We start from the raw sequence: 184,284 nt of genomic DNA, 5'->3' as shown, positions 1-184,284 counted from the left end.
GCGCAAAGCCGAGAAGCCGCTGCCGCCCGCGAGCAAAGCCGAGAAGCCGCTGCCGCCCGCGAGCAAAGCCGAGAAGCCGCTGCCGCCCGCGAGCAAAGCCGAGAAGCCGCTGCCGCCCGCGAGCAAAGACCGGCGATCGTCAACGCACAGCCAATTCCCTGATCGCCCGGACAGTCGACCCCGTCGTCCCCGCAGTGTCCGCTTCAACGCCTGAGCAGCCCGGCCGCGTCGATCCGCTAGGTCGGCAGGACCACGATCATGGGCGGGACCAGGACGCCGTCGGTCTCGAGCGGCAGCTCGGGTGCGGGCAGCCAGTCGAGGCCGAGCGCCTCGGGTCCGACCCCGTCGTCGGCGCCCAGGCGGGGCTCGCCGTCGGCCACGGTCACGGAAAACACTGAGGTCATGCCCGACGGGTACGGCATTTCGAGGACGTATCGAGCGTCGCCGACCACCAGGCCGGTCTCCTCGAACACCTCGCGCCGCACCGCCTGCTCGGGGGTCTCACCAGGCTCTATGCCGCCGCCTGGCAGGGTCCACCACTCGCCGCCACCGAATCGTCGGCTCCGCTCGTGCACCATCAGCACACGGCCATCCCGCACGATCACGGCGGCGGCCCGTTTTCGTTCGCTCACGGTCGCAGGCTAACCGCCCGGCAGGCCGGCCCGCAGGACCACGTTGGTGGGTGTGAATAAGCCGATGGTTTACCCGGTCATTGCCGTGGTGCTCGAATCCAGAGCACCACGGCGTTACATCCCATTTACGCCAGATAGTCGATCCGCGTAGGGGGCATGTCACTCCTGCCGTCACGGTGTCCCTTCACCGCCAGGATCTGGTTGACGTTGATGTGGGCCTGCTCGAAGGCGAGCGCGGAAGCCGCCATGTAGAGCCGCCAGACCCGGGCCCGGCCAGGGCTGGTCAGGCGTACGGCGGTCGACCAGTCGGACTCCAGGTTTGCCACCCAGGCACGCAGCGTACGGGCGTAGTGCTCCCGGAGAGCGTGCACGTCGCGTACCTCGAAGCCCGCCTCCTCGAGGAGGGTGACCGTCGTGCCGACCGGCGCCAGTTCCCCGTCGGGGAAGACATAGGCGTCGATGAAGGAACGCTGCTCGTGCGGCTGCTTCGGCGGCAGGTGCAGGCGGCCGATCTGGTGGTTGAGCAGGCGCCCGCCCGGCCGCAGCTGGCGGTAGAGGATCTTGGCGTAGTCGAGGTAGGGCTCGGTGCCGACGTGCTCGGCCATGCCGACGCTGGAGATCGCGTCGAAGGGCCCGTCGTCGAGGTCGCGATAGTCCTGGATCCGGATCTCGACCTGGTCGGTGAGGCCGGCCTCGGCGACCGCCTTGCGGGCGTAGTCGGCCTGCTCGCCGGAGAGGGTGATGCCGAGCACCTGCACGCCGTAGTGCTTCGCCGCGTGCATGGCCAGGCTTCCCCAGCCGCAGCCGACGTCGAGCAGCCGCATCCCGGGTTTGAGGCCGAGCTTGCGGCAGATCAGGTCGAGCTTGTCGCGCTGCGCGTCGGCCAGACCGTAGCCGGCTTCGTCGTGCATCCAGTACGCGCACGAATAGACCATGCTCTCGCCGAGCACGATGCTGTAGAAGTCGTTCCCGACGTCGTAGTGCTGGCTGACTGCCTGCTTGTCCCGGCGTTTGCTGTGCTGGGCGCCACTGACGCGCATTTCTTCCGGGGGCGGCTTGGGTTGGGTGCCGATGATCCCGAGCTTGAACGCCTCGGCGACGACCGTACGCAGTGGCACGTCCTGGATGTCCGGCGAACGCCAGAGCAGCGCGGCGAGCCGGTTCAGCGCGTCGTACAGGTCGCCCTCGAGATCGATTTCGCCCGAGATGTACGCACGGGCCAGGCCGAGCTCGTTCGGCTGCCATATCAGGCGGCGTAACGCTCGCCTGTGCCGGACGATCAGCGTCGGCGCGTCTTCCGGACCGGCGACGGAGCCGTCCCAGGCGCGCAGCCGGATCGGCATGGGCATCTGCAGCAGATTTTCGAGAAGGCTTTTGAGCCTGGTCGCGACGCTCGGTGTGGGGGTGGTGGTCGGCATAGGAAACCTCCCAGCTGGAGGCGGTCACGGAGGGGGTATCGGCGTGACCGAATCTTGAACCGACTCACTATCCGCCCGACGCGGCAAATTACATAAGGTCCTTCTATTGTTTTGTGACTGACAACTCACAGTCCGCCAAAATGCCCGGTCACACCACCCGCAACACCCGTTCCAGGGTTTCCGCACGCATCGGCCGCGCTCGTTCCCGTCGGGTCTCGCCCAGGGCGTCGAGCACCCTCCGTCGCTCCACTTCGGACAGTATCCCGACGAAGGGTGATGTGCGCCGTAATTCCACCGCGTAGCCGGCCGAGGACGTCAGCACTTCCAGTACCGCTTCCGGCCCCTCGTCGATCACGGCCTGCCAGCGGTCGATCCACTCCCAGGAATGACCCTCGGGATGCAGTCGCCGCAGCCGACGCAGGTTGCTCGTGGCGGCGGCCAGGATCGCGGCCGGGTTGACGACGAACTTCCCGGCGATCGCCCGGTGCAACCACAGCTGCTCGGTTTCGGTGCGGCTCAGAGCCGGCCGGATCAGAGCCTCGACATCGGCGCGCCGCAGCTTGCGCTGCGTTCCTACCGAGACGTACGGGAGGAGACCGCGCGCGCAGAGATCTGACACCTGCCGTCGCGACGACCGGAGGAGGATCGCCGCTTCACCGATGCTCAGTAGTTCGGGGGATGTGCGCATCGTCACGCGAGGATGTTCTCGCTCGCCACTCCCGCAACGCAACAACCGAACGGCCGTTGACTCTTTCAGCTGGACCGTACTGACGACCGGGGCACGCTCGTGAACAGGTACGTAAGCGTCTCCAGCAGCTCTTTGGTCATCGCCACGCCGGTCATCCGTTCGATCAGCGCGAAAGCGGCCTCGGTGCAGTACGCACGGTATTCGTTCCGATCGCCCGGCCGGAGCCTCTGCGCCGCCGCGAACCCGGCCCCGTCGATGACCGGCCTCAAGTCCTCGGCACCACTACCGGCAATCCGGTCGGCCGCCATCGGGTCGAAGTCGAGTCGCACGCTCTGGTCGTCGAGCACCAGCAGCCGCCCGCGCCCGTCCTTCCCGCGATAGTGGGAGATCAGCGTCGTCCCGCGCGACAGCGGCCAGACCTGCGAATCCGTGGTGCCGAACGTCCCGCCGTCCTCAATCATCAGCGTCCACTCGGCCACGTGGGCAACGCCGTAGAAGTATCGATCGGCGCCGACCTCCTGCCCGTCCCCCGACCCGACCAGCTGATCCCACCCGATCCGCTCGAGCTCTTTCCCGCCGCTCTGCTTGATCACCTGCTGCGGCGTCCGCTCCCGGATCCACGTGAAACAGAACCCCTCACCGAAGTCCCGGATCCCACCGAACCACCGATAGTCCTCGGCCACCGCCGCCCGCCCGACAACAAGCAGCGACGAAACCGCCGGCACAGGCGACCGCCTGACTGAGGGCAGACCGGAGCCCCCACTCCCCCGAGGTACGGCCCCCACGCCGTTGGCCCCGCATCCGCCCAGCACACCGCCACCAAGAAGCCAGAACAAAGATCGCCGCCGCACCGAGCCAGTAGATCAGCCGAACCCCCCAAGGACCATCCCACTCGGGTTTTCCCCAGCCCCACCACATACACAAGAAGCGCGACCAAAAGGCCGCGCCATCCCAACCACACCTCCCGGCCCAGGGCCGCCGCCGGCATCCGCACCACCGCCCCGGCTCCCAAGCGCTGGGCCATGCAGCCTCCACCACCACACTTCGGCTCGCCCACCCAGCCGCTCCCACCGCAGCGCGCGGCTTCCAGGACTCGGCCCACAGCCGCACCCCACCGCGGCACCCAATCTTCAGGACTCACCCCCACAGCCGCACCCCACCGGCACGCAATTTCGGGGCTCGCGCACGGCCGCAATCACCGCTCACCGCAGCCTCGGTTCAGGATCAATCCCGTAAACGGAGTCACCGCGCTTATCGGGGTTCTACGGCGGAGTCCCACAACGGCCCACGGGGGGGTATGGAGGGTCTGCGCCCACAACCGCCCACCGAGCAGTGGGGGTGCGAGGCCACAACCTCCGCGTTTCTGCAGGCTGCGGCGCGACCGCCCACCGCGTTTCCTGTGAGGCTGGGCCCACGACGGCCCACCGCGCTTTCCAAGTGCGGAGCCACAACCGCCCGCTTTCCGGGGGATGGGTCATAACCGACCCACCGCGTTTCCCTAGGGGCTGGGCCCATAGCCGCCCACCGTGTTCCGGGGGCTAGGCCACAACCCACCCACTGCGTCTCCCAGGAAGCTGGGGGCGCACAGCCGCCCACCGCCTTTCCCAGGGGCCGGGTCCACCACCACCCATCGCACCGCGGATTACTGGCGGCTTAGCCAAAGCGGTCGAGCTCATCGCAGCAGGGAATTCCGCGGCCCGGCCCGCAGCCGACGCGGCCCGCAGCCGAACCCACCGCAACGCGGATTCCCTGGGGATCGGCCAGCGGAAGGACCCGCCGCACTCGTCGCGCCCGCCGCAAGGCAGGTTCCCGAAGGAGGTTCGCCCCCGCACCCGAACCCACCGCGCCCACCGCAACGCGGGGCGTCCGGGGGCTCGGCCCCCGGAGCAGACATGACGAGGGTCCCCGGTCCGCGCTTTCCGCGGACCGGGGACCCCGACACTCGTGGAGCCCAGGGGACTTGAACCCCTAACCCCCGCCTTGCAAAGGCGGTGCTCTGCCAGTTGAGCTAGGGCCCCCGAACCAAAACCTATCGAAGGTCAGGAGCAGTGGTGGCCTCATGCCACAACGCCCGCTCGTCGCTGGACGCCTTGACCTTCTTGATAACAAATGCAGCGGCACCAACCAGGCCCGCAACAATGAGGAGCTTCTTGAACATTGCCCAACTCCCAACGGATTACCGCGAGCGAAGCGAAGCGAGCGACCCGAGCAACCGAACCGAAGGTATTCCGCGAAGCGCAACCACCGCAACGCGGGGCGTCCGGGGGCTCGGCCCCTGGAGGGAAATGACGAGTGGGCCCCGGTCCGCCGTGTGTGCGGACAAGGGCCCCCGCCACTCGTGGGGCTAGATGGAATCGAACCATCGACCTCAGAGTTATCAGCTCTGCGCTCTAACCGACTGAGCTATAGCCCCGCGCGATTGCGACACCGAAGGTTACCGCACGGGCGTACGGGCCACCAAAACGGGGTGGCCCGTAACCCGGGCATGCTTGCCTCAGTCGCGCTCGGCCAGTGTGAGCTCGACGCCGCCGACCAGGTCGGCGCAGACGTTGTAGATGAACGCGCCGAGCGTCGCCAGGGCGGTGAACAGCACGACGTTGACCGCACCGATGAGCATCGACGTGCCGATGACGCCCCACGCGGTGATGCGGAAGCCCGTCTGGGTCGCCCCGTCGGTGCCGCCGCCGGCCGTCACCAGGGTCTTGAGGCTCTCGTTGACCGAGTTCCACACGCCCATGGTGTCGAGTGCCAGGTAGAGCACCGAGGTGGCGACCACGACGACGATGAACAGGACCACCGACACCGCGAACGAGAACTTCATCACGGACCAGGGGTCGATCCGCTTGAGGTTGAGCCGGGCCCGGCGGGGTCCGCGGCCGGCCGCCGCGGAGACGGTGGACCGGGCCGAACGGACTGCTTCAGAGACACGGGCCGCCCCGACTGCGGCCGAACCGGCCGCGCCGCCGCTGCTCGCACCGCCGCCGCTGTTGGGGCGCTGCTTGGGACTGCCGGGCTGGGCGGGCGAGCCGCCAGGGGCTCCTCCGGGGCGCTGCGGCGCCGGCGCCGATCCCGTACGCGGAGTGGCCGCGCTAGGCGCGGCCCCCTTGCCCTTCGTCACGATCGGCACGGTGGCCGAGCCCTTGGCGACTCCGGGCCCGCCGGGCCGTTTCGCGTCGGACGAATCGGTGTCGGCGGGCGGCTCGCCGGGCGGCGGGGCCATGCCCGGCGCCCGTGTGAACTTCGGCGGGGACGGGGCATCGGCGGGGACCCCCGCGCGGCCCGCGGGTTCGCGTCCGGCGCCGGCGTCCTTCTTGGCCGCCTCGCCCGGAGTCGCTGAGGTCCCGGGGCCCCCCGACTTAGCCTGTGTCTCCGGCATCAACTAGTCCTGTTCGTCAGGCTCGTCGGCATTGCGAGCAAGCGCCACGATGGTTACACCTTCTGGGAGGTCCATCAGCTTGACCCCCATTGTGTTCCGATCCCTCGTGCGCCGTACAGGCTTCACGGGAGTCCGGATGACACCACCATTGCTGGTGATGGCAAATAGTTCATCCTCCGGGCTGATCACCAGGGCACCCACCAGTCCACCACGACGCTCCGTGATTTTCGCAGTGAGAACGCCCTTTCCGCCCCGGCCCTGCACCGGGTACTCCTCGATGGGTGTGCGCTTCGCATACCCACCGTTGGTGGCGACCAACACATCCATACCGTCGCGTACGACCTCCATGGCCAGGAGCTCGTCGTCCCCGCTGAAGCGCATGCCGATCACGCCGGACGTGGCCCGGCCCATCGGGCGAAGTGCCTCGTCGGTGGCGTTGAACCGGATGGCCTGGGCGTGCTTGGAGACGAGGAGCAGGTCGTTCTCCGGTGCTACCAGGGCCGCCCCCACCAACTCGTCATCCTCCCGCAGGTTGATGGCGATGATGCCACCACTGCGGTTGGAGTCAAATTCGTCGAGGCGGGTCTTCTTCACGAGACCATTCTTAGTGGCGAGCACAAGGTACGGCTCGACCTGGTAGTTCGGGATCTGGATGATCTGCGCGATGTGCTCGTCGGGCTGGAAGGCCAGCAGGTTCGCGACGTGCTGTCCCTTGGCCGAACGCATGGCTTCGGGCAGCTCGTAGGCCTTGGCCCGGTAGACCCGGCCCTTGTTGGTGAAGAACAGCATCCAGTCGTGCGTCGAGATGATGAAGAAGTGCGAAACAATGTCGTCCTGACGCAGGATTGCGCCGCTCACACCCTTGCCGCCGCGCCTCTGCGATCGATACATGTCGACCTTGGTGCGCTTGGCGTAACCAGTTCGTGTGATCGTCACCACAACGTCTTCCCGCGCGATGAGATCCTCCATCGAGACCTCGCCGTCGAACGGGATGATCTGCGTCCGCCGATCGTCGCCGTACTTCTGGACGATCTCGCCCAGCTCCTCGGAGACGATCGCCCGCTGCCGCTCCGGCTTGGCGAGGATGTCCTTGAGGTCGGCGATGTCGATCTCGATGCGGGCGAGCTCGTCGATGATGCGCTGACGCTCGAGCGCGGCCAGCCGGCGCAGCTGCATGTCGAGGATCGCGCCGGCCTGCACGTCGTCGATGTCGAGCAGCTGGATCAGGCCGCCCTTGGCCTCGTCGGCGGTCGGAGAGCGCCGGATCAGAGCGATCACTTCGTCGAGCATGTCGAGCGCCTTGACCAAGCCGCGCAGGATGTGCGCGCGCTCCTCGGCCTTGCGCAGGCGGTACGCGGTCCGGCGCCGGATGACCTCGATCTGGTGCTCGACGTAGTAGCGGATGAACTGCGCGAGGTTGAGCGTGCGCGGCACCCCGTCGACCAGCGCCAGCATGTTGGCGCCGAAGGTCTCCTGCAGCTGGGTGTGCTTGTACAGGTTGTTGAGTACGACCTTGGCGACCGCGTCCCGCTTGAGGACGAGGATCAACCGCATGCCGGTACGGCCGGAGGACTCGTCGCGGATGTCGGCGATGCCGGTGAGCTTGCCCTCCTTGACCAGCTCGGCCACGCGCTCGGCGAGGTTGTCCGGGTTGACCTGGTAGGGCAGTTCGGTGACGACGAGGCACGGGCGGCCGCGGGAGTCCTCCTCGACCTCGACCACCGCGCGCATGCGGATCGAACCACGACCCGTGCGGTACGCCTCCTGAATGGCCGTCTGGCCGACGATCAGGCCGTAGGTCGGGAAGTCAGGACCCTTGACGATCTCCAGGACCGCTTCGAGCGTCGTGGCCTCGTCGGCCTCCGGGTGATCGAGCCCCCACTGCACGGCCGCGCCGACCTCGCGCAGGTTGTGCGGCGGGATCTTGGTCGCCATCCCAACCGCGATGCCCTCGGAGCCGTTGACCAGCAGGTTGGGGAACCGCGCCGGCAGGATCGTGGGCTCCTTGGCCCGGCCGTCGTAGTTGTCCTGCATGTCGACGGTGTCTTCGTCGATGTCGCGCAGCATCTCCATGGCCAGCGGCGCGAGCTTCGACTCGGTGTACCGCATGGCGGCCGGCGGGTCGTTACCCGCCGAGCCGAAGTTGCCGTTGCCGTCGATCAGCGGGTAGCGCAGCGACCACGGCTGGCCCATGCGGACCAGGGCGTCGTAGATTGACGAGTCGCCGTGCGGGTGGTAGTTGCCCATCACGTCGCCGACCACGCGCGCGCACTTGACGTAGCCCCGGTCGGGCCGGAAGCCGGCGTCGTACATCGCGTACAGGATCTTGCGGTGAACGGGCTTGAGGCCGTCGCGGACGTCGGGCAGCGCGCGGCCGACGATCACGCTCATCGCGTAGTCGAGGTACGAGCGCTGCATCTCGACCTCGAGGCCGACCGGCTCGACTCGCTGGGTCACACCGCCGCCGGTCTCCGCCTGGGGAACTTCGTCGCCGTCGGGGGATTCGGGAGTGTCAGTCACTGTTAACCCTTACTCAAGGTAAACCAGACAAGTGTGCCGAAAGCACGCGTCTCGCTGTGGATAACGTTGTGGAAAGAAGGGTCTCGCTGTGGATGACGGTGGGGGTGGCCGTTCAGGTTACGCACCACCCCACACTCGTCAGATATCCAGGAAGCGCACGTCCTTGGCGTTGCGCTGGATGAACGAACGCCGAGCTTCCACGTCTTCACCCATGAGCACGCTGAACAACTCGTCGGCCACCGCCGCGTCGTCAAGCGTGACCTGACGCAGCGTGCGCGTCGCCGGGTCCATCGTCGTGTCCCACAGCTCGTGGAAGTTCATCTCGCCGAGACCCTTGAACCGCTGGATGTCGTCCGGCTTCGCGTTCGCCTTCTTCTGCTGACGCAGCGCGATCAGTCCGTCACGCTCCCGGTCCGAGTACGCGTACTGCGCGTCGTCGCCCCGCTTGTTCCACTTGATCTTGTAGAGCGGTGGGGCCGCCAGGTAGACGTGGCCCATCTCGACCAGCGGCCGCATGAAGCGGAACAGCAGGGTCAGCAGCAGGGTCTGGATGTGCTGGCCGTCCACGTCCGCGTCGGCCATCAGCACAATCTTGTGATAGCGCAGCTTGGCGACGTCGAAGTCCTCGTGGATGCCGGTGCCCAGCGCGGTGATCAGCGACTGGACCTCGTTGTTTTTCAGTACCCGGTCGATCCGGGCCTTCTCCACGTTCAGGATCTTGCCGCGGATCGGCAGGATGGCCTGGATCTGGCTGTCGCGGCCCTGCTTGGCCGAGCCGCCGGCTGAGTCACCCTCGACGATGAACAGCTCGGACACCCGCGGGTCGGTCGACTGGCAGTCGGCCAGCTTTCCCGGCATCGAGCCGGACTCCAGCAGCGACTTGCGGCGAGCCAGCTTGCGGGCCTGCTGCGCGGCGATCCGGGCGCGGGCTGCCTGGTCGGCCTTGGTGATGATGGTCTTGGCGTCGGCCGGGTTGCGGTCGAACCAGTCGGCCAGCTGCTCGTTGGTCACCCGCTGGACGAAGCTCTTCATGTCGGTGTTGCCGAGCTTGGTCTTGGTCTGGCCCTCGAACTGCGGGTTCTGCAGCTTCACCGAGATGATCGCGGCGAGACCCTCGCGAATGTCCTCGCCCGAGAGGTTCTGGTCGCCCTTGAGGAGCTTCTTGTCCTTGCCGTACCGGTTCACGATGCTCGTCAGCGCGGCGCGGAAGCCCTCCTCGTGGGTGCCGCCCTCATGCGTGTTGATCGAGTTGGCGAACGTGTAGACCGACTCGCCGTACGACTCGTTCCACTGCATGGCGATCTCGACCGCCATGCCCTCCTCGACCGACTCCGTACCGAAGTCGATGACCGTCTTGTGGATCGGGGTCTTGGTCTGATTGAGGTGGCGTACGAAGTCGGAGATGCCGTCCTCGTACATGAAGGTGACCGTGCGGTGGTTGCCCTCTTCGTCGACCGAGCGCTCGTCGGTGAAGTTGATCGTCAGCGCCTTGTTGAGGAACGCGTACTCCTGGAGGCGCCGGTAGATCGTCTGGAAGTCGAACTCCAGCGTCTCGAAGATCTTGCCGTCGGGCCAGAACTGCACGGTCGAGCCGGTCGTCGTGGTCGCCTCGCCCTTCTGCAGGGGGCCCGGCTTGGACGCCGTGTAGTCCTGCCGCCAGACGAAGCCGTCCTTGTGGATCTCGACATGCATCTTGGAGGACAGCGCGTTGACGACCGAGACGCCGACGCCGTGCAGACCACCGGAGACCTTGTAGGCCGTGCCTTCGAACTTGCCGCCCGCGTGCAGGATCGTCAGCGCGACCTCGACGCCCGGCTTCTTGAGCTTGGGGTGCAGGTCGACCGGGAAACCACGGCCGTTGTCGGTGACCGAGACACCACCGTCGGCCAGTAGAACCACGTCGACGGTGTCGCAGTAGCCGGCCATGGCCTCGTCTACGGCGTTGTCCACAACCTCCCAGACCAGGTGGTGCAGACCGCGCTCACCCGTGGAGCCGATGTACATACCCGGACGCTTGCGAACTGCCTCGAGGCCTTCGAGAACGGTGATCTGACCGGCACCGTATTCCTGCTCTTTCTCTGCCACCCTCGGCCACTTTCTCGTGCGAAGACCCTGTACAGGGCCCCGAACGGGGTTGGCGGGCCGCCAAGCGACTGCCGGCGGGCACGGGGTTGCACCACAGGACAACCCGCGGGGAGGAGCGGACCACCGGTGGAACCGTGCACGCCGGTCGCCGCGGAGCGCCCGCGGATCGTGATCGGCTGGGAAAAACGCGTAGTGTGACGACTGCGAACGGAGCGCAGTCGTCACCCTATGCAATGCCACTACGGCATTTCCCGGTCTGCATCGATTCTACTCCGCGAAATCCAGTTCGCGGGGGTCCGGCACCCCTTCCGGGTGCCTCAGATTGCCGTAGGGCCGTTGAGCCCGCTACCCACGTCTCCCCCTACACGGCATCACCGCCCGGCGCAATCGGCGCGGATCCGGCTGTCGATCGTCGGGGCGCGCCTGACGCAATGTACGGGCACGCACTGCGACACTGCCTCACAACGGCGCGCGCTGGTGTCGTAACCTCGCCCGCGCGGGCCGGTGCATGGCCGGACGGCCGCGAGGCAGGGCGAGGAGGGGTGGCCCCCATGGCGCACGACAAGGGGCTGGAAAACGTCGCGGTGCACTGGCCCCGGACGAATCAGTACTACGACCCGGTGGCTCCCGCGGAGTTCGTCGACTTCGGGACGGTCGCCGACACACCGGACGTCGCGGCGCCCACCGGTGCGCTGGCTCTGCACATCGCCAAGAACGGCACGGTGCGGGCCACGGCGTACACCGAGCTGGTCGATCTGCTGCTCGGTCTCAACGGCGTGCTGTACGCGACCGACGCCGCGGCCGAGGACGAAGACCCGGTGATCGACCCGGATGGCTGCGCCTGGATCGCCGGCGGCCTCGAGCGCTTCGTCGAGAGCCACACGCAGTTCGGCAACCTGGTCACCTTCGACACCGTCGCCGAGGTCATGCGCGGCGCGGTCGCCGGCGGACGGCTCCCCGAGCAGCAGCTGCGCTGGCTCGATCAGCGGCTGGCGGCGCTGCGTGACGACGCCGGCAACGCTCCGCACTGGAGCTTCGCGCTCAGCGAACTGGCCGTGCTCGCCGGCTTCTACCGCCGCTGCGCCGAGCGCGGCTTCGCCGTCTTCGCCGACTACTGACCGCTGACCCGGCTGACCGCTGACCCGGCTGACCGCTGACCCGGCTGACCGCTGACCCGCTGACTTGGCCCGGATCAGCCGTAAGTGTCGCGCGGGCCGCGGCCCTGCACCCGGCGCGGGCCCTTGGTCCACGAGGGTGCGGCCGGCCCGTGTATCTGCAGCTTGATGACGACGTTGTGGCCGACCTCGGCCGCGATGCTCTTGAGCAGGGTGGCCGCCAGCAGACGTAGCTGCGTCGCCCACGCGGTCGACTCGGCCTCGACGGTCAGCACACCGGCATCCAGCTTGATCGGACGGCTGTGCTTGGCGATGTCCGGGCCGACCACCCGCTCCCAGGCGCCGAAGACGGTCGCCTCGGCCTTGGGCTTCTCCCAGCCGCGCGCCTTCATCAGGCGGTCGAGGACGGCGCCGAACTTCTGCGGGTCGCGCGGGTCGGGCCCGGGCCCGGAATAACCGCGAAGCCGCCGGCCCGAGCCCTCCCCGGCCGGACGCCGCCGCGGATTGCGGGCGGCCTCGCGGCGCTTGGCGAGCGCCGCATCGAGGACGGCCCGAGCCAGGTCGGGCCCGGCCAGATCAGGGTCGCCCGCCTCGCTCGCACCAGCTTTCCCGACGCCGCCGGCCGGTTCGGGCTCGGAGCCGCTGGCCGACTCAGGCCCGGACCTGATAGTCGACCCGGGCCCGGGCCTGACAGTCGACCCGGGGTCGGAGCTGACGGCCGGTTCGGGCCCGGAGCTGACAGCCGGTTCGGGCCTGCGCGTCGCATTGGATCGGCCCGGCACCGCCGGCTCGCCGCGCGGGGAAGGCGTCTGAGCGGGCCGCTGGGCGCCGGAACGGCCCGCGCCCGAGACGCGGGTGGCCTCGGCAGGGCCTGACGGCTCTGCGGGCGACTCAGCGGGCCACTCAGCGGGCCACTCAGCGGGCCGGGAATTGCGCGACGCGGGGCGGTGGGCCTGTGGATAAACACCGTCACCTGTGGACAGCGGTTGTTCGTCAGCCGACACGTTCCACCGATCCCGGGGTGACGGAGTAGCGGGCGCCGACCAGAGTCGCCGGGACGTCCTCGGGGACCGCACAGGTCACCAGGAGCTGGCCGGCGTCGCTGACCAGGGCGGCGAGCCGATCGCGGCGGCCGGCGTCGAGCTCGGCGAAGACGTCGTCGAGCACCAGCACCGGCTCGATCCCGTCGCTGCGCAGCAGATCGTACGCCGCCAGGCGCAGAGCCAGGGCGAACGACCAGGACTCGCCGTGACTGGCGTACCCCTTCGCCGGCAGATCGCCGAGGGCCAGCGTCAGGTCATCACGATGCGGGCCGACCAGCGTGACGCCGCGTTCGACCTCGGCGGTCCGCCGGTCGGCGAGGGAGGCGAGCAGGGCCTGCTCCAGGGCGGGCCGATCCGGGACGAGATCTTCGCCCAGCGGGGACGCGTACGAAATCGAGGCCGCCGACCGCCCAGCCGCCACCGCGTCGTAGGCCTTGGTGAGATGCGGCCCGAGGGCCGCTGCGAGCTCGAGCCGACCGGCCAGCAACTCGGCGCCGTGATGGGCCAGGTGCTGATCCCAGACCGCGAGGGTGGAGAGATCCTGTCCGCGGTTGCCGCCGACCTTGCGGGTCAGATAGGCCGTACGCAACAGGGCGTTGCGCTGCTTGACGACGCGGTCGTAGTCGGCGCGCACTCCGGCGTAGCGGGGCTGCCGGGCGACCAGCAGGTCGTCGAGGTAACGGCGGCGGACGGCCGGGTCGCCGCGGACGAGTTCGAGATCTTCCGGCGCGAACAGCACCATGCGCAGGGCACCGAGGATCTCCCGCGGGCGGCGGACCGGCGAACGGTTGAGGCGGGCCCGGTTGGCCTTGCCGGGAACGATCTCCAGCTCGACGAGCAGCTCGCGTCCATCGTGGACGAGCGTGCAACGGATGACCGCCGAGGTGGCACCCGCCCGGACCAGTGGGGCGTCGGTGGCCACCCGGTGACTGTCCAGAGTGGCCACGTAACCCAGCGCCTCGACCAGATTGGTCTTGCCCATGCCGTTCTGGCCGACCAGTACGGACACGCCCGGGTCGAGGTCGGCCGCCACCCGCTCGTAGGAACGGAAGTCGGTCAGCTCGACCCGGCGTACAAACATCCTTCGATCAGCCTCGGTCAGCCCACGACGGCGTGGCCGCCGAACTGCTGGCGCAGTGCGGCGACGGCCTTCATCGCGGGCGAGTCCGGCTGGCGCGACTCGAAACGCGTGAACAGCGAAGCGGCGATGACGTGCAGCGGAACGGCCAGGCGGACCGCCTCGTCGACCGTCCAGCGGCCCTCACCGGTGTCCTCGGCGTAGCCCTTGAGCTTGCCCAGCTCGGGGTCGCCGTCGAGCGCCCGGTCGAGCAGGTCGAGCAGCCACGACTTGACGACGCTGCCCTCGCGCCAGCTCTTGATCGCGCCGGGGACGTTGTCGACGTACTCCGAGGCCTCGAGCAGCTCCCAGCCCTCGGCCAGGGCCTGCATCATGCCGTACTCGATGCCGTTGTGAACCATCTTGGTGTAGTGACCGGCGCCGACCGGGCCGGCGTGGACAAAGCCGTACGGACCCGCCGGCTTGAGCGCCTCGAAGATCGGCATGGCCCGGGCGACGTGGTCGGCCTCGCCACCGACCATCAGGGCGTACCCGTTCTGGCTGCCCCAGATGCCGCCGGAGACGCCGCAGTCCATGTAGCCGACGCCCTTGGTCTTGAGGCGCTCGGCCCGCGGACGGTCGTCGGTGAACTTGGAGTTTCCGCCATCGATGATCAGGTCGCCCTCGCTGAGCAGGTCGGCGAGGGTGTCGATGGTGTTCTCGGTGATCTCGCCGGCCGGGACCATGGTCCAGACCACGCGAGGAGCGGCCAGCTTGTCGACGAGTTCTTGGAGCGAAGAGACGTCGGAGATGTTCGGGTTGTGATCGAATCCGACCACCTCGTGCCCGGCGGCGCGGACCCGCTCGCGCATGTTCCCGCCCATCCGGCCGAGGCCGATAAGGCCGAGCTGCATGGTGTTCCCCCTAGATGTGCGTTTCTCTCCCGCTCAGTATCAGCGAGTTACCCGGATCGGCATGATCAGATAGCGGTAACCGGGCACGATTTCGCCGTTTTCGCCTGCGGGAGAGATCACAGCGGGCTTGAACGCGTCGACGAACGACAGCACCGCGTTGGGGGCACCGAGGTTCTGCAGGCCGTCGATCAGGTACTGCGGGTTGAAGCCGATGGTCAGCGCCTCACCGGTGAAGGCCGCCTCCATCGCCTCGCTGGCCCGCGCCTCCTCCGTCCCACCGGCCTCGACCACCAGCCCGTCCTCGCTGAAGCTCAGCAGCACCGGGGTGGTGCGCTCGGCGACCAGCGCGACCCGTCGCACGACCTCGACCAGGGACGCGACGGCGACCCGGGCCTCGGCATTGTGGCTGGCCGGGAACAGCGAGCGGACCGGCGGGTAGTTGGCGCCGTCGAGCAGCCGGCTGGTCGTACGCCGGGTGCCGCCCGCGAGACCCACCATGCCCTCGCCCGCGTTGCCCTGGGCCAGCGCCAGCGTGACCGCCCCGCCGATCGGGCCGAGAGCCTTGGCGGTGTCGTTGAGGGTCTTGGCGGGCACGAGCGCGTTGAGGCTGATCTCCGAGTCGTCGGGGTTCCACTCCAGCTCGCGCATCGCCAGCCGGTAGCGGTCGGTGGCCAGCATCGCCATCGACGAGCCGTTCAGCTCGATGCGTACGCCGGTCATCATCGGCAGGGTCTCGTCACGACCGGCTGCGATCGCCACCTGGGCGACCGCGGAGGCGAAGGTGGCCGCGTCGACCGTGCCCGCGCTGGACGGCATGTCGGGCAGGCTCGGGTAGTCCTCAACCGGCATGGTCGGCAGCGTGAAGCGCGCGCTGCCGCAGACCAGTTCGAGGTGAGCGCCGACCGCGGCGATGTCGACCGGCTTGGCCGGGAGTGCCTTGGTGATCTCGGCGAGCAGGCGGCCGGAGACGAGGGCGGCGCCGTCGGCGTCGGCCTGCACCTCCACGCTCACCTGACTGGAGACCTCGTAGTCGAAGCCGGAGACCTGTAGCCGGCCGTCGGTGACTCGCAGCATGACGCCGGCGAGCACCGGCACCGACGGCCGGCTGGGAAGGCTCTTGGCCGTCCATGCCACGGCGTCGGCGAGTGCGTCTCGCTCCACCCGGAACTTCATGCTGTCCTCCGCGTCGCTTCCTCTATAGGGATCCGTGGACCCTCAGGAACTCTATGGCGCGTAGCAAGCCGGTGCGCCCGCGGCCCCGGTGCTGCGAAGTGAGACCGAGGGTCTTCGGCCTCAATCCGGCTCATCCACACCTTCCCCAACGCTGATGATTGCTTTTCGTTGTCTCAGAAGAACATCTAGTCGTCTTCATCGGTCCTGTGCATAGTGTGGAGAACTCATGTTGATGCAGGTCAGCGGGTTATCCACCGGTGATTCACATGTGGGCAACCGGGGTACAACCGTGGGTTTGGGTCCACAGTCGTCGCGCTGACGGGCGTTGTCCACCGTTGTCCACCGGCTATCCACCGGATATCCACGGGGTTTGTCCCCCGAGGTGTGGACAACGTTGAGACGCTACCGGCCCGTCGTCCCCAGAACCTTCAACAGGAAATCCACACCCGTCCACAGGCGGTGGACAAATTCGTGACTCTTCGTGTTTGTCCACATCGATTTCCCCACGCTTGATCCACATCTGTGGGGTTCGGGTCCTCGCCTTGTCCACCGCTGGGGATAACAACCTGTGGAGACCTGTGAATTGGTGTGGATAACGTTGGCACGAAACGGTTCCGTCCTGACGTTGACAAAGTGGGTTGGTGGTGGATCGGCTTTCGGGCCGTTTGGTGGGGTGATGAGTGGATCTTCTGGGGATAACGGGCGGGTGTGGATGGGCCGTTTCTGAGACGCGATCTTGCATCGTCATCGGTCGGTGGGTGTGGTTGCGGCCTTGGTGAGCTGGGGTTATGCGGTTGTCCACCGGGCTGGGGCGGCTGTGGGGTTGTGGGCGTCGTTGGGGACAACTTTGTGGGAAAGCTGGGCTTGCCTGTGGAGGCCTGTTGATAAGTCGGCGGCGCACGGGGTTTTCGGGCTGATCCGGCGCTCTTTTGCTGGGGATCGCGCCGGAGGGCTGTGGCTTCTGGTCTGCGGACGCCGGCGCCGTTTCGCCGGAATCGGCGGGCGTTGGTGGATGGGTCTGCTGGCCGGCGCTTGAGCAGCTTTCACCCGATCGATCCGCCGGCGTGGCTGTCGTTCGAGGTGCTGCGGTCCGATCGGCTGCCCAAGCGGCTCGCCTGATGGCCCGTGCGAGCCCTTGCCGGCCGATCGACCCAAGCGAGCCGTTGCCATCCGAGACCCGTTCGAGCCCTTGCCGTCCGATCCGGCTGGGGCGAATCGTTGCCGCGCGAGTCGTTGCTGTCCGACCGGCTCGTGCGAGCCGTTGTCGTGCGAGCCGTTGTCGTGCGAGCCGTTGTCGTGCGTGCCGTCGTCGTGCGAGTGGTCCGAGGTGGGCACGGAAGTTGGACTACACCAGCAAGTCGATCTATCTGGCGGCATTGATGACGTCCGCGAGTTAGGCGTTTGAGCCGTCAACCCGGGGGCGTTGCTGCCGTCACGGTTAGCCGTCCGACCTGGGCGCGTCGGTGCCGTTGGGGGTTAGCCGTTCGGCCCGTGGTGTTGCTGTCGTCGGAGTCGGCGCGGGCTGTCGAGGCACTCGTTGCTTTTGTCCAGCCGCTGTTTGCTGGCCCGTCTGTTAGATCTGGGGCCGTCGCCCGTCGCCCGTCATCTGGGTTGGTTCGGAAAGCTCATCCGAGCCGCCGAGCCGCCGAGCCGCCGAGCCGCCGAGCCGCCGAGCCGCCGAGCCGCCGAGCCGCCGAGCCGCCGAGCCGCCGAGCCGATGGGGCTGACTGCGTGATCAAATCCGTGCCGCAGTGCACCCGCGGCCCCACCCTCTACTGGGTGGGGCCAGCCAAGCACGAGGGTCTGACGTTTTTTGATAGCGGTCCACAGGAGTACGGGCCTCGGGATCTGCGGCTGCGGCCCGGACCGCCCCCACCCCGTTCTCTGGGAGGGGTGAAAGTGAAGCACCCGGGTCTGACAGCTTTTCCGTGTCGTCCACAGGAGTGCCGTCGACACTTGTTTTACGTTCAACTTTTGCCCATTCGGGCAATGCGGACGGGTCAACAGCCTGGGCAACGAGGGGGCGCGGGACGCAGGGCGGGCGATTGCGACGGCCGCGAAGAGCCGGGCGGGGCGAGGCGGCTTGGCCCGCGGAGACAGCTCGAGTTGACCGGCGATCTCGCCGACTAGCCGGGGAGAAGCTGATCCGGCCGGAAGGCCGGCAAGGAGGGTGACCCCGCGCCTGGATGGGGCTGCTTGCCGGGGCGCGCGACTTTGCGGTTGGGGGCCGGCTTGCGCGTACGTCTTCAGGTGCTTTGTTTGATGCGGTTCGTGAGTTCGGCGATCTGGTTGTAGAGCGAGCGCCGCTCGGCCATGTGCTGGCGGATTTTGCGGTCGGCGTGCATGACCGTGGTGTGGTCGCGGCCGCCGAAGGCCTGTCCGATGCGGGGCAGGGATAGATCGGTGAGTTCGCGGCAGAGGTACATGGCTACCTGGCGGGCGTTGACCAGCACTCGGGAGCGGGAGTGTCCGCGGAGGTCTTCGAGGCTGACGCCGAAGTAGTCGGCGGTCGAGACCATGATCTGGTCGGCGGTGATCTCGGGGCCGCCGCCGTCGGGCATGAAGTCGCGGAGGACTTCTTCGGCCAGGGATAGCTGGACCTGCGCGCGGGTGAGGCTGGCGAACGCGGTCACCCGGATGAGTGCGCCCTCGAGTTCGCGGATCGAGTTCGAGACGCGCGAGGCGATGAACTCGAGGACGTCGTCGGGGGCGTACATCCGCTCCTGAGCGGCCTTCTTCTGGAGGATCGCGATGCGCGTCTCCAGGTCGGGCGGCTGGATGTCGGCGAGCAGGCCCCACTCGAAGCGGGTGCGCATGCGGTCTTCGAGGGTGGCCAGCTGGCGCGGTGAGCGGTCGGAGCTGATCACGATCTGTTTGTTGGCGTTGTGCAGCGTGTTGAACGTGTGGAAGAACTCTTCCTGGGTGCGCTCGCGGTTTTCCAGGAACTGGATGTCGTCGATGAGCAGGATGTCGACGTCACGGTAGCGCCGCTGGAAGGCCTGCGTCTTGTCGTCGCGCAGGCTGTTGATGAAGTCGTTGGTGAACTCCTCCGTCGAGACATAACGGACGGAGCGGGCGTGACCGAGTGTGGTCGCGTAGTGGCCGATCGCGTGCAGCAGGTGCGTCTTGCCCAGGCCGGAGCTGCCGTAGATGAACAGCGGGTTGTAGGCCTTGGCCGGTGACTCGGCGACGGCGACCGAAGCGGCGTGCGCGAAGCGGTTGGACGAGCCGATGACGAACGTCTCGAACATGTACTTCGGGTTGAGCCGGTTGCCGTCGTTGGTGCCGCGCGGGTTGCTGCTCGGGCGCATATCCATCGGGGCGCGGCCGGGGCCGTTGTCGCCGCCCCGCATCTGCATGGTGTCGTCGCGCCGGTCCTGGCCGAGCAGAGTAGGGCGGTCGTCCGGGCGGCGCAGGTCGTCCGGGCGGCGCAGGTTGTTCTGCAGCTGGGTCGGGTCGGACGCCATGCGGTGGGGGGCGTCGTTGACCTCGCGGTCGGGCAGCTTCTCGGGGGCGCGGGCGGCAGGCATCTGCGGTGCCGGCGGGATCTGAGCCTGTGGCACCGGATCGGCGAAGAGCGCTTCCTGGCCGCCGCGGGCGGCGGGCACGGTTCGGGGGTACGCCGTGGGCGGTGCCTGGCGCTGTGCCGAACCGTTCGTGTAGGTCTCGGTCAGGTGACCGTACGCCGGGGGAGGCTCGGGCGGTTCCGCGTAGAGCGGAGGCTCGGCGTAGTGGCGCGGCTGCGGCTCACCGAGATCGTCGGCGGTTCCCTCGACCGGGGTGCCGTAGACCGTTCCGGGCATGCCGGTGCCGTCCTCGGGGGGTTTGACCGTGACCGCGACCTGGATCGGCCGGTTCAGCCGGCGGCTCAGCGTCTCGGTGATCGCCGGGCGCAGACGTGACTCGATCACGTCCCGAGTGAAGGCGTCCGGTACGGAAATCAGCGCGGTGTCCTCGACAATGGCGCGCAGCTTGGTGAGCTGCAGATAAGCGCGCTGCTGGCGCGACGAGATCTCGTCAACCAGTTCCTCCAGCGTCGCTTTCCACACATCGCCCAGGTCGACCTGATCGGCCACCGCCGCGCCACCCCCATCGCCACCGACCCCCGGTGGACCTTGTCCGGCTCATCGCCTTATGCCCGTCGTTGCCTTGGCAGGCACCCGACGGCTCCCCCCCAACCCAGCACATCTAACGTGCCGAAGACGTTCGGCGCCACCGGTTGTCCACAGGTTATCCACAACCTGTGTACGCGCCGGCGGTCGCTCCCCGGCCGGATGGTCGGCAGACTTCCCGGAGCCTGAAACGGCGCGGATGAACAGGCTCATCGTGGCGAACGATTCACCTGCTTGTCTGGTTTTGGCCGATCCGTCGTGCTATGCGAACAGTGCTGATGACCAGCAAACGGGCACGCTAACAGCGAGGTCGGCGTGGCTACAACTGCCGTATCGGCCGACAAGCGCCCCAAGGCAGGAAAAGATTCACGACGCGCGCAGAAAGACGAGGTGCCTGACATGGTGATCTCGGCTGTCGGCGTGCCGACCCAGGATATGGTTGACCGGCTCAGGGGCCCTGCGTAGGGTCGAGCGGTTGCCTCGGTGCGCTCTGGTAAAGTGGCGTCCTGCAGCTTCTTTAACACCCCCTGGATGAGTACGAAGACGGAGTTTTGACGTGAGCAAGCGCACCTACCAGCCGAACAACCGCCGGCGTGCCAAGACCCACGGTTTCCGGCTGCGCATGCGCACCCGCGCCGGCCGTGCCATCCTGTCCGCTCGCCGGGGCAAGGGTCGCGACAAGCTGTCCGCCTGAGCGGACGGCAGTCCGACCCGGAATGCTCAGGTAATCGTGCTGGCCGCGGCGCAGAGACTGCGGCGTAGCGCGGACTTCGCCGCAGCGATTCGCGGTGGGCGCCGAGCAGGCCGGGGCGCAGTGGTCGTTCATTTCCTTCTCGAGGAGCCGGCGCAGGCCATGACGGCACGCGCCGGCTTCGTCGTGTCCAAGGCCGTCGGCAACGCGGTGGTCCGTAACAAGGTCCGTCGCCGCCTGCGGCACCTGGTCCGCCCGCTGCTCGCCGAGCTGCCCGACGGCACGACGGTGGTGGTCCGGGCCCTGCCCGCGGCGGCCACGGCCACCTTCCCGGCCCTGTCGCAAGATCTTGAGGCGGCGCTGGCCGCGGCTCGCAGACCCCGGCGGCAACGATGAGCCTGCTTGCCCGCGTGCTGACCGCGCCGATCGTCGCGTACCGTCGTTATGTGAGTCCGGCACTGCCGGCCCGCTGCCGGTTCTATCCCTCGTGCAGCGCGTACGCCGAGGAGGCGATCGCGCGGCACGGCGCGCTGCGGGGGTTGGGTCTTGCGGTGCGTCGTCTGCTGCGCTGTCACCCCTTCCACCCTGGCGGGTACGACCCGGTCCCTGACCCGATCCGTCACCGTCCTGTTGATGTGACTGGAGCTTGAATTGAGTCTCGACTGGATCTACACGGCGATCTCGTGGATCCTCCTGCGCTGGCACGCATTGTGGGACGCCATCGGGATCCCGGACGACAAGGTCCTCGGGACCAACTGGTCCTGGGTGCTCGCCATCATCTTCCTGGTGGTGACGCTGCGCGTCATCCTGTTCCCGGTCTTCGTCAAGCAGATCAAGTCGCAGCGGGCGATGCAGTCGCTCCAGCCGAAGATCAAGGAACTGCAGAACAAGCACAAGGGTGACCGCGAGACGCTCCAGAAAGAAATGATGGAGCTCTACAAGACCGAGAAGGCCAACCCGCTCATGGGCTGCCTCCCGATGGTCCTGCAGATTCCGGTCTTCATCGGTCTCTTCCACACCCTGCGGCACCTGGTGCCGGGCCGTAACGCCACGCTGTACGGGTGGAGTGAGGCGCAGTTCGAGAGCGCCACCCAAGCTCACCTGTTCGGTGTCCCGCTGCCGTCCCAGTTCGGCTCCAGCCCCGCCCAGCTGGCGAGCCTCGGCGCCAACGGCACCCACGTCAAGATCCTCGCCGCGGTGCTGGTGCTGATCATGATGGTGACCACGTACGCCACCAGCCGTCAGATGATCCTCAAGACCGGCTGGGCGGAAGACCCGCAGCAGAAGATGATCCAGCGGTTGATGCTGTACGGCATCCCGCTGTCCCTGCTCGTCTCCGGTTCGCTGTTCCCGATCGGTGTGATCATTTACTGGGTTACCAACAACCTGTTCACGCTGAGCCAGCAGCAGTGGGTGCTCCGCAAGTTCCCGCCGCCGCAGGTGGCCGGCCGGGCGAACCCGTCGGCGCCCCTGCGCCCGGCGGCCGCCCCGGCCAAGCCCGGCGCCAACGGCTCGGCCAAGAACACCCCGGTTCAGCCGCCCCGCACCGGCGGCCTCTTCGGTCGCAAGGCGGCCGCAATCCAGGAGCCGGAGGTTCCGGCGGTCGAAACCAAGGCGCTGGCGCCCAAACCCGGTGCCAAACCGGTGAATCCCAAGAAGGGCGCCCGACCGGCGAGCAAACCCAAGGGATGATCGCGGCTCGGACGCCTTCGGGCGTCCGAGCGCTCCCCTTGCCGAGACCTCCCCGCGCCGGGCGAACGGACAGCGTCCAGGGCGGGAAACAGCGGACCGAGCAGGTCCGGCCCGATTGAGTACGGAGATGAGACCGTGACCGACACCAGCACTCCCGATTCTTCGGTTGCCGAGGCGACTTCCGCTCCCGAGAGCACGCCGGCGGGCGCCGAAGAGACCAAGAAGACGGAGACTGTCGCCTCGGACAGTGACCTGTTCCGGCAGAGCGAAATCGCCGCCGACTACGTGGAGGGGCTGCTGGACATCCTCGACTACGACGGCGACATCGACGAGCTCGTGTCGGCGGGCCGGCCGATGGTCGAGGTCGTCGGCGGCCGGCTGCAGCCGCTGGTCGGCCAGCGCGGCGCCACGCTGGAGGCGCTCCAGGAGCTGACCCGCCTGGCGATCTTCCGGGCGACCGGATCGCCGAGCCGGCTGCTGCTCGACATCGGCGGCTACCGGGCGTCGCGGCGCAAGGAGCTGGCGGCGGTCGCGCGCAACGCGGTCGAGAAGGTCAAGGAGCACGGCGACCCGGTACGCCTCGAGCCGATGTCGGCGTTCGAGCGCAAGTGCGTGCACGACGTGGTCAACGCGATCACCGGCGTGCAGAGCGAGTCGGAGGGCGTCGAGCCCAACCGTCGCATCGTGGTTCGTGCGGCTGACTGATCATGAGTGACCCACGCTCCGGCGCGGGCGACGACTTCGGCTCGGGCGATTCTGCGCCCGGGCCGTCGTCGTTTCCGGGCCGCTCCGGGATCGGTCGGCGGCCGGTGGCGTTTCCTGGCCGGCGGCCTTCCTCCCCGCGCTCTTCGTCGCCGGCGCCTTCCGCTTCCTCGCCTTCGTCTTCCGCTTCCTCGTCTTCCGCTTCCTCGTCTTCCTCGCCTCCCACGGCGTTTGCCTCGGATGCTGACTTGCCGGTTGGGGCTGAGCCGCCGTCGGAGTTTGCGGCGGTTGCGGCTTCCGTGTTCGGGGAGCGGCTCGGGTTGGCTCGTGACTTTGCTCGGTTGCTGGTCACCGACGGGGTTGTGCGCGGACTGATCGGCCCGCGGGAAGCACCGCGAATCTGGGAACGTCACCTGATCAACTGCGCTGTTATAGCCGAAATGATACCTAAAGGCGCTTCTGTCGTAGACGTGGGTTCCGGTGCTGGTTTGCCCGGTATCGTGCTGGCAGTGGCCCGTCCGGATCTCAGCATTACCCTGGTCGAGCCGCTGGCACGACGCACCACGTTCCTGACCGAAGCGGTAACCGCCCTCGGCCTCGACGCGACCGTCCAGGTCGTCCGCGGCCGGGCCGAAGACGTCGTCGACGGGCCCCCCGCCGGCGCCGACGTCGTCACCGCACGGGCGGTCGCCGCGCTCGACCGGCTCGCCGGTTGGTGCCTTCCGCTCGCCCACGTCGGCGGGCGGCTCCTGGCGCTGAAGGGCGCATCGGCCGCCGACGAGGTCACGGAACACCGCGCCGCGGTCGCCGAACTGGGCGGCTCCGAGCCGGTCGTCCACACCTGCGGGGAGGGCCTCATCGACCCGCCCGCAACGGTCGTGGAGATCGTCAAGGTGCGGGACGTCGTGCCGTCACGGCCGAAGCCGCCCACCCGGGCGGCACGCCCGGGACGCCGCGGCGGTCGCGACTCCGGGCGAGGGGGAACGCGGAGGGGATAAATGGCCAAGCGGGGCGGCGCGCGAAAGCGAAACGCGAAAGCACAGCGTCCTGAGAGGCCTGGGGGTACGTCGTCGTCGCCCCCGTCGTCGTCGCTGCCACCCTCGTCTTTGCCGGGGTCCTCCCCGTCGCCGTCCCCGTCGCCATCGGCTTCCTCGTCGTCCCCGTCGTCGTTGCCGTCGTCCGCGCCGTCCCCGTCGCGATCGGCTTCCTCGCCGTCCTCGTCGCCGTCGTCGGCTTCCTTGTCGTTGGCCTCGTCCGTGCCTTCGCCTTCCTCGGCGGATGCTGGGCTGAGCTCGGATGGACCGGCCGTGCGGGGCTCGAATAAGAAGGCCGTCGGTTCGGGAGGATCGTCTCGCGCTCCCCTGCCTCGCGCGGCGAAATCCTCGTCCCCCTCTTCGCCGGCCGAGGGAAGGACCTTGATGGACGGGCGTCCGGTCGGGGGTCCGGCTTCTCGGGAGGGTTCCGAATCCGGACGGCGCGTTCAGGCTGAAGCTGATTCGACCGGCCATCGACCCAGCGGCAATGCCGATCGTGGGTCGGCGCTCGGCGGAGCGATCTCCCGCCTGATGAGCGTCACGGCAATCTTCCGGCCGCGGACGGCTTCCGGCTTCCGGCCGCAGGAGGCTCCAGGCGCTTCCGAACGGCGAGGAGGCGCGGAAGTACCTGGCCCCACCGCTGTTTCCGAGCCTGCCAAGCGCCGGCCGATCGACGCTTCCGCACTCCCCGATGACGCTGGTGTGAGGGCAGGGTCTGGTGCTCTCTCGGATGGCGGGCGGACCGCTGGTCCTGTTTTGGAGGTTGGCCCGGTCGGTAGTGCCGACCGACAGGAGGGCCGTGCTGATGGTGGCGGCATGGGGCGCGGCCATGCCGGCCATGCGGGCGGTGGCGGCATGCAGCGCGGCCGAGCTGGCGGCGCTGATTTGGAGGTTGGTCCGGCCGGCGGTGCGGGCGTAGTGCGCGGCGCGGCTGCTGGTGCGAGCGTGATCGGCGGCGCGGCCGGTGGTGCGGGCTCAGACGGCGGCGCGGGTGGTGGTGCGGGTCCAGAGGGGGGCGCGGGTGGTGGTGCGGGTCCAGAGGGGGGCGCGGGTGGTGGTGCGGGTCCAGAGGGGGGCGCGGCTGGTGGTGCGGGTCCAGAGGGGGGCGCGGCTGGTGGTGCGGACTCGGAAGGCGGCGTGGCCGGTGGTGCGGGTCGAGAGGGCGGCCCCGCGACTGGCGCTAGCCTGAAGCGCGGCCGGGTCGGTGGTACGGGTCCAGAGGGCGGTGCCGCGGATGGTGCTGGCCTCGAGCGTGGCGGGGTCGGTAGTGCGGGCATCGAGGGTGGCCGAGCTGGCGATGGCGGTGGCCGCCTTCGGCTCGGTGGTTCCGGGTCGGATCGGTCTGATCGTGCGCGCACTGGTGCTCGGCCTACCGGTGTTCCCCAGCCGGGGCTGTCCGGCCGGGCGGGCGAGCGCGGTTTGCGTGGCGATGCTTCTCAAGACGCTGCGCCTCGCGGTGACTCTGAGCCGCCTTCGCTGGGTTGTGTACCGAAGGCTCCGCTGCGAGGCGCAGTCTCCCCGAGCGCCGCCGCCCCCGAGCCGGTGCGGTCGGGTGATTCCTTCGGGCCGGCTTCTTCGAGTTACGCGTACGAGCGTGCGCTGCCCGGTGGTCCCACTCAGTCGACCCTGCGCGGCAGTGCCTCCCACGACGACGCTGCTCCTGGCGACGGGTCTCGGTCTTCGGGCGGACCCGGTGCGGAACGCGGCCAAATTGGGGGCGACCGGGCGGAGAGCATGCGGTTGGGGGCGGGGTCACCGCGTACGGAAAAGGGGGAAACGGTGTCGGCGGCGCCTGTCGCCGCGGAAGGGGGTGCCCGGGCCGCGGGGGTTTTAGGTGAAGAGGGGGATTCTGATGGGGTATGCGGGGATGAGGATGAGGGTCGATCGGGGGTTTCGTTGCGGCTTGTGCCGGGGGTGATGGTGTTTGCGGAGCCCTCGGATGGGGGTCCGTCTACGTTGCACCCGACTCATCCGGTGCCCGGCCATGGTCAGGCTCGCCCGACGGCCGTAGGCTTGCCGGACGTCGATAGTGCGGGTCGGATTTCTCCTGCCGGAACGCACGTGTCGCCGCCCGATCCGTTCGTCGCTTCCAGGGATAAAACGGTGCATGAGTACGGTGTTTCACGTGAAACCGAGTCGTCTCTTGGCCCCGATCGCATGCCGAACGTGGGTGTCGACGGCGTGGGTGGCGGATTCAACAGCGCTACCGGCGCCTTCGAACAGGGCGTTCCGCAGCCCCGAATCGGCAACGGGCAGGCCGCGGAGTCGTCGACCGGTCAGGTCTACGGCTCGCCGCAGCCTCGGCCGCGCCCTGACGAGGGGCAGCAGCCGTCGGCGCCCGCGCCGCGCTCCGGTCCGCCGGCCGCGGCGTCCATACCGGTGCCCGTTTCGGCCGCTCCGGCGACGGTCGCGCCCACTTCGGGGGCTGCCATCGCCGACCCGATGAACCCGGAAGCAACCTCGTTAGGCGTCGATCCCGGTGTTTCACGTGAAACGCCGAGCCAGGATGAAGACGATCCGCCGCTAGCCATGGAAGCGTTGCGAGCTGTGCAGATCCTCAACCCGAGCGGCGAAATTACGATGCCGCGCCCGGACCACCCGAGGGTGCTCTGCGTCGCGAACCAGAAGGGCGGGGTCGGCAAGACCACCACGACAGTGAACCTTGCCGTGGCGCTCGCGCTGCATGGCAACCGAGTTCTGGTGGTCGACCTCGACCCGCAGGGCAACGCCTCGACCGGCCTCAACGTGCCGCACCATGCTGGTATCCCTGACGTTTACGACTGCCTGATCGACAACGTGCCGCTGTCCGAGGTGGCCCAGGCGGTCGAGGGAATTCCGAACCTCTGGTGCGTGCCCGCGACCATCGACCTCGCCGGTGCGGAGATCGAGCTGGTCTCGGTGGTGGCCCGGGAATCGCGACTGGCTCGGGCGATCAACGCGCATCCGGAGAAGTTCGACTACGTCTTCATCGACTGCCCGCCGTCGCTCGGGCTGCTGACGGTCAACGCGCTCTGCGCGGCGCAGGAGGTTCTGATTCCGATCCAGTGCGAGTACTACGCGCTGGAAGGCCTGAACCAGTTGATCAACAACATCAACCTGGTGCGCCAACACCTCAACCCGACGCTGGACGTATCCACGATCTTGCTGACCATGTACGACCGGCGTACCCGGCTGGCGGACGCCGTCGAGCAGGATGTGCGCAACCACTTCGGCACGAAGGTGCTCAACGCGGTGATCCCCCGCAATGTGCGGGTGTCGGAGGCTCCCAGCTACGGCCAGTCCGTGATGACCTACGATCCCGGATCTAGGGGTGCGACCAGCTACTTTGAGGCCGCTCTGGAGATCGCGATGCGTGGGGTCAACACGGGAGGCACGGCATGAAAAATCGTCCGCGGGGTGGCCTAGGTCGTGGCCTGGGTGCGCTGATCCCCACGGCGCCGGCCGCCGAGCCCGTTCCTTCGAGCGAGCATCCGGCACCTCCGCAGTTCACCGGTGCGCCGGTGCAGCCGGGCCCGGCTGCGGCGCCTCCCCCGGCGCCGGCGACACCGGAGGGCGAGCTCTCCCCGGTTCCCGGCGCGCGCTTTGCCGAGATCCCGGTTACCTCGATCGAGCCGAACGCCAAGCAGCCTCGACACGTCTTCGAGGAAGAGGCGCTCGAGGAGCTGAAGACGTCGATCCGCGAGGTCGGCTTCCTCCAGCCGATCGTCGTTCGAGATGCCGGTGACGGCAAATACGAACTCGTCATGGGCGAGCGCCGATGGCGGGCCGCGCAGGCGATCGGTCGCGAAAGCATCCCGGCGATCGTGCGCGAGACGCGCGACGACGACATGCTCCGGGACGCGCTCCTCGAGAACATCCACCGTGCGAACCTCAACCCGCTCGAAGAGGCGGCTGCCTACCAGCAGCTGCTTGAGGAATTCGGGGTCTCGCACGAGGAACTCGCCAAGCGGATCGGCCGCAGCCGGCCGCAGATCTCCAACACCATCCGCCTGCTGAAGCTGCCGGGCCAGGTGCAAAACCGGGTCGCCGCCGGAGTGATCTCGGCCGGCCACGCTCGGGCGCTGCTCGGCCTGGACGATTCCGACGCGCAGATCAAGCTCGCCGAGCGGATCGTGGCCGAGGGACTCTCGGTGCGGTCGACCGAAGAGGTAGTGACGCTCGCTCTCTCCGACGGCGCTCCGGCCAAGAAGGCGGCGCCCCGGCGGCGGGCGAAGGTGCATGCGCCGGCCCTCAACGATCTGGCCGAGCGGCTGTCGGATCGCTTCGACACTCGGGTCAAGGTTGACATCGGTCGGAACAAGGGTCGCATCACGATTGAGTTCGCCACCGTCGACGACCTGGAGCGGATCGTTGGGATGATCGGCGTCGAGGAGGAAGGCTCCGGAGCGGAGCCAGCCTGATTCCGTACGGTTGGGAGCCGTTAGCCAAAGGCACGTGACGAGTCACGTGCCTTTCGTGTGTGCGGGTCCGGCCTGGTCGCGAAACCGTCTCAGAAATCGGACTTATCGGTCGTCGGAATTGGCTTTCCTCCCAGAAATGCACCGTTCCGAAATCCCAGGAGAATGGCTCTGACAGAACCGGATCCGCGGTTCGGGCGCCATTCATAGATAGCTTCGAATCCATTCGTGGTCGACGGCGGGTTTGGTAAGGGTTGCATTCCAATGTCGCCTGGTCCGTATGTAGTAACGTTCGATTATCATGTACTACGTTGTTCTTTGAGACTGTCTTCCTTTCGAGCTAGCGCCAACGCTCGAGTTGTTGGGGCTATCGAGTCCCCACCGCTCGGAGGCCTCGCACATCCTCGTCGTTGATACCGCGGGACGGCCGCCTCGCGCACCGAGACGCGATTGCTGAGTCCTCCAGCTTTCAGGCGGGTCTCGGATGCTTGGTGGCGCCGGCTCCGTTGTCTCTTTCAGTTGATGAGTGGTCTGCCGGTGGCCGCTCCTGGTAGTCGCTCTGGCGTTACGGGCACGCAGTCGGTGCCAGCACGCTGGCGGTACGGGCTATGGCCGTGGCACGCGGTGGCGGTGAGCGGTATGACGATGGTCGTCGGCAGTGGTCGTTCTGACGGTGGTCGTCGGCAGTGGTCGTTCTGACGGTGGTCGCGCTGGTGGCTCGACCCTCTCGCAGTGATCGTTTCGGTCGGTACGGCGCTTCGACGCTGAGATGCGCTGGGCATTGGGCGCTGGGCGCTGGGCGCTGGGCGAGCGCAGCCGACGGGGATTGGCGGCTCAATGGGCGAGCGTGTTGAGCGCCTCGTACCCACCGGTTGTCATGGACCTGGTCAGACTCATCTTCATGATCGCCGACGTGCATTCGCCAGCGCGCTCCTCTGCTCTCCTTCCTGACGGGTGCGTCCTTGATGGCCGTTGGGCGTTGACGCGACTCGGTTCGTGGGATCCGGTACCAATGCAGCTCTAATGGCAAAATCTTGGTTTGTTGTCCGGAGGCCGGCCGGCGATAAGCGGCTACACCCTGCCTTCGGCGGCCATGGTTTGCCGACGTTGTTGTGTCCCGTTCCAGGGAGCGGCCGAGGATGGAGTCCATATGAGCGTCGAACGGCCTGAGCCTCCGCTGATCGCAAGCGAGCGCGAGACGTTACGGGTGTACCTCGACTTCCACCGCTCAACCCTCGCGATGAAGTGCGAGGGCCTAACAGATGATCAGCTTCGCCAACGCTCCATGCCACCGTCGACCCTTACGCTCTTGGGCTTAGTTCGCCACATGGCCGAGGTCGAACGGACGTGGTTCCGCCGCGCCATCGCCGGCGAGGACATCCCCTTGGTCTGGTCAGACGAGTTCGACTTCCAGGCCGCCTACGATGCCTCAAACTCGACGCGCTCCGAGGCGTTCGGCGCGTGGGAGGCAGAGGTGGCGCGCTCTCGCCAGATCGAGGCCGACGCCGAGTCGCTGGACGTTCTCGGCTACCAGCCCCGCTGGGAAGAGCACGTGTCACTGCGCTTCGTCATGCTGCACCTGATCCACGAGTACGCCCGCCACAACGGCCATGCCGACTTTCTCCGCGAAGGCGTAGACGGCACAGTCGGGGCATGACTGGCCCGCCTTTAGCCGGGCGGTCTTGAGTCGGTCCGGTTCCGGCGCGGCCGTGGGGCCTTCTGCGTGGGCTTCCGGCCCTAGCGGTTGCCGCAGCGCTCGCGCTCCCCGTTTCACGTGAAACAGTGGCACGGCAAGCGCCGTTCTATCCCGCCGATACGAGTCCCCGTGAGCAAGAGGCCGGCGCTGTTAACGAGGCGAACCCCGGCCGTGCGGACCGGCCGAGTCATAAGCGTGCGTGCTGAATGAGCGATGAGGAGCGACGAGATCCGAGGCGTTCCCACTCGTCTTGAGCCGGCACGGCGGTCGAACAGGACCCAGGCCTTCTCCGGTGGGCAACCGTGGTCCTGCCGTTAGAGCGTGGGAGCTGAGCGCACAGGCTAAGCCGATGATGGCTTGTGCGACTACGCATGATCAGGAAACTCTGGCTCGCAGGCGCAGTGGTATCCCCACGACCCGCCGCTTGCCATGCGTCCAGCACCTGCGTCGGAGAGCGCGGTAGGTCGAGTGCTGATCGTTCGGGAGGGCCGTACCCACCCACCGAGCTTCTCCATCGGAACTCTGCGGCCGTTCCCTAGTTGCCCATTGATCGGATGGCTCTGTCGGTGGAGCAGGGTTGCACCAAGCGTCGAATGGATCATCCGGTCGACCTCGCCCAGTGAGCGCTAAGCCCGCCGATTCACATCCCTGCCGACCCCGAGGCTTCATTGCCCGCTAGTCCTTGAGGTGCCACCCTGCTCGTTGAGCGAGCCCGACCCGGCATCGCCCGGAGCCGTCGAGGCCGATCTCCGACGCCCTGCCCGTCCAGCGCTGACTTCCGTTTCAGGTGAAACCGAACTCTCGCAGCGCTTGGCGAGCCGAGACCGTGACGCCGTGGCGACCTGAAGGACCATAGCCTTCGACGCTGCGCAGCTCCCTCTGAACAAAATCCTCGAGCCTCCGATAAGCCTCAGGACCTAGGAGGCTCTCCTGCGCGCTCTGGTAGGTCCGCACGTGAAGCGCCGGATCGCTCGGATTCGCCCGGCGGGGACCTTGCGGCAGCCGGTTCTTAAGCTGAGGTCTAAAGGGCGGCCCTATGGCGCTCATCCGGACGGTCACTGTTGCGTCGGGGCTCCAGCGTCAGGCAGTGGAGCAGCCGGAGCGGGCGCCCAGGGACCAATGAAGCGACGCCGACGTGGGCCAGCCCGGCGAGACCAGGATCCGGCGTGGCCGAAGGCCATCGCGAGTAGCCTGGAGCCGTTTCACGTGAAACATCAGCCGACAAGACGCTGTGCGTCCACCGGCTCATGAGCGGCATCAACCCTGGGGTCGCGAACGGACGCGGTCGACCGTCTCCGTCACCGCGCGGGCATCGAGCTGACGACCCGTTGATAGTGGAACCTCATGGCAGCGACGATGGGAACCAAGTCGCGGGGACGGTGGCGCGCCGCACTTTGCTCAATCCGCTGTCTTGCCCTCCGCTTTAATCTCCGTATGACGGTGCACGTGAAGCTGGGCCCAGGCCTCTCGGACCGTCCAGCTCTGCCATCCATGGCACGTCCTGTCGACGGCTCAACCGCTGTGAACGCATCAGCTGCTCGTGGGTTCCACCTCCGACGACGGCCCGCGCCGTTCTCCAAATGGATTCGACTCAGGTTGCGTTTTGGGCCAGCCGGGCAAGACCCTTGCGCGCTGGTGGCGCAACAAAGGAGCCGGCCACGCTTCCAGCCTCCGTCGCTTGGGCAAAGTGCCGGTAGCGAGGTCGGGGCGGTCGAGGCCTTGGCCGCGTCGATCGGTGGCAGCTCGAAGAAGTTGAGATGTGGGCCGTGTCAGCCCGGACCTGATCCAGGGCCGTAGTTTCCGGCGCAACCGAGGTGGCAAGGCCGCCTAAGCGCCGCAATGCCACCGAGCAGCAGACGCGATCCGGGCGGGCGCGAATGTCCAGCAAGGCCGTGCCCTACACGTCGCACGAAAGCGCCGCGGCCTCGATCTGCCATCGCGCGGAAGAGCGTATGGCACGGGCCGAGGCGGCTGCCCCGGCAAGGCGTTCTGTAATGACTAGCGACTTGCTCCTCGCACCCGTGAGTCGGGTCGGGTCATCGAATGATGAGCGGACTTCAGCCGCTTACGCGTTTCACGTGAAACTTAGCCGTTCGCAAGGAGCGCACCCGATCGCTCGCAGCTGAAGACGTGCGCCGCAATCCGCGTCGCATACAAAGGCACGCGGCAGCTCACCGGCGCGTCTGAGGAGGGCCACACCGTCGGTGGCGAAAGGGCAGGCGGCTGGAACCGGCCGACTGCGCTGGACGCCCGGATGCAACTCAGGGTCGAGCGATGGTCCAAAAGATCGGCCGTATGCGCCGACGCGACTCTGGAGCATGGTGTCGGTGATAACCCGGTTCGCCACGGTCAGGGTTAGCTACTTCAGTCTTCGGCATCCCATCTGGAAGCCAACTTTGCTACCCCCTTGGCGCACCGTGCGAGACAAGTTGGATCGGAACCAGGCGATCGTTGTGAAGCCAGCCGCGGTCCTAGCCGAAGTTCTTGGGGGCGGCCTTACTGCTGCTGGCACAGGAACGGGCTCCAGTCGCCGCAACCGTAGAGCGGCGGGGAAGCAAGGCCCGGACGGGTCAGCAATAAGACGGGAGCGGACCGGCGCGGGGCGACAGGTAGAACCCGTTTCACGTGAAACCGCGTCCACCTCTCTCCCGGCCTCGCCAGCCGCGGCAGGCGAGGCTGAGGGCTTGCGGAGGACTAGATGCTCCGGCATGCCTGATCATGCTTTGGCGTCGTGGCCGGAATCGGTGTTGAGGGCCGAGTCCGATAGGCGCGGTGCCAGTCCGATCCGGCGCCGAACGTTGCGGTTTAGTTGACTACCTCGACGGCCCTCCGACTAGGGCCAACCCGGCGCACACATCCTCCCGGGGCTAGCTCGCATGGACCGGTGAAGCGGCACGGTCGCAGTTGAGGCGGTTGCCTCGTCGATGGGGCTCACCTCAAAAAACGTCGCACCTCACGGCCCGGACGGCGAGCACGCACAATGTCGCGGGCGAGACCCCCCTAGCGAAGGCATGAGGGAACGGCGTCTCGTAGCAACGAGATCGCCCAGCGACTCAGTCGTCGCCGCGGGCACAAACATGTGGGCGAGGAAGTTGCTCACATGCCTACTCGACTGAGTTGCGAGCCGGTGCATTGGGACAGGGGCGCGAGGATGAAGTCTCGGGCGACGAGGGGCGAACCTTCGATTAGGAGCAGTGGCGGAGCCGCCATGCCTCAGCCGTACTCGAACGCGTCATCTCGGAGCCGTGCATCTGGGCAGGCGGCGCTAGTCCGAGCCGGCCAAATCTTCCGGAAGCGGGCCGAGCCTCCGCATGCACTTCCCGGCCAGCAGGCCGGCTGCGGCTGCCTTGGAGGTCTACGAATAGCGTGCCGAGCGGATGACGTGGGAGGCCGAGAATGCCTGGCCGATGGACCGTGCCCTTGACGAGCGAGGGAACGACAGATCCGAGGGCTTCGGGTATCGCGAAGAGATCGTCGTGGGGTGAGGAGCTCATTGCCTGGCCGTAGCGATCGAGTGCTGATGGCCACGCGCGGCATGGTTCGGTCCGCCAACGCTCGGCGGCGTGGCTGCGGGAAGTCGCAGGGACGATTTGCCTGGGGCTCAAGTTGTCGGGGCATGACCAAGCTGTGGGCATTCCTCGCCGCCGCCCTGGCTCTGAAACATCGGTCGACTCCATCGGAGGCCGACCGATCGGAGATCGCGCTAGGACTGAGGTCTTGTTAGCGCTGCGGCGAAACCGCGAAGATCTTGGAATTTGCTTGGCCTCATTGAGTCGGGGACGTAGATGACTGCGCGGTCGGTGGCCTCCGGGTGGTCGCCCGGTTGGGTGTCGCGGGGGCTACATGTAGGCGCAAGCGCACTGCGGGCCGGAGCACTTCGCTGCCGCCGGCCGCGACGCTGACCGGGTTCGGTTAGCGGGGTGCAGCCCACGTCGGCCCGGGTCTCGTCGGCCGGCCTGGAACTCGTCTCCGCGGTGACTGGGCAGCCGGCTCCCACTTGACTCGACCTGCAGACGACTGTGATCCGAATGAGCGAGTGCTTCCTATTCAATCTCCGTTCCGGGCCGACGGGATCTGGCGACGGTCCTCGGTCCCGCACCGCACGGCGGTAGCGGCGTGTCCGGAATCGGCTGGGTCTAATTGCGGCGGTTCAGACGCGCTTCGAGGTCCGGATCCAGCACCGGCGACGTTGCCACTTTCATTGCGGACCGGACTCGAAGCGGAGACCCTTAGCCGCGGCCACGCCGAGCGCGGAGCTTTAGTCGACGGTCTTCGTGCCATCATTCGCAGGCCGTGGAGTCTTCAGGGTGGCATGGCCTTCGTAGACTCGGCGGCCACTGAGGTCGCTTAAGCGTGCCGGATCGTACGGGGAAGTATGGTCAGCCCGATCAGCTCGAGTCGGCTTGCCGGCTTGGCCAGCCTAGGGGCACCTTCGCGCCAGTCCGTCTGCCTCACTGCCTTCCGTCCGTCCGGGCCCTCTTCAGTGGAGCGGCTATCCAAGCTGGGCCTGCCCCGACCGAACTGGCTTGGCAGCCAACCGGCCTGGTCGGGGAAACGAGCCGCGTGTTCGATCAGAACCGCCGGGCCTGGATCATCGTCTTGCGCGAGATCCAGTTCCAGTCCCGGTCGGCTCCGGGACCTGGCGCAACGGGCATCCACCGGATCAGCCGCAGCAGTCAGAACGGGTTGGCATGCGGGCCGGCTCGACCCGACCCGTTGTATTCATTCGTGCCCAGCCCGGCGATCTGCGCTCAGTCTCCTGAGTCGACGTCTCTGAGCGGAACTTCCTAAGCCGTTCCGCGAGCCCGCTTTGCTGATCCAAATCACTGAACCCCCCGGCCGATCCGAACGACCGACCCCGCCTGCCGACCCGACTCTTGATTAGCCAGGCCGGGAGCAGGCGGTTCACTAGTCCCCAGAGCCACTGCCGCCGTCCAGTCCAACGTGGCTGCCCGGTAACGGTTCTATCCCGTCATCGATCACCTCCCTCGCAGTTCCGGCCCGCCGCTCAACCGGCCTCGGCTCGTCAGGACGGGCCGACCGGGACGGGCCGACCGGGACGGGCCCCCCGGTACCGGCCCGCCAGCCTGCTAATAGCCGAAGCGATTGAGGCGATCAACGAAGAACTGTTCTAGCGACCAGCCGCGCGAAAGTTAGAAGGGCGGAGCGAGCCGCAGTGCCGACCTGGCTTGTCGATGGAGTCGGCGATACGTCGGCGCCCAGAGCAAACGATCGCCTTTCCGAGCCTGTGGACGACAGGTGCTGGCGTCAACGAACCACATCCCAAGCGAGGCCGAGCTGTGACGAGACGATCGCACTGAGCAGTTGGTACGGGGCCGACACTGAAGGGCCAGTTACGCCTCTCCGTGACGGAACGCCCTTCAGGAGTGCACTCGGAGCTCCGGGGCTCCGGGCGGACGGGGTCGGTCTTAAGGGATACCCATCGGGTTATCCACAGGCGGAGGGCTCGCCGTTGCTTGCGGGGACTGTTTCACGTGCAACCACCCGATCGGTTACAAGGGCGGTAGCCGCTATCCACAACCTGTGCGCAACGCCTGTTGAGAAGGTGCGTCGGGGGCCGTTTCACGTGAAACCACGCCGATGGACTGTGCCCTCTGCACGGGCCTATCCACAGCCTCTGCAACGCTGCGACGTCGCGTTTCACGTGAAACGGGGCTGCCTGTGGATAACCCCTGTGGATAACTTTGGCAGTACCAGGATGCCCACAGACGGTGATCTCCATCGACGCCCGTGCAGTCCCCCGAACGGCTGAACGACCGTTGTCCCCATCGCGGAAAATTGACCCGGGACAGTACCTCCTGGCCTGGGCTAAGGTCACGTCGTGCCCGAGAACACCGCCCCGTTGCCCGACTTTGTGCGCTGGCCCTCTTTCCCGTTCGAGGGCGCCATGCGGGTAAAACCGCTCGCCGCTCCGGTCGAGGTCGAGCCGCCGCGGAGCGGGGAAGACGCCGCCGACTGCATCGCCTGCGGCACGCCCGACGATTCGTACATCTGGGTGAGCGAGCGGTGGCGCGTCCGTGCGATGGACCGGCCGACCGGGCTGCCGATGGTCCTCATCCTCGAGTGCCGTTCACACCTTGACTTGGGCGACCTTCCGAACCTTCTGGCGGCCGAGCTCGGTGTCATGACGGTCCGCCTCGAGCGAGCCATTCGGTCGCTCGACGGTGTCGCGCGCGTACACGTAAATCGCTGGGGCGACGGCGCCGCGCACCTGCATATGTGGTTTCTTGCCCGGCCGCAAGGCCGGCTGCAGTTGCGAGGCACGTTCCTCTCGCTGTGGGACGACATCCTGCCGGTGATCCCCGAGCACCAGTGGCGGGAAAATCTGGCAATGGTCGCGGCGTGGTTGGCCGAGTTCGGCGGCACGGCCATCGCGGAGCCGCCGCACATTCAGTGGGAGTCACCTTCCACGATCACTTTCGCCGGCAGCACGGTCGAGGCGCCGGCCGAGCATTCCGCCGAGAGGCCGACCGACCTCGGCAATGCCGAGCCGGCTCAGACGATCGCGGCCGAGAGCGGCGCCCAGACACCGGATTCGCCCAACGGCAACGAGCCCACCACAGCGAGCACGGCGACATCCACGCAGCCTTAATTCAACGCCTCGCAAAGCGAGGCGCACCGGCACCAGTCGCCGACCGTAACTGGCCCCACGGGGATGTCGCACAGTCGACCGCTATCGGCACCTGCGGCTGACCGCCTCGCACCGGCTTGCCCTCGCGCGAGTGCAACAGCCGAAGCCGGATCGACTCGAAAGCACGATGCGTGGTGGCGGGGCGCGCGGTGTAGTCCGGCTCATTGCTCGCACGCGCGTTCAACGCCGACTTGATGTTGAGAGGCGGACGTCACCGGGAGCCCGATGGCTCGCCTCGACAAAACGGTGTGAGCTCGTCGCCAACCGAGAGCATGATGTTCGCGGGTGCAAAACGCAGCGCGCACGAGCAGGACACGGCGTGATGTCAGCACTCCGGATCGATTCCACGCCTGGTCGAACCGGTCCCGTGCGCTTAGCGGCAAGACGGCCGCTGATAAGGCAAGCCTGCTAGACAAACAGAGAGCCGGACCGACAACGCCGGTCCGGCCCTCTCCAGATAAGAGCTAGTTGGACGACCTCTGAACGGCCCGCTCAACCAACTGCACCAAGATCTGCCCCAGGTCCATCCCCGCCGCCTGCACCGCCAGCGGCAGCAGCGAGGTCTCCGTCATCCCCGGCGACACGTTGATGCCCAGCACCTGGGGCGCCCCGTCGGACGGCACGATCAGATCGACCCGGGACAGGTCTCGCAGACCCAGCGCCTTGTGCGCCGCCAGTGCCGTTTCCGCTACCCGGGCCGAAGCCTCCGGTGACAACCGGGCCGGCGTGTGCCACGTCGTCAGGCCGGCCGTGTAGCGGGCCGCGTAGTCGTACACCCCGTCCTGCGCCACGATCTCGACCGCCGGGAGGGCGGTCGGGCCCGCGCCCAGGTCGACGATCGAGACGGCCACGTCCATGCCGGGGACGAACTTCTCCACCAGGGCGGTCGAGTCGTACGCGAAGCAGCCCACCATCGCCGGCGGCAGGTCGGTGTCTTCCCGCACCACCGCCGCCCCGAGGCCGGAACCGCCCTGGGCCGGCTTGACCATCAGCGGCAGGCCGAGCCGGTCGACGATGCGGTCGAGGACCGCCACCGCGCCCAGTTCGGAGAACCGGTCGTGGGGCAGCGCCACCCAGTCCGGCGTCGGGATGCCGGCCTCCCGGAGCATCGATTTTGCCGACGGCTTGTCCCACGCCAGCCGGGATGCCCGCGCGTCGCAGCCGACGTACGGCACGCCGCACAGGTCGAGCACTCCGCGCAGCGATCCGTCCTCCCCGGTTGCCCCGTGCAGTGCGATCACCACCGCATCGGGTGGATCTTCCTGCAGCGCCGGAAGGAGCGAGACGTCGGCGTCGCGCATGTCGGCGGTCAGGCCGGCCCCGCGCAGCGCGTCGAGGACCCGGCGACCGGAACGCAGCGACACGTCCCGTTCGTAGGACAGGCCGCCGGCCAGAACCATCACGTGCACATCGTCACCCGTACCCATGTCGGTGATCATGCCAAGCCGGGAGTGTCGGCCGCGGCCGTGCCCCGGCGCCGGCCGTGCGGGGCCGCCGAGGCGCCGAAGACCGCGCGCATCTCGAGTTCCTGTTCCATCACGCCGGAGAGGCGGCGGACGCCCTCGCGCAGCCGTTCGGGCGACGAGAACGAGAAGTTGAGCCGCATGTTGCTGCGGCCGGTGCCGTCGGCGTAGAACCCGGTGCCCGGCACGTACGCCACGCGGGCCGCGATCGCGCGCGGCATCATCGCCTTGGAGTCGAGGCCCTCGGGCAGCGTCGCCCAGATGAACAGCCCGCCGCCGGGCCGCGTCCATGAGCTGCCGGCCGGGGCGAGGTCGTTGAGGGCGTCGAGCAGCGCGTCACGGCGTTCGCGATAGATCTCGCGGTAGACCTTGATCTGCTCCTGCCACGGCATGGTCGAGAGGTACTGCGTGACCGCGGCCTGCGCGAACGGGCTCGGGCAGAGCACGTTGGCCTCGTTCGCCATCACCAGCTTTTCCCGCACCGCGTGCGGCGCCAGGATCCAGCCGACCCGCAGTCCGGGCGCGAAGGTCTTGGAGAAGGTGCTCAGGTAGAACACTCCCTCACGGCGACGGGCCCGCAACGGCAGCGGTGCGTCACCCTCGAAGGACAACATCCCGTACGGGTCGTCTTCGACCACCAGCAGCCCGGCGCGCTCGCAGATGTCGAGTACCTGTTCGCGTCGCTCCTCGGAGAGGGTGACGCCGGCCGGGTTTTGGAAGGTCGGGATCGTGTAGAGGAACTTGGCTCGCCGGCCGGAGCGTTCAACAGCGGCGATTGCCTCTTCCAGTGCTGCCGGGATCAGGCCGTCGGCGTCCATGGCGATGTGCTGCACCTGGGCTTGGGCGGCCTGGAACACACCGAGTGCGCCGACGTAGGTCGGCCCCTCGGCGAGCACCACGTCGCCCGGGTCGAGGAACAGCCGGGCCAGCAGGTCGAGCGCCTGCTGCCCGCCCACGGTCACCACCACGTCGTCGGGGGACGCGCCGTGGATGCCGGAGAGCGCCATCACTTCGCAGATGCGTTCGCGCAGTTCGATGGTGCCCTGGCCGATGCCGTACTGCAGGGAGACGGTGCCCTGTTCGACGGCGACTTTGGCGAGCATCTCGCCGACCGCGTCGAGCGGGAGGGCGGCGATGTAGGGCGAACCTCCGGCCAGCGACACCACCTCGGGGCGGCTGGCGACGGAGAAGAGGGCGCGGATCTCGGATGTCGTCATCCCGCGCACACGTCGCGCGTAACGATCGGTGTAATCGTCCTGGGTCGTGCCGGTCATGCGGCTCTCCTTTCAATGCAGGAACTCCGATAGTAAACGCGGGCGCAGATGGTGGCCCTCGGTTATCCGGCCCCTCTGCCCGACCTGATCCCGTTCATGGGTTTTGCGGCGTAGGATCCGTCCGGGGTACAAGCCGGTCATCTCGAGGGGGACAGCGATGTCGCGACGCCTGGTCAACCTCACTCTGGACACCCTCGAAGACCTTCCGAGGCCGTGTCGCCAGTGTGTCTACTGGGAACTCGATCCGGTCGCGGCCGAGCGGGCCTGCGCGTCCGGCGATACCGGTCTCGAGAAGGAGGCCTGGGTATCGCAGACACTGCTGGAGTGGGGTTCCTGCGGCAAGCTGGCGTACGTCGACGGCATGCCGGCCGGCTTCGTCATGTTCGCCCCTCCGGCGTACGTGCCTCGTTCGATGGCCTTCCCGACGAGTCCGGTGAGCGCCGACGCGGCCCTGCTCATGACCGCCCATGTGGTCGCCTCGTTCGCCGGTGGTGGCCTGGGCCGCATGCTCGTCCAGGGCGTGGCCCGCGATCTCACGAAGCGCGGCGTCAAGGCGATCGAGGCGTTCGGCGACGCCAAGTTCGGTGAGGCCGACGACGAGACCAAGCAGGACGGCTGTGTCGCGCCTGTCGACTTCTTCCTGTCGGTCGGCTTCAAGACGGTGCGGCCGCATCCGCGCTTCCCGCGGCTGCGGCTCGAGTTGCGCACCGCGATGTCGTGGAAGTCCGACGTCGAGTACGCGCTGGAGAAGTTGCTCGGCTCGATGAGCCCGGAAGCTCTGCTCAGGCCGGTCCGCCCGGTGACCGCGACCAGGACTGTCGAAAACTAGGCGCGGTTGGACAGCGCCATCCGCAGCTGGCGCACGTCGATCGAGCCGGTGGGCACGTCCGCCTCGACCGGGTAATACATGCGCTGCACGGCGGCCAGGATCGCCTCGACGATCTGCTCCCGGAACAGCGGGTTGACCAGCCGGTCCCGGTCGGCGGGCGACGTCAGGTAGCCCAGGTCGACGCGTACGGCCGGCATCTGCGTGAGGCGCAGCAACTCCCACGTCTTGGCGTGGATGCGGCAGTCGCGCATCCCGGTGCGTACGACGATTTCGCGCTGCACCAGGTTGGCCAGCCGCTCCCCCACCGTCGAGCTCAGCCCGCTGCCGGTGCCGTAGTGGTAGGTCGCGACGCCCTGCGCCGCCTCGTTGTCGTGGCCGTCGAGGTGCAGCGAGATCAGCAGGTCGGCGCCGAGGCTGTTGGCCAGCATCGCCCGCTGGGCCCCGGTCATCGACTGGGCCGGCTGCGGCCCGCGGGTGAGGTGCACCCGCATGCCGGCCGCGGCGAGCCGGCCCTCGAGCCGGGCGGCGAGGTCGAAGACCAGGTCGGCCTCGGCCCAGCGGAGCGGGCCTTCGGGCACCACGACGCCGAGGTCGTCACCGCCGCCGTGGCCCGGGTCGATCACGATCGTCTTGCCGACGAGGTTGGTGCCGGCCTGACGGAACGCTTCGGCTTCGCGCAGCCACTGTGGGCGGCCGCCGACGACCTTGCGGCCGAGCCGGCGCAGCGCCTTCATGGTCTGCGGGCCGCACGAGCCGTCCTGGGTGAGGCCGACCTCGCGCTGGAACTGGGCGACCGCGCGGGCGGTGCGAGCGCCGTAGATCGAGTCGGGTCGACCGGCGTCGTACCCCATCTCGAGGAGGCGTTCCTGCAGGGTGCGGACGTCCTCGCCGACCAGTGGATCGGTAACCGATTGATAGAGCGTACGGGCGCCGAGCCGCCAGCGGGCGGCGTCGAGTGCCCCCCAGGTCTCGTCTCCGACGAGGCCGTCGATGCCGATGCCACGGCTCTGTTGGAAGGCGCGCACCGCGGTGTCCGTGTCGTCGTCGAAGACGTCCGAGGGTGAATCCAGCAGTTCCAGGCCCACCAGGATCGACCTGATCTCGGCCACGGCCGGACCGCTGTCTCCACGTCGGATGGAACGCACGCGTGTCTCCTTACCCAGATCCACAGAACTTCCGGAGCGTACTCCCCGGGTGCCCACCGCACGCGGCGGCGAATCCTTACCGGGGAAAGCAACGCCCCGCATCTGAAAGGATGCGGGGCGTGATGAGAAGGAGGCTCAGAGAGCGGACTCGATGAAGTTGACCAGGGCGCTCTTGGGACGCGCGCCGGTCACCGAGTTGACCGGCTGGCCACCCTTGAAGATCGTCAGCGTGGGCACCGACATCACCCGGTAGGCGCGGGTGGTCTCGGGGTTCTCGTCGATGTTGACCTGCACGATCTCGACCTTGTCGCCCATCTCCTTGGCGATCTCGGCGAGCAGCGGGTCGACCTTCTTACAGGGCGCGCACCACTCGGCCCAGAAGTCCACGAGCACCGGCTTGTCGGACTGCAGCACGTCGCTCGTGAAGCTGGCGTCCGTGACCGCCTTGCCTGCTACTCCCACTTGTTCCTCCTGACGGGTCTTACAGCTCGACGAAAGATGCGATGAAGCGTTCGGCGTCCAGGGCCGAGGCACAACCGGTGCCCGAGGCGGTGATCGCCTGGCGGTAGGTGTGGTCGACCAGGTCGCCGGCCGCGAACACGCCCGGCACGTTGGTGCGGGTGCTCGGCGCGTCGACCTTCACGTAGCCCTCGTCGTCGAGCTCGACCTGACCCTTGAACAGCTCGCTGCGCGGGTCGTGGCCGATCGCGACGAAGACGCCCGTGACATCGAGGACCTTGCTCTCGCCGGTCTGCAGGTTCTTCACCCGCGCGCCGACGACCTTGCCGTCGTCGCCGAGGATCTCCTCGACCGTCGAGTTCCACTCGACCTTGATCTTCGGGTTGTTGAGCGCCCGCAGCTGCATGACCTTGCTGGCCCGGAACGAGTCACGCCGGTGCACGATCGTCACCGTCTCGGCGAACCGGGTGAGGAAGGTCGCCTCCTCCATCGCGGAGTCACCGCCGCCGACCACGATGATGTTGTGGTTGCGGAAGAAGAAGCCGTCACAGGTCGCACAGGACGACACGCCGTGTCCGAGCAGCTCCTGCTCGCCCGGGATGCCGAGCGGCCGCCACGCGGAACCGGTGGCCAGGATCACCGCGCGGGCCCAGTATTCCTTCTCGCCGACCCAGACGGTCTTGAGCCCCTCGGTGCCGGCCTCGGTCGGCCGGTCGCCCAGCTCGACCCGGGTGACGTCGTCGGTGAGGAACTCGGCGCCGAACTTCTCGGCCTGCGCACGCATGTCGTCCATCAGCTCGGGACCCATGATCCCGTCGCGGTGACCCGGGAAGTTTTCGACCTCGGTGGTGGTCATCAGCGCACCACCGGACTGCACGCCCTCGATCACGAGAGGCTTGAGGTTGGCCCGGGCCGCGTACAGCGCCGCGGTGTAACCGGACGGCCCCGAACCGATGATGATCAGATTGCGGACCTCGTCCACTTCCGACTCCTCAAGTCTGTCGTCGCCGATAATCGACCGGCGACACTGCACGCTAGAACGTCGAGCCGGGCACACGCCATTCCCGCGCGCGGGCCGTGTCGGACCTCACGGGGGGCTGGCGTTCCGGAGTGGCGTTCAGCCTACCGGCACTTTGTCGAGCGTGGCGGCGCCGCTCGCCGGTGTCCCGCAGTCGGCGCCGCTCGCCCACGCCCAGTGCCCGTTGCTCGAGGTGAATCGGACGATCACCGCGGGTACTCCGGCAAACCGGGCGTAGTCGATGCTTTCCGTCGAAAGGGCGCCGCCGCCGTTGGCCTTTTCGATCGCGGCAAGACAGTCGGCGACGGCATCCGGCGCGGTCAACCGCTGCAGGGCCGATTCGACACCAGCCGCCATCTCGGGCGCCGTCTTGCGCCCCGGCGTATCGGGCGACGTCAGCGACCCCGACATCGGCTGCACCGGTGCGATGCCAAGCGTGGCGTGCGTGTAGTTGATGCCGCTGGCGAGCGTCGTCTGGGCCCCTGAGGTCGCGAGCTTGGGCGCGTCGCCCCGAACCGCCGTGCCGGAACCGGCCGAATCGGTGCTGGCCGAGTGCGAGTCACGCCCGGCAAGATAGTCAAGACCAAAACCAACAAAAGCGACAAGACCCGCGGCCACCGCAATCGGTGCGGCCCAGCGAAGCCGTCGCCCACGCCGCGGTGCCGGCTGCGTTTCCCGTACGCCCTGAGCACCGTCACCACCCGCACCCTCGCCGCGCACGAGGTGCAGATGCGCCACGGGCGGCTGGGCCAGGTCAGGCGCTGTGGAGTCGGCGTCGGCAATCGCGTCAGCCTCGCCGACCGACCGGCCGCCCGCGATCAGCATGGTGTCGAGACGGTCGGCCAGCTCGGCCGGCATCGGCTCGGGCGCGAGCCGGCCCAACTCGGCCGACACCAACGACATGCCCTCTCCCAGCGACACGTAGGCCGCCTGCCAGCCCGGGTCGGCGGCGATTCGGGCAGCGACCACGGACTCCTCGGGCGTGCCCGCGAGGGCACCACCGATGTAGTCCGCCAGCAGGTCGATATCGACCCCGCCGAAGTCGGCCCCGGTCACCGCGGATCCCTCCGATCGTGCACGCTCGGCTGCGGCGTGCTCGCCGCTGCCGGTCCGGATGGGACGGATCGGGTACCGCCACGGTTCCCGTCAGCCTCGTGACCAGTGTCTCTCGGCCGACTGTGAGCGCCACCGCCGTCGCCCGCCCCACCGGGGCCGCCGCCATCTGCCGACTCGTGGGCCGCGCCGTCGCTCTCTCTCGTCCGGCCGGGGCCGCCGCCGTCTGCCGACTCGTGGGCCGCGCCGGCGCTTTCTCTCGGCCGATGGGCTGCGCCGGTGCTGCTGCTGGAAGTGCTTCCGCGCAGGTGGCTCAGGGTGATTGCCATGCGGGCGCGGCCGCGGGCGCAGCGGCTCTTGATCGTGCCCTCGGCCACGCCGAGGATCTCGGCTGCTTCGGCCACCGGGTAGCCCTGGACGTCGACCAGCACGATGGCGGCCCGCTGGTCGGCGGGCAGCGCGGCCAGCGCCTCGCGGACGACCAGCGCGGTGTCGTGGTCGTGGGCCGGCGCCGCCGGCTCGACGCCGGACGGGCGGTCGTCGGAGCGGCTGCCGTCGGGCAGCGGGACCGTCGGGTGGGCCTGCCGGCGGCGGATGCGGTCGAGGCAGGCGTTGACGACGATGCGGTGCAGCCAGGTGGTGACCGCCGAGTCGCCGCGGAAGCGGGCCGCGTTGCGGTGGGCGGCGAGCAGCGCGTCCTGCACCGCGTCGGCGGCCTCCTCGCGGTCGCCGATCGTGCGCAGGGCCACCGCCCACAGCCGGTCGCGGTGCCGGCGCACCAACTCGGCGAACGCCTGCGGATCGCCCTCGACGTGGGCGCGCAGCAGCCCAGCGTCGCTGGTTGCGTCGGCCTGGGCGCGGGAGGTCACCCGAGCAATCTATCCAAGCCGCGCACTTCCGGTCAGGCGACCACGCCACCCACTGTGTACAGAGCGATGCCCCGGTCGCCAGGTGACCGGGGCATCGTCAGGAAGTCGGGTGGATCAGTTGCCGTCGACCTGGATCGAGTCGACGGAAGCCGAGTAGGGGTGCGCACCGCCGGTGTGCGGCAGCTTGGTGATGAACACCAGGATGTACTGGTATTTCTGGTCCGGGTCGAAGACCGAGAAGACCTGGGTGGTGCCGCTGGACTGGTCGCTGTTGTCGCTGTCGCCCAGCCGCTTGTACGTGGAGACGATCTTGCCGTCGCCCTCGCTGCTGTCGCCGGGGTCGGTGTTGCCGACGCGGACGTCCATCACGACGCCCGACTCGGCCGTCTCGACCCGGACATCGCTGACCGAGTGAGGCGAGCCGAGGTTGATCAGCACGCCCATGCCCTTTTTGAGGTTGCCGAAGTTGGCCGAGTTGTAGCCCTGGGTCTGCCACGAGGTGTCGGGGTCGTTGTCGACCGTGTACGCGGCGTCGCCCTGCTGGCTGCGGCTGCCGTCCGGCGGGTCGACGATGCGGACCATGTCACCGGTCAGCGCGATCTTGGTCGGCGCCGGTGCGGGCACCGCCGCGCTGCCGGTCGTCGTGTCGCTGGGCGCGTTGCCGGCGTTGGCCTGGGTCGTGTGGGACGGCGTGGGCTTGCCCGACGAGGTGATCGCTCGGATGCCGAAGACCAGACCGACGATCGCGATCACGGCCAGCGTCGCAACACCAAAAATGATCTTGTTGTTGTTGCGGCCCGGCTCGGGCGACGCGCTGGGGGCGAACCGCAGCGGACCGACGTCCTCGTAGTCGTCGTCGGAGGAGGAGTCGAGGCGGCCCAGCTCGGCGGCGAGCGCCTCCGAGTCGGGGGCCTGGACCCGCTTGTCGAGCAGGTCCATGGTGAGGTCGTCGAGGTAGGCCGGGACGCCGGCCCGGATCTGCCGCGGCGTGGCCAGCGCGCCGGTCGCGTCGCGGGTGGCGTCGGGCAGCGTGGAGCCGCCCACCTCGGCATGCGGCCAGCGGCCGGTGAGCGCGAAATAGAGGATGCCGCCGACCGCGCGGATGTCGCTCTCGACGTCGTCGCCCGAATCGGCCCGGGCGTCGGCCAGGACCACCCGGCCGTCGTCGCCGATCAGGATCGTGCCGGGGTGCACGTTGCCGTGCACCATGCCGGTGGCGTGCACCGCGGCCAGAGCGTCGGCGATCGCGTGGGCGATGGAGGTGGCCCGGGCGGGGTCGAGCGGACCCTGCTCGCTCACCAGCTCGCGCAGCGACTGGCCCTCGACCCACTCGCGCACCACGTAGGCGCGCTGACCCTCGTCGATCGCGTCGTAGACGCCGACCAGGTTGGGGTGGATCACCCGGCTCGCGTCGACCGCGGCCTCGAGCATCTCGGCGGCCGAGTCGCCGCCGGGGTGCCGGAGCACGACCGCGACCGGGCGCCGCAGGATGACGTCGATGCCGCGCCACACCTGCCGGCCGGCACTGTCGTTGTTGACATGCTCTTCGAGCTGATAGCGCTCGGCCAGGATCTCACCCACGGTGGGAGCACCGAAGGTCATGACCGGTCCGTCCGCTTCGGCCGCGGTCTCGTGGCCTTCGCCGACCTGGGTCACCCGTCCTCCCTCGGTGCTGCACGCACTTATCTCCACGTGCTTGGGGGCAATAGGCACGCGCTGGGGTGCATGCCGACCACGACCATACCCGCACAGGACCACCGTACGGCAGGTCGTCCCCCCGGCGCGGCAGTCGGACACGCGCGTACGAACGGACTTTTCTCCGACCGAAACGACGGAAAAGTGCCTGTTCAGTGGCGGTTTCGTAGGGATCAGAAGGCAATCAGCGGCCGAGTTTGCGCCGAAGCATCCCGATCACCTGGTTTACCTCAGGCACCCGCAGCACGGTGGCGAAGACCAGGAAAGCACCCCCGCCGAGAACGCCCTGCAGGATCAGGACCAGCACGGACAGGGCAAAACTGGATTGCGCGTGCGAGGCGAGAAAAACGTGCAGCAATTCGGCCACGATCAGCGCGACCAGACTGCACGCGCCGGCCTTGCCGACCAGGCCGACGATCTCCCGCCCGCCCAGGCGGCCGAGCCGCCGGCGCAGCAGCACGATCGAGACGACGCAGCCGATTGTCCAGGAGACGCCCTGGGCTGCCGCGATGCCCATGATGACGTGCTGGGTGTCGAGCACGCTCGACAGGATCAGCGCGGAGATCGCGCCGGTCGCGGTCGAGAAGATCGCGATCAGCGCCGGGGTGCGCGTGTCGGCGAGCGCGTAGAAGCCGCGCTGCAGCAACTGCAGGACCGTGAACGGGGTGAGCGCGACGGCGAAGACCCGGAGCACCTGGGCGATCACTTCGGCGCCGGCCGCGTTCGTCTCGCCGTGCGCGAACAGCACGAAGGCGATCTCGCTCGCCGCGCCGAACAGCAGGGCGACGGCCGGGAGCATCAGGGACAGCGAAAGGCGTACGCCCTCGCGCAACTCCGCCGCCAGGCGGTCGAAGCGGCCTTCGGCCGCACTCTGGGTCATGCGCGGCAGGATCGCCGTGATGATCGAAATGGCCACGACGGCGTACGGCAGCTGGAAGAACGCGTACGCGTTGGTCCAGGGAGTCAGGCCGATGCCGTGGTCGAGGTGCAGCACCTTGGAGCCGCGTGCGCCGGCCGCGTTGGCCAGCCGGGTGTAGACGACCAGCGCGATCTGCTGGGCCACCACGTAGAGGAGGGTCCAGCTGGCCATCCCCCACATCTGGGTCAGCTCGGCCCGCCGGAAGTCGAACCGGGGACGGAAGTTGAAGCCGAGCTTGCGCATCGACGGGATCAGGCCGAACGCCTGAGCGGCCACGCCGGCCGTGACACCGATGCCGAGGAACGTGACCTTCCCACTGCTGATGGTGGTGTCGTCGAGATGACCGTGCGTAGTTGCCATGAAGGCGACCAGCACCACGATGACGACGATGTTGTTGAGCACCGGTGTCCACATCGGTGCGCCGAACCGGTTGCGCGAGTTGAGCGAGGCGCTGGCCACCGCCGCGAAACCGTAGAAGAAGATCTGCGGGAGGAAGAACAGCAGGAACGTCACCGCGAGGCGATGCTGGGTGGCGGTGAACTTGCTGGCGTACAGGTTGATCAGCAGCGTCGAGGCGGCCATCGCGACCAGCGTGATCGCGGCCAATGCGCCGAGCAGCACCGTGAACAGGCGCTGCTCGAACTCCTCGCCGTACTTCTCGGAGCGGTTGCGGGCCCGGATCAGCAGCGGCACGTGAGCCGCGGTGAGCACCCCACCGAGCAGAATGTCGTAGACGATGTTGGGGATCGTGTTCGAGGTGTTGAACACGTCGCCGAGCGCGCCCGTGCCGAGTGCCGCGACGAGCAGCGTCGACCGGAAGAAGCCGGTGACCCGCGACGCCAGCGTGCCGACCGCCATGATCGCGCTGGAGCGCATGAGGCTCCCGCTCTTGTTCTCGGCCGGGATCTCCTGCGGCGGCAGAGCTTCCTGGTCGAGGAGCGGGGCCCCGGGCACCGACGCGCTCGCCGGCCCCAGGACGACCTCGGCCGACGGCGGCAGGCCTCGCGAGTTGGCACTGCTATACAGGCCGTCGTTCACTCAAGGCCTCCCCAGCGATACGCACACATCGTCACCATAAAGGGGTACGTCACAGGTGTCGTCGCAGGAGGGTGCCCGGCGCGGCCCCGGCCAGTGTCTCCAGCATCCAGCACGCCTCGGCCGTGACCAGGGGCTCACTGAGCGCGTCGAGCACGGTCGGATGATCACAGCCGACTTCGGTCAGTACGGCCAGCAGCTCGGGAATCGGACGAAGATCACCGGATTCCACGATCTTGCGGGCGAGCGGCTTGGTCTCGGCGTACCAGCCGTGCTCGGACTGGATTCCCAGGTGCGCTTCGGCACGCCGTACGAGATCCGCGATCCCGTCGGACGGAAAGCGTTCCGCCGCTCGGATCTCGAGCATCGCCCGGGCCGGGCGGCTGAGTGCCGCGACAGCGGCCTCGTCGAGCACCTCGGGTGACCCGCCCCGCGGCGCCGGCCACCAGTCCTCGCCGGCGAAAAGCGGCAAAGGCGCCTGCTCCGGACCGGCCGGTTCGGCCGGCGGCACCGCACGGCGCAGCGACCGGTACGCCGACTCGCGCACCGCGGCGATCGTCGTCTCGTCGTCGTTGGCGACCGCCGGCGCGAACGGCGACAGCAGCGCCACGACGAGGCCCGGGTGGGGCAGAGTCGGATCTTCCCAGGCGACCACCCGGGCGCAGAGGTCGAGCTCCCACCAGCGCAGCGCGGCCGGATAGGGTCCGTCGGCGGGCGCCCAGCCAAGTTGATCGGGCTCGGTGAAGCCGGGGCGCCGCAGCCCGAGCGTGCGATCGCCGGACGCCAGGTCCACGTCGAGGATGAGCGCGTAGCCGCCGATGACCGGGAAGGTGACGCGAATTTCGCCCGATTCGTCGGCAATGGTGTCGGTCCAGAACGCCGGGTTCTCGCAAATCCGGCGCACGGCTTCGGAAACGGGCATCCGCCCATCCTGCCTGCTGCCATTCGGAGCTGCCCACTCCCACCGCCGCCGCTCTCACCCGATACGCTGGTCATCCCATGTCTTTGTTGAATGACGCCCAGCGAAACGCCGTCGCCGAGCTTCTTCGCGTCTCCCCTCTCGCCGATGAGCTGGGGCGCCGGTTCGGCGCCGCCGGCCACGAATTGCACCTCGTCGGGGGCTCGGTGCGCGACGCGCTGCTCGGCCGTCTCGGCGATGACCTCGACTTCTGCACCGATGCGCGGCCCGAGCAGACGCTGGCGCTGGTGCAGGGCTGGGCCGACGCGATCTGGGAGACCGGTCGCGAGTTCGGCACGATCGGCGTGCAGAAATCCGGTCTCCGGATCGAGATCACCACCTTCCGGGCCGAGGCCTACGACGGCGTCACGCGTAATCCGGTCGTCTCCTACGGCACCTCTTTGCTGGATGACCTCGAACGGCGCGACTTCACGATCAACGCAATGGCGGTTTCGCTGCCCGGCCATGAGTTCACCGACCCGTTCGGCGGCCTGAAGGATCTCGCGGCCCAGGTGATCCGCACGCCGGCCGCTCCGTCGCTGTCATTCGGCGATGATCCACTTCGGATGCTGCGGGCGGCCCGGTTCGCGGCAAAGCTCGGTTTTACCGTGGACAATTCGGTCATCAATGCCATGCGGGACATGGCGCCGGATCTCGACCGGATCACCGCCGAGCGCATCCGCGACGAATTCACCAAGCTGCTCTGCGGCGCCGACCCGATCCTCGGGCTGCGGCTCCTCGTCGACACCGGTGTGGCCGACCGCTTCCTGCCCGAGATCTCCGGGCTCAAGCTCGAAATCGACGAGCACGCCCAGCACAAGGACGTCTACGAGCACACGCTGATCGTCGTGCAGAACGCGATGCGGCTCGAGGGCGAAGGCGGCCCCGACTTCGTGCTGCGGATGGCCGCACTCATGCACGACGTCGGCAAACCGGCCACCAAGGCGGTCGGCCGCGACGGCCGCGTCAGCTTCCACCACCACGAGGTCGTCGGGGCGCGCCTGACCAAGCAGCGCATGAAGGCCATGAAATACCCCAAGGACATCACCTCCGAGGTGGTCGAGCTGGTGGCTCTCCACCTGCGCTTCTACGGGTACGGCCGGGGCGAGTGGACCGATTCCGCCGTGCGCCGCTACGTGACCGACGCCGGCCCGCTGCTCCCCCGCCTGCACAAACTCACGCGGTCCGACGTAACGACCCGCAACAAGCGCAAGGCCGCCAACCTGGCCGCCGACTACGACGCGCTGGAGGAGCGGATCTCCCGCATCGAAGCCGAGGAAGATCTCGCCCGGGTGCGGCCCGACCTCGACGGCAATGCGATCATGGAGTTGCTCGGGGTGCCGCCCGGCCCGATCGTCGGCCAGGCCTGGCGCTACCTCAAGGAACTGCGGCTCGACCGCGGGCCGCTGACCCACGACGAGGCCGAGGCCGAACTCTTCAAGTGGGCCCGCGACAACGGCCACGTCGCCTGACGCTCACCGGTCGGCGGTTTCGTCCACCGTGCGGTCCTCGAGAGGACGAGGACGGCACGATCCGGAGCAGCGCCGTGCCCGTTCGGCCACAAATGCGATGAAACTCGCGTCCGCCGCCATGCTCACCCCAACATCCGGCGCGGAAGTCTTTACACGCGATTCGAAAGTTGTCGTACCCGGCGGGCACAATCGGGGCGTGTTCGTAGTCGACTCGCCGATCGGGCCCCTCGGTGTCTCCGTCGTGGACGAGACCGTTGTCGGAGTGCGCTTCGGGGCGCCGCCCGGTTCGTCGGGCGACCATCCGGCCATCTCCCAGATCAAGGCCTACTTCGCGGGCGAGCTGACCGAGTTCGAGCTGCCAGTCGAGATGCGCGGCGGCTCGGAGTTCGAGCGAACGGTCTGGGGCCAGATCGCCAAGATTCCCTACGGCGAGATGGTCACCTACGGCTCGATCGCGACCGCCCTCGGCGACCCGGGCGCGGCCCGCGCAGTCGGCACCGCCTGCAACCACAACCCGGTGCCGGTCATCGTGCCCTGCCACCGCGTCGTCGGCGCCGGCGGCAAGATGGTCGGCTTCGGCGGAGGCATCGAGCGAAAGCGCAAGCTGCTCGAGCTCGAGGCCCGCGTCGCGCTCGCCAAAGCCTGGACTTGACACCTCTTTACTTAGAGGGCCATCTCCCCCGGGTGCCGGGTCCCGGGTCCCGGGTCCCGGGTGCCGGGTGCCGGGTCCCGGGTGCCGGGTGCCGGGTGCCGAGTGCCGAGTGCCGGGTGCCGGGTGCCGCGGGTGCCGGGTGCCGCGGGTGCCGGGTGCCGCGGGTGCGGGTGCCGCGGGTGCCGGGTGCCGCGGGTGCGGGTGCCGCGGGTGCCGGATGCCGGATGGGCCTTGCCCGTCCCGCCTCCTCGCCTGGGTGCCGGGTGAGCCTTGTCCACCCTGCCATCCCCGCCCGGGTGTCGGGTGCGCCCCCGGCCGGCCCGGCCTTTCTCGCCCGGGTGAGCCTCGCCCACCGTGCCTTCTCGCCTGAGTATCGGGTGGGCCTCACCCGCCCCGCTGTCTCGCCTGAGTGACAGATGCGCCCCCCGGCCGCCCGGCATTCTTGCCTGGGCCGGCGGGGTGGGGTGCGCCTTGCTCTTCCCGGCCAGCGGGTTGGAGGGCTATCTCTCATTAGCGCTGGATGCGCTGTGGCCGCGACCCGCGCTTTTGCCGGGCGGCCCGCTTCGGGGCGCGCGAATGCTGGTGCTTCTGGTGCGCGGGGGCCCGGCGTACAGAAAAGGCCGGCCTGTTTGCAGCAGGCCGGCCGTTTCTAAATGCTGGTCAGCGCTCGACCTCGCCGCGGATGAAGGCCTCGACGGCCTCCTTCGCGTCGTGGTCGTTGTACTGGACCGGCGGGGACTTCATGAAGTAGGACGAGGCCGAGAGGATCGGGCCGCCGATGCCGCGGTCCTTGGCGATTTTCGCGGCGCGGACCGCGTCGATGATGACGCCGGCCGAGTTGGGGGAGTCCCACACTTCGAGCTTGAGCTCGGCGTTGAGCGGGGTGTCGCCGAACGAGCGGCCCTCGAGCCGGATGTAGGCCCACTTGCGGTCGTCGAGCCACGGCACGTGGTCGGACGGGCCGATGTGCACGTCGCTCTTGATCATCTCGTGCGGGATCTGGCTCGTGACCGACTGGGTCTTCGAGATCTTCTTCGAGACCAGGCGGTTGCGCTCCAGCATGTTCATGAAGTCCATGTTGCCGCCGAAGTTGAGCTGGTAGGTGCGCAGCAGCTCGACGCCGCGGTCCTCGAACAGCTTGGCCAGGGCGCGGTGCACGATGGTGGCGCCGACCTGGCTCTTGATGTCGTCGCCGACGATCGGCAGGCCCGCGTCGGTGAACTTCTGCGCCCACTCCGGGTTGGAGGCGATGAAGACCGGCAGAGCGTTGACGAACGCGCAGCCGGCGTCGATCGCGGCCTGGGCGTAGAACTTGTCGGCCTGCTCGGAACCGACCGGCAGGTAGGAGACCACGACGTCGACCTGCGCGTCGCGCAGCACCTGGACCACGTCGACCGGCTCGGCCGGGGACTCCTCGACCATCTCGCGGTAGTAGATGCCCAGACCGTCGAACGTCGGTCCACGCTGGACGGTGATGCCGGTGGGCGCCACGTCGGTCAGCTTGATCGTGTTGTTCTCGCTGGCGACGATCGCCTCGGCCAGGTCCATGCCGACCTTCTTGGCGTCAACGTCGAACGCCGCGACAAACTTCACGTCGGAGACGTGGTAGTCGCCGAAGGTCACGTGCATGAGACCCGGAACGCGGTCGTTCGGGTCGGCGTCCTTGTAGTACTCCACGCCCTGGATCAGGGACGAGGCGCAGTTACCCACACCGACGATGGCGACGCGTACGGAACCCATCGCGTTTGCCTCCTTGTTCATCACGGCCGGTCCTGATGCGGACGCGGGGTTTCGGGGGATGCGTCCCCGGCCTGGTCGGCGGGGAAGTCACGGAAATCGGGTGCACGGCCGGAGCGCTCGTTGGTGATCAGCTCTTCCAGCCAGCGGACCTCGCGCTCGTAGGCCTCCAGGCCGTGGCGCTGGAGCTCGAGCGTGTAGGCGTCGATTCGGTCGTTGGCGCGCGACAGCACGTCGCGCAGGCCCTCGCGGCGTTCCTCGATGCGCCGGCGGCGGCCCTCGAGGATGCGGAGGCGGGTCGCCCGGTCGGTGCGGGCGAAGAAGGCGAAGTGCACGCCGAAGCCGGCGTCGTCATAGGTCTCGGGCCCGGCCTGGGCGAGAAGATCGGCGAACCGTTCCTTGCCCTCGGCAGTGATCTTGTAGACAACCCGGCCGCGTTTGCTGGTCATCGGGGGCACGATCGTCTGATCGGCCTCGGTTGCGGTCTCGGTGATCCAGCCGGCGGTCTGCAGGCGCTTGAGGGTGGGGTAGAGCGTGCCGTAGCTGATGGCGGCGCGGATCGTGCCGAGCTTGGTGGCGAGCTCTTTGCGCAGCTCGTAACCGTGCATGGGCGTCTCCTGCAGCAGGCCGAGGATCGCCAACTCGATCATTGGCAACCTCCTCTGCTCCGCTCGGCGGCGCTCTCTGCGCCGATGTATCGGCCCGATACATCGCTACCGTAGAGCGGGGCGGGCGAAGGCGCAACAAATTCATGGCTCGGCGACCACTGCGCCACGCTGAGTGATGACTGTCGCCGCGCGGGCGACGACCGCGTACTCTCTTCGCCATGCGCACGCAGCGGCAGGTGGTCGACTACTCGCTACAGAAGCGGTCAGTCCTGCGTGACGTGCACAACGGCCGGATCGGGACGCTCGAGGTCTGTGATGCCTCGCCGTACCTGAAAAGTGCTGCTCGATTCCATGGCGAGCCGACCGACGAACGCTGTCCGATCTGCCGCCGGGACAACCTGACCCTGGTGCATTACATCTACGGTGATGAGCTCAAGCAGTCCGCCGGGCAAGCTCGCAAGCTGGCCGAGCTTCCGATACTGGCGATGACGCTGCGTGAGTTTCAGGTTTTCGTCGTCGAGGTGTGCCAGACCTGCGCGTGGAATCACTTGATCGAGCAGTTCGTGCTCGGTCGCGACGCGCTCTCTGCCGACGAACTTGACCAGGCCGAGGCACTTGCCGCGGCCGCCGCGGGCCGCCACCGCGAGACCGGGTCGTCGTCGCAGCGCCGGGAGGGCCGCCGATGACGCGGCTTCGTCCGACTACTGTGCACACGACCCCGACCGACTCGCGCAGCCAGCGCAGGACTCGGTCATTTCTGACATCCGACCGGGCGGCTGCGCGGACGCAGCCACGAATGTCCGCTAGTGACGCCGTTGGCGGGGGCCCCTCCAGGGCTCTCCCGGCATGCGCCACCGCGACCGAGGTGTGACCGAATGAACTCGTACGGCGATTCGCAGTCTGCGCGCGCCCGGGCCCGGGTGCCCGGCACGCCCGGCTCCGCGCCTGACGACGCGCCCGCCCGATATCCGGACGAGCCGCGCTCCGCACCCGACGCCTACCGTCGGGGACCGGGGCGGGCCGCCGTGGGTGGCGCCGCCGGTAGTGCATCAGTCGGCTCGGCTCGGCCGGGAGGCCGGGCCGCCGTGGGTGGCGCAGCAGTCGGTGGCGCCGCGGTGGGCGGCGCTCCCGTCGGCTCGGCCCGGCCCGGTGGCCGGGCCTCGATCGGCAGCGCGTCGGTGGGCAGCGCCGCGGTCGGCGCCGGTGGGCGGCCCGCGGTGGCTCGCGCGGCCGTGCGGCCCGGCGGCGGCGGACCGGGCATGCCGCCCGGCACCGGCGACGACGGCGCGCTCGGTTCCGGCGGGCGGGGCGGCAAGAAGGACAAGTCGAAGGCGGCCAAGCGTCGCCGGCGTACCAACATTCTGACCGCGGCCGCGGCGGTGGTGGTGATTCTGCTGGGCGCCGGGGTGGTCGGTGGTACCTACTTCTTCGACAGTGTGGAGTTGCCGCCGCCGGTCAGTGAGGATCAGTCGAACACGATCCTCGACGGGGCGGGCAATGTGCTGGCCAAGGTGGGTGAGCAGAACCGCACGGTGGTGCCCGAGGCGAAGATCAACAAGGTTGTCGAGCATGCGGTCGCGGCGGCCGAGGACAAAAACTTTTACACCCATCACGGCATCGACATGAAGGGCATCGTGCGTGCCGCGTGGAACAACTTCACCGGCGGTGCGACGCAGGGTGCCTCGACGATCACTCAGCAGTACGCGCGGCACGTCGCGAACCTGAAGGCGATCAGCATCAACCGCAAGCTGCGCGAGGCGGTGATCGCCCGCAAGCTGGAGTCGCAGTACGACAAGAACCAGATCATGGGTATGTACCTGAACTACATCGATCTGGGTGAGGGCCGGCAGGGTATCGAGGCCGCGGCGCAGGGCTATTTCGGTAAGTCGGTGACGACGCCGGTGGGGCAGAAGAACGCGATCACCCCGGATGAGGCGGCGGTGCTGGCGTCGATCATCAAGCAGCCGTATCCGGTCAAGGGTGGTGCTCCGGGTTTCGACCCCAACTACAACCTGGCCGGGGCGAAGGATCGCTGGGAATACACCATGAAGAACATGGTGGACATGCACTGGATCACTCAGCAGGAGTATGACCAGCGCAAATATCCGGCGGTGAAGAAGCCGAGTTCGGACACGTGTAAGACGTGCGCGGCGGACAAGCCGGTCGGCATGATCATCCGGCATGTGAAGGCGGAACTGAACGCGGCCGGCATCCCCGAATCGGCGTTCGAACAGGGCGGCCTGACCGTCAACACCACGATCAACCCGGACGTGCAGAAGGCGGCCGAGGAGGCCGGCTCGGCGAAGAGCAAGTCCTCGCCGATGCACGGTCTGCCGAAGACCTATCAGGCAGCGGTGATCGCGATCGACCCCAACACCGGGCGGGTGCTCGGCTACTTCGGCGGTGACGATCCCAACGGCCTCGACTACGGCGGCTACATGGCCGGCGACGGTAGCAAGATCACCGGCGGGCAGTCGCCGGGCTCGAGTTTCAAGATCTACACGCTGGCAGCCGGCCTGAAGCAGGGCCTGTCCTTCGACTCGAAGTGGGACGCCAAGCAGCCCCGTAAGAACGGTACGAAGATCAACAACGCCGGCGCGGACGACAACGCGCTGTGCAAGGGCAGCCCGCGCGACTGTGACCTGGAAACGGCCACGATCAAGTCGTACAACTTCCCGTTCTACTGGATCGCGGACGCGGTCGGCTCCGGCACGGTGGCCGAAACGGCCAAGGAGGCCGGCCTCACTCACATCTTCCAGGACGGGAAGACCACGCCGGTCGACCTCACCAAGACCGACACGAGCGCGCTGAACAAGGACTTCGACGACGAGATCGGGTTCGGCCAGTACCGGGTCGTCCCGCTCGAGCACGCCGAGGGCGTGGCCACGATCATCGGGGGCGGCGTCCACCACGTGGCGCACTTCATCAAGTCGGTGACCCAGGTCAATGCGGACAACGGCAAGAAGGACGTACTGCTGAGCGAGAACACCAGCGGCAACCGCGTGTTCCCGGCCGCCGAGACGTCCAACGAACTCGGCGTCATGCAGAAGATCGTCAAGGCCGACGACCTCGACCTGAAGAACGGCCGCGAATCGGCGGCCAAGAGTGGTACGTGGGAGTACGACGACGGCAAGGACAAGCACATCGGTTCCGGTGACTGCTGGTTCGTCGGCGGCATTCCTCAGCTCGCCGTCACGGTCTGGGTCGGTGGCAAGCAGAAGAAGGTCGAGCTGCACCTCAAGGACGGCCGCGACATGTTCGGCGCCAGCGTGCCCGGTGAGATCTGGCAAAAGACTCTGAACGATTCGGCCAAAGCGCTGGACATGAAGCAGGTCGACTTCCCCGACCGCATCACGACCGGTGACCCGAGCAAGTTCGGCAACGGCGTCGCGCCGCCGCCCGTGCAGCCGCAGAACAACAACTGCGCCCTCGCGGTCATCGGCATCAGCTGTGACAACAACGGCGGCAACAACAACGGCGGTGGCCAGGGCAACGGCGGCGGTAACAACAACGGCGGTGGCCAGGGCAACGGCGGCGGCAACAACGGCGGCGGTCAGACCAACGGCGGCACAGCCGGGTTCCCGGGCAACAACGGCGGTAATACCGGCGGCACCGGTGCTCAGAACAACGATGTGACCCTGCAGCCCGGCCAAGGAACGAACGGCGGCGGCTAGCTACGGCGGCCACTGAGGCCTCAGCGCCGGCGCGCACCCCTCGGGGTGCGCGCCGGCTCCGTTTCCCAGCCGTCCGACTTTTCCCATGGGTAGGTCGATCGCCCCGGCCATCCGATACGGCATGATGCCAAGACATGAGCACGCAACCGTCCGAAGACATCGACCGCCCCGAGCCTCCACGCGCGCCGGCGACGGCGGACGGCTTTGTGCGCGGCCTCTCCGAGGCGATCGGGGGGCCGCTGGGCTCGCATGCGGTGCGACCGGACGCGAAGCCGGGCAAATTCTGGACGGCGGCCCGGATCATCCTGGCGTTGACCTGCCTGACACTGGCCCTTTCCTGGGTGCAGAAGTCGCCCTGCCAGAGCGGCGACTGGCAGAAGAACATCCAGTACACCCGGTTCTGCTACACCGACGTGCTCGCGCTCTACTACGCCGAAGGCCTCAGCGACGGCAAGGTGCCGTACGCCGAACACGCGGTCGAATACCCGGTCGTCACCGGCTACTTCATGGGTGCGCTCGGTCTGCCGATCCACGCGTACGGCGTGAAGCACCCCGGCATCAACCAGGGCACCTGGTTCTACGACGCCAACGCGATCGTGCTGTCGGCGCTGGCGGTTGCCACCGCGGCGGTCATCCTGGCGTTGCGTCGCCGACGACCATGGGACGCGGCGATCTTCGCGCTGTCACCGATTCTCTTCATCACGGCGACCGTCAACTGGGACTTCCTGGCGATCGGCCTGGCCGCGATCGGCCTCTACCTCTGGGCCAGGAAACGACCAGCCTGGGCCGGGCTGTTCCTGGGCCTCGGCGCGGCGGCAAAACTGTGGCCGCTGTTCATCCTCGGCCCGCTGCTCGTACTCGCCCTACGCTCGAGAACGCTCAGATCGTGGACCTGGGCGGCGGCCACGACCGCGCTCAGCTGGGTCGTGGTCAACTTCCCGGTCTGGTACTGGTACCACGACAGCTGGCTGCAGTTCTTCCGGCTCAACCACGACCGGCCGATCGACTGGGGCACGCTCTGGTACATCGGGCGTTACCTCGACGGCAAATGGCACACCGGCGCCAATCAGGGCCCGTTCCAGTGGCTGAGCAACCACATCCCGACGCTCAACTGGCTGACGTACGGCCTGTTCGGCGTGGCCTGCGTCGGCATCCTGATCCTGGCCCTGGTCGCCCCGCGCCGGCCCCGGCTCGCCCAGCTGTCGTTCCTGGTCGTCGCGGCGTTCCTGATCTTCAGCAAGGTCTGGTCGCAGCAGTACGTGCTCTGGCTGCTCCCGCTGATCGTGATGGCCCGGCCGCGCTGGGGTTCGATCATCGCCTGGACGGTGGCCGAGTTCGGCTACTTCACCGCGTTCTACGCCGAGCTGCTCGGCGCGGGCGGCAAACCCGTCATCCCGGAGGGCACGTTCGTGCTCGCCTCGACCTGCCGGCTCATCACGGTGGCGATCCTTTGTGGACTGGTCGTTCGCGACATCTGGCGGCCCGAACTCGACGTGGTCCGCCAGACGTACGGCGACGAGGACCCGGACGGCGGCCCGCTGAACGCCCAGGACGCGCCCTGGATCGAACGCCTGCGTCGCGGTCGCGGCCCGGCGCTCGACTCGAAGCCAGCCGAGCCGGGCGGCGGCGACCGCGAACCGGCGGTGGTCTGACCCCGTCGCTATCCGGTGCTGGTGGCCACCGAGCCAGGGTGTTCAGCGGAGGTGGAAGACGACGTCGGTGCCGACGTCCTCGCGGGTGATGCCGAGGCTGTCGACCGGGGTGTCGCCGGCGCGTTCCCACGGCGTGCCGGCCACCGACGAGCGGACGAGCAGAACCGTCGCGACGTGGATCGACCGCAGATATTCGATGCTCGCGGCGTCGGGGAAGCTCGCAACCTGGCTGCGCATCTGAGCCTGCTGGGCGGCGGCGAACCCACCGGATCCGTTGGCGATCTTCTGGTAGCGGGTGGTCGACCAGAGCATCACGGTGCCGTCGGTGACGGCACCGGTCGGGAGTACCAGCATCGGGCTGGTGATCGTACGCATCGAGGCCGGCTGGGCGGGCACCACCGGGTGGCTGGTCGTGTTCCATCCTTCGCCGAGCACCAGGATCAGCGGTACGAGGGTGGCCAGCCGCAGCCACCACGCCGGCCAGGGCGGGATGCGCTGGGCCGACCAGTGCTCGGCCCGGCGGACGAACTCGGCGACCGCACCGGCCGCGAGAATGCCGAGCAGCAGTGTCACCCAGAGCATCATGCGGCCTGGGATGCGCTGGCCGAGCGAGGCCGGCAGGTGGCCGAAGAGCGGAAGGTAGGTCCAGCGACCGCCGAAGAAGTGGGTGCCCATCGTCAGCACGATCGACGCGGCCAGCGCGATGATCAGCAGGATGCGCCGGCTGAACTTCCAGATCGAGAACCACAGACCGGCCAGCGCCAGGGCGTAGAGCACGAAGCCGGGCAGCAGACTCATCTCGGCCGCCCACCCGAGCGAGGCCCGGGCGCCGGCGTGCGGGCTGCCCCAGATGCGTGACTCGGCGGGCCCGATGAGCAGGCTCCACAGCGGCGGCGAGAAAAACTTGATCTCGGCGGTGCCGTTGCTCTTGTCGGCGAGGTGGAAGTAGGGCAGCGCGATCAGGGTGGCGATGCCGGCCAGGATGATCGGCCCCAGCGAGTCGATGATCAGCAGCCGCCAGCCGAGAACGGGGAAGAAGTCCCGCTCGTGCGCCACCCGAATCCGCGGCGGCTTGGGGGCCTGGTGCTTGGCCGCCCTGCGCTTCTTCCTGCCCTTGCCGCCGGATGCCGCGCCTTCGACGGTCTTGTCCGCGGGCGTCGCACCTTCAACTACCTTGCCTTTGGGCGCTTCGTCGCCGACAACCTTGTTTTTGGGCGGCTCGTCGCTGACGGCCGTGGCTGTGGCCGCTTCGTCGCCGACTGCCCTGTCTTTGATCGCCTCGCCGTCGATCGCCGTGTCGCCGATCGCCCGGGATCCGGAAGCGGCGGATCCGGAAGCGGCGGAAGGCCGTGCGCCGTCGGCCGAGGCCGAAGGCTGGGTTTCGCCGGGCGGGTCGAGCGCCTTGGTCTCGTCGGCCGGTTTCTGATGACCGACTGCGTCGGGAAGCTTGCCGTCCTCGGCCGGGATGAGAGGCGTGCCCTCGGTGGGCGCGGTGGATGAGTCGGGAGCGGGCACAACCGCCGATGCGACTTCGCCTGCCGACCCCGGCTTGCGCTCGTCACCCGGCGCGACGCGCGCAAGGTCGTCGGCCGGAATGACAACGCCGGCCGTGCCCGTGGGCGACGCCTCGGTCGGCTTCGCTGTTGTGGAGCCCGACGACGACACGGCCTCAGCCGGAGTCGCGCCGGGGATGGGCGAGGTCTGACCGGCGGCTCCGGCGGGAATGCCGCTGAGCGGAGGTTGGCTTGCGGGTCCGGTTTGGGCTGTGGTGCCGCTGAGCGGAGGTTGGCTTGCGGGTCCGGTTCGGGCTGTGGTGCCGCTGAGCGGAGGCCGGCTTGCGGGGTCGGGAGAGAGCTCGGTGCCGCTGGCCGGCGGCTGGCCCGCGGCGTCCGGCGGGGGTGGGGCGGGCGCCAGGCGGCGCTGGTGGGCTCGGCGCCGGGAGCGTCGGCGCAGCCAGATGAGCGGGGTGCCGAACAGCAGGAGCAGGACGATCAGGCCGAGTACGCCGAGGAACGGCAGGCCGAGCGAGAAGCCGAGGCTGACCTGCCAGGCCGCCACCAGCCAGCCGAAAGCGGCCCAGCCCGCCTTGCGTTCCCTGGGCTGCAGGCCGCGGCGCAGTGACCAGCCGTGGCCGCGGGCCAGCATGGCCAGGGCGAGCGGGATGCCGCCGGCCGAGATGATGTCGAGGTGGCCCTCCTGGGCCAGGCGCCAAGGGGCGTACGCGATGGCGACCGCGGCCAGCGCGGCGCCGGTGCGGCCCGCGCCGAGCTGGCGGACCAAGGCGTAGCCGCCGATCGCCAGGAGTGCGTGGGCCAGCACGAAGAGGATGTTGTAGCGCAGCGTCGCGGCCAGCGGGCCGTCGCCGAGCATGCCGACCGGGCCGTAGCCGAGCAGGCTGTCGCCGAAGGCGAAGCCGTCGGTCTGGGGGTAGAAGGCGTTGGACTGCCACAGCTGCTGCGGGTGGCTGAGCAGGATGTGGCCGATCCAGGAGATCTGCCAGGCCTGCCGGGCCGGGTCGCCGAGGTCTTCGGGGAGGGTGTGCAGCGGGTAGCGCAGGGTCGGCCAGGTCAGCGCGACGGCCAGGAGCAGGCCGGCGTAAATGGCCAGTGCGTACTCATGGATCAGCGAACGGAAGAAGGCGCGGGTGGCCCGCAGGATCAGGCCGGGCGGGCGTTCGGGCGCGCTGGCGAAGGCCGTCCACGGGTCGACGGGCGCGCCGGGTGGCCGTTCGCTCGGGAACGGTTCATTGAGTTTCGCGACGCCCGGTGCCGGTGCCGGCACCGGTGGCGGAACGGCCACTTCGGACGAAATGACGGCGTCGACGGTCTTTTTCCGGAAGCTCAGGAGCCGACGGCCGGACTTCTTCGGCGCCGGATCGCCGAGCGCGTCCAGCGCCGCGGCCCGCTCGACCTCGCTCAGGGGAGGCGGGCCCAGAGCCGGGCCGCCCTCCGGCCCCGTCGCCTGACGGGGAATGGCCGGACGAGTCGTCGAAGCGGTTTCGCCCGGAGGTGCGGGGTCAGAAGGCATCGGCGGCCTCGGTTCCTCGGTCGTCATCGTCCTGCTTCCCGTTACCCGAGCGACGTCAGCGGCTCGTGCCCTTTCGCAGCAGCGCGATGTCGGCGGTCTGACCCTCGGCACCACCCGGGGTCTCGACGACCGCGGGTGCGCCGGCGGCTCGGATCGCGGCCACCACCAGCTCCGGGTCGATCTTGCCACTGCCGAGGTTGTCGTGCTTGTCCTGACCCGAGTCGAAACCGCCTTTGGAGTCATTGGCGTGGATCAGGTCGATGCGACCGGTGATCGCCTTGACCCGGTCGACGATGCCGACCAAGTCTTCGCCGCCCGCGAACGCGTGACAGGTGTCGAGGCAGAACCCCGCTCCGAACTGGCCGACCTGCTCCCATAGCCGGGCCAGGTCGTCGAACCGGCGGGCACAGGCGTTGTCACCACCCGCGGTGTTCTCGATCAGGATGGGAAGAGGCAGGCCGCCGTCCTTCTCCGCGTACTCGAAGGCCTTGCGCCAATTTTCGAAGCCGGCCGTGAGGTCGGCCCCCTGGCCCACGTGACCGCCGTGCACGATCAGGCCTTTGGCACCGATCTCGGCCGCCGCGCGCGCGTGGGCCATCAGCAGCTTGCGGCTGGGAATGCGGATGCGGTTGTTGGGCGAGGCGACGTTCACGATGTATGGCGCGTGAACGTAGATGTCCACCTCGGACTCGCGCAGAGCGGCCGCGTCGTCGCGCGGCTTGGGCGTTTTGTAACCCTGCGGGTCGGTGAGGAAGAACTGGACGGCGTCGGCCCCGCGGGCGACGGCCGCGTCGAGGGGATCGGCGGGATCGACATGGGCTCCGATGCGCATGGGTCGAGCCTACGACGCGGGTACGACGTTCTCCCGGCGCGTCACCGGCCTCCCGCGGCTCTCGTTAGCTCCATTGATCACGCTTCACGGCTGCCGCCCGGCGGCCGGTCCGAATGGGGAGATGGTGCATGTCGCGGCAGTTCCGATACCGGGTGACGGCTGTGGTGCTGGGCGGTCTGCTGCTCGGTGGGCCGTTGCTGATCAACGGTACGGCGAGCGCGGATCAGATGGATGCGCCTGAGCAGGAGGGTGGCCATCAGGTGACCTTCGCCGGCGGCAGCGTGTTCGGGCTGTCCTGCCGCTCGCATCCCGACGTCGAGTCGATGACCGTGCCCGCCGAGACCCGGGTGCGGGTGGTCAACCAGACCGGGCACAACGCGAACCTGCGGCTGGGCGACGACACCAAGGGCATGCTGCCGGACAACGGCTCGACCGAGGTGGTTTTCCGGCGCGGGACCACGGCGGTGACGCTGACGCCCACCTGTGCGCTCGGCAATGACGCGAGTTCCGTGATGGTCACCGCGTCGCCGACGACGCCGGCGACCACGCCGGACCCGATCCCGGATCCGTCTGCGGGCGATTCGTCCACGTTCGCGGCGGCGACGACCGATTCGGGCCACCCGTCGGGTTCTGCCGGTCCCGGCACTCTTTCGGCGCCGGCGCATTCCCCCCGGACGGCGTCGCCGGGCACCGGTCACCACACGAAGGCTCCGCCGCACTCGCCGCACTCGTCGAAGGCTGCGCAGGCGGCGAAGGCCGCGGCGCAGGGCATGCCGCCGGGTGGCGCCGGCCTCCTGCCGAAAATCAAGGTCAAAACCCTTGCGGGTACGCCGGGAGCCGCGGTCCCCGCGTTCTCGGGCATGCCGCCCGGCGCGGAGAAATCCCTGGCCCCAGGCGTACCGTCGCTGGAGCTGGACCCCACGCAAGCCGTGCCCGCCGCAGTGGCCGCACCGACCACCGAGATCGCGGCGGCCGAGCCGGTCGCGGCGATGGAGCCGATTCGGGAGCGGGGACCGATCGGCCTGCTGGCGGCGATCGCGGCGGTGTGTGCCCTGGGGGTGGGAATCGCCGCTATTCGGGCATTCGTGTCGCAACGTGCAATTCGGGCAAACGTGGCGTAGGCTTTTGCCTGCAAGCTCCGCGGGGCGCCCGCGTCCAACCTCATCGGTGTGGTCGTTCCTCCCCAGGTCCCACCCAGCGAATGCGGATCGGGCGCCCCGCGGCTGAACTAACGAGGACCCCGTCCACAGACGGGGTCCTCGTTTTTGGGTGAACTGCTCAGGGTCGGTATGCTTGCTCGGTTCGCGGCCTTTTTTCGTGCCGCGGGCAGACACAAGACCTCCTGCCACGGAGAGACCGTGGCCGTTAAGCCCACAGGAGGTGAGAACGTCTTGCGTCATTACGAACTCATGGTGATCCTCGATCCCTCGCTCGAGGAGCGCACCGTTGCCCCGTCGCTCGATCAGTACCTGAACGTGATCAGGACCGCGGGTGGCTCGGTGGAGAAGCTCGACGTCTGGGGCCGTCGCCGGCTCTCGTTCGAGATCAACAAGAAGGCCGAAGGCATCTACGCGGTCGTCGACCTGCAGGCGACGCCCGAGGCCGTGGCCGAGCTGGACCGTCAGCTGCGCCTCAACGAGTCCATCCTGCGTACCAAGGTCATCCGGCCCGAGACCCGCTGACCTGCCCAAGGCGGCTCTGCCGCACTGCAGGGTAAAACCGCGAAGCTCGTTTTTGTCGGAGGGTTCTGAGAACCTCCTACGAACGAGCGAAGCGGCGAGGAGAAGATCATGGCAGGAGAAACCACCATCACGATCGTCGGTAATCTCACCGACGATCCCGAACTGCGCTTCACCCCGTCGGGTGCGGCCGTGGCCAAGTTCCGCATCGCGTCTACGCCGCGGACCTTGGACCGGCAGACGAACGAGTGGAAAGACGGCGAGCCACTGTTCCTCGCGTGCAACATCTGGCGCGACGCCGCCGAGCACGTCGCCGAGTCGCTGCAGCGTGGCGCCCGGGTGATCGTGCAGGGCCGGCTGCGTCAGCGGTCTTACGAGACCCGCGAGGGAGAGAAGCGCACCGTTTACGAGCTCGAGGTCGACGAGATCGGCCCGTCGCTGCGGTACGCCACGGCCAAGGTCCAGCGGATGAACCGGTCCGGCGGCGGCGGGAGTGGCGGCGGCTTCGGCGCTTCCAACGGTGGTGGCGGTGGCGGTGGCAACCGGCAGTCCAGCGGTGGCAGCACCAGCGGGGGCGGCGGCAACTTCGACGACCCGTGGGCTACCTCGGCACCGGCCTCCAGCGGTGGTGGTGGCGCTCGCTCCGGCGGCGGCAGCTCCTCCTTCGACGACGAGCCTCCCTTCTAGCCCATGGCACGGGCTAAACCGAGTTCAGGAGTAAGAGCAATGGCTAAGGCTGCGGCGCTTCGCAAGCCGAAGAAGAAGGTGAACCCGCTCGACAAGGACGGGATCACCTACATCGATTACAAGGACACCGCCCTGCTGCGGAAGTTCATTTCCGACCGGGGCAAGATCCGCGCCCGCCGGGTCACCGGAGTGACGTCCCAGCAGCAGCGGCAGATCGCCCGCGCGGTTAAGAACGCCCGCGAGATGGCGCTCCTGCCGTACACGGCGACGGCGCGCTGAGGAAGGTCGACAACATGAAGATCATCCTCACGCAGGAGCTGTCGGGCCTCGGTGGCCCCGGCGACATCGTCGACGTCAAGGACGGTTACGGCCGTAACTACCTGCTGCCGCAGGGCTTCGCGATCCAGTGGAGCAAGGGCGCCGAGAAGCAGGTCGTCGTCATCAAGCGGGCCCGCGAGGCCCGCGAGATCCGCGACCTGGGTCAGGCCAACGAGGTCAAGGCGCAGCTGGCCAGCCTCAAGGTCACGCTGAACGCGCGGTCCGGCAACGGCGGCCGCCTGTTCGGCTCGATCACCCCGGCCGAGATCGTCGACGCCGTCAAGGCGGCCGGCGGCCCGGCCCTCGACCGCCGGCGTCTCGAGCTGCCCGGTCACATCAAGACCACGGGCGCTTACAGCGTTCAGGTCAAGCTGCACCCCGAGGTGACCGCGAGCTTCCCGGTCAACGTGGTGGCGTCCAAGTAGTTCGTTTCATGTGAAACGGCGCGCCGGGCCTCGGCCCGGCGCGCCGTTCGCGTTTCGGTGCCGGCAGCTTCCCGCGTACGCGCGGTCAGCTCAGGCTGTTGCCGGTGATAGCCGAAGTGATCACCGTGGCGAGGCCGCCGCCGATCACGGCCGCGGCCAGGCCGACACTGATCGCCTTCCAGGAGCTGCTCACCCAGCGGATGCCGACCGCGACCAGCATGCTGAGCACCAGCGAAACGCCGAACTGCGGCGCCGCCTTGGAGGCCGTGTCGAGCGCGTGGGACTGCGAGCCCCGGTTGATGATCAGCATGTAGAGCACGAACAACACGACCGGTACGCCGTACCAGATGACCGTGTAACCCACCGCCGCGAGCGGGCCGCCTGCGGCCTGGTCATCCTCCTCGTCGTCCGGATCGAGCAGGTTGCTCCTCCGGCCCGTGGTGAAGCCGCCGCCGACCGGCCGCCGTTCGTAGGCGCCGCCGGGCGCCATATAGCCGTTGCTGCTCGCCGCCCGCTGGGGGCGCACCGCCGCCGGATCAGGCCCACCCGCGGGCATGACCATCGACGTGGACGTCATGGAAAGGTTCGACTGCCTCGGGACCGCGGCTGAGCCGCTCGACCGAAAGGGCACGAAATCCGAGGTGCCATAGCGCCGGGACTCACCCTCGGACAGATCACTCTCGGCCGATAACTGCTGCCGCCAGCCGTCCGACCCGCCCTCGCGGTAGGCCGCATGCCCCCGGGACGCTTCCTCGAGGTCAGCATTCCGCCAGTCGCCCGGCGCGCCGGGCGCCGCACCACCGCGCGGAGGCCAGCTGCGATCCTCGACATCGGCGCGTCCGGCCGCAGCCGCCCGCCAGTCCTCGGGGTCGTCGTAGCCGGGCAGGCTTCGCGCCGGGCGAGCGTCCGGATCGAGGTCCCGACGCCAGGCGTCCGGGCCCGCGGGTTCCTCGGCGGCCCGCCGCCGCCCGCCGCCCATGGTGTCGTCGCCGCGTCGGCGGCCGGGATCGGCGGGGTAGGCCCCGGTTCGGTAGGAGCCGCCGCCGTACGTGCCGGCGCCGTAAGTTCCGGCGCCGCCGTCGGCGATCGGGCTGATCGGTGCGTCGGCGGCGGTGCTCGGCATCGCACTGCGGGGGGCGCTGGGCAGGGCGCGCTGGCCACTCGCCGGGGCCGGAAGTGCGCCCCGGGGCGAGGCTGGAAGTGCGCTGCGAGGCGAGGCGGGCATAGCACTGCGAGGCCGGGGGCCGTCAGCCATGCCTCGGCCGCCATCGTCGTCATAGCCGCCGCGAATCCCGTAGCTGCTTGCCGCGCCGCCACCGCGCGGATCGTCGCCGTAGCCGCCTTCGGCGCTGCCGCCTCGCGGGCCGTCCCCATAATTGCCGCGAGCGCCGCCGCCGCGTGGGCCGTCGCCGTAACCACCCCGCCGGCCGGCGTCGTAGCCGTTGGCGGTGCTGCCACGCGGATCGTCGTCGTAGCCGTTGGCGGTGCTGCTGCGCGGGTCGGGGCCGTAGCCGTTGGCTGCGCCACCGCCGCGCGGGTCGGCGTCGTAGCCGTTGGCGGTGCTGCTGCGCGGGTCAGTGCGGTAGCCGTTCGCCGCGCTGCCGCTCGGCGCGTCGGCGTCGTAGCCGTTCGCAAGGCTGCTGCTCGGGTCACCGCTGTAACCGTTGGCTGCGCGGCCGACGCCGTAACCGCCGCGCGGGCCGGCGTCGTAGCCGTTCGCTGCGCTCCCGCCGCGCGGGTCGGGGTCGTAGCCGTTGGCCGGGGCGGCGCTTCGCGAGTCCGTCCCGTAGGCGGTTGGCGCGGAGCCGTAGCCGCCGCGCGGGGAATCCGCGTAGCCGTTGCCGCCATAGACGCCTGCGCCGCCCCTCAGTCCGGGGCCATCGCGGGTGTCGTCGTCGTTGTCCCGGCGTCGTGAGCGCCGCGGGGCCGGCTCGTCCTCCTGCCCCCACCGGCCCGGCATTCCGGTGCCGGTCATGGTGTCGTCGGCGCGCCGGGACCACGTGTCGTCGGGCATGGCGCTGCGCGGAGCGGCCCCGCCCGCCACGCCGCGTGCGGGCATGGAGTCGTCCGGCATCGCGCCGCGCTCCGCCCGCCGGCGACGGGAGACGGTGTCCTCCTCCATGCCGGAGTCGGGCATTGCGCCGCGCTGAGAGGGTGCAGCCATCCCGCGCCGGGGCGTGTCGTCGGCCATGCCGCGCCGCGACATCGTGTCGTAGGGAGTTCCACCAGGCATGGCGCTGCGGGGGATCGGTCCGTCGGCCATGCCGCGCCGGACCATCCCGTCGTCGGGCATCGCGCCGCGCCCGGCCGGGCCCCGCAGACCGTCGTCGGGCATCGCGCTGCGCGGGATCGGGCCGTCCTCCACGGCCCGGCGCCGGCCACCGTCGGTCATGCCGCGGCCCGACATCGTCTGGTCGGTGCGCGGCAACGGCCCGTCGTCAGGCATCGCGCTGCGCGGGGCGGCGGGCATGGCACTGCGTGGGGCGGCCGGCATGGCGCTGCGTGGGGCGGCCGGCATGGCGCTGCGTGGGGCGGCCGGCATGGCGCTGCGCGGGGCGGCGGGCATGGCGCTGCGCGGGGCGGCGGGCATCGCGGCGTGCCCCGCCGGGCCGCCGGGCATGCCGGGATCGTCCGGTCGCATTCCGCGCCGCTGTACATCGTCGGGAAGCGCGCTGGCCGGTGCCACCCCGGCTCGTCCGGCGGCGTCTGGCGGCTGCGACCAGGTGGCGCGTCGCTCCTCGTCGGCCGGAGCGGCCGGGAGTTCGCGGCGGGCGGCCGACTGCTGGGCCTCTTCCCGTCGTGCGGCCTCCTCGCGCCAGGCCAGCACGCGGGGGTCGTCCTTCGAGCGGGTCCACTGGCCGGTGTCCGGGTCGCGGGTCCAGCTGCTGGTGTCGGGCTCAGCCACCCACGCGCCGGTCTGCTCGCGCCAGTCGTTCTGAGCGCCGTCGTGGTAGCGCGCCTTCCGCGGCCTGCCCGGGGTGCGACGCTGCGGCTGGCCGGGGATCGACTGCTGCTCCGGCGCCCGGCGGGCACCGGGCATGGCGGCTGCGCGGGCGCCATCGACGTAGCGCGGGTCGTCCGCGTCGCTGATCGGGCCGCCGGGACGCTGCTCCTCGTCGGCATAGCGAGCACTGCGCCGACGACTGATCGGCGCGTAACCGGGGGTCGGTGCGGACACCGCCGGGCCGTCCGGCGCGTAGCCGGAGGTCGGCGCAGCGGCCGAGCCGTAGCTCGAGGTCGGTGCCACCGACCCGGACGCCGCCGCGCCGTAGCTCGAGGTCGGTGCGGCCGACCCGGATGGCGCTGAGCCGTACGCGTCCTCGGCGTAGCGGCCGCGGCGTGGAGCAGGGTCGGACAGGTCGGACAGACCCGCGGCATAGCGCCGGGCCGTCGCGTCCTCCTCATAGGGCTCCGCCGGCAGCGCCGGCCGCCCAGCAGCGGCGCCGTGGCGGCCGCCGGCCGGGTCGACCGGGCGGGTCGGGCCCTCGTCGTAGGGGTTCGTCGGGAGGGGCCGGCGGACAGTCGGCTCGGCGTACCCCTCGGAGCGCGCACCCCACGCGGGAGGGCTCTCCGGCTCGGCATAAAGCTGAATGCTGCCGGTATCGGTATGCCCGGCCCAGTTGTCGGCGTCCGAGCGCGCGGTCCACCCCGTACCCCCGGAGGTGCGCGACCCGGGCTCCGGAGCCCGGCGTCGCCCGACCTGCCGCGACTCCTCACCCAGCTCCGTGTCGCGCCGCCGGGCGGCGCGGTCGTCTTCGCGCACGAGATGGCGGCCGTCGTCGCGCGGGGTCTGCCAGCTGGGCGTCTCGGGTTCGCGGCGCTGCTGCCAGCTGGGGGTTGCCGGTTCGGCGCGGGTGCCGTTGTCGTTCCAGGTCGCCGAGCCCTCGATGGTGCCGCCGGAACGGTCGCCCGGCTCGATCAGCTGCTGCCACGACGACGTGCTCTCGGCGGGCTGTCGCGGCGCCGGCTGTTGCCAGGACGGGGTGGCGGCCGGCTCGGTGAACTGCTGCCATGAGGGTCGGGCGTCGGGTTCGGACCAGGCGGTGCCGGAGATCGCGGGCTGCTCGGCCGGGGTGCTGACGGGCGCGCGGTAGTCGCCGTTGCCGCCGGTCTGCCACGCCTCGGTGGTGGAGCGCCAGCCGTGCGAACCGGTCGTGGAGCGCCACTCGGTGGTCTGCCGCCAGCGGGCGCCGCTGGTGGCGCGCCATTCGGCGGTCTCGGTGCGCCAGCCCACGCCGTCGGCCGGGAACGTGGTGCGTCCGGTGGATGCCACTTCGGACCAGCGATTGGCCGGCTCGACGGCCTGGCTCTCGTCGGGTTCTGCCTGCTGGGCCCACGCGTCGGCCTGCCGCTGCCAGGCGAGCGCCTCGGGACTCGGCTGCATGCTCCCCGTGTCGGTCAAGGACGCCCATTTCGGATCAGGCTCGGCGTATTGCGGATTTTCCGGACTCTGGGTGGACCACGGCTCGGAGGCACGCCTTTCGCGCGGCATGCGGGCTCCGTAGTCCCACTCCCCTTGGTCCACCCGGAAAGCCTGACGTGGAAGTGTCCGAACCGCAACGCCCTAGGGCGATGGCTTGCTCACGCCCGGCAGCTTTTTCTTCCTCCACAGGTGGGGACGACGAAATACCTGCTGGATAGGGGGGCACCCGGTCGTCCCCAGAAGTTATGCACAGGCTGTGCACAGGGCCGTCAACAAGCAGGTCGGGGATGTCCACAGGTTGTCCCGAGGCTCGTCCACCGGGCCGCTTGGGCAGGTCGGGGGTGGGTTCGTACAGTGGTCCAGCGCCATGGGTCCTTGAGATCAGCTTAATTTTCATGATCTTGAACCGGGATCAGCCAAAAGTGTCATACCCGGGCGGTTGGATCTCGGTGCAGGTCCCACAAGCGGAGGAGGTCCCCGGTGTCGATCACCGACGATGCGCGGCCGGAGTCGCGACCCCCGGCCGCTTCACAGACCTCCGGATCGTTCGACAAGTCACCACCGCAGGACGTGGCGGCCGAACAGGGCGTGCTGGGCGGCATGCTGCTCTCCAAGGACGCGATCGCCGACGTCGTCGAGATCCTCAAGACGCACGACTTCTATCGGCCGGTCCACAGCACGATCTTCGACACGGTCCTCGATCTGTACGGGCGGGGCGAGCCGGCCGACGCGCTGACCGTGGCGGCCGCGCTGGCCGACAGCGGCGACCTCCAGCGCATCGGTGGCGTGCCCTACCTGCACACCCTCATCGAGAGCGTGCCCACCGCGGCCAACGCCTCCTACTACGCGCGCATCGTCTCCGAGCGGGCCATCCTGCGTCGGCTCGTCGAGGCGGGCACCAAGATCGTCCAGCTCGGTTTCGGCGCCAACGGCAACGGCGGACGCGATGTCGACGACATCGTCGACCTGGCCCAGCAGGCCATCTATGACGTCACCGAAAAGCGGGTGAGCGAAGACTTCGCCGCGCTCAGCGACATGCTCCAGCCGACCCTCGACGAGATCGAGGCGGTCGGCGCCTCGGGCGGCGTGATGAGCGGCGTGCCGACCGGCTTCGGTGACCTCGACCGCCTGCTCAACGGCCTGCATCCGGGTCAGCTGATCATCGTGGCCGGGCGTCCCGGTCTCGGCAAGTCGACCGCCAGCATGGACTTCGCGCGCAACGCCGCGATCCGCCACAACTGCGCCAGCGCCATCTTCTCGCTGGAAATGAGCAAGATCGAGATGGTCATGCGACTGCTCTCGGCCGAGGCCCGGGTGCCGCTGCACGTGCTGCGGTCGGGTCAGCTCACCGACGACGACTGGAGCAAGCTGGCCCGGCGGATGGGCGAGATCTCCGAGGCGCCGATCTTCGTCGACGACACCCCCAACATGAACCTGATGGAGATCCGGGCCAAGGCCCGCCGCCTCAAGCAGCGCAACAATCTGAAGCTTCTGGTGATCGACTATCTCCAGCTGATGTCCTCGCCGAAAAAGACCGAGAGCCGCCAGCAGGAGGTCTCCGAGCTGTCCCGTGGTCTCAAGCTCCTGGCCAAGGAGATCGAGTGCCCGGTGATCGCGGTGTCCCAGCTCAACCGTGGCCCCGAGCAGCGCACCGACAAGCGTCCCCAGCTCTCCGACCTGCGTGAGTCGGGTTGCCTGACGGCCGACACCCGGGTTCTGCGCGCCGATACCGGTGCGGAGACGACCATGGGGCAGCTGTTCGCGTCCGGGGCGAAGGATGTTCCGGTGTGGGCGCTCGACGAGCGGCTGAAATATGTGCGGCGTCATCTGACCCACGTCTTCAGCACCGGTGACAAGCCGGTCTTCCGCATGCGTCTGGCGTCCGGCCGGGAAATCCGGGCGACTTCCAATCACCCCTTTCTCGCCTACCAGGGCTGGACCGCGCTCGGGGAGCTCGCGGTCGGGGACCGCATCGCCGCGCCGCGGCACGTCTCCGCGCCCGAGCAGGTCACGGCGTGGCCCGATCGGCAGGTCGTGTTGCTGGCCCACCTCATCGGGGACGGCTCGATGCTTCCCCGGCAGTCGATCCCCTGTGCGAGCGCCGACGAGGCGACGGATTCCCGCGACGACTACCTACCCGCCCGGCGCACCACGCTCCGCCCGGTTGCGCCGCCCAGGTCGAGGCGCAGTCCCGTCGCCGCGTGGGTCGATTCGCTCGGACTCGTCGGTAAGCGCAGTCACGACAAGTTCGTGCCGGAGGCGGTCTTCGGCCTGCCCAAGAGTCAGATCGCTCTGTTCCTTCACCACCTGTGGGCGAGCGACGGATCGGTGTACATGACGCCGGAGGGCGCCGAGGGCCCGCACGGCCGCATCTACTACTCGTCCACCAGCCGCCGGCTCGTCGACGACGTGGCCCGCCTGCTCTGGCGATTCGGCATCCAGTCCCGGGTCGACACCATCCGCAAGGACGGCTACCGCGATGGCTACCACCTGCACGTCGACGGCGTTGGCGACCAGGAGGCCTTCTGCCGGGTCATCGGTGTGCACGGCAAGCGCGGGGCGACCGCCGACCTGCTTCGGCGGCGGCTGTTGAACGTCCGGGCCAACACCAACGTCGACACGATCCCGCGAGCCGTCTGGGAACGAGTGCGGGACGTCCTGGCCGACCGCGGGGCGACTGAACCGCTGGGCACGCAGGTCAGCGCCGGCACGTCCCGGGGCCGAATCGCCCGGGCCGCCGCGGTGCTCGAGGACAACAAGCTGGAGATGCTCGCCACCAACGACGTGACGTGGGACGAGATCGTGGCGATCGAGCCGGACGGGATCGAAACGGTCTACGACGCTACGGTCGCCGGCGCGCACAACTTCATCGCCAACGGCATCGCCGTCCATAACTCGATCGAGCAGGACGCCGACGTCGTGATCCTGCTTCACCGTGACGACTACTACGACAAGGAGTCACCGCGGGCGGGCGAGGCCGACTTCATCGTGGCCAAGCACCGAAACGGGCCGACCGACACGATCACCGTGGCCGCCCAGCTGCACCTGTCCCGCTTCGTCGACATGGCAATCGTCTAAGACAGGACGAGACGCTAGATCGCGGTCCACTGCCCGGCACCGTGGTAGGGCAGCGGTGCCGGCTCGCCGGCGCCGTCCACGACCAGCGCGTCCATCGAAACGATCTGCCGGTAGAGCGGCGTCTCGGCCGACACGCGGCCCAGCTGCGGGTCGAGGAAGAGGATCGTGCCGTCCTGGTTGACGGCCGCCCAGGCGTGGCATCCGCCGCCGGCGAAGTCGGTGAGGATGAACGCGAACGCCCCGTGCTCCGAGTTGTGCAGGTGATTACCGAGGTTCCGGAACGCCGCCTCGACCGCCGCCGCGGCCTGCCCGGCCGACGCCCCGCCGACAAACGGGCACAGGTTTTGAAATGTCGACCGCGCGGCCCGCTGAATCCGCCGCACCCCCAGCCACTCCCCGCCGACCGCCCGATCAGGCGCATCGTGCGCATAGCCGTCGAACGTTCGCGGCCCGGCCACCCGCGGGCGGCCACGCTGATAGGTCTCGAACAGCGCCAGCACGGCATCCAGACAATTCACCCCGCGGGTCGGGTCCTCGGCCGGCCCACCGGCATTGAGCAGCAAAAACCAGCCACCCAGTCGGGGGTCCGGCCGGCGGTCCGCCGCCGGCACGGCGTCTTCGAGCGCTTTCCGATGTACGGCATGAGCCCGCCGGAGCCCGCCCGGAGTCTGCTCCTCCGCAGATCGTCCCCACACCCGCGCCCCGGTCCAGCCCAAGGCGGCATCCTGCGGGGGTTCCGGTCGCGCCCATCCGGGGGGCGTGTCGGCGTGGGGATGAACCCGGGCCGGCCCGATGGTCGACGATGGCCCATCGGTGCCGGTCCGAAGCTGGGAGGCCTCGGCGTCCATCTCGTCGGCGTAGGCGGCCAGCGCCCGGTCCTCGCCCCCGAGGTCGAGGTGGGATCGGATCCGGGCGGCCAAGTCGGCGAGGAAGTCGGCGTACTCGTCACGGCGTACGCGATCTGAAGCGTGACCCGCCGGGCGCTGCAGGGGGATCGTCGGCCGCCCGGTGGCCGGCCGTGAGGGGGGCGCCACCAGCCGCCGCGTCTCGTCGCCGAGGTCCCGCCGGCCGCCGCGGGGCCGCGGGGCCAGCCGGCGCGTGGTGGTCCCGCTGTCGTCGCGCGGCGGCTCGCTCGGACCCGAGCGCCGCGTCTCCCCGGCGCCCAGGCTGGTCGTGGTGGGTGCGGTCAAGTGGCCCGGGCGCCGCGTCTCCCCGGTAGCCGGGTTGGTCGCGGCGGGTGCGGTCGGGCGGCCCGGGCGCCGCGTCTCCCCGGTAGCCGGGTTGGTCGCGGCGGGTGCGGTCGGGCGGCTCGGGCGCCGCGTTTCCCCGGTGGCCGGTGCGGTCAGGCGGACCGTGCGCTGGTCGGATCTTGCCGAGTGGGCCGGGTCGGGCGTCGGCTGGCGGGTGGCCGGTTCGCCGGCGAGGCGGGCGGCCAGGCGGTCGTAGATCTGCTCGACCGCGACTCGGCTGGCCGTGATCAGGCATTCGGCGGCCGGGCGGGTGGCGCCCAGGGTGAGTTCGTCGGCTACGGCCAGGCAGGCCAGTTCGGTCAGGAGGGTGCCGACCTCGATCGACGCCGCCAGCTTGGCCGCCTCGATCTCGCGGCCGCATTCCTCGACCATCTGGCCCAGCTCGGCCGAGATCTGCACGAGGGCGTTGAGCGGCGCGTCCTCGCCGCCCGCGAGTCGTTCCCAGGCCTCGCGGAAGCCATCGGGCGCGATGCCCGCCCCGACCAGTCCGGCGACGATCTGACCGGCCGCGGCGATGGCCGACGTGCGGGGGACGGAGAGGGCGTCGGCCAGCGCGTACCAGCGGTCGGCGATGTCCCAGACGGCTGCCTCGTCGCCGGACGGCCAGCGGTCACCCAGCACCTCGGTCATCGCCGAGTGGGCCCACGACGGGCCGTCCATCAGGGGCAAGGTCATGATCGCAGCGCCTCGGCAGCGGATCGCTCGGCGGCGTCGCCGAGACTCTCCACATAGGCCGCCAGCTGCTCCCACGCGTCGAGTACCTGCTGCTGAATCGCCGCGTAGCGCCGGTCGAACGCCTCGTCGCCCCACGGGCATTCGGCGGCCGCCTTCTCGATCTGCGCGCCCGGGCCGGCTCGCTGCCCGGTCATCATCTGGCCCGCCGTGGCCAGGTCGCGGGCGCCGTTCACCGCTCGGGCGGCCGCCGCGCGCTTCTGCTTCTCACCCATCGCCCCGGTCACCATCGGACCTCATGATCGAGTCGGCGCGACCGGTCAGCGATGCGAAATCGTTATCGCGCAGGAACCGCAGCGTCCCAGAATCTGGCGGGAGATATCCGTCCAGTAGCGTCTCGACCTCACCCGCCGTGCGTTCGGTGGCACTGCGGACGGTAGCCACGATCGCCCGGGCGAGATCGTCCGCGTCGACCCGCCGGTAGCCCTCGTGGTCGATCCGCAGGTCGATCAACTGGCCTCGCGACCCGACCGTCGCCTGCACCAGCCCGTCCGGCGAGGCCGCGCTGACCTGCATCGAGGCCAGACGCCGCGGAAGCTCGTCGAGATGGGTCCGAACCTGCTCGTATTGCCCGTAGACGTCGGACAACCGATCACGTAACGCCCGGTTGGCGTCACGATCCGCTGTTTCAGACACGATGTCACTCCTGTTCGCCGCCATCGAACGTGGTGACAATACCGAGGTTCGCAACGTTGCGTACTCCGGTAACTTCGTAGCGCGAACGAACAGGAGTCCACAGTGATCACTCGAGCGGAAGCCGAGCGGATCGCCGCGCGGTGGGCGCGCAGCGAGTCCGACCAGCGGGGATACGAATGCGAGCCGGTGCTCGACGAATTCGACCTCGGGTTCGCCATCGGGACCCGGCAGCCGGCCACGATCCTGGCCGTGCCCGGCGACGGCGCCCGCACGGTGATCGACCGGGAGACCGGCGTGCTCTCGACCTGGCCGGGCATCCCGCTCGACGACCTCGCGACCTGCTATCGCGGTCGTCGGCCGGCTCCCCCGCGTACGGTCGAAGCCGCCGCGGCAATCCGCCGCGCCGCCCGTCGGAGCCCGAGCCCCGGCTCGGTCGCGCATCTGACCGTCGACGGCCGGCTCTTCCGCGCCCAGGGCGCCAAAGGTGATCAGCAGATCAGCCATCATCCGCTGATCGCGCGCTATCTGAGCACTGTGGACGAAAGCGTGCGAGTCCGCGGCACCGAGCGACATGCCGAGTTGATCGTGCTCTCCGAGGCGCTGCATTCGGCGTCCGCCCCGATCACCCTCGACGACGCGCGCGCCTGGCTGCGGGAGGCGGAGTTCGCGGTCTACCTGGTGCGCGAAACCGGCAATCCGGCCGGCGGCCGCCCGGTCCGGCCCTGCGAGACGTGCATCGGCGCGCTTGTCGACTTCGCGTTGCTGCCCTGGTCCGACCTCGCCCTCACGACCGAGTGGCGGCACGGCTCCGACCGCATTCCGCAGCCGGGCCGCTTCCCGCACGAGGTGGCGCGCACCCTCGCCGGCGGCGGCTGGACCAGCGCAAACCCGACGATCGGCGACGCGGTGATCGGCCGCGCGGTGGAGTTGAGCGGCGACCGGCTGCGTCCCTTCGCGGCCGCGCGCCGCATCGCCGCCGAGTTCGCGGGCGTGCGGTGCGGGCGGCGAGGCGCGGGGTTGCGCCGGGCGGTCCGGTTGCTGACGATTGATCCCACGCTTGGGGCGTACGCGGTGAGCCCGCTCGACGAACTCGCCGAGGTGATCGGCGTGCCCCTCTTCCCGATCGGCACGGAGGGCCCAGACGCGATCGTGGCGGTCGACGAGCGGGGCCGGGTGTTCGTGCTCGACCAGGGCGGCGAGTGGTTCGTCGGGTCGTCGATCGACGAGGCGCTGGTCAGCCTGCTTGCCGGAGACGGCCCGGCCGCCCGCATCCACGACGACGGCACCTGGTGACCGGGGTGGCGTGCGACTGGCTGAGCCGCGCGTCGTCGGGCCCGGCGGTCGGCTGAGATCTGCGAACCGCCGAGCCCGACATCATCGGCGAGCGCGACATCGGGCCGAGTTTCGGCATCGAGGCTGAGTTCGGCGCCGAGGTCGCGCTTGTATCCCGGGTCGCGCTCGGCATCTCGGCTCGCGCTCGGGGTCGGTCGGTCAGTCGAAGAGGTCGTGCAGGAAACCGCGCCGCTTCCGGTAGTGCCCGTGCTGCCGGTAGTGGCCATGTTGGCGGTAGTGGCCGTGATGCCCGTAGGCCGGCTGCTGCGCATAGCCCGGCCCGTAGTGCGGGACGCCCGGCGCGGGATAGCCCGGCTGCACACCGGGTGACGGATAGCCGGGGGCGGGCGGGGGCGGCGGGGTATAGCCGCTCGGCTGCTGCGGGCGCGGCGGAGAGGCCTGCCGGCTGTTCCAGCTCGACTCGGCCTCGAACAGTTTTTCGAGCTCACCACGGTCGAGGAAGATCCCACGGCACTCGGTGCACTGATCCACCGTGACGCCGCTGCGCTCGTAGACGCGCATCTCGCCGTGACACTTCGGACAGGTCATTTGCATCTCACTGACGGTACAAGGCGGCATCACCCTGTGGGGCTCGCGCAGCTGTGTGACTCCTGAGAGCCGGCGCCCATATGAGGAACGCGGCCGGATAGAGCAGATAGCCGAACCGGGTCGTCGGCATCAACAAGATCGCGGCAAGCAGGCCGAGGCCACTGAGCAGGGCGGCCGCGGTTGCGGTCCGCGGTGGCTTGCGCAGCAGACGTACGCCGAAAGCCGCCGCCACCGCAACCAGCAGTCCCGTGGCCAGATAGTGCCCGGCGGGCAGGTGCTGAGCGATCAGATAGCCCGGGAACGGCGACTGCGCCGGACTCTCGACAACACCGTGCCCGAGCGGAAATCGCAGCACGTTCTCGACGAACCCGTCCCACCCCACCAACGCCGGCGGGAGGAGCACGACAATCGGCAGCCCGACCGCTCCGGCCACCAACCGCCACGCCCACCGGGGACTCGCCGCGGGACGACCAGCGACACCTCCGCCCGCGGCGACACCTTCGCCCGCCGGGAAATCGCTGGCCGGGACGTCACCGGGCGCGGGGACCGCGCTGGCCGTGCGGGAGTCGCCGGCTTCCGGGATGCTGCCGGCCGGAACCGGGTGATCGGCGAGAGCCTGGCGGTCGGCGGCTGGGGCGTCGAGTTTGGCGGGGTCTGGAACGGGTCGTAGCCACCGGGCGACTGCCAACGCGACCAGCACCGCGATCACCGGGAACGCGAACGGCTTCATCGCCCCGGCCGCTCCGATTGCGACGCCCGCCCAGCCGTAGCTGCCGACGCCGACGAGGGCCAGCCCGAGCAGGCACAACGCCAGCACCGGCAGGTCGTCGCCGCCGGTGGCCAGGGTCAGTGCGCAGATCGGGAAGACCGTCGCGACCTGGATCGCTCGTACGCGCAGCGGCGACCGAGGTAGCAGCCGGACCGCGATGATCAGGGCGCCCGCCGTCACCACCGCGAACCAGACCCGCGCGTCGGTCCACCAGAAATCGCCGAACGCCGCCCGCGGCAGCCCGAACACCGCCATCCCCGGCTGGTAGGGGCTGTAGGCGCCGAGCCGCTCGTCGGCCGGCAGGGCGAGGATCGCGTCCCGCCCCAGGTAGGGGGATCCGGTGTGCAGCAGGCGGTCGCCCATGCGTTCGACGACCAGCACCTCCTCCTGTGCGCGGTCGGTGCGGCCGCCCGCTCGTTGCACCGCCTCGACGACCAGCGGCAGCAGGCACGCGGAGAGCCAGGTGAGCCAGGTAAGTGCCACGCGGGGGCGGCGCCGGGTCATGAACTGCGCGAGCGTGATCAGCGTTGCCGCCAGGTAGGCCCAGAACGCGATCGCGCCCCAGGCCCGGTGGGGCAGCAGCGTCGACGTGCGGGCGGTGAGGAGTGCGAAGGCGGCCGACAACGCGTACAGGAAGAGGTCGGCCGTGAGGCCGCCGCCGGACCGGTCGATGCGTGTGAGCAGTCGGCCGGCGCGGTTGGTCACGCGGGCAAGTGTGGCAGAGGCTTGCGGCCCGAGCCCGGCGACCTGCGGCGGGGCATGCGGACGACAGAGCCCTCGTCGTGCAGTGCGGCGGCCAGCGTGCCCGGCCGTCCGCCCGTCCCGCGCTGCAGCGTGGCCAGCAGCCGCGGCGACGACATCGCCCGCGCGAACAGGTGGCCCTGGCCGGCGACGCAGCCTGACTCCCACAGCGCGTGCCGCTGGGGCTCGCTCTCGACGCCTTCGGCGATGACCGTGAGGTGCAGGTTGCGGGCCAGGTCGACGGTCGACCGGATCACCGCGGCGGCCTCGGAGGAGGTCTCGATCGCGGTCACGAACTCGCGGTCGATCTTGAGTTGGTGCACCGGGATGCGGGAGAGGACGGAGAGCGGGGTGAGGCCGGTGCCGAAGTCGTCGAGGGCCAGGCGCACGCCGGCCTCGCGCAGCTCGGCCAGGGCTCGCCCGACGACGTCGAGCTGGCTGATCGTGAGGGTCTCGGTGAGTTCGAGGACGAGCCGGCCGGCCGGGAGGTTGTAGTGCTCGAGGCGGCCCAGCACGGTGCGCGGGAAGGTCGGGTCGAGCAGGCTGCGCGGCGACACGTTGACCGCGATCGGCATGTCGAAGCCGGCTTCGCGCCACACGCCGGCCGCGGTCAGCGCCTGGTTGAGCACCGCGTCGGCGAAGGCGGGCAGCTGGCCCGAGCGTTCGACGGTCTCGAGGAACTGGATCGGCGTGAGTGGCCCGTGCTCGGGGTGGTGCCAGCGGGCCAGCGCCTCGGCCGAGATCACCTCGCCGGTGCCGAGGTCGACGATCGGCTGGAAGTCGACGACGAACTCCTGCTCGGAGACGGCACGCCGCAGTTCGCCGCCGAGCATCAGGCGGCCGACGTCGGCGGTGTCGCGCGAGTGCACGTACGTCATGGTCTGCTCGCCGGCCCGCTTGGCCTGGTACATCGCGACGTCGGCCCGCCGCATCAGCTCGTCGATGCCGCCGCTGCCGGGGGCCAGGGCGATGCCGCCGGCCGCCTCGACGACGATCTGCATGCCTTCGACCTCGACCCCGATCTCGAGCGCCGAGAGCAGCGCCTCGGCCCGGTGGGTGGCCAGGGCGGGGGTGGGCAGGTCGCCGAGCAGCACCGCGAACTCGTCGCCGCCGAGCCGGGCGACGAGGTCGCTGGGCGTCGCCGCGTCGCGCAGGTGGGCGGCCACCGTCTGCAGCACCTTGTCGCCGGCGCCGTGCCCGAGGGTGTCGTTGACCTCTTTGAAGTGGTTGAGGTCGATCAGCAGCAGCGCGAACAGGCCCTCGTCGTGGCCGCTGCGGAACAGCCGGTCGGCGTGTTCGTAGAGCTGACGCCGGTTGGGGAGTCCGGTCAGCGGGTCGTGGGTGGCGGCGTGCGCATTCGCGTCGGCTATCCGGGCGAGCTCCGCATATGCCTTGGCATTGCGGATTGCGGTATAGAGCGCCGAGCTGAACGCCTTCATCTTGAACATCTCCGACTCGGTGAGCCGGGCCGGGCCGTCGAAGTAAATGCTGAGTGAACCGATGGGCTCGTTGCCGTCGTGACCGGAAAGCTCCGTGGTGAGGATATTGTCGGCCGAGCCGACTTCGCCATCGATTGAACCGTCACGCGAGATTTTGTTGCTGGATCCTTGAACGGAGCGACTGTCGGCCGGTAGTCGTATTTCGGCTTGAACGGCCGCAAATAGTTGTGACGCCCGCATTACCGCCGAGTGCAGCACTTCGTCGAGATTCACGACGTTGAGTTCGTCCGTCGTGTCGGCCAGTCGCTGCCAGGACTCCCGTTCCTGCCGGCCGCGCTCGTGACCGGTCTGCCAGAAATAGATGCACAGCATCATGGGTGGCACGACCCACAGCAGCCGCAGATCGCCGGACGAGCTGAGAATGCTGACGACCAGGATGGCGAGCACGAAGTGGCTGATCACGGTCACGATGCTCAGCCGGAAGTTGAGTACGAGCATCTGCCAGACCGACCGGTGGGTGGCCACGGCGAGCACCGGGCTCGCGATCAGCTCGTCGACGACCAGCATCGTGCCGAGCGCGGCGGCGATCAAACCGATGTGGACCGAGGGCCTGTCCGGATTGGGCTGATAGCCACTGAACAGGAAAACGACACCGCCGGCCGCGGCCAGGAGGGTCTCCTTGCCGACGGCGAAGAGGATCCGCTGTGTCGTGGTGCTGACGAAGAACTTCGGCACCGTGACCGCCAGGACCGTCCCGAGCACGATCCAGGGCGGTGGCAGCAGGACCAGGCCGATGATGATCGCGAGCTCGCTCCAGCCCGAGGTGATCTTGCCGGAGGGCAGCCTGATCCACACCATCATGCGACTGGCGAATGCCATGAAGAGGACGAAGCCGATCAGGAGCGCGGGGCTCGGCATGACCTGCTTGGCGCCCAGGACGTACATCACTGAGCCGGCGACCACGGTCGATGCCACAACGACGACGAGACCGATGAGAAGCCAGAGGCGTCTCTCGGTCACGTCGTCGCTTGAGGTCCGTTGAGGTGTCACCCGACTTTTCCTAGCTGCGAGCGGATAAACCATCAGTGTTGGTCCCGCTACAGCTTATGACTGTCAGGCCGTCGGGCGCACCTGCCTACTCCCAGCCGATGCTACGCATAGCGCAGTCCCAGATACGCATTGCGTTCTCCTTATTCGTCTTGTTGGCGCTCCGCCGAAGCGGTCCCGTTGCGCCGTTGGACTTCCCGTTTGTGTCGCGACGGGGAGAACGTTATGAGCTGATCCGAGGCGTGCATACCCTTTGCTGTCAGTTTGCGCAGAAAGCGAGAAAGGCCCGGCTTGTGACTACCGAGTGTTTCTGCATCAGAACGCTCTGCATTTGTGGTGTGTTCTTTTGACCGGACCTGTCCAAATCGCGGAGAGTATTGTGTGAATGACGCAAAGCAGTGGCCGATCTACCCGCAGGCGATCGGTGTTCGGTGCTTATTGAAAGATCGTTAAAGCAGGGCCACTAAATTCTGAGCGCTCCTCCGGCATTGCGCTAACGCACGTCGCCTGGGTGGTTTCTATAAACTCCCGTTATGCCCGACGAATCCCCGCTCACTCACGTTGACGAGGCCGGCGCCGCCCGCATGGTGGACGTATCGGCAAAAACCGTTACCCCGCGCCTGGCTATTGCGGCCGGACGCGTGATGACCAGTGCCGATGTCATTGAGTTACTACGCGGTGACGCATTGCCCAAGGGGGATGCGTTGGCTGTTGCCCGACTTGCCGGGATCATGGGCGCGAAGCGCACTCCCGACCTGATTCCCCTGTGCCACCCGATCGGGCTGCACGGGGTAGTAGTCGAACTCACACTGACCGACGAGAACGTCGAGATTACCGCAACTACGAAGACTGCGGACCGCACGGGGGTGGAAATGGAGGCACTGACCGCGGTCGCCACCGCCGGACTGGCCCTGATCGACATGATCAAGGCGGTCGATCCGGCCGCGAGCCTCGACGCGGTGCGGGTGTTGCGCAAGGAAGGCGGCAAGACCGGACTGTGGGTTCGACCCGAGGAGCGGCCATGACGATCCAGGCGCGAGTGATCGTCGCGAGCAACCGGGCGGCCACCGGTGTCTACGCCGACACCAGCGGCCCCCGCCTGGTCGCCGGGCTGCGCGACCTCGGCTGTTCGGTCGAGGACGACTCGGTGGTGGTCCACGACGGCGAACCGGTTGCCGAGGCGTTACGTGCCGCGGTCGCCGACGGCATCGATGTCGTCCTGACCAGCGGCGGCACCGGAGTCACCCCGACCGACCGGACCCCCGAGGCGACCCGGGGCGTGCTTGACTTCGAGATCCCGGGCATTGCCGAGGCGATCCGGGCGTACTCCCGCGACCGCGTACCCGCCGCGGCCCTGTCGCGAGGCCTGGCCGGCGTCGCCGGCCGCACCCTGATCGTCAACCTGCCCGGGTCGACCGGCGGAGCCAAGGACGGTCTCGCGGTTCTCGGCCCGCTGCTCCGGCACACCGTCGATCAGATACGCGGTGGGGATCATCCCCGCATGCCCGAAGCTGAGTAGGCTCGGCCCGGTGAGCGCTGACGACCTGCCGGTCGCGTGGGACCGGGCCCGCACGCTGGCCTACGAGGCCGGGCGCGCCGCCGCCGGGCCGGCCGAGGTGATCTCGCTCGCCGAAGCCGACGGCCGCACCCTTGCCGAGCCGCTGCGCGCGCTGACCGACCTGCCGGCCTTCCCCACCTCGAGCATCGACGGCTGGGCGGTGCGCGGCCCGCAGCCGTGGCGGCCGGTCGGCCGGGTCCTGGCCGGTGGCGTCGCTCCACCGCTCGACGAGACCGGCACCTGCGTCGAGATCGCGACCGGCGCGATGGTGCCGGCCGGTGCCGACGCCCTCGTCCGGGTCGAGGAGTCCACAAGAGACGCCGACGGCCGGGTCAGCGGCAAGCCGCGCGACCTTCCCGAGTGGCGTCTGCCGGGCGAAGAGGCGCACAAGGACGAAATGCTGCTTCCGGCCGGGGCCGCGATCGATCCGGCGGTCATCGGGGTTGCCGCGACCTGTGGTTATGAGACCTTGACCGTACGCGCGGTGCCGCGCGCCACCGTGCTGGTGTTCGGCGACGAACTGCTCACCGCGGGCACGCCCGGCGCGGGCCGGGTGCGCGACTCGCTCGGCCCGCAGGTGCCAGGCTGGTTGCGGCGCTACGGCGCGACGGTCGGTCCGGCGGCCGGACCGGTCCACGACACGCTCGACGCGCACCTCGAGGCGGTCCGGAGCGCCCTGGAGACGGCCGACCTGGTCTGCACGACCGGCGGCACGATGCACGGGCCGGTCGACCACCTGCACCCCACGCTGGCCGAACTCGGCGCGGAATACGTGGTCAACACCGTCGCCGTCCGCCCCGGCTTCCCGATGCTGCTGGCCCGGGTGCCCGGCACCGACGGCCGATGGCGCTTCCTGGCCGGCCTGCCGGGCAATCCGCAGTCCGCGGTGATCGCCCTGATCACGTTGGTCGCGCCGCTGCTCGCGGGGCTCCAGGGCCGGGAGTTGCCGCCGCTGCCGACTGTCACGGTCAGTGCGGCGGTGCCGGGGCGGGGCTCGTTCACCCATCTCGCCCTGGCCCGACGAGACCAGCTGGGACGGTCGGTGACGCCGGTCGGGCACGTCGGCTCGGCGATGCTGCGCGGGTTGTCCAATGCGCACGGCTTTGCGGTTGTTCGACCGGACACCGCGGCTGCGGCCGGCGACGAAGTGCCGTTCCTGCCGCTGCCGCTGATGCCGGGAGAGCGGCCGTGAGCGGGCTTCCGGCCGAGAGCGCCTACGAGCGGCCCGGCGACGGCTGGGAGGCGCCGAGCGGCCGGGAGGCTGAGAGCGGCCGCGGGCGGCCCGGCGACGGCTGGGAGGCGCCGAGCGGCCGGGAGGCTGAGAGCGGCCACGGGCGGCCCGGCAACGGCCGGGAGGTCCAGAGCGGCCGTGAGCAGCGACCCGAAACCAACGGGACCGCTGTGGGCGGGATCGGCGGCGTGGTTGTGCTCGTTCAGGTCGTCGACGAGGAGCTTGAACTCGGCGCGCACGAGCAGGCGGTCGCCGAGCGGCGGGCCGGTGCGGTCGTCTCGTTCCAGGGCGTGGTGCGCGACCACGATCACGGGCGGTCGGTGGTTCGGCTCGACTATGAGGGCCACCCGACGGCCGAGAAGGTGCTACGGGAGGTCGCCGAGGAGATTGCGGCCGGCCCCGACGTCTATGCGGTCGCCGTGTCGCACCGGGTCGGCAGCCTGCGGATCGGCGATGTCGCCCTGGTCGCGGCGGTCAGCACGGCCCACCGGGCGGCCGCCTTCGTGGCGTGCGCCCGGCTGGTCGACGAGGCCAAGGCCCGCCTGCCGATCTGGAAGCACCAGCTTTTCGACGACGGCACCGACGAGTGGGTCAACTGCCCCTAGGTCCAGGGATGGCGGGAGAACGTCTGACCTGCCGGGGCCAGCGGTTGATCGGGAAGGCCGGTGCCACGCCGGGCCGCCAGGGCAACGCGTTGAGCAGCACGATCAGGGTCAGGAGCTCCGCGTTCCAGCTCGCCGTCCAGGTCGAGGGCAGCGTGACGACCAGGTAGACCACGACGGCGGCGATGGCATGGCCCAGGCCGGGACGCCGGCGGCGGCGCCTTTCCGAGAGGTGGCGGCGGGCGGCCGCGTCGAGGAGGATCAGGACGGCCGGCAGCACCCAGATCAGCTCGTGCGTGTGTGTTACCGGGCCGATCGCCGCGCTGGTGAGGCCGACCAGGGTGAACGCCGCGATCTCGTCGCCGTCGGTGTGGGCCGCCCGGGCGCGGATCATCCCCATCGCGATCAGCAGCCCGGCGAACGCGACCCAGATCAGCACCGGGATCGTGTCGGAGGCGTACAGCCGGGTCAGCGCTCCGGCCAGGGACTGATTGACCTGGGCGCCGATCGGGCCCGAGCGGTCGACCTGGAGCAGGGCGCTGCCGAACCAGTCGGCGCTGGCCTGCGGCGCGATCAGCAGGCCGCCGGTCACCAGCGCGGCCGCGGTGGCCAGCGCGGTGGTGGCGGCCCGCCACTGCCGGGTCACGGCCAGGTAGGCGATGAACAGGATCGGGCTGACCGCGAGCGCGGTGGCGATGCCGGTGCCCACGCCCGCCCAGGCGCCGGTCGCCCAGGCACGGCGGAGAAGGTCGGCCGGGTGGCGTCCGCGCGGGGGCTGGGAGGCGGTGCGGCCCGGCCACCAGGCGGCCCGGCTGCGCGCCCAGGCGCTGCGGCGGAGGGCGACCACGTCGGCGGTGACCAGGCCGAACAGGATCAGGTCGAGGCGGCCGTAGCCGATCGTGGTGCGTACCGGCTCGGCGATCAGGGCCAGGCTGCCGGCGATCAGGACGGTCGGCCATCGGGGCTTGGCGTAGCGACGGGCGACCGGGCCGACCAGCGCGATCAGGGCCAGGATCAGGGCTGCCACCCCGGCCAGGCCGAGGAGGCTGCCGGCCAGCGGCAGCGGGACAAAAACCACGATGAGCAGCAGGACCGCGGCCACCGGTGGTTGCGCGGTGCCCATTCGGGCGATTTCCGAGCGGTACGCGTAGAGCCCATCCCCGGACCACCAGCCGCGTAGCGCGTCGCGATCGACCCGGAGGCCACTGAGCCCGTACCGGTGCAGATAGGTGGCCACCGCCGAGATCGCGCCGAGGCAGGCCAGCCCCACCACGACGGACCCGGTAGTCCGCGTGCGTTCCCCGATTGCCGGCATGGCGCGACCCCCGTCGCTCTCGTCCTCCGGGCACGCCCGCGGGCGTGCGGAAGCGAGCTTAGAGGGTGCAGCCCCTCGTCCGCTCTAACGCAAACGGGACGAAAAGGTGTCAGCCGGGGATCTTCCGGGCAGCCGCGGCCGAGATCGCGGCGATTTTCGCCTCACGACGAGCCGTTTTCACCGCGCGCCGCACCGAGCGCTGCGACCGGCCGACGGCCCGGTCAACCGCGTGCCCGGCCCGGTCGACCGCATGTCCGGCCCGGTCGACCGCGTGCCCGGTCCGGTAGCGCAGACCCGGCCGGCCCTCGGTGTCCGCCGCCGCGAGCAGCAGCCCGCCGAGCATGCCCAGGTTCTTGAGAAAGTGCGTCTGCATCTCGGCCCGCTGCTGCGGGGTGTCGCCGGCCCAGAACGGATGCCCGGCGAACGTCGTCGGCACGAGACCGGCGGCCAGCATCGCCGCCGCCGGCCGGCTGAACCGCCCGGTGGCCAGCGCCAGACCGGCCACCACGTCACTGGCCGCCTTGGCGCGGACCAGCGTGCGGGCGTCGGTCGGGATGCGTGGATTGATCTTTTCCAGTCTCGGCCCGATCCGGTCGGTGACCCGGCGGGCCGCCTCGACCTTCGATTCCGGGTTGAGCAGGATGCGGACTCCGCTCGACACGAAGATCGCGGAGAGCATGACGCGGGCTGCGGTGCGTACGGGCTTCATGGATCTGGTTATACCCGCCGCGGAAGCGTCACACCGGTTGGGTGCGCAGGTATCGGCCGAAGTGCGGCACGGTGAACGCGACCGTGCCCCGCTCGCCGGAGTAGATCAGCCCCTTCTTGATCAGGGCGTCGCGGGCCGGGGAGAGGCTGGCCGGCTTGCGCCCGAGCGCGGTGGCGATCTCGGAGGTGGGCACCGCGGCGTCCATGTCGTTGCCGGGGTCGCCGGAGAGCGTGGCCATCGCCCGCATGTATTCGCGCTCGGCCGGGGTGGCCCGCTCGAACCGCGACCCGAAGAAGCCGACCGCCAGTTCGGCTTCGGCCTCGGGCGCGGCCACCCGCACGTCGGCGTCGGTCACCGGGGTCTGCGGCGCGTGGTCCCAGGTCGCCTTCCCGTACGCCTGCACGAAGTACGGATAGCCACCCGACTTCTCGTAGAGCAGGTCGAGTGCCTTCGCCTCGTATTCGACTCCCTCGCGCTGGGCCGGTGCGCCGAGGGCGAGGTCGGCCGCGATCCGGTCGAGCCGGTCGATGCGCTGGTAGCGGAAGAGCCGCTCCGAGTACGACTTGGCCGCCGACAGCACCGCCGGAAGGTGCGGCAGCCCGGCCCCGACCACGATCAGCGGCGCCCCGAGCTGCGACAACTCGTGGCACGCCGCGCACAGCGCGGAGACGTCGGCCGGTCCGAGGTCCTGCATCTCGTCGATGAACAGCGCGATGCCGGTGCCGACGTCGGTGGCGAGCGAGGCGGCGTCGGTGAACAGTTCGACCAGGTCGATCTCGATGTCGCCGGAGTCGGCCCGGCCGCGGGCGGCTTGCACGTCGATGCCGGGCGCCCAGCGGTCGCGCAGCTTGGAGGTGCTGTCGTTGGCCCGCAGGGCGAACGCCTTGAGCACCGCGAGCACGTCGTCGACCCGGTCCGGGTCTCGGTGGTGGGGTGCCAGTTCGCGGATCGCCATGTGCAGCGCGGCCGAGACCGGGCGGCGCAGCGACTGGTCCGGCCGGGCCTCGATCTTGCCGGTGCCCCAGAGCCGGCCGATCGCGGCCGAGCGCAGGGTGTTGAGCAGGACGGTCTTGCCGACGCCGCGCAGGCCGGTCAGCACGAGGCTGCGCTCCGGCCGGCCGCGGGCGATCCGTTCGAGGACGACCTCGAACGCGTCCAGTTCGCGGTCGCGCCCGGCCAGTTCGGGTGGGCGCTGACCGGCGCCGGGGGCGTACGGGTTGCGCACCGGATCCATGACGTAGCACAGTATCGGGCTGTCTAGCGGAAAAGCTAGAGTTTGCTATTCGATACACCTCTACGGATATCTAGCTCTGATCGTAGAAACGGCTAGATAGGCCTACTGCTTCTTCAGGCACAGCACCAGGTCGAGATCGTCGAGGTCGCTGTCGTAGTAGAACCAGTTGGTGTAGCCCGTGACCTTGGAGCACTTGGACTCGGCGTCCTTCGCCCCGCTGGTCCGGCCCTTGACCACACGCAGCACGCGGTAGGTGCCGCTTGTGCACACCGACTTGCGCATGTCGGGCTGCGACTCGCTGCCCATGTTCTGCACGCACTGCCCGGCGGTCGCGAACCGCGCGTCTTCGCTGCCCTGCACGGTGGCCGGTGTGGTGGCCGAGGTCGACGCCGACGGCTTGGGCTGGGCACCGGTCTTGGCCGCCAGCCGTTCCTTGACCAGCCAGCCGATTGCGCCCAGGCCGGCCACGATCAGCAGGCCGAGCACGACGACCAGCGCCACGATCGGGGTGTTACGCCGGGGCGGCGCGCCCCACGGTGCGGGCGGGGACGGGTCGGACCGCGGCGCACTGTGGAAAGAAGATGCCGACTGGTGCGGAATCGGCGGCGGGGTCGCCGGCCACGACGGATCGGCCACCGCGTGCTCGCCCCAGGGATCGGCGGGCTCCCGGTAGGGCTCGTCGTCGGAGCTCCCGCCCGGCCACGATGGACCGGGGAACGGGCCGTTCTGGGACATCGGCGAATCCTCCGGGGCCGAGTTGCTGGTAGTCACCGTAGCGTGCTGCTACGACCGGACAGCGCCTGGAATCGCCGCTGCTGTCGGCAACGCGACCCTCGCCACGCTCGCGCGACCGCTACGTTCCTCGTCCGTGTCACTACTCCTCGTGATCTTTGCCGCCGTGTTCGGCGCCGCAACCGCCGGCTTTCTCCCGCGTCCCGCTCATCGGCTCGCCGTCCGCTTCGGGGCTCCGCCCCGGTCGGCCTGTGCGGCCTGCTCACGGCCGTTTCCGGCCGGGCTTGCGGGATGGGTACGCGCCGGGGCCGCCTGCCCGTGCACCCGGGGGTTTCTCCTCACCACGTCGACCGGCGCCGCCACCGCCGCCGTCCTGGCGGTGCGCCTCGGGCCGTCCCCGCGACTGCCGGTCCTCCTGCTCGCGGCGGTACCCGCCCTGCTCCTGGCCCTGATCGACCTGCGCTGCCGGCGCCTGCCCGACCGGCTGGTCGCCGCGCTCGCCGTCACCGCCGGCCTTCCACTGGCCGCCCTCGCGCCGGAAAAGGCGGGAACGGCCCTGCTTGCTGGTGGTGCGGTGCTCGCCGCGTACGGGATCCTCGCCGGGCTTTCCCCCGACGGCCTGGGCCTCGGCGATGTGAAGCTGGCCGCCGTCCTGGGGTTGATCCTGGGTTTCGCCGGCTGGCCGGCGGTGCTCGCCGGTGTGCTGACGCCGCACCTGATCAATGGTCCGATCGCGGTGTTCTTGCTGGTCACCCGCCGGGCGGACGGCAAGCGCCCGCTGCCCTTCGGTCCGGCCCTGCTCGCCGGGGCCCTGCTCGGGCTTACAACAGCCTGAGCTGGCGGTCCTTCGGTCGCGAGGGCACCGGGTCGCCGAGCCGCTCGAAGAGGCCCGAGTCGATCACGTTGAGGAACGGGGTCGGCGACTGCTCGCGCTCGCTGCCGTGCCGGAACCGGCGGGCCGTGTGCGAGACGAAGAGCCGGTCCTGGGCGCGGGTGAGCCCGACGAAGAAGAGGCGGCGCTCCTCGGCGATCTCGTCGTCGCTCGGTGGCGAACCGGGCCAGCGCAGCGGCAGCAGTCCGTCCTCGCAGCCGACCAGGAAGACGACCGGGAACTCCAGGCCCTTGGCGGCGTGCAACGTGAGCAGGTTGACCGCCTCGGCGCGCTGGTCGAGCGCATCCACTTCGGCGCCGGTCGCGATCTCTTCCAGGAACCCGGGCAGGTCGTCGTGGAACCGCTGGGCCAGCGGCATGAGCAGGTCGGCCGCGGTCCAGATGTCGTCCGGGGCGAGTTGCTCGGCGTCCAGGGTCGGAGTCGAGTAGCGCTGAGCGAGCACCTGCGCGGTCAGCTTGACCCGGGCGCCGAGCGAGCCGCCGAGGCCGTCCGCGTGCCGCAACTCGCGGGCGATGACCGGCACACCGGCGCGGTCGCGGAGCCGGTTGTGCGAGCGTTTCTGCACCGGCACGCCGGCCCGGGAAAGCGCTTCGACGATCGGCCCGGACTGGGCGTCGGTGCGGTAGAGGACCGCGATGTCGGAGAACGACAGGTTGTGCACGGCGACCGAGCGGGAATCGACCCGGCCCGAGTCGAGGGACCGGTGCGAGAGCCCGCCGACCAGGTCGTCGATCGTGCGGACCACGAAGTCGGCCTCGTCGGCCACGCTGCCCGCGGCGTAGCGCCCGACCAGCGGCGATTCCGGGTCGAGCCGGGCCGGGTCGAGGCGGCGTCCGTTGACCAGGGTGGAGGGGGCGATGGCCTGCACCGCGGCGGCCAGGATCGGGGCCGACGAGCGGTAGTTGCGGGTCAGCCGCACCAGCCGGGCCTGAATGAAGTCCTGGTTGAAGCGCAGGAAGTAGCGCACGTCGGCGCCGCGGAACGAGTAGATCGCCTGGTCCGGGTCGCCGATCGCGCACAGGTTGCCGTCGGCCGGGCTGAGCAGGCGCAGCAGTTCGTACTGGGTCTCGTCGACGTCCTGGTACTCGTCGACGAAGATCCACTGCCATTCCTTGCGGTACTTCTCGACCAGCGCCGGATCGTCGCGGAGCAGGGCGACCGGGACGGCGATCAGATCGTCGAGGTCGACCAGGTCCTGCTGCCGGAGCAGCTTCGTGTACGCCGCATCGTCGTCGCCCGCCTGGTCGCGAGCCTCGGCCCGCTCCTTCTCCTCGGCGATCCGCCAGTGCGGGCCGAGGCCGGCCGCCTTGGCGTTGTCGCGCAGGATCTGCAGGCCGACGGAGTGGAAGGTGCCGACCGTGATGTCCTCGGCGACGTCGCCGAGCAGAGCGTCGAGGCGTTCCTGAAGTTCGGCCGCGGCCCGCCGGGTGAACGTGATGGCCAGGCAGCGGTGCGGGAAGACGCCCAGTTCGGCGCAGAGGTAGGCGATGCGGTGGGTGAGCGTGCGGGTCTTGCCCGTGCCCGGTCCGGCGACGATGAGCAGGGGGCCGCCGGGGGCGCTGGCCGCGACCCGCTGCATGGCGTCGAGGCGGTCGAGCAGGCCGGTGCCGACCTCTTCCATCCCGCTCAGCATGGGTTCGAACGGCTCGTGGGGGCTGGGCGGCGGTGGCAGCGGCGGTGCCGACTTGGCCGGCTTCATCGTCTTTTTCGGTACTTGGGCGCGGCCGATGGCGGGCGGCTCGGGCTTACGCTGCTGCGGCAGATCGAACAGTGCCTCGACCTGGTGGTTGCTGCGTCGCAACTCGCCTGGCTCGAAGAGGGTGATCACGCCGTACTCGCCGTCGTAGCCGGCGATGCGCCGGACATCGCCCCGCCGCAGCCGGGTGATCGCCTCTTTGATGTCGTCGCCGCCGGCCTGGCCGATCGCGTCGAGCGGGATCTTCCGGAGGATGTCGAGCTCCGGCCCCAGCGTCGCGACCAGGTGATTGAGCTGCATCTCCACGGTTTTCGACTTCGGGCCGACGCCGTTGATCTCGCCGAGGATCTCGTGCAGCTGGATCAGGTGCTCGACGTGGGCGTCCCGGTGGAACTCGGCCGGCCGGTCGGCGAGGTCCTCGACCCGGCTCAGCACGCCGACGGTCAGCGGCTTGCCGCACTCCGGGCAGCGTCCGCCGTGTTCCCGGGTGACGGCCGGCTCCCAGTTCACGCCGCACGCCCGGTGCCCGTCGGCGTGGTATTTGCCCTCTTCCGGGAAGAACTCGAGCGTGCCGCCCAGGCCGATCCCGTTCCTGACCGCCTCGTAGCCGGGCACGCCGGTGAACAGCGTCGCCTCGCGGGCCAGCGCGGCCGGCGAGTGGGCGTCCGAGTTCGACACCAGGCGGTAGGGGTCGAGGCTGGAGACCCGCCAGTTCATCGCCGGGTCGCTGGACAGGCCGGTCTCGACCGCGGTGATGTGCTCGGCCAGGTCGGCGTAGCAGTCGGCGATCGCGTCGAAGCCCGACTTCGAGCCGAGCGCCGAGAACCAGGGCGTCCAGATGTGGGCCGGCACCAGGTAGCCACCCGACTCGAGAGCGATCTCGAGCAGATCGCGGGAGTCGAGGCCGAGGATCGGACGGCCGTCCGCGGTCAGGTTGCCGATGCGGCCGAGCGCGGTGTTGAACCGGGTCGCCGCCTCGAAATCCGGCATGTAGATAAGGTGGTGGACCTTGCGGGTGCGGTCGTCTCGCTTGTAGATGGTCGAGATCTCGACGCTCAGCATGAAGGTCGCCGGCGTCGCCGTCTGCAGCGAGCCGGGGAGGCGCTTGGTGACCTCGCCCTCGTCCTTCAGCCGGTAGAGCCCGTCGCCCGCGCCGACGAGGTTTTCGCGCAGGTGGTCGAACCAGGCCGGGTGCGTGAAGTCGCCGGTGCCGAGCAGCGCGATGCCCTTGCGCCGCGCCCACCAGGACAGATTCGGCAGGGTCAGATCTCGGCTACAGGCCCGGGAGAACCGGGAGTGGATGTGCAGATCCGCGACGTATGTGTCCGCGGCGACCGAGGACCCCGTGTTGTCCGAGGGCACGCGCTGCATCCTGTCACGCCCTCCGGTGCTGTCACGAATCGCCACGCGCTAACAAACTTACGGATCTTGATGTGCTAGCTGCTTCGCAGGTCCATGACCGTGACCTGCGGCGGCGCACCCACGCGCAGCGGCGGTCCCCAGAATCCGGCGCCGTTGGTGACGAAGACCGGCACCCCGTCCACCCGCCCGAAGCCGGAAACGACCGGCTGCTGCAGCTTGACCACCAGGTTGAACGGTGCCATCTGACCACCATGGGTGTGCCCGGAAACTTGAAGGTCGACCCCGAAGGGTGCCGCCTGGCGGGCCACCACCGGCTGGTGCGCCATCAGGACCACCGGCCGGCTCGGGTCGCGATCGCCCAGCGCCTTGGCGAAATCGGGGCCGTCGCCGTACTGCGCGCCACCGAGATCGTTCACCCCAGCCAGATCCAGCCCCCCGATCTCCACCCGCTCGTTCCGCAGCGGCCGCACCCCGAGCGAAGCCACCTCGTCGATCCACGGCGCGAACCCCGAGTAGTACTCGTGATTGCCGGTCACGAAGTAGGCACCCTGTCTACTCTCGATGCCCCTCAGCGGCTCAGCAAATTTGCCGAGTTCCGCCACGCTGCCGTCAACCAGATCACCGACGACGCACACGATGTCCGCCGTCACCGAATTGATCAGGTCGACGATCCGTCCGACGTGGTGGGTCCTGGCGAGCGGGCCGAGGTGGATGTCGGAGACGATGGCCAGCCGCAGGCCGTCCATGCTGCGGGGCAGTTTGGCCAGCGGCATCTGGACCCGTTGCAGCCGCGGCGGGCCGAGCGCGGTCCGCATCCCATAGCCGGTCGTCCCGGCCGCGGTGAGACCGGCGACGATCGCCGCTCCGCGGGCGATGGCTTGCCGCCGGCTCAGCGTTTCCGCGGCTTCGGATGTACGCGACGTGGGGCGCCACAACAGCACCAGCGCCAGGCGCGGCACCTCGAGCGGAACGAGCGCCACGAGCAGATAGAACATCAGCCCGATCCACACGTAGCCCGGCCAGGCCAGCCACCACAGATGCCCACCGCGCGTGGCCCCCACGGTCACCGGCACGAGTACGGCCAGCCCAGCCGCGACGACAGTGCCGGCCGTGCGCCGCCACCCCGGCCGGGTAACGTCCCGGACAAGCCGCTTCCAGAGGTAGAAGTGAACGGCCAGGTCCACCACAACAATCACCGCGACGAACCCCGCCAAGACCACTCCCGTCGTCTCCCCGTTCCGGTTCCGGCTCCGGCTCCGGCTCCGGTGACGCTACCTTTCCAGCTGATGGCCAGGTCGCGCAGTCATTTCCTTGGCCGGCGCCTACGTCGCGATCGTGTAGGGCTCCGGCTCCGGCTCCGACGGCTGAGGCTGCCGCTCGCCGCCCGACAGCAGATTCGCGCGCCCCCGGTTCGCTGGGGCCTCATCGTCCTTGAACACGGCCCGTGGCGCCGGCGGTTGTTATCGGCCGTGACCAGACCGCGGCTGTGGCCTAGCGGACTTACTCAGGACGGATGACGTCCAGGCCGATCCGCGAGTGGCCGCCCGGGCAGCTCCCGGCGATGGCCCGGAACCCGAGTCAGCAGCATCCCTAGCCGGAGGCTCAGCGGGTCGCCGCAGTGCCGGAAGCGTTGAGGCTCTCTGGGCCGCGGCCGGTCACCTCGGCCTGATCCGTTAGAGGCCGGATCTGTTCAAGGAAGGTCCGCCTCTCACCGCAGGCGCGCTCAACACAACCCAGATCTTTGGCCGCCGGCCAGGACCTCGGCGCAACCGGGCGCCGTCGACGGACAGGGCGTTCATCAGCTCGAGCAGATGACAGATGCCACGTGCCCGATGCCGCGCAACTGCGCAAGCCCGGTGCGTTCCGCGGCCAGCCGCCGCCCGGTGCGTTCCGCGGTCAGCCGCCGCCCGGTGCGTTCCGGAGTCAGCCGCCGCCCGGTGCGTTCCGGGGTCAGCCGCCGCCCGGTGCGTTCCGGGGTTAGCCGCCTGCGAAAGGCGGCAGCACGTCGACGGTTGCTTCGCTCGGCAGTGCCGCGTGCCGGTCGTGGCAGGCGAGACCGTCGACCAGGAAGCTCGCCGCCTTGAGTACGACCCCCAGCCGCTCGCCGTGCAGGTCGGTCAGCGAGTGCACCAGTTCGTCGAGGGTGGCCGCCGATGTGGTCTCGGCCGGTACGCCGGCGGCGGCTCGGGCCCCTGCGAAGTAGCGGACCGTCAGCACGCTCATCCTCCGATCATCCTCCGATCGCCGACATGGGCCGAGCCGGCTGCAGGAAGGCCGGGTCGTCAATACCGTGGCCCGCGCGCTTGCCCCACATGGCGGCCTGCCAAGCGGAGGCGATCTCCTCGTCGGCTGCTCCGTCGCGGACCAGCTTCCGCAGGTCGCTCTCTTCGGTGGCGAACAGGCAGTTGCGCACCTGGCCGTCGGCGGTCAGCCGGGTGCGGGCGCAGTCGCCGCAGAAGGGCCTGGTCACGCTGCCGATGACGCCGACCCGGGCCGGTTCGCCGGCGGCATCGACGTGGCCCGGGACGAGCCAGGTCTCGGCCGGCGCCGTTCCACGTGAAACGGGATCGGGCCGAAGATCGAAGGGCGCCAGCGCGGCCAGGATCTCGTCGGCGGTGACCATGGTGTGACGGTCCCACCGGTGCTGGGCGTCCAGAGGCATCTGCTCGATGAATCGAAGCTGGTAGCCGTACGAAAGAGCGAAGCGCAGCAGAGCCGGCGCCTCGTCCTCGTTGATGCCCCGCATCAGCACGGTGTTGATCTTTACGGGCGTCAGCCCGGCGGAGGCGGCGGCGCGTAGCCCGTGCAGCACGTCGTCGTGCCGGTCACGCCGCGTCAGAGAGAGGAATCGCGCCGGATCGAGCGTGTCGAGCGAGACGTTGACCCGATCGAGCCCGGCCGCGCGCAGGGGAGCGGCGATCCGCGAGAGCCCGATGCCATTGGTCGTGATCGACACTCGAGGCCGCGGGGCCAACTGAGCCGTCGCCGCGACGATGCCCACGAGGCCCCGGCGGATCAGCGGCTCACCCCCGGTGAACCGCACCTCGGTCACGCCGAGCCGCTCGACCGCGACCCGCACCAGGCGCACGACCTCGTCGTCGGTCAGCTGCTGCTGGCGCGGCAGCCAGGCCAGACCCTCCTCAGGCATGCAATAGGTGCAGCGCAGATTGCACCTGTCGGTCAGCGAGACACGCAGGTCGGTCGCGACCCGACCGAACCGGTCGGCGAGCGGCCCTGCCACCTGCTCGCTTGATCGTGTCTCGTTCATGGATCGAATCTATCCGCTGGCTCGATCGAATGCCCGTGCCGGTTCAGCGCTTGTGGATAACCTGCGTTGCCCCAGGTCACGACCGAATATCGCCCCACGAAGCGTTTGCGGCCGGAAACCGCCGTATCAGGCCGCAAACGCGGCGCGGGCCGCCGTCATCACGGCTGCCCGGTAGGCCCCGCCGAACGCCGCCGTGTGCACAAGCAATAGGTGCAACTGATGCAGGGGCACGCGCTTCCGCCATCCGTCGGCGAGCGGATAGACCTCTTGATAAGCCCCGAGCACCGCATCCAGATGCGGAATCCCGCCGAACAACGCCAACTCGGCGAGATCGGTCTCGCGATGGCCACCCTGCGCCGCCGGATCGACGAGCCAGGCACGGTCATCGGCCGCCCATAGGACATTTCCCGGCCACAAATCGCCGTGTGTGCGGCTGGGTGGCTCGCTCACCGCGTACGAAAGAAGGTTTTCGAGAATGCCGTCGAGGACCCCGACGTCGGTTGCGGTGAGTGCGCCGCTATCGGCCGAAATCTTGAGGTACGGCCGGAGCCGGCGCTCGGCGAACCACGGGCCCCACGATCCGGTCGTCAGAGTGTTGTCCAGCGGCAACGGCCCGATGAATCCGGTACAGGGGGCCCCGAAGGAATCCGCGCCGGAACGATGCAACGCCGCCAATTCCCGTCCGAATCGCTCGGCCGCCGCCCGCGACGGCGAACCGGGCTCGATCCATTCCATCGCGATCATCGACGGAACGGCCACCAGCACCTCCGGTACGCCGATGGCCTCCGCCGACCGCAACCACCGGAGTCCGGCCGCTTCGGCAGCAAAGAATCCCTCCGGAGCCGTCGAGCCGGACGGCCACGTCTTCGCGAATATCGAGGTGCCGTCGTCGAGCGTCAACCGGCTCGCCGCGGACACGCTTCCTCCGCCCACCGGAGTCTCGCGAATGCGCTGGTGGGTGAGAAATGTCGGGAGGTGCTCCGGGTGCGCGCGCAAGTACGCCAGGTCCACCGGCTTATCTTCCACTTCGGCTTACGGGCGCCCGAAATCGGAGTCAAAATGTCGGCATGACCCCTGTCACAGTGCGTTCGTACCGTCCGAGTGACCACTCCGCCGGCCGTCGCCTGTGGTCGGAGCTCACCAACGAGCACAACGAGATGTACGGCGAGCCCGCGGAGGACGGCGGTGAGGGCTTCGAGGAGTACCTGACCAGGCTCGATCTGTCCGGCCTCTGGGTCGCCGACCATGCCGACGACGGCGTCATCGGGCTGGTCGGCCTGATCATGCGGGACCGGGCGGGCGAGGTCGAACCGGTCGTCGTCACCACCTCCCACCGGCACAAAGGCGTCGGCCGCCGGCTGCTGCGCCACGTCGCCGCCGAGGCCAAGAAGCGCAACATGACCGCGCTGACCATCTCACCGTCGTCCCGCAACATCGAGGCCATCCGCAGCCTGCACGCGGCCGGCTACGACGTCGTCTCGTCGATCGAGCTCACCCTCGATCTCGACCGTCACCAGCACGAATGGCAGCGCGAAGGCCTCGAACTGCACGAGCTTCAGTTCCGTTCGTAGGAGTTATCCACAGCGGCCGGCTTTGGCACTCGACCGCCTGCGCCCACCGGCCAAGCTGCTGGGCATGACGCATGACACCACCATCGCCGTCCGCAACGCCGCCGACCTGGTCGACGCCGCTCCCTACGTGATCGGCTTCCACCCCACCGACAGCCTGGTCGTGCTCGGCCTCAGCGGCAACCGCGTCCTCTTCGCCGCACGTTATGACCTGCCACCGCTCGACAGCGACGACGTCGTGCAGCTGGGCGCGGTCATCTCGGCCCAGCAGGCCCGCTGCGTCGCCGTGCTGGCCTACGGCCCGCCCGCGACGGCCGACCCCGTGGTCCGGCGGGCCTTGGCGGTTTTCGACGCTTTCCGCGTACGCGTGTTGGAGGCGCTCCGCGTGCATGAGGGTCGCTGGTGGTCCTACTTCTGCTCGGACTCCGGTTGCTGCCCGTCCGAGGGCACGCCGTTCAACACCGCGACCAGCCTGATCGCCGCCGAAGCGACCTATCGGGGCCAGGTCGCGCTGCCCAGCCGCCAAGCCCTGGTCGCTCTGGTCGCCCCGGTCGACGGCCACGCCCGCACGTCGATGGCCGCCGCGACCGAACGCGCCCGCTCAGCACTCGACGACCTGCTCGCCGACGAGGAGCACAGCGCGCGGTCGATCCGCCGAGCCGGCCGGCTGGCCGTCCGTGAGGCCGAGAAGCGATATCGCTCCGGCCGCGCCCTGACCGACGACGAGGTTGCCTGGCTGGGCGTCCTCCTGCTCGAGCCGGACGTGCAGGAATACACCCTGGGCCGCCTGGGCGACGAGGAGTGGCGCCTGGCCCTGTGGACAGACGTGCTGCGCCGCGTCGAACCGAGGTACGTCCCCGCATCGGGTTGTGTCCTCAGTTATGTGGCGTGGCGGGCGGGGCAGGGTGCGCTGGCCCGAGTAGCCGTCGACCGCGCCCTGCACGTCGAGCCCCAGCATCGGATGCTTGCTGGACGAGGTGTTGAGCATGGGCATCGGCCCCCACGCCATGTCCGCCCTCGACTCCCCACCCCGCATGGCCGTCTTCCTCCGCCGCGAAGACCCGGACGACCGCAGCAGCGCCGAGCCCCGCAGGTCGGGCCGCGCCGAGCCCGGCAGGTCGGGCCGCGTGAAGCCAGCTGGATCGGGCAGTGAGGAGGCGGGCGGGCCAGGCCGTGAGGAAGCGAGCCGGCCCGGCCGGGGTGAGCCAGACGATTTACACCGTAGGGAGCCGGGCGAGAAGCATTCGGCGGCCGGAAGCGAGGGGTCGGCCGCTCCGAGCGCGGGCCGCCCGTCCAACCCAGAACCCGGCCGCCCGCCTCGACGGAAGCGTCGTCTTCGTGGAGTCCTGCGCCGGCGGGCTCGATGAGACGGCGAGCCGGCCGGTGGAGGAGGACCGAGGTGCTGTTGTCAGACGGTGACGCGGTGGGTTGCGGTGTAGACGTTCATGCTCGGGCCGCGGAGGAAGCCGACCAGGGTCATCCCGGCCTCGTCGGCCAGTTCGGCGGCGAGGGTGCTCGGTGCCGACACCGCGGCCAGCAGCGGCAGGCCGGCCATCCACGCCTTCTGGGTCAGCTCGAAGCTTGCCCGCCCCGACACGAGCAGGATGTGACCGGTCAGCGGCAACCGGCCCTCGCGCAGCGCCCACCCGATGACCTTGTCGACCGCGTTGTGCCGCCCCACGTCTTCTCGCAGCACGACCAACTCGCCGTCGGCCGTGAAGAGGCCGGCGGCGTGCAGGCCGCCGGTGCGGGCGAAGGTCCGCTGGGCCGCGCGCAGCCGCTCGGGCAGCAGCGACAGGGTGCGCGCCGGCACGGAGAGCGGATCGTCGGCGACGGAGAAGCGCGAGCGGACCCGTACGGCGTCGATGCTGGCCTTGCCGCAGACGCCGCACGAACTCGTCGTGTAGAAGTTGCGGCTCGGGTCGGTCACCGGCGGCGGCACTTCGGCGCCGAGCGCGATGTCGACCACGTTGTAGGTGTTGGGGGTGTCGGTGCCCGCGCACAGCTGGGCGGTCACCACGTCGCCGGCCGTGCCGATGATGCCCTCGGTCAGCAGGAAGCCCATGGCCAGGTCGATGTCGTGCCCCGGCGTTCGCATCGTGACCGCCAGCGGCTGCTTGCGTACACGGATCTCCAGGGGCTCCTCGGCCGCGAGATCGTCGGGCCGTCGCCGCGGCTCGCCGGAACCATCAAGGTCAATCTTCACGACTGGTCGCCGCGTCATCGTCCGCGCCATGTCCCGAGCGTATCCGCGAAAGAGGAGCGGAACAGAACGGGGAAACAGTGAGTGATCCGCAACAGGTAAGTGAGCGCGCGGTCACGCTCGACACGCGTCCGGGATACGGTACGTACGTGGGGGGATTTGCGGCGGTGGTGCTGGCCGGTGGTGCGGCGCGGCGAATGGGTGGAGCGGACAAGCCGACCCTCCCGGTTGGTGGGCAGTCGATGCTCACCCGCGTGCTCGCCGCCGTGCACGATGCTGACCCCCGCATCGTGGTCGGCCGGGTGCCGCCCGATCTTCCGGTGCAGGTCCATTCGACGCGTGAGGAACCGCCCGGCGGCGGTCCGGTCGCGGCGACCTCGGCCGGGTTGGCCCTGGTGCCCGACGGCATCACTTACACGGCTCTGCTCGCCGCCGACCTTCCGCTGCTGACCGGCGAGGCGATCGACGTGCTGCGCCTGACCGTCGAGTCGGCCCCGATGCAGGGTGCGGTCTATCGCGACGCCGAGGGCCGGCGGCAGATGCTTTGCGGCGTCTGGCGTACGACTGCTCTGCGCGGCGCCGTCGAACGACTGGCCGCGGAGCGTGGTGACCTGCACGGTGCGTCGGTACGCGAGCTGATGGAATACCTGCGGGTCGCCGAGGTCTCGTGGCGCCGCCCCGGACCGCCGCCGTGGTTCGACTGCGACACCGACGACGATCTGCGCACGGCCGAGGAATGGGCCCGGTGAACGAGCTCGACGCCTGGATCGCGGCCGCCTGCACGGAGCTCGGCCTGGAGCCCGGCGACGTCAAGGCGAAGGCGGTCCTTGACGTGGCCCGCGACGTGGCACATCAGGTGATCCGTCCGGGCGCGCCGGTCTCGGCGTACCTGATGGGCGTGGCCGTCGGCCGCGGAGCGGATCCGTCCGACGTGGCCGCGAGGCTCAGCGCCTTGGCGCTGAGCTGGCCCAAGCCCCACGCCGACCCGGCGCAGCAAGACGCCGGGCGAAACGACGCCGGGCCGGCGCAGCATGACGCCGGGCGAAACGACGTCCGGCCCGCAGTGCAAGACGCCGGGCGAAACGACGTCCGGCCCGCACTGCAAGACGCCGAGCGGACAGACGCTGGGCCCGCGGCGGAAGACGCCGAGCGGGACGGCGACACGGAGCCCATCTCGTGAGAGCGCCCGCCCACCGCCTGAGAAGGCGGACGAGGGGGCCTGGCGTCGCTCGATAGGGTGACGGGAACGGAGGTGACGATCCATGACGGCAGGAAGTGCCGCGGGTGAGTCGAGCGAGGGAGTTCTGCTCGACGAGCCCACCACGGCCGATTTGCGGGCCAAGGTGACCGAGGCTTGGCAGGAGTTCGCGGGGGCGTTGGCGTCCGTGCTGGCCGAGGCCGGTCCGGGGACGCACATCGATCTGACGCTCGATCCGACCGCCTCCGGCACCGGCATGGCGGTCTACTCGGTGAGCATCCGGGCGCTGCCCGACGGCGTGGTCGAGGCCCTGGCCGTCGGCAACGCCGAGCTGCCCGAGGGCTACCGGATGGATCGGGCCACCGTGGCCTCCCTGGTCGCGCTCGGCTGGTCGCCGCCCGGCGTGCTGCCCGGCTCGGGTGACTCGTTCGGTGTGCGGTCGTCGGCCGACAAGGCCAAACAGCTCGCCACCGTCATCACGCGCACCCTGCGCGATGTCTACGGCGCCCCGCACCCCGCTTTTCTGGTCTATTTCGTGCACGACGACGAGGACGAGCCGATCGAGGTGGCGCCGCTGGCCACCGCGCGGCACGAGCCGACCCTCGATGCCGGGCTCAACTTGGAAGATCTTGACGAGAACGGCGAGCTGACCGAGGCTTTGGCGTCGGCGGCCGACGAGGTGGTTCCGCTCGACGAGCGGGTGCGTACGGTCGTCGCCACGATGTCGAAGACCACGATCGACCAGCTTCAGGTCGACAACGACGGTGACATCGGCATCCGGGCCGGCTCGGCCATGGTGTTCGTCCGGGTGCGGGACAATCCGCCGCTGGTCGACGTCTTCTCGCCGATCCTGACCGAGGTCGAGCCGACCGAGCAGCTGTACATGAAGCTGTCCGAGCTGACGAACCGCATGCCGATCGGCCGCCTTTACTGCGCTCAGGACACGGTGTGGGCGTCGATCCCGGTCTTCGGGCGTAACTTCCAGGCCACCCACCTCATGCTGGCCGTGCAAGTGATGACCGGTCTGGCCGACGAGCTCGACGACCGGTTGCACGGCGAGTTCGGCGGGAAGCGGTTCTTCGGCGAGGGTGACAAGCCGACGTCGAAGGACAAGGAGAGCGGCGACGACCACCGCACGGGGATGTACCTATAGCGGCATCGGCGTGGGGGTTTCCACCAAGCGGGACAGCACGACCATGCTCCGGGTCGAGGTCACGAACGGCTCGGCCCGCAGTTTTTCCAGCGCCTGTTCGAGGTGGCCGATGTCGGCTGCCCGCAGGTGCACGAGCGCGTCCGCCTCGCCGGACACGGTGTAGGCGCCGACCACTTCGGGGTGCCGCCGGGTCGCGACGGTGATCTGCGCCGGTGTGGTGCGCCCGGTGCAGAACAGTTCGACGAACGCTTCGGTTGTCCAGCCCAGGGCGGCCGGTTCGATGACGGTGGTGAATCCCTTGATGACCCCGCTCGACCGGAGCCGGTCGACGCGTCTTTTGACTGCGGGGGCGGACAGCGAGACCTTTGCGCCGATCTCGGCGTAGGACGCCCGTGCGTCCGACACCAGCAACGCAATGATTCGCTGGTCTACGACGTCCATCTGCAACGATTCGCCTCCAACGAGCAAGATTTCCGGCTGTTTCGACCGTCCAAGGCTACCTACGCTTTACCCCATGAGCTACCCGGAGCGTATCCCCCGTAATCGGACATATCTCATGTGTCCGCCTGAGCACTACACGGTGGAATACGCGATCAACCCGTGGATGGACACCACGATCGCGGTTGACGCGGCGCTCGCCCTCAAGCAGTGGGACCTGCTGCGCACCACGCTCGACGATCTCGGCCACACCATCCACGTCCTCGAGCCGGTCGCCGGCCTGCCCGACATGGTCTACGCGGCCAACGGCGCGTTCTCGGTCGACGGCCGGGTCTACGGCGCCCGTTTCAAGTACCCCCAGAGGTCGGCCGAGGCCGTCGCTCACCAGGGCTTTTACCGTACGGCTGGCTGGAGTCTGACGATCGGCGAGCAGGTCAACGAGGGTGAGGGCGACTTCGCGTACCTCCCCGAGGCGTACGGCGGTCTGGTGCTGGCCGGCTACGGCTTCCGCACCGACCCGGCGGCCCACGCCGAGGCCCAGGAGGTGCTCGGCCGTCCGGTGCTCTCGCTCCACCTCGTCGACCCCGCGTTTTATCACCTCGACACCGCCCTGGCCGCGCTCGACGACCGTCACATCGCGTACTACCCGGGTGCCTTCTCGCCCGCCTCGCAGCAGGTCCTTGCGCAGCTGTTCCCCGACGCCGTGCTTGCCGACCGGGCGGACGCGGAGGCGTTCGGGCTCAACCTGGTCAGCGACGGTCGGCACGTGATTCTCAACACCGAGGCGGTCGCGATGGGCGACAAGGTGCGGGAGGCCGGCTACCTGCCCGTACACGTCGAGTTGACCGAGCTCAAGCGTGGTGGCGGCAGCGTCAAATGTGCCGTCGCGGAGCTGAGGCACTGAAGGCGGCATGGCCGCAAACGAATGCCTGGAGCCGGTGCGGGAAGATAGACGCATGACCGACGAGACCCGCACCGAGCAGAAGCAGGAAGACGGCTCCGTCATCGTGGTCGGCCCGGACGGCCGCCCGATGGGGACGATCGACGCCGACGGCACGGTCAACCCGGAGGAGCCCGGCAACCTGATCGAGCAGCCGGCCAAGGTCATGCGCATCGGCAGCATGATCAAGCAGCTGCTGGAGGAGGTGCGGGCGGCGCCGCTCGACGAGGCCAGCCGCAACCGGCTGCGCGAGATTCACCATCGCTCGATCATCGAGCTGGAGGATGGCCTCGCCCCCGAGCTGCGCGAGGAGCTCGAGCGGCTGTCGCTGCCGTTCGAGGGTGAAACCCCGCCCAGCGAGGCCGAGCTGCGCATCGCCCAGGCTCAGCTGGTGGGCTGGCTCGAGGGCCTCTTCCACGGCATCCAGGCCGCGCTGGTCGCCCAGCAGATGGCCGCCCGCCTTCAGCTCGAGCAGATGCGCGGCGGCGGTGGCCGGCCGGCGCTGCCGATGGGCGCCGGCGGCATCCTGCCCGGCATGCCCGGCGCCCCCGCTCCGCAGGGCGGCCCGGACGGCCGCACCGGCCAATATCTGTAGGGATTCAGAGACCGAACTCTTCAGTCAGATAGAGCGCGACCCCGTCCTCGTCGTTCGTGCGGGTCACCTCGTCGGCCACCGCGCGGGCGGCCGGGTGCGCGTTGCCCATGGCGACGCCGTGGCCGGCCCAGGCCAGCAGCGGGATGTCGTTGGGCATGTCGCCGAAGGCGAGCACTTCGGAGGCGTCGATGCCCTCCCGTTCGCAGAGCCAGGCCAGCCCGGCCGCCTTGGTGACCGCCGGCGCGGAGATTTCGACGAGCGCGCTGCTTGACGAGTGCGTCGTCTCGACCACTTCGCCCAGTGTGCGGCTGACCAGCTCGTAGAAGGCGTCCGCCTCGTGGGTCGTCGAGCGGGCGAGCAGCTTCACCGCCGGCACCGAGGTCAGCTCCTCCGGGGTGGACAGCAGCCGCACCTGATGGGGTACGTTTTCCCAGCGTACGGGCCAGGTCTCCTCGTACCGGAAGGCGCGCCCGTCCTCGACTTCGACCGCCAGGGCGACGTCCGGCACCGCCTCGCGCAGCCTTTTGCTCACGTCGAGCAGCAGGTCGGTCGAGAGCGGGTTGGCCAGCAGGATCTCGTCGTGGACGGGGTCGTAGATGACGGCGCCGTTGGCGCAGACGGCCGGCACGGGTGAGGACATCTGGTTGTAGAGCTGCTGCAGCCAGCGAACCGGTCGGCCGGTCACCAGGACGAACGGCACCGGCAGTGCGGCAAGGGCTTCGACCGTACGCGGGCTGAGGGTGCCGTCGCTGTGGATGAGGGTGCCGTCGATGTCGCTTGCTACAAGGTTAAAACGCATCACCTGGACAGTAACTTGTCGAGGTAGACCGCCACGCCGTCCTCGTCGTTGGTCAGCGTCACCTCGTCGGCCACCTCGAGCAGCACCGGGTGCGCGTTGGCGACCGCCACCCGGCTCCAGCCGGCCCAGCCGAACATCGGCAGGTCGTTGGGCATGTCACCGAAGACCAGCACATCGGCCGGGTCGACGCCGACCGCCTCGGCGACCACCGACAGGCCGGTCGCCTTGTTCACGCCCGGCGGGCAGATCTCGACGTAGTCGAGGCCGGCCTGGGTGACCGATGCCACGTGCTCGGGAACCACCCGGCGGGCCACCTCGAGCAGGTCGTCGACGTGGTGCCCGAACGACCGCACGAACGCCTTGATCACGTTGCCGGAGAGGCACTCGGCGCGCGTCCGTGGCAGGACCGTGACCGGGTAGCGCCAGGTCGGGTCGAAGTCGCCCCAGAGTGGCGCGTCGTCGTGCTCGAGCGCTTCGATCATGACCGACAGCCGGCCGACCTCGGCCTCGAGCGCGGCCAGGACCGGCACGAGGTCGGCGCCGGAGAGCCACGACTGGCGGAGGTAGGCCGATTCGGCCTGGTCGAGCACCCAGCCGCCCTGGGCCATCACGAGGAAGTCCGCCGCGCGGATGTCCTGGCGGATCAGCGACGTGAGGCGGGGGCCGCGCCCGGTGGCGCCGACGATGCGGATGCCGGCCGCCCGGACCCGGTCGAGAACCTCATGGGTGTACGCGGACACCGTGTCGTCGCTGCGTACGAGCGTGCCATCGAGATCTGTCGCGACGAGCTTGGGGAGTCCAGGCTTGGTCATGGTGCCTCCGAGGTGGAACGACCCCCGCGGAGGGCGGAAGGGAAAAGTTACACCTATCCGGCTACCAGCGGCTATGACTTCTGGTAGCCGGACGGTGTATTAGCAGTTAGCGCTGGGGTTCAAGAAGATCACGACCGCCGAGGTAGGGCTGGAGGGCCTTCGGCACCCGCACCGAGCCGTCCGGCTGCTGGTGGTTTTCCAGGATCGGAATCAGCCACCGGGTGGTCGCGAGCGTGCCGTTGAGCGTGGCCGCGGTCTGCGGCTTGCCGTCCTCGTCGCGGTAGCGGATGTTGAGCCGCCGGGCCTGGAACGTCGTGCAGTTGGAGGTCGAGGTGACCTCGCGGTAGCGGCCCTGCGACGGCACCCAGGCCTCGCAGTCGAACTTCCGCGACGCGCTCGAGCCGAGATCGCCGCCGGCCACATCGATCACCCGGTATGGGATTTCGACCTTGGCCAGCATCTCCTCTTCCATCGCCAGGAGCTTGAGGTGCTCGTCGACCGCCTGCTCGGGCCGGCAGAACGAGAACATCTCGACCTTGTCGAACTGGTGCACCCGCAGGATGCCGCGGACGTCCTTGCCGTACGACCCGGCCTCGCGCCGGTAGCACGACGACCAGCCGGCGAAGCGCTCGGGCCCGGCCTCGAGATCGAGGATCTCGTTCGCGTGGTACGCGGCGAGCGCCACCTCCGACGTGCCGACCAGGTAGAGGTCGTCGGCCTCGAGCCGGTAGACCTCGCTGGCGTGCGCGCCGAGGAAGCCGGTGCCCTCCATCGACTCGGGCTTGACCAGCGACGGGGTGATCGACGGGGTGAAGCCGTACTCCGCCGCCTGGGCGATCGCCATCTGCAGCAGCCCGAGCTGGAGCAGCGCCCCGACCCCGGTCAGGAAGTAGAACCGCGCGCCCGACACCTTGGCCCCGCGCTCCATGTCGATCGCCCGCAGCGCCTCGCCGATCTCGAGGTGGTCCTTCGGGTTGTCGATCGCCGGCCGGTCGCCGACCTCGCGCAGCACGACGAAGTCGTCCTCGCCGCCTGGCGGCACGCCGTCCTGCACGACGTTGGGCACCGCGAGATGGGCCGCGCGAAGGGCCTCGTCGGCCGCGCCCGCCTCGGCCTCGGCCACCTTGACCTCGGCCGACAGTTCTTTCGTACGCGCGAGCAGCGCGACCCGCTCGTCGCCGGATGCTTTGGGCACCTGCTTGCTGAGGGATTTCTGCTCCGCCCGCACCGACTCGAACCGCTGCGTGGCCGCCCGGCGCTGCTCGTCGGCGCGCAACAGGGAGTCGACCACCTCGGTGGACTCGCCGCGCAGTCGCTGGCTGGCGCGGATCAGCTCGGGGTCTTCGCGTAGCAGACGCAGGTCAATCACGATTGCCGAGCCTACCGGCGACCCGGTCCGGTCATCACCCGGATATCCCCGTCGTCCGTTATCCGGCGGGCCGGTCGTGGCCGGCGGCCCCCGAGGTGAACGGCGTGGTCGAGGTGACGGTCAGGTCGAAGGGCTCCTCGGTGTCTTCCGGATCGTCCTCGTCGTCCGGCCGGCGCCACGACCAGACGGTCGCCTCGTCGGCATCGGCGTCGGGGGCCGACGAGGACCGCCCGGCCAGATAGAGCGCGGCCACCGCCAGCACCACGGCGATCAGCGCACACCACAGCCCACGCCCGTACGCCACCTTGAGCTGGTTGCTGTTGAGCTCGAGCGTGTAGAGCCGGGAGAAGAGGCGGCTCTGGTCGCCGAGCAGCGAGGTGAGGGAGAGCAGCACGCCGAGCACCGCCCCGCCGATGCCGAGCCCGGCCAGCCGCGCGTAGCGCCGTCCGGGTGCCGGCCCGAGGAGGGTCAGGACCATGGCCGCCACGAGCAGGAACAGCCCGGTCAGGTAGGCGCCGCCGAACGCACCGAGGTCGGCCAGGTCGGTCGGCAGCACCTTGTCGCCTAGCTCGCCGTTGCCCAGGGCGGCCGCGTCGACCGTGGTGACCTGCCACTCCGAGATCAGCGACGCGAAGGCGGCCACCGCGGCGAGCACCGCCCCGATCGGGATCAGGCGCCGGTCGGCGAGCAGTTCGCGTCCGAACCCGCTCAGGCTGCGGCGCCGTGGGACAGCCGGCAGCGAGCCGAACTCGATCACGGGAGGCTGGTGCGGCACGGGCATGGCACCCATGATGGCCCGTGCCCGGTCGGCCGACCAGCGACGTCGCGATGCACTAGCGTTTCCGTCATGCCTATCAACACTGCTACTGCTCGCTGGGAAGGGAACCTCGCCGAGGGTTCCGGCTGGATGAAGACCGGCAGGGGTGGTCTTCAGGGCAACTACTCCTTCAAGTCGCGCTTCGAGGAGGGTGAGGGAACCAACCCCGAGGAGCTCATCGGCGCCGCGCACGCCGGCTGTTTCTCGATGGCCTTCGCGAACGCGCTGTCCCAGGCCGGCTTCGTGCCCACCTCGGTCGACACGATCGCCCGGGTCAAGCTCGAGAAGACCGACGCCGGCTTCGCGATCACCCGCATCGAGCTCGACACCACGGGCAACGTGCCCGGGGTCGACGAGGGCACGTTCCAGAAGATCGCCGAGGACGCCAAGGCGAACTGCCCGGTCTCCAAGCTGGTCTCTCCGGGTGCCGACATCGTCCTTACGGCAACGCTGGCTTCCTGAACGACCCGCCAAACGTGCCGGTGCGCTCGCATCGGCACGTTTGGCGCACAATGAGTCGGTGCCGGTGGAGATGAGCAGTGAGCGCTTCGAGGAACTGGTCGGTGAGGCTCTCGACGAGGTGCCGGTCGAGCTGCTTTCTCTCATGAACAACGTGGTGTTCCTGGTGGAAGACTCGCCACCGGGCGGTGGCGACGACCTGCTCGGCGTCTACGAGGGCACCGCGCTGACCGACCGCGGCTGGGACTACTCCGGCACGCTGCCCGACCGCATCACCATCTTCCGACTGCCGACCCTGAAGGTCTGCAACACCGAGACCGACGTCGTCGACGAGGTCGCGATCACCGTGGTGCACGAGATCGCCCACCACTTCGGCATCGACGACAACCGGCTGCACGAACTGGGCTGGGCCTGACCTCCTACTCTGGTTCGAAACACGTCACAGGAGGTTGTGCATGCGCAGCGAGCTTTTCTCGAAGGACAACCTCGAGAAGGAGTCGGACCAGCCCGGTCTGCGACTCCAGAACTCCAAGCTGCTCAAGGCCGAGCTCAACGGCGATTTCATGGCCCGGCAGGGCTCGATGGTGGCTTACCAGGGTCAGGTCCAGTTCGAGGCGCTCGGCTCCGGCGGGATCGGCAAGTTCCTCAAGCAGAAGCTGACCGGCGAGGGCGTTCCGCTGATGCGGGTCCGTGGACAGGGGGACGTCTTCCTCGCCGAGCGCGCCGCCGACATCCACCTGATCGACCTGGAGCAGGGCGACGCGCTGTCGATCAACGGCGCCAACGTGCTCGCCTTCGACTCGACTCTTCAGTACGACGTCCGCATGACCAGCGGCGGCGCGGGCATGATGTCCAACGCCGGCCTGTTCAACTGCGTCTTCACCGGGTACGGCCGCATCGCGGTCACCACCAAGGGCACCCCGGTCGTGCTCTCGGTCGACCAGCCGACCTACGTCGACCCGCAGGCCGCGATCTGCTGGTCGGCCAACCTGCAGACCGGCTTCCACCGGGCCGAGCAGCTGGGCCTGGGCACGCTGATCGGCCGCACCACCGGCGAGCGGTTCACGATGAGCTTCGCCGGGCAGGGTTTCGTCGTCGTGCAGCCGTCCGAGGAGACGACGCATGGCCTGGCCGGCGCCGCGCACGGTCAGCAGCAGAGCGGCGGCATCCTCGGCAACCTACTCGGAAACTGAGGGTCAGATCGTCTCGCCGGCTCGGATCCGCGCCAACCAGGCGGCCGAGTCGGCGAAGTCCGTGTCGGACAATCCCTTCGGCGAGGCCACCGGTGCCTCCCGGGTCAGCCGGTGCCGCGGGTAACTGCCGAGGAAGCGGACCTCGGCGCAGATCCGGCGAAGGCCCTGAAGGGCCTCGCCGAGCCGCGGTTCGGCGACATGTCCGGAGCAGTCCAGGAAGAAGACGTACGTCCCGAGCTGCTCGCCGGTCGGGCGCGACTCGATGCGGGACAGGTTGATGCCGCGTACGGAAAGCTCGGTCAGCACCGCGACCAGCGTGCCCGCCTCGTCGTGCGGAATCGAGACGGCGAGTGAGGTGACATCGTCGCCGGTCGGCGGGCCCGGCGGGCCCGGCCGGGTCAGCAGCGCGAAGCGGGTGACCGCGTCGGCGTGATCGGCGACCTTTTCCGCCAGCACGGTCAAGCCGTGGCGTGGCACCCCGATCGGCGCGCAGAGGGCCGCGTCGTGCTCGCCCGCGGCCGCGCTGATCGCGGCGGCCGCGTTGGAGAGCATGTCGACCACGGTCGCGTCGGGCAGGTGGGCCAGCAGCCAGTTGCGGCACTGGGCCGAGGCCTGGGGGTGCGCGGCCACCGAGCGGATGCGGGACAGCGGGGTGAGCTCGCGGGCGGCCAGCACGAACTCGACCGGCAGTACCACCTCGCGGGTGATCATCAGCGTGCTGCCGGTGGCCAGCTCGTCGAGCGTGACCGGCACGGCGCCGCCGACCGAGTTTTCCAGCGGGACCAGCGCGGCCTCGGCGTCGCCGGCGCGCACCGCCTCGAGCGCCTCGGGCACGCTGCGGGCCGGGACCCGCAGGCCGTGCTCGGCGGCCGGGATCGTCCGAAGCGCGGCCTCGGTGAACGTGCCTTCCGGGCCGAGGTAGACGAATCGGGTGGGTGGCGTGCCGGGCATCCGCAAAGTCTAGTCAGACCGCTCAGAAGCCACAGGCCATGACCCGGATGCCGGCCGGGGCGTCCTTCTGCACCGGGTCGTTGCACACGTCCGAGCCGGCCGTGACCAGCTGGAGAGCGCTGCCCGGCCCGACCGCGACCACGAACAGCGGATCCTGCTTGTTCTGGGCCTTGCTCGCGATCCCGACCAGGGCGAACGACCAGTCGTCGGCGCAATAGGGCCCGTCGAAGACCTTGAGCGTCTCCTTCGGGATGCCCTTCTTGCCCTTGACCAGCGTGAGCATCTGCGCGGCGGACGGCTGAGTGGTGCCGGCGCAGTGGGCGGCGTGCGACGGGGTCGGGGTGGGCGAGTTCGTTGTCGCCGCCCGGGTGGTCGTGGTGGCTACCGGCGGGGTGTAGCCGCCGGCGCCCGGATAACCCCCAGCGCCCGGATAACCCCCAGCGCCCGGATAACCCCCGACGCCCGGATAACCGCCGGCTCCCGGATAGCCGCCGGGCGGATAGGCCGGGGTCGGCGCGAGGCCGGTCGGTTGCGGCGCGCCGGTGGGGAGGGCCGCCGACGGCAGGCCGCCGGACGGCTGCGCGCTGGGCAGGTCGGAGATGGGTGGGGAGGTGGGCAACGGCTGTGGCGGCTCGCCACAGGCGGCGAGCAGCAGCGGTACGCCGCCGGCGAGCAGAGCCACGCTCAGAAGCGGCGTGAGTCGTGTGCGGGGGAACACGGGCACATGGTAGGCCCGCCGCCTGAAAACCCGTCAGGAGGCGATGCGGTGCCCGGCCGCCACCAGTGTGGCCACCGCCTCGCGCAGTCGCACGGCCGGCACCAGGAGGTAGTCGGTCGTGTAGGTCGAGAACGTCACGATGTTGACCCGGGCGTCGGCCAGCGGGCCGATCAGCGACGCCAGCACACCGGTCAGCGCCAGATCGAGCGGGCCGACCACGCGCAGGCAGCGCCAGGCAGTGTCGGCGATCGCGTCCTCGGGCACCCGGTCGCTCGGGCAGATGATCGACAATTCGTCGGGGTCCCAGCTCAGGGAGATCACGCTCTTGTCGTCCGGCCCCCGGGTCAGCGTGGCGGGCAGCGGCGATCCGGCCGGCAGCCGGCACACCGCGTACTCCTCCGGCAGCAGGTCGAGATCAAGCATGAGGGCAGACTACGTTTCCGACGCGTTTCGCATAATCCCCGCGGAGTGCGGCGAGCGCCACAACGCTCAATAGCGAACGGCTGAGAAGAACGTCAATGCGCCCAGCACCCGCTGCTCTCCGTCGAGCAGCGGCGTGGAGATGGCGTCGACGATCAGGGGCGCCGCGCCCGGCCCGGGCACGACCCGCATGAGACCGCGGGCCAGCCGACCGCTCTTGACGGCCAGCAGCGGCGGAATGTTGCCGGCGTCGGGGTCTTCCAGAGCACCCGCGTTGGCCGTGAAGTCGATCAGGGAGATCTGCGCGGTGAACTGCTGACCGATCGCCTCGGCCGGCTTGTCCAGGCCGAGCAGCTCGCTGCAGGCGGGCGACAGGGCGGCGATCGTGCCCTCATTGTTGATGATCAGACAGGGTTCGGCTGCGGCCATCACCGTGGACGTCCACCGCTCGACACTGCTCAGGAACTCGGCCTCGACCGGTGTCCGCGCCTGCGGCACGAACGCTCCCGAGAGTGAGAGCTCGACGTGCGCCACTCGCTCCTCCTCGCTCCTTCGAGCAGCCCCGGAGGTGCCGCGGTCTCTCGGTGCGAGGACCGCGGCTCACCCGAAGGCCGCGCTCAAAGGAACGTTACCGGCGAGCTGGGCGCTTGTCAGCGGCCGTTTGTCCGTCGCCGTACCAGCGATAGTCGCCGGCCGGGCGATAGGGGGCGTTGGCCCAGGTCGCGGGGTTGTTCGCCACGGCTGAGAGTTTGCTCGCGGTAGCCGGCGAGATGCGCGCGCCACCGGCGATCAACAGCCTGTCAAGTTCCTTGTCGGTGGCGACCAGGACCTCCTTGGGCAGGCCGTGGACGCTGATCACGCCCGACCCGACGAAGGTGAGGACCGGGGTGACCGGCACGCTCAGTCCGACCGCGGCGGAGAGGGCCTTGCCCGCCCGCCGGGCTTCCCGGCGCGCCTCGGCCACGTACGCCGGGCGCTTCCCGTTGATCTGCACGACGTCACCGGCGATGAGGACGCGGGCGCGGCCGTGGTCGGCCACGGTCACGGCGTAGACACCGCCGGGGCCGATGGCGAGGAAGCCGGCGCGGTCGTCGGCCGGGTCGGGTTCGGCGTAGGTCGAGGACTCGGCGCGCGGCCAGTCCACGATGTGCCAGTTGGGTCCGAGTCGGTCGAGCCGGGTCAGCGCGCGGTTGCCCGCGGCCTCGAGACGGCGGGCGTCCCGGTCGGCGCGGCGACGGCGCATCCAGTCGGCGGCGGTGACGCGAGGCGGCTCCGAGGGGACCGGCATGAGCTCGGTGCGGCGATCGGGGGCTTGTAGGGCCTTGCTTGGGGCGGGCAGAGCGGCAGGGCGTGCTGAGAAGACAGTCACTTTCGACCTCCGGCAAAAGGTCCTTGGGCTCTCTTTCCACTACCGTACGTGCTCGACCCCATACAGAAGCAAGTCACGGTAGGGGAAAGAAAGGGGAGTGAGTGGGGATGAATGCCACATTCACGCACCACGACTTCTTGCGTATGGCGCATCTCGAACTTTCTGCTCTCCCCGATCGGCCAGTTCAAGAACCAAGTTAGCCTCACCTTCGCTCCGGCGCACCGATGTCTCATGATCTAGTCAGAACGTCATCGGGCGACCGCGCCGAGTATCGGAAGATCGACCGGTGGACTACGGTCGGGCTGTGGGGCATTACGTCGACAGTGAAGTCAGCCGCCTGCGCACCGTCATGCTTCATCGACCGGGGCCTGAGCTGGCTCGACTCACCCCTCGGAACAACGATTCGCTGCTCTTCGACGGCATCCCGTGGGTCGGCCGGGCCCAGGAGGAGCACGACGCGTTCGCCGAGGCGCTCCGCTCCCGCGGCGTGGAAGTGATCTATCTCGCGGAACTGTTGGCCGAGACGCTGGCCGTGCCCGAGGCCCGGGAAGAGGTGATCTTCGGGGTGCTGGAGGACCGCCGGCTCGGCGAGACACTCCGGAGCAAGGTCGCCGACTTCCTCAGCGACCAGGACGAGCTGCGGCTGGCCGAGATCCTGACCGGTGGCCTCGCCCACGAGGAGCTCAAGCCCAACCCGGGCGGCCTGGTCTACGAGATGATGCACCACCACGACTTCGTGATCGATCCGCTGCCCAACCTGCTCTTCACCCGCGACTCGTCGGTCTGGGTGCACGACCGGGTGGCGGTCACCAGCCTGGCCATGCCGGCCCGGCGGCGCGAGACCACGCTCACCAACGCGATCTACCGCTACCACCCCCGGTTCGCCGGCACGGGCGTGCTCTTCGACCCCAACCTCGAGCACCTCGAGGGCGGCGACGTGCTGCTGCTCGGCCCGGACGTGATGGCGATCGGCGTCGGCGAGCGTACGACCCCGGCCGGCGCCGAGCGGCTGGCCCGCCGGGTCTTCGAGGCGGGGTCGGCGCACACCATCCTGGCCGTGCCGATCGCACAGGAGCGGGCGACCATGCATCTCGACACCGTCTGCACGATGGTCGACGTCGACGCGGTGGTGATGTACCCGAACATCGCCCACGCGCTGCAGGCGTTCACCGTGGTGCCGGGCCCGGACGGCCACCCCGAGGCGACCGGTCCGCGGCCGTTCCTCGACGCGGCGGCGGAGGCGATGGGCATCGACCGGCTGCGCATCATCGACACCGGCCTCGACCCGGTGACCGCCGAGCGCGAGCAGTGGGACGACGGCAACAACACCCTCGCCATCGCCCCGCGCCTCTGCGTCGCCTACGAGCGCAACGTCGAAACCAACGCCCAGCTGGAACGGGCCGGCATCGAGGTGGTTCGCATCAGCGGCTCCGAACTGGGCAGCGGCCGAGGCGGCCCCCGATGCATGAGCTGCCCCGTAGATCGAGTCCCGCTACACACCTCAGAACGAGCCGCAAAGCGCGCCGAACGAAGCGAGGCCATAAATTCAGCGCAGAGTTAGCTGGCGTCCGATCAGGCCCTGCTTGGCCCGCCGGGCATCGGCGTCGAGCGGCCCGGTCTCGGCCAGCGTGTCGGTGTAGCGCTTGGCGAAGTCGGCCAGCGGCGCCTCCCAGTCGGCCGCCTCCGCGTCGCCCGGGATGTCCCAGACCGGCACCAGCAGGCCATGGGCGCGGAACATGCCGGCGAACTTGGTGCCCTCGCCGAGCAGCAGATCACCACCCGCGGACAGCCGGCTCAGCGCGTCGAGCGCCTGGTCCTCGGCCTCCGGCAGCACCCAGCGCACGTGGCCCTTGTCGGGCGCGACCCGGCACCAGTACGCCGCCCGCCCCGCCGACAACCGCACGGTCGGGTAGATCGAAGCGTTGGCCCGCTCCAGCGACGCCTTCACGTTCGGGTCGTCGGCCTGTTCGGCGTCGAGCCAGTATTCGAAGCCGTCCTGCATGGTGATCTCGAGCGGGCCGTCGGCCAGGATGTCCTGCAGGCGGGGGCCCTCACCGGGCAGCGCCGGCACCGACACCGTGTCGCCGGGCTCGGTGCGCAGCGCGCTCAGGATCGCCACGGCCAGGTCGCGGGAGACGTCACCGGACTGCACGTGCCGCTGCAGGCCGATGAAGACGCGGCCGTCCTGGCGGGTCATCGCCGGCCAGGCCATCGGCAGCACGGTCGAGAGGGTGACCGGGCGGTCGCCGTACTCCTCGATCACCTCGGGTTTGAGGAGGAGCGGCGCGGACGCGGCCGGCACCAGCTCGCGCAGCGCGATCCACTCCGTCTCGTCGGTCAGGCCCTCGAAGGGGCGGGCGACGAAGATGTCGCGCACCTTCTCGCGCTTGGGGGCGGCGTTCTGGCGTGGGTTCCGGCGCTTGCTCACGGGCAGACAGCCTAGGCGAGGCTGCCAGTAAAGGGACACTCCACCCGGACGTGTCGGAATCGATCTAGGGCATGGCCCGGCAGGACGTCAGGCGCGGGGCAACCGGACCTCGGCGGTCGTGCCCCCACCCTCCCGAGGCCGCAGGGACACCCATCCTTGCTGGCGCTCGACCAGCCGGCGTACGAGATAAAGCCCGAGCCCGGCGCCGGGGTGAGCTCGCCCGGCGCCGTTGGAGTCGGCCTGCCAGTAGCGTTCGAAGGCCCGCTCGACGTGCTCGGGCCGGATGCCGACGCCCCGGTCGGAGACCCGGAACCGCAGCGTCTCCTCGTCGGCCCCGGCGCACAGCTCGACCGGGGTGTCGGAGGGCGAATATTTCTCGGCGTTGGTGGTCAGCTCGGTCAGGATCGTCGCGATCGAGTCGCGCTCGCCGTACGCCCTGGGCAGTTCGGCCGGGAGGTTGTCGAGCACGAGCCGGCGGCGCAGGTCGGCCGGCAGTTCCTCGGCCGCCGCCCGCAACGCTTCGGGCAGGTCGAACGGGCCGGCCGGCGCGACGCCCAGCTCGCCGTCCTCGCTGGCCGCCGAGAGCAGCCGGTCGACCAGCCGGGCCAGCTCGCCGGCCCGGGTGCCGATGATGCGCGCGGCCTCCTTGCGCCCCGGGTCGCCCAGCGAGTCCCAATGGTGGGTGAGCGTGTCGGCGTACCCCTTGATAACCGTGACCGGCGTGCGCAGCTCGTGGCTGGTGACCGCGACCCAGAGGTCGCGGTTTTCCTGGCGGCGGGTCCGCGCTGCCGCCTCCCGCGCGTCGCCGTAGACCGGCAGGCCGGAGTCGTGCGAGTAGAGGCGCCCGACGTACGACGCGAGCAACTCCAGCACGGCGTGGTGCTCGGGACCCGGGTCGCCGGCGTCGGCGCCGAAGTAGACGTGCAGCGAGCCGAAGACCGTGTCGCCGGCCTCGCAGCGCGCGCCCAGCATCTGGTGGAGGTCGGCGCCCTCGATCTGGCGGGCGAACTCGTCGTTGACCGAGTCGAGCGGGATGAGCTCGGTGCGGCCCGGCCGGCGACCGTCGTCGCGGGAGACCCGCCGGCCGATCGCGTGCTCGCAGGCGCCGGTCGCGGCGACCACCCGGCCGTGGCCGGGCGCGTATTCGGCGAAGCCCGCGCCGAGGCCACCGAGGATCTCCTGGGCCAGGCGTACGACCTGCTGGAGGACGGCCAGGCCCGCCTCGCCGGAGTTGATCCGGTCGAGGATCGCGATCTGACCCCGGGTCAGCGCGGCGTAGTCGGGGCGGTCCGGCATGCTTGCGAGTGTCCCCCGCTGGAAGGATTTTGGGCAGGTGGCTGGGCGCGGAACTGCACGGTAATCACACCACCGTGTCCGGCATCACAGGGCCTCGAGATGGTCGAGCACGAACCTCGGCCGGTCGGTGATCACGCCATCGACCTGCTGATCGAGCACCATCTTGAGGTCCCTCTCGGCGTTGACCGTCCAGACGTACGCCTGGTGGCCGGCCGCCTTGACGGCCGGCAGCAGCCCGGGGCGGCCCCGCACCAGTCCGACGCCGGGCCCGGCGATGCGCGCGCCGAACGGCAGGCGGCCCCGCCCGACTCCCGGCGGCAGTATTTCGAGCAGGTAGACCGTCGGGACGCCCGGCGCCTGGTCCCGGATGCGGCGCAACGCGAGCGCGGCGAACGACATCACGGTCACCTGCACCGGCGAGTCGGGCCGGGGATCGGCCAGGCCGTGCCGGCGCAGCAGCCCGACCAGCCGGCGCTCGACCTCGGCGCCGTAGCGTGACGGATGCTTCGTCTCGATGAGCAGTCGCACCGGCCGCCCGCACCCACGGAGAGCTTCCAGCAGCCGGTCGAGGGTGAGCAGCCGGGTGAGGTCGGGCAGGGGCTCCTCGTCGTGGAGATAGCCCGGATGCCAGGAGCCGAAGTCGAGCCGGTCGAGTTCGGCCAGCGTCTTGGTGCTGACCAGGCCGCGCCCGTTGCTGGTGCGGTCGAGGCGCCGGTCGTGCACGCAGACCAGGTGGCCGTCGCGGGTGAGGCGGACGTCGCACTCGACGCCGTCCGCCCCGTCCTCGATCGCCCGCAGGTACGCGCCGAGCGTGTGCTCGGGCAGCGCGTCGGCCCCACCTCGGTGGGCGAAGACGAGCGGTCTGTTCATAGGACGCGGGCCGGTTGTCCGTTCTCACTGACCATGTCGCGGCCGGCGCCGGCCCACGACTGCATGCCGCCGTCGAGGTTGCGCACGTTGTCCCACCCGTTGCCGAGCAGGTAGGAGACGACCTGGCCGGAGCGGCCGCCGGAGCGGCAGACGACGACCACGTCGACATCGGTCGGGACCTCGGCCATGCGGGCCGGGATCTCCATCATCGGGACGTGGTGCGCGCCCGGGGCGTGGCCGGTCGTCCACTCCTCGGGCTCGCGCACGTCGAGCAGGTAGGCGTCGGCGGGGACGTCGTTTGGGGTGACGTTGGGTACTTGCGGTCCGTACACGGTTTCAAGCCTAAGGGTCGGGGTCAGCTCTTCTTGACGTAGGGACTCATCTGGTCGTTCTTCACCGCGTTGAACAGGGCCAGCGCCTTGTCCCGGTCGGAGAGCACCACCGACTGGCCGTCGACGGTCGCACTGCCCTTGTTGGGCATCGTGATGAAGGTCAGATCGTTGGCGCGGATGCTGCGGAACTGCACCGCCGCGTCGGTCAGCGAGAATTCCTTGTCGACCGTGACCGCCTTGGTGACCGACTTGAGGAAGTTGTTGAGCTTGGTCGGGCTGGTCAGTACGCCGCTGCTCGACGCCTTCGTCATCAGGGCCTTGAGGAACTGCTGCTGGTGCTCCTCGCGGGCGAAGTCACCGCGGGCGAACTGGTAGCGCTGCCTCACCCAGTCGAGCGCCTGGTCGCCGTTCATGTGCATCATGCCCTTTTTGAACACCCGGTGTGGCTTGTGGATCGAGGTGATCGTCTGGTCGACGTAGAGGTCGACCCCGCCGATCGCGTTGACCACGTCCTTGAAGCCGCCGAAGTCGATCGCCACGACGTTGTCGACCCGCACGCCGGTCAGGCACTCGACCGTGTGCACCGCCCGGGGCAGCCCGCCGAAGGCGAACGACGCGTTGATCTTGGCACGGCTGCCCTGGTCACAGGGGGCGCTGTCGCTCTTGGGCACGGTCACCCACGTATCGCGGGGGATCGAGATGAGCTGGGCGTTCTTGTGGTCCTTGGGCACGTGCATGAGGATGAGGGTGTCGCTGCGCCAGGCGTTCGCCTTGCCGTCGTTGGTGTCCGGGTCACGCGAGTCGCTGCCGAGCAGCAGGATGTTCTGCGCCCCCGACACGAGCGCCTTGGGCCGTTCGCCGGTGAGCGAGGAGAACGCATCGGTCCGCTTCAGCCCGTCGTCGAGGTTCGACGCATAGCTGTAGAGCGAGATGCCGGCGATCAGGCCGATCACCACGACGGCGATGCCGGCCAGCAGAGCGATGCGCCCCCAGCGGGGCCGCATCCGGGGTTTGTACGCCTTGCCGGGCCGGTAGGGATCCTGAGGACCACCGTATTGATCACCCGAGGACACGCCCGCCCGCCCCGAGGGACGGTTCGAGCCTCGGTCGCCGCTCTGCGGGACCGAGGCTCGTCCGGACGAGTTGCCATGAGGGGACGTGGGCGCTGACATAGCACCAGGTTACGTACGTGAGACCAGCCTGCCCGGTCATCGGCACCGGCTCGGCACAAAGGGGGGAGGCAATAGTGCTCCCCCCGTCACGCTCAGTGTGCTCCGAACCCGGTCAGGCTGCGGACCTCCAGCTCGGCGTACTTCTCGGTGTCATCCTCCTTCGAGAGTTTCGCGCCGATCCAGCCGCACAGGAAGCCGATCGGGATCGAGATGATGCCGGGGTTGGACAGCGGGAACCACTGCCAGTCGTGGTGCGGGAACATGGCTGTCTCGGTGCCGGAGACGACCGGCGAGAAGAAGACCAGCACCACCGAGACGATCAGGCCGCCGTAGATCGACCACAACGCGCCCGAGGTGTTGAACCGGCGCCAGAACAGGCTGTAAATGATCGCCGGCAGGTTGGCCGACGCCGCGACCGCGAACGCGAGCGCGACCAGGAAGGCCACGTTCAGGTTCTGCGCGAAGATCGACAAAGCGATCGCGACCGCGCCGATCACCAGGGCGGAGAACCGGGCGACCTTCACCTCGTCGCGCTCGGCCGCCTTGCCGCGGCGGATGACGTTGGCGTAGAAGTCGTGCGCCACGCTCGACGACGACGCCAGCGTGAGGCCGGCGACCACGGCCAGGATGGTGGCGAAGGCGACCGCGGCGATCACGGCGAGGAAGATCGATCCGCCGGTGTCGCCGCCCAGGAAGCGGTGACCCAGTTCCTGGGCCAGCTGGGGTGCGGCGGTGTTGCCCGCCTTGTCCTGCGCGGTGATCGCCTTGCTGCCGACCAGGGCCGCCGCGCCGAAGCCGAGGGCCAGGGTCATCAGGTAGAAGACGCCGATGATGCCGATCGCCCAGAGCACGCTCTTGCGGGCCACCCGCGCGGTCGGCACCGTGTAGAACCGGGTCAGGATGTGCGGCAGGCCGGCCGTGCCGAGGACCAGCGCGATGCCGAGCGAGAGCAGGTCCATCTTGTTGTAGAAGGTCTGCGTCGCGTCGCCCGCCACCTCCTTGCCGTAGCGCAGGCCCGGTTCGAGGAACGCCGCGCCCTTGCCGGACTGGGTGGCCGCGTCGCCGAGCAGCGACGACAGGTTGAACTTGTAGTGCGCCAGCACCAGCACGGTCATCACGAAGGCGCCGATCATCAGCATGAACGCCTTGGTGATCTGGACGTACGTGGTGCCCTTCATGCCGCCGACCACCACGTAGACGATCATCAGCGCGCCGACCAGGATGATCGTCCAGACCTTGGCCGCGCCGGCGGTCAGGCCCAGGAACTTCTGGTCGCCGCTGATGCCGAGCAGCAGGGAGACCAGGGCGCCGGCGCCGACCATCTGGGCGATCAGATAGAAGATCGACACGACGATCGTGGAGACGCTGGCGGCCGTACGCACCGGGCGCTGACGCATCCGGAACGCCAGCACGTCGGCCATCGTGTAGCGGCCCGAGTTACGCAGGAACTCGGCCACCAGCAGCAGCGCGACGAGCCAGGCGACCAGGAAGCCGATCGAGTACAGGAAGCCGTCGTAGCCGTACAGGGCGATCAGGCCGGCGATGCCCAGGAACGAGGCCGCCGACATGTAGTCGCCGCCGATCGCCATGCCGTTCTGCCAGCCGGAGAACTGCCGGCCACCGGCGTAGAAGTCGGTTGCCGTGCGGGTCTGGCGGCTCGCCCAGATGGTGATCGCCAGCGTGATCGCGACGAAGATCAGGAACAGGACGATGGTCAGCGTCCGCGAGGTCGACGTGGTCCCCGCGGCGGCCAGGAAGTGGCTGGGCATCACTCCGCCGCCTCTCGGTCAGGGCCGGCCTTGCTGTCCAGTCCGGCTTTGATGGCGTCGGCGAGCGGGTCGATCTTCTGGGCCGCGTAACGGGAGTAGTACCAGGCGATCAGGAACGTGGAGACGAACTGCAGCAGCCCGAAGATCAGGGCCACGTTGATGTTGCCGACCACCTTGGCGCTCATGAACCCTCGCGCGTACGCCGAGAGCAGCACGTACAGCAGGTACCAGAGGAAGAACGCCACCGTCATCGGGAAGACGAAGTTGCGGAGCGTCGTCCGCAGCTTGCTGAAGTCGGCGGATTGCTGGGTAGTTCGATATCTCTCGTCCGAGGACGCGGGCACTTCGGGTACTTCAGTCGTCACCGGGATTCACCACCCTCGTATGTGGGGCGCGGACTTTTCCCGGCAACGTATGGATAGATGATGCTCTAGCTGAGGCTCCGGTCGGTGGTTGCGCCGAGCGGCTTTCCCGCTGCGCCGAGCGGGTCAGCGGTCGGTCGTTAAATGGTGACTTTCCGATATCGACCGCGGTAGTGGACGAGCGGAGCCGGGTCGGGGCCGGCCTCGACGGTCTCGATGACGGCCTCGACCAGCAGCGCCCAGCCGCAGGGGCGGTGGCTCTCGAGACGGCATCCGGCCCAGGTGGCGGCGTGCGCCGGAACCGGGCCATAGGCGGTCTCGGTCCAGTCGCCGGTCGCGAAGAGGCCGCCCGGCGCGGGCGTCAACCCGGCGAAACGGTCGGCCAGTTGCTGGTCGGCCGGGGTCAGCGGGGTCACGGCGAAGCGTCCCGACCGCTCGGCGGCCGCCCAGAAGTCGGCCTCCTCGTCGATCAACCCGAGAATGCGGCCCGGGTCGCCGTCGGCGACCAGGATCGACGACACGGTGAGGCCGGCCGGGCCGGCCGAACTCCAGAGGGTCACCGGCGCGGCGAGACGGCCGCGCAGGCGGCGTACGTCCGACTTGTCGCCCTCTGGTGTGGCGAAAGGGTCGCTGGTGTGGATCGTCACGTACGCCATTCTGTCCCCTGGACGAGGGACCGCGTTTGCAGATGCTGCATTGCGCTATCGGTGCAGATAGATCGATGGGTAGGTTCGGTCGCTGGGGGAACAGCGGAGGAGGCCCGCGAATGTATCCCGAGAGCCTGCAGCCCGGCGACGTGGTGCGCGTCGACGGGAAAGCCAGCGTGCAATTCCAGGGCGAGTGCTCGATGAGGTTCCGGGTCATCCGGGTCGATCCGCGCAGCACCTACGACGGGTGGCTGTGGCTGGAAGGCTACGTGCTCGGCCCGGAGGGCGACCCCTTGCAGCGCCGGCGCATCTTCGTCCGCCGCGAGGGGCTCCACGCCGCCGTTTAGCTGCGGTTCTCACGGATCGTGGCCAGCAGTTCGGGCATCCGGCGGTCGAGCATGTCGGCCGAGACGCCGATGCTGATCAGATAGGCCGCCAGGCCGTAGGCGACGCCGACCGGCAGGCCGATCCACCACCAGACCGGCCCAAGGAAGTAGGCCACGATCTGCAACGGCAGGCTGCCGAGCACCGCGCCGAGCAGCACACCCATGGTGAGCAGGCCCTTGGCCATGCCGGCGCCGGACGACATCGCGAACGGACTCGCGCTCTCCGGCAGCGGATAGGCGGCCCGGATCGAGACCGGCAGAACCAGGGCCAGACCGACGCCGTACGCCGCGAGCAGCAACCCGAACTCACCGGCGATCGTCCACGGGCGTCCCGACATCGCGCCGATCACGATCGCGTCGACCGCGAACAGCGGCACCACGTAGATCGCGTGCGCGATCACCCGGGACTGGATCTCGATCCGCCCGGGCACACCCGCGACGATGTTGGCCGCGTACGCGTTGCCGTCCATGCCGAACTGGTTGGCCAGGGCGATCGCGGCCAGCCCGCCGATCAGGATCACGAGCGCGCCGGGCGAGCCGTCGCCGATCGACAGCGAGATCGGCAGGAAGAGCCCGGCCACCATCAGCGTGACCAGGGTGGCCCGCCGCCGGGTCTCGCGGAACCAGTAGCGCATCTCGCGGGCGATCAGGGCGCCCGACCGGGTGGCGGGCAGACCGCGCACGAGCAGCCGGCGCACCGGTGTGCGTGCCGCGTCGCCGGCCCGGACCGGGCCGCGCCCGGCCGACGAGGTGCCGAGCATCGCCCGTTCCAGGGTCCGGCTCCACCACCAGAGCAGGGCGACTCCCGCGGCGATCACGATCGAGAGCCGCAGCGGCACGGCCCAGAACCGTCCGGCCGCGATGTCGAGGCCGAGCGAGTACGGCGCGCCGACCGGGGTCCAGCCCAGGGCGTCGGCCAGGTAGGCGACCGTGTCCCAGTCGGCGCGCTGGGCGGCCGAGAGCACCAGCAGCTGCAACGGGCCGAGCAGCGCGGCCGTCACGGCGAGCAGGATCGTCGCCAGGTCACGGGCCCGTCGCGACCGCAGCGCCTCGGCGAACGCGCTGGTGACGGCCCGGCTCAGGGCCACGCCGAGCAGCAGCCCCAGCACGACCCCGACCAGTTGGGCGACGGCCGCGACCGGGCCGCCGAGCCGGGCCGCGGTGTCGACCATGCCGAGCGTCGCGACCAGAGTGGACAGTGCCGGGATGCCGGCCAGCGCGGCCGTGAACAGGCCCGCGATCAGCGTGCGGCGACGCAGCGGGAGCAGGGCGAACCGGGCCGGGTCGAGCGACTCGTCGATGCCGAAGAAGAGCAGCGGCAGGAACAGCCAGCCCAGCACCAGGACGCCGCCGGCCAGCGGAAGGACGATGCGGGCCGCGTGCTCGTTGCCGAGCACCCCGGGTACGGCCAGGCCCGCGTAGCCGAGGACCGCGAAGAGGCCGCCGGCGAGCACGCCGAACACGAACAGGGCGATGCGTGCGGGCTTGCCCCGCAGCCCGTTGGCGGTCAGCTTGAGCTTGAGCCGGACGAACGTCACAACCACGCGAGCTCCGAGCCGGTCGCGACCCGGCCGCCGACCACCTGCACGAAGACCTCTTCGAGGGAGCGGTCACCGCGCACCTCGGCGAGCGTGCCGTGCATCCGGAGAACGCCGTCCGACATGATCGCCACGTGGTCGCAGAGCCGCTCGACGACCTCCATGACGTGGCTGGAGAAGACCACGGTGCCGCCGCCCGACACGTACCGCTGGAGGATGTCGCGGATCAGCGCGGCCGACACCGGGTCGACCGCCTCGAACGGTTCGTCGAGCACCAGCAACCGCGGCGCGTGGAGCAGCGCGCAGGCCAGGCCGATCTTCTTTTTCATCCCCGCCGAGTAGTCGACGACCAGGGTGCGGTTGGCGGTGCCGAGTTCGAGGACCTCGAGCAACTCGTGGGCTCGCCGGTCGACGGTCGACGCGTCCATACCGCGGAGCAGGCCCTGGTAGGCGAGCAGTTCGGGCCCGGTGAGCCGGTCGAACAGGCGCACACCGTCGGGCAGCACCCCGAGCCTCGCCTTGGCCGCCGCCGGGTCGCTCCACACGTCGTACCCCAGAAGGAAAGCCTGACCGGCGTCGGGCCGCAGGAGGCCGACGGCCATGGACAACGTCGTGGTCTTGCCGGCCCCGTTGGGGCCCAGGAGGCCGAAGAAGGACCCGGCCGGAACCTCCAGGCTGACCTGGGCCACCGCGAGTTTGGTGTCGAAGTGCTTGACCAGACCGCGAAGGGACATCGCCGCGGCCGGTGGCTCGGGGCGGCGCTGAGCAGGCACGGCAGAGGTCATAGGAAGAAAACTAGTGAAACGGAGCGGGTCCGGGCCACCCCGTAAGCAGGGGCGATCCGGACCCGAACGTACCGGGCGTGATCATCCCACCCGTTCGATGATCGCGTGCCGGATGAGGAACTTGCCGTCCTCGTGGATCTGGTTGAACGCGGCGTCGTTGAGCAGGGCACAGGAGCCCGAGGGGCCGGTGACCTTGACGGTGATGCTCTTGTTGTTGTCGGTGTTGGTCACCTTGAGCGTGGTGCCGACCGGGAAGGTGCCGCTCGATGCGGCGGGCGCGCCGGCCTCGCCGGAGAGCGTCACGGTGTTGCCCTTGCAGACCACCTCGCCCGCGCCGCTGCCGTTGCCCGCGCTGCCGTTGCCCGCGCTGCCGTTGCCCGCGCTGCCGTTGCCGTTGCCGGAGCCGGCGGTCGGCGGCGTGGTCTGCTGCTGCGCCGGGGGAGCCGCCGGCGGCGCGGCCGGGGCGTCATTGTTGGCCGGCGCGGCCTCGGTGCACCCCGCGGCCTTCCGGGTCACGTTGATGTTGTCGATGACCTGACGGCGGTTCTCGATGTTGGCCGCCGACACCCCCGTCGGATGTGCCTGCTGATCGGCGATGAAGTTCAGATTGTTGCGAATTGCCTGATCGAACCCGGCGCACGCGGTGGCGTTGTTCTCGGCCGCCCCGCTGACGCCGGTGCTGATCGCCCAACCGCCGCCGACGATCACAGCCGCGGCCACACCGATGACCACCTTGCGCGTCCGGCTCGACATCCGGTTCCGACGGTTTCGGTACATTGCCGCTCCTCCAGTAGTGATCGATCGGTCCAGCACCGATCACTACGAGGCGGTCGTCGACGACGGATGAGATCCGCTGCCTTAAACATCCTTAAATCCGAACCGCCTCCGGCGCATGCAGCCGCAACATGGTCGCCCCGATGTCGCGCGGCACCCGGCGCGCGGTCAGCAGCGAACCACCGATCATCACCAGGAACGCCAGCGGCACGGTCCACGCCGCGGGCTGGCCGATCACCTCGGCGACCCATCCGTGCAGCGGCGGGCCGAGCACGGTGATCATGACGGCGGCCATCGACGCGCCGCCCCCGGCCAGCACCCCGGCCACCGCGCCGACGTCGGTCAGCCCGCGCCACCAGATGCCGAGCACCAGCAGCGGGCAGAAGCTCGACGCCGCGACCGCGAAGGCCAGCCCCACCACCCGCGAGACGTCCATGTCCGACACGTAGAGCGACAAGCCGATCGGCAGGGCGGCGGCCAGCACGGTGGCGAGCCGGAAGTCGCGCACCGAACCGCCGCGCTCGGCGTGCAGCACGTCGGTGAAGACCACGCCGGCGACGCTGGTCAGCAGGCCCGACGACGTGGAGAGGAAGGCGGCGAGCGCACCGGAGGTGACCAGGGCACCGAGAAGACGGCCGAGATGGCCGCCGCCGAGGGCGGCCTCCGGCAGCAGGAGTACGACCGCGTCGGTGCGACCGGTCATCAACAGTTGCGGGGTGTAGATCCGGCCGAGGACGCCGTACAGGGTCGGGAGCAGATAGAAGAGGCCGACCAGGGCGAGCACGACCAGGGTGGTGCGCCGGGCCGCCGCGCCGTCCGGATTGGTATAGAAACGGACCAGCACGTGCGGCAGGCCCATGGTGCCCAGGAACGTCGCCAAAATCAGCGAATAGGTCGAGAACAGGCTGTCGTCACCACCCGGCCGCAGCCAGTTGACGCCGAAGGTCGCGTCGACGGTGCTGACCTGCGGCACCGGGTCGCCGGCCGCGAAGTCGAGCTGCTGTCCCTTGTGCACGATCACGCCGTCGACCAGCGCGTCCTGGTTGAGGACGACAGTCGTCGCGGCCGGGAAGGTCAATCCGGCCGGCGGAGTCAGGGCCGGGCGGGCATCCGACTGCCACTGCAACACCAGGAAGATCACGGGTACGGCGAGCGCGGTCAGCTTCAGCCAATACTGAAAAGCCTGCACGAAGGTGATCGCCCGCATCCCGCCGAGGGCCACGTTCGCGGTCACCACCAAGCCGACCAGCAGGGCACCCCACGCGTACGACCCGCCGGTCACCGTGGTGAAGGTCAGGCCCGCGCCCTGCAGCTGGGGCACCAGATAGAGGCAGCCGATGAAGACCACGAAGACGGTGGCCAGCCGCCGCAACGGACGCGAGCGCAGCCGCACCTGGCAGAAATCGGGCAGCGTGAACGCGCCTGAGCGGCGCAGCGGGGCGGCCACGAACAACAGCAGAGCCAGATATCCGGCCGCGAACCCGACCGGGTACCAGAGCACGTCGACGCCGTACCGCAGGACCAGCCCGGCCACGCCGAGGAAGGAGGCTGCCGAGAGGTATTCGCCGCTGATCGCGGCCGCGTTCCAGGACGGGCTCACCGACCGGGAGGCGACCAGGAAATCCGAGGTGGTGCGGGCGAATCTCAAGCCGTACACGCCGATGCCGACGGTCACCAGCACGACCAGGAGCAGGCCCGGGACGACGTACGGGTTCACGGCTCGGGCCGGCGGACGACCGCGACGAAGTCCTGCTCGTTGTGTTCCGCCCAGCGCACGTAGGCCCACCCCACCCCGGCCAGGAACGGGAACGACAGCACCCCGAGCAGCAGCCACGGCAGCTCGATGCCGAGCACCTTGACCTCACCGACCGCCGGCGCGACCGCGAACAGCAGCGGCAGGGCGCCGAGCGCGGTGACCACGACCAGCGCCATCCGCAGGGCGAGCGCGAGCTGGGCGCGGACCAGGCCTTTGATCAGCGCCTCACCCACCGGAGTCAGTTCCGCGAGGTCGGAACGGGCACGATCCTGGGCGGGGCGGCGTGCGGCCACCTCTCCCAGGACCACACGGGTACGCCGTGAGCCCGCGTCGTCGTCGCCGTTCATGCCCGGAGTCTTACCGCCCGGGCCGAGATGTCAAGGGCGGCTGCGCCTCATGACCCGGCGCGCCTGCTCCCGGCCCAGGTTCCACTGCCGCCAGTCATCCGGATCGGCCAGCTGCCGGCGCAGGTCGGTGAGCAGCCGGGCTTTCGTTTCTCCGTCGGCGTACCTGTCGACCGCGGGCACCGCGTCCGGCGACAGGCCGCCCAGGTAGTCGACGTCGACCGTCCGGCTCTGCCGCAGGTTGTGCCCGGCGATCAGCGCGTCCGGGTTGGCTGCGGCCAACCCGAGCAGCGCGAGCACGCCGGCCGCGATCGCCGCCCGGGGCAGCCACGGCGCCCGGATCCACACCCCGGCCACCAGCACCATGACCAGCACCAACCCGAACCAGCCCTCGCAGCAGGCGACCAGCAGCCGCAGCCGGGTCAGCCCGTACGTGTCGGTGTAGACGTGGATGCGCAGCAACGCCGAGGCGACCACGACCAGGGCGAGGACCGCCAGCGTGCCCAGGATCGAGCGCAGCAGTACCCGATCGGGGGTGGTCGTGCGCGGCGCCCAGCGGGCGGCCCCGGCCAGCACCAGCACGGTCAGCGCGGTCACGAAGGAGAGCTGCCAGAACCCGCCCCGCGCGTAGTCGGCGTAGGTCAGCCCGTCGGTGGTGCGGACGTGCCGGTTGCCGCCGAAGAGAACGGTCAGCTGCACGGCCACGAACGCGGCGAACAGCAGCACCAGCAGTCCGAGCGGCACCGCCCACTCGATCCGGCTGACCTTGCGGCCCTCGGTGCGGTCCAGCTTGGACAGGTCGGGTGGCGCGGCTCTCAGGTATGCGGCGCCGGCCAGCAGCGGGACGGCCACCACCAGCACGAAGATCCATCGAGCGACCGTGCCGCCGTCGATCGTCGGAATCACCGAGTCGAGCACGTCGGCGAACGCGTCGTCGGCCGAGGCGAAGAGCGCACCGAAGACGATCAGCAGCGCGGCCGAGACGGCGACGGTGGCCACGATGCGTACGCGGGGAGAGCCGCCGGCCGGCCGCCTCGCCCGCACCAGACCCCGGGCGACCCAGGGGAGCGCGCGAAGCGCGGCGACCGGGCCCATCAGATAGCCGGTCGCGATCGCCCGCATCGAGCGGCCACCGGCCAGCGCCAGCGTGGTCGTTGCGGTGGCCACCGCGAGGCAGAGCAGGAACAGCCAGCCCGCCGAGCGCACCGTGCCGACCGCGAGCAGGGCGACGGTCGCGCCGGCCCAGCAGTAGCGGTCCCACCCCGGCCCGGTCGCGGGCTTCTCCGGCCCGGTCGCGGGCGGCTTCTCCGGGCCGGTCGCGGGCGGCTTCTCCGGGCCGGTCCTGCGCTGGGGAAGCGGCGCGGGAAGACCGGCCGGGTGGCGCTCGGGAATCGCCCGGGCCACGATCAGCGCAGCGGCGCCGGCCACCGCGGTGACCAGCCAGCCGATCCCCGCCCGGTCGAGCGGCAGGCTGATCGCGGCGACGACCGCGCCGGCGCCGATCGCCAGCAGGGTCACCGGTCCGGCGGGACGACCGGCGCCGGGCCAGCTTCGCCACCACAGCGTGGCCGCGGGCCACGGGCCGTGCAGGGGCGGCGCCGGTTGCGGCACTTTGGTCGGGGCGACAGTCACTGAGACCTCCGTTTTCGGGCAGCCTTCATCGGCCCGGGAGCACCGGGCGGAGAAGGTCGGAAAATCAGGCGGATTGCAGGGGCAGCGTCACCTGCATGTGGCAGCCGTGCTGGTCGCGGCCGGGTTCGACGACGGCGATCGTGCCCTGGTGCAGCTGGATCACCCAGCGGGCGATGGCCAGGCCGAGACCGGTGCCGCCACCGGCCGCCCGCTCACCCCGGGTGAAGCGTTCGAAGACCCGGTCGCGCTCGGCGGCCGGAATGCCCTCGCCCTCGTCGGCCACCGCGAGCAGCAGAAAGCCGTCGCGGCGCTCGGCCCGCACGACGACCGTGCCGGCCGGCGGGCTGTGCCGGGCGGCGTTGTCGAGCAGGTTGGCGAAGGCCTGGTGCAAGCGTTCCCGGTCGCCGTGCACGACCACCGGCTCGGCGGAAACCAGGAACTTGACGTCGCGTCCGGCGCCGGTGGCGTTGACGTTGGCCTCCCGGACCACGTCGTCGAGGAAGGACGGGATGTCGATGTGGGTGCGTGTCATCGGGACCACGCCGGCATCGACCCGCGAAAGGTCGAGCAGCTCGGTGACCAGCCGGCCCAGACGCTCGGTCTGGGTCAGCGCGGTCTCCATCATCGCGGGATCGGCCGGGGCGACGCCGTCGACGATGTTTTCCAGAATCCCCTGGAGCGCGGTGATCGGCGTACGCAATTCGTGCGAGACGTTCGCGATCAGCTCTCGCCGCTGACGGTCGGCGGCCGCCAGGTCGGCGGCCATCTGGTTGAACGCCTCGGCCAGCTGACCGACCTCGTCGCGCGAGGTGGCCCGCACCCGGCGGCTGTAGTCGCCGTGGGCCATCGCCTGGGCGGCCGCGGTCATCTCGCGCAGCGGCGAAGTCATGCCGTGCGCCAGGACCTGCAGGGTGAGCAGACCGACCACGACCCCGGTCATCGCGGTCCACTTCGGAAACCAGCCCTGCCAGGCGTAGAACCAGGCGGTCGCGGCGGCCCCCGACCCGAGCAGGATCATGCCGATCTTGACCTTCATGTTGCGGACCGGGTCGAGCGGCCGGGGCAGGCGGATCACTTCTCCACCTCCAGCGCATAGCCGACGCCGTGCACCGTGCGGATCAGGTCGGAACCCAACTTGCGCCGCAAGCCCTTGATGTGGCTGTCGACCGTGCGGGTGCCCGAGGCGTCCGCCCAGCCCCAGACGTCGGCCAGCAGCCGCTCCCGGGGCAGGACCGTGCGCGGGTTGGCGGCCAGGTGCACCAGCAGGTCGAACTCGGTCGGCGTCAGATGCGCCTCGACACCCGCCCGCAGCACCCGCCGCTCGGCCTGATTGATCTCGAGGTCGCCGAACCGCAGCGTGGGCGGCCCGGCCGGCACGGACGTGACACGGCCGGCCCGGCGCAGCAGGGCGTGCACGCGGGCGGCCAGCTCCCGCATCGAGAACGGCTTGACCATGTAGTCGTCGGCGCCGACCGCGAGCCCGACGAGCAGGTCGGTCTCGTCGTCCCGCGCAGTCAGCATGAGCACCGGCACCGGCCGCTCGGCCTGAATACGCCGGCACACCTCGAGGCCGTCGAAGCCCGGCAGCATGATGTCGAGCACTATCGCGTCCGGTGGCGTACGCCGGGCCGCCGCGACCGCCCCCGGCCCGTCGGCCGCCACCTGAACCACGAACCCCTCGGCGCGCAGCCGAGCCGCGACCGCGTCCGCGATGGTCCGCTCGTCCTCGACGACGAGGATGCGTCGCTCAGCTGTCTCCACCCGCCCACCTCCGACCTGCATCAAACCCTGTTCGGGCAACCCGGTCGGTGCGCCCCCGTGACTCACCGGCCGAATCTGAAGCGGGAGCCTATTGACCACCCGTGCAGGCGCGGAGGTGAGTTTGTGAACAACCTGTGGAGGAGTGGGGTGTGCTCAGCCGATCCCGTACGCGCGGTAGACGGTGACCTCGGTGTAGGCGCCGGCGGTGGTCGTGGCGCGGACGCGCAGCGAGACGCGGTGCGAGAGTGTTCATCTGTCCCCGTTGGACATCGACAAGTGTGCAGAGGTCATGCCACGAGCGACGCGCCGTTCCCGTATCGTCCTTTCGGACGATACGGGAGATCCCCGGCCGGGGCGTCCTGAGGCAGGCCCCGGATTCCCCTAGTCGGGCGGGTTGAGCAGCATCTGCGCGCCGGCGCCGCGCGCGGCCAGCCGGTCCTTCGGGTTGATCAGGTTGCACCGCTGCATCGACAGGCATCCGCAGCCGATGCAGCCCGTCAGCTGGTCGCGCAGCCGTTCCATCAGCGTGATGCGGGCCTCGAGTTTGCTCCGCCAGTGCTCCGACAACCGCGTCCAGTCGGCTTTGGTCGGGGTGCGGTTTTCCGGCAGCGACGCCAGCGCCTCGCGGATCTCGTCGAGGGAGACCCCCACCTGCTGGGCGATTTTGATGAACGCGACCCGGCGCAGTTCGCCCCGTTCGTACCGGCGCTGGTTGCCGCCCGTGCGGCCGGCCCGGATGAGGCCCTGCCGCTCGTAGTAGCGAAGCGCCGAAGGCGCGACGCCGGCCCGGACCGCGAAATCACCGATCGTGAGCGTGTCCATCACACCGCCCTTGAGTTGAAGTGCAGTTTAAGTTGCAGCCTATCTCCATGACAGTGATGACAGCTCCCACCGACCGGCTCCAGGCGCTCATCCGGCGGATCACCGGCGACCAGAAGCACGCACCCAGCGCGCACTCGACGCTCGACGTGCTGTGGGTGCTCTACGACAAAGTGTTGAGGATCAGGCCGGACACAGTAGACGAACCCGACCGTGACCGCTTCCTGCTTTCCAAGGGCCACGGCCCCGCCGCCTACTACGCGGTCCTGGCGGCCAAGGGCTTCTTCCCGGTCGACTGGCTCGACGGCCTCGGCACCTGGGACAGCCCGCTCGGCCACCACCCCGACCGGGTGCTGATCCCCGGCGTCGAGGTCGGCACCGGGTCGCTCGGGCACGGGCTCGGCCTGGCCGTCGGCACGGCGCTCGGACTGCGGGCCCAGGGTTACCGCGACAGCCGCACGTTCGTCCTGATCGGCGACGCGGAACTGGACGAGGGCTCCAACCACGAGGCGATCGCGTACGCGGCGGCGACCGGGCTGCCGCTGACCGCGATCGTGATCGACAACCAGTCGTCAACCCACGGCTGGCCGGGCGGGATCCCCGCCCGCTTCCCGGGCTGGGTCACCGCGATGGTCGACGGCCGGGACCACGACGAGATCGAGCGCGCGCTGCGCATCCGCCACTATGACCGGCCCAACGTGATCGTGGCCGTCGTCGAGTCGAAGCGAGGCTGAGAACGATGCGGGACACCTTCGTCACCACCGCCACCGACCTGCTCGACGAGGATCCGCGCACGGCCCTGGTGCTGGCCGACATCTCGGCCGACGCGTTCGTGCCGGCCATGCGCCGGCACCCCGACCGGGTGGTCAACGTGGGGATCCGGGAGCAGTTGATGACCGGCGTCGCGGGCGGGCTGGCGCTGACCGGGCTGCGGCCGTACGTGCACTCGTACGCGCCCTTCGCCGTCGACCGGGCGTACGAGCAGATCAAGCTCGACCTCGGGCACCAGGACGTCGGCGCGGTGCTGGTCAGCATCGGCGCGTCGTACGACGCGGCAGCGGAGGGCTACACCCACCAGTCACCGGGCGACGTGTCGCTGCTGGACACGCTCGAGGGCTGGACCGTGCACGTGCCCGGGCACCGCGACGAGGTGCCGGCCCTGCTGCGGGCGGCGGCCCGACACGACGACCGGGTCTACGTGCGCCTGAGCGAGCAGGAGAACTCGCGGTCCTACCCGGACGCGGCCCGGTTGCGCGTGATCAAGCGGGGCGGACCGCTGGTCGTCGCGGTGGGCCCGATGCTCGACCCGGTGCTCGAGGCGACGCGCGACCGCGACGTCACCGTCGCGTACACCAACACGCCGCGCCCGATCGACGTCGACGGCCTGCGAGCGCTCGCCGAGGGCGAGGTCGTGCTGGTCGAGCCGTACCTGGCCGGCACCTCGGCGCACCTGGTGCAGGCCGCACTGGCCGATCTGCCGCACCGGGAACTGCACCTGGGCGTCGGTCGCCGGGAGATCCGGCACTACGGCTCGTGGCGGGACCACGCCCGGGCGCACGGCCTCGACGCGGCCGGTCTGCGCAGGTCGATCGACGCGTTCCTCGGGTGGACCTGACCTTCGCCCAACGGCGTGGGTCAGGCAGCAGCGACCGCGGGCCGGCGCATCGGCTGAGCAACGGGGGCGGGTGCGACGGCCCGCGGGTGGTGGAACAGGCCGCGGAGCAGTTCGTCGACATGCCGGACCGCGTCCGCGTCGCTGAGCCGCATCCGGAAGCGCTCGCGCACCCCGTCGACCGCGGTCGCCGCCACCTCGAGCGACGACCGGCTGAGGTCCGTGCTCCAGGTGACGTTGGTCAGGTGGCGCAGGTTGGCGTTGAGGTGCAGACGGAGCCGGTGGAGCACCTTGGTCTCCTGGGTCACCACCAGGCGGCGCTGGGTGAGCAGCAGCAGGAACTCCCCGGACAGGGGCGCTTCCGGCCGCAGGCAGCGGGCGACCAGCACGGTGGTGTCGTCCGACTCGATGCAGCGGCGGAGGATCGGCATGTGCCGGCTCACGGTCGGGATGGCCACGCCGGCTTCGGCGGCGGCGGGAAGGAACGTACGGGAGAAGACGTCCATGTGGCGTTTAACGGTGACCGCCCGGGGAAGCATCGGGGGCCCACGGATGAATGTCGAATTACATTAGTTCGACAATCGTTGCGTTCGCCATTCCGCCGCCCTCGCACATGGTTTGCAGGCCATAGCGGGTGTTCGTCTGTCGCATGTGGTGCAACATCGTCGTCATCAGCCGCGCGCCGGACGCCCCGAGCGGGTGACCCAGGGCGATCGCGCCACCCCGGGGGTTCAACCGCGCGGGGTCGCCACCGGTCTCGGCCAGCCAGGCGAGGGGCACCGGGGCAAACGCCTCGTTCACCTCGTATACCCCGATGTCGCTCAGCGCGAGGCCCGACTTGCGCAACGCCTTCGCGGTGGCCGGAATCGGCGCGGTCAGCATGATCACGGGGTCGTCGGCCGCCACCACGGCGGTGTGCACGCGGGCCAGCGGCCGCAGGCCGTGCGAGGCGGCGAAGGAAGAGGTCGTGACCGCCAGGGCGGCCGAACCGTCCGAGATCTGCGAGGCCGACCCGGCGGTGACCACGCCGTCGGCCTTGAACGGCGTCTTCAGCTCGCCGAGCTTGACCAGTGAGGTGTCCCGCCGGATGCCCTCGTCCTGCTTGACCCCGGCGACCGGCTCGATCTCGGCGTCGAACTCGCCCGCGTCCTGCGCCCGGGTCGCCGCCGCGTGGCTGGCCAGCGCGTACTCATCCAGCTGGGTGCGGCTGAAGCCCCACCGCGCGGCCATCATCTCGGCGCCGACGCCCTGATTGAACTCAGTTTTCTGGTAACGGGAGAAAACCGCGGAACCGTAGGGATCGGCGCCGGCGGCGCTGGAGCCCATCGGCACCCGGGTCATCGACTCGACACCGCCGGCCACCACCAGGTCGGCCTGCCCCGAGATCACGGCGGCGGCGGCGAAGTGCAGCGCCTGCTGACTCGACCCGCACTGCCGGTCGAGCGTGGTGCCGGGCACCGACTCGGGCCACCCGGCGGCCAGCACCGCGTTGCGCCCGATGTTCCACGACTGCTCACCGACCTGCGACACACAGCCCCAGACCACGTCGTCGACATCGGCCGGGTCGAAGCCGGTGCGCTGCTCGAGCGCCCGCAGCACGTGTCCGGCGAGATCGACCGGGTGCACACCGGCCAGGCCACCCTTGCGCCGGCCGACCGGGGTCCGGACCGCGCCGACAATCACCGCATCACGCATGGTTCGACGTTAACCCCGTTTGCCATAGTGATCGCATGCAGTGGCGCATCAAGCCGGTCCTGCCGGTCACCAAGGGGATGGGCGCGGTCGCGGTCGTCGTGCTCGCGGTCGCTTTCGCCGGCCGCGACCCGGTCCGCTGGGCGCTGGCCCTGGTGGTCGGAGTCCTGCTGGCGGTCTGGGCGGTGCGCGATCTCATCGCGCCGGTCCGCCTGGCGGCGGACGCCGCGGGCGTCACGGTGATCACCGGGTTTGCCCGGCGGCGGCACCTGCCGTGGGCTCAGATCGAGCGCGTACGCGTCGACGTGTCGAGCCGCCGCGGCCTGCGCAGCGAAATGCTCGAACTCGACGCCGGCGAGTCGATCTTCCTGTTCAGCGCGCACGAGTTGGGCGCCCTGCCGGAGGAGGTCGCCACCGCCCTCGGCGACCTTCGAAGCGCCTAGGGCCTGTCCTGCCGATCACGAGGGGCTGCGCCGGCTGGACCACGCCTCGCTCCCGCATGATCGGCAGGACAGGCCCTAGACAGGCCCTAACTGCCCAGCAGCGACATCGTCCGGAGGACGGTCGCGACGATCAGGATCACCACGACCACGCCGCAGCCGGCCGCCTGGACCGTCGCGCGTCGGTTGGCCGGGGCGTACGCCAGCACGGCCGCCACCACCCCGCCGGTAGCCAGGCCGCCCAGGTGCCCGGCGATCGAAAGGTTGGGTATCGAGAAGGTGATCACCAGGTTGACCACGAGCAGGGGCACCAGCTGCGCGATCTGCAGTCCGAGCCGTCGGTTGACCACGATGGCGGCGAGGAAGAGGCCGAAGATCGCGGTCGAGGCGCCGGCCGTCTGCTGATTGGGTGCGGTGAACAGATAGGCCGCGACGTTGCCGCCGACCCCCGCGATCAGATAGAGCGCGGTGAACCGCACCGGCCCGAGGGCCGCCTCCAGATAGCGGCCGAGCTGCCACAACGCCCACATGTTGGTCAGAATGTGCAGCAGGCCGTAGTGCAGGAACATGGCGGTGATCAGCCGCCACCACTCGCCGGCCGCGATGCCGTGCATCGGGCCGGTCAGCGTGTACGACGCGTAGCCGAGCACCGCACCCGCGCGGGTGACCGAGGTGTCCGAGCCGATCAGGCCGCCGAGGCCGCCCGCCCCGAACAGTGCGCGACCGCCGCCGACCGCCGCCGACGCGAGCATCACGAGCACGTTGATGCCGATCAGCGTGCGGGTCGCATAACCCGCGCGGCCGACTCCGCTACCGCCGAAGGCGGTGCGGGCCGGCCGCTGCGTCCGCTTTCCTTGCGCCACGCACTCCGGGCACTGATGACCGACCGACGCCTCGTTCATGCAATCGGGGCAGATCGGACGATCACATCGCGTACACCGGATGTAGGTCTCCCGGCCCGGGTGCCGGTAGCAGACCGGAGCCGTGGAGGGGGCCTCACTCATGGCGTCAAAGGTACGTCACCCGGTCAGGCGCGTTCGATCTCCACGCGCTCGACGACGACGTCCTCGCGGGGACGGTCGCCGGGACCGGTCGGCGTGGTCGCGATCGAGTCGACGACCTTGGCCGACTCCTCGTCCGCGACCTGGCCGAAGATGGTGTGACGACGGTTCAGGTGCGGGGTCGGGGCGACCGTGATGAAGAACTGCGAGCCGTTGGTGCCCGGCCCGGCGTTCGCCATCGCGAGCAGGTAGGGCCGGTCGAACTGCAGCTCGGGGTGGAACTCGTCGCCGAACTGGAAGCCCGGGCCGCCGCGGCCGGTGCCGGTCGGGTCGCCCAGCTGGACCATGAAGCCGGCGATGACCCGGTGCGAGATGGTGCCGTTGTAGTACGGTCCCGACCCCTTCTGACCGGTACGCGGGTCGGTGTACTCCTTCGTGCCCTCCGCAAGCTCCACGAAGTTGCGCACGGTCGCCGGCGCGTGGTCCGGGAAGAGCTGCAGCCGGATCGGGCCGTGGTTGGTGTGCAGGGTGGCGTAAAGCTTCTCGGCCACGGGTACTCCTGTCTGTGTCGCGGTCGCCGCTCCGCTCAGCCGGAGGGACGATGGGACAGTTCTTTACAGTTCGGATCCTCCCCCATGTGCCTGATCCGGCAGCGCGGGGGTACCGGTAGAGGGCAACATTGCGTGGAGGAAAACCACAGGAGGTGGGCACTGGTGTTCGCAACGACGCGCCGCAAGAGCCGCAGTAAGCGGATGAAGACCGAGCTCGGCCAGAGCGTTGATCACTTGAAGCGCGCCGCGACGCTGGCCGCACAGGAGACCAGCGCGACGGTCGGCCCGAGGCTGAACGCCGCCGTCGACCGGGTGCAGCCCGCCGCGGCCAAGGCCAAGGGTGCGGCCTCGAGTGGCTGGGACAGCGCCCTGGCAACGATCACCCCGCTGGTCACGGCCGCGACGGACAACGTCCGGCAGACCGGCAAGGTGAGCAAGCGGCAGGCCCGCAAGACCGCCAAGGAGAACCAGAAGAAGGCCCTCAAGCTGCAGAAACGCGCCAACAAGGCGATGGGCCGCAAGCAGCGCAAGGGCCGCGGTTCGAAGATGCTCGGCCTCGCGCTGATTGGCACCGCGGTCGGCGTCGGCGCGGCGTACGCGTCGAAGCGGCGCAAGACCGCCCAGTGGGACGAGTACGAGCCGGCCGCCCCGATCGGCACCACGCAGGTTGTGGGGGCGGACGACGCCACGTTCGAGCCGACCCAGCCGTCGACGACGCCGAACGGCACCGCGTCGGACACGACGCAGCACACCCCCCGGTAACAGGCACGAGCGTACGGAAAGGCAGGCGCCGAAATCGGCGCCTGCCTCAGCCCTGTGGATCGGTGCGTCGCGCTTGTGCCGGATCGAGTGAGGGGCCCCGCGGCAGCAACGCGACCAGCTGAGACGGCACGGTCTGCGGCTTGACGCCGGTGTAGCCCAGCTTCGGCAGCAGATCGCGGCTCGCCAGCGTGTAGAGCCGGCCGGTGTCGGTGACCACACCGACCGTTCCGCTGCCGGCCGGCGCGCTCGCCGAGGCCGAGGCGACCACGACCGCGCCCCGGCCGCGCGCCACGTGCACCAGATCGGCCCGGTTGGTGTCGGCCGCCGCCGCGACGCCGGCCACGGCCACCCCGGTCGGCGCGTTGGGGGCGACCCGCACGCCGGCACCCGTCTCGGTGTCGATCGGCAGCGTCATGCAGACCTTGGCCGGGACCTCGAACACCTCGGGTACGGTCGCCGGAAGGCCGTTCGGATCGTTGGCGTCGCTGAGCCGGGTGCGCGAGCCCGGCAGCTTGATGAAGTCGGCTCCGATCTCGGCCGGCGCCTGGCGGGTGGCCACCTGCTCCAGCTTGGCCTGCAACGCGGTCACCACGGCGAGGCCGTCCGGCATGATCACGCCGAACTGGTCGCCGTTCTTCACCAGCCGGCCCACCCGGTATTTGTCGACCACGGTCGACCCGCCGGACTGCGGCACCACCGGCGCCCGCAGGTCGGGGCCGGCCGGCACCGCGTTGATCCAGGCGGCCGAGACCGGCCACGGCGTCTGGCTGCCCAGGCTGAGCGCCCGCAGCGTCTGGTCGGAACCGATCTCGGGCACCTGGAAACGCCGGTTGTCGTAGACCAGGAAGATGTTCTGCCCGGGATCGACGACCAGCAGCCCCCGGTTGGCCTTGGCGGCCACCGTGCCGTCGGTCAGCCGGTCGCCGACCAGCAGCGTGCTCTGCGGAGTGCCGCCCGGCCCCTTGTCGCTGCAGACCGACCAGCGGTCGGTGATCAGGTCGCCGGGGGCCGGGAGCGAATCGGGCGCGTTCGGAATGCCGAGCGGGGCGCCCAGTTGCACCTTGGCCAGCTTGTCCGAGGCGACGCTGACCAGGTTGGGGGTCTGGCCGGCGCTCAGCAGCAGGCCGGACGAGTAGTTGAGCACCGGGTGCAGCCGGCCGTCGGACGCCAGGTAGACGAACCGGGCGCCGGTGCCCTTCTCCTGGAAGACGACGTCGGGATTGGTCGGATCGACGGTGTTCTGGCCGGTGAAGATGCCGTAGAGCCCGGCCGCGCCGACCGCGATCGCCGCGATCAGCAGGCTGACCAGGGCGGTCGTGCCGGCCCGGCGCAGCGGCGAGCGGGACGGGTCGGGGTCGTGCGTGACGAGCGCAGCCACCACGCGCTGCAGCGAGTATTGGTAGCTGTGGAGCTGGTCCTGACGCGACGGCACCGGTTCACTCTAGGTGCATGCGTCGATGGCCGGCTGCCCGCCTCAGAGCCACCCGTTGCGGCGGAACGCCCGGTAGAGGAAGACGGAGATCACCAGCGTGACGGCCATCATCGCCGGGTAGCCGTACGGCCAGTCACGCTCCGGCATGTACTTGAAGTTCATGCCGTAGATGCCGGCGACCGCCGTCCACACGGTCGCGATGCCGGCCCAGGCCGCGATCTTGCGCATGTCGTTGTTCTGGTCGATCGAGACCTGGGCCAGCCGGGCCTGGAGGATCGAGTTGAGCAGGTCGTCGTAGGACGACACCTGCTCGACCGTGCGGGTGAGGTGGTCCTGCACGTCGCGGAAGTAGCGCCGGATCTCGTTGGGCACGAGGCCGCTCTGCTTCGATGCGATCGCGGCGAGCGGCCGCTGCAGCGGCGCCACCGCGCGGCGGAACTCGACGAGTTCCCGCTTCATCTGATAAATCGCCTGGATCGGGCTGCCGGCGTCGCGGGAGAAGACGCCCTCCTCGATGATGTCGAGGTCGGCCTCGATCTGATCGGCCACCTCGAGATAGAGGTCGACGACCCGGTCGGTGACCGCGTAGGCCACCGCCCACGGGCCCTGCTCGAGCAGGATGCCGCGCTCGGTCTCCAGGTTGTGCCGCACCGGCCCCAGCTCGGACGCGTCGCCGTGCCGCACCGTGATGACGAACCGGTCGCCGATGAAGATCATCATCTGGCCGGTCTCGACCACCTGCGAGGTCTCGGTGAGCTCGCGGTGCGGCACATAGCGAGCGGTACGCAGGACCAGGAAGTGCACCGGTCCGAACTGCTCCAGCTTGGGCCGCTGCTCGGCCTTGACCGCGTCCTCCACCGCCAGCTCGTGCAGGCCGTACGTGTGGGCGATCCCCGCCATCTCCTGCTCGCCCGGTTCGTGCAGGCCGAGCCAGACGAACGCGCTCTCGTGCTCGCGGGCGACCCGCAGAGCCGCGTCGGGGGTGTAGTCGCCCTCCTGGCGCTTGCCGTCGACGTAGACGCCGCAGTCGACGACCGAGCTGCCGTTGGACCGGCCCGTGTTGTCGCTGCCCTCCCGCTCGGCGGTGCCGAGGATGCGGTTCATCGCACCGGCGAGGGCCCGCGACAGCGGCTTGCTCCGGCCCCAGCTGTTTTCGCGCTCCGCCACGACAACCTCCCCCACACCGACGACGAGCCCGCATGAGGCTACTTCACCGCCGGTGCGGTGCCGGGCAGGCTCAGCAAACCTGACCGGCACCTCGGAAATCAGGCCCGGACCTCGTCGATGGCCTCGGCCAGCCGGCGTACGCCCTCGTCGATCTGCTCGACGGTGACGGCCGAGTAGGCCAGCCGAACCGAGTTTTTCCCACCTTCGAGCAGGAAGTCGCTGCCCTTGACGATCGCGACGCCCTTCTTCATGGCGGCCGGGAACAGCTTGTCGACGTCCACGTCGGCCGGCAGGTCGATCCAGAGGAAATAGCCGCCGTCCGGCTCGGTGAACGTGGCGCCCGGGATGTGCTTGCGGATCGACTCGCCGAGGACCCGCACCCGCTCGCCCAGCGCGGTGCTCACGGTCTGGATCGAGCGCTCGATGTCGCCCGACACGCAGAACTGGTGAACGATCGCCTCGGAGACCATGCCGGGCGAGATGTAGAGGTTGGTGGCCTTCTTGGCGATCGCGTCGATCAGCGCGGCCGGGCCGACCAGGTAGCCCACCCGGACGCCCGGGCAGACCGTCTTGGTGAAGCTGGAGGCGTGCACGACGGTGTTCTCGGTGTCGAGCGAGAGCATCGACGGGAGCTTCTCGCCGCGGAACCGGATGTCCGCGTACGGGTCGTCCTCGAAGATCGTGAAGCCGAACTCGGCGGCCAGCGCAAGCAGCGTGCGCCGCTTCTCCTCGGAGAGCGTGATGCCGGCCGGGTTCTGGTAGTTGGGGATGATGTGCGCAATCTTGGGGCGGACGCCCGACTCGAGCAGCGCCCGCAACTCGTCGGTGTCGATGCCGTCGGGCCGCAGGGTGACCTGGTGCACCTTGGCGCCCTGCTGCTGCAGGCTGAGCAGCGTGCGGTCGTAGGTCGGCTTCTCGACTACGACGTCGTCGCCCGGCTGCACCAGGTGGTTGAAGAGGAAGGCGTCGGCCTGCAGAGAGCCGTTCGTCACGATGACCTGGTCGGCCGAGACGCCGTGCTTCTCCGCGATCCACTTGCGCAGCGGCACATAGCCGACGGAGGTGCCATAAGCGGTCATGCCTGCGGGATCGGCGTCGAACGCGCGCGTGGCGGCGGCCTTGAGGCCCTCGACGTCGATGATGTCCAGCGACGGAGCGCCCCGGGCGAAAGAGATCAGCTGCTCAGCGGTCATGCGCTAAAGCTTACGAGCAGCCTCTGTAGAATATTTCGGCACCCGCGCGGGTCGCTCTGCCAGCCAAACCGTAGTGCAAGACAGGCAGGACTATCCTCGCGAGGCACGCCTGTGCGTAACCCCTCGATAGGAGCCCCACCCCATGATCGGTCTTGTGCTCGCGGCCGGCGCCGGCCGCCGCCTCCGCCCATATACGGACACGCTGCCGAAAGCGCTGGTCCCCGTGGACGGAGACACGACGATCATGGACATCTCACTCCGCAACCTGGCCGCGGCCGGGCTGAACGAGGTGACGATCGTCGTCGGCTATTGCGCCACTGCCGTCGAGGAGCGTGTCCCGGCGTTCCAGGAGAAGTACGGCGTCAAGATCAGCCTTGTGCACAACGACAAGGCCGAGGAGTGGAACAACGCGTACTCCCTGTGGCTCGCCCGTGACCACTTCGCGCAAGGCGCTCTGATGGTCAACGGCGACACCGTGCACCCCGTGTCGGTCGAGCAGACCCTCCTTGCAAATCAGGGGCCGAGCATTCTGCTGGCTGTCGACACTCTCAAGAAGTTGGGTGACGAGGAGATGAAGACCGTCTTCTCCGAAGACGGCCAACTCGCCAAAATCACGAAGCTGATGGAGCCCGACGAGGCGCACGGGGAGTACATCGGCGCCAACATCATCGAGGCCTCGGCGGCGTCCGCGCTGGCCGACGCTCTCCAGGCGACCTTCGAGCGCGACCCCAACCTCTACTACGAGGACGGCTTCCAGGAATTCGCGAACCGCGGCGGCGAGGTGCGCTTCGCGCCGATCGGCGAGGTCGACTGGGTCGAGGTCGACAACCACGACGACCTGACCAAGGCGCGGGGCATCGCATGCCGCTACTAGCGCGCAGCATCCAGACGCCCCTGCACATCGATGTCCGCCGCGGTGCGGTCGCCGATCTGGGGCGCATCCTGGCCGACGGGCGCATCTCGGCCGGTGGCGACGTGGCGGTCGTGGTCGGGCCCGGCCTCGGCGAGCGGGTGGCCGAGATGATCCGGCCGTCGCTCTCCTCGGCCGATGTCTTCACCACCAGCGGTGGCACCCTCGACGCCGCGCTCGAGCTCGCGGCCAAGCTGCGTTCCCGGCCCTACGACGCGGTCGTCGGCATCGGCGGCGGCACCACGGTCGACACCGCGAAATATGCGGCCAGCCGCTGGGGCCTGCCGATGATCTCGGTCGCGACCAGTCTGGCCAACGACGGCATCGGCTCGCCGGTGGCCAGCCTGATCAACGACGGCATCAAGGGGTCGTACGGGGTGCACATCCCGTTCGGCGTGGTCGTCGACCTCGACTTCGTGGAGAACGGCCCGGAGCGGGTCAACCGCGGCGGCATCGGCGACGTGATCAGCAACATCAGCGCGCTCGCCGACTGGGAACTGGGCCGCCAGGTCCGCGACGAACCGGTCGACGGCCTCGCCGCCTCACTGGCCCGGATGGGCGCCGAGGCCGTGCTGTCCATGCCCGGCGACATGTCGGACGACGCGTTCGTCACCGTCCTCGCCGAGGCACTGATCTCCAGCGGCCTGGCCATGGCGGTGTGCGGCAGCAGCCGGCCGTCCAGCGGCGGCTGCCACGAGATCATGCACGCGATCGACTCGCTCTTCCCGGGCACCGCCTCGCACGGCGAGCTGGCCGGCCTGGGCGCGCTGTTCTGCACCTTCCTGCGCGGCGACGAGCCGCGTCTCGCCCAGATGTCGGACTGCCTGGCGCGGCACCAGTTGCCGCGCCGGCCGTCCGACGTCGGGCTCACCGATGAGCAGTTCGTCGAGGCGGTCGGGTTCGCGCCGCGCACCCGGCCGGACCGCTACACGATCCTGGAGCATCTCGCGATGACTCCGGACGAGACCCGTCGAAAGCTGGCCGACTATGCCCGAGCCATCGACAACTGACCGGACTGCGAAGCCGGTGGCCACCTCGGCGTCGCCCGGGCGTAACCCGACCGCGGCAGACTATTACGCCGTGAATCGTGGTGGCGGCCTGTTCAGCGAGGCGCTGAGTCAGCGGATCGGCGCTCGCATCGCCTATGCCGCGCACCGGCGCCGCCTGGTGCCGACCGTGCTCACGGTGGTCAACCTCGGGCTCGGCTGCCTGGTCTCGTTCGTCGTGGTGGCCGCGGCCGGTCCGGTCGCCGACGGCCGCGTCTGGGCCTGGCCGATCGGCCTGCTCGCGCTCGTCGGCTGGCAGCTGGCGTACGCGTTCGACTGCTCGGACGGCCAGCTGGCCCGGGTGACCGGCCAGAGCAGCAGCGCCGGCGGCCGCCTCGACGTGCTGTGCGACGTCGCGGTGCAGATCGCCCTGGTCTCGGCGGTCGCCGCGACCGCGAAGGCGCAGGTGCCCGACACGCCGGCCTGGCTGCTGACGGCGTTCGCCGGCACCTGGATGGTCAACCTGGTCACCTCGGTGATGCAGCACGGCGACCAGGCGGCGAGCATGGTGACCAGCCGGTCGCTGCCGGTGCGCCTGGTCAAGCTGGTTCGCGACTACGGCTTCGTGATCTTCCTGGCCGGTCTCGTGCTGACCGTCATGCCGCAGTGGACGGTCTGGTTCGTTGCGCTCTTCACGCTCGTCAACGCCGGTTTCCTGGCCGCCAGCGTGGTGTTCACGGCCCGCGACGCCCTCAAGGCATGAAAGAGGCCCGGCGGGAGCGCCGGGCCTCTCCTTCCGTACGCCTGGTTTCCGTACGCCTGGCTTTCCGTACGCCTGGTCAGGCGCGCACCGGGATCGCCGACGAGGTGCCCAGCACCTTGCCGGTCGAGTCCAGTGCCTCGGCCACGACGTACTCCGGCGTGCCCGAGATCTGCATGGTGGTCTCGAAGCCGTCGCGGTCGGCCTCGACCGGCGGCCCCTGCAGGGCTCCCGGCTGGGTGCCGTAGTTGGCCCGCCACTTGGTGACCTTGGTGGTGCCGTTCCAGCTCGTACTGACGATCACGTTGCCGTTCTCGGTGCGCAGGCCGAGGGCGGGCTGGTCGAGCGGCTGCCCGCTCCACTCCGCCTTGTAGGCCCGGTAGGACTGGTTGTCCTTGGGCAGGTTGCCGGCGAGCCGCACGGTGCCGTCGGCGCTGTGCTCGGTGAAGTAGGGCATCTGGCCCCAGCCGATGAACGAGCCGCCGTCGAGCAGTTCGCGGAAGGCGCCCTGGGTCGGGGCCGACAGCTTCTGCGGGTGGACGTATTCCTGGACGAAGGTGCAGGTCTTGGCCGCCTCGTCGAGCTTGAACACGAGGCCGCGGGAGTATTCGTGCACCGGCTTGCCGATGCCCGCCCCGTTGTCGAAGACGCTGTAGCTGCCGTCGCGCCGCTGGCGGAAGTCGTGCTGCCAGGCGAACGCCGCCTTCTCGTCGATCTTGAAGTCGGACTTCTTGCCGCCGAGCCGCCACATCAGCTCGCCGGACTTTCGATTGATCTTGAAGGTCGTCCACAGGTGCCGCGACGACGCGATGATGTTGCCGTCGGCGGCCAGGCCGACCGAGTTGGCGTGGAAGTAGTCGTACGGCAGGTGGGCCGACTCGCCCTCGGGCAGCGGGGCGTACGAGTCGGCGGGCTGGACGTGGTCGCGCGCCTTCCACTGGAAGAGCAGCTTGCCGGTCGCGATGTCGATCTCCTGGATCACCCCGTCGAACAGCACGCCGTCCTTCGGGCCCCCGAGCGAGGTCAGGTCGTACGGCACGCCCTGGTAGACCCAGAACAGCGCGGTATTTTGTCCAGTGATCACGAAGTCGTGCTGGTCGGCCTGGTCCGAGCCGGCCGCACGCACCCGCGTGATCTCCCGGTAGGCCTCGTCGGCGATCACGAACTCGCCCTGGCCCACGCCCTGCCCTCCGGTGCCGCCGATGGTGCCTTCCCACCACGTCAGCACGGGCTTGTTGCGGTACTGCTGGGCCTTGAAGTCGATCGCCACGGTGGCCGGGTCGGCCACCTTCTTGAACCAGACCGGCGAGCCCTTGTCGTCGACGATCAGGGGTCCCCAGAGCCCGGCGCCGGAGGCCGGAGTGAGAAAGATGTAGCCCGGAGCGGTTCCATTGGCCTGGGTCGTGATCGTCACGTCGGGCAGGGTCCGCAGATCGGGCCGGGAGCGGTACTTCGGCGGACCGGCCTGTGCGGCCCCGGTCGCGCCGACCGCGGGCGCCGCCGCGGTGTTGGTCGATTTGTCGGCGATTGCGTAACCGACGCCCACGCCGGCCCCACCCACTACGGCGGCGGCACCAACGCCGAGCAGGAGGTTTCTACGTGAAACGCCGGATTTTACAGGTGCAGGTTCCGTCACGGTGCCCAGCATTCCCCTCTTCGAACAAGATCTACCTCGACGGTTGATCGGAGTTCGCTGTGAGCCCGGTGTAAATACCGATAAGCCGCACGGTCAGTACGTCCGGATGGAAGAACCGCAGGTAGCGCTCGCGCGCGGCGGGACTTCTCCGGTCGGCCTCGGCGCGGGCGATCGGCAGTGCGGCGGCGAGCGCCGCCGCGTCCGGCTGGACAAGCCAGCCGGCCCTCTCGGAGGCCGGGCTCTCGTCCACCCCCAAGAGGTACGGGATACCACCAACAGCGGTCCCCAGCACCGGACGACCCGTCGAAAGGGCCTCGAGAATCACCGTAGGGAGTACGTCGTTCCACGTCGGGACCGCGACCACGACCGACGCCGCCCGGCGCTCACGCTCCATCTCGGCGCGGTCCAGGCCGCCGAGATAGGTCACGTCGGAGCGCTCGGCGGCCGCCTTCTCGGCCAGCGGACGCAGTTCGCCGTCGCCGGCGATCCGCAGCGGGCCCAGCGAGCCGTCCGGGTGCCGCTGCCAGGCGTCGAGAAGCAGGGGCAGCCCCTTTTCCGGCGACAGGCGGGCCGCGTACAGGAAACCGGCACCCAGCGGAGGGGGATCGCCGGGATCCGGCAGGCCGTTGGGTTTGATCTCGATGTGCTCGTCGGGGATGCCGTAGTCCCGCAGGTGCGCGGCGATGCGATCGGTGAGCGCGATGTAGCGGTCGACCGAATGCCAGGTCGGGCGATGCACCGCGAGGGCGGTCGCCATCAGAGCGCTCTGAGCGGCCGAACCGCGATAGCACTTGTGCCGCACAGCGGGCCATCCGACCAGCTTGCCGCGGCAGTCGGTGCAGTTGTGGCCGTCCCGGAAGTAAAGGCCGGACGAACACACCTGGCGGTAGTTGTGGACCGTCTGCACGACCGGCACCCGGTGGGCATGCGCGGTGCGGATCACCCAGGGCGAGAGCAACGGGTACGGATTGTGCAGGTGCAGCACGTCCGGCCGCTCGCGTTCGAGCAGCTCAGCGAGGTCGCGCTGGGCCGACCGGCCATAGATCGGCGAGATCGGGAGCAGGGCCTTCTCGGCTGCCGGTAGCTCGCCGATCGAGTCCGAACTGCGTTGAAACGGGAACACTTCGACCCCGGCCGCCCGCAGCTGAGCAATCTCCGTATCGACGATGACGTTCTCGCCGGACGGAATCGCCTCGCGGTACCGGTTGTGCGCAACGACCACCTTCACGCCTGCGAACGCTACCGTTGGCGCGATCGCCGCCGCTCATCAGGCGATCGCCGCGGAGCGGAGCGGAGCATAATTGCTCAGTGCCCGAACTCCCCGAGGTCGAGGCGCTCGCGGCCTACTTGCGTGAGCGCGCGGTCGGCCACACCGTGCAGCGCTTCGAGGTGTCCTCGTTCAGCGCCCTGAAAACCTACGATCCGCCGGCGTCGGCCGTCGCCGGCCTCGAGCTGACCTCGGCCGGACGCCACGGCAAGTTCCTCGACGTCGGGCTCGGCTCCGATCTGCACCTGGTCGTGCACCTGGCCCGCGCGGGCTGGCTGCACTACCGCGACAGCTTCAAGTCGCCGGCCCCGCTCAAGCCGGGCAGCGGCCCGATCGCCATCCGGGTGCGGCTCGACGACGAGTCCGGATTCGACCTGACCGAGGCCGGCACCCAGAAGTCGCTCGCCGCCTATCTGGTGCGCGACCCGGCCGAGGTGCCCGGCGTGTCCCGCCTCGGCCCGGACGCGCTGGCGGTCTCCCGCGACGAGTTCGCCGCTCGCATCAAAAGCCGGAACGGGCAGATCAAAGGCGTGATCGTCGACCAGGAGGTGCTGGCCGGCATCGGCAACGCCTATTCCGACGAGATCCTGCACGTCGCCAGGATGTCGCCGTTCGCACTGACCGGAAAGCTGACCGACGAGCAGCTCACCACGCTCTACGAGGCCATGCGCGAGGTGGAGACCGACGCGGTGGCCCGCTCGGTGGGCCAGAAGGCGGCCGAGCTCAAGGGGGAGAAACGGGCCGGGCTCCGGGTGCACGCGCGCACCGGGCTGCCCTGTCCGGTGTGCGGAGACACGGTGCGCGAAGTGTCGTTCGCGGACAAAAGCTTGCAATACTGCGCGACGTGCCAGACCGGGGGAAAGCCGCTGGCCGACCGCAGGCTCTCCAAGTTGATCCGTTAGCGTCTATTCAGTCACGCTGCGTATCGGTAGGGAGACATCGGTCTCGGCAGCGGAAAGCGGGCACTACGTCAGCTTCTCTCCGCACGTTCCATCGGTATAGTGGCTCGGTCCCACGTAACGTCCGCGCGTACGGGTAACGGCTTAGCGGCCGACGCCCCGAGGCTCGTGGCGGTGCGTAATGTTTTCCGGATGCGGGAGGACGTAGGCGAGGTGACGACAAGCCTGCATCGCCCGGTTACCGACAGCAGCCGGAGCAAGCCCGTGCCGTACGACAGCTTCGAGTGGCAACAGGAACAGCCACCGAGCAACGGCGTACCCCGGTCGGCGTGGACGCGATCGCACAAGCGTGTGTCCCGCTGGCACCGGCCGTACACGATGGTCCTGCTCGTTCTCGACCTCGCCTCGGTGGTGCTGGCCAGCTGGCTGGTCGCGACCCACCTCGAAAAGGCGAAGTCCGGCTTCCAGCTCAAGAGCTGGGGCTTCCTGCACGGGGGCGAGCTGTTCAACTTCTTCGCCTACATCGTGCTGCCGATCGGCTGGCTGATCCTGCTCTGGGCCAACGGCACGTACGACCGTCGTTATCTCGGCCTCGGCAGCGAAGAGTTCAAACGGATCGTCCGCGCCTCGGTCACCGTGGTGGCCGGCGTCTCCCTGCTCGCGTTCGCCACCAAGACCCAGCTGTCCCGCGGCACGGTCGCCACGGTGTCGCTGGCCGCGCTCTGCTTCCTGCTCGCCGACCGCGTCATAGCGCGACAAGTGCTGCACGTGGCCCGCCGGCGCACCGGCCACGGCGCGCACCGCATGGTCCTGGTCGGCACGCTCCCCGAGGCACTCGAGGTCTACACCGCGGTCACCCGAAGCCCGGCGGCCGGCCTGATCCCGGTCGCCATCCACATCACCGACGGGTACGCGGCGGCCCGCGGCATCGAGACACCGGTCCCGGTCTACGCGGCCCGCGACGTGCTCTCGCTGGTGCGTGAGGTGGGCGCCGACACGATCGCGGTCTGCGGCTCGGCCAGCGCCGAGCCCGGCGAACTGCGCCGCCTGGCCTGGCAGCTCGAGGGCACCGGCGTCGACTTGGTCGTCGCGCCGCAGCTCACCGACATCGCCGGCCCGCGCGTGCACATCCGGCCGATCGAGGGTCTGCCGCTCCTGCACGTCGAGGAGCCGACCCTGTCCGGCCCCGGCTGGCTGGCCAAAAACCTGCTCGACCGGGTCGTCGCGGCGATCGGCCTGCTCCTGCTCAGCCCGATCCTGGCGGTCATCGCGCTCGGCATCCGGCTCTCCGACCCCGGCCCGGTCTTCTTCCGCCAGCCCCGGGTCGGCCACGAGGGCCGCACGTTCCGGGTGTGGAAGTTCCGCACGATGTACCAGGACGCCGAGGAGCGCAAGCGCACGCTCGAAGAACTCAACGAGTCCGACGGCATGCTCTTCAAGATGAAGAACGACCCGCGGGTCTTCTCGTTCGGCGCCAAACTGCGGGCCACGTCGCTCGACGAACTGCCCCAGCTGGTCAACGTGCTGAAGGGCGAGATGTCGCTGGTCGGGCCCCGCCCGCTGCCGGCCGACGACGGCGACTACCTGGGCGATGTGCGCCGGCGGCTGCTGGTGCGCCCCGGCATCACCGGCCTCTGGCAGGTCTCCGGCCGCTCCGACCTCTCGTGGGACGAGGCGGTCCGCCTCGACCTCTACTACGTGGACAACTGGTCGCTGACCTACGACCTGGGCATTCTCTGGCGCACGATCTTCGTGGTCCTCAGGCGCAAGGGCGCCTACTAGGGTCGACCCGTGGAGACGGGTTTCGCGGTTGTCGCCGTCCTGGCGGCGCTGGCCGCGGCGGTCGCGGCAGTGGTGCGCCTGCGGGCCCGCCGGGGCATCGCGACGGCAATGCAGCGGGCGACCTACGACGTCCTGCACACGGCCGGGCTGGCCGCCGACCCGCTGCGCACCGGGCTCACCCCGGCCACCGCGGCCAAGGCGGCCCGCCCGCTGCGCCGGCTGGTCGGCTCGGCCGGCCTCACGATCTCCGACGGTTCACGGTGCCTCGCGTTCGACGGCCTGGGCGGGCACCACAGCTCCTCGCTGACGACGGCGGCCAAGCGGGCGCTCCACACGCACCGGTCGATCGTCCTCAACGCCCGCGACCTGCCCTGCGACCGGGTCGACTGTGCGGTGCGGGGCGCGGTGATAGCCCCGCTGAGCGGCCCCGACGGCCGGGCCGCGGCGGTGCTCATCGCGATCGCCGACGACCAGCCCGCCCCCGGACTCGTGCAGGCAACGCTCGAGGCCGCCCGCTGGGCCGGGTCACAGATCGCGCTGGCCGAACTGGACTCGTCCCGCGAACGCCTGGCCCGGGCCGAGGTGCGGGCGCTGCGGGCCCAGATCAGCCCCCACTTCATCTACAACGCGCTGACCGCGATCGGCTCGTTCGTCCGCACCGACCCGGAGCGGGCCCGCGAGCTGATCCTGGAGTTCGCCGAGTTCACGCGCTACTCGTTCCGGGCACACGGCGAGTTCACGACCCTGGCCGAAGAACTGCGGTCTATCGACCGCTATCTGACGATCGAGCGCGCCCGGTTCGGCGACCGCCTTCAGGTACGCCTCCAGATAGCGCCCGAGGTGCTCGGAGTCGGACTGCCCTTCCTGTGCCTGCAACCGCTGGTCGAGAACGCGGTGCGGCACGGGCTCTCGCGCAAGCCCGGCGTGGGTATGGTGAGCATCGAAGCCCGTGATGCCGGAGCCGAATGCCACATCACGGTCGAGGACGACGGCGTCGGCATGGACCCGTCGGTCTTCGCGCCCGGCCGTCCCTCCGACAACGACGACGGGCAACACGTCGGCCTCACGAACGTCGACGAGCGCCTGCGGTCGGTCTTCGGTGATCATTTCGGCCTGGTGGTGGAGACGGCGCCCGGAGAGGGAACAAAGGTGAGCATGCGCGTACCGAAGTTCCACCCCGAGGTCCGGGCATGAGCCGCGTTGCTGTCGCCGTGAACGCCGCCGGGGTGCGGCGATGAGCCTGGTTGTGCTGGCCGTGGATGACGAGCCGCCGGCCCTCGACGAGCTGGCGTACCTGCTCGGGGCCGACGGCCGGGTCGCGCACGTGCACCGGGCCGGGGACGCGACCGAGGCGCTGCGAGTGTTGCGCGACACCGAGGTCGACGCGGTGTTCCTCGACATCCGCATGCCCGGGCTGGACGGCATGGAGCTGGCCCGCATCCTGCGGCGCTTCGCCCGCCCGCCGGCCATCGTCTTCGTCACGGCCTACGACGACGGGGCGGTGGACGCCTTCGACCTCGGCGTAACCGACTATGTGCGCAAACCGGTGCGAGCCGAGCGGCTGGCCGAATCGCTGCGCCGGGTCGCCGGCCTGCGCACCGCGCCCGCCCCGCAGCAGGCGCCGGCCTCGGATGAGCCGGCCATCCCGGTCGAACTGGCCGGCACGACCCGCATGCTGCCCCGGTCGTCGGTGCGGTGGGTGGAGGCCCAGGGCGACTACGCCCGGCTGCACACGGCGGACGCTTCCCACCTCGTACGCGTGTCGCTGGCCACCCTCGCCGAACGCTGGGCCGATGCCGGCTTCGTCCGCATCCACCGCTCCTACCTGGTACAACTCCGCCTGATCGCCGAGCTGAGGCTGACCGGCTCGGGCTACGTGGTGGCGGTCGACGGCGCCGAGCTGCCGGTCAGCCGAAGGCACACGCGAGAGCTGAAGGACCGCCTGATCCGAGCGGCCAAGCACGACTGGATCCGCTAAATCCACACGGTTGTCCACAGCCCCACAGCGTTATCCCCAGAGTTATCCACAGGCCGCTGGCCCAGACGGACCCAGTTGTCATACCACTCATTCGAAGTCGCCTTGCATCACCCCGGCCAGGAAGGCTGACCATTCGGCAGCTGTGAGGTGCAGGACGGTTTCGGGCCGCACGCTGCTGCGGACAAGAACTCGACCGTCGCCGCCGTGCATTACCTCAACGCACTCGCCGCTTGCGCATCGTCTACTGCGTCGCCACTGGGCTCTCTCCGCTCCGATGTCACTCATCGCTGCCTCCCTTTGCAACTCACGGTACCTAGTTAGAAACCGACTGTCATGGACTGGAGTTTCACCCAGCATCCGCCCGGCACGCCGAGTCGTGTCCTCCGCGAAACGGGCGTAACCCACCGAAAATGGTTGACGTTGTAAGGAGTGGATAATGGTCGGCAACCTTCTGTTGCTCGGATGTTCGTCGCGGGAGCGCGACCTTATAGGGACACCGTCGGCGCTAACTGCTATGTTGCAGTTAGCGACATAGCCGTTGCGCGGCTGCTCGGCGGTGGTCGATCATGTGAGCCGAGGAAACGGTTGGCCTGGCTGCTCCTCGACCTGGCTTTGCCGGTGACAAGCTCGACGGACGTGAGGACATGAGTGGTTCACTCGCCGGTGACACGCCGGCCGTCGCGAGGGAGCGACTCCGGGCCGGGCTGCGTCGAGCGCGTCAGAAGACCGATCTGACGCAGACGGAAGTCGCCAAGCGTCTGGGCGTGTCGCTGTCGAAAATCCAGCGAATCGAAATCGGCGAAGTAGCGGTGTCGGAAATGGATCTCCGAGCTCTACTCGAGCTTTATGAAATTACCGCGCCCGACGCCGTGGCGGCGATGGCGGCCGACGCGCGCCTCGCCCGGCGTGAACGCTATACCACCGATCCCGAGTATCGAAAAAACCTTTCGGCCAACCTTCGCCGCTTGCTCCAATTCGAGGTAGTGGCGACTCAGATACGGTCATACCAGTCGCTCCTGCTTCCCGGCGTTCTGCAGACGCCAGCTATGGCGCAATACATTATCGACGAGGTTGGCAAGCATCTTACCGAGGACCAACGTCGAGTCAATTTCGAGGCCCGGATGCGCCGCCGGAAGGACGTAATCGAGCGTGCGGACGGGCCGGAATACTTCCTCGTGATCGACGAAAGCGTGATTATGCGGAATGTCGGCGGTGCGGCTTTGATGGCCGAGCAGCTGGACGATCTTGCGGAGGTCAGCAGCCGCTCGAACGTGTTCGTTCGCGTTTTGCCCCTCAGTGAGAGCAGAGGTGCGATCATCGGCATGTTAGGCAACTTCGTGCTCATGAGCCTGAGCAGCGACGATGCGGACGAGGTGCTCTACCGGGAGCGCTCCCGCACCGACGACATCGACCATGATCCGGACAAGATCCGTCCCTACCGGGATGCGTTTGAAGACCTGTGGAAGCTATCGCTTTCAGAGGAAGCCACGCTGCGACTCATCAGGGCGGCGGCCGCGACACTCGCCTACCGGGCGGTCGCCGAGTGACTTATCGCTACAGGCTTCGTGCCGTGGCAGAATCACCACGAGATTAGAGGGGTTAAAGACCGTTGTCAAATGTAGTTGACGCCACAAAGTTGTGGCGTAGGAGTTCATTTTGCGCTAATGACACCTGCGTCGAGGTCGCCGAGGATGGCGACCGCATCCTGATGAGAGATGCCAAGGACATCAGCCAGCCGTCCCTCAGTTTCGACCGCGCCGCTTGGGAGCAGTTCGTCACTGAGGTCAAGAACGGCCGTTACGCGTCTCTATAGAAAGTGTGGATCGAGCTTAGTATTTGATTTACCGATGAGGCGTGGAGCATCCGAAGTGACCCATGGGAGCTCCACGCCTTTGTCATAGAACTCTGTTCTGCTGCTCGAGCGCTCGGAGCAGACCCCGGCAGACCTGGTCGAACTCGGTTTGGTCCCCCGAAACGAAGAGCGTGACGCGCCGGCCTTCGTAGGTGGCCACTAGTTCCCATCGCACCGGCAACCGACGGCGCGCGCTCGTCGCCGATCCGGCCAGCAAGACGGCGGCTGCCACCCCGGCGACAACCTTCGACGCGGGACCGACGATCGGCACAACGAGAAACGCCGCTGCCAGGGCGGACAACCCGAGGACGTATGCACCGCGCACAGCCTCGGGGTCGAGCCGGACGATGTGTACGTCGGCCAGGTCTTTGATCGCGTATTGCAGCCGGCCGACAGATTCGGTTTCGAAGACGTGCTGTGTGATCAATGCTCGACGGCCACGGTAGAAAACGGGCACGGCAACCCCACTCCCTTCAGGGGCTTGCAGGAGGAGGGGCCTCTGCGTGAGGATGAACGTGAGTGAAGTCCCCTCCACGGGAGGTCGGACGTGACGGCACCCAGTCGCGAGCTGGGTGCCGTCATTTTTCGTGTTGAACCTCTCCGTTGCCAACAGTATGTGTGAGGCAAGCACTTGATCGGTAGCCTCTATCTGCGGTGTAGCTGATAGAAGTTCCAGAAACGCGCTCTGTCGAGGTTCAGGACAAGAAATTCGGCCCCTGCTCCGCTCGGTGCGGACCCCCTTCTTGGGGCGCAGTACCTCGGAAATGAAGGTGCTGAGCTGGCGCACTCCTGGGATCAAGGCAACGGGCCGAGGTCTAGCGACAATCCATCTGCGGTACAGCTATCTGCCATATAGCAGATAGTCATGACGCCGCGAGCGGCCCGGGCGCCATATAGATATGGGCGCTGAACCGCCGACGTATGTCCCTACGGTAAGCCCGGTTCGGGCCGGCGGCGGGGGCGGTCCGGTATTGCAGGCAGCAGGCCACGGGTACCTCGCCCGGCGCCGACGCCCGGTCGCCGTGGGCCGGCCGCGCACCCTCGCCAGCATGGCTCGTCAACGCGGAGATCATCCGGCCTGCGGCCACGGTCCAACCGATCAGCGCTGGGCGAGCCTCATGATCGCGCCCGCATGTCCGCGGAATCCGCACAATCCGCTGATCTCTCCGCCCGCCACCATCCACCAGGCTGGCAACGAACCGATCATCGACCTGCCGCATGAGCGGGAGCGCCGGCCCCCGTTCTGCGGCCGAGAAACGCGCACCAACTCGTCGAGGAGGGCCGGCACCCACGGCAACCCGGTCACTCACCCTCGCCGAGTTCCTGGAGGCCGAGCAGGTGGCCAAGTCCACGTTCTTCAAGTGGAAGGCGCTCGGCCTGGCGCCGGTGACCTACAAGTTGCCGAACTGTCAGATCCGCATCCGACGGGCCGCTTACGAAGCTTGGCTCGCGAGCCTTGAGGGGCGGCAAGGCGCATGAGCACTTACGACGTCAAGGTTTGGAGCATCCAGGAACACCACGGGAAGGACCGCAAGACCGGCAACCCGAAGACCACGTACCGGGTGCGATGGGTGGTCGCCGGAAAGGTTTTTGGCGACCATTTCGAGACTAAGGCGCTCGCGGAAAGCCATCGGGCGAAACTGCTGGCAGCGCAACGAGAAGGCGTTGCGTTCGATGAGGAGGCGGGTCTCCCGGAGCCCATGGCACGGGCGCTGAGGACCCGATCCTGGTACGACCATGCCGTTGCCTTTGTCGATATGAAGTGGCCGCGCGCCGCCGCAAAGCAGCGTATGAGCATCGCTGAGGCTCTGTCCAACGTCACGATGGCTGTGCTCAAGGCGACACGCGGAGCACTGGCCGACGCGACGATCCGAAGAGCGCTTTGCGCCTGGTCCTTCAACAAGGCGCGTCGCGACGCCGGGCCGCCGCCGGACGACCTCGCTCCGGCAATTCGATGGGTTGCCGCCAACACGGTGAACCTCAACGACCTGGAGGACGCCGCGCTGGTCCGCAAGGCGCTGGACGGGCTTTCGCTACGCCTGGACGGCAAGCAGGCCGCCGCGACGACCATCGCCCGCAAGCGGGCCGTCTTCTACGGTGCGCTTCGGTACGGGGTCAAGTTGCGACTGATCCCGGCACACCCGATGGATCACGTCCAGTGGATCACTCCGAAGTCCGACGACGAGGTGGACCGCGGTTCCGTCATCAACCTCGACCAGGCGATCCGTCTGCTTTCCGTGGTGGCTGAGAAGCGTCCCCACCTGGTCGCGTTCTTCGCTTGCCTCTACTACGCGGCGATGCGGCCGGCTGAGGCATTACACCTTCGTATCGAGGATTGCGAGGTTCCCGAAGAGGGTTGGGGAATGCTCCGGCTCACTGGCTCAACGCAGCACGTCGGCCAGGGCTGGGGCGACGACAGCGAGGCCGTACGAGAGGACCGGGAGTTGAAAGCACCGGGCGAAGACGGCCGTTCGCCCGGTGCCCGCTGCGCCGGCGTTGGTACGGGCGCTCCGTTGGCACATCGCAGCGAACGGCTACGCGCCCGATGGCCGGCTGTTTGTCACCCAGAGATACGGCCACGGCCCGGTATCGAAGGAGACGTACTCGCGAGTCTGGCGAGCTGCTCGGCTCGATGGTCTGACGTCAGCTCAATGCAAGTCGCCGCTGGCGAAGCGTCCGTACGACCTGCGGCATGCTGCGGTCTCGCTCTGGCTCAATGAGGGCGTTTCGGCGACCCAGGTCGCAGAGTGGGCGGGTCGCAGCGTCAACGTGCTGCTCAAGGTGTACGCCAAGTGCATCGAACGGCAGGACGAGGCGGCACGTCGACGCATCGAGGCCGCGCTTGGAGAACCACACATTCCCTAACGAGGGCCAAAGGAGTGGACGTTTCGCCCTGGGCCATCCGACCTGTGTCGTGTCTTGGTAGGACGCGATGCGAGCGAAGAGGCGGCTGGCTCGTCCTCCCCCCGAGCCAGCCGCCGATCTTCACTTGCTCTTCTTGCTCTTCTTGACGGACTCGTTGACGGTCGTCTTCGGGCTCCGCTTCACGGTCGCCTGCTTTACGAACTGACCGGTAACGGCGCTGCGACCACGCTTGCTCGGCATTGGTGTTCCTTCTCTCTACCTCGTCTTGGAAGCCAGCATTAGGAGCGCGTCAGGCGTACTGCGTCAGCCGCCAGGTCACGGCACGGCCGCCATAGGGCGGCATGACGTTGGTCCGGGCTAGCGGAGCCGTTGTTGACGGGTTGCCGACGACCTGCCAGATCCCGCTCTCAGGGCAGCGTTCGCCGGTTTTCGCAGTGGTCCCGATCGGAACAACCTTGAGCATGTGTATCTCCTTCTCGACTCAGTGTCTCGACTTCGAGACGCGCAAGTAGACCTTAGATCATCCGTGAGTCGGATGGCAAGCAGTGGCTCGGAAGTGAAACACTCCGGGAAAGGGAGGCCAGTGGATGAGCAAGACAAAGGTCGATGTTCCGGTCCTGTACGGGGCACTCAATGCAGCGCGCGAAGCCAAGGGGGTGTCTTGGCGGCAACTCGCCAAAGAGATCGGAGTCAGTCCATCTCTGCTGTCGCGCTTGAGCAACGGCGACCGTCCCGACGCAGACGGGTTCGCGACTTTGGTGACATGGCTCGGCATGCCGGCGGAGGACTTTATGACAGGCGGCCAGGGAGGAAGTGAAGACCCGCCGGAGTTGATGACGCAGCTAGCTCCGCTGCTTCGGGCGCGGAAGGATCTGACCCCAGAGGACGTCACTTACCTTGAAGAGGTAATCCAGGCCACGCTCCGGCGTACCCGTGTCGCGCGACAGGAGCGGCTTTGAACAAGGCGGCGCTCAAGCGACTAGCAATCGAACTACGCGCGGAACTCGGCTTGGGGACTCACGAGCCGTTCGATCCGTTTGAGCTGGCGGAGCTGTACGGGGTCGATGTATACCCGCTTTCCACGTTGGGCTGCGCGCCCCGGGTGCTTGAACACTTCCAGGTCAACCGTTTGGAGGTCTTTTCTGGCGCTCTCGTCCCAGTCGGTACCGGGGCGGTGATCATCGAGAACGACGCCCATCCTGTCGTCCGTCGTCGGTCGACGGGTGGCCACGAGATGGCGCACGTAGTGCTGGAACACCCGTTCACTGCGGCCCTGGTCAATGAGGGTGGATGCCGCCTAGCGAATAAAGAGCACGAGGCGGAAGCCGCCGAACTGTCGGGGGAGCTGCTCATTCCCTTCGACGCGGCCAAGCGACTCGCTCGGCGTGGTGTCACGAACGAAGAGGCCGCTGCGGAGTTCGAGGTCAGCGTCGAAGTTGCCCGCTGGCGGCTCGACAGCACGGGTGCACGAAAGATTGCCGCGCGTCAGCGAGCTGCGTACACCCGGTCCGCATCTCGCTGACGAGCGTGAGCACGCCGCCAATAGCAAGGGCGCATTCCGAGGTGGCTACGTATGCCGTGGCCGGACGGCATACGTAGCCGTAGATGCCGTTCGGCAGGCCGGGCGAGCCGCGGAACTGCGGTCACGTCTTGATTTTGAACGCTCTTGCCGTCGAGTTGCGCGAGCGTCGTGGTCGCGCCATGGTCGCGGCGAGAGAGATCGAGCGGCTCTCGATGAGATCGAGTGAGACCGGGGAGCTTTCGCTAGCAGCCCCCGCCGGCCTGCCTTCGGGCAGGTGGGCGGGGTTCTTGCTGCTCGGGTAGAGCGGAGGGCGTGGGATTCGAACCCACGATGAGTTTCCCCATACCGGTTTTCAAGACCGGCGCCATCGGCCACTAGGCGAGCCCTCCAGTGTGCGCGCTCCCAGTCTGCCAGATCGACCCCAGCCGCCCGCAGGCCCTCTTCACCGAAACTTATATTAAGACTCTTAACAGGCATCTCACCTGCGGAAACGACACGATCACGCAATGATTTGACGGTTGACAACCTATCGACGTGCGTGTTTATTGTTCAGCGTCTTATCAATCCCGGACGACGGCCCCCACCGACGGCAAGGGAGATCCCCCTATGAGATCCACCGCCAGAAGATCCCTCTACGCCGCGGCCGGTGCCGCGGCACTCGCCGGCATCGTGATCGTCGCACCGCAGGCGTTCGCGGCCGGCGAATCGGTAAACGTCTATCTGACCACCACCAGCGACGGCGGCGGCCGCACCGTCACCCGCGGGCTGCAGCAGCAGACGCCGGTGTCGTTCGGCGGCAGCAGCGGCAGTGCCAATCAGACCATCACGGTCAACGAGAACACTACCTACCAGCAGTTCGAGGGTGCGGGTGCCGACATCACCGACACCACCGCCTTCGACATCAAGGGCAGCGGCGCGCTGTCCGCGGCGACCCAGAACGACGTCATGACCAAGCTGTTCTCGCCGACGGGTGGCATCGGCGTCAGTGCGGTCCGCAACGTCATCGGCTCGTCCGACCTCGCGCAGAACAGCTACTCGTACGACAACACCTGCTGCGACGTCAACGACTTCTCGCTGTCGCGCGACAGCGACGTCATGGCGCTCAGCAAGCAGGCGCTCGGGCTCAACCCGCAGATGTTCTTCATGGCCTCGCCCTGGTCGGCGCCGCCGTGGATGAAGGACAACAACGCCTACAGCCAGGGCTATCTGCAGTCGCAGTACTACGCGGCCTACGCGCAGTATTTCGTGAAGTACATCCAGGGCTATCAGAGCGCGGGCGTGCCGATCCGGTACGTCACCGAGCAGAACGAGCCCGGCTGCTGCGCCGGCTACCCGTCGATGCAGTGGACCGCGTCCGGCCTGGACTATTTTGCGGCCAACAACCTGCTGCCGGCTCTCAACAACGCGGGCCTGAGCACCAAGCTGCTGATCGGCGACTGGAACTTCGACACCTACGACGGCTGGGTGTCGCCGCTGATCAACGACACCGCGATCCGCAACAACAAGAACTTCGGCGGGATCGCGTGGCACAACTACGGCGGCAGCCCGTCGCAGATGACCACGGTGCACAACCAGTTCCCGTCGGTCAACCAGTACATGACCGAGTACTCGGGCGGCACCTGGGTCGGCAACCAGCAGCAGCAGGACATGACCGACATGGTCAACTTCTTCCGCAACTGGGGCCGCAGCTGGAACAAGTGGTCGCTCGCGGTCGACGAGCAGATGGGTCCGCACAACGGCGGCTGCGGCACCTGCACCGGGCTGGTCACCGTGCACCGCAATGACAGCAGAAGAGGCCAGGTCGACTACACCGTCGAGTACTACACGATGGGCCACCTGACCAAGTTCGTGAAGCCGGGCGCGGTGCGGATCGACTCGACGGCGAACGGAAGCGTCCCCAACGTGGCGTTCAAGAACGCGGACGGGTCGAAGGCGCTGATCGCGTACAACACGAGTGGCAGCACCCAGACCGTCAAGGTCAACTGGGGTGGGCAGTCGTTCACGTACAGCCTGCCGACCAAGACCTCGGCGACGTTCACCTGGGGCGGCACCCAAAGTGGTGGCGGCGGCGGCGGAACTACCAGGACCGGCGCGATCACCAGCGCTCTCGACGGCAAGTGCCTCGACGTGACTGATGGCTCGACCACCAACGGCAACCAGCCCCAGCTGTGGGACTGCGTCGCCGGCAGCGCCAACCAGCAGTGGACGGTCGGCGCCGACGGCACGATCACCGGCCTGGGCAAGTGCCTCGACGTGGCCAACAACTCGGCCGCGGACGGCGCGGTCGTCCACCTCTGGGACTGCACCAGCACGGTCGCCAGTCAGAAGTGGACGGTCACCGCGGCCGGCGACATCGTCAACACCGCGTCCGGCAAGTGCCTCGACGTGAAGGACAAGAGCACCGCCAACGGCGCCAAGCTGCAGCTCTGGACCTGCACCGGCACCTCGAACCAGAAGTGGACGTCCCCCGCATGAAAAAGAAGATCCTCGCGATAGCGACGTCCGCGGCGGTGGTCGGCACCCTCGGCGTCCTCGGCATCAGCAACGCGTTCGCGGCCAGTTCGGGCACGCTCGTCAGCTCGCTCGACGGTAAATGTCTCGACGTGACCGACGGCTCGACCGTCAACGGCAACCAGCCCCAGTTGTGGGACTGCACGGCCGGCAGCAGCAACCAGCAGTGGACCCTGGCCGACAACGGTTCGGTGCAGGGCAAGGGCAAGTGCCTCGATATAGCCAACAACTCGACCGCGGACGGCGCGGTCGTGCACCTGTGGGACTGCTTCGACACCGTCGCCAGTCAGAAGTGGACGCTCAGCTCGGCCGGTGACCTGGTCAACACCGCGTCCGGCAAGTGCCTCGACGTGAAGGACAAGAGCACCGCCAACGGGGCCAAGCTTCAGCTCTGGACCTGTACCGGCACGTCGAACCAGAAGTGGAAGTTCGGCGGAACGACGACGACGCCACCGACTACTCCTCCCACTGGAGGAAACACGGGGGGCCCCGGCGCCAAGGCGGTCGCGCCTTACTACTACACCGGCTGGGGCAACCCGCCCAACCTCACCACGGTCATGAACACCACCGGCGTCAAGTGGTTCACGATGGCGTTCATGCTGAACAGCGGCAACTGCGACCCCAAGTGGGACGGCGGGCGCGCGCTGACCGGCGGCCAGGACCAGACGGCGATCAACACGATCCGGGCGGCCGGCGGTGACGTCGTCATCTCGTTCGGTGGCGCGAGCGGCCCGTGGCTCGAGGACGCCTGCAGCAGCGCGTCCGCGCTGGCCGGGGCCTACCAGAAGGTGATCAACGCGTACGGCCTCAAGGCGATCGACATCGACATCGAGGGCACGCCGTACAACAGCGCCACCGACCAGCAGAAGACGGTCGACGCGCTGAAGACCATCAAGGCCAACAACCCGGGCATCACCGAGTACATCACCCTCGGCAGCGGCACCGGTGGCCCCGACAGCTCGCTGATCAACCGGGCCGCGAGCTCGGGCCTGGTCGTCGACGGCTGGGGCATCATGACCTTCGACTGGGGCAACACCTCGGGTAACCAGGGCCAGCTGACCACCCAGGCGGCCGACGGCCTCAAGAACAAGCTCAAGACCGCGTACGGCTGGTCCGACGCGGATGCGTACAAGCACGTGGGCATCTCGTCGATGAACGGGATCACCGACGAGCACGCGACCGTGACCGTCAACGACATGAAGACCATCACGGCGTACGCCCAGCAGCACCAGATCGCCCGGCTCACCTTCTGGTCGCTCAACCGCGACCGGCAGTGCCCGGGTGCGTACCCGAACGACGACACGTGCAGTGGCGTGGCGCAGTCGGCGTACCAGTTCACCTCGACCATCGGCGCCTACAAGGGCTGAGGGAACAGGGGCCCTCGAACAGTGGTGGGTGCTGTTCGAGGGCCCCTGACGTAACTTGTGAGTATGCGCGCGATCTTGATCGAGGACGGCGGGCTGGTGCTCCGCGAGGTGCCCGACCCGACCCCGGACGTCAACCAGGTAGTAGTCGATGTCACGGCGGCCGGCATCAACCGCGCCGATGTCCTGCAGCGCCAGGGCAACTATCCGGTGCCGCCCGGCGCCCCGCCCTATCCGGGCCTGGAGTGTGCCGGTGTGATCAGCGCGGTCGGTGCGGGCGTGACCGGCCATCACGTCGGCGAGCGGGTCAGCGCGCTGCTGGCCGGCGGTGGTTACGCCGAGAAGGTCGCCGTCCCGGCCGCTCAGCTGCTCCCGGTGCCGACCGGGCTTTCCCTGCAGGAGGCGGCCGCGCTGCCCGAGGTGGCGTGCACGGTCTGGTCCAACACGGTCGAGCACGACCGCCTGCGCAAGGGCGAGACGCTGCTGGTGCACGGCGGCGGCAGCGGGATCGGCAGTTTCGCGATCCAGCTCGGCAAGGCCCTCGGCGCCACGGTGATCACCACGGCGCGGGCGGTGAAGCACGACGAGGTGCGGGCGCTCGGCGCCGACCTGGTCATCGACTACAGCACCGACGACTTCGTGGCGGCCACCAAGGATTTCACCGATGGCCGGGGCGCCGACGTGGTGCTCGACATCATCGGGGCCAAATATCTGGCCCGCAACATTGACGTGCTGGCCACCAACGGGCGTCTCAGCATCATCGGCATGCAGGGCGGGACCCGGGCCGAGCTCGACCTCGGCAAGCTGATGGCCAAGCGTGCCACGATCTCGTCGACCTCGCTGCGGGCGCGTCCACCCGCCGAGAAGGCGCGCATCGTCGCCGGTGTGACCCGCGAGGTGTGGCCCCTGGTCGAGGCCGGCGCGGTCAAGCCGATCGTGCACGCCGCCCTGCCACTGGCCGAGGCCGGCGAGGGGCAACGGGTGATGGAGGCGAGCGAGCACCTCGGCAAGATCTTGTTGCTGCCGTAGGGAAGCTAACACGGCCGGGTGATCGCGGATCGCATTTCCGCGCGTTCACCCGGCCCGGCACGGGTAGCCGCCCAGCATTTGCCCTCATGACGAACACTTCCCTGCGTCCCGCCACGCCCGGAACCGAGGTGCCGGCCCGGCGCAAGCGAGCGCGGTGGGCATGGCCGGTTGCCGCGGCCCTCGCTGCGTTGGGGGCCGGCTCCGCCGCGTACGCGCTGATGGCGCAACCGAAGCACCCGGCCGGACCCTCGGACGGCGGTTTCGCCTTCGACGTCGGCACCGTGCAGTGCGGCGTCGGCACCGTCGGACCGGCCGAGCTGCCGCAGCGGGCGAACGGCCAGTTCTGCCTGGTCCACGTCACGGTCCGTAACGCGGGCACCCAGCCGGCCCTGCTCGACCCGGGCGCACAGGAGGCGATCGACGCGCAGGGGAGGCGCTACCCGGTGTCCGATCGGGCGGCCGTGTTCCTCAACGACGGCGATCCGACCCTGCTCGAGGAGATCCCGCCCGGCGCGAGCGTGCCCGGTGCATTGCCGTTCGAGCTGCCGTCGGGTGTGTCGCCGGTCGCCGTCGAGCTGCGCGAGAAGGTCGGCTCGGCCGGGGTGCGGGTGTCGTTGTCCTGATTCGCACGGCGCGTTCGGGTCAAATTTGATATCCACGTTCCTGGATCGACAGCTCAGCTTTCTTTCTTTTTTCAAAAAACCTGGCCGATTGTGCGAAATCAGCCCCGAGACATTCCCGTGATGTGTTGGCATGGTCGACGGAATTAACGAGTTGTCCGGGTTCCCATTGCTTGCCATCGACGGCCGGCACGGGCGTGGTCTCACGTTATGGCCGCGCCGAGGAGGATTCGCGCGAGTGCCCCGGACCGAGTTCGGAGGCAACACTGCACCGTCCGTCCCCACGCCGGGTCCTGACCGCGGGTGCCATCGCGCTCGCCGCCGTCGCTCCGGCAATCGACCCGTCCGAGAGCCATGCCGACTCCGCCCGCGCGCTGCCGCCGTCGACGCCGGTCCGCGTGGAATCTGCCGCCCTCGACGCTGATGCCGCATTCATGGCGCGAGCTGTGACCCCGCTTCGGGCGTCGCGTTCCGCCACCCGTCGGGCCGCTCCCACGCGCCCGGCCGCCGCGCGGGCTCTGTCCCGCCCGGCGATTCTGGCCGCCGCACGCACCGCGACCGTGGCGGTGATCGGCATAGCCCGTCAGACCGGCCTGGTCCGGCACACCGGCCTCACCCGGCGAACCGGCCTGAGGGCGCCGCTGCGGGTGGTTCACCGGACCGCCCTGGCCCGCCGTGCCGCGCACACCGCGGCCCGCCCGGTCGTCCACTACCGGCGCACCTACCGCGCCGTGGTGACCAGGCACGCGGCCGTCTCCCGGTCGGTGCGCCGGGTCGCCCTGGGCGGTGGGATGAGCGCGGTCATCGCGTTCGCCCGATCACAGGTCGGGCGCACCTACGTGACCGGTGGGGAGGGCAGCAGCGGCTTCGACTGTTCCGGCCTCACCAAACGCGCGTACGCCCAGGCCGGCATCAGCCTGCCGCACTCGTCGCGGGCCCAGGCCGCCCGGGCGCACACCATCTCGCGCCGGGTGGCGCGCGCCGGCGACCTCGTCGTCGGGCCCGGCCACGTCGGCATCTACATGGGCCACGGAATGATGATCGACGCGGGTAACCACCGCACCGGGGTGGTTTATCGCAAGCTCTATTCGGGTCTGCGGGTGGAGCGCTTCTAATTGGTGAACGGTTTGACACAATCGCGGCCGTGATCATCGACAGCTGGCCATTGTTCGGACTTGTGCTGCGCACTTCACGCCTGGAGTTGCGTCTTCCCGGGCTGGATCGGCTCGCCGAGTTGGCCGATCTGGCCGCCTCGGGGGTGCACGATCCGGCCCGGCAGCCGTTCGTCGCCGAGTGGACCGACCGGCCCGCGGACGAGGTCGTCCGCGGGCTGATCCAGTTCCACTGGGCGGCCTGGGGCGCCTGGCGGCCGGACAACTGGTCGCTCAACCTGGTCGCGATCGCGGACGGCCGGGTGATCGGCACCCAGAGTCTCGACGGGCGCGACTTCGTGGTGCTTCGCGAGGCGGGCACCGGCTCGTGGATCGGCCGCCGACATCAGGGGCAGGGTCTGGGCACCGAGATGCGGGCGGCCGTACTCGAACTTGCCTTCACCGGGCTCGGGGCGCGGTTCGTCACTTCGGAGGCTTTCGCCGACAACCACGCGTCGTACGCCGTGTCGCGCAAGCTGGGCTACACCGACGACGGGGTGCAGCGGCACGTCGTGCGGGGCGTGCCGGTCGTCGGCCGGCGCCTGCGCCTGGATCGCGACTCGTGGGAGGCGGCCCGCCGGGTCCCGGTCGAGATCGACGGCCTCGCACGCTGCCGGCCCCTGTTCGGACTCTAGGCAGCATTCGCGGAGACAGCAGTCGGCACCCGCCTGGTCCGGCGGGTGCCGACTTGCGGCCGCTGGGTCCGCTGCTCTCAGCGACCTATCGCCACCGAGCGCGGGGATCTCTGCCGCACGCACCCGGTCGGATGTCAGACAGAAGCATCGCCCGGCACCACTGCGACACCCCGCACCAGCTGTGCGTTTCCCCGAACAGGTGAGGACGGGCCGCGATTCGGGCCGATTATCACCGGCGATATCGGGGAATCCGGATCACGTTCCCACCGTCTCGCGGAGGACAACGCCATGAGTCTCGAACGCGCTGTGGCCCCGGACCCGTACGACCATCTCCCGCCGGTCCCGTCCTTTGCCGTGACCAGTGCCGACATGACCGACGGCCGACCGCTCGACGAACTCTTCACGCACCCCGGCGTCGGCGGGAAGAACTTGTCGCCGCAATTGTCGTGGTCCGGCTTCCCGGCCGAGACCCGCAGCTTCGTGGTGACCTGTTTCGATCCGGACGCCCCGACCGGCAGCGGCTTCTGGCACTGGGTCGTGGTCAACCTGCCGTTGGCGGTGACCGAGTTGCCGCGCGGGGCCGACCCGCTGCCCGAGGGTGCCTTCTGCGTGCGCAACGATTACGGCGAGCGCACCTACGGCGGGGCCGCGCCGCCGCCCGGCGACCGGGCCCACCGCTACGTCTTCGCGGTGCACGCGCTGGACGTCGACGAACTCGGCATCGGCGCCGACGCCACGCCCGCCTATGTCGGATTCAACCTGGCGTTCCACACGGTGGCCCGCGGAGTGATCCGGCCCACATTCCAAAGCTGAAAGGCCGCCGATGTCATCGGCGGCCTTTTCCGTACGCGCGGGATCAGGCGGGCTTGCGCGCCACCACGAAGACCGACTGCCCGAACGGCGGCCGGACAATGCTCTCCGCCGCCTTGGTGACCGGCAGCACGAGGCTGTCGTAGATCTTGACCATCGGGCCTTCCTTCGGCGCCAGCTTGAAGATGCTGGTGGCGCCGTAGTAGCCGATCAGGCCGAGGGCGTTCGCGTAGTGCAGCTTCTCGATCTCGAGGCCGGCCTCGGTCATCGCCGCGCGCATCGACTTCTTCGTGTACCGCCGGATGTGGCCGGTCGCGATGTCGACCTGGCTCATGGCGAACATGAAGGCAGGCACGATCAGGATGATCCGGCCGCCCGGACGCACCAGATCGGACATGCTGCGCAGGGCGCCGACGTGGTCCTCGATGTGCTCGAGCACGTTGTACGACACGGCGGCGCTGTATTCCCCGTTCGCGTCGGGCGACGGGAGGAGCATCTGACGAACGTCGATGTTCCGGTGATCGACCATGCGCTCCTTGAGCAGCACCAGCCGGTCGGGGTCGGCTTCGGTCGCCGTGAACCGCGGAAGGTGCTCAGCCCACTCGAGCGCGTAGTCACCGAGGCCGCTGCCGATCTCGATCGGGTTGTCTCCCAGGTAGGGAAGTGCGAGCTCGACGAACCACCGGCGATGGTTCACCGCCGTGGCCAAGCCTTCGAGTACTTCAGACTGGATCCGCTGGTCTCCAGTGATGTCTGCCATAGGTGTAGGTTCCCTCGTCTTGCCGATCCGGAAGCTGACAGCGGGACCGCACGAGTTAACCATCCGGCACGCGTAACCGAAAGTTGAGCCCGGGGCGGCTACCCATTATTTGCCTGATTGAGACATAGGCCGGCGGGTACTACCGGGTGTCGAGGTCCATCCAGGCTGTACGTGGATGCCCCGAATACGACGTTCATATCGGCTCGATCACGCATCGGCCGCTCGACACAACAACGTTACCAACCTCGGTTAGGCTCGCCGACGCTATGACGATTACAGGTATTGACTCGACAGGCCAGTCGGCGGGTGGGAACGTTCTGCCGTCTCGCCAAGCGGCCGACGCCGACAGCCTGGAAACCGACGTCCACGACCTTGATGCCGAGCTGCTGTCGCTGGAGACGGATGTCACCACGACGGCGCCCATCTCGGCCGTTCCGACCGAGCTCGCCACCCCTGAGCAGGAGCAGACGCGCCGTCGCGCGTGGTGGCAGCTCAATTGGCGGGACGTTCTTGCGATCGTTACTTTCGTCGCTGTAGCGCTGTACGTCACCGCACCCTTGTGGTTCAACCTTGATCATGAGATGCGCGACGATCCACAGGATCAAGCTTTCTTTGAGTGGATGCTGGCGCACGGTGCCCGCGTCATCACACACGGGGCATATCCGTTCTTCTCGAATCTCATGAATTACCCCGATGGGGTGAACATGATGGCCAACACATCGGTGCTGGCCGTATCGCTTCCGTTGACGCCCATCACTCTTCTGTTCGGCCCGCATGTGTCGTTCAACGTATTTCTTACGCTCGCGTTGGCGGGCACCGGCATCTCGTGGTATTTCGTGCTCTCGCGACAGTTCCTGTCGTCTCGGCGGGCCGCCTGGATCGGCGCCATGTTCTGCGCATTCGCGCCGAGCATGATGGCGCACGCCGGCGGTCACCCGAACATCGTGTCGCAGTTCCTGGTCCCGTTGATCATCTGGCGCACGCTCGCGCTCCGGCAGGGGAAAGCCCTGCGTAGCGGCCTGATCCTGGGTGGCCTGCTGATCTGGCAGGCATTCATCAATCTTGAGATTCTGTTCATGACCGCGGTCGGCCTGGGCATCTTCTGCGTGGTGCTCGCCATTTCCCGGCGGCGCCGCCATCCGGGCGAGGTGCGAACCTTCCTACGGGGTCTTGCGGTCGCCGTGCTAGCCGTCGTGGCCGTACTTGCCTATCCGCTGAGCGTTCAGTTCTTCGGGCCGCAGAGCTACCAGGGCCTCTCGGCGTACGTCAAAAACTTCGGAACCGACCTCGGTGCGTTTACCGCCTATTCGAGTCATTCGGTGGCCGGGAACGACATGACCGCGACCCGCCTCGCGCAGAACACGGCCGAGGAGAACGCGTTCTTCGGCTGGGGCCTGGTCATCCTCTTCCTCGGTCTGATCGTGTGGATGCGGCGCAACATCGCGGTGGTGACGCTCGGCGCGACGGCCCTGCTCTTCGCCGCCATGTCGCTCGGACCGCGAATTTTCCTCAACGGCGTCAATACCGGCATCCCCGGCATCTGGGATGCCCTGCAGTACGTTCCGGTTCTCGACTCGGCGGTGCCGACCCGGTGGGCGATGGCGATCGCGCCGGTCGTCGGCATCGTGCTGGCGCTCGGCCTCCAGAAGGCGATCGGGCTCGTCCGCAGCCAGCCGGCCGCCCGAGGTCCGGTCCGCGTGGCGATGATCACCGCGGTGGCGATGGCCCTGGTTCCGCTGGTTCCGCACCCGGTGCAGGCCGCCGACATGGCGCCGGTCCCGCAGTTCGTCACCGCGGGCACCTGGAAGCAGTACGTCGACGCCAACCACAGCGTGGTCGCCCTGCCGCTCCCGGGCAGCGGCTACCCGGCCCCGCTGCGGTGGAGCGCGATGACCGGCCTGGACATGAAGATCGCCGGGGCGTACGCGCTGCTCCCGACCCAGAGCGCCCTCAACCCGAACGACCACAGCGCCACCTTCGCGCCGCCGTGGCGGCCGACCAGCGGCCTGATGGAGTCGATCAAGCAGGGCAACCCGATCCCCGAGATCACCGACACCCGTCGCGAGATGACGCTGGCCGACCTGCGCTACTGGCACGCCGCCGTGATCGTGCTCGCCCCGCAGACCCGCGACATCGAGATGCTGCGGGCGATGACCGAGATCCTCGGCTTCGAGCCGACCTGGAACGGCGGCGTCTGGATGTGGGACGTGCGCAGCCTGGTCGACAACCCGGACGCGATCCTGACCGGTCCCGACCTGAGCTAGCGCAGCGTTCCTCCGTCGTGCTGGCCCGGATTACCTCTGGAACACCAGGAGTTCGTTGGTTTCGTGCTGCGGCCCGTCGTCGAGCGACGGGAGCGCCGCCTCGATACGGGCGAAGCCCTCTTCGATCACCTCGGCGCTCATGAGCTCGAACATCGAGACGGAACGCAGCCGCAGCCGGGCCGCGTCCTCGGCCAGGCTCGCCGAACGGGGCCAGGTGACCTGGTCGCGGGCGGCGAGCGTCCAGCCGGCCCCGGTAAAGTCGCCGATCACCTGCTGCCGGGACGGGAACTGGGCCCGGTCGGCCTCCCGCCACTCCGGGTTGATCCGGAACCACCACGTGTCGGGCATCCGGTCGGAGAAGTTCACCTGCAGGAACAGCTTGCCGCCGGGCTTGACCACCCGTCGCAGTTCCCGGGCGGCGGCCTCCCGATCGGCCACGTGGTGCCAGACGAAGAACAGCAGGGCCGCGTCACACGACGCGTCGGGCAGCGGGATCTGCTCGGCGGAGCCGGCGGCATAGGTGACGGCGGGATGAGCCGGAGCCTGGGCGCGCATCCGGTCCGACGGCTCGACCCCGTACGCCGGGCCGCCGAACTCGTCGGCCAGGGCCGGGGTCAGGCGCCCGGCGCCCGAGCCGAGGTCGAGCCAGGTCAGCGGCCGTCGTTCGGGCAGTTGCCGCGCGAACGTCTCCATCCAGATCGTCAGCGCCTCGGGCGACATCTGCCGGCCGGCCACGTAAACGGAGTGCAGGCGTGCGTCATAGTCGATCATGCATTGATTATCGGCGATGCCTCGGCAGATCTGCGCGGTGCGCGATGTACACCGATCCGGCGTGCTTATAAGGTGCCCCGATGGGGCTTAAGTCACCAGGCCGACAGCCGATCACACGGCAGTGATACGACAGCAGCGGCAGGTGATCGCGCTGGTCGCGTTGAGCCTGGCCACCTGCGTGCCGATCTTCTTGCTCGCCGGCACCGCGGCCGCACCGTACACCCAGTTGGGCAGCAGCACGATCGCCTGCGTCGCGGCCGTGCTCTGCGGCATCGCCGCCCGCCGGGCCGCCGGCACCCAGCGCGGTGGCTGGGCGCTGCTCGCGGGTGGCTGCCTGAGCTGGGGCGTGGGCAACTTCTACTGGTCGTGGAACGAATTGGTGGTCCACGCCGACGTGCTGTTCCCGTCGTTCGCCGACTACGGCTACCTGCTGTTCCCGGTTCTCGGCGCGGCCGGCCTCTGGCTGATCTCGGGCTGGAACTCGGTCGGGTCGCGGCTGACCGTGCTGCTCGACGGCATGATCGTCGGGTGCGCGCTGTTCGTCGTCGGCTGGGCGGTCACCGTCCGCTCGGTGTGGGAAGCCGGCGCCGACACGCCGCTCGCGCTGCTGGTGTCCCTGGCCTACCCGGTCAGCGACATCATGCTGGCCACGATGGCGGTGCTGCTGGCCGCGCGCACCCGCAAGGGCAGCCGGGGCATCGGCTTCCTGCTGATCCTCGGCGTGGCCGGCATGACGACCTCCGATATCTGGTTCGCCCTTTCCACCTCGGCCGAGACCTACCACACCGGGCAGGTTTCGGACGGCGGTTGGTTCGTGGCGTTCGCCGCATGCGGCGCGGCCGGCTGGGCGGCGATGCGCAAGCCGATGGTGCTCGACGAGACCGGCGTGGCGAGCCGCTGGCAGATCATGCTGCCGTACGTTCCGTTCGGCCTGGCGGCCTTCGTGATCTCCGGGCAGACCCTGGCCGGGGCGAAGGTGGACGCCCCCGAGGTGGTCCCGATGCTGGCCGGCATCATCCTGATCCTGCTGCGGCAGCTCTCCACGCTGCTGCACAACTCGACGCTCGCCCGTCGCCTGGAGCACCAGGCCTACCACGACCCGCTAACCGGGCTTGGCAACCGCGCGCTGTTCACCGACCGGCTCGAAGACGCCCTCGACCTGCAGACGCCGACCGCGATCGTCTACCTCGACCTCGACGACTTCAAGATGATCAACGACTCGCTGGGGCACGACGCCGGTGACATCGTGCTGCGGACGGTCGCCGAGCGGCTCCAGGTCTCCTTCCCCGGCGACGACGACACCATCGCCCGGCTCGGTGGCGACGAGTTCGCCGTACTCACCTCGCCGGTCGCCGGTCTGCCGGCGGTCGCCGAACGGCTGCTCACCGGCCTGCGCGAGCCCTTCCAGATCGGTGCCCGCACGCTCGAGATCGGGGCCAGCGTCGGCATCGCGCTCTCCGACGGCAGCCCGATGCCTTCGGAAGACCTTCGCAAGAACGTCGACCTGGCGATGTACGCGGCCAAGGCGCAGGGCAAAAACACGTACGCCCTGTTCGAGCCCTCGATGCGGCAGGGTTTCGACCGCGAGATGATGTGGCGGGCCGACCTGGCCCAGGCGCTGGCCTACCAGGCGCTGCACGTGGCGTTCCAGCCGATCGTCGGGCTGGGCGACCGCCGGGTGGTCGGCGTCGAGGCGCTGGCCCGCTGGAACCACCCGACGCTCGGGCCGGTGCCGCCGGACGTGTTCATCCCGGTCGCCGAGCGGGCCGCGCTCGTGGGCGACCTGGGGATCCTGGTGCTGCGGCAGGCCTGCGCCCAGTTCGCGGCGTGGCCCGGCTCGGTCGAGGCCTACCTGTCGGTGAACGTCTCACCGCTGCAGATGCTCGACCCGGGTTTCCCGGCCCGGGTCGCCGCGACGCTGGCCGAGGCCGGCCTGCGGCCGCAGCAGCTAGTGCTCGAGGTGACGGAGAACGCGCTCGCCGACGAGTCTGAGGTGATCGGCACGCTGCGGCAGTTGCGGGCCACCGGCGTACGCATCGCGATCGACGACTTCGGCACCGGCTACGCCTCCCTGCGCTACCTGCACCGGTTCCCGGCCGACATCGTCAAGATCGACCGTACGTACGTGCAGGACATCGCCCGCGACCCGGCGGCCGCCCGCATCGTCGGGACGCTGTGGCAGCTGTTCGGGGCGATCGGGCTCACCGCGGTGGCCGAGGGCATCGAGGACGCGGCCCAGGCCGAGATGCTGATCGAGCTGGGCTGCCCGGTCGGGCAGGGCTTCCTGTTGGGCCACCCGGGCGAGCTCGGCGCGATCGAGATGCAGCCGGCCGTTCCGAACCTGCCCTTCGCGACGTCGGCGAGACTCACCCGTGTCGTCGAATAGCAACCGGTGAGTTTCCCGGCCGGCGCGGATCCATAGAGTCCAGGAGGTGTCTGTGGACGGATTCGCGGAGGTCGCCGGGCCGCTCCGGCGGGAGATCCTGGCCCACAACAACTTCGCCTGGCCTTCGTCGCCGCACTTCAGCATCTGCCGCCGCGCCAACGGGCCGCGCTGATCCTGCGGGACGTCGCGGAACTGCCGGCCGACGAGGTCGCGAAGATCCTCGGCACGACCACGATCGCGGTCAACAGCGCGCTGCTGCGGGCCCGGGAGCGGATCTCCCGCGAGGCGCCGGATCCCGACGAGATGCGGGAGCCGGGCGGCTTCGACATCGAGCGCTATGCCGAAGCTTTCGAACGGGCCGACCTCGAAGCGCTCGCCGCGGCGCTGCGCGACGACGTGACTTTGGAGATGCCGCCGCACGCCACCTGGTTCGCCGGCCGCGAGGCGGTGCTGGGTTTCCTCGGCACGCATGTGCTTGTCGAACCCGGGCTTTTCCGGACCCGGCCGCTGACCGCCAACGGGCAGCCGGCCCTCGCGCTCTACGCCCACGGCGAGGCCCATGCGCTGCAGGTCCTCGACCTCGACCGCGGCGGCGTCCGGCGGATCCACATCTTCCTGATGCCGGAACTGCTGCCGATGTTCGGTCAGCCGGTGAGTTTGCCGTCCGGCCCGGATCTCCCTGGGCATGACAGCTGAAAACGTAGTAGTGGTCGGCGGCAGCCGCGGCCTGGGCCTTGGCGTCGCCACCGCGGCTCGCAACGCCGGAGCCCGGGTGACCTCCGTGTCCCGCGCCCAGGGCGACGCCGCCGACGAGGCCTTCGCCGACAAAGTGCTGGCCGAGCAGCGCCCCGACCTGCTGGTGATCACGGCCGGGGCGCTCCCGGAGATGCGGCCCCTGACCGAACAGACCTGGGAAACCTTCTCCATCAACTGGAACGCCGACGTCCGCATCGCCTTCGCCTGGCTGCGGGCGGCACTCCGGCTGCCCCTCGATCCCGGCGCACGGGTGGTCGTCTTCGGCAGCGGCGCCGAGCTTCGCAGCTCACCGCTCAGCGGCGGCTACGCGGGCGCCAAGGCCACGGTCCGGCTCATCACCGGCTACGCCGGCGGGCTCGGCCTGCAGACAACCACGGTCCTTCCGCTGATCACACCGGGCACGGCGGTCGGGGAGACGGCCATTGAGGCGTACGGCGTGAGCGCTGGACTGAGTCCTGAGGAGTTCCGTGCCGGCCTGACCTCCTACGCCTCCCCGGAAGTCGCCGGCCAGGCGATCGTCGCGCTGGCCGACGCGCCCTCGCTCGCGCCGGTCTACGTGCTCGACGCGTCCGGCCTGCACGCACTCGACCGCTGAGCCCCGCTGAGCCAGAGTGGGGTCATGATCCCTGAGGACCGGCAGGCCCTGCACCACCGCACGATCAGCGTCGTCATGGCGTCGCAGGTGTTCAGCGGGGCCGGGCTGGCCGCCGGGGTCACCGTGGGAGCGCTGCTGGCCGAGGACATGCTCGGCACCAGCAGCCTCTCCGGGTTACCGTCGGCCCTGTTCACGGCCGGATCGGCCGGGACAGCCCTGGGCGTCGGCCGGCTGTCGCAACGGCTGGGCCGCCGGGCCGGCCTGACCGCCGGCTACGCGGCCGGCGCGCTCGGCGGCGCCGGCGTGGTCGTCGCCGCGGCGATCGACAACGTCGTTCTCCTGCTGTTCTTCCTGCTCGTCTACGGCGCCGGGACGGCCACCAACTTGCAGGCCCGCTACGCGGGCGCGGACCTGGTCGAGCCGGGCCGCCGCGGCCGCGCAGTCAGTTCCGTCCTGGTCGCCACCACGATCGGAGCCGTCATCGGCCCCAACCTGGTGTCGGCCACCGGCCGCATCGCGACCCACTGGCACATCCCGGCGCTGGCCGGCCCGTTCGCGCTGGCCGCCCTGGCCTACGCCGTAGCCGGCACCATCATCTTTGCGCTCCTGCGCCCGGACCCACTCCTGGTCTCCCGAACCCAGCCCGAGACGCCACCCGCCGCCGCCGGATCGGCCATTGCCGCTGAACCAGTCGCCCCCGCCGGATCGGCTGCGGACGCCGGGTTGGCTACGGACTCCGGGTCGGCCGCCGCTGGGTTGGCTGCGGACTCCGGGTCGGCCGCCGCCGGGTCGGCTGCCGCCGGGTCGGCTGCCGCCGGGTCGGCTGCCGCCGGGTCGGCTGCCGCCGGGTCGGCTGCCGCCGGGTCGGCTGCAGACTCCGGGTCGGCCGCCGCTGGGTTGGCTGCGGACTCCGGGTCGGCCGCCGCTGGGTTGGCTGCGGGCGCCGGGTTGGCCGCCCAGCCGGTGAAGGCCGGCGTGCTCGCGGGCGCCGCCACGATGATTCTCACCCAGCTGGTGATGGTCGCGGTCATGACGATGACGCCGGTACAGATGGAGGCACACGGCCACGACCTGTCCGCGACCGGTCTGGTCATCGCCGTGCACATCGCCGGCATGTACCTGCCGTCGCCGATCACCGGCTTCCTCGTCGACCGGGTCGGCCGGATCCCGGTCGCGGTTGCGTCCGGCGTCACGCTGCTCGCCGCCGGCGTGGTCTCCGCGACCGCCCCCGACAACTCCGTCCCGCTCCTGGCCGTAGCACTGGCCCTGCTGGGCCTCGGCTGGAACCTGGGCCTGATCTCCGGCACCGCCATGATCACCGACGCCGCTCCGCTCGAAACCCGCGCCAAAACCCAGGGCGCCGTCGACCTCTGCGTTTCCCTGGCCGGCGCCGGCGGCGGCATCACCAGCGGCCTGATCATGGCGGCCACCAGCTACTCCGCTCTCTCCATCGGCGGCGGCGTCCTCGCCCTGGCGGTAATACCCTTCGTCATCACCAACGCCCGCCGCGCAACGACGGCAGCGTAAATTCGGCTGGCCCACGGTAGGCGGCCAAGGTTGCGAGCCTCGGCCCGATCGTGCCGTGGACGCTATTCGACTGCACCGCCATCCGCGTCGCGCACAGCCGACGGCACCGACGGCTGGCGCCAAGCGCTGTCCGAGCTTGACCTGCAGCGAGATCGACCCGGTCGAACGCTGAGCCGCGGTGGGCACAGCTGCTAAAGCCAGGACAGCCAGGAGTGCGGCACCAACGTGTAGCCGACGAAGGCGGCCGTATCCAGGATTGTGTGCGCCACGATCAGGGGCATGACCCGCTTCGTCTTCATGAAGAACAGCGCGAACACGACGCCCATCACGGCGTTGCCGACGAAGGCGCCGAAGCCCTGGTACAGGTGGTAGGAACCGCGCAGTACGGCCGAGCAGGCGACGATCACGGCGGGCGAGCGGCCGAGTCCCCGCAGCCGGGTGATCAGGTAGCCGACGACGATGACCTCTTCCAGCACCGCGTTCTCGATCGCGGAGAGGATGAGGACCGGGATTGCCCACCAGACCGGCTGCAGGGCCGCGGGCACGATGTCGGCGCTGATGCCGAGCAGGCGTGCGACGTACACCAGAAGCAGCCCGGGAATGCCGATGCAGGCGGCGAGCAACGTGCCCCAGCCCAGGTCGAAGCCGGGCCGCTGGGCCGTGAGGCCGAGCGTCCGGCGCGGCTGAAGCCGGTCGCGAGCGAGCAGGTAGAGCGCCAACGCCACCGGGATCAGTGCGAAGAAGATGCCGAGCAGTTGGTAGGTGAGGTCGAGGTACGGCCGGGGCGACTGCGACTGGTTGAGGACCGCGGCCTGCTGGGAGAGCGGCTTGCCGGCGGTGAGCTTGGCGATCAGCGAGACCACCGCGTAGACCGCGGACTGTCCCAGCGAGAGCAGCAGCACGATGACGATCTCGCCAGCTACGACGGGGCGGCTATCGGCCTCGCGATCAACAGTCACGCGACAACCTTAGGGTCTGTCACTCGAAAGGAATCCCACCGCCAAGGCTAAACGGACCTATCCGGACAAGGGGAACGGGTGGAATGTGACCGGTCGCACCGGTCGTGCGTCGTCATTCCGACCGGGATGCGCAGGCTGCAAGGCATGGGTGACCTCGGACGACTGCTCAAGGAGAGCTGGATCCTGGTCGAGGAGCATCAGGAAAAGGTGGCGAGCTACTTCTACGCCCGGATGTTCCTGTCCCGCCCCGACCTGCGCGATCTATTCCCGGTCCACATGGACGTGCAGCGCGCGCGATTGCTGAACGCGATCGTCACCGCGGTGCAGACCATCGAGGACCCGGAGAGCTTCGACGAATACCTGCGTGGCCTCGGTCGCGATCATCGGAAGTTTCACGTGGAACCAGAACACTACGAGGTGGTGGGCAGCTCCTTGATCGAAGCGATGCGGGCGTACGCGGGTGAGCAGTGGGGTGTCGAGTACGACCAGGCGTGGGCCGACGCGTACGCGGTGATCGCCTCGAAGATGATGGCCGGCGCGGAGGCCGACACCAATCCGCCCTACTGGTACGGCGAGGTGCTGGCCCACGAACGGCGCTCGTCCGATATCGCCGTCTTCACCGTCCTGCCGATGCAGCCGCTGGAGTTCCGGGCCGGGCAGTACCTGAGCATCGAGTGCCCGCGCTTCCAGCCGAGGCTCTGGCGCACCTACTCGGTGGCCAACGCGCCCCGCCGCGACAACACGCTGGAGTTCCACGTGCGGGCGGTCGGTGCCGGTTGGGTGTCGAGTTCGCTGGTCCGCCGGCTAGAGGTCGGCGACATGGTCCGCCTGGCCGCGCCGATGGGCACGATGACCCTGGACCGTCGCTCGACCCGGGACGCGGTCTTCATCGCGGGCGGCACCGGGCTCGCCCCGATCAAGTCGCTGATCGAGGAGCTGACCCGCTACAACCGGACCCGCTGGGTGCACGTCTTCTTCGGCGCCCGCAACCGGGAGGACCTCTACGACCTGGCCGAACTCAACCGCCTGGCCGCGCGCTATCCCTGGCTGTCGGTGGTGACCGCGTGCAGCGACGACCCCGGGTTCGCCGGTGAGCAGGGCAACATCTCCGACGTCGTGGCCCGCTACGGCCCGTGGAACGAGCACGACTTCTTCGTCTCCGGCTCCGGCTCGATGGTCAAGTCGACGCTCAAGACGCTGGCGGAGTTGCAGGTGCCCTCGATGCGCATCAAATACGACGCGTTCAGCTGAGTTCAGTACGCCCAGGGGCGTCCGGTCTGGTGATAGTTCGCCACCGGCACGAGGTTGGACTCGGCGTGCATCCGGTCGACGTAAAGGCGGCCCTCCAGGTGGTCGATCTCGTGCGCCACGAGCCGGGCCATCGCCCGATCGAACGTAGTGATCATGCGGGTGCCGTCGTACCGGGCGTGCTCGACGTCGATCCGCAGGGGCCGCTGCACCAGGCCGCGATAGTCGAAGAAGGACAGACAGCCCTCGTACTGCTCGTCCCGTTCCAGCGACTCACCGACGATCCGCGGGTTGAGCAGCACGATCGGCGAAGCGTCGAGCTCGGCCGGCCGCACCACCGCGGCCGCCACCGACCGGCCGATCTGCGGGGCCGCCAGACCGACGCCCTTGCTGAAGTCGTGCAACTCCTCGAGCCGGGTCAGGGAGCCCAGCAACGCCTCGACCGTCTCGCGGGCCGACGACTCCTCGCGCGGCAACTGGAAGTGACGGGCCCGCTGCCGGAGCAGGTCGGAGCCGCGCTGCACGATCCCGATGCCCCGCAGCTGCTGCGACTTTCGGGGGTGGGCGCCGTTCGGAGCGAACTCGTCGTAGCGCGGCGCCCCGATGCCCCGGAACCGCCACTCCAGGCGGTAGCGGGCGTTCAGCGTCGGCTGGTCGGTCGACCATTCGAAGACGGCCCGGTCGTCCTCGTTGTGCCGTTCGAGGGGTGACCGCACCGGCGCTTCGGCGGCCAGTGACGTCTCCACGCCCCACACCTGCGGGTCGAAGTCGATCGGGAAGTCGAGGCGTACGGTCAATCGGCGCGTTGGCAGACGCACGGCCCGCTGGAACCACTGGCCCCATTTTTCCTCGCCGACCGTGTACGCGTATTGGATCGTCGTGCGGTCACCTGGGTAGAGCGGGAACTGCCCGCGCTCGTTGGCGAAGAGCAGCCAGATCTCCTTCGACGCGTCCCGGTCGAGCTTGACCCGCCACTGCATGCGCTCGATCGCGTCGCCCTCGCCGGCGTGCGCCTCGAGGTCGAGTTCCTCGAAGGTCAGCGGGTGTTCACGGTGGTGCCGGTTGGACCCGGCCGGGTCGTGCGGGTAACGGTCCACTGTGATCTTCATGAGGTAGCGGCTGACCGGCTCGGCGCCCGCGTTGTAGAGCGCGCGGGTGACCCGGCAGCGGTAGGCGCCCTCGGTGTAGACCAGTTCGGCGATCTCGTGCTCGACGATCAGCCCGGTGCCCGGTGGCAGCCACTGGACGGGCACGGGCGGGTCGCGGTGCAGCGCCACTCCGCGAGCGTGGCGGAGTTCGTCGTACTCCTGGAAGCGCTGCCAGATCAGGCCGCCCGCTCCGAGGACCGCCTCGGCCCGGCGGGCGAAGTCCTCGGTCGGCTTGTGACGGCGGCCCTCGACGTGGCTGACGTAGGACGGGTCGAAGCCCATGCGCGCGGCGAGTTGTTTCTTACTCATCCCGCGCTCGACCCGCCAGTGAGCCAGCGCCGTCACAAATTGGTCAGCGGCCCGGTCAACAGGCGAGGTGGTCATCATCGATGTCCCCTTGGCGACGAGAACCTCAGTCTCGCCGCCGCCCGGTGTCCGTTAGGAGCTAGTAGCGCCTTACTGACAGATGCCTTGACTTTGTTAGGCACCCTTTCGGCGGGGGTATTCGACCGTGGACCGTATTGGTTAGGCTAGCCTTAACGGTGTACGGTGGGTCGCCTCGGGGCTGGCCCTTCTGACAAAAGGCGAGGTGGGCGGTGGCAAGCAAGCGACGGGACGGTGGCGCTCAGTGACCACCGCTCTCGACCGCGCGACGCCGTTCCTTCCGCTCGCCCCGGTCACCGACACGCTGCGCGTGATGTTCGGCACCAGTACGGAGATTCCCGGGCTCGCCCCCGACCTCACCGTCGCCGACCCGTCCGCCTGGGTCCCGGCGACCGGCCTCACCGGCGGCCACCTCGATCTCCTGCTCGAGTCGGCCGGCCACCGCTGGAACGCGCAGCCGCACGCCGCCGCCGCGCTGGCGTGGAAGGCATACACCTACTGGCTGGCCCTCCCGGCCGTCCTCGGCTGGGCCAGCGCCCGCCGGGTCCCGCTGCTAAGCGCCGAGCACGTACTCATGCACTTCCGTGACCCGCGCCCGCTGATCACTCTGGGCCTGCACCCCGACACCCCGGTCGCGGTCCTGCCGACCGACCCGATCGCGCTGAGCGGCCTCCCTCAGATCCGCGTGGTCCCCGACGAGCGGGCCCTGCTGGCCGAGTTCCGCCGCTCCCTGCTCGACGAGCACCTCGAGCCGATGCTCAACGCTCTCCACGACCGCGTCCGGCTCGGCAAGCGCACCCTCCTCGGCTCGCTGGCCTCCGGCGTCGCCTACGGCATCCTCCGCTCGGCCGACGCCGTGCCCGGCTCCTCCGCCGACCAGGTGCACGAGCTCCTGACCACCCTCGGCGTCGACGACCTGATCGAGCTGGTGCCGGACCGCACCGGCCGCCTCGACGTACAGCGCAAGACCTGCTGCCTGGCCTTCACCTTGCCGAAACCCAAGGTCTGCCAGGGCTGCTGCATCAAATAGCCCGGCGGCTTGCCGCCGGCTTCCCAGAAGTACGGGCTGAGCCATGGCCCCGCCCACACCGCCGGGCGCCGTCGTTGGTCACCCTCCGCGCGCCGCCGCCGGGCGGGCCCGCGCGGTCCGCCGGCCGCTGTCGTTGGTCGCCCTTGGTGTCCTGCCGCCGGCCGCTGTCGTTGGTCGCCCTTGGTGTCCTGCCGCCGGCCGCTGTCGTTGGTTGCCCTCCGCGCCCTGCCGCCGGCTGCCGTCGTTGGTCGCCCTCGGCGCGTCGCCGCCGGGCGCCCCGCCCGGTCACTCTGCCCGTCAAGGCAGCAGCGCCAGCTTGCCCACGGTGGCCCGCGCCTCCAGCTCGGCCAGTGCTTTCGGGCCCTCGGCCAGCCGATATGCGGTGGGTTCCGCGGGGCCGAGCACTCCGGTCGCGAGCAGCCCGAACAGCTCGCCCATGACTTCGCCGAAGACCCGGGGCGCGGCCTGGATCAGCACGCCGATGTTGAGCCCGACGACCTGCACCTGATGCCGGTAGACCAGGTCCCAGTTGCTGATCGTGGCCGCCCCGCCGGCCAGCCCGTAGACGACGACCCGGCCGGTGACCCGTTTGGCCGCGGCCAGGCTCGCCTCGAGGGTGGCACCCCCGACCGACTCGAGCACCAGGTCGGCGCCCGCACCGCTGGTCAGCCGCCGCACCTCGGCCGCGATGTCGGCGTCCCGGGAGTCGAGGACGTGATCGGCGCCGACTGCCCGCACCACTTCGTGTTTGCCGGCCGAGGCCGTGGCGATCACCGTCGCCCCGTAGTGCTTGGCTATTTTCACCGCGGCCTGTCCCGTCGCGCCCGCCGCGGCGTGGATCAGCACGGTGTGTCCAGCCGCGATGCCGCCGAGGGGCCGGAGCGCGGCCAGCGCCGTCGGCCAGCTCACGACCAGACCCAGAGCCTGCTCGTCGGCCCAGCCTTCCGGTACCGGGACCGCCGCGGCCGCGGGCAGCACCATGTATTCGGCGAACGCACCGCCCCGGATGCCGGCGCCGATGACGTGAGCGCCGACTTTCACCTCGGTCACGCCGGCACCGACCGCGACGACCTCTCCCGCGCCCTCGATGCCCGCCACGTAAGGCGGCTGTGGTCCACCGGCGAACGTGCCGTACGCCTGCGAGACGTCGACGTAGTTGACGCCGGCCGCGACGACCCGGATCAGAACCTCGCCCGCGCCCGGGGAGGGCGTCGGCGCGTCCGTGATCAGCCGCAGGTCCCGCGGCCCGTTCAATGATGTCTGTTGCAGCGTACGCATGCTCGGCTCCTTTGTTTATCGAACAACCAACAAACCGTTACACGCCGCAGCAGGCAGGTCAAGGTAAAGTCGATCGAACGACAAACAAGTCTGGAGATCGCCCCCGATGGCAACTCGCGGCCGGCCGCGCACGTTCGATCCCGAGGTCGCCCTGCGTCAGGCGCTCGAGCTGTTCTGGGAGCGCGGCTACGAGGGCACCTCGATCAGCGATCTCGCCGAGGCCATGGGCATCGCCTCGGCCAGCATCTATGCGGCCTTCGGCAGCAAGGAAGATCTGTTCCGACGGGTCATGGCGCTCTACGGCAGCACCTCGGGCGAGCCGCCCCGGCGTGCGCTGCGCGAGGAGCCGACGCCCCGCGCCGCGATCCTCGCCATGCTGCGCGCCACCGCCGACGAGATCACCCGCCCGGACGCGCCGCCCGGCTGCATGCTGATCCTGGCCGCCCCACTGGGCGCGGTGGAAAACCACGCGGTCCGCGAGTTCCTCGCCGTCCTCCGCCGCGACCAGTTCACGACCATCCGGGACCGCCTGGCCCGCGACCTCCGCCTGCCACCCGACCGCCTCGACGCCGTGGCCCGCTACTACACCACCCTCATGCAGGGTCTCTCCATCCAGGCGCGGGACGGTGCCACCCGAGCCGACCTGGAGTCGGTCATCACGTGCGCCATGGCGTCCTGGGAGCCGCTCACCTCGGGCGAGTGATCGCTCCCGAGTGCGCGGCCCTGTTCGGCGATGAGTCGACGGCATTGCCGGAGCGGCAGGCCGGGCTGCGAAGACGCGGTAACCGTCGCCGCTCGCAGCCGGCCGCTCAGGGTGGCCAGGTCGCCGGCGGCGCGGATCGTCAGCAACACCGACTCCGGACCGCTCTCCGCCGCGATTTTGACGAACCCGCGTCGCCGGCCGGGGTCTTGCCCGCCGACCCGTTGGTAGCGTCGCCTGCGTGGATCTTGGACTGAGTGGACACGTCGTGCTGGTCGTCGGTGGCACCGGCCTGATCGGCCGGGCGGTCGTCGCTCGGCTGCGGGCGGAGGGTGCGACGGCGATCGCCGCCTCGCGGCATGCCGAGGACGGCATCACGCTCGACGCGCAAAACCCGGAGTCGGTCACGGCCGCGATCGACGGCCTGCTGCGGGCGTACGGACGGCTCGACGCGCTCGTGGTCGCGGCCGCGCCCAGCGCCCGCACCCTGGATGCCTCCCGCCACGCCGATCCCGAGCAGGTCCTCGGCGCGATCGACACGAAGGCAATGTCGTTCCTGCGGCTGGTCAACGCGGCCCTGCCGGCCATGACCGGTGCCGGCTATGGGCGGATTGTCGGCGTTAGCGGCCAGAATGCGCTGCTCACCGGCAACGTGGCCGGCTCGGTGCGGAACGCCGCCCTGATCATCGCCGCGAAGAACCTCGCCGACACGATGGCCGGCACCGGGGTCACCATCAACACGGTCAGCCCCGGGATCGTGTCCGACACCCCGGCGGCCGAGGTCGAGATGGGCCGCCCGGGGGACTCGCATCCGGACCAGATCGCCGACCTGATCGCGTTCCTGGTCTCGCCGCGGGCCGGGGCCATCTCCGGCGAGTCCATCGCGATCGGACATCGGGTGCGCGGCGTGACATCCATGTGACGGCCTGACATATGTAACGCACAGCGACGAATGGTTCGCCCGGGTCCGGACAAGACATACGCATGTCCGCCGATGTGCTTATGGGGGCGAGCAGGCATGATTCCTTCTGCGGGCAAGCGCCGATTCGGCCGGCCCGTCGACACGGGCCTGCCGGTGCCGACCAGGATGTTGGGGGCGATGTCCTGGTCGTCAACGCATGACGACGCCCGTGCGGAAGTCCAGGCGGCACCGGGAGTGTTTTCGGCCTCCCGGTGCCACCTCGGACGACCCAGCTAACTCGAGCCACCCACTAGACACCTTTCGGGTTGGGGGTCTGGCGCAGATCCACTGTGACGCTTGCGGGTGATCGTCTCGGTAACCCGTCGTCGAGTCTGCTGAGCTGTA

At 69.3% G+C, this 184,284-nt stretch carries 163 protein-coding genes, 3 tRNA genes and 3 pseudogenes; 76 read left to right on the top strand and 93 right to left on the bottom strand.

The window, feature by feature from the left end; all coding sequences use genetic code 11:
• Positions 1–214: hypothetical protein (locus tag ACIA5C_RS34630; RefSeq protein WP_396062599.1), on the top strand; the 214-nt coding region annotated here is incomplete at its 5' end.
• 22 nt (positions 215–236) lie between these two features.
• Here the strand turns inward: ACIA5C_RS34630 and ACIA5C_RS34625 are convergent.
• The 10 genes from ACIA5C_RS34625 to gyrB form a co-directional block, all read right to left on the bottom strand.
• On the bottom strand, positions 237–632 hold the full coding sequence (locus tag ACIA5C_RS34625) for an NUDIX domain-containing protein (RefSeq protein WP_396062597.1): 396 nt from the start codon (positions 630–632) through the stop codon (positions 237–239).
• A 125-nt stretch (positions 633–757) separates the two neighbouring features.
• A complete protein-coding gene (locus tag ACIA5C_RS34620) occupies positions 758–2,050 on the bottom strand; it encodes a class I SAM-dependent methyltransferase (RefSeq protein ID WP_396062595.1) in 1,293 nt (430 codons plus the stop codon).
• Positions 2,051–2,198: 148 nt separating this feature from the next.
• A complete protein-coding gene (locus ACIA5C_RS34615) occupies positions 2,199–2,738 on the bottom strand; it encodes a helix-turn-helix domain-containing protein (protein WP_396062906.1) in 540 nt (179 codons plus the stop codon).
• Between the two features lie 65 nt (positions 2,739–2,803).
• Positions 2,804–3,463, bottom strand: coding sequence for a DUF6461 domain-containing protein (locus ACIA5C_RS34610; protein ID WP_396062593.1), 660 nt, complete (start codon positions 3,461–3,463; stop codon positions 2,804–2,806).
• Between the two features lie 1,220 nt (positions 3,464–4,683).
• A tRNA-Ala gene (locus tag ACIA5C_RS34605) sits at positions 4,684–4,756 on the bottom strand.
• An 11-nt stretch (positions 4,757–4,767) separates the two neighbouring features.
• Positions 4,768–4,896 (bottom strand): DLW-39 family protein, encoded by a 129-nt coding sequence (locus ACIA5C_RS34600; RefSeq protein ID WP_396062591.1) that lies wholly within the window; start codon positions 4,894–4,896, stop codon positions 4,768–4,770.
• Positions 4,897–5,077: 181 nt separating this feature from the next.
• A tRNA-Ile gene (locus ACIA5C_RS34595) sits at positions 5,078–5,151 on the bottom strand.
• Positions 5,152–5,232: 81 nt separating this feature from the next.
• Positions 5,233–6,114, bottom strand: coding sequence for a DUF3566 domain-containing protein (locus ACIA5C_RS34590; protein ID WP_396062589.1), 882 nt, complete (start codon positions 6,112–6,114; stop codon positions 5,233–5,235).
• A 3-nt stretch (positions 6,115–6,117) separates the two neighbouring features.
• Positions 6,118–8,634 (bottom strand): DNA gyrase subunit A, encoded by a 2,517-nt coding sequence (gene gyrA / locus ACIA5C_RS34585; RefSeq protein WP_396062587.1) that lies wholly within the window; start codon positions 8,632–8,634, stop codon positions 6,118–6,120.
• Positions 8,635–8,772: 138 nt separating this feature from the next.
• Positions 8,773–10,719 carry a DNA topoisomerase (ATP-hydrolyzing) subunit B gene (gene gyrB, locus ACIA5C_RS34580; RefSeq protein ID WP_396062585.1) on the bottom strand — a complete coding sequence of 649 codons (1,947 nt, stop codon included), beginning with the start codon at positions 10,717–10,719 and terminating at the stop codon, positions 8,773–8,775.
• Between the two features lie 551 nt (positions 10,720–11,270).
• Between gyrB and ACIA5C_RS34575 the strand changes: the two genes are divergently transcribed.
• Complete coding sequence (locus tag ACIA5C_RS34575) at positions 11,271–11,837, top strand: hypothetical protein (protein WP_396062583.1); 567 nt, start codon at positions 11,271–11,273, stop codon at positions 11,835–11,837.
• A 74-nt stretch (positions 11,838–11,911) separates the two neighbouring features.
• Here ACIA5C_RS34575 and ACIA5C_RS34570 read toward each other — a convergent pair whose 3' ends face one another.
• The 5 genes from ACIA5C_RS34570 to dnaA all read right to left on the bottom strand — a co-directional run bounded on the left by ACIA5C_RS34570 (position 11,912) and on the right by dnaA (position 20,097).
• Positions 11,912–12,502: a DciA family protein gene (locus tag ACIA5C_RS34570; RefSeq protein WP_396062904.1), complete on the bottom strand. Its 591-nt coding sequence runs from the start codon at positions 12,500–12,502 to the stop codon at positions 11,912–11,914.
• A 325-nt stretch (positions 12,503–12,827) separates the two neighbouring features.
• Entirely contained in the window at positions 12,828–13,958 is a 1,131-nt protein-coding gene (recF, locus tag ACIA5C_RS34565; protein ID WP_396062581.1) for a DNA replication/repair protein RecF, read from the bottom strand.
• Between the two features lie 17 nt (positions 13,959–13,975).
• A complete protein-coding gene (gnd, locus tag ACIA5C_RS34560) occupies positions 13,976–14,848 on the bottom strand; it encodes a phosphogluconate dehydrogenase (NAD(+)-dependent, decarboxylating) (protein WP_396062579.1) in 873 nt (290 codons plus the stop codon).
• Between the two features lie 39 nt (positions 14,849–14,887).
• Positions 14,888–16,021 carry a DNA polymerase III subunit beta gene (gene dnaN, locus ACIA5C_RS34555; protein WP_396062577.1) on the bottom strand — a complete coding sequence of 378 codons (1,134 nt, stop codon included), beginning with the start codon at positions 16,019–16,021 and terminating at the stop codon, positions 14,888–14,890.
• Between the two features lie 2,246 nt (positions 16,022–18,267).
• Positions 18,268–20,097: a chromosomal replication initiator protein DnaA gene (dnaA, locus tag ACIA5C_RS34550; protein WP_396062575.1), complete on the bottom strand. Its 1,830-nt coding sequence runs from the start codon at positions 20,095–20,097 to the stop codon at positions 18,268–18,270.
• A gap of 592 nt (positions 20,098–20,689) precedes the next feature.
• On the opposite strand from dnaA, the gene rpmH reads away from it, so the two are divergent.
• From rpmH to rsmG, 6 genes are all read left to right on the top strand, one after another.
• A complete protein-coding gene (rpmH, locus tag ACIA5C_RS34545; protein WP_014695313.1) occupies positions 20,690–20,827 on the top strand; it encodes a 50S ribosomal protein L34 in 138 nt (45 codons plus the stop codon).
• Between the two features lie 36 nt (positions 20,828–20,863).
• Positions 20,864–21,220, top strand: a complete 357-nt coding sequence (gene rnpA, locus ACIA5C_RS34540) for a ribonuclease P protein component (RefSeq protein WP_396062573.1) — start codon at positions 20,864–20,866, stop codon at positions 21,218–21,220.
• Positions 21,217–21,474 (top strand): membrane protein insertion efficiency factor YidD, encoded by a 258-nt coding sequence (yidD, locus tag ACIA5C_RS34535; RefSeq protein ID WP_396062571.1) that lies wholly within the window; start codon positions 21,217–21,219, stop codon positions 21,472–21,474. Before rnpA ends, yidD begins: the two co-directional genes overlap by 4 nt.
• Position 21,475: 1 nt before the next feature.
• Positions 21,476–22,516 carry a membrane protein insertase YidC gene (gene yidC, locus ACIA5C_RS34530; RefSeq protein ID WP_396062569.1) on the top strand — a complete coding sequence of 347 codons (1,041 nt, stop codon included), beginning with the start codon at positions 21,476–21,478 and terminating at the stop codon, positions 22,514–22,516.
• A gap of 135 nt (positions 22,517–22,651) precedes the next feature.
• On the top strand, positions 22,652–23,221 hold the full coding sequence (locus ACIA5C_RS34525) for a protein jag (protein WP_396062567.1): 570 nt from the start codon (positions 22,652–22,654) through the stop codon (positions 23,219–23,221).
• 245 nt (positions 23,222–23,466) lie between these two features.
• On the top strand, positions 23,467–24,216 hold the full coding sequence (rsmG, locus tag ACIA5C_RS34520) for a 16S rRNA (guanine(527)-N(7))-methyltransferase RsmG (protein ID WP_396062565.1): 750 nt from the start codon (positions 23,467–23,469) through the stop codon (positions 24,214–24,216).
• 1,011 nt (positions 24,217–25,227) lie between these two features.
• On the opposite strand, the gene ACIA5C_RS34515 is transcribed toward rsmG, so the two are convergent.
• Positions 25,228–25,692 carry a hypothetical protein gene (locus ACIA5C_RS34515; RefSeq protein ID WP_396062563.1) on the bottom strand — a complete coding sequence of 155 codons (465 nt, stop codon included), beginning with the start codon at positions 25,690–25,692 and terminating at the stop codon, positions 25,228–25,230.
• A 663-nt stretch (positions 25,693–26,355) separates the two neighbouring features.
• On the opposite strand from ACIA5C_RS34515, the gene ACIA5C_RS34510 reads away from it, so the two are divergent.
• From ACIA5C_RS34510 to ACIA5C_RS34495, 4 genes are all read left to right on the top strand, one after another.
• Positions 26,356–27,633 carry an AAA family ATPase gene (locus ACIA5C_RS34510; protein WP_396062561.1) on the top strand — a complete coding sequence of 426 codons (1,278 nt, stop codon included), beginning with the start codon at positions 26,356–26,358 and terminating at the stop codon, positions 27,631–27,633.
• Entirely contained in the window at positions 27,630–28,652 is a 1,023-nt protein-coding gene (locus tag ACIA5C_RS34505) for a ParB/RepB/Spo0J family partition protein (protein WP_396062559.1), read from the top strand. Before ACIA5C_RS34510 ends, ACIA5C_RS34505 begins: the two co-directional genes overlap by 4 nt.
• Positions 28,653–29,799: 1,147 nt before the next feature.
• On the top strand, positions 29,800–30,306 hold the full coding sequence (locus ACIA5C_RS34500) for a DinB family protein (protein WP_396062557.1): 507 nt from the start codon (positions 29,800–29,802) through the stop codon (positions 30,304–30,306).
• A gap of 5,902 nt (positions 30,307–36,208) precedes the next feature.
• On the top strand, positions 36,209–36,958 hold the full coding sequence (locus tag ACIA5C_RS34495; RefSeq protein WP_396062902.1) for a hypothetical protein: 750 nt from the start codon (positions 36,209–36,211) through the stop codon (positions 36,956–36,958).
• A gap of 503 nt (positions 36,959–37,461) precedes the next feature.
• On the opposite strand, the gene ACIA5C_RS34490 is transcribed toward ACIA5C_RS34495, so the two are convergent.
• Together ACIA5C_RS34490 and ACIA5C_RS34485 are read right to left on the bottom strand one after the other, a co-directional pair.
• Positions 37,462–38,424, bottom strand: a complete 963-nt coding sequence (locus ACIA5C_RS34490) for a D-alanine--D-alanine ligase (RefSeq protein ID WP_396062555.1) — start codon at positions 38,422–38,424, stop codon at positions 37,462–37,464.
• Between the two features lie 8 nt (positions 38,425–38,432).
• The gene (locus ACIA5C_RS34485) at positions 38,433–39,734 is read right to left on the bottom strand and encodes a PLP-dependent aminotransferase family protein (protein WP_396062553.1); all 1,302 of its coding nucleotides are present in this window, start codon (positions 39,732–39,734) and stop codon (positions 38,433–38,435) included.
• Between the two features lie 157 nt (positions 39,735–39,891).
• Between ACIA5C_RS34485 and ACIA5C_RS34480 the strand changes: the two genes are divergently transcribed.
• Positions 39,892–40,563, top strand: a complete 672-nt coding sequence (locus tag ACIA5C_RS34480) for a GNAT family N-acetyltransferase (RefSeq protein WP_396062551.1) — start codon at positions 39,892–39,894, stop codon at positions 40,561–40,563.
• On the opposite strand, the gene ACIA5C_RS34475 is transcribed toward ACIA5C_RS34480, so the two are convergent.
• From ACIA5C_RS34475 to ACIA5C_RS34440, 8 genes and pseudogenes are all read right to left on the bottom strand, one after another.
• A complete protein-coding gene (locus ACIA5C_RS34475) occupies positions 40,560–41,708 on the bottom strand; it encodes an N-acetylmuramoyl-L-alanine amidase (RefSeq protein WP_396062549.1) in 1,149 nt (382 codons plus the stop codon). The two genes, ACIA5C_RS34480 and ACIA5C_RS34475, sit on opposite strands and share 4 nt — an antisense overlap.
• Before the next feature lie 135 nt (positions 41,709–41,843).
• Entirely contained in the window at positions 41,844–42,170 is a 327-nt protein-coding gene (gene trxA, locus ACIA5C_RS34470; RefSeq protein WP_396062547.1) for a thioredoxin, read from the bottom strand.
• A 19-nt stretch (positions 42,171–42,189) separates the two neighbouring features.
• Positions 42,190–43,149 carry a thioredoxin-disulfide reductase gene (gene trxB / locus ACIA5C_RS34465; RefSeq protein ID WP_396062545.1) on the bottom strand — a complete coding sequence of 320 codons (960 nt, stop codon included), beginning with the start codon at positions 43,147–43,149 and terminating at the stop codon, positions 42,190–42,192.
• 135 nt (positions 43,150–43,284) lie between these two features.
• A complete protein-coding gene (locus ACIA5C_RS34460) occupies positions 43,285–44,241 on the bottom strand; it encodes a hypothetical protein (RefSeq protein ID WP_396062543.1) in 957 nt (318 codons plus the stop codon).
• Between the two features lie 299 nt (positions 44,242–44,540).
• Positions 44,541–45,116: pseudogene (gene sigM, locus ACIA5C_RS34455) on the bottom strand (RNA polymerase sigma factor SigM); the annotation flags it as partial.
• Positions 45,117–45,221: 105 nt separating this feature from the next.
• The gene (locus ACIA5C_RS34450) at positions 45,222–46,763 is read right to left on the bottom strand and encodes a protein kinase family protein (protein WP_396062541.1); all 1,542 of its coding nucleotides are present in this window, start codon (positions 46,761–46,763) and stop codon (positions 45,222–45,224) included.
• A 223-nt stretch (positions 46,764–46,986) separates the two neighbouring features.
• Positions 46,987–48,759 (bottom strand): murein biosynthesis integral membrane protein MurJ, encoded by a 1,773-nt coding sequence (gene murJ / locus ACIA5C_RS34445; protein WP_396062539.1) that lies wholly within the window; start codon positions 48,757–48,759, stop codon positions 46,987–46,989.
• A 49-nt stretch (positions 48,760–48,808) separates the two neighbouring features.
• Positions 48,809–49,678, bottom strand: coding sequence for a hypothetical protein (locus ACIA5C_RS34440; protein ID WP_396062537.1), 870 nt, complete (start codon positions 49,676–49,678; stop codon positions 48,809–48,811).
• Positions 49,679–49,755: 77 nt separating this feature from the next.
• Between ACIA5C_RS34440 and ACIA5C_RS34435 the strand changes: the two genes are divergently transcribed.
• Together ACIA5C_RS34435 and ACIA5C_RS34430 are read left to right on the top strand one after the other, a co-directional pair.
• A complete protein-coding gene (locus tag ACIA5C_RS34435; protein ID WP_396062535.1) occupies positions 49,756–51,186 on the top strand; it encodes a CCA tRNA nucleotidyltransferase in 1,431 nt (476 codons plus the stop codon).
• Positions 51,187–51,382: 196 nt separating this feature from the next.
• Positions 51,383–51,838: a methylated-DNA--[protein]-cysteine S-methyltransferase gene (locus tag ACIA5C_RS34430; RefSeq protein WP_396062533.1), complete on the top strand. Its 456-nt coding sequence runs from the start codon at positions 51,383–51,385 to the stop codon at positions 51,836–51,838.
• Between the two features lie 660 nt (positions 51,839–52,498).
• Here ACIA5C_RS34430 and ACIA5C_RS34425 read toward each other — a convergent pair.
• The gene (locus ACIA5C_RS34425) at positions 52,499–53,578 is read right to left on the bottom strand and encodes an inositol-3-phosphate synthase (protein WP_396062900.1); all 1,080 of its coding nucleotides are present in this window, start codon (positions 53,576–53,578) and stop codon (positions 52,499–52,501) included.
• Positions 53,579–53,598: 20 nt separating this feature from the next.
• Complete coding sequence (locus ACIA5C_RS34420; RefSeq protein WP_396062531.1) at positions 53,599–54,225, bottom strand: PadR family transcriptional regulator; 627 nt, start codon at positions 54,223–54,225, stop codon at positions 53,599–53,601.
• Positions 54,226–54,401: 176 nt separating this feature from the next.
• Here ACIA5C_RS34420 and ACIA5C_RS34415 point away from each other — a divergent pair, with 176 nt between their 5' ends.
• The 3 genes from ACIA5C_RS34415 to ACIA5C_RS34405 all read left to right on the top strand — a co-directional run bounded on the left by ACIA5C_RS34415 (position 54,402) and on the right by ACIA5C_RS34405 (position 59,509).
• Complete coding sequence (locus ACIA5C_RS34415; protein ID WP_396062529.1) at positions 54,402–54,869, top strand: DUF5318 domain-containing protein; 468 nt, start codon at positions 54,402–54,404, stop codon at positions 54,867–54,869.
• Between the two features lie 399 nt (positions 54,870–55,268).
• Entirely contained in the window at positions 55,269–57,857 is a 2,589-nt protein-coding gene (locus ACIA5C_RS34410; protein ID WP_396062527.1) for a transglycosylase domain-containing protein, read from the top strand.
• Between the two features lie 134 nt (positions 57,858–57,991).
• Positions 57,992–59,509 (top strand): glycosyltransferase family 87 protein, encoded by a 1,518-nt coding sequence (locus ACIA5C_RS34405; protein WP_396062525.1) that lies wholly within the window; start codon positions 57,992–57,994, stop codon positions 59,507–59,509.
• Between the two features lie 42 nt (positions 59,510–59,551).
• Here ACIA5C_RS34405 and ACIA5C_RS34400 read toward each other — a convergent pair whose 3' ends face one another.
• A complete protein-coding gene (locus ACIA5C_RS34400; protein ID WP_396062523.1) occupies positions 59,552–62,536 on the bottom strand; it encodes a hypothetical protein in 2,985 nt (994 codons plus the stop codon).
• 55 nt (positions 62,537–62,591) lie between these two features.
• Positions 62,592–63,368, bottom strand: a complete 777-nt coding sequence (locus tag ACIA5C_RS34395; RefSeq protein ID WP_396062521.1) for a deoxyribonuclease IV — start codon at positions 63,366–63,368, stop codon at positions 62,592–62,594.
• 128 nt (positions 63,369–63,496) lie between these two features.
• Here ACIA5C_RS34395 and ACIA5C_RS34390 point away from each other — a divergent pair, with 128 nt between their 5' ends.
• The 5 genes from ACIA5C_RS34390 to rplI all read left to right on the top strand — a co-directional run bounded on the left by ACIA5C_RS34390 (position 63,497) and on the right by rplI (position 66,477).
• Positions 63,497–64,489, top strand: coding sequence for a hypothetical protein (locus ACIA5C_RS34390; protein WP_396062519.1), 993 nt, complete (start codon positions 63,497–63,499; stop codon positions 64,487–64,489).
• Between the two features lie 270 nt (positions 64,490–64,759).
• Positions 64,760–65,050 carry a 30S ribosomal protein S6 gene (gene rpsF, locus ACIA5C_RS34385; RefSeq protein ID WP_014448192.1) on the top strand — a complete coding sequence of 97 codons (291 nt, stop codon included), beginning with the start codon at positions 64,760–64,762 and terminating at the stop codon, positions 65,048–65,050.
• A gap of 108 nt (positions 65,051–65,158) precedes the next feature.
• The gene (locus tag ACIA5C_RS34380) at positions 65,159–65,734 is read left to right on the top strand and encodes a single-stranded DNA-binding protein (protein WP_396062517.1); all 576 of its coding nucleotides are present in this window, start codon (positions 65,159–65,161) and stop codon (positions 65,732–65,734) included.
• Positions 65,735–65,773: 39 nt separating this feature from the next.
• Positions 65,774–66,013 carry a 30S ribosomal protein S18 gene (gene rpsR / locus ACIA5C_RS34375; RefSeq protein ID WP_007073789.1) on the top strand — a complete coding sequence of 80 codons (240 nt, stop codon included), beginning with the start codon at positions 65,774–65,776 and terminating at the stop codon, positions 66,011–66,013.
• A gap of 14 nt (positions 66,014–66,027) precedes the next feature.
• Positions 66,028–66,477, top strand: coding sequence for a 50S ribosomal protein L9 (gene rplI / locus ACIA5C_RS34370; RefSeq protein ID WP_396062515.1), 450 nt, complete (start codon positions 66,028–66,030; stop codon positions 66,475–66,477).
• Between the two features lie 85 nt (positions 66,478–66,562).
• On the opposite strand, the gene ACIA5C_RS34365 is transcribed toward rplI, so the two are convergent.
• Positions 66,563–70,969, bottom strand: a complete 4,407-nt coding sequence (locus ACIA5C_RS34365; RefSeq protein WP_396062513.1) for a hypothetical protein — start codon at positions 70,967–70,969, stop codon at positions 66,563–66,565.
• A 411-nt stretch (positions 70,970–71,380) separates the two neighbouring features.
• Between ACIA5C_RS34365 and ACIA5C_RS34360 the strand changes: the two genes are divergently transcribed.
• Entirely contained in the window at positions 71,381–73,978 is a 2,598-nt protein-coding gene (locus ACIA5C_RS34360; protein WP_396062511.1) for a replicative DNA helicase, read from the top strand.
• A gap of 14 nt (positions 73,979–73,992) precedes the next feature.
• Here ACIA5C_RS34360 and ACIA5C_RS34355 read toward each other — a convergent pair whose 3' ends face one another.
• Genes ACIA5C_RS34355 through ACIA5C_RS34345 form a run of 3 tightly spaced genes read right to left on the bottom strand, consistent with a single transcriptional unit; the run spans position 73,993 to position 76,596 of the window.
• Positions 73,993–75,903, bottom strand: a complete 1,911-nt coding sequence (locus ACIA5C_RS34355; protein ID WP_396062509.1) for a toxin glutamine deamidase domain-containing protein — start codon at positions 75,901–75,903, stop codon at positions 73,993–73,995.
• The gene (locus ACIA5C_RS34350) at positions 75,900–76,175 is read right to left on the bottom strand and encodes a hypothetical protein (protein WP_396062507.1); all 276 of its coding nucleotides are present in this window, start codon (positions 76,173–76,175) and stop codon (positions 75,900–75,902) included. The genes ACIA5C_RS34355 and ACIA5C_RS34350 overlap by 4 nt, the downstream gene beginning before the upstream one ends.
• Positions 76,168–76,596, bottom strand: coding sequence for a YbaB/EbfC family nucleoid-associated protein (locus ACIA5C_RS34345; protein WP_396062505.1), 429 nt, complete (start codon positions 76,594–76,596; stop codon positions 76,168–76,170). Before ACIA5C_RS34345 ends, ACIA5C_RS34350 begins: the two co-directional genes overlap by 8 nt.
• A gap of 102 nt (positions 76,597–76,698) precedes the next feature.
• On the opposite strand from ACIA5C_RS34345, the gene ACIA5C_RS34340 reads away from it, so the two are divergent.
• Positions 76,699–77,889, top strand: a complete 1,191-nt coding sequence (locus ACIA5C_RS34340) for an SUKH-3 domain-containing protein (protein ID WP_396062503.1) — start codon at positions 76,699–76,701, stop codon at positions 77,887–77,889.
• Positions 77,890–78,087: 198 nt separating this feature from the next.
• Here the strand turns inward: ACIA5C_RS34340 and ACIA5C_RS34335 are convergent, their stop codons facing one another.
• The 3 genes from ACIA5C_RS34335 to ACIA5C_RS34325 are packed head-to-tail and all read right to left on the bottom strand — an operon-like array spanning position 78,088 to position 82,509.
• Positions 78,088–78,483, bottom strand: a complete 396-nt coding sequence (locus tag ACIA5C_RS34335) for a zf-TFIIB domain-containing protein (protein WP_396062501.1) — start codon at positions 78,481–78,483, stop codon at positions 78,088–78,090.
• A 1-nt stretch (position 78,484) separates the two neighbouring features.
• On the bottom strand, positions 78,485–79,951 hold the full coding sequence (locus tag ACIA5C_RS34330; RefSeq protein WP_396062499.1) for a glycosyltransferase 87 family protein: 1,467 nt from the start codon (positions 79,949–79,951) through the stop codon (positions 78,485–78,487).
• Positions 79,948–82,509, bottom strand: coding sequence for a putative bifunctional diguanylate cyclase/phosphodiesterase (locus ACIA5C_RS34325; RefSeq protein ID WP_396062497.1), 2,562 nt, complete (start codon positions 82,507–82,509; stop codon positions 79,948–79,950). The genes ACIA5C_RS34330 and ACIA5C_RS34325 overlap by 4 nt, the downstream gene beginning before the upstream one ends.
• A 497-nt stretch (positions 82,510–83,006) precedes the next feature.
• Between ACIA5C_RS34325 and moaC the strand changes: the two genes are divergently transcribed.
• The 4 genes from moaC to ACIA5C_RS34305 all read left to right on the top strand — a co-directional run bounded on the left by moaC (position 83,007) and on the right by ACIA5C_RS34305 (position 85,867).
• Complete coding sequence (gene moaC / locus ACIA5C_RS34320) at positions 83,007–83,498, top strand: cyclic pyranopterin monophosphate synthase MoaC (RefSeq protein ID WP_396062495.1); 492 nt, start codon at positions 83,007–83,009, stop codon at positions 83,496–83,498.
• Positions 83,495–83,992, top strand: coding sequence for a molybdenum cofactor biosynthesis protein B (locus ACIA5C_RS34315; RefSeq protein ID WP_396062493.1), 498 nt, complete (start codon positions 83,495–83,497; stop codon positions 83,990–83,992). Before moaC ends, ACIA5C_RS34315 begins: the two co-directional genes overlap by 4 nt.
• Positions 83,993–84,002: 10 nt before the next feature.
• On the top strand, positions 84,003–85,223 hold the full coding sequence (locus ACIA5C_RS34310; RefSeq protein ID WP_396062491.1) for a molybdopterin molybdotransferase MoeA: 1,221 nt from the start codon (positions 84,003–84,005) through the stop codon (positions 85,221–85,223).
• A 218-nt stretch (positions 85,224–85,441) separates the two neighbouring features.
• Positions 85,442–85,867 carry a molybdenum cofactor biosynthesis protein MoaE gene (locus tag ACIA5C_RS34305; protein ID WP_396062898.1) on the top strand — a complete coding sequence of 142 codons (426 nt, stop codon included), beginning with the start codon at positions 85,442–85,444 and terminating at the stop codon, positions 85,865–85,867.
• Here ACIA5C_RS34305 and ACIA5C_RS34300 read toward each other — a convergent pair.
• The 4 genes from ACIA5C_RS34300 to ACIA5C_RS34285 form a co-directional block, all read right to left on the bottom strand.
• Positions 85,854–87,179 (bottom strand): glycosyltransferase 87 family protein, encoded by a 1,326-nt coding sequence (locus ACIA5C_RS34300; RefSeq protein WP_396062489.1) that lies wholly within the window; start codon positions 87,177–87,179, stop codon positions 85,854–85,856. The two genes, ACIA5C_RS34305 and ACIA5C_RS34300, sit on opposite strands and share 14 nt — an antisense overlap.
• Before the next feature lie 109 nt (positions 87,180–87,288).
• The gene (locus tag ACIA5C_RS34295; protein WP_396062487.1) at positions 87,289–87,888 is read right to left on the bottom strand and encodes a DoxX family protein; all 600 of its coding nucleotides are present in this window, start codon (positions 87,886–87,888) and stop codon (positions 87,289–87,291) included.
• Between the two features lie 28 nt (positions 87,889–87,916).
• Entirely contained in the window at positions 87,917–89,122 is a 1,206-nt protein-coding gene (locus tag ACIA5C_RS34290; protein ID WP_396062485.1) for an AAA family ATPase, read from the bottom strand.
• A 102-nt stretch (positions 89,123–89,224) separates the two neighbouring features.
• The gene (locus ACIA5C_RS34285; RefSeq protein WP_396062483.1) at positions 89,225–89,857 is read right to left on the bottom strand and encodes a hypothetical protein; all 633 of its coding nucleotides are present in this window, start codon (positions 89,855–89,857) and stop codon (positions 89,225–89,227) included.
• A 133-nt stretch (positions 89,858–89,990) separates the two neighbouring features.
• On the opposite strand from ACIA5C_RS34285, the gene ACIA5C_RS34280 reads away from it, so the two are divergent.
• Positions 89,991–90,689, top strand: a complete 699-nt coding sequence (locus ACIA5C_RS34280; protein WP_396062481.1) for a prepilin peptidase — start codon at positions 89,991–89,993, stop codon at positions 90,687–90,689.
• Here ACIA5C_RS34280 and ACIA5C_RS34275 read toward each other — a convergent pair.
• The 5 genes from ACIA5C_RS34275 to ACIA5C_RS34255 form a co-directional block, all read right to left on the bottom strand.
• Positions 90,676–93,813: a UvrD-helicase domain-containing protein gene (locus ACIA5C_RS34275; RefSeq protein ID WP_396062479.1), complete on the bottom strand. Its 3,138-nt coding sequence runs from the start codon at positions 93,811–93,813 to the stop codon at positions 90,676–90,678. The two genes, ACIA5C_RS34280 and ACIA5C_RS34275, sit on opposite strands and share 14 nt — an antisense overlap.
• A gap of 65 nt (positions 93,814–93,878) precedes the next feature.
• Entirely contained in the window at positions 93,879–95,018 is a 1,140-nt protein-coding gene (locus ACIA5C_RS34270) for a metallophosphoesterase (protein WP_396062477.1), read from the bottom strand.
• Between the two features lie 763 nt (positions 95,019–95,781).
• A complete protein-coding gene (locus ACIA5C_RS34265; protein WP_396062475.1) occupies positions 95,782–96,027 on the bottom strand; it encodes a MoaD/ThiS family protein in 246 nt (81 codons plus the stop codon).
• Between the two features lie 7 nt (positions 96,028–96,034).
• Positions 96,035–97,072, bottom strand: a complete 1,038-nt coding sequence (moaA, locus tag ACIA5C_RS34260) for a GTP 3',8-cyclase MoaA (RefSeq protein WP_396062473.1) — start codon at positions 97,070–97,072, stop codon at positions 96,035–96,037.
• Between the two features lie 126 nt (positions 97,073–97,198).
• Positions 97,199–98,083: a fructosamine kinase family protein gene (locus ACIA5C_RS34255; RefSeq protein ID WP_396062471.1), complete on the bottom strand. Its 885-nt coding sequence runs from the start codon at positions 98,081–98,083 to the stop codon at positions 97,199–97,201.
• 56 nt (positions 98,084–98,139) lie between these two features.
• On the opposite strand from ACIA5C_RS34255, the gene ACIA5C_RS34250 reads away from it, so the two are divergent.
• Positions 98,140–98,643: a GNAT family N-acetyltransferase gene (locus ACIA5C_RS34250; protein ID WP_396062469.1), complete on the top strand. Its 504-nt coding sequence runs from the start codon at positions 98,140–98,142 to the stop codon at positions 98,641–98,643.
• Between the two features lie 64 nt (positions 98,644–98,707).
• Positions 98,708–99,793, top strand: coding sequence for a DUF4192 domain-containing protein (locus ACIA5C_RS34245; RefSeq protein ID WP_396062467.1), 1,086 nt, complete (start codon positions 98,708–98,710; stop codon positions 99,791–99,793).
• A 255-nt stretch (positions 99,794–100,048) separates the two neighbouring features.
• Here ACIA5C_RS34245 and fdhD read toward each other — a convergent pair whose 3' ends face one another.
• Complete coding sequence (gene fdhD, locus ACIA5C_RS34240) at positions 100,049–100,876, bottom strand: formate dehydrogenase accessory sulfurtransferase FdhD (RefSeq protein ID WP_396062465.1); 828 nt, start codon at positions 100,874–100,876, stop codon at positions 100,049–100,051.
• 116 nt (positions 100,877–100,992) lie between these two features.
• On the opposite strand from fdhD, the gene ACIA5C_RS34235 reads away from it, so the two are divergent.
• From ACIA5C_RS34235 to ACIA5C_RS34225, 3 genes are all read left to right on the top strand, one after another.
• The gene (locus ACIA5C_RS34235; RefSeq protein ID WP_396062463.1) at positions 100,993–101,592 is read left to right on the top strand and encodes a molybdenum cofactor guanylyltransferase; all 600 of its coding nucleotides are present in this window, start codon (positions 100,993–100,995) and stop codon (positions 101,590–101,592) included.
• Positions 101,589–102,023 (top strand): DUF6457 domain-containing protein, encoded by a 435-nt coding sequence (locus tag ACIA5C_RS34230; RefSeq protein ID WP_396062461.1) that lies wholly within the window; start codon positions 101,589–101,591, stop codon positions 102,021–102,023. Before ACIA5C_RS34235 ends, ACIA5C_RS34230 begins: the two co-directional genes overlap by 4 nt.
• Positions 102,024–102,105: 82 nt before the next feature.
• Complete coding sequence (locus ACIA5C_RS34225; RefSeq protein WP_396062459.1) at positions 102,106–103,194, top strand: T3SS (YopN, CesT) and YbjN peptide-binding chaperone 1; 1,089 nt, start codon at positions 102,106–102,108, stop codon at positions 103,192–103,194.
• Here ACIA5C_RS34225 and ACIA5C_RS34220 read toward each other — a convergent pair.
• Positions 103,189–103,641 carry an Lrp/AsnC family transcriptional regulator gene (locus ACIA5C_RS34220; protein ID WP_396062457.1) on the bottom strand — a complete coding sequence of 151 codons (453 nt, stop codon included), beginning with the start codon at positions 103,639–103,641 and terminating at the stop codon, positions 103,189–103,191. The two genes, ACIA5C_RS34225 and ACIA5C_RS34220, sit on opposite strands and share 6 nt — an antisense overlap.
• 67 nt (positions 103,642–103,708) lie before the next feature.
• Here ACIA5C_RS34220 and ddaH point away from each other — a divergent pair, with 67 nt between their 5' ends.
• Positions 103,709–104,536 carry a dimethylargininase gene (ddaH, locus tag ACIA5C_RS34215; protein WP_396062455.1) on the top strand — a complete coding sequence of 276 codons (828 nt, stop codon included), beginning with the start codon at positions 103,709–103,711 and terminating at the stop codon, positions 104,534–104,536.
• Positions 104,537–104,588: 52 nt separating this feature from the next.
• Complete coding sequence (locus ACIA5C_RS34210; protein WP_396062453.1) at positions 104,589–105,167, top strand: bacterial proteasome activator family protein; 579 nt, start codon at positions 104,589–104,591, stop codon at positions 105,165–105,167.
• Between the two features lie 4 nt (positions 105,168–105,171).
• Here the strand turns inward: ACIA5C_RS34210 and ACIA5C_RS34205 are convergent, their stop codons facing one another.
• The 4 genes from ACIA5C_RS34205 to ACIA5C_RS34190 form a co-directional block, all read right to left on the bottom strand.
• Complete coding sequence (locus tag ACIA5C_RS34205; RefSeq protein ID WP_396062451.1) at positions 105,172–105,966, bottom strand: Cof-type HAD-IIB family hydrolase; 795 nt, start codon at positions 105,964–105,966, stop codon at positions 105,172–105,174.
• Positions 105,966–106,778: an HAD family hydrolase gene (locus ACIA5C_RS34200; protein ID WP_396062449.1), complete on the bottom strand. Its 813-nt coding sequence runs from the start codon at positions 106,776–106,778 to the stop codon at positions 105,966–105,968. Before ACIA5C_RS34200 ends, ACIA5C_RS34205 begins: the two co-directional genes overlap by 1 nt.
• A 106-nt stretch (positions 106,779–106,884) precedes the next feature.
• Positions 106,885–108,147 carry a serine--tRNA ligase gene (serS, locus tag ACIA5C_RS34195; RefSeq protein WP_396062447.1) on the bottom strand — a complete coding sequence of 421 codons (1,263 nt, stop codon included), beginning with the start codon at positions 108,145–108,147 and terminating at the stop codon, positions 106,885–106,887.
• 58 nt (positions 108,148–108,205) lie between these two features.
• Positions 108,206–108,928 carry a hypothetical protein gene (locus tag ACIA5C_RS34190; protein WP_396062445.1) on the bottom strand — a complete coding sequence of 241 codons (723 nt, stop codon included), beginning with the start codon at positions 108,926–108,928 and terminating at the stop codon, positions 108,206–108,208.
• 66 nt (positions 108,929–108,994) lie between these two features.
• Here ACIA5C_RS34190 and ACIA5C_RS34185 point away from each other — a divergent pair, with 66 nt between their 5' ends.
• The 3 genes from ACIA5C_RS34185 (at position 108,995) to ACIA5C_RS34175 (ending at position 110,616) form a co-directional block, all read left to right on the top strand.
• Positions 108,995–109,426: an OsmC family protein gene (locus tag ACIA5C_RS34185; RefSeq protein ID WP_396062443.1), complete on the top strand. Its 432-nt coding sequence runs from the start codon at positions 108,995–108,997 to the stop codon at positions 109,424–109,426.
• Between the two features lie 64 nt (positions 109,427–109,490).
• Positions 109,491–109,838, top strand: a complete 348-nt coding sequence (locus ACIA5C_RS34180) for a metallopeptidase family protein (protein ID WP_396062896.1) — start codon at positions 109,491–109,493, stop codon at positions 109,836–109,838.
• Between the two features lie 40 nt (positions 109,839–109,878).
• Complete coding sequence (locus tag ACIA5C_RS34175) at positions 109,879–110,616, top strand: AIM24 family protein (protein ID WP_396062441.1); 738 nt, start codon at positions 109,879–109,881, stop codon at positions 110,614–110,616.
• 3 nt (positions 110,617–110,619) lie between these two features.
• Here ACIA5C_RS34175 and pheA read toward each other — a convergent pair whose 3' ends face one another.
• From pheA to ACIA5C_RS34150, 5 genes are all read right to left on the bottom strand, one after another.
• On the bottom strand, positions 110,620–111,567 hold the full coding sequence (pheA, locus tag ACIA5C_RS34170; protein WP_396062439.1) for a prephenate dehydratase: 948 nt from the start codon (positions 111,565–111,567) through the stop codon (positions 110,620–110,622).
• Positions 111,568–111,589: 22 nt separating this feature from the next.
• The gene (locus tag ACIA5C_RS34165; RefSeq protein WP_396062437.1) at positions 111,590–112,285 is read right to left on the bottom strand and encodes a hypothetical protein; all 696 of its coding nucleotides are present in this window, start codon (positions 112,283–112,285) and stop codon (positions 111,590–111,592) included.
• Positions 112,286–112,318: 33 nt separating this feature from the next.
• The gene (locus tag ACIA5C_RS34160) at positions 112,319–112,708 is read right to left on the bottom strand and encodes an ACT domain-containing protein (RefSeq protein ID WP_396062435.1); all 390 of its coding nucleotides are present in this window, start codon (positions 112,706–112,708) and stop codon (positions 112,319–112,321) included.
• Positions 112,709–112,774: 66 nt separating this feature from the next.
• Positions 112,775–113,239, bottom strand: a complete 465-nt coding sequence (locus ACIA5C_RS34155; protein WP_396062433.1) for a hypothetical protein — start codon at positions 113,237–113,239, stop codon at positions 112,775–112,777.
• A gap of 94 nt (positions 113,240–113,333) precedes the next feature.
• Positions 113,334–114,074: a hypothetical protein gene (locus tag ACIA5C_RS34150; RefSeq protein ID WP_396062431.1), complete on the bottom strand. Its 741-nt coding sequence runs from the start codon at positions 114,072–114,074 to the stop codon at positions 113,334–113,336.
• 304 nt (positions 114,075–114,378) lie between these two features.
• Here ACIA5C_RS34150 and ACIA5C_RS34145 point away from each other — a divergent pair, with 304 nt between their 5' ends.
• The gene (locus tag ACIA5C_RS34145; RefSeq protein ID WP_396062429.1) at positions 114,379–115,635 is read left to right on the top strand and encodes an arginine deiminase; all 1,257 of its coding nucleotides are present in this window, start codon (positions 114,379–114,381) and stop codon (positions 115,633–115,635) included.
• Here ACIA5C_RS34145 and ACIA5C_RS34140 read toward each other — a convergent pair.
• The 8 genes and pseudogenes from ACIA5C_RS34140 to ACIA5C_RS34105 all read right to left on the bottom strand — a co-directional run.
• Positions 115,621–116,502 (bottom strand): DUF5926 family protein, encoded by an 882-nt coding sequence (locus ACIA5C_RS34140; RefSeq protein ID WP_396062427.1) that lies wholly within the window; start codon positions 116,500–116,502, stop codon positions 115,621–115,623. The two genes, ACIA5C_RS34145 and ACIA5C_RS34140, sit on opposite strands and share 15 nt — an antisense overlap.
• 87 nt (positions 116,503–116,589) lie before the next feature.
• Positions 116,590–117,798 (bottom strand): sensor histidine kinase, encoded by a 1,209-nt coding sequence (locus ACIA5C_RS34135; protein ID WP_396062425.1) that lies wholly within the window; start codon positions 117,796–117,798, stop codon positions 116,590–116,592.
• 84 nt (positions 117,799–117,882) lie between these two features.
• Entirely contained in the window at positions 117,883–118,668 is a 786-nt protein-coding gene (locus ACIA5C_RS34130) for a glycerophosphodiester phosphodiesterase (protein ID WP_396062423.1), read from the bottom strand.
• Positions 118,665–119,000 carry a rhodanese-like domain-containing protein gene (locus ACIA5C_RS34125; protein ID WP_396062421.1) on the bottom strand — a complete coding sequence of 112 codons (336 nt, stop codon included), beginning with the start codon at positions 118,998–119,000 and terminating at the stop codon, positions 118,665–118,667. The genes ACIA5C_RS34130 and ACIA5C_RS34125 overlap by 4 nt, the downstream gene beginning before the upstream one ends.
• Positions 119,001–119,023: 23 nt before the next feature.
• Positions 119,024–120,172 carry an LCP family protein gene (locus ACIA5C_RS34120; protein ID WP_396062419.1) on the bottom strand — a complete coding sequence of 383 codons (1,149 nt, stop codon included), beginning with the start codon at positions 120,170–120,172 and terminating at the stop codon, positions 119,024–119,026.
• A gap of 92 nt (positions 120,173–120,264) precedes the next feature.
• Entirely contained in the window at positions 120,265–121,941 is a 1,677-nt protein-coding gene (locus ACIA5C_RS34115) for a cation acetate symporter (RefSeq protein WP_396062417.1), read from the bottom strand.
• Entirely contained in the window at positions 121,941–122,306 is a 366-nt protein-coding gene (locus ACIA5C_RS34110; RefSeq protein ID WP_396062415.1) for a DUF485 domain-containing protein, read from the bottom strand. Before ACIA5C_RS34110 ends, ACIA5C_RS34115 begins: the two co-directional genes overlap by 1 nt.
• Positions 122,307–122,443: 137 nt before the next feature.
• Positions 122,444–122,944 (bottom strand): annotated as a pseudogene (locus ACIA5C_RS34105) (flavin reductase family protein); the annotation flags it as partial.
• Between the two features lie 125 nt (positions 122,945–123,069).
• Between ACIA5C_RS34105 and ACIA5C_RS34100 the strand changes: the two are divergent.
• Positions 123,070–123,297: a hypothetical protein gene (locus tag ACIA5C_RS34100; RefSeq protein ID WP_396062413.1), complete on the top strand. Its 228-nt coding sequence runs from the start codon at positions 123,070–123,072 to the stop codon at positions 123,295–123,297.
• Here ACIA5C_RS34100 and ACIA5C_RS34095 read toward each other — a convergent pair.
• From ACIA5C_RS34095 to soxR, 9 genes are all read right to left on the bottom strand, one after another.
• A complete protein-coding gene (locus tag ACIA5C_RS34095; protein ID WP_396062411.1) occupies positions 123,294–124,880 on the bottom strand; it encodes an ABC transporter permease in 1,587 nt (528 codons plus the stop codon). The genes ACIA5C_RS34100 and ACIA5C_RS34095 overlap by 4 nt on opposite strands.
• A complete protein-coding gene (locus tag ACIA5C_RS34090; protein ID WP_396062409.1) occupies positions 124,871–125,659 on the bottom strand; it encodes an ABC transporter ATP-binding protein in 789 nt (262 codons plus the stop codon). The genes ACIA5C_RS34095 and ACIA5C_RS34090 overlap by 10 nt, the downstream gene beginning before the upstream one ends.
• 81 nt (positions 125,660–125,740) lie before the next feature.
• Positions 125,741–126,436, bottom strand: coding sequence for a hypothetical protein (locus ACIA5C_RS34085; RefSeq protein WP_396062407.1), 696 nt, complete (start codon positions 126,434–126,436; stop codon positions 125,741–125,743).
• A gap of 91 nt (positions 126,437–126,527) precedes the next feature.
• On the bottom strand, positions 126,528–128,150 hold the full coding sequence (locus tag ACIA5C_RS34080) for a cation acetate symporter (RefSeq protein ID WP_396062405.1): 1,623 nt from the start codon (positions 128,148–128,150) through the stop codon (positions 126,528–126,530).
• A complete protein-coding gene (locus ACIA5C_RS34075; protein WP_396062403.1) occupies positions 128,147–128,536 on the bottom strand; it encodes a hypothetical protein in 390 nt (129 codons plus the stop codon). The genes ACIA5C_RS34080 and ACIA5C_RS34075 overlap by 4 nt, the downstream gene beginning before the upstream one ends.
• A 30-nt stretch (positions 128,537–128,566) precedes the next feature.
• Positions 128,567–130,165 carry a DUF4153 domain-containing protein gene (locus tag ACIA5C_RS34070; protein ID WP_396062401.1) on the bottom strand — a complete coding sequence of 533 codons (1,599 nt, stop codon included), beginning with the start codon at positions 130,163–130,165 and terminating at the stop codon, positions 128,567–128,569.
• Positions 130,166–130,229: 64 nt separating this feature from the next.
• Positions 130,230–131,240, bottom strand: a complete 1,011-nt coding sequence (locus tag ACIA5C_RS34065) for an ATP-binding protein (RefSeq protein ID WP_396062399.1) — start codon at positions 131,238–131,240, stop codon at positions 130,230–130,232.
• Positions 131,237–131,947 carry a response regulator transcription factor gene (locus ACIA5C_RS34060; protein WP_396062894.1) on the bottom strand — a complete coding sequence of 237 codons (711 nt, stop codon included), beginning with the start codon at positions 131,945–131,947 and terminating at the stop codon, positions 131,237–131,239. Before ACIA5C_RS34060 ends, ACIA5C_RS34065 begins: the two co-directional genes overlap by 4 nt.
• A gap of 360 nt (positions 131,948–132,307) precedes the next feature.
• Positions 132,308–132,748 (bottom strand): redox-sensitive transcriptional activator SoxR, encoded by a 441-nt coding sequence (gene soxR / locus ACIA5C_RS34055; protein WP_396062397.1) that lies wholly within the window; start codon positions 132,746–132,748, stop codon positions 132,308–132,310.
• Positions 132,749–132,795: 47 nt separating this feature from the next.
• Here soxR and ACIA5C_RS34050 point away from each other — a divergent pair, with 47 nt between their 5' ends.
• A complete protein-coding gene (locus ACIA5C_RS34050; RefSeq protein WP_396062395.1) occupies positions 132,796–133,479 on the top strand; it encodes a thiamine pyrophosphate-dependent enzyme in 684 nt (227 codons plus the stop codon).
• A 5-nt stretch (positions 133,480–133,484) separates the two neighbouring features.
• Positions 133,485–134,360 (top strand): transketolase family protein, encoded by an 876-nt coding sequence (locus tag ACIA5C_RS34045; protein ID WP_396062393.1) that lies wholly within the window; start codon positions 133,485–133,487, stop codon positions 134,358–134,360.
• A gap of 20 nt (positions 134,361–134,380) precedes the next feature.
• On the opposite strand, the gene ACIA5C_RS34040 is transcribed toward ACIA5C_RS34045, so the two are convergent.
• The gene (locus tag ACIA5C_RS34040; RefSeq protein ID WP_396062391.1) at positions 134,381–134,863 is read right to left on the bottom strand and encodes a hypothetical protein; all 483 of its coding nucleotides are present in this window, start codon (positions 134,861–134,863) and stop codon (positions 134,381–134,383) included.
• Positions 134,864–134,921: 58 nt separating this feature from the next.
• Positions 134,922–136,052 carry an acetyl-CoA C-acyltransferase gene (locus ACIA5C_RS34035; RefSeq protein WP_396062389.1) on the bottom strand — a complete coding sequence of 377 codons (1,131 nt, stop codon included), beginning with the start codon at positions 136,050–136,052 and terminating at the stop codon, positions 134,922–134,924.
• Positions 136,053–136,087: 35 nt separating this feature from the next.
• Between ACIA5C_RS34035 and ACIA5C_RS34030 the strand changes: the two genes are divergently transcribed.
• A complete protein-coding gene (locus ACIA5C_RS34030; RefSeq protein ID WP_396062386.1) occupies positions 136,088–136,492 on the top strand; it encodes a PH domain-containing protein in 405 nt (134 codons plus the stop codon).
• A gap of 86 nt (positions 136,493–136,578) precedes the next feature.
• Here ACIA5C_RS34030 and ACIA5C_RS34025 read toward each other — a convergent pair whose 3' ends face one another.
• Complete coding sequence (locus ACIA5C_RS34025) at positions 136,579–137,493, bottom strand: rhomboid family intramembrane serine protease (RefSeq protein WP_396062384.1); 915 nt, start codon at positions 137,491–137,493, stop codon at positions 136,579–136,581.
• Between the two features lie 23 nt (positions 137,494–137,516).
• Positions 137,517–138,041, bottom strand: coding sequence for a peptidylprolyl isomerase (locus ACIA5C_RS34020; protein WP_396062382.1), 525 nt, complete (start codon positions 138,039–138,041; stop codon positions 137,517–137,519).
• 162 nt (positions 138,042–138,203) lie between these two features.
• On the opposite strand from ACIA5C_RS34020, the gene ACIA5C_RS34015 reads away from it, so the two are divergent.
• Entirely contained in the window at positions 138,204–138,803 is a 600-nt protein-coding gene (locus tag ACIA5C_RS34015; RefSeq protein WP_396062380.1) for a hypothetical protein, read from the top strand.
• 46 nt (positions 138,804–138,849) lie between these two features.
• On the opposite strand, the gene eccB is transcribed toward ACIA5C_RS34015, so the two are convergent.
• The 3 genes from eccB to ACIA5C_RS34000 form a co-directional block, all read right to left on the bottom strand.
• A complete protein-coding gene (eccB, locus tag ACIA5C_RS34010) occupies positions 138,850–140,235 on the bottom strand; it encodes a type VII secretion protein EccB (protein WP_396062378.1) in 1,386 nt (461 codons plus the stop codon).
• Between the two features lie 42 nt (positions 140,236–140,277).
• Positions 140,278–141,339 carry a magnesium/cobalt transporter CorA gene (gene corA, locus ACIA5C_RS34005; RefSeq protein ID WP_396062892.1) on the bottom strand — a complete coding sequence of 354 codons (1,062 nt, stop codon included), beginning with the start codon at positions 141,337–141,339 and terminating at the stop codon, positions 140,278–140,280.
• Positions 141,340–141,500: 161 nt separating this feature from the next.
• Positions 141,501–142,595, bottom strand: coding sequence for a PLP-dependent aminotransferase family protein (locus ACIA5C_RS34000; RefSeq protein WP_396062376.1), 1,095 nt, complete (start codon positions 142,593–142,595; stop codon positions 141,501–141,503).
• 142 nt (positions 142,596–142,737) lie between these two features.
• On the opposite strand from ACIA5C_RS34000, the gene ACIA5C_RS33995 reads away from it, so the two are divergent.
• Genes ACIA5C_RS33995 through ACIA5C_RS33985 form a run of 3 tightly spaced genes read left to right on the top strand, consistent with a single transcriptional unit; the run spans position 142,738 to position 145,254 of the window.
• On the top strand, positions 142,738–143,469 hold the full coding sequence (locus tag ACIA5C_RS33995) for a sugar phosphate nucleotidyltransferase (protein ID WP_396062374.1): 732 nt from the start codon (positions 142,738–142,740) through the stop codon (positions 143,467–143,469).
• Entirely contained in the window at positions 143,457–144,515 is a 1,059-nt protein-coding gene (locus ACIA5C_RS33990; RefSeq protein WP_396062372.1) for an iron-containing alcohol dehydrogenase family protein, read from the top strand. Before ACIA5C_RS33995 ends, ACIA5C_RS33990 begins: the two co-directional genes overlap by 13 nt.
• A 16-nt stretch (positions 144,516–144,531) precedes the next feature.
• On the top strand, positions 144,532–145,254 hold the full coding sequence (locus ACIA5C_RS33985; protein ID WP_396062370.1) for a CDP-alcohol phosphatidyltransferase family protein: 723 nt from the start codon (positions 144,532–144,534) through the stop codon (positions 145,252–145,254).
• A 76-nt stretch (positions 145,255–145,330) separates the two neighbouring features.
• Here the strand turns inward: ACIA5C_RS33985 and ACIA5C_RS33980 are convergent, their stop codons facing one another.
• Together ACIA5C_RS33980 and ACIA5C_RS33975 are read right to left on the bottom strand one after the other, a co-directional pair.
• Positions 145,331–146,797 carry an arylsulfotransferase family protein gene (locus ACIA5C_RS33980; RefSeq protein WP_396062368.1) on the bottom strand — a complete coding sequence of 489 codons (1,467 nt, stop codon included), beginning with the start codon at positions 146,795–146,797 and terminating at the stop codon, positions 145,331–145,333.
• A gap of 121 nt (positions 146,798–146,918) precedes the next feature.
• On the bottom strand, positions 146,919–148,115 hold the full coding sequence (locus ACIA5C_RS33975; protein WP_396062366.1) for a glycosyltransferase family 4 protein: 1,197 nt from the start codon (positions 148,113–148,115) through the stop codon (positions 146,919–146,921).
• Positions 148,116–148,195: 80 nt separating this feature from the next.
• Here ACIA5C_RS33975 and ACIA5C_RS33970 point away from each other — a divergent pair, with 80 nt between their 5' ends.
• From ACIA5C_RS33970 to ACIA5C_RS33955, 4 genes are all read left to right on the top strand, one after another.
• Positions 148,196–149,056: an Fpg/Nei family DNA glycosylase gene (locus ACIA5C_RS33970; protein WP_396062364.1), complete on the top strand. Its 861-nt coding sequence runs from the start codon at positions 148,196–148,198 to the stop codon at positions 149,054–149,056.
• Positions 149,057–149,245: 189 nt separating this feature from the next.
• The gene (locus ACIA5C_RS33965; protein ID WP_396062362.1) at positions 149,246–150,835 is read left to right on the top strand and encodes a sugar transferase; all 1,590 of its coding nucleotides are present in this window, start codon (positions 149,246–149,248) and stop codon (positions 150,833–150,835) included.
• Positions 150,836–150,844: 9 nt separating this feature from the next.
• Complete coding sequence (locus ACIA5C_RS33960; RefSeq protein WP_396062360.1) at positions 150,845–152,029, top strand: sensor histidine kinase; 1,185 nt, start codon at positions 150,845–150,847, stop codon at positions 152,027–152,029.
• A gap of 40 nt (positions 152,030–152,069) precedes the next feature.
• A complete protein-coding gene (locus ACIA5C_RS33955) occupies positions 152,070–152,813 on the top strand; it encodes a LytR/AlgR family response regulator transcription factor (protein ID WP_396062358.1) in 744 nt (247 codons plus the stop codon).
• Positions 152,814–152,900: 87 nt separating this feature from the next.
• On the opposite strand, the gene ACIA5C_RS33950 is transcribed toward ACIA5C_RS33955, so the two are convergent.
• Positions 152,901–153,098: a DUF397 domain-containing protein gene (locus tag ACIA5C_RS33950; RefSeq protein ID WP_396062356.1), complete on the bottom strand. Its 198-nt coding sequence runs from the start codon at positions 153,096–153,098 to the stop codon at positions 152,901–152,903.
• A 359-nt stretch (positions 153,099–153,457) separates the two neighbouring features.
• On the opposite strand from ACIA5C_RS33950, the gene ACIA5C_RS33945 reads away from it, so the two are divergent.
• Complete coding sequence (locus ACIA5C_RS33945; RefSeq protein ID WP_396062354.1) at positions 153,458–154,360, top strand: helix-turn-helix domain-containing protein; 903 nt, start codon at positions 153,458–153,460, stop codon at positions 154,358–154,360.
• Positions 154,361–154,422: 62 nt separating this feature from the next.
• Positions 154,423–154,626, top strand: coding sequence for a DUF397 domain-containing protein (locus ACIA5C_RS33940; RefSeq protein WP_396062352.1), 204 nt, complete (start codon positions 154,423–154,425; stop codon positions 154,624–154,626).
• 82 nt (positions 154,627–154,708) lie between these two features.
• Here the strand turns inward: ACIA5C_RS33940 and ACIA5C_RS33935 are convergent, their stop codons facing one another.
• Entirely contained in the window at positions 154,709–155,122 is a 414-nt protein-coding gene (locus tag ACIA5C_RS33935; RefSeq protein ID WP_396062350.1) for a DUF6232 family protein, read from the bottom strand.
• A gap of 1,018 nt (positions 155,123–156,140) precedes the next feature.
• Between ACIA5C_RS33935 and ACIA5C_RS33930 the strand changes: the two genes are divergently transcribed.
• Complete coding sequence (locus ACIA5C_RS33930; protein ID WP_396062348.1) at positions 156,141–157,385, top strand: integrase; 1,245 nt, start codon at positions 156,141–156,143, stop codon at positions 157,383–157,385.
• A gap of 434 nt (positions 157,386–157,819) precedes the next feature.
• Here the strand turns inward: ACIA5C_RS33930 and ACIA5C_RS33925 are convergent, their stop codons facing one another.
• The gene (locus tag ACIA5C_RS33925; protein WP_396062346.1) at positions 157,820–157,993 is read right to left on the bottom strand and encodes a hypothetical protein; all 174 of its coding nucleotides are present in this window, start codon (positions 157,991–157,993) and stop codon (positions 157,820–157,822) included.
• Positions 157,994–158,117: 124 nt separating this feature from the next.
• On the opposite strand from ACIA5C_RS33925, the gene ACIA5C_RS33920 reads away from it, so the two are divergent.
• Positions 158,118–158,489: a helix-turn-helix transcriptional regulator gene (locus ACIA5C_RS33920; protein ID WP_396062344.1), complete on the top strand. Its 372-nt coding sequence runs from the start codon at positions 158,118–158,120 to the stop codon at positions 158,487–158,489.
• Positions 158,486–159,052, top strand: coding sequence for an ImmA/IrrE family metallo-endopeptidase (locus ACIA5C_RS33915; RefSeq protein WP_396062342.1), 567 nt, complete (start codon positions 158,486–158,488; stop codon positions 159,050–159,052). Before ACIA5C_RS33920 ends, ACIA5C_RS33915 begins: the two co-directional genes overlap by 4 nt.
• Before the next feature lie 304 nt (positions 159,053–159,356).
• Here the strand turns inward: ACIA5C_RS33915 and ACIA5C_RS33910 are convergent.
• Positions 159,357–159,441, bottom strand: a tRNA-Ser gene (locus tag ACIA5C_RS33910).
• A gap of 217 nt (positions 159,442–159,658) precedes the next feature.
• Between ACIA5C_RS33910 and ACIA5C_RS33905 the strand changes: the two genes are divergently transcribed.
• The 7 genes from ACIA5C_RS33905 to ACIA5C_RS33875 all read left to right on the top strand — a co-directional run bounded on the left by ACIA5C_RS33905 (position 159,659) and on the right by ACIA5C_RS33875 (position 167,175).
• Positions 159,659–161,527, top strand: coding sequence for a ricin-type beta-trefoil lectin domain protein (locus ACIA5C_RS33905; RefSeq protein WP_396062340.1), 1,869 nt, complete (start codon positions 159,659–159,661; stop codon positions 161,525–161,527).
• The gene (locus ACIA5C_RS33900; RefSeq protein WP_396062338.1) at positions 161,524–162,930 is read left to right on the top strand and encodes a ricin-type beta-trefoil lectin domain protein; all 1,407 of its coding nucleotides are present in this window, start codon (positions 161,524–161,526) and stop codon (positions 162,928–162,930) included. The genes ACIA5C_RS33905 and ACIA5C_RS33900 overlap by 4 nt, the downstream gene beginning before the upstream one ends.
• 63 nt (positions 162,931–162,993) lie before the next feature.
• Complete coding sequence (locus ACIA5C_RS33895; protein WP_396062336.1) at positions 162,994–163,956, top strand: NAD(P)H-quinone oxidoreductase; 963 nt, start codon at positions 162,994–162,996, stop codon at positions 163,954–163,956.
• Positions 163,957–164,042: 86 nt separating this feature from the next.
• On the top strand, positions 164,043–164,579 hold the full coding sequence (locus ACIA5C_RS33890) for a DUF4352 domain-containing protein (protein WP_396062334.1): 537 nt from the start codon (positions 164,043–164,045) through the stop codon (positions 164,577–164,579).
• A 443-nt stretch (positions 164,580–165,022) separates the two neighbouring features.
• The gene (locus tag ACIA5C_RS33885; RefSeq protein ID WP_396062332.1) at positions 165,023–165,691 is read left to right on the top strand and encodes a C40 family peptidase; all 669 of its coding nucleotides are present in this window, start codon (positions 165,023–165,025) and stop codon (positions 165,689–165,691) included.
• Between the two features lie 29 nt (positions 165,692–165,720).
• Positions 165,721–166,362, top strand: coding sequence for a GNAT family N-acetyltransferase (locus tag ACIA5C_RS33880; protein ID WP_396062330.1), 642 nt, complete (start codon positions 165,721–165,723; stop codon positions 166,360–166,362).
• A gap of 288 nt (positions 166,363–166,650) precedes the next feature.
• Entirely contained in the window at positions 166,651–167,175 is a 525-nt protein-coding gene (locus ACIA5C_RS33875; RefSeq protein ID WP_396062328.1) for a YbhB/YbcL family Raf kinase inhibitor-like protein, read from the top strand.
• Positions 167,176–167,218: 43 nt separating this feature from the next.
• Here the strand turns inward: ACIA5C_RS33875 and ACIA5C_RS33870 are convergent, their stop codons facing one another.
• Both ACIA5C_RS33870 and ACIA5C_RS33865 read right to left on the bottom strand, forming a co-directional pair.
• Positions 167,219–167,932 carry a class I SAM-dependent methyltransferase gene (locus tag ACIA5C_RS33870; protein WP_396062326.1) on the bottom strand — a complete coding sequence of 238 codons (714 nt, stop codon included), beginning with the start codon at positions 167,930–167,932 and terminating at the stop codon, positions 167,219–167,221.
• Between the two features lie 236 nt (positions 167,933–168,168).
• The gene (locus tag ACIA5C_RS33865) at positions 168,169–168,585 is read right to left on the bottom strand and encodes a hypothetical protein (RefSeq protein WP_396062324.1); all 417 of its coding nucleotides are present in this window, start codon (positions 168,583–168,585) and stop codon (positions 168,169–168,171) included.
• A 27-nt stretch (positions 168,586–168,612) separates the two neighbouring features.
• On the opposite strand from ACIA5C_RS33865, the gene ACIA5C_RS33860 reads away from it, so the two are divergent.
• Positions 168,613–170,196, top strand: a complete 1,584-nt coding sequence (locus ACIA5C_RS33860) for a hypothetical protein (RefSeq protein ID WP_396062322.1) — start codon at positions 168,613–168,615, stop codon at positions 170,194–170,196.
• Between the two features lie 30 nt (positions 170,197–170,226).
• Here the strand turns inward: ACIA5C_RS33860 and ACIA5C_RS33855 are convergent, their stop codons facing one another.
• Complete coding sequence (locus ACIA5C_RS33855; RefSeq protein ID WP_396062320.1) at positions 170,227–170,967, bottom strand: class I SAM-dependent methyltransferase; 741 nt, start codon at positions 170,965–170,967, stop codon at positions 170,227–170,229.
• A 121-nt stretch (positions 170,968–171,088) separates the two neighbouring features.
• Here ACIA5C_RS33855 and ACIA5C_RS33850 point away from each other — a divergent pair, with 121 nt between their 5' ends.
• The 6 genes and pseudogenes from ACIA5C_RS33850 (at position 171,089) to ACIA5C_RS33825 (ending at position 176,231) form a co-directional block, all read left to right on the top strand.
• Positions 171,089–173,353: a putative bifunctional diguanylate cyclase/phosphodiesterase gene (locus ACIA5C_RS33850; protein WP_396062318.1), complete on the top strand. Its 2,265-nt coding sequence runs from the start codon at positions 171,089–171,091 to the stop codon at positions 173,351–173,353.
• A 46-nt stretch (positions 173,354–173,399) separates the two neighbouring features.
• On the top strand, positions 173,400–173,525 hold the full coding sequence (locus ACIA5C_RS33845; protein ID WP_396062316.1) for a hypothetical protein: 126 nt from the start codon (positions 173,400–173,402) through the stop codon (positions 173,523–173,525).
• A pseudogene (locus ACIA5C_RS33840) lies at positions 173,498–173,569 on the top strand (hypothetical protein); the annotation flags it as partial. The gene ACIA5C_RS33845 and the pseudogene ACIA5C_RS33840, both read left to right, overlap by 28 nt.
• Positions 173,570–173,656: 87 nt before the next feature.
• Positions 173,657–174,049, top strand: a complete 393-nt coding sequence (locus ACIA5C_RS33835) for a nuclear transport factor 2 family protein (protein WP_396062314.1) — start codon at positions 173,657–173,659, stop codon at positions 174,047–174,049.
• Positions 174,039–174,704, top strand: coding sequence for an SDR family oxidoreductase (locus ACIA5C_RS33830; RefSeq protein ID WP_396062312.1), 666 nt, complete (start codon positions 174,039–174,041; stop codon positions 174,702–174,704). Before ACIA5C_RS33835 ends, ACIA5C_RS33830 begins: the two co-directional genes overlap by 11 nt.
• Positions 174,705–174,728: 24 nt before the next feature.
• Positions 174,729–176,231 carry an MFS transporter gene (locus ACIA5C_RS33825; protein WP_396062310.1) on the top strand — a complete coding sequence of 501 codons (1,503 nt, stop codon included), beginning with the start codon at positions 174,729–174,731 and terminating at the stop codon, positions 176,229–176,231.
• 191 nt (positions 176,232–176,422) lie between these two features.
• On the opposite strand, the gene ACIA5C_RS33820 is transcribed toward ACIA5C_RS33825, so the two are convergent.
• The gene (locus tag ACIA5C_RS33820; protein ID WP_396062308.1) at positions 176,423–177,190 is read right to left on the bottom strand and encodes a CPBP family intramembrane glutamic endopeptidase; all 768 of its coding nucleotides are present in this window, start codon (positions 177,188–177,190) and stop codon (positions 176,423–176,425) included.
• A gap of 144 nt (positions 177,191–177,334) precedes the next feature.
• Here ACIA5C_RS33820 and ACIA5C_RS33815 point away from each other — a divergent pair, with 144 nt between their 5' ends.
• The gene (locus tag ACIA5C_RS33815; RefSeq protein WP_396062306.1) at positions 177,335–178,441 is read left to right on the top strand and encodes a globin domain-containing protein; all 1,107 of its coding nucleotides are present in this window, start codon (positions 177,335–177,337) and stop codon (positions 178,439–178,441) included.
• Between the two features lie 2 nt (positions 178,442–178,443).
• Here ACIA5C_RS33815 and ACIA5C_RS33810 read toward each other — a convergent pair whose 3' ends face one another.
• Positions 178,444–179,970 (bottom strand): peptide deformylase, encoded by a 1,527-nt coding sequence (locus ACIA5C_RS33810; protein WP_396062890.1) that lies wholly within the window; start codon positions 179,968–179,970, stop codon positions 178,444–178,446.
• Between the two features lie 313 nt (positions 179,971–180,283).
• On the opposite strand from ACIA5C_RS33810, the gene ACIA5C_RS33805 reads away from it, so the two are divergent.
• On the top strand, positions 180,284–181,000 hold the full coding sequence (locus tag ACIA5C_RS33805) for an IucA/IucC family C-terminal-domain containing protein (RefSeq protein ID WP_396062888.1): 717 nt from the start codon (positions 180,284–180,286) through the stop codon (positions 180,998–181,000).
• A gap of 297 nt (positions 181,001–181,297) precedes the next feature.
• On the opposite strand, the gene ACIA5C_RS33800 is transcribed toward ACIA5C_RS33805, so the two are convergent.
• Entirely contained in the window at positions 181,298–182,278 is a 981-nt protein-coding gene (locus ACIA5C_RS33800) for an NADPH:quinone oxidoreductase family protein (protein WP_396062304.1), read from the bottom strand.
• A 106-nt stretch (positions 182,279–182,384) separates the two neighbouring features.
• Here ACIA5C_RS33800 and ACIA5C_RS33795 point away from each other — a divergent pair, with 106 nt between their 5' ends.
• Both ACIA5C_RS33795 and ACIA5C_RS33790 read left to right on the top strand, forming a co-directional pair.
• Positions 182,385–182,981, top strand: coding sequence for a TetR/AcrR family transcriptional regulator (locus ACIA5C_RS33795; protein ID WP_396062302.1), 597 nt, complete (start codon positions 182,385–182,387; stop codon positions 182,979–182,981).
• Between the two features lie 238 nt (positions 182,982–183,219).
• Entirely contained in the window at positions 183,220–183,900 is a 681-nt protein-coding gene (locus ACIA5C_RS33790; protein ID WP_396062300.1) for an SDR family NAD(P)-dependent oxidoreductase, read from the top strand.
• Positions 183,901–184,284 lie beyond the last annotated feature (384 nt).

This window comes from Actinoplanes sp. NPDC051343 (genome assembly GCF_044455125.1).
In the GTDB taxonomy this organism is placed as follows: Bacteria; Actinomycetota; Actinomycetes; order Mycobacteriales; family Micromonosporaceae; genus Actinoplanes.
The sequence above is the reverse complement of the archived record's forward strand: the minus strand, read 5'-3'. Positions and strand labels throughout refer to the sequence as shown.

Excerpts from the sequence above, each read along its gene's own strand:
- ACIA5C_RS34090 (WP_396062409.1), bottom strand. The coding sequence starts at position 125,659 with ATGACCTCTGCCGTGCCTGCTCAGCGCCGCCCCGAGCCACCGGCCGCG.
- ACIA5C_RS34275 (WP_396062479.1), bottom strand. The coding sequence starts at position 93,813 with ATGCAGCGCGTGCCCTCGGACAACACGGGGTCCTCGGTCGCCGCGGAC.
- ACIA5C_RS34325 (WP_396062497.1), bottom strand. The coding sequence starts at position 82,509 with ATGGTTTATCCGCTCGCAGCTAGGAAAAGTCGGGTGACACCTCAACGG.
- ACIA5C_RS34355 (WP_396062509.1), bottom strand. The coding sequence starts at position 75,903 with ATGACCTTGCCCCTGATGGACGGCCCGTCGTGGGCCCACTCGGCGATG.
- ACIA5C_RS34365 (WP_396062513.1), bottom strand. The coding sequence starts at position 70,969 with ATGCCGCGCGAAAGGCGTGCCTCCGAGCCGTGGTCCACCCAGAGTCCG.
- ACIA5C_RS34575 (WP_396062583.1), top strand. The coding sequence starts at position 11,271 with ATGGCGCACGACAAGGGGCTGGAAAACGTCGCGGTGCACTGGCCCCGG.
- rplI (WP_396062515.1), top strand. The coding sequence starts at position 66,028 with ATGAAGATCATCCTCACGCAGGAGCTGTCGGGCCTCGGTGGCCCCGGC.
- ACIA5C_RS34300 (WP_396062489.1), bottom strand. The coding sequence starts at position 87,179 with ATGCCGGCAATCGGGGAACGCACGCGGACTACCGGGTCCGTCGTGGTG.
- ACIA5C_RS33995 (WP_396062374.1), top strand. The coding sequence starts at position 142,738 with ATGATCGGTCTTGTGCTCGCGGCCGGCGCCGGCCGCCGCCTCCGCCCA.
- ACIA5C_RS34500 (WP_396062557.1), top strand. The coding sequence starts at position 29,800 with ATGAGCGTCGAACGGCCTGAGCCTCCGCTGATCGCAAGCGAGCGCGAG.
- ACIA5C_RS33800 (WP_396062304.1), bottom strand. The coding sequence starts at position 182,278 with ATGCGTACGCTGCAACAGACATCATTGAACGGGCCGCGGGACCTGCGG.
- ACIA5C_RS34130 (WP_396062423.1), bottom strand. The coding sequence starts at position 118,668 with ATGAACAGACCGCTCGTCTTCGCCCACCGAGGTGGGGCCGACGCGCTG.
- rpsR (WP_007073789.1), top strand. The coding sequence starts at position 65,774 with ATGGCTAAGGCTGCGGCGCTTCGCAAGCCGAAGAAGAAGGTGAACCCG.
- ACIA5C_RS33825 (WP_396062310.1), top strand. The coding sequence starts at position 174,729 with ATGATCCCTGAGGACCGGCAGGCCCTGCACCACCGCACGATCAGCGTC.
- ACIA5C_RS34590 (WP_396062589.1), bottom strand. The coding sequence starts at position 6,114 with ATGCCGGAGACACAGGCTAAGTCGGGGGGCCCCGGGACCTCAGCGACT.
- ACIA5C_RS34045 (WP_396062393.1), top strand. The coding sequence starts at position 133,485 with ATGCGGGACACCTTCGTCACCACCGCCACCGACCTGCTCGACGAGGAT.
- ACIA5C_RS33950 (WP_396062356.1), bottom strand. The coding sequence starts at position 153,098 with ATGAGTGACATCGGAGCGGAGAGAGCCCAGTGGCGACGCAGTAGACGA.
- ACIA5C_RS34190 (WP_396062445.1), bottom strand. The coding sequence starts at position 108,928 with ATGCCCGTGCCGCACCAGCCTCCCGTGATCGAGTTCGGCTCGCTGCCG.
- ACIA5C_RS34390 (WP_396062519.1), top strand. The coding sequence starts at position 63,497 with ATGTCGCGGCAGTTCCGATACCGGGTGACGGCTGTGGTGCTGGGCGGT.
- ACIA5C_RS34050 (WP_396062395.1), top strand. The coding sequence starts at position 132,796 with ATGACAGTGATGACAGCTCCCACCGACCGGCTCCAGGCGCTCATCCGG.
- ACIA5C_RS33965 (WP_396062362.1), top strand. The coding sequence starts at position 149,246 with ATGCGGGAGGACGTAGGCGAGGTGACGACAAGCCTGCATCGCCCGGTT.
- ACIA5C_RS33795 (WP_396062302.1), top strand. The coding sequence starts at position 182,385 with ATGGCAACTCGCGGCCGGCCGCGCACGTTCGATCCCGAGGTCGCCCTG.
- ACIA5C_RS34415 (WP_396062529.1), top strand. The coding sequence starts at position 54,402 with ATGCGCACGCAGCGGCAGGTGGTCGACTACTCGCTACAGAAGCGGTCA.
- ACIA5C_RS34205 (WP_396062451.1), bottom strand. The coding sequence starts at position 105,966 with ATGCGTTTTAACCTTGTAGCAAGCGACATCGACGGCACCCTCATCCAC.
- ACIA5C_RS34435 (WP_396062535.1), top strand. The coding sequence starts at position 49,756 with ATGTCTTTGTTGAATGACGCCCAGCGAAACGCCGTCGCCGAGCTTCTT.
- ACIA5C_RS33945 (WP_396062354.1), top strand. The coding sequence starts at position 153,458 with ATGAGTGGTTCACTCGCCGGTGACACGCCGGCCGTCGCGAGGGAGCGA.
- corA (WP_396062892.1), bottom strand. The coding sequence starts at position 141,339 with ATGAACCGCATCCTCGGCACCGCCGAGCGGGAGGGCAGCGACAACACG.
- ACIA5C_RS33905 (WP_396062340.1), top strand. The coding sequence starts at position 159,659 with ATGAGATCCACCGCCAGAAGATCCCTCTACGCCGCGGCCGGTGCCGCG.
- ACIA5C_RS33930 (WP_396062348.1), top strand. The coding sequence starts at position 156,141 with ATGAGCACTTACGACGTCAAGGTTTGGAGCATCCAGGAACACCACGGG.
- ACIA5C_RS34225 (WP_396062459.1), top strand. The coding sequence starts at position 102,106 with ATGACGGCAGGAAGTGCCGCGGGTGAGTCGAGCGAGGGAGTTCTGCTC.
- ACIA5C_RS34060 (WP_396062894.1), bottom strand. The coding sequence starts at position 131,947 with ATGCAGGTCGGAGGTGGGCGGGTGGAGACAGCTGAGCGACGCATCCTC.
- ACIA5C_RS34285 (WP_396062483.1), bottom strand. The coding sequence starts at position 89,857 with ATGTCCCAGAACGGCCCGTTCCCCGGTCCATCGTGGCCGGGCGGGAGC.
- ACIA5C_RS33955 (WP_396062358.1), top strand. The coding sequence starts at position 152,070 with ATGAGCCTGGTTGTGCTGGCCGTGGATGACGAGCCGCCGGCCCTCGAC.
- pheA (WP_396062439.1), bottom strand. The coding sequence starts at position 111,567 with ATGCCCGGCACGCCACCCACCCGATTCGTCTACCTCGGCCCGGAAGGC.
- ACIA5C_RS34085 (WP_396062407.1), bottom strand. The coding sequence starts at position 126,436 with ATGTACCGAAACCGTCGGAACCGGATGTCGAGCCGGACGCGCAAGGTG.
- fdhD (WP_396062465.1), bottom strand. The coding sequence starts at position 100,876 with ATGGCGCGGACGATGACGCGGCGACCAGTCGTGAAGATTGACCTTGAT.
- ACIA5C_RS33870 (WP_396062326.1), bottom strand. The coding sequence starts at position 167,932 with ATGGCAGACATCACTGGAGACCAGCGGATCCAGTCTGAAGTACTCGAA.
- ACIA5C_RS34600 (WP_396062591.1), bottom strand. The coding sequence starts at position 4,896 with ATGTTCAAGAAGCTCCTCATTGTTGCGGGCCTGGTTGGTGCCGCTGCA.
- ACIA5C_RS34615 (WP_396062906.1), bottom strand. The coding sequence starts at position 2,738 with ATGCGCACATCCCCCGAACTACTGAGCATCGGTGAAGCGGCGATCCTC.
- ACIA5C_RS33830 (WP_396062312.1), top strand. The coding sequence starts at position 174,039 with ATGACAGCTGAAAACGTAGTAGTGGTCGGCGGCAGCCGCGGCCTGGGC.
- ACIA5C_RS34120 (WP_396062419.1), bottom strand. The coding sequence starts at position 120,172 with ATGTCAGCGCCCACGTCCCCTCATGGCAACTCGTCCGGACGAGCCTCG.
- ACIA5C_RS34380 (WP_396062517.1), top strand. The coding sequence starts at position 65,159 with ATGGCAGGAGAAACCACCATCACGATCGTCGGTAATCTCACCGACGAT.
- ACIA5C_RS33860 (WP_396062322.1), top strand. The coding sequence starts at position 168,613 with ATGAATTACCCCGATGGGGTGAACATGATGGCCAACACATCGGTGCTG.
- ACIA5C_RS33815 (WP_396062306.1), top strand. The coding sequence starts at position 177,335 with ATGGGTGACCTCGGACGACTGCTCAAGGAGAGCTGGATCCTGGTCGAG.
- ACIA5C_RS34035 (WP_396062389.1), bottom strand. The coding sequence starts at position 136,052 with ATGCGTGATGCGGTGATTGTCGGCGCGGTCCGGACCCCGGTCGGCCGG.
- ACIA5C_RS33875 (WP_396062328.1), top strand. The coding sequence starts at position 166,651 with ATGAGTCTCGAACGCGCTGTGGCCCCGGACCCGTACGACCATCTCCCG.
- ACIA5C_RS34100 (WP_396062413.1), top strand. The coding sequence starts at position 123,070 with ATGTATCCCGAGAGCCTGCAGCCCGGCGACGTGGTGCGCGTCGACGGG.
- dnaN (WP_396062577.1), bottom strand. The coding sequence starts at position 16,021 with ATGAAGTTCCGGGTGGAGCGAGACGCACTCGCCGACGCCGTGGCATGG.
- ACIA5C_RS34115 (WP_396062417.1), bottom strand. The coding sequence starts at position 121,941 with ATGCCCAGCCACTTCCTGGCCGCCGCGGGGACCACGTCGACCTCGCGG.
- ACIA5C_RS34185 (WP_396062443.1), top strand. The coding sequence starts at position 108,995 with ATGCCTATCAACACTGCTACTGCTCGCTGGGAAGGGAACCTCGCCGAG.
- ACIA5C_RS34350 (WP_396062507.1), bottom strand. The coding sequence starts at position 76,175 with ATGGGTGAGAAGCAGAAGCGCGCGGCGGCCGCCCGAGCGGTGAACGGC.
- ACIA5C_RS33805 (WP_396062888.1), top strand. The coding sequence starts at position 180,284 with ATGTTCGGCACCAGTACGGAGATTCCCGGGCTCGCCCCCGACCTCACC.
- ACIA5C_RS34505 (WP_396062559.1), top strand. The coding sequence starts at position 27,630 with ATGAAAAATCGTCCGCGGGGTGGCCTAGGTCGTGGCCTGGGTGCGCTG.
- ACIA5C_RS34405 (WP_396062525.1), top strand. The coding sequence starts at position 57,992 with ATGAGCACGCAACCGTCCGAAGACATCGACCGCCCCGAGCCTCCACGC.
- ACIA5C_RS34335 (WP_396062501.1), bottom strand. The coding sequence starts at position 78,483 with ATGCAAATGACCTGTCCGAAGTGTCACGGCGAGATGCGCGTCTACGAG.
- ACIA5C_RS34210 (WP_396062453.1), top strand. The coding sequence starts at position 104,589 with ATGACCGACGAGACCCGCACCGAGCAGAAGCAGGAAGACGGCTCCGTC.
- ACIA5C_RS34480 (WP_396062551.1), top strand. The coding sequence starts at position 39,892 with ATGTCGCGACGCCTGGTCAACCTCACTCTGGACACCCTCGAAGACCTT.
- ACIA5C_RS34440 (WP_396062537.1), bottom strand. The coding sequence starts at position 49,678 with ATGCCCGTTTCCGAAGCCGTGCGCCGGATTTGCGAGAACCCGGCGTTC.
- ACIA5C_RS34175 (WP_396062441.1), top strand. The coding sequence starts at position 109,879 with ATGCGCAGCGAGCTTTTCTCGAAGGACAACCTCGAGAAGGAGTCGGAC.
- ACIA5C_RS34400 (WP_396062523.1), bottom strand. The coding sequence starts at position 62,536 with ATGCCTTCTGACCCCGCACCTCCGGGCGAAACCGCTTCGACGACTCGT.
- ACIA5C_RS34620 (WP_396062595.1), bottom strand. The coding sequence starts at position 2,050 with ATGCCGACCACCACCCCCACACCGAGCGTCGCGACCAGGCTCAAAAGC.
- ACIA5C_RS33835 (WP_396062314.1), top strand. The coding sequence starts at position 173,657 with ATGCGGGAGCCGGGCGGCTTCGACATCGAGCGCTATGCCGAAGCTTTC.
- ACIA5C_RS33920 (WP_396062344.1), top strand. The coding sequence starts at position 158,118 with ATGAGCAAGACAAAGGTCGATGTTCCGGTCCTGTACGGGGCACTCAAT.
- ACIA5C_RS34000 (WP_396062376.1), bottom strand. The coding sequence starts at position 142,595 with ATGACCGCTGAGCAGCTGATCTCTTTCGCCCGGGGCGCTCCGTCGCTG.
- ACIA5C_RS34485 (WP_396062553.1), bottom strand. The coding sequence starts at position 39,734 with ATGACCGGCACGACCCAGGACGATTACACCGATCGTTACGCGCGACGT.
- ACIA5C_RS34490 (WP_396062555.1), bottom strand. The coding sequence starts at position 38,424 with ATGGGTACGGGTGACGATGTGCACGTGATGGTTCTGGCCGGCGGCCTG.
- ACIA5C_RS33855 (WP_396062320.1), bottom strand. The coding sequence starts at position 170,967 with ATGATCGACTATGACGCACGCCTGCACTCCGTTTACGTGGCCGGCCGG.
- moaC (WP_396062495.1), top strand. The coding sequence starts at position 83,007 with ATGCCCGACGAATCCCCGCTCACTCACGTTGACGAGGCCGGCGCCGCC.
- ACIA5C_RS33925 (WP_396062346.1), bottom strand. The coding sequence starts at position 157,993 with ATGCTCAAGGTTGTTCCGATCGGGACCACTGCGAAAACCGGCGAACGC.
- ACIA5C_RS34395 (WP_396062521.1), bottom strand. The coding sequence starts at position 63,368 with ATGCGCATCGGAGCCCATGTCGATCCCGCCGATCCCCTCGACGCGGCC.
- ACIA5C_RS34425 (WP_396062900.1), bottom strand. The coding sequence starts at position 53,578 with ATGGGTTCCGTACGCGTCGCCATCGTCGGTGTGGGTAACTGCGCCTCG.
- ACIA5C_RS34075 (WP_396062403.1), bottom strand. The coding sequence starts at position 128,536 with ATGAACGGCGACGACGACGCGGGCTCACGGCGTACCCGTGTGGTCCTG.
- ACIA5C_RS34290 (WP_396062485.1), bottom strand. The coding sequence starts at position 89,122 with ATGGATCCGGTGCGCAACCCGTACGCCCCCGGCGCCGGTCAGCGCCCA.
- ACIA5C_RS33810 (WP_396062890.1), bottom strand. The coding sequence starts at position 179,970 with ATGACCACCTCGCCTGTTGACCGGGCCGCTGACCAATTTGTGACGGCG.
- ACIA5C_RS34040 (WP_396062391.1), bottom strand. The coding sequence starts at position 134,863 with ATGGACGTCTTCTCCCGTACGTTCCTTCCCGCCGCCGCCGAAGCCGGC.
- ACIA5C_RS34030 (WP_396062386.1), top strand. The coding sequence starts at position 136,088 with ATGCAGTGGCGCATCAAGCCGGTCCTGCCGGTCACCAAGGGGATGGGC.
- ACIA5C_RS34245 (WP_396062467.1), top strand. The coding sequence starts at position 98,708 with ATGACGCATGACACCACCATCGCCGTCCGCAACGCCGCCGACCTGGTC.
- ACIA5C_RS34295 (WP_396062487.1), bottom strand. The coding sequence starts at position 87,888 with ATGAAGCCCGTACGCACCGCAGCCCGCGTCATGCTCTCCGCGATCTTC.
- ACIA5C_RS34420 (WP_396062531.1), bottom strand. The coding sequence starts at position 54,225 with ATGATCGAGTTGGCGATCCTCGGCCTGCTGCAGGAGACGCCCATGCAC.
- ACIA5C_RS34315 (WP_396062493.1), top strand. The coding sequence starts at position 83,495 with ATGACGATCCAGGCGCGAGTGATCGTCGCGAGCAACCGGGCGGCCACC.
- recF (WP_396062581.1), bottom strand. The coding sequence starts at position 13,958 with ATGTTTGTACGCCGGGTCGAGCTGACCGACTTCCGTTCCTACGAGCGG.
- gnd (WP_396062579.1), bottom strand. The coding sequence starts at position 14,848 with ATGCAGCTCGGCCTTATCGGCCTCGGCCGGATGGGCGGGAACATGCGC.
- ACIA5C_RS34200 (WP_396062449.1), bottom strand. The coding sequence starts at position 106,778 with ATGACCAAGCCTGGACTCCCCAAGCTCGTCGCGACAGATCTCGATGGC.
- ACIA5C_RS34265 (WP_396062475.1), bottom strand. The coding sequence starts at position 96,027 with ATGAGCGTGCTGACGGTCCGCTACTTCGCAGGGGCCCGAGCCGCCGCC.
- ACIA5C_RS33895 (WP_396062336.1), top strand. The coding sequence starts at position 162,994 with ATGCGCGCGATCTTGATCGAGGACGGCGGGCTGGTGCTCCGCGAGGTG.
- ACIA5C_RS34025 (WP_396062384.1), bottom strand. The coding sequence starts at position 137,493 with ATGAGTGAGGCCCCCTCCACGGCTCCGGTCTGCTACCGGCACCCGGGC.
- ddaH (WP_396062455.1), top strand. The coding sequence starts at position 103,709 with ATGAGCTACCCGGAGCGTATCCCCCGTAATCGGACATATCTCATGTGT.
- ACIA5C_RS33890 (WP_396062334.1), top strand. The coding sequence starts at position 164,043 with ATGACGAACACTTCCCTGCGTCCCGCCACGCCCGGAACCGAGGTGCCG.
- ACIA5C_RS34160 (WP_396062435.1), bottom strand. The coding sequence starts at position 112,708 with ATGCTTGATCTCGACCTGCTGCCGGAGGAGTACGCGGTGTGCCGGCTG.
- ACIA5C_RS34135 (WP_396062425.1), bottom strand. The coding sequence starts at position 117,798 with ATGCCGGACCGCCCCGACTACGCCGCGCTGACCCGGGGTCAGATCGCG.
- soxR (WP_396062397.1), bottom strand. The coding sequence starts at position 132,748 with ATGGACACGCTCACGATCGGTGATTTCGCGGTCCGGGCCGGCGTCGCG.
- ACIA5C_RS34250 (WP_396062469.1), top strand. The coding sequence starts at position 98,140 with ATGACCCCTGTCACAGTGCGTTCGTACCGTCCGAGTGACCACTCCGCC.
- ACIA5C_RS33990 (WP_396062372.1), top strand. The coding sequence starts at position 143,457 with ATGCCGCTACTAGCGCGCAGCATCCAGACGCCCCTGCACATCGATGTC.
- yidD (WP_396062571.1), top strand. The coding sequence starts at position 21,217 with ATGAGCCTGCTTGCCCGCGTGCTGACCGCGCCGATCGTCGCGTACCGT.
- ACIA5C_RS33900 (WP_396062338.1), top strand. The coding sequence starts at position 161,524 with ATGAAAAAGAAGATCCTCGCGATAGCGACGTCCGCGGCGGTGGTCGGC.
- moaA (WP_396062473.1), bottom strand. The coding sequence starts at position 97,072 with ATGAACGAGACACGATCAAGCGAGCAGGTGGCAGGGCCGCTCGCCGAC.